The sequence below is a fragment of the Pseudomonas xanthosomatis genome (assembly GCF_019139835.1).
In the GTDB taxonomy this organism is placed as follows: domain Bacteria; phylum Pseudomonadota; class Gammaproteobacteria; order Pseudomonadales; family Pseudomonadaceae; genus Aquipseudomonas; species Aquipseudomonas fakonensis.
Genome location: NZ_CP077075.1, coordinates 1,401,471 through 1,620,000 on the forward strand (window position 1 = coordinate 1,401,471; position 218,530 = coordinate 1,620,000).

The 218,530-nt window shown below is 63.3% G+C and carries 187 protein-coding genes, 2 tRNA genes, 1 other RNA gene and 2 pseudogenes (2 of these 192 only partly in view); 111 read left to right on the forward strand and 81 right to left on the reverse strand.

Annotated elements, in window-relative coordinates; genetic code table 11:
* The 6 genes from KSS93_RS06210 to exaC all read right to left on the reverse strand — a co-directional run.
* On the reverse strand, positions 1 to 416 hold the 5' portion of the coding sequence (locus KSS93_RS06210) for a DedA family protein (protein ID WP_217841597.1). It extends 232 nt beyond the left edge of the window; only the first 416 of its 648 coding nucleotides appear in the window; the start codon lies at positions 414 to 416; its stop codon lies beyond the left edge, outside the window.
* Between the two features lie 379 nt (positions 417 to 795).
* Positions 796 to 1,254, reverse strand: a complete 459-nt coding sequence (locus tag KSS93_RS06215) for a GNAT family N-acetyltransferase (RefSeq protein WP_217887560.1) — start codon at positions 1,252 to 1,254, stop codon at positions 796 to 798.
* Between the two features lie 110 nt (positions 1,255 to 1,364).
* Positions 1,365 to 2,183 carry an ethanolamine ammonia-lyase subunit EutC gene (gene eutC / locus KSS93_RS06220; protein WP_217887561.1) on the reverse strand — a complete coding sequence of 273 codons (819 nt, stop codon included), beginning with the start codon at positions 2,181 to 2,183 and terminating at the stop codon, positions 1,365 to 1,367.
* A gap of 8 nt (positions 2,184 to 2,191) precedes the next feature.
* A complete protein-coding gene (locus KSS93_RS06225) occupies positions 2,192 to 3,586 on the reverse strand; it encodes an ethanolamine ammonia-lyase subunit EutB (RefSeq protein ID WP_217887562.1) in 1,395 nt (464 codons plus the stop codon).
* Between the two features lie 49 nt (positions 3,587 to 3,635).
* Positions 3,636 to 5,084 (reverse strand): ethanolamine permease, encoded by a 1,449-nt coding sequence (gene eat / locus KSS93_RS06230; RefSeq protein WP_217887563.1) that lies wholly within the window; start codon positions 5,082 to 5,084, stop codon positions 3,636 to 3,638.
* A gap of 216 nt (positions 5,085 to 5,300) precedes the next feature.
* The gene (gene exaC / locus KSS93_RS06235) at positions 5,301 to 6,821 is read right to left on the reverse strand and encodes an acetaldehyde dehydrogenase ExaC (RefSeq protein ID WP_217887564.1); all 1,521 of its coding nucleotides are present in this window, start codon (positions 6,819 to 6,821) and stop codon (positions 5,301 to 5,303) included.
* Between the two features lie 266 nt (positions 6,822 to 7,087).
* Here exaC and KSS93_RS06240 point away from each other — a divergent pair, with 266 nt between their 5' ends.
* The 4 genes from KSS93_RS06240 (at position 7,088) to KSS93_RS06255 (ending at position 11,387) form a co-directional block, all read left to right on the forward strand.
* The gene (locus tag KSS93_RS06240; RefSeq protein ID WP_217887565.1) at positions 7,088 to 9,061 is read left to right on the forward strand and encodes a sigma-54-dependent Fis family transcriptional regulator; all 1,974 of its coding nucleotides are present in this window, start codon (positions 7,088 to 7,090) and stop codon (positions 9,059 to 9,061) included.
* Between the two features lie 66 nt (positions 9,062 to 9,127).
* Positions 9,128 to 10,477, forward strand: a complete 1,350-nt coding sequence (gene mpl / locus KSS93_RS06245) for a UDP-N-acetylmuramate:L-alanyl-gamma-D-glutamyl-meso-diaminopimelate ligase (RefSeq protein WP_217887566.1) — start codon at positions 9,128 to 9,130, stop codon at positions 10,475 to 10,477.
* Complete coding sequence (gene ubiX / locus KSS93_RS06250) at positions 10,474 to 11,103, forward strand: flavin prenyltransferase UbiX (RefSeq protein ID WP_217887567.1); 630 nt, start codon at positions 10,474 to 10,476, stop codon at positions 11,101 to 11,103. Before mpl ends, ubiX begins: the two co-directional genes overlap by 4 nt.
* A complete protein-coding gene (locus tag KSS93_RS06255) occupies positions 11,100 to 11,387 on the forward strand; it encodes a YceK/YidQ family lipoprotein (protein ID WP_217887568.1) in 288 nt (95 codons plus the stop codon). Before ubiX ends, KSS93_RS06255 begins: the two co-directional genes overlap by 4 nt.
* 78 nt (positions 11,388 to 11,465) lie before the next feature.
* Here KSS93_RS06255 and KSS93_RS06260 read toward each other — a convergent pair whose 3' ends face one another.
* The 3 genes from KSS93_RS06260 to KSS93_RS06270 all read right to left on the reverse strand — a co-directional run bounded on the left by KSS93_RS06260 (position 11,466) and on the right by KSS93_RS06270 (position 14,449).
* Entirely contained in the window at positions 11,466 to 12,110 is a 645-nt protein-coding gene (locus tag KSS93_RS06260; RefSeq protein ID WP_217887569.1) for an oxidoreductase, read from the reverse strand.
* A 20-nt stretch (positions 12,111 to 12,130) separates the two neighbouring features.
* Positions 12,131 to 13,870, reverse strand: coding sequence for a C13 family peptidase (locus tag KSS93_RS06265; protein ID WP_217887570.1), 1,740 nt, complete (start codon positions 13,868 to 13,870; stop codon positions 12,131 to 12,133).
* Positions 13,871 to 13,993: 123 nt separating this feature from the next.
* The gene (locus KSS93_RS06270) at positions 13,994 to 14,449 is read right to left on the reverse strand and encodes a MaoC family dehydratase (RefSeq protein ID WP_217841609.1); all 456 of its coding nucleotides are present in this window, start codon (positions 14,447 to 14,449) and stop codon (positions 13,994 to 13,996) included.
* Positions 14,450 to 14,597: 148 nt separating this feature from the next.
* On the opposite strand from KSS93_RS06270, the gene KSS93_RS06275 reads away from it, so the two are divergent.
* From KSS93_RS06275 to KSS93_RS06285, 3 genes are read left to right on the forward strand one after another with little or no spacing between them, the layout of a single operon-like run.
* Complete coding sequence (locus KSS93_RS06275; RefSeq protein ID WP_217887571.1) at positions 14,598 to 14,960, forward strand: CidA/LrgA family protein; 363 nt, start codon at positions 14,598 to 14,600, stop codon at positions 14,958 to 14,960.
* Complete coding sequence (locus KSS93_RS06280; protein WP_217887572.1) at positions 14,957 to 15,673, forward strand: LrgB family protein; 717 nt, start codon at positions 14,957 to 14,959, stop codon at positions 15,671 to 15,673. The genes KSS93_RS06275 and KSS93_RS06280 overlap by 4 nt, the downstream gene beginning before the upstream one ends.
* 9 nt (positions 15,674 to 15,682) lie before the next feature.
* Positions 15,683 to 16,273: an LON peptidase substrate-binding domain-containing protein gene (locus tag KSS93_RS06285; RefSeq protein WP_217841612.1), complete on the forward strand. Its 591-nt coding sequence runs from the start codon at positions 15,683 to 15,685 to the stop codon at positions 16,271 to 16,273.
* 52 nt (positions 16,274 to 16,325) lie between these two features.
* On the opposite strand, the gene KSS93_RS06290 is transcribed toward KSS93_RS06285, so the two are convergent.
* Complete coding sequence (locus KSS93_RS06290) at positions 16,326 to 17,642, reverse strand: bifunctional DedA family/phosphatase PAP2 family protein (RefSeq protein WP_217887573.1); 1,317 nt, start codon at positions 17,640 to 17,642, stop codon at positions 16,326 to 16,328.
* A 3-nt stretch (positions 17,643 to 17,645) separates the two neighbouring features.
* A complete protein-coding gene (locus KSS93_RS06295) occupies positions 17,646 to 18,332 on the reverse strand; it encodes a DNA-3-methyladenine glycosylase (RefSeq protein ID WP_217887574.1) in 687 nt (228 codons plus the stop codon).
* Between the two features lie 295 nt (positions 18,333 to 18,627).
* Between KSS93_RS06295 and KSS93_RS06300 the strand changes: the two genes are divergently transcribed.
* From KSS93_RS06300 to KSS93_RS06360, 13 genes are all read left to right on the forward strand, one after another.
* Positions 18,628 to 19,899 (forward strand): glutamate-5-semialdehyde dehydrogenase, encoded by a 1,272-nt coding sequence (locus KSS93_RS06300; RefSeq protein WP_217887575.1) that lies wholly within the window; start codon positions 18,628 to 18,630, stop codon positions 19,897 to 19,899.
* Between the two features lies 1 nt (position 19,900).
* On the forward strand, positions 19,901 to 20,560 hold the full coding sequence (nadD, locus tag KSS93_RS06305) for a nicotinate-nucleotide adenylyltransferase (RefSeq protein WP_217887576.1): 660 nt from the start codon (positions 19,901 to 19,903) through the stop codon (positions 20,558 to 20,560).
* Positions 20,561 to 20,604: 44 nt separating this feature from the next.
* Positions 20,605 to 21,027: a ribosome silencing factor gene (gene rsfS / locus KSS93_RS06310; RefSeq protein ID WP_217841617.1), complete on the forward strand. Its 423-nt coding sequence runs from the start codon at positions 20,605 to 20,607 to the stop codon at positions 21,025 to 21,027.
* 9 nt (positions 21,028 to 21,036) lie between these two features.
* The gene (gene rlmH, locus KSS93_RS06315; RefSeq protein ID WP_023631106.1) at positions 21,037 to 21,504 is read left to right on the forward strand and encodes a 23S rRNA (pseudouridine(1915)-N(3))-methyltransferase RlmH; all 468 of its coding nucleotides are present in this window, start codon (positions 21,037 to 21,039) and stop codon (positions 21,502 to 21,504) included.
* Between the two features lie 16 nt (positions 21,505 to 21,520).
* Positions 21,521 to 23,419, forward strand: coding sequence for a penicillin-binding protein 2 (gene mrdA / locus KSS93_RS06320; protein WP_217887577.1), 1,899 nt, complete (start codon positions 21,521 to 21,523; stop codon positions 23,417 to 23,419).
* 38 nt (positions 23,420 to 23,457) lie between these two features.
* Positions 23,458 to 24,561: a rod shape-determining protein RodA gene (rodA, locus tag KSS93_RS06325; RefSeq protein WP_217843511.1), complete on the forward strand. Its 1,104-nt coding sequence runs from the start codon at positions 23,458 to 23,460 to the stop codon at positions 24,559 to 24,561.
* A 17-nt stretch (positions 24,562 to 24,578) separates the two neighbouring features.
* Positions 24,579 to 25,589: a lytic murein transglycosylase B gene (gene mltB / locus KSS93_RS06330; protein WP_217887578.1), complete on the forward strand. Its 1,011-nt coding sequence runs from the start codon at positions 24,579 to 24,581 to the stop codon at positions 25,587 to 25,589.
* Positions 25,590 to 26,588, forward strand: a complete 999-nt coding sequence (locus KSS93_RS06335; RefSeq protein WP_217887579.1) for a septal ring lytic transglycosylase RlpA family protein — start codon at positions 25,590 to 25,592, stop codon at positions 26,586 to 26,588.
* A gap of 271 nt (positions 26,589 to 26,859) precedes the next feature.
* On the forward strand, positions 26,860 to 28,020 hold the full coding sequence (locus KSS93_RS06340) for a D-alanyl-D-alanine carboxypeptidase family protein (protein ID WP_217887580.1): 1,161 nt from the start codon (positions 26,860 to 26,862) through the stop codon (positions 28,018 to 28,020).
* Positions 28,021 to 28,093: 73 nt separating this feature from the next.
* Positions 28,094 to 28,369: a DUF493 domain-containing protein gene (locus KSS93_RS06345; protein ID WP_217887581.1), complete on the forward strand. Its 276-nt coding sequence runs from the start codon at positions 28,094 to 28,096 to the stop codon at positions 28,367 to 28,369.
* Positions 28,369 to 29,016 carry a lipoyl(octanoyl) transferase LipB gene (lipB, locus tag KSS93_RS06350; RefSeq protein WP_217887582.1) on the forward strand — a complete coding sequence of 216 codons (648 nt, stop codon included), beginning with the start codon at positions 28,369 to 28,371 and terminating at the stop codon, positions 29,014 to 29,016. Before KSS93_RS06345 ends, lipB begins: the two co-directional genes overlap by 1 nt.
* Before the next feature lie 2 nt (positions 29,017 to 29,018).
* On the forward strand, positions 29,019 to 30,035 hold the full coding sequence (gene lipA / locus KSS93_RS06355; RefSeq protein WP_225917299.1) for a lipoyl synthase: 1,017 nt from the start codon (positions 29,019 to 29,021) through the stop codon (positions 30,033 to 30,035).
* A 137-nt stretch (positions 30,036 to 30,172) separates the two neighbouring features.
* The gene (locus KSS93_RS06360; RefSeq protein WP_217887583.1) at positions 30,173 to 31,111 is read left to right on the forward strand and encodes a S66 peptidase family protein; all 939 of its coding nucleotides are present in this window, start codon (positions 30,173 to 30,175) and stop codon (positions 31,109 to 31,111) included.
* A 140-nt stretch (positions 31,112 to 31,251) separates the two neighbouring features.
* Here KSS93_RS06360 and KSS93_RS06365 read toward each other — a convergent pair whose 3' ends face one another.
* The 5 genes from KSS93_RS06365 to leuS form a co-directional block, all read right to left on the reverse strand.
* Positions 31,252 to 32,565 (reverse strand): lytic murein transglycosylase, encoded by a 1,314-nt coding sequence (locus KSS93_RS06365; RefSeq protein ID WP_217887584.1) that lies wholly within the window; start codon positions 32,563 to 32,565, stop codon positions 31,252 to 31,254.
* A gap of 61 nt (positions 32,566 to 32,626) precedes the next feature.
* Positions 32,627 to 32,791: an alternative ribosome rescue factor ArfA gene (arfA, locus tag KSS93_RS06370; RefSeq protein ID WP_217887585.1), complete on the reverse strand. Its 165-nt coding sequence runs from the start codon at positions 32,789 to 32,791 to the stop codon at positions 32,627 to 32,629.
* Between the two features lie 192 nt (positions 32,792 to 32,983).
* The gene (gene holA / locus KSS93_RS06375; protein WP_217887586.1) at positions 32,984 to 34,021 is read right to left on the reverse strand and encodes a DNA polymerase III subunit delta; all 1,038 of its coding nucleotides are present in this window, start codon (positions 34,019 to 34,021) and stop codon (positions 32,984 to 32,986) included.
* Positions 34,022 to 34,058: 37 nt separating this feature from the next.
* The gene (locus KSS93_RS06380) at positions 34,059 to 34,664 is read right to left on the reverse strand and encodes an LPS-assembly lipoprotein LptE (RefSeq protein WP_217887587.1); all 606 of its coding nucleotides are present in this window, start codon (positions 34,662 to 34,664) and stop codon (positions 34,059 to 34,061) included.
* A gap of 60 nt (positions 34,665 to 34,724) precedes the next feature.
* Positions 34,725 to 37,331: a leucine--tRNA ligase gene (gene leuS / locus KSS93_RS06385; protein ID WP_217887588.1), complete on the reverse strand. Its 2,607-nt coding sequence runs from the start codon at positions 37,329 to 37,331 to the stop codon at positions 34,725 to 34,727.
* 240 nt (positions 37,332 to 37,571) lie between these two features.
* Here leuS and KSS93_RS06390 point away from each other — a divergent pair, with 240 nt between their 5' ends.
* Entirely contained in the window at positions 37,572 to 37,886 is a 315-nt protein-coding gene (locus tag KSS93_RS06390) for a hypothetical protein (protein ID WP_217887589.1), read from the forward strand.
* A 124-nt stretch (positions 37,887 to 38,010) separates the two neighbouring features.
* Positions 38,011 to 38,772 (forward strand): YdcF family protein, encoded by a 762-nt coding sequence (locus KSS93_RS06395; RefSeq protein ID WP_217887590.1) that lies wholly within the window; start codon positions 38,011 to 38,013, stop codon positions 38,770 to 38,772.
* A gap of 144 nt (positions 38,773 to 38,916) precedes the next feature.
* Here KSS93_RS06395 and lnt read toward each other — a convergent pair whose 3' ends face one another.
* The 8 genes from lnt to KSS93_RS06435 all read right to left on the reverse strand — a co-directional run bounded on the left by lnt (position 38,917) and on the right by KSS93_RS06435 (position 46,505).
* Positions 38,917 to 40,434, reverse strand: coding sequence for an apolipoprotein N-acyltransferase (gene lnt, locus KSS93_RS06400; RefSeq protein ID WP_217887591.1), 1,518 nt, complete (start codon positions 40,432 to 40,434; stop codon positions 38,917 to 38,919).
* Positions 40,435 to 40,442: 8 nt separating this feature from the next.
* Positions 40,443 to 41,282 (reverse strand): CorC family transporter, encoded by an 840-nt coding sequence (locus KSS93_RS06405; RefSeq protein WP_054892824.1) that lies wholly within the window; start codon positions 41,280 to 41,282, stop codon positions 40,443 to 40,445.
* Positions 41,283 to 41,308: 26 nt separating this feature from the next.
* Positions 41,309 to 41,782: an rRNA maturation RNase YbeY gene (ybeY, locus tag KSS93_RS06410; protein WP_217887592.1), complete on the reverse strand. Its 474-nt coding sequence runs from the start codon at positions 41,780 to 41,782 to the stop codon at positions 41,309 to 41,311.
* Entirely contained in the window at positions 41,775 to 42,773 is a 999-nt protein-coding gene (locus KSS93_RS06415) for a PhoH family protein (protein WP_217887593.1), read from the reverse strand. The genes ybeY and KSS93_RS06415 overlap by 8 nt, the downstream gene beginning before the upstream one ends.
* 238 nt (positions 42,774 to 43,011) lie before the next feature.
* Complete coding sequence (locus tag KSS93_RS06420; protein ID WP_217887594.1) at positions 43,012 to 43,557, reverse strand: tetratricopeptide repeat protein; 546 nt, start codon at positions 43,555 to 43,557, stop codon at positions 43,012 to 43,014.
* 209 nt (positions 43,558 to 43,766) lie between these two features.
* Positions 43,767 to 45,050 (reverse strand): glutamate-1-semialdehyde 2,1-aminomutase, encoded by a 1,284-nt coding sequence (gene hemL, locus KSS93_RS06425; RefSeq protein WP_217887595.1) that lies wholly within the window; start codon positions 45,048 to 45,050, stop codon positions 43,767 to 43,769.
* A 19-nt stretch (positions 45,051 to 45,069) separates the two neighbouring features.
* A complete protein-coding gene (thiE, locus tag KSS93_RS06430; RefSeq protein WP_217887596.1) occupies positions 45,070 to 45,693 on the reverse strand; it encodes a thiamine phosphate synthase in 624 nt (207 codons plus the stop codon).
* Positions 45,694 to 45,707: 14 nt separating this feature from the next.
* Complete coding sequence (locus KSS93_RS06435) at positions 45,708 to 46,505, reverse strand: hydroxymethylpyrimidine/phosphomethylpyrimidine kinase (RefSeq protein ID WP_217887597.1); 798 nt, start codon at positions 46,503 to 46,505, stop codon at positions 45,708 to 45,710.
* 264 nt (positions 46,506 to 46,769) lie between these two features.
* On the opposite strand from KSS93_RS06435, the gene KSS93_RS06440 reads away from it, so the two are divergent.
* The 4 genes from KSS93_RS06440 (at position 46,770) to KSS93_RS06455 (ending at position 52,774) form a co-directional block, all read left to right on the forward strand.
* The gene (locus KSS93_RS06440; RefSeq protein WP_217887598.1) at positions 46,770 to 48,761 is read left to right on the forward strand and encodes a sensor histidine kinase; all 1,992 of its coding nucleotides are present in this window, start codon (positions 46,770 to 46,772) and stop codon (positions 48,759 to 48,761) included.
* Positions 48,762 to 48,898: 137 nt separating this feature from the next.
* Complete coding sequence (locus KSS93_RS06445) at positions 48,899 to 50,551, forward strand: acyl-CoA dehydrogenase family protein (protein ID WP_217887599.1); 1,653 nt, start codon at positions 48,899 to 48,901, stop codon at positions 50,549 to 50,551.
* A 99-nt stretch (positions 50,552 to 50,650) separates the two neighbouring features.
* Positions 50,651 to 52,138, forward strand: coding sequence for an AMP nucleosidase (gene amn / locus KSS93_RS06450; RefSeq protein ID WP_217887600.1), 1,488 nt, complete (start codon positions 50,651 to 50,653; stop codon positions 52,136 to 52,138).
* 6 nt (positions 52,139 to 52,144) lie between these two features.
* Entirely contained in the window at positions 52,145 to 52,774 is a 630-nt protein-coding gene (locus KSS93_RS06455; RefSeq protein ID WP_225917301.1) for a pseudouridine synthase, read from the forward strand.
* Positions 52,775 to 53,035: 261 nt separating this feature from the next.
* On the opposite strand, the gene KSS93_RS06460 is transcribed toward KSS93_RS06455, so the two are convergent.
* Together KSS93_RS06460 and KSS93_RS06465 are read right to left on the reverse strand one after the other, a co-directional pair.
* Complete coding sequence (locus tag KSS93_RS06460) at positions 53,036 to 53,239, reverse strand: DUF2788 domain-containing protein (RefSeq protein WP_013974331.1); 204 nt, start codon at positions 53,237 to 53,239, stop codon at positions 53,036 to 53,038.
* Between the two features lie 108 nt (positions 53,240 to 53,347).
* A complete protein-coding gene (locus KSS93_RS06465; protein WP_003249795.1) occupies positions 53,348 to 53,824 on the reverse strand; it encodes an Lrp/AsnC family transcriptional regulator in 477 nt (158 codons plus the stop codon).
* 380 nt (positions 53,825 to 54,204) lie between these two features.
* Between KSS93_RS06465 and KSS93_RS06470 the strand changes: the two genes are divergently transcribed.
* Positions 54,205 to 55,035: a DUF6515 family protein gene (locus KSS93_RS06470; RefSeq protein ID WP_217887601.1), complete on the forward strand. Its 831-nt coding sequence runs from the start codon at positions 54,205 to 54,207 to the stop codon at positions 55,033 to 55,035.
* Positions 55,036 to 55,108: 73 nt separating this feature from the next.
* On the opposite strand, the gene KSS93_RS06475 is transcribed toward KSS93_RS06470, so the two are convergent.
* Both KSS93_RS06475 and KSS93_RS06480 read right to left on the reverse strand, forming a co-directional pair.
* On the reverse strand, positions 55,109 to 55,588 hold the full coding sequence (locus KSS93_RS06475; protein ID WP_217887602.1) for an NYN domain-containing protein: 480 nt from the start codon (positions 55,586 to 55,588) through the stop codon (positions 55,109 to 55,111).
* A 157-nt stretch (positions 55,589 to 55,745) separates the two neighbouring features.
* Positions 55,746 to 56,492, reverse strand: coding sequence for a DUF2076 domain-containing protein (locus KSS93_RS06480; RefSeq protein ID WP_217887603.1), 747 nt, complete (start codon positions 56,490 to 56,492; stop codon positions 55,746 to 55,748).
* A 155-nt stretch (positions 56,493 to 56,647) separates the two neighbouring features.
* Here KSS93_RS06480 and KSS93_RS06485 point away from each other — a divergent pair, with 155 nt between their 5' ends.
* From KSS93_RS06485 to KSS93_RS06495, 3 genes are all read left to right on the forward strand, one after another.
* Positions 56,648 to 57,304 carry a YciC family protein gene (locus tag KSS93_RS06485; RefSeq protein ID WP_217887604.1) on the forward strand — a complete coding sequence of 219 codons (657 nt, stop codon included), beginning with the start codon at positions 56,648 to 56,650 and terminating at the stop codon, positions 57,302 to 57,304.
* Between the two features lie 170 nt (positions 57,305 to 57,474).
* Positions 57,475 to 57,960, forward strand: coding sequence for a hypothetical protein (locus tag KSS93_RS06490; RefSeq protein WP_217887605.1), 486 nt, complete (start codon positions 57,475 to 57,477; stop codon positions 57,958 to 57,960).
* 92 nt (positions 57,961 to 58,052) lie between these two features.
* Complete coding sequence (locus KSS93_RS06495; protein WP_217887606.1) at positions 58,053 to 59,147, forward strand: endonuclease/exonuclease/phosphatase family protein; 1,095 nt, start codon at positions 58,053 to 58,055, stop codon at positions 59,145 to 59,147.
* A gap of 75 nt (positions 59,148 to 59,222) precedes the next feature.
* Here the strand turns inward: KSS93_RS06495 and hrpB are convergent, their stop codons facing one another.
* Complete coding sequence (gene hrpB / locus KSS93_RS06500; protein WP_217887607.1) at positions 59,223 to 61,751, reverse strand: ATP-dependent helicase HrpB; 2,529 nt, start codon at positions 61,749 to 61,751, stop codon at positions 59,223 to 59,225.
* A gap of 117 nt (positions 61,752 to 61,868) precedes the next feature.
* Between hrpB and pmcY the strand changes: the two genes are divergently transcribed.
* Positions 61,869 to 62,288 (forward strand): periplasmic Zn2+ metallochaperone PmcY, encoded by a 420-nt coding sequence (gene pmcY, locus KSS93_RS06505; protein WP_217887608.1) that lies wholly within the window; start codon positions 61,869 to 61,871, stop codon positions 62,286 to 62,288.
* A 25-nt stretch (positions 62,289 to 62,313) separates the two neighbouring features.
* Positions 62,314 to 63,183, forward strand: a complete 870-nt coding sequence (locus tag KSS93_RS06510; RefSeq protein ID WP_217887609.1) for a cation diffusion facilitator family transporter — start codon at positions 62,314 to 62,316, stop codon at positions 63,181 to 63,183.
* 144 nt (positions 63,184 to 63,327) lie between these two features.
* Here the strand turns inward: KSS93_RS06510 and KSS93_RS06515 are convergent, their stop codons facing one another.
* A complete protein-coding gene (locus KSS93_RS06515; protein ID WP_217841652.1) occupies positions 63,328 to 63,789 on the reverse strand; it encodes an Lrp/AsnC family transcriptional regulator in 462 nt (153 codons plus the stop codon).
* Between the two features lie 155 nt (positions 63,790 to 63,944).
* Between KSS93_RS06515 and yedA the strand changes: the two genes are divergently transcribed.
* Positions 63,945 to 64,838: a drug/metabolite exporter YedA gene (gene yedA, locus KSS93_RS06520; protein ID WP_217887610.1), complete on the forward strand. Its 894-nt coding sequence runs from the start codon at positions 63,945 to 63,947 to the stop codon at positions 64,836 to 64,838.
* A gap of 247 nt (positions 64,839 to 65,085) precedes the next feature.
* Positions 65,086 to 66,417 carry an RNA helicase RhlE1 gene (gene rhlE1, locus KSS93_RS06525; RefSeq protein ID WP_217887611.1) on the forward strand — a complete coding sequence of 444 codons (1,332 nt, stop codon included), beginning with the start codon at positions 65,086 to 65,088 and terminating at the stop codon, positions 66,415 to 66,417.
* 121 nt (positions 66,418 to 66,538) lie between these two features.
* Here the strand turns inward: rhlE1 and KSS93_RS06530 are convergent, their stop codons facing one another.
* From KSS93_RS06530 to pmrG, 3 genes are all read right to left on the reverse strand, one after another.
* Positions 66,539 to 67,780: a TIGR03862 family flavoprotein gene (locus tag KSS93_RS06530; RefSeq protein ID WP_225917355.1), complete on the reverse strand. Its 1,242-nt coding sequence runs from the start codon at positions 67,778 to 67,780 to the stop codon at positions 66,539 to 66,541.
* Between the two features lie 149 nt (positions 67,781 to 67,929).
* The gene (locus KSS93_RS06535; RefSeq protein ID WP_217887613.1) at positions 67,930 to 68,844 is read right to left on the reverse strand and encodes a histone deacetylase family protein; all 915 of its coding nucleotides are present in this window, start codon (positions 68,842 to 68,844) and stop codon (positions 67,930 to 67,932) included.
* 280 nt (positions 68,845 to 69,124) lie between these two features.
* Entirely contained in the window at positions 69,125 to 69,811 is a 687-nt protein-coding gene (gene pmrG, locus KSS93_RS06540) for a lipopolysaccharide core heptose(II)-phosphate phosphatase PmrG (RefSeq protein WP_217887614.1), read from the reverse strand.
* A gap of 183 nt (positions 69,812 to 69,994) precedes the next feature.
* On the opposite strand from pmrG, the gene KSS93_RS06545 reads away from it, so the two are divergent.
* From KSS93_RS06545 to KSS93_RS06570, 6 genes are all read left to right on the forward strand, one after another.
* On the forward strand, positions 69,995 to 70,564 hold the full coding sequence (locus tag KSS93_RS06545; RefSeq protein WP_217887615.1) for a GNAT family N-acetyltransferase: 570 nt from the start codon (positions 69,995 to 69,997) through the stop codon (positions 70,562 to 70,564).
* 88 nt (positions 70,565 to 70,652) lie between these two features.
* The gene (tesB, locus tag KSS93_RS06550; protein WP_217887616.1) at positions 70,653 to 71,522 is read left to right on the forward strand and encodes an acyl-CoA thioesterase II; all 870 of its coding nucleotides are present in this window, start codon (positions 70,653 to 70,655) and stop codon (positions 71,520 to 71,522) included.
* Positions 71,519 to 72,109: an HAD family hydrolase gene (locus tag KSS93_RS06555; RefSeq protein WP_217887617.1), complete on the forward strand. Its 591-nt coding sequence runs from the start codon at positions 71,519 to 71,521 to the stop codon at positions 72,107 to 72,109. The genes tesB and KSS93_RS06555 overlap by 4 nt, the downstream gene beginning before the upstream one ends.
* 228 nt (positions 72,110 to 72,337) lie before the next feature.
* Positions 72,338 to 73,453, forward strand: a complete 1,116-nt coding sequence (locus KSS93_RS06560) for an ABC transporter substrate-binding protein (RefSeq protein ID WP_217887618.1) — start codon at positions 72,338 to 72,340, stop codon at positions 73,451 to 73,453.
* Between the two features lie 5 nt (positions 73,454 to 73,458).
* On the forward strand, positions 73,459 to 74,511 hold the full coding sequence (locus tag KSS93_RS06565; RefSeq protein ID WP_217887619.1) for a FecCD family ABC transporter permease: 1,053 nt from the start codon (positions 73,459 to 73,461) through the stop codon (positions 74,509 to 74,511).
* The gene (locus tag KSS93_RS06570) at positions 74,508 to 75,269 is read left to right on the forward strand and encodes an ABC transporter ATP-binding protein (RefSeq protein WP_217887620.1); all 762 of its coding nucleotides are present in this window, start codon (positions 74,508 to 74,510) and stop codon (positions 75,267 to 75,269) included. Before KSS93_RS06565 ends, KSS93_RS06570 begins: the two co-directional genes overlap by 4 nt.
* Before the next feature lie 244 nt (positions 75,270 to 75,513).
* Here KSS93_RS06570 and KSS93_RS06575 read toward each other — a convergent pair whose 3' ends face one another.
* Positions 75,514 to 76,206 (reverse strand): FadR/GntR family transcriptional regulator, encoded by a 693-nt coding sequence (locus tag KSS93_RS06575; RefSeq protein WP_217841664.1) that lies wholly within the window; start codon positions 76,204 to 76,206, stop codon positions 75,514 to 75,516.
* A gap of 259 nt (positions 76,207 to 76,465) precedes the next feature.
* Here KSS93_RS06575 and KSS93_RS06580 point away from each other — a divergent pair, with 259 nt between their 5' ends.
* Both KSS93_RS06580 and gudD read left to right on the forward strand, forming a co-directional pair.
* Positions 76,466 to 77,818: an MFS transporter gene (locus KSS93_RS06580; RefSeq protein WP_217887621.1), complete on the forward strand. Its 1,353-nt coding sequence runs from the start codon at positions 76,466 to 76,468 to the stop codon at positions 77,816 to 77,818.
* Positions 77,819 to 77,837: 19 nt separating this feature from the next.
* The gene (gudD, locus tag KSS93_RS06585; protein ID WP_217887622.1) at positions 77,838 to 79,193 is read left to right on the forward strand and encodes a glucarate dehydratase; all 1,356 of its coding nucleotides are present in this window, start codon (positions 77,838 to 77,840) and stop codon (positions 79,191 to 79,193) included.
* Between the two features lie 196 nt (positions 79,194 to 79,389).
* Here gudD and KSS93_RS06590 read toward each other — a convergent pair whose 3' ends face one another.
* Positions 79,390 to 80,277: a LysR family transcriptional regulator gene (locus KSS93_RS06590; RefSeq protein ID WP_217887623.1), complete on the reverse strand. Its 888-nt coding sequence runs from the start codon at positions 80,275 to 80,277 to the stop codon at positions 79,390 to 79,392.
* A 100-nt stretch (positions 80,278 to 80,377) separates the two neighbouring features.
* On the opposite strand from KSS93_RS06590, the gene KSS93_RS06595 reads away from it, so the two are divergent.
* Together KSS93_RS06595 and KSS93_RS06600 are read left to right on the forward strand one after the other, a co-directional pair.
* Positions 80,378 to 81,328: a 2-hydroxyacid dehydrogenase gene (locus tag KSS93_RS06595; RefSeq protein ID WP_217887624.1), complete on the forward strand. Its 951-nt coding sequence runs from the start codon at positions 80,378 to 80,380 to the stop codon at positions 81,326 to 81,328.
* A gap of 176 nt (positions 81,329 to 81,504) precedes the next feature.
* Positions 81,505 to 82,848: an MFS transporter gene (locus tag KSS93_RS06600; protein WP_217887625.1), complete on the forward strand. Its 1,344-nt coding sequence runs from the start codon at positions 81,505 to 81,507 to the stop codon at positions 82,846 to 82,848.
* Between the two features lie 50 nt (positions 82,849 to 82,898).
* Here KSS93_RS06600 and KSS93_RS06605 read toward each other — a convergent pair whose 3' ends face one another.
* Positions 82,899 to 84,104 carry an ISL3 family transposase gene (locus KSS93_RS06605; RefSeq protein ID WP_217886287.1) on the reverse strand — a complete coding sequence of 402 codons (1,206 nt, stop codon included), beginning with the start codon at positions 84,102 to 84,104 and terminating at the stop codon, positions 82,899 to 82,901.
* 413 nt (positions 84,105 to 84,517) lie between these two features.
* Between KSS93_RS06605 and KSS93_RS06610 the strand changes: the two genes are divergently transcribed.
* Together KSS93_RS06610 and KSS93_RS06615 are read left to right on the forward strand one after the other, a co-directional pair.
* Positions 84,518 to 85,909, forward strand: coding sequence for an amino acid permease (locus KSS93_RS06610; protein ID WP_217887626.1), 1,392 nt, complete (start codon positions 84,518 to 84,520; stop codon positions 85,907 to 85,909).
* A gap of 119 nt (positions 85,910 to 86,028) precedes the next feature.
* Positions 86,029 to 87,039, forward strand: a complete 1,011-nt coding sequence (locus KSS93_RS06615; protein WP_217887627.1) for a PDDEXK nuclease domain-containing protein — start codon at positions 86,029 to 86,031, stop codon at positions 87,037 to 87,039.
* A gap of 184 nt (positions 87,040 to 87,223) precedes the next feature.
* On the opposite strand, the gene KSS93_RS06620 is transcribed toward KSS93_RS06615, so the two are convergent.
* Positions 87,224 to 88,201 carry an alpha/beta fold hydrolase gene (locus KSS93_RS06620; protein WP_217887628.1) on the reverse strand — a complete coding sequence of 326 codons (978 nt, stop codon included), beginning with the start codon at positions 88,199 to 88,201 and terminating at the stop codon, positions 87,224 to 87,226.
* Positions 88,202 to 88,533: 332 nt separating this feature from the next.
* On the opposite strand from KSS93_RS06620, the pseudogene KSS93_RS06625 reads away from it, so the two are divergent.
* The 3 genes and pseudogenes from KSS93_RS06625 to KSS93_RS06635 form a co-directional block, all read left to right on the forward strand.
* Positions 88,534 to 88,914 (forward strand): annotated as a pseudogene (locus KSS93_RS06625) (MFS transporter); the annotation flags it as partial.
* A 249-nt stretch (positions 88,915 to 89,163) separates the two neighbouring features.
* Positions 89,164 to 91,569 carry a TonB-dependent siderophore receptor gene (locus KSS93_RS06630; RefSeq protein WP_217887629.1) on the forward strand — a complete coding sequence of 802 codons (2,406 nt, stop codon included), beginning with the start codon at positions 89,164 to 89,166 and terminating at the stop codon, positions 91,567 to 91,569.
* A gap of 167 nt (positions 91,570 to 91,736) precedes the next feature.
* Positions 91,737 to 92,687, forward strand: a complete 951-nt coding sequence (locus KSS93_RS06635; RefSeq protein ID WP_217887630.1) for a 5'-nucleotidase — start codon at positions 91,737 to 91,739, stop codon at positions 92,685 to 92,687.
* Positions 92,688 to 93,000: 313 nt separating this feature from the next.
* Here KSS93_RS06635 and KSS93_RS06640 read toward each other — a convergent pair whose 3' ends face one another.
* On the reverse strand, positions 93,001 to 93,876 hold the full coding sequence (locus tag KSS93_RS06640; RefSeq protein WP_217887631.1) for a BrxR family helix-turn-helix transcriptional regulator: 876 nt from the start codon (positions 93,874 to 93,876) through the stop codon (positions 93,001 to 93,003).
* Between the two features lie 168 nt (positions 93,877 to 94,044).
* Between KSS93_RS06640 and KSS93_RS06645 the strand changes: the two genes are divergently transcribed.
* The 5 genes from KSS93_RS06645 to recD all read left to right on the forward strand — a co-directional run bounded on the left by KSS93_RS06645 (position 94,045) and on the right by recD (position 104,415).
* Positions 94,045 to 94,275 (forward strand): hypothetical protein, encoded by a 231-nt coding sequence (locus KSS93_RS06645; protein WP_217887632.1) that lies wholly within the window; start codon positions 94,045 to 94,047, stop codon positions 94,273 to 94,275.
* A gap of 87 nt (positions 94,276 to 94,362) precedes the next feature.
* Positions 94,363 to 95,100, forward strand: coding sequence for a hypothetical protein (locus tag KSS93_RS06650; RefSeq protein ID WP_217887633.1), 738 nt, complete (start codon positions 94,363 to 94,365; stop codon positions 95,098 to 95,100).
* 83 nt (positions 95,101 to 95,183) lie between these two features.
* On the forward strand, positions 95,184 to 98,654 hold the full coding sequence (gene recC, locus KSS93_RS06655) for an exodeoxyribonuclease V subunit gamma (protein WP_217887634.1): 3,471 nt from the start codon (positions 95,184 to 95,186) through the stop codon (positions 98,652 to 98,654).
* Positions 98,651 to 102,331, forward strand: coding sequence for an exodeoxyribonuclease V subunit beta (gene recB, locus KSS93_RS06660; RefSeq protein ID WP_217887635.1), 3,681 nt, complete (start codon positions 98,651 to 98,653; stop codon positions 102,329 to 102,331). Before recC ends, recB begins: the two co-directional genes overlap by 4 nt.
* The gene (recD, locus tag KSS93_RS06665; RefSeq protein WP_217887636.1) at positions 102,328 to 104,415 is read left to right on the forward strand and encodes an exodeoxyribonuclease V subunit alpha; all 2,088 of its coding nucleotides are present in this window, start codon (positions 102,328 to 102,330) and stop codon (positions 104,413 to 104,415) included. The genes recB and recD overlap by 4 nt, the downstream gene beginning before the upstream one ends.
* On the opposite strand, the gene KSS93_RS06670 is transcribed toward recD, so the two are convergent.
* From KSS93_RS06670 to KSS93_RS06680, 3 genes are all read right to left on the reverse strand, one after another.
* On the reverse strand, positions 104,403 to 104,561 hold the full coding sequence (locus KSS93_RS06670; protein WP_217887637.1) for a hypothetical protein: 159 nt from the start codon (positions 104,559 to 104,561) through the stop codon (positions 104,403 to 104,405). The genes recD and KSS93_RS06670 overlap by 13 nt on opposite strands.
* A gap of 400 nt (positions 104,562 to 104,961) precedes the next feature.
* A complete protein-coding gene (locus tag KSS93_RS06675) occupies positions 104,962 to 105,498 on the reverse strand; it encodes a GIY-YIG nuclease family protein (protein WP_217887638.1) in 537 nt (178 codons plus the stop codon).
* 7 nt (positions 105,499 to 105,505) lie between these two features.
* Positions 105,506 to 106,528 carry a helix-turn-helix transcriptional regulator gene (locus KSS93_RS06680; protein WP_217887639.1) on the reverse strand — a complete coding sequence of 341 codons (1,023 nt, stop codon included), beginning with the start codon at positions 106,526 to 106,528 and terminating at the stop codon, positions 105,506 to 105,508.
* 269 nt (positions 106,529 to 106,797) lie between these two features.
* Between KSS93_RS06680 and KSS93_RS26640 the strand changes: the two genes are divergently transcribed.
* From KSS93_RS26640 to KSS93_RS06700, 5 genes are all read left to right on the forward strand, one after another.
* Positions 106,798 to 106,929, forward strand: a complete 132-nt coding sequence (locus tag KSS93_RS26640) for a hypothetical protein (RefSeq protein WP_263975043.1) — start codon at positions 106,798 to 106,800, stop codon at positions 106,927 to 106,929.
* Positions 106,930 to 107,166: 237 nt separating this feature from the next.
* A complete protein-coding gene (locus KSS93_RS06685; protein WP_217887640.1) occupies positions 107,167 to 108,108 on the forward strand; it encodes an ATP-binding protein in 942 nt (313 codons plus the stop codon).
* A gap of 60 nt (positions 108,109 to 108,168) precedes the next feature.
* On the forward strand, positions 108,169 to 109,401 hold the full coding sequence (locus KSS93_RS06690) for a hypothetical protein (RefSeq protein ID WP_217887641.1): 1,233 nt from the start codon (positions 108,169 to 108,171) through the stop codon (positions 109,399 to 109,401).
* Positions 109,398 to 111,380 carry a coiled-coil domain-containing protein gene (locus tag KSS93_RS06695; RefSeq protein ID WP_217887642.1) on the forward strand — a complete coding sequence of 661 codons (1,983 nt, stop codon included), beginning with the start codon at positions 109,398 to 109,400 and terminating at the stop codon, positions 111,378 to 111,380. Before KSS93_RS06690 ends, KSS93_RS06695 begins: the two co-directional genes overlap by 4 nt.
* Positions 111,381 to 111,392: 12 nt before the next feature.
* A complete protein-coding gene (locus tag KSS93_RS06700; protein ID WP_217887643.1) occupies positions 111,393 to 112,043 on the forward strand; it encodes an OmpA/MotB family protein in 651 nt (216 codons plus the stop codon).
* Between the two features lie 97 nt (positions 112,044 to 112,140).
* Here the strand turns inward: KSS93_RS06700 and KSS93_RS06705 are convergent, their stop codons facing one another.
* The 4 genes from KSS93_RS06705 to KSS93_RS06720 form a co-directional block, all read right to left on the reverse strand.
* On the reverse strand, positions 112,141 to 113,847 hold the full coding sequence (locus tag KSS93_RS06705; RefSeq protein WP_217887644.1) for a LeoA/HP0731 family dynamin-like GTPase: 1,707 nt from the start codon (positions 113,845 to 113,847) through the stop codon (positions 112,141 to 112,143).
* An 11-nt stretch (positions 113,848 to 113,858) separates the two neighbouring features.
* The gene (locus tag KSS93_RS06710; protein ID WP_217887645.1) at positions 113,859 to 116,048 is read right to left on the reverse strand and encodes a hypothetical protein; all 2,190 of its coding nucleotides are present in this window, start codon (positions 116,046 to 116,048) and stop codon (positions 113,859 to 113,861) included.
* Positions 116,049 to 116,093: 45 nt separating this feature from the next.
* A complete protein-coding gene (locus KSS93_RS06715) occupies positions 116,094 to 117,551 on the reverse strand; it encodes a DUF726 domain-containing protein (RefSeq protein ID WP_217887646.1) in 1,458 nt (485 codons plus the stop codon).
* A gap of 129 nt (positions 117,552 to 117,680) precedes the next feature.
* Positions 117,681 to 118,097 carry a hypothetical protein gene (locus tag KSS93_RS06720; RefSeq protein WP_217887647.1) on the reverse strand — a complete coding sequence of 139 codons (417 nt, stop codon included), beginning with the start codon at positions 118,095 to 118,097 and terminating at the stop codon, positions 117,681 to 117,683.
* A gap of 319 nt (positions 118,098 to 118,416) precedes the next feature.
* On the opposite strand from KSS93_RS06720, the gene zorA1 reads away from it, so the two are divergent.
* The 10 genes and pseudogenes from zorA1 (at position 118,417) to KSS93_RS06770 (ending at position 135,402) form a co-directional block, all read left to right on the forward strand.
* Complete coding sequence (zorA1, locus tag KSS93_RS06725; protein WP_217887648.1) at positions 118,417 to 120,609, forward strand: type I Zorya anti-phage system protein ZorA1; 2,193 nt, start codon at positions 118,417 to 118,419, stop codon at positions 120,607 to 120,609.
* A gap of 13 nt (positions 120,610 to 120,622) precedes the next feature.
* Positions 120,623 to 121,366, forward strand: coding sequence for a type I Zorya anti-phage system protein ZorB1 (zorB1, locus tag KSS93_RS06730; RefSeq protein ID WP_012053768.1), 744 nt, complete (start codon positions 120,623 to 120,625; stop codon positions 121,364 to 121,366).
* Positions 121,363 to 122,991 carry a type I Zorya anti-phage system protein ZorC gene (zorC, locus tag KSS93_RS06735; RefSeq protein ID WP_217887649.1) on the forward strand — a complete coding sequence of 543 codons (1,629 nt, stop codon included), beginning with the start codon at positions 121,363 to 121,365 and terminating at the stop codon, positions 122,989 to 122,991. Before zorB1 ends, zorC begins: the two co-directional genes overlap by 4 nt.
* Positions 122,991 to 126,239 (forward strand): type I Zorya anti-phage system protein ZorD, encoded by a 3,249-nt coding sequence (gene zorD, locus KSS93_RS06740; RefSeq protein WP_217887650.1) that lies wholly within the window; start codon positions 122,991 to 122,993, stop codon positions 126,237 to 126,239. Before zorC ends, zorD begins: the two co-directional genes overlap by 1 nt.
* Before the next feature lie 800 nt (positions 126,240 to 127,039).
* The gene (gene hsdR / locus KSS93_RS06745) at positions 127,040 to 129,412 is read left to right on the forward strand and encodes an EcoAI/FtnUII family type I restriction enzme subunit R (protein ID WP_217887651.1); all 2,373 of its coding nucleotides are present in this window, start codon (positions 127,040 to 127,042) and stop codon (positions 129,410 to 129,412) included.
* A 444-nt stretch (positions 129,413 to 129,856) separates the two neighbouring features.
* Positions 129,857 to 130,249 (forward strand): annotated as a pseudogene (locus KSS93_RS26875) (HNH endonuclease); the annotation flags it as partial.
* A gap of 2 nt (positions 130,250 to 130,251) precedes the next feature.
* On the forward strand, positions 130,252 to 131,736 hold the full coding sequence (locus KSS93_RS06755) for a type I restriction-modification system subunit M (RefSeq protein ID WP_217887653.1): 1,485 nt from the start codon (positions 130,252 to 130,254) through the stop codon (positions 131,734 to 131,736).
* A complete protein-coding gene (locus KSS93_RS06760; protein WP_217887654.1) occupies positions 131,733 to 133,448 on the forward strand; it encodes a restriction endonuclease subunit S in 1,716 nt (571 codons plus the stop codon). Before KSS93_RS06755 ends, KSS93_RS06760 begins: the two co-directional genes overlap by 4 nt.
* 17 nt (positions 133,449 to 133,465) lie before the next feature.
* Positions 133,466 to 134,542, forward strand: a complete 1,077-nt coding sequence (locus tag KSS93_RS06765) for a DUF8606 domain-containing protein (protein ID WP_217887655.1) — start codon at positions 133,466 to 133,468, stop codon at positions 134,540 to 134,542.
* Positions 134,543 to 135,216: 674 nt separating this feature from the next.
* Positions 135,217 to 135,402 (forward strand): hypothetical protein, encoded by a 186-nt coding sequence (locus KSS93_RS06770; protein ID WP_217887656.1) that lies wholly within the window; start codon positions 135,217 to 135,219, stop codon positions 135,400 to 135,402.
* A 358-nt stretch (positions 135,403 to 135,760) separates the two neighbouring features.
* Here the strand turns inward: KSS93_RS06770 and KSS93_RS26460 are convergent, their stop codons facing one another.
* The 13 genes from KSS93_RS26460 to KSS93_RS06830 all read right to left on the reverse strand — a co-directional run bounded on the left by KSS93_RS26460 (position 135,761) and on the right by KSS93_RS06830 (position 148,467).
* The gene (locus KSS93_RS26460; RefSeq protein WP_225917304.1) at positions 135,761 to 136,744 is read right to left on the reverse strand and encodes a site-specific integrase; all 984 of its coding nucleotides are present in this window, start codon (positions 136,742 to 136,744) and stop codon (positions 135,761 to 135,763) included.
* A gap of 65 nt (positions 136,745 to 136,809) precedes the next feature.
* A complete protein-coding gene (locus KSS93_RS26770; protein WP_367616832.1) occupies positions 136,810 to 137,220 on the reverse strand; it encodes a DUF6538 domain-containing protein in 411 nt (136 codons plus the stop codon).
* Positions 137,221 to 137,349: 129 nt separating this feature from the next.
* Positions 137,350 to 137,739, reverse strand: a transfer-messenger RNA (tmRNA) gene (gene ssrA, locus KSS93_RS06780).
* Positions 137,740 to 137,841: 102 nt separating this feature from the next.
* Positions 137,842 to 138,135: a PA2433 domain-containing protein gene (locus KSS93_RS06785; protein WP_217887657.1), complete on the reverse strand. Its 294-nt coding sequence runs from the start codon at positions 138,133 to 138,135 to the stop codon at positions 137,842 to 137,844.
* Between the two features lie 193 nt (positions 138,136 to 138,328).
* Positions 138,329 to 138,580: a DUF3077 domain-containing protein gene (locus KSS93_RS06790; protein ID WP_217887658.1), complete on the reverse strand. Its 252-nt coding sequence runs from the start codon at positions 138,578 to 138,580 to the stop codon at positions 138,329 to 138,331.
* Complete coding sequence (locus tag KSS93_RS06795; RefSeq protein ID WP_217887659.1) at positions 138,577 to 138,816, reverse strand: hypothetical protein; 240 nt, start codon at positions 138,814 to 138,816, stop codon at positions 138,577 to 138,579. Before KSS93_RS06795 ends, KSS93_RS06790 begins: the two co-directional genes overlap by 4 nt.
* Before the next feature lie 401 nt (positions 138,817 to 139,217).
* Positions 139,218 to 139,793 carry a hypothetical protein gene (locus KSS93_RS06800; protein ID WP_217887660.1) on the reverse strand — a complete coding sequence of 192 codons (576 nt, stop codon included), beginning with the start codon at positions 139,791 to 139,793 and terminating at the stop codon, positions 139,218 to 139,220.
* Positions 139,794 to 139,976: 183 nt separating this feature from the next.
* Positions 139,977 to 140,555, reverse strand: a complete 579-nt coding sequence (locus tag KSS93_RS06805) for a hypothetical protein (protein ID WP_217887661.1) — start codon at positions 140,553 to 140,555, stop codon at positions 139,977 to 139,979.
* The gene (locus KSS93_RS06810; RefSeq protein ID WP_217887662.1) at positions 140,536 to 141,807 is read right to left on the reverse strand and encodes a PAAR domain-containing protein; all 1,272 of its coding nucleotides are present in this window, start codon (positions 141,805 to 141,807) and stop codon (positions 140,536 to 140,538) included. The genes KSS93_RS06805 and KSS93_RS06810 overlap by 20 nt, the downstream gene beginning before the upstream one ends.
* 304 nt (positions 141,808 to 142,111) lie before the next feature.
* On the reverse strand, positions 142,112 to 142,360 hold the full coding sequence (locus KSS93_RS06815) for a hypothetical protein (RefSeq protein WP_217887663.1): 249 nt from the start codon (positions 142,358 to 142,360) through the stop codon (positions 142,112 to 142,114).
* Positions 142,361 to 142,702: 342 nt separating this feature from the next.
* Positions 142,703 to 145,513 carry an FAD-binding and (Fe-S)-binding domain-containing protein gene (locus KSS93_RS06820; RefSeq protein WP_217887664.1) on the reverse strand — a complete coding sequence of 937 codons (2,811 nt, stop codon included), beginning with the start codon at positions 145,511 to 145,513 and terminating at the stop codon, positions 142,703 to 142,705.
* 74 nt (positions 145,514 to 145,587) lie between these two features.
* Positions 145,588 to 146,733 carry an FMN-dependent L-lactate dehydrogenase LldD gene (lldD, locus tag KSS93_RS06825; protein ID WP_217887665.1) on the reverse strand — a complete coding sequence of 382 codons (1,146 nt, stop codon included), beginning with the start codon at positions 146,731 to 146,733 and terminating at the stop codon, positions 145,588 to 145,590.
* Positions 146,734 to 146,796: 63 nt separating this feature from the next.
* Positions 146,797 to 148,467, reverse strand: a complete 1,671-nt coding sequence (locus KSS93_RS06830) for a lactate permease LctP family transporter (RefSeq protein WP_217887666.1) — start codon at positions 148,465 to 148,467, stop codon at positions 146,797 to 146,799.
* A 259-nt stretch (positions 148,468 to 148,726) separates the two neighbouring features.
* Between KSS93_RS06830 and KSS93_RS06835 the strand changes: the two genes are divergently transcribed.
* A complete protein-coding gene (locus KSS93_RS06835; RefSeq protein ID WP_217887667.1) occupies positions 148,727 to 149,494 on the forward strand; it encodes a GntR family transcriptional regulator in 768 nt (255 codons plus the stop codon).
* 122 nt (positions 149,495 to 149,616) lie between these two features.
* Here the strand turns inward: KSS93_RS06835 and smpB are convergent, their stop codons facing one another.
* On the reverse strand, positions 149,617 to 150,099 hold the full coding sequence (gene smpB / locus KSS93_RS06840) for an SsrA-binding protein SmpB (RefSeq protein WP_217887668.1): 483 nt from the start codon (positions 150,097 to 150,099) through the stop codon (positions 149,617 to 149,619).
* 161 nt (positions 150,100 to 150,260) lie between these two features.
* On the opposite strand from smpB, the gene KSS93_RS06845 reads away from it, so the two are divergent.
* On the forward strand, positions 150,261 to 150,695 hold the full coding sequence (locus tag KSS93_RS06845) for a type II toxin-antitoxin system RatA family toxin (protein ID WP_217841705.1): 435 nt from the start codon (positions 150,261 to 150,263) through the stop codon (positions 150,693 to 150,695).
* Between the two features lie 189 nt (positions 150,696 to 150,884).
* Here the strand turns inward: KSS93_RS06845 and KSS93_RS06850 are convergent, their stop codons facing one another.
* The gene (locus KSS93_RS06850; protein WP_217887669.1) at positions 150,885 to 151,406 is read right to left on the reverse strand and encodes an outer membrane protein assembly factor BamE; all 522 of its coding nucleotides are present in this window, start codon (positions 151,404 to 151,406) and stop codon (positions 150,885 to 150,887) included.
* Positions 151,407 to 151,503: 97 nt separating this feature from the next.
* On the opposite strand from KSS93_RS06850, the gene fur reads away from it, so the two are divergent.
* A complete protein-coding gene (gene fur / locus KSS93_RS06855; protein WP_217841707.1) occupies positions 151,504 to 151,908 on the forward strand; it encodes a ferric iron uptake transcriptional regulator in 405 nt (134 codons plus the stop codon).
* A 97-nt stretch (positions 151,909 to 152,005) separates the two neighbouring features.
* Here the strand turns inward: fur and recN are convergent, their stop codons facing one another.
* The gene (recN, locus tag KSS93_RS06860) at positions 152,006 to 153,679 is read right to left on the reverse strand and encodes a DNA repair protein RecN (protein ID WP_217887670.1); all 1,674 of its coding nucleotides are present in this window, start codon (positions 153,677 to 153,679) and stop codon (positions 152,006 to 152,008) included.
* A gap of 181 nt (positions 153,680 to 153,860) precedes the next feature.
* Here recN and grpE point away from each other — a divergent pair, with 181 nt between their 5' ends.
* From grpE to KSS93_RS06900, 8 genes are all read left to right on the forward strand, one after another.
* Complete coding sequence (gene grpE / locus KSS93_RS06865) at positions 153,861 to 154,415, forward strand: nucleotide exchange factor GrpE (RefSeq protein ID WP_217841709.1); 555 nt, start codon at positions 153,861 to 153,863, stop codon at positions 154,413 to 154,415.
* A 101-nt stretch (positions 154,416 to 154,516) separates the two neighbouring features.
* A complete protein-coding gene (dnaK, locus tag KSS93_RS06870; RefSeq protein WP_217887671.1) occupies positions 154,517 to 156,442 on the forward strand; it encodes a molecular chaperone DnaK in 1,926 nt (641 codons plus the stop codon).
* A gap of 208 nt (positions 156,443 to 156,650) precedes the next feature.
* On the forward strand, positions 156,651 to 157,775 hold the full coding sequence (gene dnaJ / locus KSS93_RS06875) for a molecular chaperone DnaJ (RefSeq protein WP_217841711.1): 1,125 nt from the start codon (positions 156,651 to 156,653) through the stop codon (positions 157,773 to 157,775).
* A 13-nt stretch (positions 157,776 to 157,788) separates the two neighbouring features.
* Positions 157,789 to 158,595: a 4-hydroxy-tetrahydrodipicolinate reductase gene (gene dapB, locus KSS93_RS06880; protein ID WP_217887672.1), complete on the forward strand. Its 807-nt coding sequence runs from the start codon at positions 157,789 to 157,791 to the stop codon at positions 158,593 to 158,595.
* A gap of 312 nt (positions 158,596 to 158,907) precedes the next feature.
* The gene (gene carA, locus KSS93_RS06885; protein ID WP_217887673.1) at positions 158,908 to 160,044 is read left to right on the forward strand and encodes a glutamine-hydrolyzing carbamoyl-phosphate synthase small subunit; all 1,137 of its coding nucleotides are present in this window, start codon (positions 158,908 to 158,910) and stop codon (positions 160,042 to 160,044) included.
* Between the two features lie 106 nt (positions 160,045 to 160,150).
* Entirely contained in the window at positions 160,151 to 163,372 is a 3,222-nt protein-coding gene (gene carB, locus KSS93_RS06890; RefSeq protein ID WP_217841714.1) for a carbamoyl-phosphate synthase large subunit, read from the forward strand.
* Positions 163,369 to 163,851, forward strand: coding sequence for a transcription elongation factor GreA (gene greA / locus KSS93_RS06895; RefSeq protein ID WP_189654514.1), 483 nt, complete (start codon positions 163,369 to 163,371; stop codon positions 163,849 to 163,851). Before carB ends, greA begins: the two co-directional genes overlap by 4 nt.
* On the forward strand, positions 163,829 to 164,269 hold the full coding sequence (locus tag KSS93_RS06900; protein WP_217841716.1) for a DUF2567 domain-containing protein: 441 nt from the start codon (positions 163,829 to 163,831) through the stop codon (positions 164,267 to 164,269). The genes greA and KSS93_RS06900 overlap by 23 nt, the downstream gene beginning before the upstream one ends.
* A gap of 153 nt (positions 164,270 to 164,422) precedes the next feature.
* On the opposite strand, the gene yhbY is transcribed toward KSS93_RS06900, so the two are convergent.
* A complete protein-coding gene (gene yhbY, locus KSS93_RS06905) occupies positions 164,423 to 164,731 on the reverse strand; it encodes a ribosome assembly RNA-binding protein YhbY (RefSeq protein WP_060509368.1) in 309 nt (102 codons plus the stop codon).
* Between the two features lie 102 nt (positions 164,732 to 164,833).
* Here yhbY and rlmE point away from each other — a divergent pair, with 102 nt between their 5' ends.
* From rlmE to KSS93_RS06985, 16 genes are all read left to right on the forward strand, one after another.
* Complete coding sequence (rlmE, locus tag KSS93_RS06910) at positions 164,834 to 165,460, forward strand: 23S rRNA (uridine(2552)-2'-O)-methyltransferase RlmE (protein WP_217887674.1); 627 nt, start codon at positions 164,834 to 164,836, stop codon at positions 165,458 to 165,460.
* Positions 165,461 to 165,661: 201 nt separating this feature from the next.
* Positions 165,662 to 167,569, forward strand: a complete 1,908-nt coding sequence (gene ftsH, locus KSS93_RS06915) for an ATP-dependent zinc metalloprotease FtsH (RefSeq protein ID WP_217841718.1) — start codon at positions 165,662 to 165,664, stop codon at positions 167,567 to 167,569.
* Positions 167,570 to 167,577: 8 nt separating this feature from the next.
* A complete protein-coding gene (gene folP / locus KSS93_RS06920) occupies positions 167,578 to 168,429 on the forward strand; it encodes a dihydropteroate synthase (RefSeq protein WP_217887675.1) in 852 nt (283 codons plus the stop codon).
* A 16-nt stretch (positions 168,430 to 168,445) separates the two neighbouring features.
* On the forward strand, positions 168,446 to 169,786 hold the full coding sequence (gene glmM / locus KSS93_RS06925) for a phosphoglucosamine mutase (RefSeq protein WP_217887676.1): 1,341 nt from the start codon (positions 168,446 to 168,448) through the stop codon (positions 169,784 to 169,786).
* 66 nt (positions 169,787 to 169,852) lie between these two features.
* A complete protein-coding gene (gene tpiA / locus KSS93_RS06930; RefSeq protein WP_217887677.1) occupies positions 169,853 to 170,608 on the forward strand; it encodes a triose-phosphate isomerase in 756 nt (251 codons plus the stop codon).
* A gap of 4 nt (positions 170,609 to 170,612) precedes the next feature.
* Positions 170,613 to 171,011 carry a preprotein translocase subunit SecG gene (secG, locus tag KSS93_RS06935; RefSeq protein ID WP_217887678.1) on the forward strand — a complete coding sequence of 133 codons (399 nt, stop codon included), beginning with the start codon at positions 170,613 to 170,615 and terminating at the stop codon, positions 171,009 to 171,011.
* 20 nt (positions 171,012 to 171,031) lie between these two features.
* A tRNA-Leu gene (locus KSS93_RS06940) sits at positions 171,032 to 171,117 on the forward strand.
* Positions 171,118 to 171,216: 99 nt separating this feature from the next.
* A tRNA-Met gene (locus tag KSS93_RS06945) sits at positions 171,217 to 171,293 on the forward strand.
* Positions 171,294 to 171,421: 128 nt separating this feature from the next.
* Positions 171,422 to 171,880 carry a ribosome maturation factor RimP gene (gene rimP / locus KSS93_RS06950; RefSeq protein WP_217843515.1) on the forward strand — a complete coding sequence of 153 codons (459 nt, stop codon included), beginning with the start codon at positions 171,422 to 171,424 and terminating at the stop codon, positions 171,878 to 171,880.
* Between the two features lie 59 nt (positions 171,881 to 171,939).
* Positions 171,940 to 173,421 (forward strand): transcription termination factor NusA, encoded by a 1,482-nt coding sequence (gene nusA / locus KSS93_RS06955; protein ID WP_217887679.1) that lies wholly within the window; start codon positions 171,940 to 171,942, stop codon positions 173,419 to 173,421.
* A 27-nt stretch (positions 173,422 to 173,448) separates the two neighbouring features.
* Entirely contained in the window at positions 173,449 to 175,989 is a 2,541-nt protein-coding gene (infB, locus tag KSS93_RS06960; protein WP_217887680.1) for a translation initiation factor IF-2, read from the forward strand.
* Between the two features lie 117 nt (positions 175,990 to 176,106).
* Positions 176,107 to 176,505: a 30S ribosome-binding factor RbfA gene (gene rbfA / locus KSS93_RS06965; protein WP_025340699.1), complete on the forward strand. Its 399-nt coding sequence runs from the start codon at positions 176,107 to 176,109 to the stop codon at positions 176,503 to 176,505.
* A 3-nt stretch (positions 176,506 to 176,508) separates the two neighbouring features.
* Positions 176,509 to 177,426: a tRNA pseudouridine(55) synthase TruB gene (truB, locus tag KSS93_RS06970; RefSeq protein WP_217887681.1), complete on the forward strand. Its 918-nt coding sequence runs from the start codon at positions 176,509 to 176,511 to the stop codon at positions 177,424 to 177,426.
* Positions 177,427 to 177,576: 150 nt separating this feature from the next.
* Positions 177,577 to 177,846 (forward strand): 30S ribosomal protein S15, encoded by a 270-nt coding sequence (rpsO, locus tag KSS93_RS06975; RefSeq protein WP_110735089.1) that lies wholly within the window; start codon positions 177,577 to 177,579, stop codon positions 177,844 to 177,846.
* 248 nt (positions 177,847 to 178,094) lie between these two features.
* Positions 178,095 to 180,200 carry a polyribonucleotide nucleotidyltransferase gene (pnp, locus tag KSS93_RS06980; protein WP_217887682.1) on the forward strand — a complete coding sequence of 702 codons (2,106 nt, stop codon included), beginning with the start codon at positions 178,095 to 178,097 and terminating at the stop codon, positions 180,198 to 180,200.
* A 301-nt stretch (positions 180,201 to 180,501) separates the two neighbouring features.
* Positions 180,502 to 180,852: a BON domain-containing protein gene (locus tag KSS93_RS06985; RefSeq protein WP_217887683.1), complete on the forward strand. Its 351-nt coding sequence runs from the start codon at positions 180,502 to 180,504 to the stop codon at positions 180,850 to 180,852.
* A gap of 206 nt (positions 180,853 to 181,058) precedes the next feature.
* On the opposite strand, the gene KSS93_RS06990 is transcribed toward KSS93_RS06985, so the two are convergent.
* Positions 181,059 to 181,361, reverse strand: coding sequence for a heme-binding protein (locus KSS93_RS06990; protein WP_217841729.1), 303 nt, complete (start codon positions 181,359 to 181,361; stop codon positions 181,059 to 181,061).
* A gap of 61 nt (positions 181,362 to 181,422) precedes the next feature.
* Here KSS93_RS06990 and KSS93_RS06995 point away from each other — a divergent pair, with 61 nt between their 5' ends.
* The gene (locus tag KSS93_RS06995; protein ID WP_217887684.1) at positions 181,423 to 181,836 is read left to right on the forward strand and encodes a VOC family protein; all 414 of its coding nucleotides are present in this window, start codon (positions 181,423 to 181,425) and stop codon (positions 181,834 to 181,836) included.
* A gap of 72 nt (positions 181,837 to 181,908) precedes the next feature.
* Here the strand turns inward: KSS93_RS06995 and KSS93_RS07000 are convergent, their stop codons facing one another.
* The 14 genes from KSS93_RS07000 to dksA form a co-directional block, all read right to left on the reverse strand.
* On the reverse strand, positions 181,909 to 184,851 hold the full coding sequence (locus KSS93_RS07000; protein WP_217887685.1) for a DUF748 domain-containing protein: 2,943 nt from the start codon (positions 184,849 to 184,851) through the stop codon (positions 181,909 to 181,911).
* 79 nt (positions 184,852 to 184,930) lie between these two features.
* A complete protein-coding gene (locus tag KSS93_RS07005) occupies positions 184,931 to 185,800 on the reverse strand; it encodes an oxygenase MpaB family protein (protein WP_217887686.1) in 870 nt (289 codons plus the stop codon).
* Positions 185,801 to 185,837: 37 nt separating this feature from the next.
* Positions 185,838 to 187,772 (reverse strand): acetate--CoA ligase, encoded by a 1,935-nt coding sequence (gene acs / locus KSS93_RS07010; protein WP_217887687.1) that lies wholly within the window; start codon positions 187,770 to 187,772, stop codon positions 185,838 to 185,840.
* Positions 187,773 to 188,012: 240 nt separating this feature from the next.
* Positions 188,013 to 189,677: a glucose-6-phosphate isomerase gene (gene pgi / locus KSS93_RS07015; RefSeq protein WP_217841734.1), complete on the reverse strand. Its 1,665-nt coding sequence runs from the start codon at positions 189,675 to 189,677 to the stop codon at positions 188,013 to 188,015.
* A 278-nt stretch (positions 189,678 to 189,955) separates the two neighbouring features.
* On the reverse strand, positions 189,956 to 190,819 hold the full coding sequence (gene panC, locus KSS93_RS07020) for a pantoate--beta-alanine ligase (protein ID WP_217887688.1): 864 nt from the start codon (positions 190,817 to 190,819) through the stop codon (positions 189,956 to 189,958).
* Positions 190,816 to 191,616 (reverse strand): 3-methyl-2-oxobutanoate hydroxymethyltransferase, encoded by an 801-nt coding sequence (panB, locus tag KSS93_RS07025; protein ID WP_217887689.1) that lies wholly within the window; start codon positions 191,614 to 191,616, stop codon positions 190,816 to 190,818. The genes panC and panB overlap by 4 nt, the downstream gene beginning before the upstream one ends.
* A gap of 245 nt (positions 191,617 to 191,861) precedes the next feature.
* Positions 191,862 to 192,344, reverse strand: a complete 483-nt coding sequence (folK, locus tag KSS93_RS07030; protein ID WP_217888691.1) for a 2-amino-4-hydroxy-6-hydroxymethyldihydropteridine diphosphokinase — start codon at positions 192,342 to 192,344, stop codon at positions 191,862 to 191,864.
* Positions 192,341 to 193,735 (reverse strand): polynucleotide adenylyltransferase PcnB, encoded by a 1,395-nt coding sequence (locus KSS93_RS07035; protein ID WP_217887690.1) that lies wholly within the window; start codon positions 193,733 to 193,735, stop codon positions 192,341 to 192,343. The genes folK and KSS93_RS07035 overlap by 4 nt, the downstream gene beginning before the upstream one ends.
* Positions 193,729 to 194,241 carry a hypothetical protein gene (locus tag KSS93_RS07040; RefSeq protein ID WP_217887691.1) on the reverse strand — a complete coding sequence of 171 codons (513 nt, stop codon included), beginning with the start codon at positions 194,239 to 194,241 and terminating at the stop codon, positions 193,729 to 193,731. The genes KSS93_RS07035 and KSS93_RS07040 overlap by 7 nt, the downstream gene beginning before the upstream one ends.
* A 344-nt stretch (positions 194,242 to 194,585) precedes the next feature.
* Positions 194,586 to 196,037: a sigma-54-dependent transcriptional regulator gene (locus KSS93_RS07045; protein WP_217887692.1), complete on the reverse strand. Its 1,452-nt coding sequence runs from the start codon at positions 196,035 to 196,037 to the stop codon at positions 194,586 to 194,588.
* A 4-nt stretch (positions 196,038 to 196,041) separates the two neighbouring features.
* Positions 196,042 to 199,017, reverse strand: a complete 2,976-nt coding sequence (locus KSS93_RS07050; RefSeq protein ID WP_217887693.1) for a sensor histidine kinase — start codon at positions 199,015 to 199,017, stop codon at positions 196,042 to 196,044.
* A complete protein-coding gene (locus tag KSS93_RS07055; protein ID WP_003250005.1) occupies positions 199,001 to 199,177 on the reverse strand; it encodes a hypothetical protein in 177 nt (58 codons plus the stop codon). The genes KSS93_RS07050 and KSS93_RS07055 overlap by 17 nt, the downstream gene beginning before the upstream one ends.
* 223 nt (positions 199,178 to 199,400) lie before the next feature.
* Positions 199,401 to 200,288 (reverse strand): tRNA glutamyl-Q(34) synthetase GluQRS, encoded by an 888-nt coding sequence (gene gluQRS, locus KSS93_RS07060; RefSeq protein ID WP_217887694.1) that lies wholly within the window; start codon positions 200,286 to 200,288, stop codon positions 199,401 to 199,403.
* 90 nt (positions 200,289 to 200,378) lie between these two features.
* Entirely contained in the window at positions 200,379 to 200,822 is a 444-nt protein-coding gene (gene dksA / locus KSS93_RS07065) for an RNA polymerase-binding protein DksA (RefSeq protein ID WP_217841741.1), read from the reverse strand.
* A gap of 213 nt (positions 200,823 to 201,035) precedes the next feature.
* Between dksA and KSS93_RS07070 the strand changes: the two genes are divergently transcribed.
* Both KSS93_RS07070 and sfsA read left to right on the forward strand, forming a co-directional pair.
* The gene (locus KSS93_RS07070; protein ID WP_217887695.1) at positions 201,036 to 202,208 is read left to right on the forward strand and encodes a pyridoxal phosphate-dependent aminotransferase; all 1,173 of its coding nucleotides are present in this window, start codon (positions 201,036 to 201,038) and stop codon (positions 202,206 to 202,208) included.
* Positions 202,208 to 202,921 (forward strand): DNA/RNA nuclease SfsA, encoded by a 714-nt coding sequence (gene sfsA, locus KSS93_RS07075; protein ID WP_217887696.1) that lies wholly within the window; start codon positions 202,208 to 202,210, stop codon positions 202,919 to 202,921. The genes KSS93_RS07070 and sfsA overlap by 1 nt, the downstream gene beginning before the upstream one ends.
* On the opposite strand, the gene KSS93_RS07080 is transcribed toward sfsA, so the two are convergent.
* Complete coding sequence (locus KSS93_RS07080; protein ID WP_217887697.1) at positions 202,884 to 203,228, reverse strand: Rieske (2Fe-2S) protein; 345 nt, start codon at positions 203,226 to 203,228, stop codon at positions 202,884 to 202,886. The two genes, sfsA and KSS93_RS07080, sit on opposite strands and share 38 nt — an antisense overlap.
* A gap of 146 nt (positions 203,229 to 203,374) precedes the next feature.
* Here KSS93_RS07080 and KSS93_RS07085 point away from each other — a divergent pair, with 146 nt between their 5' ends.
* Genes KSS93_RS07085 through KSS93_RS07100 form a run of 4 tightly spaced genes read left to right on the forward strand, consistent with a single transcriptional unit; the run spans position 203,375 to position 206,950 of the window.
* Entirely contained in the window at positions 203,375 to 204,259 is an 885-nt protein-coding gene (locus KSS93_RS07085; protein ID WP_217887698.1) for a heme/hemin ABC transporter substrate-binding protein, read from the forward strand.
* A 50-nt stretch (positions 204,260 to 204,309) separates the two neighbouring features.
* Complete coding sequence (locus KSS93_RS07090) at positions 204,310 to 205,293, forward strand: FecCD family ABC transporter permease (protein WP_217888692.1); 984 nt, start codon at positions 204,310 to 204,312, stop codon at positions 205,291 to 205,293.
* Entirely contained in the window at positions 205,293 to 206,060 is a 768-nt protein-coding gene (locus tag KSS93_RS07095; RefSeq protein ID WP_217887699.1) for a heme ABC transporter ATP-binding protein, read from the forward strand. The genes KSS93_RS07090 and KSS93_RS07095 overlap by 1 nt, the downstream gene beginning before the upstream one ends.
* Positions 206,061 to 206,071: 11 nt before the next feature.
* Positions 206,072 to 206,950 (forward strand): ChaN family lipoprotein, encoded by an 879-nt coding sequence (locus tag KSS93_RS07100; protein ID WP_217887700.1) that lies wholly within the window; start codon positions 206,072 to 206,074, stop codon positions 206,948 to 206,950.
* Positions 206,951 to 207,210: 260 nt separating this feature from the next.
* On the opposite strand, the gene KSS93_RS07105 is transcribed toward KSS93_RS07100, so the two are convergent.
* The 3 genes from KSS93_RS07105 to KSS93_RS07115 all read right to left on the reverse strand — a co-directional run bounded on the left by KSS93_RS07105 (position 207,211) and on the right by KSS93_RS07115 (position 209,846).
* A complete protein-coding gene (locus KSS93_RS07105; protein ID WP_217887701.1) occupies positions 207,211 to 207,489 on the reverse strand; it encodes a TfoX/Sxy family protein in 279 nt (92 codons plus the stop codon).
* A gap of 347 nt (positions 207,490 to 207,836) precedes the next feature.
* Complete coding sequence (locus tag KSS93_RS07110) at positions 207,837 to 208,184, reverse strand: pentapeptide repeat-containing protein (RefSeq protein WP_217887702.1); 348 nt, start codon at positions 208,182 to 208,184, stop codon at positions 207,837 to 207,839.
* A gap of 99 nt (positions 208,185 to 208,283) precedes the next feature.
* Positions 208,284 to 209,846, reverse strand: coding sequence for a bifunctional aminoglycoside phosphotransferase/ATP-binding protein (locus KSS93_RS07115; protein WP_217887703.1), 1,563 nt, complete (start codon positions 209,844 to 209,846; stop codon positions 208,284 to 208,286).
* A gap of 118 nt (positions 209,847 to 209,964) precedes the next feature.
* Between KSS93_RS07115 and mrcB the strand changes: the two genes are divergently transcribed.
* The 8 genes from mrcB to msrP form a co-directional block, all read left to right on the forward strand.
* Positions 209,965 to 212,286, forward strand: coding sequence for a penicillin-binding protein 1B (gene mrcB, locus KSS93_RS07120; protein WP_217887704.1), 2,322 nt, complete (start codon positions 209,965 to 209,967; stop codon positions 212,284 to 212,286).
* Positions 212,287 to 212,311: 25 nt separating this feature from the next.
* Complete coding sequence (locus tag KSS93_RS07125; protein ID WP_217841751.1) at positions 212,312 to 213,061, forward strand: tetratricopeptide repeat protein; 750 nt, start codon at positions 212,312 to 212,314, stop codon at positions 213,059 to 213,061.
* Positions 213,058 to 213,390 carry a YqcC family protein gene (locus KSS93_RS07130; RefSeq protein ID WP_217887705.1) on the forward strand — a complete coding sequence of 111 codons (333 nt, stop codon included), beginning with the start codon at positions 213,058 to 213,060 and terminating at the stop codon, positions 213,388 to 213,390. Before KSS93_RS07125 ends, KSS93_RS07130 begins: the two co-directional genes overlap by 4 nt.
* A 407-nt stretch (positions 213,391 to 213,797) precedes the next feature.
* Positions 213,798 to 215,522: an acetolactate synthase 3 large subunit gene (locus tag KSS93_RS07135; RefSeq protein ID WP_217887706.1), complete on the forward strand. Its 1,725-nt coding sequence runs from the start codon at positions 213,798 to 213,800 to the stop codon at positions 215,520 to 215,522.
* 1 nt (position 215,523) lies between these two features.
* The gene (gene ilvN / locus KSS93_RS07140) at positions 215,524 to 216,015 is read left to right on the forward strand and encodes an acetolactate synthase small subunit (RefSeq protein ID WP_003250040.1); all 492 of its coding nucleotides are present in this window, start codon (positions 215,524 to 215,526) and stop codon (positions 216,013 to 216,015) included.
* 55 nt (positions 216,016 to 216,070) lie between these two features.
* Positions 216,071 to 217,087, forward strand: coding sequence for a ketol-acid reductoisomerase (gene ilvC, locus KSS93_RS07145; RefSeq protein WP_027594992.1), 1,017 nt, complete (start codon positions 216,071 to 216,073; stop codon positions 217,085 to 217,087).
* Positions 217,088 to 217,239: 152 nt separating this feature from the next.
* Positions 217,240 to 218,091, forward strand: a complete 852-nt coding sequence (gene pssA / locus KSS93_RS07150) for a CDP-diacylglycerol--serine O-phosphatidyltransferase (RefSeq protein ID WP_217887707.1) — start codon at positions 217,240 to 217,242, stop codon at positions 218,089 to 218,091.
* Between the two features lie 77 nt (positions 218,092 to 218,168).
* Positions 218,169 to 218,530, forward strand: the 5' end (the start) of a protein-coding gene (msrP, locus tag KSS93_RS07155; protein ID WP_217887708.1) for a protein-methionine-sulfoxide reductase catalytic subunit MsrP. The gene runs 652 nt beyond the window's last position; only the first 362 of its 1,014 coding nucleotides appear in the window; the start codon lies at positions 218,169 to 218,171; the stop codon falls past the right edge of the window.

A 218,530-nucleotide genomic window follows, 5' to 3' on the forward strand; every position in this document is an offset into this window, starting at 1 on the left:
GGTGCGAAGGTGCGCAAAATCGGCAGGAAGCGCGCCAGGGTGACGGTTTTGCCGCCATGGCGGGCATAGAACTCGTGGGTGCGCTGCAGGTAGTCCTGGCGGAAGATCTTCGATTTGGGGTTGCTGAACAGCCGCTCGCCGGCGGTACGCCCGATCACGTAGTTGGTGCTGTCGCCCAGAATGGCCGCGGCCATCAGCAGGCCGGCCAGCAGTACCGGGTCCATGCCGCCGCCTGCAGCCACGGCGCCGGCAATGAACAGCAGCGAGTCGCCAGGCAGGAACGGCATCACCACCAGGCCGGTTTCGCAGAAGATCACGGTGAACAGGATGGCGTAGATCCAGGGGCCGTAGTTGGTGACCAGCAGATCGAGGTAGGCATCGAGATGCAGGATGAGGTCCAGCGGGTTGAAATCCATGTACAGCACCTGTGTTCTTGACCCGCTTCTACGGGCGCGCGATGACGGACGGCGTCTTTGGCGTGGGCAGATTCACCTGCAGAGAGGTAACTTTTCACACATGACAGGAGGGGGATTATACGGCGAAGCGGGGAAAGTGCCCGGGGAGTTTGTAGCGGGGGGTTACCAGGCGGCTTCGGTCGAAAGCGCCTCTGTAGGAGACCACACAGCCCTCTAGGGCTGCGCTGTCGCGCAGAGAACTGGGCACGAGCCCGCCGCGGCCCCTGTGGGAGCGGGCTTGTCGGGGTGCCGAACCACCGCGAAGCAGGCGACGCGGTGTCTGGCACCGGCTTCGCCGGTGTTCGCGGGCAAGCCCGCTCCCACAGGGTCGATGCGTCCGCTATTCCAGGCTGATCGGCAACACGTAGTTCTCGAACTCGGTGTCCTTGCGAAAACCGATCGACTCGTAGGTCTTGCGCGCCACCTCGTTGCCGCTGCTGGTGGACACGCGCATGCGCACGGCGTTGGTTTCGCGGGCCATCTTCTTGGCCTCGCGCATCAGGTGGTCGGCCACCAGCATGCGCCGCGAATCTTCGGCCACGTAGATGTCGTTGAGAATCCACACGCGCTTGAGCGACAGCGACGAAAAGCTCGGGTACAGCTGGCAAAAGCCCAGCAGCTTGCTGTCGTCGTCCTCTGGCATGGCCAGGTAGATCACCGACTCGCCGCGCTTGAGGCGCTTTTCCAGAAAGGTGCGCGAGGTGTCCGGGTAAGGCAGTTCGCCGTAGAACTCGCGGTACTTCACGAACAGCGGAGTGAGCAGGTCGAGGTATTCCAGGGTTGCCTTGATGATGCGCATGGGCGGGCCTCTGAGTCCATTGAGGGGATACGGCGGATTGCCAGCAGCGTTCAATCCGCATGCTGCCTAAAGCGGGCTACAAGCGCAATCCACCCTCGGTTACAGCTTTCTTACCCTTCGCCGAGCAGGAAGTTGCCGTTCTTGCTGACAGATCCGTCGTTTTCAAGGCTATGGACCTCGGCCTCGTCCTTCAGATTCACCCCCGACAGCTGGCGCCTGCAGGCCTCGCGCATCAGGTACAGCAGGCGATGGGCGGCCATGCCGTAGCTCAGGCCCTCCAGGCGCACGTTGGAGATGCAGTTGCGGTAGGCGTCGGTCAGGCCGACCTTGGGCGCATAGGTGAAGTACAGCCCCAGGCTGTCGGGCGAGCTGAGCCCGGGGCGTTCGCCGATCAGCATCACGGTCATGCGCGCGCCCAGCAACTCGCCCACCTCGTCGGCCACCGCCACCCGGCCTTGTTCCACCAGCACCACCGGGGCGCTGGTCCAGCCGTCGGCGGCGGCCTGTTCCTCGAAACGCGCCAGAAACGGCAAGGTGTGGCGGTGCACGGCCAGCGCCGACAGGCCGTCGGCGACGACGATGGCCAAATCGACGCCTCCGGGGTTGGCCTGCACATGCTCGCGCAGTTGCTGCGCCGAATCGTCATGCAGGCGCCGGCCCAAGTCGGGGCGTTGCAGGTACTGGTGGCGGTCGCTGGCGGCGCTGTGCAGCAGCAGGCTGTCGCGGCCACGCTCTTGCAGTTGCTGGCGCAAGCCTTGGTGATCGAACGGCAGGTGCACGGCATCGCGGGCCTGGGCATGGGCGTACTGGAAGTCCAGTTGCGCGCCGGTGGGCAGGCTGATGCCGGTGCGGCCCAGGGCGATGCGTGCCGGTGTGAGGTTGCGCAGGGCCAGCCAGGGGTTGTCGGTGCTCGGTGTGTGTCGGTCCATGGTCGTCCCTATGTCAACTGTGCCAAGGCCTGGCGGAAGGCCGGCGGCAGGTTGTCGCCGAAACGGATGCGCCCGTCGGCCTGGGTGAAGATGCCGGTGCGCGCAAGCCATGCCTCGAATTCCGGCCCCGGGCGCAGGCCCAGGGTCTGGCGGGCGTACAGCGCGTCGTGGAACGAGGTGGTCTGGTAGTTGAGCATGATGTCGTCGGAGCCGGGGATGCCCATGATGAAGTTGATCCCGGCTACTCCCAGCAGGGTCAGCAGGGTGTCCATGTCGTCCTGGTCGGCTTCGGCGTGGTTGGTGTAGCAGATGTCGCAGCCCATGGGCACGCCCAGCAGCTTGCCGCAGAAGTGGTCCTCGAGGCCCGCGCGGATGATCTGTTTGCCGTTGTACAGGTACTCCGGGCCAATGAAACCGACCACGGTATTGACCAGAAACGGCTTGAAGTGCCGTGCCACAGCATATGCGCGGGTTTCGCAGGTTTGCTGGTCGACGCCGTGGTGGGCGTTGGCCGACAGCGCACTGCCCTGGCCGGTCTCGAAATACATCAGGTTGTGCCCGGCGGTGCCGCGTTTGAGCGAAAGGCCTGCCTCGTAGCCCTCTTGCAGCACGTTGAGGTTGATGCCAAAGCCTGCATTGGCCGCCTCGGTGCCGGCGATCGACTGGAACACCAGGTCCAGCGGCACACCGCGGTTGATCGCCTCGATCGAGGTAGTGACGTGGGTGAGCACGCAGGCCTGGGTGGGGATGTCGTAGCGCTGGATGATGGCATCGAGCATCTCCAGCAGGGCGCAGATCGACGAAATGCTGTCGGTGGCCGGGTTGATGCCGATCATGGCGTCGCCGTTGCCGTACAGCAGGCCGTCGAGAATGCTGGCAGCAATACCGGCCGGCTCGTCGGTGGGGTGGTTGGGTTGCAGCCGGGTCGACAGCCGCCCGCGCAGGCCCATGGTGCCGCGAAACGCCGTGACCACGCGGATTTTCTGCGCCACCAGCACCAGGTCCTGCACGCGCATGATCTTCGATACCGCTGCGGCCATTTCCGGGGTCAGGCCGGGGGCCAGGGCGCGCAGGCTATGCTCGTCGGCATGCTCGCTGAGCAGCCAGTCGCGCAGGCCGCCGACGGTCAGGTGGCTGACCGGGGCGAAGGCTGCCTGGTCATGGGTGTCGACGATCAGCCGGGTGACTTCGTCCTGTTCATAGGGGATCAGCGCTTCATTCAAGAAATGCTTGAGCGGGATATCGGCCAGCGCCATCTGCGCCGCCACCCGCTCGCCATCGTTGCTGGCGGCAACGCCGGCCAGGTAGTCGCCGGAGCGCGCCGGGCTGGCCTTGGCCATTACCTCTTTGAGGCTGTCGAAGCGGTAAAGCTGGTTGCCCACCGTGTGTACGAAAACTGCCATACAGAATCTCCAGGGCGCCGCAGGGTTGGCCTGCGGCGCAAGTCTGCGATCAGTGCAGGGCCTCTTCGGCCTTCTGGATCGCGGCGAATTCCTCTTCCGGGGTGCCAGCCACCAGGTGATGACGGCTGTAGAAGGCGAAGTAGGCAATCAGCACGCCGTAGATCACCGCCGCGCCAATCACTACCCGCGGGTCTACCAGAAAGCCCGCCACCACGGCGATGCAGGCCAGTACCAGGGCCACGCCCGAGGTGAGCACGCCGCCCGGGGTGCGGTACGGGCGCTCCATCTTCGGCCGGCGGATACGCAGGGTGATGTGTGCGGCCATCATCAGCACATAGGACAGCGTAGCGCCGAATACCGCCACCAGAATCAGCAGGTCGCCTTGGCCTGTCAGCGACAGGGCAAAACCGATGATGCCTGGGATCACCAGGGCCAGCACCGGGGCCTTGCTCTTGTTGGTTTCGGACAGCTTGCGCGGCAAGTAGCCGGCGCGCGACAGGGCGAAGATCTGCCGCGAATAGGCGTAGATGATCGAGAAGAAGCTGGCGATCAGGCCGGCCAGGCCCACCAGGTTGACGAAGCCGCCCATCCAGGTGGAGCCGCCGTAGGCTTTGGACAGCGCCTCGACCAGCGGGTTGCCCGAGGCTTTCAGCGCTTCGGCGCCGGCGCCACCGGGGCCGACCACCAGAATCAGCAGGGCGAAGGCCAGCAACACCAGCATCGCGCCGATCAGGCCGCGCGGCAGGTCGCGTTTAGGGTTCTTGGTTTCTTCAGCGGCCAGCGGCACACCCTCCACTGCCAGGAAGAACCAGATGGCGTAGGGGATCGCCGCCCACACGCCCACGTAGCCGAACGGCAGGAAGCTGCTTGCACCAACAGCGTCAGTCTTGGCGATGTCGAACAGGTTGGCTGCATCGAAATGGGGCACCATGCCGATCAGGAACACCGCCAGGGCGATGGCGGCGACGGCGGTGATGATGAACATCAGTTTCAGCGCTTCACCCACCCCGAAGATGTGGATGCCGATGAACACGATGTAGAACGCCAGGTAAATCATCCAGCCGCCGATACCGAACAGCGACTGGCAGTAGGCACCGATGAACACGGCGATGGCCGCAGGGGCGATGGCGTACTCGATCAGGATCGCGGTGCCGGTAAGAAACCCGCCCCAGGGCCCGAAGGCGCTGCGGGCAAAGCCATAGCCGCCGCCGGCGGTAGGGATCATCGAAGACAGCTCGGCCAGCGAGAAGCACATGCACAGGTACATGGTGGCCATCAGCAGGGTGGCGAGGAACATGCCGCCCCAGCCGCCCTGGGCCAGGCCGAAGTTCCAGCCGGCGTAGTCGCCGGAGATCACGTAGGCCACACCCAGGCCCACCAGCAGCACCCAGCCTGCGGCGCCTTTTTTCAGTTCGCGTTGCTGGAAGTAGTCGGAGCCGACCTTTTCGAAATCGACGGAGGAGCTTGCCGGCGCGCCGGCGGAGTGATCGCTTGGCATGGATTCACCTGTTTTTTTTCTTGGTGGCCGGAGGGAGCCCGGGCCTTGGTGATTGTTTTGCAGGAAGCGAGCCAGAGCGGTTGGGGCTCTGGGATTGGGGTGTTGGGGCCGCTTTGCGGCCCATCGCGGCACAAGGCCGCTCCTTCAGGGGAATGCGGTCATCTGCAGGAGCGGCCTTGTGCCGCGATGGGCTGCGTAGCATCCCCACTACGCGGTTTAGAAGAAGCCCAACGGGTTGATGTCGTAGCTCACCAGCAGGTTCTTGGTCTGCTGGTAGTGGTCGAGCATCATCTTGTGGGTTTCACGGCCGACGCCGGACTTCTTGTAGCCACCGAACGCGGCATGCGCCGGGTACAGGTGGTAGCAGTTGGTCCACACGCGGCCGGCCTTGATGCCGCGGCCCATGCGGTAGGCGCGGTTGATGTCGCGGGTCCACACACCGGCACCCAGGCCGAACTCGGTGTCGTTGGCAATCGCCAGGGCTTCGGCTTCATCTTTGAACGTGGTGACGCTGACCACCGGGCCGAAGATTTCTTCCTGGAACACGCGCATCTTGTTGTTGCCCTTGAGCAGGGTCGGCTGGATGTAATAACCGGTGGCCAGCGAGCCTTCGAGCTGCTCCACCTTGCCGCCGGTCAGCAGTTCGGCGCCTTCTTCCTGGGCAATCTTCAGGTACGACTGGATCTTCTCGAACTGCTGCTGCGAGGCCTGGGCGCCGACCATGGTGTCGGTGTCCAGCGGGTCGCCGCGCTTGATCTGCAGCACCTTCTTCATCACCACTTCCATGAACTGCGGGTAGATCGACTCCTGCACCAGTGCCCGCGACGGGCAGGTGCACACCTCGCCCTGGTTGAAGAACGCCAGCACCATGCCTTCGGCGGCCTTGTCGATGAAGCTTGGCTCGGCCTGCATGATGTCTTCGAAGTACACGTTCGGCGACTTGCCGCCCAGCTCGACGGTGGACGGGATGATGTTCTCGGCGGCGCACTTCATGATGTGCGAGCCCACCGGGGTGGAGCCGGTAAAGGCGATCTTGGCGATGCGCTTGCTGGTGGCCAGCGCTTCACCGGCCTCGCGGCCATAACCCTGCACCACGTTGAGCACGCCCTTGGGCAGCAGGTCGCCGATCAGCTCCAGCAGTACGGTAATGCCCAGCGGGGTCTGTTCGGCCGGCTTGAGCACCACGCAGTTGCCGGCGGCCAGGGCCGGGGCGAGCTTCCAGGCGGCCATCAGCAGCGGGAAGTTCCACGGGATGATCTGCCCGACCACGCCCAGCGGCTCGTGAATGTGGTAGGCCACGGTGGTTTCGTTGATTTCGGCAGCGCCGCCTTCCTGGGCGCGAATGCAGCCGGCGAAGTAGCGGAAGTGGTCCACCGCCAGCGGGATGTCGGCGTTCAGGGTTTCGCGGATTGGCTTGCCGTTGTCCCAGGTTTCGGTGATGGCCAGCAGTTCAAGGTTCTGCTCGATGCGGTCGGCAATGCGCAGCAGCACGTTGGAGCGGTCCTGCACCGAGGTGCGGCCCCAGGCGTCGGCGGCGGCATGGGCGGCATCCAGGGCTTTGTCGATGTCTTCGGCGGTGGAGCGGGGGAACTCGGCGATCAGCTTGCCGTTGACCGGGGAGGTGTTCTCGAAATACTGCCCCTTCACCGGCGCCACGAACTCACCACCGATGTAGTTGCCGTAGCGGCTCTTGAAGTTGACCTTCGCGCCGTCGGTGCCGGGATGTGCATAACGCATGATGTGTCTCCTGGTCGTTGTGATTGTTGCGGAGTTTCAAAGCGTAGAGCAAAGGTCGGGCCAGCGCCTGGAGGCCCTTGCCAATCAATGACTTGGGTCATTTATTCAGGGGCCGGCGCGGGGTGCTGTACCGCAGGTGGCACAGCCTGGGTGACACTTTGTACCGCTTGTGGCACGACCGGTGACTCGGTGGTCAGTGCACCATTGCAAAGCATGGGCGGCTGGAGGATGCTGGCGGCACGTGTCATCTGCGGAGAACAACAAAAATGCAGAGCAACCCGTTCAGCCGCCATGCCCAGCAAGTGCTGACCGTTGCCCACGGCCAGGCCAGCGGGCCGGGCAGCGACCCATCGATTGCTCGCTCCTGGCTGCGTTGCCTTGAGGACTACCACCTCGACCCGGCCCGCGCCCAGGCCCCGGTGGTGCTGGAGCACGGCCGCCTGCTGGAGAGCCGTGAAGGCCTGCGCCAGGTGCTGCAAATTGCCGACCACGAAATGAACAGCCTGCACCAGCAGTTGTCCGGTGCCGGGCATGCGGTGCTGCTCACCGATGCCCGCGGGGTGATCCTCAACTGCGTCACCGCTCCCAGCGAGCGGCGCATCTTCGAGCGCGCCGGCCTGTGGTTGGGCGCTGACTGGAGCGAAGCCCGCGAGGGCACCAACGGCATCGGCACCTGCCTGGTGGAGCGCCAGGCCCTGACCATTCACCAGGACGAGCACTTTCGCGGGCGCCACACCGGGCTGACCTGCTCGGCCAGCCCGGTGTTCGACCCCCATGGCGAGCTGCTGGCGGTGCTCGACGTGTCATCGGCGCGCCCGGACGTGTCGCGCCAGAGCCAGTTCCACACCATGGCGCTGGTCAACCTGTCGGCGAAGATGATCGAAAGCTGTTACTTCCTGCGCCACTTCGAACAGCAATGGCTGCTGCGTTTTCACCTGCAGGCCGAGTCGGTCGGGCTGTTCAGCGAGGGGTTGCTGGCTTTCGATGGCGACGGGCGCATCTGCGCCGCCAACCAGGGCGCGCTGAACCTGCTGGGGACCATCCGTGGCGGGGTGTTGGGCAAGCCGGTGGAAATGTTCTTCGCCTGCAACCATGACGAATTGTTCAGCCGCGCCACGCCACAAGGCAGCGCGGCCTGGCCGCTGCATACCCGCGACGGGCGCCAGGTGTTCGCCAGCCTGCGCGGCCAGGCGCGCACGCCGATATGGCCGGTGGCATTGGCGCAACCGCAGCGCGAGGCCGAGCCCGGCATCTGCCTGCTCGACCCGGCCTTGCAGCAGGAGTTTCGCCGGGCGGTGCGGGTGTTCGAGCGTGATGTGCCGTTGTTGCTGCGCGGCGAGACCGGTTGCGGCAAGGAGGCCTTCGCCCAGGCCGTGCACCAGGCCAGCGCCCGCCGGCACAAGCCGCTCGTGGCGATCAACTGCGCGTCGATCCCCGAGAGCCTGATCGAGAGCGAGCTGTTCGGTTACCGCGGCGGCAGCTTTACCGGCGCGCGCAAGGAGGGCATGCGCGGCAAGTTGCTGCAGGCCGACGGCGGTACCTTGTTGCTGGACGAGATCGGCGACATGCCGCTGGCGCTGCAGACCCGCCTGCTGCGGGTGCTGGAGGAGCGCCAGGTTGTGCCCATCGGTGGCGAGGCGCAGGCGGTGGATGTGCGTATCGTCAGTGCCACCCACCGCGACCTTTTGGAGCGCGTGGCGCAGGGCACTTTCCGCGAAGACCTTTATTACCGGCTCAATGGCCTCGAAGTGGCGCTGCCGGCGGTGCGCGAGCGCAGCGACAAGGGGCAGTTGCTGGACTTTCTGCTGCGCCAGGAGGCGCAGGGCCAGCCAGTGGCTCTGGAGCCAGGTGCCCGCCAGGCGCTGCTGGATTTTGCCTGGCCGGGCAACGTGCGGCAGATGCGCAATGTGCTGCGCACCTTGGTGGCGTTGTGTGATGAAGGCCGGGTCGAGTATCAGGACCTGCCCGCCGTTGTTCGCCGCGGCGCAATCCCTGTAGGAGCGGGCTTGCCCGCGAATGCGTCCGACCAGACACCGCATGGCGAGGGCGTTGCCCTCGATCGCGGGCAAGCCCGCTCCCACAGGTCAGCGGTGAATCTCGAGGACGCCGAACGTCACGCCCTGCTGACTGTGCTGGAAGCAAAACGCTGGCACCTGACCCAGGTCGCCGAGCACCTGGGCATCAGCCGCAACACCCTGTATCGGAAACTGCGCAAACACGGCATCGCCAGGGCTGGCTGAGCGAAACAGCGGGTGCGATTTCCCTCGCCCTGGGCTACCCTGCCTCGAAGTTTTGCGAGGTCGACCATGCACATTCACATTCTCGGTATCTGCGGCACTTTCATGGGCTCGCTGGCGGTGCTGGCCAAGGAACTTGGCCACCGCGTCACGGGCTCCGACGCCAACGTCTATCCCCCCATGAGCACCCAGCTCGAAGCCCAGGGCATCGAGCTGACCCAGGGCTATGACCCGGCCCAACTGGAGCCGGCCCCGGACCTGGTGGTGATCGGCAACGCCATGTCGCGGGGCAACCCTGCGGTGGAGTACGTGCTGAACAAGGGCCTGCCTTATGTGTCCGGCCCGCAGTGGCTGGCCGACCATGTGCTGCAGGGCCGTTGGGTGCTGGCAGTGGCCGGTACCCACGGCAAGACCACCACCAGCAGCATGCTGGCCTGGGTGCTGGAGCACGCCGGCATGAGCCCGGGCTTCTTGATCGGCGGCGTGCCGCAGAACTTCTCGGTATCCGCCCGCCTGGGCGATACGCCGTTCTTCGTGGTCGAGGCCGACGAATACGACAGCGCGTTCTTCGACAAGCGCTCCAAGTTCGTCCATTACCACCCGCGCACCGCGATCCTCAACAACCTTGAGTTCGACCACGCCGACATCTTCCCCGACCTTGCGTCCATCGAGCGGCAGTTCCACCACCTGGTACGCACCATCCCCAGTGAAGGCCTGGTCATCCACCCGACCACCGAAGCTGCGCTGGAGCGGGTCATCGGCATGGGCTGTTGGACCCCGGTGCAAACCACCGGCGCCGGTGGCCAGTGGCAGGCGCGCCTGCTCAGCCCAGACGGCTCGCGCTTCGAGGTGCTGTTCGAGGGGGTTGCCCAAGGTGTGGTGGACTGGGCCCTGACCGGCCAGCACAACGTCGCCAACGCCCTGGCCACCCTGGCCGCCGCGCGCCACGTTGGCGTGGTGCCGGCCATGGCGATCGATGGCCTGAGCGCGTTCAAGAGCGTCAAGCGGCGCATGGAGAAGGTCGCCGAAGTGCAAGGCGTGACCATCTATGACGATTTCGCCCACCACCCGACCGCCATTGCCACCACCCTCGATGGCCTGCGCAAGCGCGTTGGCGAGGCGCCGGTGATTGCCGTCATCGAGCCGCGCTCCAACTCCATGAAGCTCGGCGCGCACCGCGACGGCTTGCCAGAAAGCGTCAATGACGCCGACCAGGTGATCTGGTACGCACCGCCCAACCTGGGCTGGGACCTGGCCGGCACGGCGGCCGAATGCAAGGTGCCGAGCGTGGTTGCCGACAGCCTCGAGGCGATCATCGAACGCATCAAGGGCCAGGCGCGCCCGGGCACCCACGTGGTGATCATGAGTAACGGCGGCTTCGGCGGCCTGCACGGCAAGCTGGCCGAGGCGCTCAAGTGAGCGGCCCGGAACGCATCACCCTGGCCATGACCGGCGCCTCTGGTGCGCAGTATGGCCTGCGCCTGCTCGACTGCCTGGTGCGCGAGGACCGCGAGGTGCACTTTCTGATCTCCAAGGCCGCGCAGTTGGTGATGGCCACCGAGACTGACGTGGTGCTGCCGGCCAAGCCCCAGGCGATGCAGGCGTTTCTGACCGAGTACACCGGCGCTGCCGACGGGCAGATCCGCGTGTACGGCAAGGAAGACTGGATGTCGCCGGTAGCCTCGGGCTCCGGCGCGCCGGCGGCGATGGTGGTGGTGCCGTGCTCCACCGGCACGCTGTCGGCTATCGCCACCGGTGCCTGCAACAACCTGATCGAACGTGCCGCGGACGTCACTCTGAAAGAGCGCCGGCAGTTGATTCTGGTGCCGCGCGAGGCGCCGCTGTCGACCATTCACCTGGAGAACATGCTCAAGCTGTCGCAGATGGGCGCGGTGATGCTGCCGGCGGCGCCGGGGTTCTATCACCAGCCGCAGACCATCGATGACCTGGTGGACTTCGTGGTGGCGCGCATTCTCAACCTGCTGAACATCCCGCAGGACATGCTGCCGCGCTGGGGTGAGCATCACTATGGGGTTGATGATTGAAACGGCTGCTGGCGGGGCTGCTGGTGCTGGGTGCGCTGGGTGGCTGCGCCACGGTGCGCACGCTGGATGCGAACAAGCCCGGGGCGCCGGTGGTGTACGCCGGTACGCGCCTGGATTTGTACGTGATGAACGGTGGGTGCTGCCCGCTGGATCGCTTTGGGGCAGAGGCACCGGCGTATCCGCGGTTGGACCTGCCGGGCAGTGCGTTGCTGGATACGCTGCTTTTGCCGTTGTCGTTGCTGACGGCGGCGGGGGTGGGGTTTAACGCGACCGGTGGGTTGTAGGTGAGATAAGCCGCTTGCTCAGTACCCTGTAGGAGCGGCACAAGGCCGCTCCTACAAGGATCGTGCTGTAGGGAAGGGTTACTTCTTGCCCAACCTGCGCAACTCATCCGACTCGACCACCCGCACCCCGTCTTCCTCCTCCAGCGCCAGGCGCCACAGCGCTCGGGCCAGGGTGCAGGCCTCGATACCGCGGTACTTGCCGGGGATCAGCCTGGCGAACGGCGCCGCGACCATTTCGCCCAGGCGCGGCTCCATGCGCTCGCCCAGCAACAGCGACGGCCGCACGATGGTCAATTGCGGCCAGTCCTGGTCCTTCAGCGCCTGCTCCATTTCGCCCTTGACCCGGTTGTAGAAGATCGACGATTTGGGGTCGGCGCCCAGGGCGCTGACCACCAGCAGGTGGCGCGCGCCCATCTCGCGGGCGCGCTTGCTGAAGGCCACCACCATGTCCAGATCGACAGCACGGAACGCCGATTCCGAGCCCGCCTGCTTGAGCGTGGTGCCCAGGCAGCAGAAGGCGATATCCACGCGGCCGGCCAGTTGCGGGAGAAACACGGCCGGGTCGCCCACCGGGTTTTCCAGGTGCGGGTGCTCGGCCAGCGGCCGACGGGTCGGCGCCAGTACGCGGCTGATGGTGGGTTCGTTGAGCAAGCGGTCGAGCAGGTGTTCACCCGTCAGACCCGTGGCACCGGCAAGCAGGACATGCTGAGGCGTCAAATACATGATGTCTCTCCCTTGTTACATCACAGCTTAGTGGGCGCCTGGGGTTTTTGCCTGGCCCCCGCTGCGGGTTGCGCGTCATTGCGCAAGGCTGTTTCGGCTTGCTGCTGGCGCAGCCGCTGCCAGTGTGCAAGCACCGGCTTCGGCGCCCAGATTTGCGGCTCGGAAGCTTCGAAACCTTCCCTGCGTTCCCTTTCGGCAACGCTGTCGCGCGCCAGTTCAAACGCCTGCTTGAGGTCATCGGTCTGGTTCAGCGCCTGGGCGAACAGGGCGTCGCCAAAGTAGGTGAAGTCGGCTTCTTCGGAACAGCCGAACGACACCCGGTCGGGGCGTGCGGCGGTCATGATCAGGGTGCGGTCATCCTTCAGCGGGGCGATATAACCACCGGAATAACAGGCCGAGATGACGATGACCTTGTCGCGCTCCTTGAGCGGGGCCAGGGCGCTGGCCAGCTCGTCGGCGGACAGGTCGGCCAGTTGCAGGCGCGGCTGGTCGAGCACCAGCTGGTGGTCCTGGCTGCCGTGGCTGGTCAGGTAGATGAACACCAGGTCTTCCGGGCCGCTGCGCTCGGCGATCACCCGGGCGGCGCGGGTCAGGCTCTCGCGGGTGGCCATGGGGCGGGTAGCCATGTGGTCGCGGTGGTTGACCAGAGTGACCTGGCCGTGGGCGCCGAAGCGTACCTTGAGCATGTTGCTGACGTAGTCGGCTTCGCGCATGAACACGCTCTGCTGGCCATCACCGGCCACCACCAGGCTGTACAACTGCACCGGCGGCACCGAGCGCGGCACCTTGGCCAGGGCATCGTCGAGCAGCTTGCCCTGCTTGAGCAGGGCCAGGTCCAGCGGGTCGGGCAGGGCCTTGCCCTGGTCGTTGCGTACCCGCACGCCATTGACCCAGTAACCGCTTTCGACCCGGCCATTGGCCTGGGTCAGGCGGCCGCTGCCCTGGTAGGCGTCGTCGGCGAAACCGCCGCTGTACTCGCTGCCGTCGGCCAGTTGCAGGGTGCCCTTGCCGTTGAAGCGCCAGTCGCGAAAGCCGCCCTTGTAGTGGCTGCCGTCGCTGCCCAGCAGCTCGCCTTCGCCGCTCAGCGAGCCGTCCTTGAAGTCGCCGATCCATACATCGCCGTCGGCGTTCTCGTAGCGGCCACGGCCTTCGAGGCGGTTATCCTTGAATTCACCGATGTACTGCTCGCCATCGGCGCTGTCGTAGGTGCCGGCACCCTGCAGGTGGCCGTCGATGAAATGCCCGCCGAACTGGTTGCCGGCGGCGTCGCTGCGTACCCCGGCGCCGTTGGGCTTGCCCTTGGCGAACAGGCCCTGGTAGCGGCTGCCGTCGGCCATCTCCAGCAGGCCGGCGCCGTCGTACTGGTCGTCCTTGAACTGGCCGCGGTAGGTCTGGTCGTGCTGCTTGAGGGTGCCTTCGCCGTCGCGCCGGCCGTGCTTGAAGGTGCCGGCGTAGTGGCTGCCCGGGGTGCTCAGGTCGCCCAGGCCCTCGAACAGGCCCTGGTTGAACTGGCCGCGGTAGACCTCGCCGTTGCTGCCGTGCCATTCACCTTGGCCGTGCCACTGGCCATCCTTGAACGCGCCGGCGTACCAGCTGCCGTTGGGGTAGTCGATGCGCCCTTCACCCTGCAGCAGGCCATTGACCACCTGCCCCCGGTAGCGCCCGCCGTCGGGCAGGCGCGCGTCGGGCGGCGACAAGGGTTCGCCCTCGCCACAGGCGGCGAGCAGCAGTGCGAGGGTCAGAGGGAGCAGTGGGCGCATGGCGGGGTCCGGGCGAAACGATGCGCCGAGTATGCCGCACAATGATGGCGCTGGTGAATTGTGCTGCAGCATCGCCGGCAAGCTGGCCCCTGCAGGAGCCGGCTTGCCGGCGATCGGGCCCGGTCAGACGAAGCAGAGCGACAGGGGCTCGGCGATATAGGCCGGTTTCTCCTCGCCCTCAATTTCCAGCGTGGCGGTGGCCTTGAGCAGCCATTGCCCGGGCTTCTTCTCGGTCACCTCAGCCAGCTCAAGCTTCAGGCGCACCTTGCTGTCGACCTTCACTGGCTGGATGAAGCGCACGCTGTCCAGCCCGTAGTTGACCACCATCTTCAGCCCCTCGGGCAGCACGATGATGTCCTCCATCAGCTTGGGCAGCAGCGACAGGGTGAGAAAACCATGGGCGATGGTGGTGCCGAACGGGGTTTTGGCGGCTTTTACCGGGTCGACATGGATGAACTGAAAATCGCCGGTGGCTTCGGCGAACAGGTTGATGCGGTCTTGGTCGATCTTCAGCCAGTCGGAACGTCCCAACTCCTTGCCAACGTACTGCGCAAGCTCTGTAACCGGTACATAGGGCATCGCGACTCTCCAGGTTGTCATTTGGTACGAAGGTGCAAGATCAGCACGGCGAACCGTTTCAGTCAAGTTGACCGCTTTTCGGCGAATATCGCCTTATAGGCACTTGCTTAGCGTGCTTATAATGGCCGCCTGCTTTCGGGAGGTCCGTATGCTGTTGCGTGGTTTGACCTGGCTGGTGCTGTTCCAGCTGCTGGGGACGGCGATCAATCACCTGTTCCTGCACATCCTGCCCGGGCCGATCATCGGCCTGCTGTTGCTGTTGGCCTACCTGATGCTTCGCGGCGAGGTAGGCAAGCCGCTCAACGAGGCGGCCGGCAGCCTGCTGCGCTACCTGCCTTTGCTGCTGGTGCCGCCGGCGGTGGGGGTGATGGTGTATGCCAAGGACATTGCTGCGGATTTCTGGGCCATCGTCGGTGCATTGGTGCTTTCCTGCCTGGCCACCCTGGTGCTGGTCGGCGTGCTGATGCAAAAGCTCATTCAACGCCAGGGCGAGCGTGAGGACCAGCCATGAACCTCGACTGGCACGGCGCCCTGGAGGCGCTCATCCACCACCCGCTGTTCGGCATCGGCATCACCCTGGCGGCCTACCAGTTGGTGTTGGCGGCTTATGAGAAAACCCGCTGGATCTTCCTGCAGCCGGTGCTGGTATCGATGCTGCTGGTGATCGGCGTGCTGCTGCTGTGCGGCATCGACTATGCCGAATACCGCAAGAGCACCGAAATCATGAATATCCTGCTGGGCCCGGCCACCGTGGCCCTTGCAGTGCCGCTGTACCTGAACCTGCGGCGCATTCGTCAGCTGTTCTGGCCGACCTTTACTACGCTGGTAGTCGGAGGCCTGTTCGCCACCGTGGCCGGTGTTGGGCTAGCTTGGTGGTTCGGTGCCGAACACATGATCCTGATGACCATGGCGCCGAAGTCGGTCACCTCGCCGATTGCCATGCTGGTGGCCGAGCAGATCGGCGGCGTGGCGGCCCTGGCGGCGGTGTTCGTGTTGATCACCGGGGTGATCGGGGCGATCTTCGGCCCGGCGCTGCTCAACCGCCTGGGGGTGCTCAGCCCCGAGGCCCGGGGCATGGCGCTGGGGGTGAGTGCCCACGCGGTGGGCACCTCGGTGGCCTTGCAGGAAGGTGACGAATGCGGTGCTTTCGCCGCGCTGGCAATGAGTTTGATGGGCGTGGCCACGGCGGTGTTCCTGCCGCTGGCGGTCAGCCTGGTGGCCTGAGGACTGCACATGACGCTACCGCTGTTTCCCCTGAATACCGTGCTGTTTCCCGGTTGTCTGCTCGACTTGCAGATTTTCGAGGCGCGCTACCTGGACATGATCGGCCGCTGCATGAAGCAGGGCGAAGGTTTTGGCGTGGTGTGCATTCTCGAGGGCGAGCAGGTGGGCAAGGCGCCGCCGGCGGTGGCCTCGGTCGGTTGCGAGGCGCTGATTCGCGATTTCGTGCAGCAGGACAACGGCTTGCTGGGTATTCGCGTCGAGGGTGTGCGGCGTTTTCGCGTGGCGCAGACCGAGGTGCGCAAGGACCAGTTGCTGGTGGGCGAGGTGCAGTGGTTACCGGAAACCGCCGACAGCCCGCTGGTAGAACAGGACGATGACTTGCTGGCGTTGCTGCTGGCGCTGGGCGAACACCCGATGGTCGAGGCGCTGGACATGCCGCGTGATGTGGATGGCCGGCAGTCGCTGGCCAACCAGTTGGCCTACCTGCTGCCGTTCATGGAAGAGGACAAGCTCGACCTGCTGGCGATGGACTCGCCCCAGGTGCGCCTGGAGGCGATCCAGACCTTGCTGGAGCGGATTCAGGGCGAGCTGTTCGCCTGAGCAGAAGGTCGATGCGGTCCTACAGGGTTTGGTGATACCTGAGGGCAGCCAGTCAATACTGGTAGCGCAACAACGCCTGCGGCAACGCATGCAGCATGAAGAACGCCAGCAGCGCCATGCACGCCGGCAGCACCAGCCACCACACCCGCTGCGACAGCGCCGTCAGCGGCTGGCGGTGTTGCACAAGGGTCAGGCTCAGCGCGCATACGCAGCAGGCCAGCAGTGCCCCGGCGAGGATGTCGGTCGGCCAGTGCGCCCCCAGGTACACCCGCGACAAGGCAATGGCCAGCGCCGGTATGCAACCCAGCATCACCCAGGTCAGGCGCATGCGCGGCGGCTGGCTGCGCCCGGCCAGTACTGCCAGCACCAGAAAGAACGCGAACGACGCCGAACTGTGACCGCTGGGCATGCTGTAGCTGGTCAGCGGGTCAGTGAGCACCTCTGGTCGGGCGCGGGCAAACAGCCACTTCAGTGTACCGTTGGCGCACGCCGTACCTATCAGCGCGGCGCCTGCGAACACCGCGTGGCGCCACTGCCGGGCCAGCAGCAACAGGCCGGTGAGCAGGCCGCCCAGGAAGAACTGGGTACGGAAGTCGCCCAGGCGGGTGACCATCACCAGTATGCCGTCCAGGGCCTGGCTGCGATGCTCCTGCACCAGGGTCATCACGCCCTGGTCGAACGCGTTCAGGTACGGCCAGCCGATGAACAACGCAGCCACCGCCAGGCCGCTCAGGGCGGCGATCAGCCGGGTGCCATTGCGCTGGTCGCGAATGCTGTAGCTCAGGCTCAGGCCGATCAGTACCGCGAGGGTGCCGACCACCGCGCCAGCCTGCGGCCAGAAGCCTTCGGGCAGTGGCAGGCGCATGGCCGCGCCGGTAGCCCAGCCTGGCAGCAGGTAGGCCACCGACCAGCCGGCGCCGGCCACCAGGCTGACCACGATGAAGCGTGGCAGGGGCATGTCGAACATGCCGGCGACCATCGGCAGCATCGGCCGCAGCGGGCCGATGAAACGCCCTACCAGCAGGCTGGCGATGCCGTAGCGCTGGAAGTACGCCTCGGCGCTGCCGATCCACTCGGGGTGGCTGCGCAGCAATGGCAGGCGGCGGATGTTCTGGTGGAAATACTTGCCGATGGTGTAGGAGATGGCGTCACCCAGCAGGCCGCCGAGAAACCCCAGCAGCAGGGTTTCGCCCAGGCTGAAGGCGCCGCTGCCGGCCAGCACGGCCACGGCGAACAGCAGTACGGTGCCGGGCACGATGATGCCGGCAATGGCCAGGCATTCCACGCAGGCGACCAGGAAGATCGCCAGGCCCAGCCACTGGGGGTTGGCGCCTAGCCAGGCGGTCAGGCTGTCGAGCCATTGGCCCATGGGTCAGTTTCCTTGTTCCAGAATGAAGAAGTCACGGCCTTCGACCTGCCCGCGGCGCAAAGGGTTGCGGGTGCAGAAGCGCGCGTAGTCGGCATCGACGAAGCGGTACGGCAGGTGCTCGTCGCGGCCATGGGGAATGCCCAGCCGTGCCGCCTGTATCACCCGCGGCACTTGAATGGCGCAGTCCTCGACGTACAGACGCTCGGGGTCGAAGCGCTGCGCGTCCCAGTGCGGCACTTTCAGGCCCATGGCCCGGCACAGCAGGGTCTGGCCGTTGCACAGGCGCTCGGGCGGGCGCAGCGCGCCGCTGGCGTCGGGGTTGTTCAGCTGCATCTGCGCCAGGCTGTTTTCGTCGCTCAGGGCATCGGTGAAGGGGTAGGCCGACTTGATCAGTACCGCGTTGCCCGGGCCCTGGGCGCTGAAGTTCAGCGAATCGCCGCCGCGGGCGTAGTACATGTAGATATGCCCGCCGTCGAGGAACAGCGCCTTGCGTTTTTCGGTGTAGCCGAGGGAGGCGTGGCTGCCTTTGTCGGTAAGGTAGTAGGCCTCGGTTTCGATGATGCGGGCCGCCAGCCACAGGTTGCCGTGGCGGTGGCGGATGACCTTGCCCAGCAGGTCGCGGGCGAGGGTCTGCGCATCGCGGTCGAAGAAGCTGTCGGGCAGGGCGCGGGCGGGGCAGGGGGCTGGCATGCGGGCGCTTCGTGGTGGTGAAGGCGGGGATGATAGCAATGAATGGCTTAATCGAGGCTGAATCGCGGTTGCTTCTTCGCGGGTAAACCCGCTCCCACAGGGCCCGCGCAAACGCTGTGGGAGCGGGTTTACCCGCGAAGGGCTGGATCCGGCTCGGATAATTCCGATACGGTCAGTTACATCTTTCCTACGCATTACTTCCAGCCATTTTCTACCATCCGCCACCCGCCGCTGGGCGTACCGGGGCGCGCCAGTTATAATCAGCCGATTTCCCCTTTGCCAAGACACCGAGCCCATGACCGAGTCCGTTCTTGACTACATGACCCGCCTGGGTCGCGCCGCCCGCGAGGCCTCGCGCGTGATCGGGCGTGCCAGCACCGCGCAGAAGAACCGCGCCCTGCAGGCCGCCGCCGACGCGCTGGACGCCGCCCGCGACGCGCTCACCGCAGCCAACGAACAGGACCTGGCCAACGGCCGCAAGAACGGCCTGGAGCCGGCGCTGCTCGACCGCCTGGCACTCACCCCGGCGCGCATCGACGGCATGATCACCGGCCTGCGCCAGGTCGCCAGCCTGCCGGACCCGGTCGGCGCCATCCGTGACATGAGCTACCGCCCGTCGGGCATCCAGGTTGGCAAGATGCGTGTGCCGCTGGGCGTTATCGGCATCATCTACGAGTCGCGCCCCAACGTGACCATCGACGCTGCCAGCCTGTGCCTCAAGTCGGGCAACGCCACCATCCTGCGTGGCGGCTCCGAAGCCATCCACTCCAACCGCGCCATCGCCACCTGCATCCAGCGTGGCCTGGCCGAGGCCGGCCTGCCGCCGGCGGTGGTGCAGGTGGTCGAGACCACCGACCGTGAAGCGGTCGGCGCGCTGATCAGCATGCCCGAGTTCGTCGACGTGATCGTCCCCCGTGGCGGCCGCGGCCTGATCGAGCGCATCAGCCGCGACGCGCGGGTGCCGGTGATCAAGCACCTGGACGGCATCTGCCACGTGTTCGTCGACCAGCACGCCGACCTGGACAAGGCCTGGCGCGTGGCATTCAACGCCAAGACCTACCGCTACGGCATTTGCGGCGCCATGGAAACCCTGCTGGTGGATGCGCAGGTGGCCGAGGGCTTCCTGCCGGAAATGGCCCGCCGCTTCGTCGAGAAGGGCGTCGAGCTGCGCGGTTGCGAACGTACCCGGGCGATCATCGACGCCAAGCCTGCCAGCGAAGACGACTGGCACACCGAATATCTCGACGCCATCCTGTCGGTTCGCGTGGTCGACGGCCTGGACCAGGCCATCGAGCACATCAACCACTACGGCTCGCACCACACCGACTCGATCATCACCGAGCACCAGGGCCAGGCCCGGCGCTTCATGGCCGAGGTCGACTCGGCGTCGGTCATGCTCAACACCCCGACCTGCTTCGCCGACGGCTTCGAGTACGGCCTGGGCGCAGAGATCGGCATCTCCACCGACAAGCTTCACGCCCGTGGCCCGGTGGGCCTCGAAGGCCTGACCTGCGAGAAGTACGTGGTGATCGGCGACGGCCAGCTACGCGGCCAGGAGTCCTGCTGAGTTGAGCAAGGCTGCGGCAGTCCGGCGCATCGGCATTCTTGGCGGAACCTTCGACCCGGTGCACATCGGCCACCTGCGCAGCGCGCTGGAAGTGGCCGAGTTCATGCGCCTGGACGAACTGCGCCTGCTGCCCAACGCCCGCCCGCCGCACCGCGACACCCCGCAGGTGGCGCCCGAGGACCGGCTGGCCATGGTGCGCGGCGCGGTCGAAGGGGTAGCTTGCCTGAGCGTCGATGCCCGCGAGCTTGCCCGCGACAAGCCGTCGTACACCATCGACACGCTGGAGTCGGTGCGCTGCGAGCTGAACCCCCACGACCAGCTGTACCTGGTGCTGGGTTGGGATGCCTTTTGCGGTTTGCCCAGCTGGCACCGCTGGGAAGAATTGCTGCAACACTGTCACATCCTGGTGCTGCAACGCCCGGATGCCGACGTAGAACCCCCTGACGAGCTGCGCAATTTGCTGGCAGCCCGTTCACAGAGCGATCCCACCGCCATGTCCGGCCCGGCGGGGCACATTTCGTTCGTCTGGCAGACCCCGCTTGCGGTGTCCGCCACGCAGATCCGACAGCTGCTGGCCAGTGGCAAGTCGGTTCGGTATCTGGTGCCGGACGCAGTACTGGCCTACATCGAGGCGCACGGCCTGTACCGTGCGTCCAACTGACGGCGCCGGCTGGCGCCTCAATCAATGAGTTGAACGAGTTTTATATGACCAAGCAGAAAATCAATGGCGAAGAACTGGTCGAGCTGGCCAAGGCCGCGCTGGAAGACGTCAAGGCCCAGGACATCCAGGTCATCGACGTGCGCGACAAGCACAGCCTGACCGACTACATGATCATTGCCACCGGTACCTCCAACCGCCAGATCAACGCGATGCTGGAAAAGGTCCGCGAAGTCGTCAAGGCCAAGGGCGCGCAGCCCCTGGGCGAAGAAGGCAAGGGCGACAGCGACTGGGTGCTGCTGGACCTGAACGACGTCATCGTGCACATGATGACCGCCGCTGCCCGCCAGTTCTACGACCTGGAGCGCCTGTGGCTGGGTGCCGAGCAGAGCCGTGCCGCCGATGCCAAGCACCACAGCCCGGAAAACGCCAGCGACTACTTCACCGACAAGCTCAAAGACCGGGAATAAGGAAGCGCCGTGCGCCTGCGCCTGATCGCGGTCGGCTCGCGCATGCCCAAGTGGGTTGAGGAAGGCTGGCATGAATATGCCAAGCGCCTGCCCCCTGAGCTTGCGCTGGAGCTGGTGGAAATCCCGCTGAACACCCGTGGCAAGAATGCCGATGTCGCCCGCCTGATCCGTCAGGAGGGCGAGGCGATGCTGAGCAAGGTGCAGCCCGGGGAACGCATCGTCACCCTCGAGGTCCATGGCAAGCCCTGGAGCACCGAGCAACTGGCGGGCGAGCTGGACCGTTGGCGCCTGGACGCGCGTACGGTCAACCTGATGGTGGGCGGCCCGGAAGGGCTGGCGCCGGAGGTCTGTGCGCGCAGCGAACAGCGCTGGTCGCTGTCGCCGCTGACCTTGCCGCACCCGTTGGTACGGATACTGATCGGCGAGCAGATCTACCGCGCCTGGACCGTGTTGTCCGGGCACCCCTACCACAAATGAACCTGTAAGCCCGCCGATGCCGCAGCAGATCCCCCTCAAGGACCACGAGAAAGACGCCCGCCTGGTGCGTAACCGCGTCGTCGTGGGCGCTGTGGCGATCATGCTGCTGATCTGCGTGCTGATTGCGCGGCTGTATTTCCTCCAGGTCATCCAGTACGACTACCACTCGACGCTGTCGGAGAACAACCGGGTGCATGTGCAGCCGATTCCGCCGACCCGCGGGCTGATCTTCGACCGCAACGGGGTGATCGTCGCCGACAACCGGCCCAGCTTCAGCCTGGTGATGACCCGCGAGCGGGCCGGCAACCCCGGCAAGTGGCAGGAAGTGCTGGATGTGATCGTCGAGGTGCTGGAACTGACCCCCGACGACCGTGCGCTGTTCGAAAAACGCATGAAGCAGGGGCGCCGGCCGTTCGAACCGGTGCCGATCCTGTTCGAGCTCAACGAAGAGCAGATCGCCCGCATTGCGGTGAACCAGTTCCGCCTGCCGGGCGTCGAGGTGGCTGCGCAACTGGTGCGCCACTACCCGCAGGGTGCGCACTTCGCTCACTCGGTAGGCTATGTGGGGCGGATCAACGAAAAAGAGCTGAAGACACTGGACCCGGTGAACTACAGCGGCACCCACCATATCGGCAAGACCGGCATCGAGCGCTTCTACGAGGACGAGCTGCACGGCCAGGTGGGCTACGAAGAGGTCGAGACCAACGCCCGCGGGCGGGTATTGCGGGTGCTCAAGCGCACCGACCCCAAGCCCGGCAAAGACATTGTGCTGAGTCTCGACATCAAGTTGCAGGAGGCTGCCGAGCAGGCCCTGGGCGGGCGGCGTGGCGCCATCGTGGCGCTGGACCCGCGCACCGGCGAGGTGCTGGCGATGGTCAGCCAGCCAAGCTTCGACCCCAATCTGTTCGTCACCGGCATCGGTTTCAAGGCCTATGCCGAGCTGCGCGACTCGATCGACCGCCCGCTGTTCAACCGCGTGCTGCGTGGCCTGTACCCGCCGGGTTCGACCATCAAGCCGGCGGTGGCCATCGCCGGCCTGGACAGCGGCGTGGTCAACGCCAGCAGCAGGGTGTTCGACCCCGGCTACTATCAGCTGCCCAACTACGACCACAAGTACCGTAACTGGAACCGCAGCGGTGACGGCTGGGTCGACCTGGACCTGGCGATCATGCGCTCCAACGACACCTACTTCTACGACCTGGCGCACAAGATGGGCATCGACCGGCTGTCGAGCTACATGAACCGCTTCGGCCTGGGGCAAAAAGTGGCGCTGGACATGTTCGAGGAGTCCGCAGGCCTGATGCCGACCCGCGAATGGAAGCGCGCCACCCGCCGCCAGGCCTGGTTCCCGGGCGAAACGCTGATCCTCGGCATCGGCCAGGGCTACATGCAGGCCACACCGTTGCAAATGGCCCAGGCCACCGCGTTGATCGCCAGCAAAGGCAAGTGGATGCGCCCGCACCTGGCCAAGACCATCGAGGGCCAGCCCCCGGTGGACGAAAACCCCATCGACGACATCGTGCTGCGCGACCCGTCCGACTGGAACAAGGTCACCCATGGCATGGAACAGGTGATGCACAACGCCCGCGGTACCGCGCGGGCCGCCGCCGCCGGTGCGCAGTACCGCATTGCCGGCAAGAGCGGTACCGCCCAGGTGGTGGCCATCAAGCAGGGCGAGAAGTACGACCGCAACAAGGTCCAGGAACGTCACCGCGACCATGCCCTGTTCGTTGGCTTTGCGCCTGCCGAGGCCCCCAGGATCGTGATCTCGGTGATGATCGAAAACGGCGAGGCGGGTGGCCGTGTCGCTGCCCCCGTGATGCGTCAGGTCATGGATGCCTGGCTGCTCGACGAGAACGGCCTGCTCAAGGCAGAGCCCGGCACCGCCACAGTCGCTCAGGAAACGGCCCCGTGAAGAACAATTTCGATCGCATGCTCTCCAGCGAGGACGTGATGCGCAGGCGCGCCAGCTTCCTGCAGCGCATCCATGTCGACGGCCCCTTGCTGCTCATCCTGCTGACCCTCGCCGCCGGCAGCCTGTTCGTGCTGTACTCGGCCAGCGGCAAGAACTGGGACCTGCTGATGAAGCAGGCCAGCTCGTTCGGCATCGGCCTGGTGTCGATGTTCATCATCGCCCAGCTGGAGCCGCGCTTCATGGCCCGCTGGGTGCCGCTGGCGTACCTGGCCGGGGTGTTGCTGCTGGTGGTGGTGGACGTGATGGGCCACAACGCCATGGGCGCCACGCGCTGGATCAACATCCCCGGGGTGATTCGCTTCCAGCCCTCGGAGTTCATGAAGATCATCATGCCGGCGACCATCGCCTGGTACCTGTCCAAGCGCACCTTGCCGCCGCACCTCAAGCACGTGGCCATCAGCCTGGTGCTGATCGGCGTGCCGTTCATCCTCATCGTGCGCCAGCCCGACCTTGGCACCGCACTGCTGATTCTCGCCTCCGGCGCCTTTGTGCTGTTTATGGGCGGCCTGCGCTGGCGCTGGATCATCAGCGTGATCGCTGCGGCGGTACCGGTGGCGGTGGCGATGTGGTTCTTCGTCATGCACGACTATCAAAAGCAACGGGTGCTGACCTTCCTCGACCCGGAAAGCGACCCGCTGGGTACCGGCTGGAACATCATCCAGTCCAAGGCGGCGATCGGCTCGGGCGGGGTGTTCGGGAAGGGCTGGCTGCTGGGCACCCAGTCGCACCTGGACTTTTTGCCCGAAAGCCACACCGACTTCATCATCGCCGTGCTGGGTGAGGAGTTCGGCCTGGTGGGCATCTGCCTGCTGTTGATCATCTACCTGCTGCTGATCGGCCGCGGCCTGATGATCACCGCCCAGGCACAGACCCTGTTCGGCAAGCTGCTGGCGGGCAGCCTGACCATGACCTTCTTTGTTTACGTGTTCGTCAATATCGGGATGGTCAGCGGCCTTCTGCCCGTGGTGGGCGTGCCGCTGCCCTTCATCAGCTATGGCGGAACTTCGTTGGTGACGCTGCTGTCAGCGTTTGGCGTTTTGATGTCGATCCACACGCACCGCAAATGGATCGCGCAGGTTTGAAAAAGGTGAAGAATTTCATGCAAGCAGTGCGTAACTGGGCTGCCCGTTGTGCGCCGTGGCTCGGCGCGGTAAGCCTGTTCGGCGCTGTCCAGCAGGCCACGGCCGGGGATTACGACGGCTCGCCCCAGGTGGCCGAGTTCGTCGGCGAGATGACCCGTGACTACGGCTTTGCCGGTGAGCAGCTGATGGGCGTGTTCCGCGAGGTGCAGCGCAAGCAGGCGATACTTGACGCCATTTCGCGGCCGGCCGAACGGGTCAAGCCGTGGAAAGAGTACCGCCCGATGTTCATCACCGACGCGCGCATCGCCCGCGGCGTAGACTTCTGGCGCCAGCACGAAGCCGTTCTGGCCCGCGCCGAGCAGGAATACGGCGTACCGGCGCAGTACATCGTCGCGATCATCGGCGTCGAGACCTTCTTCGGGCGCAACACCGGCAACTACCGGGTGATCGATGCGCTGTCGACCCTGGGCTTCGACTACCCGCCACGGGCCGAGTTCTTCCGCAAGGAGCTGCGCGAATTCCTTTTGCTGGCCCGTGAAGAACAGCTCGACCCGCTGACGCTCAAGGGCTCCTACGCCGGCGCCATGGGCCTGCCGCAGTTCATGCCGAGCAGCTTCCGTAATTACGCGGTGGACTTCGACGGCGACGGCCACATCAATATCTGGAACAACCCGGACGATGCCATCGGCAGCGTCGCCAGCTACTTCAAGCGCCACGGCTGGGTGGCCGGGGAGCCGGTAGTCAGCCGCGCCATGGTGCGTGGCGAGCGCGCCGACGAGGGACTGACCACGGGTATCGAGCCGGTCAAGACGGTCGCGCAGTTGCGGGCGCTGGGCTGGTCGAGTCATGATGCGCTGCGCGATGATCTGCCGGTCACCGCCTTCCGCCTGGAAGGCGAAAACGGCCCTGAGTACTGGATGGGCCTGAAGAATTTCTACGCGATCACTCGCTACAATCGCAGCGTGATGTATGCCATGGCGGTGCATCAGCTATCGGAACAGCTGGTTCAGGCACGGGGCGTCAAATAAATGCGCGAGTTCTTCACAGCCAATAGCTTCAAATTGCTGACCTGCGTGGCCGTTGGCCTGGTGCTGGCCAGTTGCTCGTCCAGCCGCCCGCCGTCACAAAGCGGCGGCAATGTGGTGCGTTCGCAGCCGGGCCTGGACATCAACCGTGCGCACAAGGATGGCGCGCCCTGGTGGGATGTCGACGTCAACAAGATCCCCGATGCCACCCCGACCGTGCACACCGGCAACTACAAGGCCAACCCATACACGGTGCTGGGCAAGACCTACTACCCGATGCAGGACTCGCGCAACTACCGCGCCGAGGGCACCGCGTCGTGGTACGGCACCAAGTTCCACGGCCAGAACACCGCCAACGGCGAGCTCTACGACCTGTACGGCATGAGCGCGGCGCACAAGACCCTGCCGCTGCCGGCCTACGTGCGGGTGACCAACCTTGCCAACGGGCGCAGCGTGATCCTGCGGGTCAACGACCGTGGCCCGTTCTATTCCGACCGCATCATCGACCTGTCGTACGCCGCAGCGAAAAAGCTCGGTTACGCCGAGATCGGCACCGCCCATGTGCGGGTCGAGGGTATCGACCCGCAGCAGTGGTGGGCCGAGCGTGGCCAGCAGCCGCCGCTGATGCTCAAGGAGCCGCAGGTGGCCCAGGCCCAGCCGGTTGCCGCCAGCACCGGCCGGGTCGAGCAATGGACCCCGCCGGCCCAGCAGCACGCAGCGCCGGTGGTGCCGGTGCAGGTGTCGGGCAATAACGTGCCGGCCAGCGCCGGCGGCAGCTTCCTGCAGGTGGGCGCCTTCGCCAACCCGGACGCCGCCGAACTGCTGCGCTCCAAGCTCAGCACCATGGTCAGTGCCCCGGTGTTCATCAGCTCCATCGTGCGTAACCAGCAGACCCTGCACCGCGTGCGCCTGGGGCCGATCAACAGCCAGGGCGAGATCCAGCAGGCCCAGGACAGCATTCGCCTGGCGAACCTGGGGCAGGCCAAGGTTGTCACTGACTGACCGCGTTGCATTTATCGCGGGCAAGCCCGCTCCCACAGGGTTTTTCGATCGCTGCGGGAGCGGGCTTACCCGCGAAGCAGAGCACGCCGACCTGTCGGTTTGTTCATGAATTGCCGGGCTTTGCCATGTACAATGCCCGCCTTTGCCCATAGCGGCATTACGCCGCACCTTATATGGGCCAGGCCATTGGCCGTATAACCAGACTGACGGGGCGTCGGGCACACGAAGTGGCCCACGGAACATCAGACCATTAGCGATTTACGAGAGACGGATGAACATCACCAACCTTGCCAAACGACTTTGCCTGCCCGTTCTGCTGATGATCACGCCTGCTGCCTTCGCAGCAGAGCAGATGATGCCGGCACCACCACAACTGGCCGCCAAGTCCTATGTACTGATGGACGCGTCCAGCGGCAACGTGCTGGTCGAGAACAACGGTGACGAGCGCCTGCCGCCAGCCAGCCTGACCAAGCTGATGACCGCCTACATCGCCACCCTGGACATCCGTCGTGGCCAGATCGGCGAGAACGACCCGGTGACCGTCAGCGAAAACGCCTGGCGTACCGGCGGTTCGCGCATGTTCATCAAGGTCGGCAGCCAGGTTACCGTCAGCGACCTGCTGCACGGCATCATCATCCAGTCCGGCAACGACGCATCGGTCGCCCTGTCCGAGCACATTGCCGGCAGCGAAGACGCCTTCGCCGACATGATGAACAAGACCGCCGCTGACCTGGGCATGAGCAACAGCCACTTCATGAACCCGACCGGCCTGCCGAACCCGGAGCACTACTCCTCGGCCCACGACATGGCCCTGCTGGCACGCGCGATCATCAACGAAGACCCGGCTCACTACGCGATCTACTCGCAGAAAGAGTTCTTCTGGAACAACATCAAGCAGCCTAACCGCAACCTGCTGCTGTGGCGTGACAAGACCGTCGACGGTCTGAAAACCGGCCACACTGAAGAAGCCGGCTACTGCATGGTGGCCTCGGCCGTGCGTGACGGCCAGCGTCTGGTGGCGGTGGTCTTCGGCACCAACAGCGAACAGGCCCGTGCTGCCGAAACGCAAAAACTGCTGACCTACGGCTTCCGCTTCTTCGAAACCCAGACCTTCTACCAGAAGGGCACCGAGCTGACCCAGGCGCCGGTATGGAAGGGCGCAACCTCGCAGGTTAAAGCGGGCCTGGCCAACGACCTGACCATGACCCTGCCTAAAGGCCAGCTTAAACGTCTGGTGGCTTCGATGACCATGAACCCGCAACTGACCGCACCCATCGCCAAAGGTGACGTGATCGGTAAAGTGGAAGTCAAACTGGACGAGAAAGTGGTTCATAGCGCCGACCTGATCGCCCTCGACGGCGTCGAAGAAGGTGGTATCTTGCGCCGTATGTGGGACAGCATCCGCCTGTTCTTCTACGGTTTGTTCAACTGATACGTGACCTGCATGCCCCCGTGAACCAGGCGGGGGCATTGCTGCTGCCACGGCTTACGAGGCCGTTACCGCCATGAGCGAAGAAGACGTCAAGTCGCACAAGATCGAATTCCCCTGCGAGGACTACCCGATCAAGGTGATCGGCGATACCGTTGTCGGTTTCCGTGACACCGTGATCGAGATCCTCAGCAAGTACGCCAAGGTCGACCTGTCGACGCTGGCCGAGCGCCAGAGCAAGGAAGGCAAGTACACCACTGTGCAATTGCACATCGTTGCCACCGGTGAAGACCAGTTGCACGACATCAACAGCGCCCTGCGTGCCACCGGCATCGTGAAAATGGTGCTGTGATGAGCGCTTGCCTCGGTATTCGCGAACTTGGCCTGCAGCCCTATGAACCGGTGCTGGAGGCCATGCGCCGCTTTACCGAGCAACGCGGCCCGGATACGCAAGACGAGGTCTGGCTGGTGGAACACCCGGCGGTGTTCACCCAGGGCCAGGCCGGCAAGGCCGAGCACCTGCTGGTGCCCGGCGACATCCCGGTGGTGCAGACCGACCGCGGCGGTCAGGTCACCTACCATGGCCCCGGCCAACTGGTCGCCTATCTGCTGCTGGATGTGCGCCGCCTGGGCTTTGGCGTGCGCGAACTGGTCAGCCGCATCGAGCGTACGCTGATCGACCTGCTGGCCAGTTACGGCGTGCAGGCTGCAGCCAAGGCCGATGCGCCGGGTGTCTATGTCGATGGCGCGAAGATCGCGTCACTTGGCCTTCGAATTCGCAACGGCCGTTCGTTCCACGGCCTTGCCCTGAACGTGGACATGGACCTTGCGCCATTCCGCCGAATCAACCCCTGCGGGTATGCGGGGCTGGCCATGACCCAGCTGCGTGACCTGGCAGGCCCGATCGAACTCGACGAGGTCAGGACAAGGCTGCGCGGACAGCTGGTCAAGCACCTCGACTATGCTGAGCAGACGACCCTCACGGGCGGAATCGACTGAATATGACAACTGTGCAAGAAGCCGTGCCGAACCTGATCCCGACGCAAGACGTCACCTCGCGTGCGGCCCCGAAAAAAGTGGAAGCCGGCGTCAAGCTGCGCGGCGCCGAAAAAGTCGCGCGCATCCCGGTGAAGATCATCCCCACCGAAGAGCTGCCGAAAAAGCCCGACTGGATCCGCGTGCGCATTCCGGTTTCGCCGGAAGTCGACCGCATCAAGCAACTGCTGCGCAAGCACAAGCTGCACAGCGTTTGCGAAGAGGCCTCCTGCCCGAACCTGGGCGAGTGCTTCTCCGGTGGTACTGCCACCTTCATGATCATGGGCGACATCTGCACCCGTCGCTGCCCGTTCTGCGACGTCGGCCACGGCCGGCCGAAGCCGCTGGACCTGGACGAGCCGAAAAACCTCGCCGTGGCCATCGCCGACCTGCGCCTGAAGTACGTGGTGATCACTTCGGTGGACCGCGACGACCTGCGTGACGGTGGCGCCCAGCACTTTGCCGACTGCATCCGCGAAATCCGCGCGCTGTCGCCGGGCGTGCAGCTGGAAACCCTGGTGCCGGACTACCGCGGCCGTATGGACGTGGCCCTGGAGATCACCGCGCAGACCCCGCCGGACGTATTCAACCACAACCTCGAAACCGTACCGCGCCTGTACAAGGCCGCGCGCCCGGGTTCGGACTACGACTGGTCGCTGGACCTGCTGCAAAAATTCAAGCAAATGGTCCCGCACGTACCGACCAAGTCCGGCCTGATGCTGGGCCTGGGCGAAACCGACGAAGAGGTGATCGAGGTCATGCACCGCATGCGCGAGCACGATATCGACATGCTCACCCTCGGCCAGTACCTGCAGCCGTCGCGCAGCCACTTGCCGGTGCAGCGCTTCGTGCACCCGGACACCTTCGCCTGGTTCGCCGAGGAAGGTTACAAGATGGGCTTCAAGAACGTCGCCTCGGGCCCGCTGGTGCGTTCGTCGTACCACGCCGACCAGCAGGCGCACGAAGCCAAGATCAAGCTCTGACAGGGGCTTGAGATGAACATGCCGGTGCGCGCTGAGAGGCGGCATCGGCATTTTTGTTTTTGGGGGAGTGTTTCCCCGTGGTCAGGCGCGATGCCGTAGGCCAGGCTGTCGCGCCTGAACTTGCAAGGAGTTGCCCGATGAACTGCCCAGAAACCCTCGACACGCCGCTGTTGAGCGCGCTGCCGAAAAACGCCCGTTTTGCCATCGTCGCCCCGGCAGGCCCGGCCCGGCTGGATGCCGGCAAGGTGCAGGGCTGGTTTGAGCGGCGCGGCTACCAGTGCCGCCTCTACCCAGGGGTGAACCAGGCCCAGGGCTACCTGGCCGGCAGCGACCAGCAGCGCCTGCAGGACCTGCACGACGCCTTCGCCGACCCCGCTATCGACGCCATCCTGTGCATGCGTGGCGGTTACGGCAGCATGCGCCTGCTCGATGGGCTCGACTTCGAGCTGATTCGCCGCAACCCCAAGCCGTTGGTGGGGTACAGCGACATCACCGCCCTACACACGGCCATCAACCGGCATACCGGGCTGGTGACCTTCCACGGCGGCATGCTCAACGCCGACCTGCTCGGTGGCAAGCTGGAACCGACCGTCAGCTCGCTGCTGGAGCAGCTGGGCGGGCAACTCGGGGCGGGCGCGCGCATCGCTCACCCGGCGGCCTATGCGCTGACCACCGTGCTGCCTGGCGTGGCCAGTGGCCGGCTGATGGGCGGCAACCTGTCCATGCTGGGGGCGACCCAGGGCACCGTGGCCGAGATCGATACCCAGGGCTGCATCCTGTTCATCGAGGACGTCAACGAGCCGCTGTATCGCATCGACCGCCTGCTGACCCAGTTGCGCCTTGCGGGCAAGCTGGAAGGGGTCAAGGGTGTGCTGGTGGGGGATTTTGCCGGGATCACGGTGGCTGCCATGACGCCCCTGTTGCAGGACATCTTCGCCCCGCTCGGGGTACCGGTGCTGGCCGGGTGGCGCAGCGGGCATTGCGACCCTAATGTGTGCCTGCCGCTAGGGGCGCAGGTCACGTTGAATGCCGATCGGCAGGAGCTGGTATTGCAGCAGGACTTGTTCAAGGCCTGAAGGCCAATCCCCTGTAGGAGCGGCCTTGTGTCGCGAAAGGGCCGCAAAGCGGCCCCCGATTTCAGCATTAATGCACAAATTTCTGGGGCTGCTTCGCAGCCCTTTCGCGACACAAGGCCGCTCCTACAGGGGATACGTTTTCAGCGCCGCAGGCTGTCGAGCAGCTTGTGCGTCGGGTAGCCATCGGCCGGCCAGCCCTGCGCCTGCTGCGCGTTGCGGATGGCCTTGCGGGTGTTGGCGCCGATAATGCCGTCCGGGTTGCCCGCCTCATGCCCATTGGCATTGAGCAGGGTCTGCAACTCGATACGCTCGCTGCGGCTTAGTGGCAGGTCGTCTTTCGGCCAGCTGCCTGCAATGAAGCCCCAGTTGGAGAAGCGGTCACCCAGCAGGTTGACCGCCAAGGCGTAGGACGACGAGTTGTTGTACTTGAGAATGGCGCGGAAGTTGTCCAGTACGAGGAACGCCGGGCCACGGGCGCCGGCCGGCAGCAGCAGGGCAGCAGACAGCTGGCTGCTGTTGGCCGGCAGTTGCGTGCCGGTGGGCAGCGTCACGCCCAGTTGCATCCATTCGCTGACGCTCTTGCGCTGGCTGCCGTCGGCCAGCCACCAGTCGAAGCCTGCCGGCACCTGCACCTCGAAGCCCCAGGGCTGGCCACGCTTGTAGCCCGAGCTTTGCAGGTAGTGGGCAGTGGAGGCCAGGGCATCCGGGGTGCTGCCCCAGATATCGCGGCGGCCGTCGCCGTCGAAGTCCACCGCGTGGGTGAGGTAGGTGGTGGGGATGAACTGGGTCTGGCCCATGGCCCCGGCCCAGGAGCCGCGCATGGCATCGGGCTGGATATCGCCATTTTGCAGGATCTGCAGGGCGGCGATCAGTTGGTCCTGGGCGAACTGCGGGCGACGGCCTTCGTAGGCCAGGGTGGCCAGCGAGCGGATCACCGACTTGTTGCCCTGGAACTGGCCGAAGTTGCTCTCCATGCCCCACACCGCCACCAGCACCTGGCGATCGACGCCGTAGCGTTGCTCGATGCGGGTCAGCAGTTCGGCGTTTTGCTCGAGCAGTTTCTTGCCGTTGCGCACCCGCAGCGGCGACAGCGCGCCGTCCAGGTATTCCCAGACCGGGCGGGCGAATTCGGGTTGGCTGCGGTCAGCCTTGATCACGTCCATGTCCGGGGTGACGCCGAGGAAGGCGCGGTCGAACAGGTTGGCGTCGATGCCGGCTTGCAAGGCTTGCTGACGGAAGCCTGCCTGCCATTGGGCGAAGGTTTGCAGGGGCTGGATTTCGGTGCTGACGTCGGCTGTGCTGCCGGGCAGGGTAACCACTGGGGCGGGCTGGGCAGGAGCCAGCGGCAGGGCGTCGGCGGCGGTGGGCTTTTCCGCGCAGGCGACCAAGAGGATGAAGCTGCTGGCGGCGATCAGCTGGCGAGGTTGCCAGCGCAGAGTGAGACGAGAGGGCATGCACAGATCCAGAATTTCAGGTCAGGTGCCGACCATACCATGCCTGCGCTTTTCATGCCTTTCATGCCGCCATAAAGCAGGAAGCCTCCCAATCTCTCGATTGGAAGGCTTCGCGGCGGTAGCTGCCTTTGCCTTTTCCGGCCCGTTCCTGGCGGCAACGGAACAGGGGTTGGGCGACGATGGACTTGGCCTTGTTGGGGCCGTTCGGCTTTGCTTTTTTGCTCATGGCAGATTCCCAGGTGGGGATGAATTTCGGGCGGCACTGTAAGCCTGTGAGCTCACAGCGGCCAATTGATTGTATTTATGGTGGATGCGCACGACCTGTAGGAGCCAGCTTGCCGGCGATCACCGGCGCAGCCGGTGCCGTCGATCTCCTGAATGCCTCATCGCCGGCAAGCCGGCTCCTGCAAGGGCAAGGTCATTCTGCGGGCAAGGCCAAGCGCTGCCCGGCCATCAGCAGCGACAGCCGCGCCAGGCTGGTCCAGGGCGAGCCCTCGGCCTGGCCCTTGATCTGCGCGTCGATACGCTGGGCATCCTGCAGCAGCATGGCCCAGCGCTGCGCCGACAGGCGTTGCAGGGCCTTGCTCACCAGCGGGCGGCGCTTGTCCCACACCGGTGGGCGGGCCTGGCTGAACGCCTTGTCCAGCGGCACGCCCTGGCTGAACTGCTGCGCAAGCCCCGCCAGCAGGCGCAGCTCACGGGCCAGGGCCCAGAGGATTACCGGGGGTTCGACACCCTCGCCACGCAGCCCTTCGAGCATGCGCAAAGCATGCCCGGCCTCGCCGTTGAGGATGGCATCGACCAGCCCGAACACGTCGAAGCGGGCGCTGTCGGCCACTGCCGCCTGCACCGTTTCGACGGTTATCTGGTTGCCGTCGGCGAGCAGCTTGAGCTTTTCGATTTCCTGGGCCGCGGCCAGCAGGTTGCCCTCTACCCGGGCGGCGATCAGGTCGACGGCGTCGCGCTGGGCGGACAGTCCGGCTTGAGAGAGGCGCTGGTTGATCCACTGTGGCAGTTGCTGGGCATCCACCGGCCAGATCTGGATGAACTGGCACTGCGGCCCTTCGATGAGCGCCTTGCCCCATTTGGTCTTTTGCGCGCTGGCGTCGAGTTTGGGCAGGCTGATCAGCAGCAGGGTGTCTTCTGCCGGGTTGGCGCAGTACTCCATCAGCGCGGCGGCGCCCTTGTCGCCGGGTTTGCCCGAGGGCAGGCGCAGCTCCAGCAGACGGCGCTGGGCGAACAGCGACAGGCTGGCACCGGCCAGCAGCAGGTTGCCCCAGTCGAAGTTGGCATCGGCGCTGAACACCTGGCGTTCGTCGAAGCCTTGCTGGCGCGCCGCAGCGCGTATGGCGTCGGCAGCCTCTTGGCACAGCAGTGGGTCGTCGCCGCTGACGATATAGACCGGCGCCAGCGGGCCTTGCAGGTGCTTGTTGAGTTGGGCGGGGGCGAGTTTCATAGGGGCAGGCGGGGCACCTCAGGTGCCCCGTTCAGGCTCACTGAGCCGGGATTTCCAGGGGCGATTGCTGAGGCGTCTCGTCCTGGATGCGCTGGGCTTCTTGCTGGGCACGGGCTTCGGCCTTGGCGCGCTCGTCGGCTTTGGCTTGCAGCTCCTCGAGCTGGGCAGGGGTGATCTGTTGCAGGCGGATCATCATCGACTGGACGAGATCGCGACGCAATTCCTTGCGGATCTGTTCGCTTTCCTGGCTGCTGGCGGTGACGTTGTTGCCATCGCGCACGTAGTAGCGACGGACTTCCAGTTGGTCCTGCAGCAGTACGGTATCGTTATGGCCTTTGATCACATACTCAAGGGTAGTGCTCAGCTCGTACTCTGCCGAACGCGAAGCGCGGGTATAGGTGGCTGCGCGCTGGTCTTCCTGCTCACGGGCCAGCACCAGGGTATACGGCGCGCTTTTGTGCACCTTGACGCCGCTGTTTTGCAGTGTGCGGCGCAGTTGGGTGACGAGTTCGCCGTAAGCGTTGCGGGCAGTGAGGTTCATCTCGGGGATGGACATTTCGTTGCCACCGGTGCCGCGCATCTGGAAACCGCAGGCGCTGAGCAGCACAGCAAGGCCCATTACCAGCAGATTGCGTTTGATCATGTTGTGTAGCTCCCTCGTGGGCCAGATACGCCCGCCCACATGCGTGGGCGGGCGCTGCCATCAATTGGCGACGATGTTGACCAGTTTGCCTGGCACGACGATGACCTTGCGGATGGCCAGGCCGTCGGTGAAGCGCAGGACGTTTTCGTTGTTGCGCGCGGCTGCCTCGATCTCTTCGCGGCTGGCGGCGGCAGGCATTTCCACCTGGCCACGCAGCTTGCCGTTGACCTGGACCACCAGGGTCACGGTGTCCTGCACCAGCGCGCTTTCGTCAACGCTCGGCCAGTTGGCGTCGATCACCGCCTGGTCGTGGCCCAGTTGCTGCCACAGCTCGTGGGAAATGTGCGGGGTGATCGGGGCCAGCAGCAGGGTCACGGCTTCCAGGCCTTCCTGCAGCAGGGCGCGGTCCTGGGCGGTGGCTTGCGGGGCCTTTTCCAGCACGTTCATCACGGTCATCACCTGTGCGATGGCGGTGTTGAACTTGTGGTACTGGCCCACATCGGTGCTGGCCTGCTTGATCGCAGCATGAATGGCGCGGCGGATGACCTTCTGCTCATCGCTCAGCGCGGCGCTGTCCAGTTGGCCTGGCAGGCCTTGGGCCACGTGGGCCTGGGCCAGGCGCCAGACACGGCGCAGGAAGCGGCTGGCGCCTTCGACGCCGGAGTCGGACCACTCAAGGCTGGCGTCAGGTGGCGAGGCGAACATCATGAACAGGCGGCAGGTGTCGGCGCCGTACTGGTCGATCATCGACTGCGGGTCGACGCCGTTGTTCTTCGACTTCGACATCTTCTCGGTGCCGCCGATCTCGACCGGCAGGCCGTCGGTCTTCAGGCGCGCGCCGATGATCTTGGCTTTGGCGTCACGCTCGATTTCGACGTCGGCCGGGTTGAACCAGTCCTTGCCGCCGTTGCTGGCCACACGGTAGTAGGTTTCGGCGACCACCATGCCCTGGGTGAGCAGGTTCTTGAACGGCTCGTTCGAGGTGACCAGGCCCTCGTCGCGCATCAGCTTGTGGAAGAAACGCGCATACAAGAGGTGCAGGATGGCGTGCTCGATACCACCGATGTACTGGTCTACCGGCAGCCAGTGGTTGGCCGCTTTCGGGTCGACCATGCCACCTTCGTAGTTGGGCGAGGCGTAGCGGGCGAAGTACCAGGACGACTCGACGAAGGTGTCCATGGTGTCGGTTTCGCGCTTGGCCGCAGTGCCGCATTTCGGGCAGGTGCACTCATAGAATTCGGGCATGCGCGCCAGTGGCGAGCCCGCGCCGTCCGGTACCACGTTTTCCGGCAGGGTGACCGGCAACTGGTCTTCCGGCACCGGCACGTCGCCGCAGGACGGGCAGTGGATGATCGGGATCGGGCAGCCCCAGTAGCGCTGGCGGCTGATGCCCCAGTCGCGCAGGCGGAACTGGGTGCGCGACTTGCCGAGCTCCTTGCGGATCAGCGCGGCTTCCATGGCGTCGAAGGCGCCGGCGAAGTCCAGGCCGTCGAACTCGCCGGAGTTGATCAGCTGGCCATGCTCGCCATAAGCGTCCTGCCACTCGCTGCCGACTTCATCGCCAGCGCTGGTGCGCACCACGGCTTTGACCGGCAGCTGGTACTTGCGGGCGAACTCGAAGTCGCGCTCGTCGTGGGCCGGCACAGCCATCACAGCGCCATCGCCGTAGTGCATCAGCACGTAGTTGGCGACCCATACCGGCAGTTTCTCGCCGGTCAGCGGGTGCTGCACGAACAGGGAAGTGGGCATGCCCTTCTTCTCCTGGGTGGCCATGTCGGCCTCGGCAACGCTGCCGCCTTTGCATTCTTCGATGAAGGCCTGCAGCGCGGCGTTGCCCTGGGCGGCCTGGGTGGCCAGCGGGTGCTCGGCGGCGACCGCCACATAAGTGGCGCCCATCAGGGTGTCGGGGCGGGTGGTGAAGACCTTCAGCGTGCCCTCGTGGCCGATGCTGGCCACGTCGTAGGGGAACTGCACTTCCATGCCGCGGGACTTGCCGATCCAGTTGCGCTGCATGGTCTTGACCTGTTCAGGCCAGCCCGGCAGCTCGTCGAGGCTTTCCAGCAGCTCGTCGGCGTAGTCGGTGATGCGGAAGTAGTACATCGGGATTTCGCGCTTCTCGATCAGCGCACCCGAACGCCAGCCGCGGCCGTCGATGACCTGCTCGTTGGCCAGCACGGTCTGGTCCGCCGGGTCCCAGTTCACGGTACCGTTCTTGCGGTAGATGATGCCTTTCTCGAACAGGCGGGTGAACAGCCACTGTTCCCAGCGGTAGTAGTCCGGCTTGCAAGTGGTGACTTCACGCGCCCAGTCGATGGCCAGGCCCAGGCTCTTGAGCTGGGTCTTCATGTAGTCGATGTTTTCGTATGTCCACTTGGCCGGTGCGACGTTGTTCTTCATGGCGGCGTTTTCTGCCGGCATGCCGAAGGCGTCCCAGCCCATCGGCTGCAGGACGTTCTTGCCCAGCATGCGCTGGTAGCGGGCAATCACGTCGCCGATGGTGTAGTTGCGCACGTGCCCCATGTGTAGCTTGCCGCTCGGGTACGGGAACATCGACAGGCAGTAGTAGGTGTCCTTGCCTGGCTGTTCGGTAACAGCGAACGACTGTTGCTCGTCCCAGAAAGACTGGGCGGCGGCTTCGATATCACGGGGCGTGTATTGTTCGTGCATGGCTACTTTTTTACTGAGAGAGAAAAGACCCTGTTCACAGGCCGGGCAAGCTCGCTGCGACCGGCACTGCGGTGTCGATAGAGTGAACGCCGTAGCATACATGAGCGCTGTGTATCGTGGGAAACCTTAGATTGCGCCACCCGGCGCGCGGGCCGTTGGTCGCGGCGTTCGGCTGCTTTTTGCAGCGCCGCTAAGCTCATTTGTGGGGGGAGATATTCTGACCTTCAATGAGGTGTACGGATGGGAGAGTCGCAACTTACCGTTAACAAACCGGAGCTTTATGAACGCCTGATCGACCGCCTGGGCCTGGCACTGGAAGAGGCCAGAACCTCGGTACGATTGCGCGACGAGATGCCTGCCGAGCTGGAATTGCGTGGCCTGAGCCATGCGGAGTTCGAGGTGATCAAGGCCTACCTGGAAACCCTCCCGGAAGGCCGGCATGCCAGCGCCGGTGCTTACCCGCAACCGGAACCGTCCTCGGCCCGGATCATCTGGCTGAAGGACCGCAAGCGCAACACCGCCCCAGCAAGCGCCAGGACGCTGTCATCCCGTTAGCCGTTCAGGTTGCAGGCGCGGGTTTCGCGCCGGTTTTTCAATACCCTGCAGTGTCCGGCGCCGGCCACCCCTTGAGGCCCGGCGCCGTTCCTCATAGGCTGCATGCCTTCCAGGAGGGTGTGCAATGCCGCTGCGTTTTTTCATCAAACAATGGTTGATGCCACCGGGCATCCTGATCTTGCTGCTGCTGGCGGCCTGGTGGTTGCGCCTGCGCCACCCGCGGCTGGCCCTCGGTTGCTTTTGCCTGGGGCTAGGCGGGTTGCTGCTGATGAGCCTGCCGCTGGTGGTGGAACAGGCCGCGCGGCGCCTGGAAACAGAGCCGGCCCTGGCCGCTGGCGGCTGGGCGAACCTTGCGACCCGCGCCGATGCCATCGTGGTGCTGGGGGCCGGGCGTGAGCGCGGCGACCCGGCCTGGGATGGCGCCGACCAGCCCAGCTATATGGCGCTGGAGCGCATGCGTTATGCCGCTGCGTTAGCCAAGGCCTCGGGCTTGCCGGTGTTGACCAGTGGCGGCCTGCACTACGGCACCCCGCCCAGCGAAGGGCAACTGATGGCCGACCGCCTGCAGCAGGACTTCGGCGTGACGGTGAAGTGGAAGGAGCAGGCCAGCCGCACTACTTGGGAGAACGCCGAGATGAGCGCGGCGCTGCTGTTGCCGCAGGGTGTTCGCCGCGTGGTGGTGGTGACCCAGGCCTGGCACATGCAGCGCGCGCGCTGGAGCTTCGAGCGCGCCGGGTTCGAGGTGGTCACCGCGCCGGTGGGCTTTCTCGGGCGCGACCATGCGCGGCCGTTTGCCGGGTTGATTCCGGAAAGCCGGGCGCTGTGGCAGAACGCGCAGTTGTTGAACGAGGCGGTGGGGTTGGTGGGGTATCGGCTGTTCTATTGAGCTCAGGTGCCTACGAAACTGCAGGAGCGGCCTTGTGCCGCGAAAGGGCCGCAGAGCGGCCCCAGGGCAGTGTTGTGATGCCGGGGGCTTCTGTGCAGCCCTTTCGCGGTACAAGGCCGCTCCTACAGGGGCGGTGTCGCGCGTTCAGACGGTACTGGCGATACGGCGCGCCAGCAGTGCCCAGCCCAGCAGCAACGTGCAGACGATCGCCAGTGGCCACGAGCGCCATTGCAGGTAAGGCGTCAGTTGCTGCATCGGCACCACCTCGCCGTACAGCACCGCGCGTTCGAACTGCGGGATCTGCGTGGTGATGCGGCCGAACGGATCGATCAGCGCGGTGACCCCGTTGTTGGTGGCGCGGATCATCCAGCGGCCGGCCTCCAGGGCGCGCATCTGGGCCATCTGCAGGTGCTGCAGCGGGCCGATCGACTTGCCGAACCAGGTGTCGTTGCTGATGGTCAGCAGCAGGTCGCTGCGCGCGGCCAGGCTGGCGGCAAACTCGGGGTAAACCACTTCGTAGCAGATGAACGGCGCGACCTGGTAGCCCTTGGCCTGCAGCAGTGGCTGGTCTTCGGGGCCGCGGGCGAAGTCCGACATCGGCAGGTTGAAGAACTCGATCAGCCCGCGCAGCATGTCCTGCAGCGGCACGTACTCACCGAACGGCACCAGCTTTTGCTTGAGGTAGGTGCCGTCGCCCTCGCCAGTGGCGGTGACGCCGTTGAAGTAGCGGCGCTGGTGACGAACTTCCTGGCGCACCGGTACCCCGGTGATCAGCGCCGAGTGCCGTTCGGCGGCAAAGGTGCCCATCATGTCGATGTAACCTTGGGCCTGGTCCTTGAGCACCGGTACTGCGGTTTCCGGCCAGACCAGCAGGTCGACGGGTTTGGAGCTGAAGCTCATGTCGCGGTACAGCGCCAGCTGCGCATTGACGTGGGCCGGGTCCCATTTCAGGTCCTGCTCGACGTTGCCTTGCAAGGCAGCGACCTTGAGTGGATCGCCGGCGGGCTTGGTCCAGGCGTGGCCCTTCAGTGCCAGGCCGATGCCCCAGGGGGCCAGCAGCAAAACAGCCCCTGCAGCCAGGAAAGACGGGCGTGCGCGTAGCCGCGGCAGGTTGCAGATCAGCGCGGCGCTCAGGGCCAGGGCAAACGACACCAGCCATACACTACCGATTGGCGCGAGCCCGGCCAGCGGCCCGTCCAGCTGGCTGTAGCCGGCGTAAAGCCAGGGGAAACCGGTGAGGAACCAGCCGCGGAAGGCTTCCTGCAACAGCCACAGGGCGGCGAAGCACAGCGCGTCGGCCAGCGGCGCCTCATCGCGGCGCAGCCAGCGTGCCCACAGCCAGGCGGGCAGGGCGAAGAACAACGCCAGGCAGGCAAAGAACGCCACCAGCAGCAGGATCGCCAACAGCGGCGAGGCACCGCCGTAGGTGTTCATGCTGACGTAGATCCACCAGGTGCCGGCGCCGTACAGGCCAAAGCCGAAACACCAGCCGCGGGCCAGCGCCTGGCGCGGGCTCAGCGTACGCAGGCCGGCGTAGAACAGGGCAATCGACAACAGCGCCAGCGGCCAGATACCGAAGGGCGCCAGGGCCAGCAGGGTGGAGGCGCCGGCCGCCAGGGCCAGCAGGTTACCGGGCCAGCCGGGGCGGGAAATCCAGCGCATGTCGTTCCTTAGCGTGTGATCGGGGTCAGGCGCAGCAAGTGTATCCGGCGGCTGTCGGCATTGAGAATACGGAACCGGTAGGCACCGATTTCGGTGGTCTCGTTGCGCTTGGGCAGGTGGCCGAAGGCGCTCATCACCAGGCCGCCGACGGTGTCGAACTCGTCGTCGGAGAACTCGCTGTCGAAGAACTCGTTGAAGTTCTCGATGGGCGTCAGGGCCTTGACCAGGAAGTCGCCACTCGGTAGCGGCTTGATGTAGCTGTCTTCCTCGACGTCATGCTCGTCCTCGATGTCGCCGACGATCTGCTCGAGCACGTCCTCGATGGTCACCAGGCCCGCCACGCCTCCGTACTCGTCGATGACGATGGCCATGTGGTTGTGGTTGGCGCGGAACTCGCGCAGCAGCACGTTCAGGCGCTTGGACTCGGGCACGAAGGTGGCCGGGCGCAGCAGGTCCTTGATGTTGAAACTGTCGCCGTTCTCTTTGAGGATCAGTGGCAGCAGGTCCTTGGCGAGCAGGATGCCGAGCACATCGTCGTGGCTTTCGCCGATCACCGGGTAGCGCGAGTGCGCGGCGTCGATCACCGCCGGCAGAAATTCGCGAGGCGACTGGCTGGCCTTGATGCTGATCATCTGCGAGCGCGGCACCATGATGTCGCGTACCTGCAGGTCGGCGACCTGGATGGCGCCTTCGACGATGGTCAGCGCTTCGCTGTCGAGCAGCTTGTTCTGATGGGCTTCGCGCAGCAGCTCGAGGAGCTCCTGGCGGTTTTTCGGCTCATGGGCAAAAGCCTGGGTCAGTTTGCCCAGCCAGGACTTTTGCCCGTTGCTCGATCGGTCTTCGCTCATGGCGGTTACTCGTGTTCCTTGCAGTGTCAGTGTGTGATTGTGTCGGTTTCGTCGTCGGCGTAAGGGTCGGGGTGGCCCAGTTCTGCCAGCAATTCCCGTTCCAGCGCTTCCATTTCTTCGGCTTCGTCGTCTTCGATGTGATCGTAGCCGAGCAGGTGCAGGCAACCATGAATGACCAGGTGTGCCCAGTGCGCCTCGAGCGACTTGCCCTGTTCGGCAGCCTCGCGCTCGACCACTGCCACGCAGATCACCAGATCGCCCAGCAGCGGGATATCGAGCAGGTCGTCGGGCACATCGGCTGGGAAGGACAGCACGTTGGTGGCGTAGTCCTTGTGCCGGTAGGTGTGGTTGAGTTCGCGGCCTTCGGTTTCGTCGACCAGGCGGATGGTCATCTCCGAGTCGGCCGTGCGCTGGCGCAGGGCCAGCTCGCACCAGCGGCGAAAGGCGGCGTCATCCGGGGCAGCGGCATCCGTGGCCCGTTGCAGGTCGAGTTCAAGCATCTTTGCCGGGCGCCTCGGGCTTTGACTGACGGGCTTCGAAGCGGTCGTAGGCTTCGACGATGCGCTGCACCAGCGGGTGGCGCACCACATCCTTGGGCTGGAAGTGGGTGAAGCTGATACCCGGCACTTCCTTGAGTACCTCGATCACGTGGGCCAGGCCCGACTTGGTGCCGCGGGGCAGGTCGACCTGGGTGATGTCGCCGGTGATCACCGCGGTGGAGCCAAAACCGATACGGGTGAGGAACATCTTCATCTGTTCCAGCGTGGTGTTCTGGCTTTCGTCGAGGATGATGAAGCTGTTGTTCAGGGTGCGGCCGCGCATGTAGGCCAGCGGGGCAATCTCGATCACCTGGCGTTCGATCAGCTTGGCCACGTGTTCGAAGCCGAGCATCTCGTACAGCGCGTCATACAGCGGGCGCAGGTAGGGGTCGATCTTCTGTGCCAGGTCGCCGGGCAGGAAGCCAAGCTTTTCGCCGGCTTCGACCGCCGGGCGCACCAGCAGGATGCGGCGCACCTGTTCGCGTTCCAGGGCATCGACGGCGCAGGCGACGGCGAGATAGGTCTTGCCGGTGCCGGCCGGGCCGATGCCGAAGTTGATGTCGTTGGCCAGGATTTCCTTGACGTAGCGCTGCTGGTTGGCGCCGCGCGGGCGAATGTTGCCCTTGCGCGTGCGCAGCGAGACGCTGACTTCGTTGACCGCCGGGTTGTCGATGTTCTCGACTGCCGATTCTTGCAGATAGAGATGGACGGTTTCCGGCGACAGGTCAGTGGCCTTGGCCTCGCGATAGAGGCGGCGCAGCAGCTGTTCGGCAGCGGAGGTGGTCCGGGGTTCGCCAATCAGTTCGAACTGATTGCCGCGGTTGCGGATCTCGATGGCCAGGCGTTGCTCGATCAGGCGCAGGTGCTCGTCGAACTGGCCGCACAAGTTGGCGAAACGGTGGGCCTCGAAAGGTTCGAGGGTGAAACGATGGGGTTGTATGGGTGCGTTCAAGGTCGTTTTTAGCCGCTCGACGGCAATGAATGTGAACTCAAGAATAACCCTTGATGGGCAGTGGCGAAAGCACTGAAACGATCAAGGGTTTTGTGCAGGCTTCACCGGCCCTATCGCCGGCAAGCCGGCCCCTGCAGGCGAGCGTGCTGCACTGCAGGAGCCGGCTTGCCGACGATAGGGCCATGAAAAGCAGCTTACAGAGTTTGTCTTACACGGATGTGATGGCCGCAGAAGATGCTTAAGGCAGGGGCGAGAACGGCGAACGGCCTTCGGCGCTTTGCAGCTCCAGCAAATACTTGCGGAAGATCTGGCCCAGCACTTGGGTTGCGTGTTCCAGTTCGTCGCGGGGCATTTGTTCGGTGACTTCGTCGGCCAGGTCCAGGGCATCTTCGGCGCCGTTGACCGCAGCCATCTTCAGCAGGATGTAGGCCTGCACATTGTTGGCCTTGACCCCTTCACCGCGATAGAACATCGAGCCAAGGCGGTACTGCGCCTGGGCGTTGCCTTGCAGGGAGGCTTGTTCGAACCACTTGAGGGCTTTTTCGAGGTTGCGCGGCGATGCGCTGTAGTAGAACTCGCCCAATTCGTACTGCGCCTGGGCGTCCCCGGTCTGTGCCGTCCGCTCGCAGGCCTTGAGGGCGTTCTCCAGGTCTTCCGGCGCCGTGTTCAGCGTGCAGCGGCCCGTCGCCGGAATCAGCAACGAGTTACCGCCCTCCGCCAGGGCCAGCAGGGGCTGAAGAAGCAACAGGCAGCCCATAGTCAGGGCGCGGCCGGTGCGGTTCATGGGGATCGACTTACCTCTGCAAAACTGCGACCAATGTCTCTGGTGGCACATTATGGGATAAGCAGCGCCTACCTTACAAAGTTTTACTCAGATTTCTGCATTGGTAAGGGCGCAGGCAATGTTGTGACCTGAATCACAAAGTGCCTGTCCCGGCCCTATCGCGGGGCAAGCCCGCTCCCACCGTGGGAGCGGGCTTGCCCCGCGAAGGCTTACTTGAGCTTGGCGAATGCCCGCTCGGCTGCATCCAGGGTGATCTGCAGCTCTTTATCGCCATGGGCGATGGAGGTGAAGCCGGCTTCGAAGGCGCTTGGCGCCAGGTACACGCCACCCTCGAGCATCAGGTGGAAGAAGCGCTTGAAGCGTTCGGCGTCGCTGGCCATCACGTCGTCGAAGGTGACGATGTCGTCGGCGCCGCTGAAGTACAGGCCGAACATGGCACCGGCTTGCGTGGTGACGAACGGAATGCCGGCGGCATCGGCGCGCTGTTGCAGGCCGTCGAGCATGCGGCTGGTGAAGGCGGTCAGTTCGTCATGGAAGCCCGGGCGGCTGATCAGGCGCAGGGTGGTCAGGCCGGCGGCCATGGCCAGCGGGTTGCCCGACAGGGTACCGGCCTGGTAGACCGGGCCCAGCGGCGCGATGCAGCCCATGATCTCGCGCTTGCCGCCGAAGCAGCCGACCGGCATGCCGCCGCCGACGATCTTGCCGAAGGTCGACAGGTCAGGGGTGATGCCGTAGTAGCCCTGGGCGCCGCCCAGCGATACACGGAAACCGGTCATCACTTCATCGAAGATCAGCACCACGCCGTGCTTGTCGCACAGGCTGCGCAGGCCTTCGAGGAAGCCCGGTGCAGGTGGCACGCAGTTCATGTTGCCGGCCACCGGCTCGACGATGATGCAGGCCACGCTCTGGCCGACGTCGGCGAGGGTTTTCTCGACCGCGGCGATGTCGTTGAACGGCAGGGTCAGGGTGTGCTTGGCGAAGTCCGCCGGCACGCCGGCCGAGCTCGGTACACCCTGGGTGAGCAGGCCGGAGCCGGCCTTGACCAGCAGGCTGTCGGAGTGGCCGTGGTAGCAGCCTTCGAACTTGATGATGGCGTCACGGCCGGTGTAGCCACGGGCCAGGCGGATGGCGCTCATGGTGGCTTCGGTGCCCGAGCTGACCATGCGCACCATTTCCATCGACGGCACGATCGAGCAGACCAGGTCGGCCATCTCGGTTTCCATGGCGGTCGGCGCGCCGTAGGACAGGCCGTGCTGCAGCTGGTTGTGGACCGCGTCGAGCACCTCAGGGTGGCCGTGGCCGAGGATCATCGGGCCCCAGGAACCGACATAGTCGACATAGCGCTTGTCGTCTTCGTCGATCACGTAGGCGCCTTCGGCGTGCTTGAAGAACAGCGGCGTGCCGCCGACGCTCTTGAAGGCGCGCACCGGCGAGTTGACGCCACCTGGGATGTGTTTCTGGGCTTGGGCGAACAGGGCTTCGGAACGGGACATGGGAGGCTTCTCTTTAAAATCAGCGAGCGAACAGGGCGTTGAAGGCGCGGGCGCGGCGGGTCACTTCCTGCGCGCTGTCGGCACCGAACAGGCCGTGGATCACCGCCAGCAGGTCGGCGCCATGGGCGACCAGCGGGGCGGCGTTGTCGAGGGTGATGCCGCCGATCACGGCGATTGGCAACTTGACCTGGGCGCGGGCCTGTTCCAGCAGTTCGACGCTGGCGGCCGGGGCGCCCGGCTTGGTCACGGAATTGAAAAAGCGGCCGAAGGCGACGTAGCTTGCGCCTTCGCTGGCAGCCTGCTGCGCAAGCTCAAGGCTTGCGTGGCAGGTCGAACCGATCACCGCCTGGCGGCCGAGTAGTGCGCGGGCCGGCGTCAGCGGGCCGTCGGTCTGGCCCAGGTGCACGCCAACGCCCAGCCGTGCGGCCAGTTCGGCGTCATCGTTGATGATCAGTTGCGTGCCGTAGCGCTCGCACAGTTTGTGCAGCGCTTCGGCCTCGCGCAGGCGGCGGGCGGCGTCGTCGCCCTTGTCGCGGTACTGCAAAAGGCACACGCCGCCTTCCAGCGCCGCTTCCACGTGGGAGAGAAAACGGCCGGCGAGCAGCTGGCTGTCGGTGATCGCATACAAACCGCGGAGCGTCATCGGGTGGCCTCGTGTCAGGAGCAGAAATCCAGGGGCAGGCGGCGCGGCACGTACTGGCCCTTGCCCAGTTGCTCGGCGTCACGCAGGGTGCGCCAGGTGTAGTCCAGGGCGCTGCGCACGGCGCTGGCGAGGTTTTCGCCCAGGGCCAGGCGGCCGGCCAGGGCGCTGGCCAGGGTGCAACCCGAACCATGGTAGCTGCCCGGCAGGCGCTGGCAGGTCCAGGTGTGCTGCTGGCCGTCGCGGCTGTACAGGCGGTTGTGGATCTCGGCCTCGTCGCCGTGACCGCCGGTGATCAGCAGGTGTCTACAGAACGGCAGCAGTTTTTCGGCGCATTCGTCGGCGCTGCCTTCGGGCAGTTCGGCCAGGATGCGCGCCTCGGGCAGGTTGGGGGTAGCGATGGTGGCCAGTGGCAGCAGGCGTTCGCGCAGCGCGTAGCCGACTTCGTCCTTGCCCAGGCGGCCACCGCCACCGGCGCGCAGCACCGGGTCGCAGACCAGCGGCAGGTGTGGGTGGGCGCCGAGCAGTTCGGCGACGGTATCGACCATCGCGATCGAGCCGAGCATGCCCAGCTTGACCGCAGCCACGCTGGAGTCGGCCAGCACGGCGTTGGCCTGGGCCAGCACCCACTCGCGGTCGAGCACGCGGAAGTCGGAAACATTGACGGTATCCTGCACGGTCAGCGCGGTCACGGCGGGGGCGGCGTGACAGCCTTGGGCCAGCAGGGCTTCGATATCTGCCTGCAGCCCGGCGCCACCACTGGGGTCGTGGCCGGAGAGACAGAGGACAACGGGGCGGGAGCTGTAGGTATTCATGGTCGGCGAGCTTATCACCAATCCCATTTGTGCGGACCGCTCGCTCCACGGGTTTTGTTGATCGAGTGGTCAGCTTGTTTCTCTTGATATGGCTGAAAGCACCGTTTTAGAGCCTTCTAAGGCAAATTGTATGTGGCCTCTGGTACTGCCGGGAAGCTATGCTAGAGTGCTCGGATAACTCGATAACGGGTTCTGCCGGATCACGTCGTCTCAAAGGGAAAGGAGGCAACCGCGACGCGACCGGACAGGCCATGCTGGGGCTGTATGCGCTATTTGCTGATTGTGCTTCTGGGCTGCTTGCCCCTGTTCGCCGGGGCGGTCGATTTCGACGACGCCACCGGGCGCCTGCCGCTGGGGCGGCACATGCAGGTCTTCGAAGACACCGACGGCAGTGCCAGCATCGCCCAGGTCAGTTCCCCCGCCTTCGCCAGCCGCTTCCATGCGCACCCCGACGAGGTGCTCAACGCCGGTTACTCGACCTCGGTGTTCTGGCTGCGCATCGATCTGCAGTACAACGCCACCCCCTCCGCCAAACCGCGCCAGTGGCTGCTGGAGCTGGCCTACCCGCCGCTGGATCACCTTGAGCTGTACCTGCCTGACGCCGAGGGCGGCTATCGCCTGGCCGGGCGTACCGGCGACGCGCTGCCCTACGCCAGCCGGCAGATCCGCCAGAACAACTACCTGTTCGAGTTGCCGCTCGAGCCCGGCCAGGCGACCACCGCCTACTTGCGCCTGCACAGCCAGGGCTCGGTGCAGGCGCCGCTGACGCTGTGGTCGGCCGAAGCCTACATGGAAGACCAGCCCACCCGCCTGTACGTGCTGGGCATGATCTACGGCGTATTGCTGGTGATGCTGGTGTACAACCTGTTCATCTACCTCAGCGTGCGCGATGTCAGCTACCTCTATTACATCCTCTATATCGCCTCGTTCGGCCTGTACCAGGTGTCGGTCAACGGCGCCGGTATCGCCTACTTCTGGCCCGACAGCCCGTGGTGGGCGAATGCCTCGACGCCGCTGTTCATCGGTGCTGCCGGGCTGTTCGGCTGCCAGTTCGCCCGCCACTTCCTGCAACTGGGGCGGCTGAGCCGGGCCTTCGACCGCCTGCTGCTGGCGCTGATGGCCGGCGGCGCGCTGGTGATGGTGCTGGCGGTGACCCTGCGCTACGGCGTGGCGCTGCGCATGGCCACGGTGCTGGCGCTGCTGTTCACCGTGAGTGTGTTCAGCGCCGGGGTGTACGCCTGGTGGCGCGGGGTGCGGGTGGCGCGCTGGTTCATCATCGCCTGGAGCGCCTTCCTGCTTGGCGGGCTGGTCAACACCCTGATGGTGCTCGGTTACCTGCCCAACCTGTTCATCACCATGTACGCCAGCCAATTGGGGGCGGCGCTGGAGGTGGCATTGCTGTCGCTGGCGTTGGCCGACCGCATCAACAGCCTGCGTGAAGCGCAGGCGCGCACCCTGCGTGAAACCGGCCGCACCCTGGAGCAACTGAACCAGCAACTGGCCCACAGCAACCGCCTCAAGGACGAGTTCCTGGCCACCGTCACCCACGAGCTGCGCACCCCGATGAACGGCGTTATCGGTTCGCTGGAGTTGCTGCACACCCTGCCCATGAGCGCCGAACAGGCCCAGTACCATCGCACTGCCACGGGCTCGGCTCAGGACATGATGGCGATGGTCGACGACATCCTCATCCTCACCGAACTGCAGGCCGGGCGCCTGCGCCGGCATGGCGTGCCGTTCAGCCTGCGCCGGCTGCTGCAGGAGCTGCGCGCAGGCTATGCCGGCCAGGCCCTGGCCAAAGGCCTGTACCTGAGCCTGGACATCCCCGCCGACCTGCCCGACAGCCTGATCGGCGACCCGCAAAAACTGGCGCGCTGCCTGGCCTGCCTGGTGGATAACGGCCTGAAGTTTACCCACCAGGGCGGCGTCACCGTGCAAGCCCGTGGGCGTTTGGTGGCACCGGACTCGCTGGCCCTGAGCATCACCGTGAGCGATAGCGGCATCGGCTTCGAGGACCTCGACCAGGCCGTGCTGTACCAGCGTTTCTTCCAGGTCGATGGCTCGATGACCCGTCGGTACGGCGGGCTGGGCATCGGCCTGTCGATCTGCCGCCAGCTGGGTGAGTTGATCGGCGCCAAGCTTGCCCATGAGTCGACGCCAGGCCTTGGCAGCCGCTTCGAGCTGAGCCTGGCGCTGGACGTGACCCAGGTGCAGGTGCCGCCGAGCCGGGTGGTGCAGGGGACGCAGCGGCTGTAGGCCTCATCGCCGGTACGGGCAGCACAAGACAGAGGCTCCCACATCGCCCCCCAGGTAGTCCGATTTGTCACTTTGACTCCCCGCCCCAGGGTGCTTCACTGGGTCTCTTACCCCAGCGCGGTTCCAGGAGGCCCCCGATGAACCTGCACAAGTTCGCCGAGACCCACGAGGTCACCAACCAGCCGCCGCCCCTCGACGGCGCCAACCTGTACCGCCTCGACCAGCCCCTGCAAGAATGGGCACGGCGCTGCGGGGCCGGCTGGGCCGAGTCGCGCATCGACGCCTACGGTGCCCTGGCCGGCGGCCCGCTGATGGCTGCAGGGTTTCTGGCCAATGCCCACAAGCCCGAGTTCGCCAGCCACGACCGCTACGGCCACCGCATCGACCTGGTGAGCTTTCACCCCGCCTATCACGAACTGATGCGCACCGCCGTCGAACACGGCCTGCCGTCGCTGCCCTGGGCCGAACCGCGCGCTGGCGCCCACGTTGCCCGCGCCGCCATGACCTACCTGCACAGCCAGGCCGAAGCCGGCAGCGGCTGCCCGCTGACCATGACCTTCGCCGCCGTGCCGGCCCTGCGCCTGCAGCCGGAACTGGCCGGCTACTGGCTGCCCAAGGTGCTCAGCCGCGAATACGACCCGCGCAACATCGGTGACCGGCACAAGGCCGGGGTGACCATCGGCATGGCCATGACCGAGAAGCAGGGCGGCACCGATGTGCGCGCCAACACCACCCGCGCCTACCCGGTGGGCGCGCCGGGCCCCAGCCAGCCCTACGAGCTGGTGGGGCACAAGTGGTTCTGCTCGGCACCGATGTGCGACGCCTTCCTGACCCTGGCGCAGACCGACAAGGGCCTGAGCTGCTTCCTGCTGCCGCGCCACCGGCCGGACGACGGGCGTAACCAGTTCTACATCCAGCGCCTGAAGAACAAGCTGGGCAACTGCTCCAACGCTTCAAGCGAAGTGGAGTTTCGCGGCGCCCTGGCCTGGATGGTGGGCGAGGAGGGCCGCGGCGTGCCGACCATCATCGAAATGGTGGCCATGACCCGCTTCGACTGCATGGTCGGCTCCAGCGCCCTGATGCGCCAGGCCCTGACCCAGGCGGCCCACCACTGCGCCCACCGCAAGGTCGGTGGCCGGCTGCTGGCCGAGCAGCCGTTGATGCAGAACGTGCTCGCCGACCTGGCCCTGGAAAGCGAGGCGGCCCTGGCCCTGAGCCTGCGCATGGGCCAGGCGCTGGACCAGCCGGACGACCCGCAGCAGGTGCACTTCGCCCGCCTGGTAACGGCGGTGGGCAAGTACTGGATCTGCAAGCGCGCGCCCGGGATGATCAACGAGGCCGCCGAGTGCCTGGGCGGTGCCGGCTATGTCGAGGACAGCATCCTGCCGCGGCTGTACCGCGAGGCGCCGGTCAACTCCACCTGGGAAGGCTCGGGCAACGTGCAGTGCCTGGACGTACTGCGCGCGCTGTCGAAAGAGCCAGGTGTGCTCGATGCGTTGTTCGCCGAGCTTGGCGACGGCCACGGCGACCCGCGCTTGGCTGCTTTCATCGGCAACCTCAAGGGCGCCTTCGCCGACACCGGCGACATCCAGTACCGCGCCCGCCAGCTGACCGAGGATATCGCCCTGGCGCTGCAGGCCAAGCTGCTGCTGGAGGCCGGCAATGCGACGGTCAGCGATGCATTCATCGGCAGCCGCCTGGCCGGCGGCGGGCGGGCCTACGGCGCACTGCCGCGCGGGGTGGGTGCCGAGGCCCTGGTGGCCCGTGCGACACCCGCTTGGATGCCATGACTCTCCGGTAGCCGGCTTGCCGGCGATAGGGCCCGAACAGGCTACCCGGCATCGCGGGGATGTATTTACCCGGCAACCTAGGCAAGATGGTCGTCATGCATGTCTGAAGACAGGAACCCCAGCGTGAGCCAAGCGTTTGAAGTCGTTGCTACCCCCGAACAGGCCGTCGACCGTCTGGCGACCCTGCATGAACAGGCTACCGGCGCCCTCAGCCAGGCCCTCAAGCGTTACCTCAAAGACCGCACCGAACCCAGCGACGAGGAGCGCGGGCTGTTCCTTTACCCGGCGCTGCGCCTGACTTACTACAGCCAGGGCGAAGTCGCCGCCACCACCCGCGCCTACGCCAAGGTGCAAGTGGCCGGCACCTACAGCGTCACCGTCACCCAGCCCTCGGCGTTTCGCGGTTACCTGCTGGAGCAACTGCGCCCCTTGATGCACGACTACACCGTCACCGTCGAGGTGGGTGTCAGCGAGCAGAGCATCCCGTACCCCTATGTGGTCGACCAGGGCGACGAGCTGGCCGGCAGCGGCATTACCGCCGCGCAACTGGCGCGGGTGTTCCCCAGCACCGACCTGTCGGCGGCCACCGACAACATCGCCGACGGCCTGTACGACTGGGAAAGCGCCGAAACCCTGCCGCTGGCGCTGTTCGACGCCGCCCGCGTGGACTTCTCGCTGCGCCGCCTGGTGCACTACACCGGCAGCGACTGGCGCCACGTGCAGCCGTGGATCCTGCTGACCAACTACCACCGCTACGTCGACCAGTTCATCGCCCACGGCCTGGAACAGCTGCGTGAAGACCCGCGCTTCGTGCGCATGGTGCTGCCCGGCAACGTGGTCATCGAAAAGGCCATGGACAACGGCGAGGCCCAGGCCCTGGTGGCCGGGGTGGTCTGGCACCGTTACCAGATGCCGGCCTACCACCTGATTGCCGCCGACGGCGACGGCGTCACCCTGGTCAACATCGGCGTCGGCCCGTCCAACGCCAAGAACATCACCGACCACCTGGCGGTATTGCGCCCGCACTGCTGGCTGATGATCGGCCACTGCGGCGGCCTGCGTCAGTCGCAGACCATCGGCGACTATGTGCTGGCCCACGCCTACATGCGCCGCGACGGCATCCTCGACCGGGTGGTACCGCCGAACATCCCCATCCCGGCGCTGGCCGAGGTGCAACTGGCCCTGCAGGAGGCCGCAGCGCAGGTTACCGGCGAGCGTGGCGAGCAGTTGAAAAAACGCCTGCGCACCGGCACCGTGCTCACCTACGACGACCGCAACTGGGAGCTGCGCTGGGCCCAGGAACGGCCGCTGATCAACCTGTCCCGCGCCGTGGCGGTGGACATGGAAAGCGGCACCATCGCCGCGCAGGGCTACCGCCTGCGGGTGCCTTACGGCACCTTGCTGTGCGTGTCGGACAAACCGCTGCACAGTGAAATCAAGCTGCCCGGCTCGGCCAACGCCTTCTACAACCGTGCGGTCAGCCAGCACCTTAAAATCGGCATTGCCGCCCTCGACCTGCTGCGCACCGAGCTCAACTCGCTGCACTCGCGTAAACTGCGCAGCTTCGATGAGCCGCCGTTCCGCTGAGGATCCATGCCCCCGCCACCCCGCAACAACCCGCGCCGCCCGGCGGCGCGCCCTGCCGGCCCCAGGCGCCAGGCCAAGGCGCCGCCGGCCGAGCCGCGCCTGATCCTGTTCAACAAGCCGTTCGACGTGCTCACCCAGTTCAGCGACGGTGAGGGCCGCGCCACGCTCAAGGATTTCATCGACATCCCCGGCATCTACCCGGCCGGGCGCCTGGACCGAGACAGCGAAGGCCTGCTGCTGCTGACCAACGACGGGCGCCTGCAGGCGCGTATCGCCGACCCGAAGCACAAGCTGGCCAAGACCTACTGGGTGCAAGTGGAAGGTGAGCCGGGCGAGGCGCAGTTGCGGCGTTTGCGTGAGGGGGTGGAGCTCAACGATGGCCCGACGCTGCCGGCCGAGGCGCGCTTGCTGGAAGAGCCCGAGCTATGGCCGCGCAACCCGCCGGTACGTTTTCGCAAGAGTGTGCCGACTGCATGGCTGGAGCTGGTGATTCGCGAAGGGCGCAATCGCCAGGTACGGCGCATGACCGCAGCGGTGGGGTTGCCGACCCTGCGCCTGGTGCGGGTGAAGATTGGCGATTGGTCGATAGAAGGGCTGGAACAGGGCTGCTGGCGCGAGGTGGCTGCGAAGCTGTGATCGCCATCGCGCGTCAAGCCCGCTCCCACGGTCACCGTAGGAGACCACACAGCCCTCTAGGGCTGCGCTGTCGCGCAGAGAACTGGGCACGAGCCCGCCGCGGCCCCTGTGGGAGCGGGCTTGCCCGCGAAGCAGGCGACGCGGTGTCTGGCACCGGCTTCGCCGGTGTTCGCGGGCAAGCCCGCTCCCACAGGTCCTTGCTAAATCAATGAGTTGTGTGCAGTTCTAGGAGCCGGCTTGCCCCGCGATGGGCCTGACCCGTTAAACCCCTTCCAGAAACCCCACCACCACGCTTTTGATGATGAACGCCAGCACGCCTAGGCCCAGCACGAAGAACAGGATCAGCGTACCGAAGCGCCCGGCCTTGGACTTTTTCGCCAGGTCCCAGACGATGAAGCCCATGAAACCGATCAGCACGGTCACCAGGATTATCATCATCCACTCTTCGAATACGGCGGGATCCATCAGCTCACTCCGGGCAGGTTGAAAACCCGATCATACGCCTGATGCGCAAGCGCTGCTGCCCGGCCCTTTATAGGAGCCGGCTTGCCGGCGATAGGGCCAGGCCTGCTATCAACGCAGATGGGTCAATGGCAGCTCGGTACTGGCCAGCACCTGGTTGAGCACGAAGCTCGAACGCACGCTGGTCACCCCTTCGATACGGGTCAGGCTGCCGAGCAGCAGCTTCTGGTAGTGGTCCATGTCCGGTACCACCACCTTCAGCTGATAGTCGGCATCCATACCCGTCACCAGGCTGCATTCGAGCACCTGCGGCAGGTTGCGGATGGCTGCCTCGAAGGTTTCGAAGCGCTCGGGGGTGTGGCGGTCCATGCCGATCAGCACGTAGGCGGTCAGGCTCAGGCCGAGCTTCTTGCGGTCCAGCAGCGCCACCTGGCGCGAGATATAGCCATCGTCTTCGAGCTGCTTGACCCGCCGCGAGCAAGGGGAGGGCGACAGGCCAATACGTTCGGCCAGTTCCTGGTTGGAGATGCGCGCATCGCGCTGCAATTCGGCAAGAATGCTCAGGTCGTAGCGGTCGAGCTTGCTCATGAAAGGGGCCTTTTCTATCCGGATTGCGGTGAATTATCGAACCTGAGTGAAAAATTGCGCAAGTGCTATTTATCAGAGCAATCTTCGCAATCCTGTGCCCCGCGCCCTGGCCTATCTTTAACACCAGAATCACTGCCCGGACATCAGTCCACGGCGACGCGCCCCAGGCGGGCGGTCGCGGCCAGCGAACCAACCGGGTTCGTCAGCCCCCGGGCTACGCACTGTCCAGAAGACGGCGCGAGGTGAGCCGGTGTCACAAGCGCCGAGCACGGACAACAATTCCCGAAGGGAGGCCGCAAGGTCTCCCTTTTTTTAATGCTTGCGATTCGAGCCGCGCGGTAGACTGGTGCGATGCAGTTTCCCTGATCGAGAGGCACAACATGAGGTCGCGCATCTGGCAGTTGGCAGGTGTTGGTTTGCTGGGCATGGTCATCAGCCTGGGTGCCCTGGCCCAGGGGCCGGGGGATGGCCCGCAGGATCCCAATGGCAACGGCAATGGCGGGCGCGGCTCGCCGCTCAATTCCCGCGATGAAGTGCGGCAAACCCAGCAGCCGCGCCAGGGTTACTACCAGGATATCCCGCGTCGCCAGGGCGAAAACCGCCACTGGCAGGCCGGCGGCCCCGGGCAGCGCCCCGGTGGCGATTGGGCCGGGCGCCCGGACGGGCATGGCAATGGCTGGGGGCCGGGGCCGCAGTACCGGCCGGGGCACAGCGTCGACCGCTTCCCGGACCGCTTTTGGAAAGTGCCATACCGTGGGCAGGACTACTTCTATTCCGGTGGCTACTGGTACCGCCCCCATGGCGGCAGCTACGTGGTGGTGACGCCGCCTTATGGGGTGAGTGTCGGCTACCTGCCGTCCTATGCCCGTGAGGTGTGGGCGGGTGGCGCGCTGTACTTTTTGGTGGCCGACACTTACTACCAGTACATGGGCGACAGCCAGCAGTACGTAGTGGTCAACCCGCCGGTGGCGGCGCCTGCGCCGACGCCGGTGCAGCAGCAGGGCACGCCCTACGACGTGGTCGCCTACCCGCTGTACGGCCAGGGGCCGGAACAGCAGGAGCAGGACCGTTACCAGTGCCATCGCTGGGCGGTGAGCCAGTCTGGTTTCGATCCAGCCACCGCCACCGCCGCACCGCCGCTGCAGGTGGCCGACAGTTACCGCCGGGCGCTTGGGGCTTGCCTGAGTGGGCGGGGCTACAGCACCAATTGAGGTTTGGCCCAATCGCCTGCAAGCCGGCTCCTACAGGGATCGGCGCAGCAGCCGGCATGCCGGCGTTGGGCCTTCAGTGTTTCAGCAGCAACTTGCCCTCGATCGGCACATAGCGGCTGGCGGCGCGGATCACCGACAACGCGGTCAGCCCCGGCACGCCATACACCACGGTCTCTACGCCATGGCGCTGCATCGCCCGCTCCAGCAGCAGGTCGAAATCGCCATCGCCGGAGGCCAGTACCACCTGGTCGACCCGCGCTGCGGCCTCGATCACATCCAGGGTGATGCCCACGTCCCAGTCGCCCTTGGCCGAGCCGTCGGCACGCTGGATGTAGGGTTTCAGGCGCACCTCGAAACCCAGGTTGCGCAAGATCTGCTGGAACTGCTGCTGCTTGCTGTCGCCGCGGTCGATGGCATAGGCGAGCGCCTCGACGATCTGCCCTTCACGGCTGACCTCGGCCCACAGCGCGGCATAGTTGAAATGGCAGCCGTGGCCCTGGCGAACTGTGTAGTAGAGGTTCTGCACGTCGGCGAACAGTGCGATTTTTTTCAAACCTGATACTCCGCTGGGGCGTGGGCGGGGCTGCCATGCAGCCCTTTCGCGGCACAAGGCCGCTCCTACAGAAGCTCACGAGACCTGTAGGAGCGGCCTTGTGCCGCGAAAGGCGCGCAAAGCGCGCCCGGGAATGTCAGCGAGTATGCCAGAGCCCTCAGACGTAGTCGTCGTCGGAGAAGAAGCCGCCGTCATCACCGCTGTAGTCGGTATCGGCAAAGCCACCCTGGTCATTGCCCCAGCCACCGTTGTCGGCCACCTGCTGCTGGCCGCCCTGGTCGTTCCAGCCACCTTGGTCGCTGGCCGGTGCCGGTTCTTCCTTGATCACTTCGACCACCTCTTCAGGCTGCGAGTGGTGGTTGAACAGGCTGCTGATGCCCTGGGCCAGCAGCACGCCACCGGCCACGCCTGCGGCAGTTTGCATGGCGCCGCCCAGGAAGCTGCTGGCGCCGCTGCGCGCGGGCGCTGCGCCAAAGCCCCGTTGCTGTTGCGGCTGTGGCGCTGCATAGGCCTGGGGCGCCGAATCACGCCAGCCACCGCCGCTCGAAGTTGGTGGTGGCGCCACCGAGCGCTGCGGCTCGGGCGCCGGGCTGCGTGTGCCACCACCGAACAGGCCGGAGAGAAAACCTCCGCCGCTGTTGCCGGCGGCCGGGCGGGCGGCGTCCTGCTGGGCGCGGGCCTGCTTGAGCTGCTCTTCAAGCTGCTTGTTCTGCTCGTCCAGGCGCTTGAGCGCCGCTTCCTGCACCAAAATCGCCTGGGCCATGTAGTAAGGCGCCGCCGGCTGCTGGCGCAGGTGCTCTTCGATACGCGCCTGGGCCTGGGCATCGCGCGGCTGGGCCGGGTCTTCGGCTTGCTTGATACGGCCGAACAGGCCGTCGATCAGGGTTTGTTCTTCAGTGTTCATCGGGGCAACCTCGTGCGCTGAACAGGGCATCGGACAGCGTCAAAGATGGGGGGCCGGGCGAGGCGATTCAACGTTTTGGCCATGAAACATTTTTCAGCATGTGTGCGCTCTGGGCTAAAGTGATGCCCTGCTTTTTTGCCATGCGATGTTGACCGATGAATCCGCTGAGCGTTCTGCGCGACTCCCTGTACTTCTTCCGCCACCACCTGGCGAACATCCTGCAGCTGTGCCTGCCGCTGGTGGTGCTCGAGGCCCTTGCCAGCCAGTTGCTGTACAGCCAACTGGGCGAGCAGGCCTCGCCGGCCTACGGCATGCTGGTCAGCCTGCTGTTTTACCCGCTGTACAGCGCAGCGTTGATTCTTTACCTCGACACCCGCAGCAACGGCGAGCCGGTGGCCAAGCGCAACCTGTTCGCCCGCGCCGTGCAGCTGTGGCCGGCGCTGGCCCTTTTGATACTCATCAGCTCGCTGCTGATCATGGCGGGCCTGGCGCTGTTCATCTTCCCGGGCGTGTGGATCATGGTGAACCTGGTGTTCGCCGAATACCTGCTGGTGCTGCGCGGGCTGCCGGTGGTCGAGGCCATGCGCACCAGTGCGCGCATGACCACCGGGCACTTCCTGCGCATCATGGTGTGCATGCTTTCGGTGCTGGCGCCACTGTGGCTGATCGACGGGCTGCTGCTGACCGCCTTCCCCGACCCGCAACCGGGCGTGCAACTGGTCCTGGACAGCCTCAACGGCTTTTTGCAGTTGTTCAGCACCGTGGTGCTGTACCGGCTGTTCATGCTGCTGGAGAGTGAAGCAGGGGCTTGAGTTACGCCTTGTGCTCAAGCGGGCCCTGGCAGGCTGACACCCGCTGCTGATTGCGACGGCAATGCTGCAGAGGAAGCGTATCGGCCTGCAACCCGACAGGCGCAGCCGGCAAAGTGGCTCGGCACGGCCAACGCGCAGTTGCCAAGGCCACCGATCACGAGGAAGCATTCATGATGACGCCAACCCAAGCGCCAAGCTGGGCCACGCAAGCATTCTCAGCCACGCTGTTCTTGCTCAATGGCAGCAGCAAAGCCCCGGTCACCCACCTTGACACGTTTTATGCCCCTTCCTCGCCCAGTGGGGGCAGCGAGCGAAGCACGCTGGACGACGGTTGGTTGCGGGTGAAGGGCACGGCAGATGCCATCAAGCTGCACTTTCACTATCTTTCGAGCACCACCGACCGGCTGCATTACGAATTGGCGCTGGGCAGCGACCGGGACCGAAAACTGGGGGCCAGCCGCAATGGCTACCTGGGGCTGTACAAGCATGCAAGCGTCGAGGGTTTATGGAAGGTCGAGCCCCTGGCCTGGCAGGGCAACGAACTGCGCTGCCGGATACGCGACCACTTGGGGCAACTGGTCAAGGTGGAAACCGGCAGTGGTTACCTGACGGTGGGTAACGGTGCAGAGCAGCAATGGCTGATTGTAAGGTCCTGAAGCCTTAGGCGGCCACGCTATGCACCAGCCGACTGGCATGCCGACGAACGGCTCGGTTATGCTCGCCCGACCTGCCTGCACAAGCCGAGCCGATGATCCGCCTACTGCGCAACACCTTGCTGTTCCTGCTTCTGCTGCTGATTGCCCTGTGGCTGCTGGCCGAGCACCTCGGCTGGCAACCTGCGCCGCGCGAGGCCGTTCCGCTGGCCTGCCAGGGCAGCGCTGCGCCGCTGGCGCCAGGGCAGTCACTCAAGGTGATGACCTGGAACGTGCAGTACCTGGCCGGCAAGCGCTACGTGTTCTGGTACGACCAGGGCCACGGCAGTGACACCCGCCCCAGCCCCGAAGACCTGGCCTTCAACCTTGACGAAGTGGCCCGGGTGATCCGCGCCGAGCAGCCCGATATCGTCCTGTTGCAGGAGCTGGACCGCGACGCCAAGGCCAGCGGCTACCAGGACCAGCTGGCGCTGCTGCGCGAGCGCCTGGCCGACCTCTACCCGTGCAGTGTCCAGGCCTATGACTGGAAGGCCGGCTTCGTGCCGGACCTGCACATCCTCGGCAGCGTCGGCCGCACCCTGGCCACCCTCAGCCGCTACCCCATCGACAAGGCCGAACGCCTGCAACTGCCCAACGCTGCCAGCAATGCCCTGGCCCGGCTGCGCGAGCGTCAGCCGGCGGTACTGGTCAGTTACTTGCCGGTGAGCGACGGCAGCCGCCTGGCAGTGCTCAACACGCAACTTTCGCCCTACCACGCCGGCAGTGACCTGCAACTGCGCCAGGTGCGGCATGTGGCCAAGGTGCTCGACCGCCTGGAAACCCAAGGCACGCCGTGGCTGATCGGTGGCGACTTCAACCTGCTGCCGCTTGGCCAGTACCGCCGCTTGCCACCGGCGCAGCGCGGCAGCTATCCGGCCGACAGCGACCTGCACCTGCTGTGGGACAAGTACCCGATGATCCCCAGCAATGCCGAAGCCGGTGGTGCCGAGCGCAGTGCCTGGCTGACCCACTTCCCCAACGACCCGGCCGTCACCGGGCCCGACCGCACCCTCGACTACCTGCTGCACAGCCCGCGCCTGCTACGTGAGCAGGGGCAGGTGCTGCAGGACGATACCCAGCAGATTTCCGATCATTTGCCGGTGATGGCGACGTTGCGCATGCCGCAGCCGGGTGTGTCGCGACGGCCGTGAGGTAATGCCGCAGCAGGTTTTTTGGTGGTGGCACCGGCTTGCCGGCGATGAGGCCGGCACAGATTGAATGGACCCCTAGGTGCCCCTTGGCTTAGCCCGCGCAGTCGCCTCGGCCACCAGCGGGTCGTCCGGCCAGTAGTGCTTGGGGTAGCGGCCCTTGAGGTCCTTCTTCACCTCGGCATAAGTGGTGCGCCAGAAGTTGGCCAGGTCTTGAGTGACCTGCACCGGCCGGCGCGCCGGCGACAGCAGGTGTAGCTTGACCTGCTGGCGGCCGCCGGCGATGCGCGGGGTGTCGGCCAGGCCGAACAGCTCCTGCAGGCGCACGGCGAGGATCGGCGGCTGCTCGCTGTAGTCCAGGCGGATGCTCGAGCCCGAGGGCACGTTCAGGTGAGAAGGCGCCAGCTCATCCAGGCGCTGGGGCAACGGCCAGGGCAGCAGGTTGCGCAGCATCGATGGCAGGTCGAGGGCCGAGAAGTGACTCAGCCGCGAGACCTTGCCCAGGTACGGCTGCAACCAGTCTTCGAGGCTGGCCAGCAGGGCTGCGTCGGCAAGGTCAGGCCACTCGCTGTGGCCGTCCTTGGCCAGGTCGAGCTGGCGCAACAGCGCTACCCGCGCCTGCCACTGGCGCAGCTCCGGGGTCCAGCTCAACAGGTTCAGGCCCTTGCGCCGCACCAGGCCGAGCAGTGCCCGGGCGCGGGCGTCATCGTCCAGGCCTGGCAAGGGTTCGCGGCTGAGCACCAGCTCGCCGACCTTGCGCTGGCGCTCGGCACGCAGCACCTGCTCGCGCTCATCCCAGTCCAGCAGGTCGAGGGTTTCGACCTGCTCGGCCAACACACCCTCGAACAGCGCCGGGTCGAACTCGGCGGCCAGGTAGATGCGTTCTTCACGCTGGCCCTGGCGGCTGCCCAGGTCGGCGATCACCAGCCAGGGTTGCTTCATCAGTGCGTCGGCTTCGCTGAACAGCGCCGCCCGGCCATTGGCCAGGCGGTACTCGGCACCGCCTTCACGGCGCTGCTGCGCCACCCGGTCGGGGTAGGCCAGCGCCAGCAGGGCGCCGAGCCAGCGCGGGTGGTCGGGGTCGGCCACCGCTGCGCCGGGTTTGCCGCGCAGTTGCCCGCGGTACTGCCGGGCCAACTGGCGGGCGCGCTGCACACCGCCCTGGCCGCCGCGGGCGGCCTTGCTTTCGCCACTGAGCAGCGCCAGGCGCGAGTGCAGGTCGGCACCACCGCCGCGCTGGATATCGCGTTCGCCCAGCAGCGCGGCGACATCGCAGGCCATGTCGCCCAGGCCCAGCCCCTGGCCGCGCAGCAACAGGTGGGCGATGCGCGGGTGGGCGGGTAGCTCGGCCATGGCCTGGCCATGGGCGCTGAGGTTGTCGCGGCTGCCGGGCTTGAAGGCGCCGAGCCGGGCCAGCAGGTCCTGGGCCTGGCCGTAGGCCGCTGCCGGCGGCTGGTCGAGCCAGCTCAACTGCTCTGGCGGCACACCCCAGCGCGCCAATTGCAGGGCCAGGCCGGCCAGGTCCGCCTGGAGGATTTCGGCACTGCCGTGGGCCGCCAGCTGCTCGTGCTGGGCCTCGGACCACAGCCGGTAGCACACCCCCGGCTCCAGGCGACCGGCGCGGCCGGCGCGCTGGGTGGCGCTGGCGCGGGAGATGCGCTGGGTGTCCAGACGGGTCATGCCGCTGCCGGGGTCGAAGCGCGGCACCCGCGCAAGGCCTGCGTCGATCACCACGCGCACACCATCGATGGTCAGGCTGGTCTCGGCGATGTTGGTGGCCAGTACCACCTTGCGCTGGCCCTTGGGCGCAGGCTCGATGGCGGCGCGCTGGGCATTGAGCTCAAGCTCGCCGTGCAGCGGGCACAGCAGCACGCCCGGGCGCTCGCCGATGGCTTCCTGCAACGCTTGGTGCACCCGGCGGATCTCGGCCTGGCCGGGGAGGAACACCAGCAGGCTGCCGGTTTCGTCGGCCAGGGCCTGCAGGACGCAATCCACTACACGAGGCTCGATGAACTCGCCAGGCTGGAACGGCCGGCCCCAGCGGATATCCACCGGGTGCATGCGGCCCTGGCTGCTGACCACCGGCGCGTCGTCCAGCAGCCGGGACAGGCGCTCGCCCTCGAGCGTTGCCGACATCAGCAGGATTTTAAGCGCCGGCGTGTCACGCAACAGCGCCCGGCCGTTGAGGCTCAGGGCCAAAGCCAGGTCGGCGTCGAGGTTGCGCTCGTGGAATTCGTCGAAAATCAGCAGGCCCACGCCGTCGAGCGCCGGGTCACTCTGCAGGCGCCGGGCGAGGATGCCCTCGGTGACCACTTCGATGCGGGTGTTCGGGCCGATCTTGCTGTCCAGGCGGATGCGGTAGCCCACGGTTTCGCCAACCTTTTCACCCAGCTCCGAAGCCAGGCGCTCGGCCGCGGCGCGGGCGGCCAGGCGGCGGGGTTCGAGCATCAGGATGGTCTGCCCGGCCAGCCAGGGCTCATCGAGCAGTGCCAGCGGCACGCGGGTAGTCTTGCCGGCGCCGGGGGGCGCCTCGAGCACGGCTTCGTGGCGCTCGCCCAAAGCGTGGCGCAGTTGGGGCAATACGGCATCGATCGGTAATGAAATCATGGTGGTCCTCGAACAATCGTCCGAGTATAACGGCGAACCGAGGCAGCCCAATCATGGTCTGAGCTTCAGGCGAGACGAATTGCCTTGCCCTTGTAGTGCTACTTTCCGGAGAGACACATGCGTATCCCTTCCCGCGTCATCGGTGGTGCCCTGATCGCCACCCTGCTGACCCAAATGACGGCCTGCGGCACGATTTTCTACCCTGACCGCCGCGGTCAGATCGAAGGCAAGATCGACCCCGTCGTTGTGGCAATGGACGCCATCGGTATTCTGTTTTATGTGATCCCCGGCCTGATCGCCTTCGGCATCGACTTCGCCACCGGCGCCATCTACTACCCCGGCGGCAAGTCCGCGCAAATCGACCCGGCCAAGCTCAAGCCGGCGATCAACGCCGACGGCCAGGTCGACAAGGCCAAGCTGCAGGCTATTCTCGAAAGCGAACTGGGCCAGCGCCTGCCGCTGGACGACCCACGGCTGATCCAGCATCGCGGCAGCGTCGAGCAACTGGCCGCCTTCGGCCTGGTACCGGCTGCCTGACCCCTCCCTCTGCCAGGGCCGCAGCATGAGCGTGAGCGCCGAACACCAACGCCTGCTGCGCCTGGCCACCCGCGCCTCGCTGTGCGTGGCCAGCATCCTGGTACTGAGCAAGGCTGTGGCCTGGTGGCTGAGCGGCTCGGTGAGCCTGCTGGCCGGGCTCACCGACTCGGCGCTGGATGCCGTGGCCTCCTTCCTCAACCTGCTGGCGGTGCACTACGCGCTGCGCCCGGCCGATGACGACCACCGCTTTGGCCATGGCAAGGCCGAGGCCCTGGCCGGCATGGCCCAGGCGCTGTTCATCGGCGTCAGTGCGGTGCTGATCGCGGTGCAGGCGGTGCAACGGCTGCAGGCGCCGCAACCCTTGGGGGATACCGCGGCCGGCATCGCCGTGATGCTGTTGTCGCTGGTGTTGACTCTGGGTTTGCTGGCGTTCCAGCGCAAGGTCGTGCGGCTCACAGGTTCCACTGCGGTGCGCGCCGATTCGCTGCACTATCGCTCCGACCTGCTGCTAAACGGCAGTATTTTGCTTGCCCTGCTGCTGGCACGGTTCGGCTGGCCGCAGCTGGATGCCTTGTTCGGCCTGGGCATTGCCTTGTACATCCTGTGGAGCGCGGTGCAGATCGCCCGTGAGAGCACAGCGATCCTGATGGACCAGGAACTGCCTGCCGACATCGTCGAGCGCATGCTCGAGGTGGTGCTGGCGATCCCCGGGGTCAAGGGGGCGCATGACTTGCGCACGCGGGTGTCGGGCAGCCAGTGGTTCGTGCAGGTGCACCTGGAGTTGCCGGGTGCGTTGCCGCTGGAGCAGGCCCATGAATTATGCGTGCAGGCATCGGCGGCGATACGCGAGCGTTACCCGCGGGCCGATGTGATGGTGCACGCCGACCCGGTTTAGGGCTGTTGAAATTCGTGGGAGCGGGCTTGTCCCGCGATCACCGGCGCAGCCGGTGCCAGCCAACGCGGAGCCCGCTTCGCAGCTGATTGCATGAGCGTCACTGTATGAGCCGGCTTGCCGGCGATTGGGCCGGCACAGGCAACATCACCCCTTCCTGCCTTCCAAATGCCCCAACGGCACCCGCCGTTCCACCGCGCTGGACAGCACGATCGAGGTCTTGGTGAAGCCCAACTGCGCGATGCGGTTGATCAGTGCCTCCAGTTCAACCATCGATACCACTGCCCCATGGATGATCACGCAGGGGTCGCCGGTCACCCGGTGGCATTCGGTGATTTGCGGGATGGCCGCCAGCTGGGCGTAGGCATGGTGGGTATCATGGCTGCCATGGCTGGCCAGGCGCAGTTCGATGATGCACTGCACCGGCAGGCCGATTTTCTCCAGGTCGACCTTGGCGGTATACCCTGTAATCACCCCGCTGGCCTCGAGCTTGGCCACCCGCTCGGCCACTGCCGGGGCCGAAAGGTTGACCTGGCGCGCCAGCTGCGCGTAGGTGGCCCGGCCGTTTTCCAGCAGGGCGGCGAGGAGCATGCGGTCGTACTTGTCCATGGCGATTCCTGGTGACTTTGCAAAGCATGGCAAACTCGCTGAATAACCATTTTTTGCAAAGTGTTTCGGTGATTTAAAGTCGCTTTGTAACTTAAGTTTGCGCAAGGGCCTTTCTAAACTAAGTCACCCGTAAACGGATTTCGAGCCCTTCTGCCATGCCTGCCTCCCGTCGCTTCCCGTTGCTGCTTATCGGCGCCTTTCTTGCCCTGTACCTGGTGTGGGGGTCTACCTACCTGTTCATCCGCATTGGCGTGGAATCCTGGCCGCCGATGCTGATGGCCGGGGTGCGCTTCATGGTTGCCGGCAGCCTGTTGTATGGCTTTTTGCGCTGGCGCGGGGCGCCGGCACCGACCTGGCCGCAATGGCGTTCGGCGGCGGCGATCGGCTTTTTGCTGCTCAGCTGCGGTAATGGCGGGGTGACCCTGGCCGAACACGCTGGCGTCGCCTCGGGCGTGGCGGCGCTGGCGGTGGCCACCGTGCCGCTGTTCACCCTGGTGTTCGGGCTGCTGTTCGGCCACCGCAACTCGCGCCTGGAATGGGCGGGCATCTTCCTGGGCCTGGCCGGCATCGCCCTGCTCAACCTCGGCTCCAATCTGCAGGCCAGCCCCATGGGCGCGGCACTGATTTTGTTCGCCGCCGCTGCCTGGTCGTTCGGTTCGGTGTGGAGCAAGACCCTGCCATTACCCCAAGGCGCCATGGCCAGCGCCGCCGAGATGCTTGCCGGTGGCGCCGCGCTGTTGATCGGCAGCGCCTTGAGCGGCGAACGCGTGACCCAGATGCCCACTGCGGCAGGCTGGGGCGCGCTGGCCTACCTGGTGTTCTTCGGCTCGATCCTGGCGTTCAGCTCGTACCTGTACCTGCTCAAACACGTGCGCCCGGCGGCGGCCACCAGCTACGCCTACGTCAACCCGGCGGTGGCGGTGTTGCTGGGCATCGTCTTCGCCGGCGAGAGCATTGGCGCCGAGGAGTGCATGGCCATGACGGTGATCATCGGTGCGGTGGTGCTGATCGGCTTGCCGCAGTGGCGCAAGGCGCCTGCGGCGGCCTGATGGCGCAACAGGCGTGGGGGCGATTTTGTTGTGTTGCCGGTGATGGCCTCATCGCCGGCAAGCCGGCTCTCATAGAACAAGCTACAACTCATTGATTTAACACGGTCCCTGTGGGAAGCGGCCGTGGCGCATCTGCGAGACCAGTTCTCTGCGCGACAGCGCAGCCCGCAGGGCTGGGTAATCTCCTACAAATGCAACCCATTGCGTTAAACTTGCCGCCTTCGCTGAACCCCCTGATGGTACCACCATGAATTTCGCCAAACTCGGCCTGATCGAACCGCTGCTGCGCACCCTGCAGAAGCTCGACTACAGCACCCCAACCCCGGTCCAGGCCAAGGCCATCCCCGCCGTGCTCGCCGGCCGTGACCTGATGGCCGCCGCCCAGACCGGCACCGGCAAGACCGCAGGCTTTGCCCTGCCGGTGTTGCAGCGCCTGGCCCTGGAGGGCGAGAAGGTGGCCGCCAACTCGGTGCGCGCCCTGGTGCTGGTACCCACCCGGGAGCTGGCCGAGCAGGTGCACGCCAACGTGCGCGAATATGCCGAAGACCTGCCGCTGTCCACCTACGCTGTGTACGGCGGGGTCAGCATCAACCCGCAGATGATGCGCCTGCGCCGCGGCGTCGACCTGCTGGTGGCCACCCCCGGCCGGCTGCTCGACCTGTTCCGCCAGAACGCCATCAAGTTCGGCCAGGTGCAGACCCTGGTGCTCGATGAAGCCGACCGCATGCTCGACCTGGGCTTTGCCGAAGAACTCCAGTCGGTTTACGCCGCCCTGCCGCGCAAGCGCCAGACGCTGCTGTTCTCGGCCACCTTCTCCGAGCAGATCCGCATGCTCGCGGGCCTTGCCCTGAACGACCCTCTGAGCATCGAGGTCAGCCCGCGCAACGCCACCGCCAGCACCGTCAAGCAGTGGCTGGTGCCGGTGGACAAGAAGCGCAAGGCCGACCTGTTCTGCCACCTGTTGCGCAAGCAGCGCTGGCAGCAGGTGCTGGTGTTCGCCAAGACCCGCAAGGGTGTGGACGAGCTGGTCGAGCGCCTGCTGGGCGAGGGCATCAACGCCGACGGTATTCACGGCGACCGCCCGCAGGCCACCCGCCAGCGCGCGCTGGACACCTTCAAGGCGCGTGAAATCCAGGTGCTGGTGGCCACCGATGTGGCCGCCCGCGGCCTGGACATCGACGACCTGCCGCTGGTAGTCAACCTCGACCTGCCGATCGTCGCCGAGGACTACGTGCACCGTATCGGCCGCACTGGCCGGGCGGGCAACAAGGGCGAGGCGATTTCGCTGGTGTGCGCCGATGAGGTAAACCTGCTGGCCGCGATCGAGACGCTGATTCGCCAGCAGTTGCCACGCCACGAAGAGCCGGACTTCATCCCCGACCACCGGGTGCCGCAGATCGATGCCAGCGGGCAGGTGGTGAAAAAGCCGAAGAAGCCGAAAAAACCCAAAGAGAACAGCGCCAAGCGCGGCCTGGGGCGCTGGATGGACAGCGCCGAGTCGGGCCCGGCAACGCCTGCAGTCAAGGCCGTGCGCAAGGTGCCGAGCTTTGGCGGCAAGCCGGCCAAGCGCAAGCCTTGAGATCGTAGGGGGCCGCTTTGCGGCCCTTTCGCGGCACAAGGCCGCTCCTACAGGCCGCGCGGTTCTTCTGTAGGAGCGGCCTTGTGCCGCGAAAGGGCTGCAGGGCAGCCCCGGCATTCGTTCAGGCGTTTCCCGCCAACCAATCCGCCGCCGCCAGCCCTGCCTTCAGCCCGCTGGCAAAACACGCCGTCAGCAGATACCCCCCGGTCGGCGCCTCCCAGTCGAGCATCTCGCCGGCACAGAACACCCCCGGCAACCCACGCACCATCAACCCCTGGTCCAGCCTCTCGAAGCGCACGCCACCGGCGCTGCTGATCGCCTCGTCCAGCGGCCGGGTGCGTACCAGCTCGATCGGCAGGGCCTTGATCGCCGCCGCCAGGCGTGCAGGCTCGGCGAAGGTGGCCGGGTCGGTGAGCTCGCGCAGCAGCGCCGCCTTCACCCCATCCAGGCCCAGCTGGCTGTGCAGGTGCTTGGCCATCGACCGCGAACCGCGCGGCTTGGCCAGGGCCTGGGCAATCTTGTCCACAGGCTTGTCGGGCAACAGGTCGAGCAGCAAGGTGGCGCGGCCATCGCGGTTGATCGCTTCACGCAGCGCTGCCGACCAGGCATACACCAGGCTGCCCTCGACCCCTTGCGCGGTTAGGATGAACTCACCCTTGCGCATGGCCGCGCCAGGCACGGCCAGGGCGATGTTCTTCAGCGGCGCGCCGGCGAACTTGTCGGTGAGTACAGCGCTCCAGCCCTGTACTTCGAAACCGCAGTTGCTCGCCTGCAATGGCGAGATATCCACACCCCGCTGGTTCAACAATGGCACCCAGGCGCCGTCCGAACCCAGGCGTGCCCGGCTACCACCGCCCAGGGCCAGCACCACGGCATCGGCCTGCACGCTCAGTTCGCCCTGTGGATAACTGATCTGCAAGCTGCCATCGGCGTTCCAGCCCAACCAGCGGTGGCGGGTGTGGATAACTACGCCGCTGTCGCGCAGGCGCTTGAGCCAGGCGCGCAACAGCGGTGCGGCCTTCATGTCGCGGGGGAATACCCGGCCCGAGGTGCCGACGAAGGTTTCGATGCCCAGGCCGTGAATCCACTGGCGCAGGGCGTCGGCGTCAAAGCCATGCAACAGCGCCTCGACCTCGCCCTGGCGTGCGCCATAGCGGCCGACGAACGCCGGGTAGGGCTCGGAGTGGGTGATGTTCATGCCGCCGACCCCGGCCAGCAGGAACTTGCGGCCCACCGACGGCATGGCGTCGAACACCTGCACGGCCACACCGCGCCGGGCCAGGGCCTCGGCGGCCATCAGGCCGGCAGGGCCACCACCGATGACGGCGACGAGGGGGCGGGCGGTGCTGCGGGATTCGGACATGGCGGGCGACAGGCTGTGGAAAAGGTCGCGCATTCTACCCCAGGGGGCTGTGCACAACCACTGGTCAAAAAATGATCATGTTTCTACAGCCCAGGCAGGCAAAGGGCTGGCGCCGCTTTCCCGCAGGTTATCCACAGGCGGTTCCACAGTCATTGTGAACAACCGATGACACGTGCCGCACTGTGGTGAAGGATGCCGTGGCGCCGGGCCAGGGCTTGCCGGTCCTTGCTGTAGCCACCGCCGATCACCCCCACCACCGGGATGTCACGGCCCAGGCATTGGCGCATCACCAACTCATCGCGCTCTGCCAGGCCCTGGTCGGTCAGGTTCAGGTAGCCCAGGGCGTCGTCCTTGTGCACATCCACACCGGCGTCGTACAGCACCAGGTCCGGCTGGTACAGCGGCAGCAGGTAGTTGAGGGCGTCCTCCACCACTTTCAGGTAGGCGCTGTCGTTCATGCCGCGCGGCAGGGGGATGTCCCAGTCGCTCTGGGCCTTGCGCGCGGGGAAGTTCTGCTCGCAGTGCAAGGACACGGTGATGGCCTCGGGGGTGTCGTGCAGGATGCGCGCGGTACCGTCGCCCTGGTGCACGTCGCAGTCGAAGATCAGCACCCGGTGCACACGGCCGGCTTCCAGCAGGTAGCGGCTGATCACTGCCAGGTCGTTGAAGATGCAAAAGCCTGCCGGGTGGTCGTAGTGGGCGTGGTGGGTGCCGCCGGCCAGGTGGCAGGCGATGCCGTGCTGCAGGGCCATTTCGGCGCAGAGCAGCGAGCCGCCCACCGCGCGCACGGTGCGCCGGGCCAGGGCCTCGCTCCACGGCAGGCCAAGGCGGCGCTGGTCCTCGCGGGACAGGTCGCCGTTCATGTAGCGTTCGATGTAGCTGCGCTCGTGGGCCAGGGCGAGGATGTCGTTGGGGCAGATTTCCGGGCGCAGCAAGGCGGCGTCGGTGGTCAGGCCGCTTTGCACCAGGTGGTCGCGCAGCAGGCGGAACTTGTCCATCGGGAAGCGGTGGTCGGCGGGGAATTCGGGGCTGTAGTCGTCGTGGTAGATCAGCGGCAGGTGCATGGGGCGGTGTCGTGGTGGGGGCCTGGGCTGATCTTGCCAGTTTTTGTGCATGTTCTGCGGATTACCAGGGGCACAAGTGCCCAAACCTGTGGGAGCAACTGTCTTGCTCAACTTCTAAAAGCTGGCGATCCCTGTGGGAAGCGGCCTTGCCGGGGCGCCGTCCGGTCGAGATGGGGCGCGTAGCGGCCCCGACAATTTTGCATGGTGCCAAAATCCTGGGGCCGCTTCGCGCCCCATCGCGACACAAGGCCGCTTCCCACAGTGGTCCGCTAGGAACCTGTTACCTGCCGGTCGACGCCAATACCCGCTGCCACTCCGGCTCGTTCATGCGCCCGAGGATGCGCGCCTTGCCGTTGCCGTCCACCGACACGAACAATGCACTGGCGTAGCCGCTCTCGCGCTCACCACCTGGCACGTGCTGCCGGCGCTGGAAGTGGTCGATGCAACCGTTGTGGGTCACCAGCACCAGGTTGTGCCCGGTGCGCTTGCGCGCCAGGGCTTCGCCGGCAAACTGCTTGTCGCAGGTTTCCAGCCAGTCGGCCGTGGCCACTTCCTGGCCGAGCAGGTAGTGCGCGGTCTGGCGGGTGCGCAGTTTCGGGCTTACCAGCATGTCCGCCTCGGCCAGGCCCAGGCGCTGCAAGCCCTGGCCCACCCGGGTGGCAGCCTCGCTGCCGGCCACGGTGATGCCGGTGCTGTCGTTCAGGCAGGGCCCGGGGGCGCTGTCGCAGCGTTCGGCGTGGCGGATCATCACCAGCACCGCACCGTCCTGCCAGGCCTGCAGCAGGCCGCTGTTGCTCAGTTGTTGCTCGTTGCCAAGGTCCACGATGTGAGTCCTCGTCGCTAGCCAGGCGGCCAACGCGGCCAACACCACCAGTGCGCCGAGGGCGGCACCGAGCACCTTGCGTGCAGGGCGGCGTGGCTGGCGTCGGGCTTGGCTGGCCAGGTTGTCCAGGGTATTGGAAAGCATCTGTCACTCCGATGGCATTGCGGCGTCGACGTGTGGCCGCTGTATTTGCCGGCATTGTCGGCAGCGGCCTGTGCGCACCCGGTGAAGCCGATGTGAAAAAAACATCGGCAGCCGGCACAGGGGTGAAACTTCGTTCATCGGCCTACGCTGTACACTGGCAAGCCGCCATTTCGGAGCCGCCCCATGACCCCCATCCCTGTACTGGAGAGCGCCCGCCTGGTGCTGCGCCAATGGCACGACGACGACCTGCGCGAGTTCGCCGCGATGTGCGCCGACCCCCAGGTGATGCGTTACTTCCCCGCGCCCATGACGCGCCTGGAAACCGCAGCGCTGATGGGCCGCATCCGTGGCCATTTCAACGAATACGGCTATGGCCTGTGGGCGCTGGAGCGCAAGGACAGCGGCGCGTTCATCGGCATGACCGGCCTGCTCAACGTCAACTTCGAGGCGCCGTTCGGCCCGGCAGTGGAGATCGGCTGGCGCCTGGCGCGGCGCCACTGGGGGCTGGGCTTTGCCAGCGAGGCGGCCTGGACCTGCCTGCGCTGCGCCTTCGCCCAGTTGCGCCTGGAGGAGGTGGTGTCGTTCACCACCGAGGGCAACCTGCCGTCGCAGAAGGTGATGCAGGCCATCGGCATGGTCCAGGACGTCGATGGCAGCTTCGAGCACCCGCGCCTGCCCGAGGGTGACCCGCTGCGCCCCCATGTGCTGTACCGCATCGACCGTGCACGCTGGGAAAGCACCCTGCGAGGCTGACCGGTTTGCCCCTCGACGGCAGCGCTGACAAACCCTGTATCATCTGCAGCCATAACAGCGCCGTATTGCCTTGCCAGGAGAACCTTTCATGAGCCATGTGCTGGACGACCTTGTCGACCTGTTGAGCCTCGAATCCATCGAAGAGAACCTGTTCCGCGGCCGCAGCCAGGACCTGGGTTTCCGCCAGCTGTACGGCGGCCAGGTGCTTGGCCAGTCGCTGTCGGCGGCCAGCCAGACGGTCGAGGACGCGCGCCACGTGCATTCGCTGCACGGCTACTTCCTGCGCCCGGGCGATGCCAGCATGCCGGTGGTGTACTCGGTGGACCGCGTGCGTGATGGCGGCAGTTTCAGCACCCGGCGGGTGACGGCGATCCAGAAGGGCCAGCCGATCTTCACCTGCAGTGCGTCGTTCCAGTACGACGAAGAGGGCTTCGAGCACCAGGCGCAGATGCCCGATGTGGTCGGCCCGGAAAACCTGCCCAGCGAGGTGGAGCTGGCGCGCAACATGGCCGAGCGCCTGCCCGAGCGCATCCGCGACAAGGTGTTGTGCGCCAAGCCGATCGAGATCCGCCCGGTGACCGAGCGCGACCCGTTCGACCCCAAGCCGGGCGACCCGGTCAAATACGCCTGGTTCCGCGCCGACGGCAGCCTCCCGGACATCCCTGCGCTGCACAAGTACCTGCTGGCCTACGCCTCGGACTTTGGTCTTTTGACCACCTCGCTGCTGCCCCATGGCAAGTCGGTGTGGCAAAAGGATATGCAGATCGCCAGCCTCGACCATTCGCTGTGGTTCCACCAGAACCTGCGTGCCGACGAGTGGCTGCTGTACGCCACCGACAGCCCTTGGGCCGGCAATGCCCGTGGTTTCTGCCGTGGCAACATCTACAACCGCGCCGGCCAGCTGGTGGCCTCGTCGAGCCAGGAAGGCCTGATTCGTCACCGCAAGGACTGGGCATGAACCTGGCGGCGATTCGCCATTGGGTGTTCGACATGGACGGCACCCTGACCGTGGCGGTGCACGACTTTGCCGCCATTCGCGAAGCCCTCGAGATCCCCACCGAACACGACATCCTCACCCACCTGGCCGCCTTGCCGGCGCAGGAGGCTGCGGCCAAGCATGCCTGGCTGCTGGAGCACGAGCGTGACCTGGCAGTTGCCTCGAAGGCGGCCGAAGGGGCGGTGGAATTGGTGCGCGAGCTGGCCGCGCGGGGTTGCCGCCTGGCAATCCTCACCCGCAATGCCCGCGAGCTTGCGCATGTCACCCTCGAGGCCATCGGTTTGGCGGATTGCTTCCCGGTCGAGCAGGTTCTCGGTCGCGACGAGGCGGCGCCCAAGCCGGACCCGGATGGCCTGTTGCAGATCGCCCAGGCCTGGGGTGTGGCGCCGGCCGAGATGGTGATGGTCGGCGACTACCGCTTCGACCTCGACTGCGGCCGCGCCGCCGGCACCCGCACGGTGCTGGTGAACCTGCCGGACAACCCCTGGCCGGCATTGGCTGACTGGCATGCGGCGGACTGCCGGGCGCTGAAGAAGCTTCTGGGCTGAGCTGCGCCCCCTGTAGGAGCCGGCAAGCCGGCCCCTACAGGGGGGCAGGTCGCCGGATAGCGTTCGCCCGGCAACGATGGCACCGGCATTGCCGGCTCCTGGCGCACTAGATGAAACCTTGTAATGGTTTGTGCCTGGCGTGTGACATTTGCGCACACCGGCAGGGTGGGACGGCTGACAGAATGCCGCGGTTCAAATGCGACCGATTCTCTTCAAGAGGATGCCCCCATGCGCTTCATCCCCCCTTCCTGGCGGCGCCTGCTGCCTGTTGTGCTGACCCTCACCGCCTGGCTGGGCCTGGCGCCTTCGGCCAGTGCCGTGCAAGTAACCGACGTGCTTGGCCGCACGGTCGAGATGGCCCATGCCCCGCAGCGCATCGTGCTCGGCGAAGGCCGCTTGTTTTTCGCCCTGGCGCTGCTTGACCGCGACAACCCGTTCCAGCGGGTGGTCGGCTGGCAGAACGACATGCGCCTGCTCGACCCGCACACCTATGACGTTTACGCCAAGCTGTACCCGCAGGTGGCCAAGCTGCCGCTGATCGGCCAGGCCTCCGAGCAGAGCGTCAGCGCCGAGCAGATTCTGGCGCTGAAACCGGACCTGGCGATCTTCAGCATCGCCGGCGAAGGCCCGACCCAGCACAGCCCGGTGGCTGACCTTTTGGCCAAGGCCGGGGTGCCGGTGCTGTTCATCGATTTCCGCGTGCACCCGATCGAAAACACCCGGGTGAGCATGCAGGCGCTGGGCAAGCTGCTGGGCCGCGAGCAACAGGCGCAGCAGTACCTGAGCCTGTACGACCAGCACCTCAAGCGCGTCACCGACCAAGTGGCCGGGCTGCCCGACAGCCAGCGGCCGAAGGTCTTCCTCGAGCTGCTGGCCGGCGTGTGGCAGGCCCCGGGGCATACCACCGGCAAGAGCGGCCTGGGCAGCGTGGTTCAGGCTGTGGGCGGGCACAACATCGGCGCCGACGTGGTGCCGGGCGCGCTGGGTGATGTGAGCGTGGAGTATGTGCTGCAGGCCGACCCGGACGTGTACATCGCCACCGGCAACCGCGCCCCGGGCGTGCTGCTGGGCGCGGGCGTGTCGCAGGACACCGCCCGGCAAAGCCTGGCGAAGATCACCGCGCGCCCCGAGTTCGCGCCGCTGCGGCCGATCCAGGCCGGCCAGGCCCACGGCCTGTGGCACGACTTCTACAACTCGCCGTTCAACATCCTGGCCATCGAGGCCATGGCCCGCTGGGTGCACCCCGAGCGCTTCAAGGACCTTGACCCCGGCGCGACCATGGCCGAAATCAACCAGCTGCTGAAAGTCGGCCTGGACGGCCAGTACTGGGTTAGCGCCAAGTGACCGCGATGGCCCGGGAAGGCGTTGCCCTGGCGGCCTGGCGCTACCGCCGGCTGCTCTGGCGGCGGGCGCTGCTGGTGGCGGTGCTGGCGGCGCTGTTGCTGCTGTCGGTGCTTGGCGACCTGGCCAGCGGCGCCTCGGGCATGGGCCTGGGGCAGTTGCTGCACGGGGTGTTCGACCCCGCCACGCTTAGCGCCACCGAGCGGGTGATCATCTGGAACGTGCGCCTGCCCTATGCGCTGATGGCGGTGCTGGTGGGCGCGGCGCTGGCGCTGGCCGGTGCCGAGATGCAGGCGATCCTCGACAACCCGCTGGCCAGCCCCTTCACCCTGGGGGTGTCGTCGTCGGCAGCGCTGGGCGCCTCGCTGGCCATCGCCTACCCGCTGAGCGTGGCGTGGCTGGCGCCCGGTGTGCAGGTGACGCTGATGGCGTTCGTCTTCGCCTGCCTGTCGGTGGTGCTGCTGCAGGCCATGGCGCGCTTGCGCGGCGCCGGGGTGGAAAGTTTGGTGCTGTTCGGCATCGCCCTGGTGTTCAGCTGCAACGCGGTGGTGTCGCTGCTGCAACTGCTGGCCACCGAGGACGTGCTGCAGCAACTGGTGTTCTGGACCCTGGGCAGCCTGGCCCGGGCCGACTGGAACAAGCTGACGCTGCTGGCCGGGGTGTTGGCTGTAGTGCTGCCGTTCTCGCTGCGCGCAGCGCCGGCCATGACCCTGCTGCGCATGGGCGAGGAGCGCGCACGCAGCTTTGGCGTGGACACCCGGCGCCTGCGCCTGGCCTCGCTGCTACGCATCAGCCTGCTGTCGGCCACGGCGGTGGCCTTTGTCGGCACCATCGGTTTTGTCGGCCTGGTGGGGCCGCATATTGCCCGCCTGCTGGTGGGTGAGGACCAGCGCTTTCTGCTGCCGGCCAGTGCCTTGGTCGGTGCGTTGCTGCTGTCGCTGTCGTCGATTGCCAGCAAGCTGATTTTGCCCGGGGTGATCGTGCCGGTGGGCATCGTCACCGCGTTGGTGGGGGTGCCGGTGTTCGTGGCGTTGGTGTTCCGCCGGGGGAGAAACCTGTGAGTTTGCTGATCGATCAACTGTCGGTGGCCTATGGCACGCGGCAGATTCTGCACAGGGTGAGTTTGCCGGCGTTGCCGGCCGGCAGCCTGGTGGCGCTGGTGGGGCCCAATGGTGCCGGCAAGTCGACCCTGCTGCGGGCGCTGGCGGGGCTGGAGCGGATGAAGGGCTCGCTGAGCCTGGACGGCGAGGACGTCACCCGGCTGGGCTTGGCCGAGCGCTACCGGCGCCTGGCCTACATGCCCCAGCAACTGCCGCCGGGCATTGCCCTGGGGGGGCTGGAGAGCATCCTCGCCGGGCTGCGTGTGGCGGGTGTCGAGAAACCGTTGGAGGTGGCGTTCGAGGCGCTGCGCCGGTTGGGCATCGAACACCTGGCGGAATACCCATTGGGCAGCCTGTCGGGCGGCCAGCGGCAGTTGGTGGCCTTGGCCCAGTTGCTTGCGCGCAACCCGCGGGTGCTGCTGCTGGACGAGCCCACCAGCGCGCTGGATTTGCATTACCAGTTGCGGGTGATGGATGCGGTGCGCGAGCGGGTGTTGGCCCACCGCTTGCTGGCGGTGGCGGTGCTGCACGACATCAACCTGGCCGCCAGCCACGCCGACTGGCTGGTGGTGTTGAGCGAGGGCAGGGTGGTGGCCAGTGGCGCGCCGGAGCAGGTGCTGGAGCCTGAGTTGCTGGCCAAGGTGTATGGCGTGGCGGCGCGGGTGGAGCGCTGTTCGCGGGGGCGGTTGCAGGTGTTGGTGGACAGCGCGCTGGCTTAAGACCCAGTCACGGCCTCCCTCTGTAGGAGCCGGCTTGCCGGCGATAGGGCCCTGGCCGGCTCCTACAGGTACTGCACCGCTCTGAAGGTCATGCGTTCCCTGTGGGAGCGGGCTTGCCCGCGAACACCGGCGTAGCCGGTGCCAGGCACCGCGTTGCCTGCTTCGCGGGCAAGCCCGCTCCCACAGGGTCGTGCGAAGCCTGAGTCCAGTGTCTTACCTGTGGTGGCGTGCTGCTGGTTGGGTTTCAATCCGGTACCAGCCGGTCGCGGCTGTTGGACAGGTGCAGGCAGATCGCGGCGCGGGCGGCGTCCGGGTCCTGGCGACGGATGGCGTTGAGGATCGCCTCGTGCTCCAGATTGGCCAGGTACGCCTGGCGCGCCAGCCTTGCGCCCTCGCGCTCGGCCAGGGCCAGGCGGTTGCGCGGGATCAGGCCGTTGCCCAACTGGCCCATCATCTCGCTGAAGTACAGGTTGCCGGTGGCTTCGGCAATCAACAGGTGAAAGCGCCGGTCGGCCTCGATGCAGCTGTCACCGGCGGCGGCCAGGTCCTGGTAGTCGTCCAGTGCCTGGCGCATGCGCGCCAGGTGCTCGTCGCTGCGGCGCAGCGCGGCCAGGGCGGCGGCCTGGCCTTCGAGGCCGATGCGCAGCTCCAGCAGGTCGCGCACGCTGGCGGCGTTTTCTGCCCCCACCCGCAGGCCGGCCTGGGCCTGGCGTTCGATCACGAAGGTGCCAATACCGTGGCGCGGCTCCACCAGCCCCGAGGCCTGCAATTTCGACAACGCCTCGCGCACCACGGTGCGGCTGACCCCGTGCTCGCGCACCAGGGTGTTCTCTGACGGCAACCTGTCCCCGGTCTTGAAGGTGCCCAGCAAAATCTGCTGGGTCAGGCTGGAGACCAGGTCGTGGGCACGGCTGTGGCTGCGTTTGCGTTCGGTCATGGGGCGGCATCTGCTTGCATCAACTTGTATGACAAGTTAATCGATAAAACTTTTTTTTGCCCGTGATTTCTCAGCGGCGGATATTCATGATCTGCACGTTACTAGATTGATCGCGGTTTTTATGCGTTTTATCTGCTTGTATTTTGCTTTTTAGCGGCCAATTGCACTCTTGTCGTACAACTTCGCCGAGCCTATGCTCCGTCCCACTGCCCTGTCAGACAACCGACCCGCACAAAAACAATTAGTGGGAGATTCACCTGTGAACCACACCCTCGATCCGTCCGCCGCAAGCGCTGGCGACGCCCTGGCCAGTGCCGTGGCCAAGGTCAAGCGCCACGTACTGCCGCTGTTCGTCATCATGTTCATCGTCAACTACCTCGACCGCGTCAACATCGGCTTCGTGCGCCCGCACCTGGAAAGCGACCTGGGCATCAGCGCCGCAGCCTACGGCTTTGGCGCCGGCCTGTTCTTCATCGGCTACGCGCTGTTCGAAGTACCCTCCAACATGCTGCTGCAACGGGTCGGCGCACGGCTGTGGCTGACCCGCATCATGTTCACCTGGGGCCTGGTGGCCACGGCCATGGCCTTCGTGCAGAACGAAACCCAGTTCTACGTGCTGCGCTTTCTGCTGGGCGTGGCCGAGGCCGGGTTCTTCCCCGGGGTGATCTACTACTTCACCCGCTGGCTGCCGGCGGCCGAGCGCGGCAAGGCGATTGCCATCTTCCTCAGCGGCTCGGCGCTGGCGTCGTTGATTTCCGGCCCGCTGGCCGGGGCGCTGATGCAGATCCAGGGCCTGGGCATGCACGGCTGGCAATGGATGCTGTTCATCGAAGGCATGGCCTCGGTGACCCTGTGCTTCTTCGTGTTCTTCTGGCTCGACTCCAAGCCCCAGGACGCCAAGTGGCTGAGCCAGGCCGAGCAAGACGCGCTGGTTGCAACCATCGACCGCGAGCAGCGTGAGCGCGAGGCCTCGGGCGCGGTGAAACCCTCGGCCTGGAGCCTGCTCAAGGACCGCCAGATCGTACTGTTCTGCCTGATCTACTTCTGCATCCAGCTGACCATCTACGCGGCGACCTTCTGGCTGCCGAGCATCATCAAGCGCATGGGCGATTTGAGCGAAATCCAGGTGGGCTTCTTCAACTCCATCCCCTGGCTGATCTCGATCATCGCCATGTACGCCTTCGCTGCGGGCTCGGCGCGCTTCAAGTTCCAGCAGGCCTGGGTGGCCGGTGCGCTGGTGATCGCGGCCATCGGCATGTTCATGTCCACCACCGGCGGGCCGGTGTTCGCCTTTGTTGCCATCTGCTTTGCGGCCATCGGCTTCAAGTCGGCCTCGTCGCTGTTCTGGCCGATCCCCCAGGGCTACCTGGATGCACGCATCGCGGCGGCGGTGATTGCGCTGATCAACTCGGTGGGCAACCTCGGCGGTTTTGTTGCACCCACCACCTTCGGCCTGCTGGAGCAGCAGACCGGGTCGATCCAGGGCGGCCTGTACGGGCTGGCCGTGACCTCGGTGCTGGCTGCCATCGCCGTCTTCTTCGTGCGCACCCGCCCCAAGGGCGCCACCACTGATGCGCCCAAGGCCCCCTCGGCCCTGAGCCAGACCCACTGACCACTGCGAGAAAACAATCATGAATATGCAGACGACCCCAGCCGTTCACACCAGCACCCCGGTGGTCACCGACCTGCGGGTAATCCCGGTGGCCGGCCACGACAGCATGTTGCTCAACCTCAGCGGCGCCCACGGCCCGTACTTCACCCGCAACGTGGTGGTGCTGCGCGACAGCGCCGGCAACACCGGCCTGGGCGAGGTGCCGGGCGGCGAGAAGATTCGCCAAACCCTGGAAGACGCCCGCAGCCTGGTGATCGGCCAGCCCATCGGCCACTACCAGCGCGTGCTCAACGCCATGCGCCAGACCTTCGCCAACCGCGACAGCGCCGGCCGTGGCCTGCAAACCTTCGACCTGCGCATCACCGTGCATGCGGTAACGGCCATCGAGGCCGCGCTGCTCGACTTGCTCGGCCAGCACCTCAACGTGCCGATGGCGGCATTGCTGGGTGAGGGCCAGCAGCGCGAGGCGGTGAAGATGCTCGGCTATCTGTTCTACATCGGTGACCGCCGGCAGACCGACCTTGCCTACCGCAACGAAGCCGACGCCGATGACGACTGGCTCCGCCTGCGCCACGAAAAGGCCCTGACCGCCGACGCCGTGGTGCGCCTGGCCGAGGCGGCCAAGCAGCGTTACGGCTTCAGCGATTTCAAGCTCAAGGGCGGGGTGCTGCGCGGCGAAGAAGAAATGGAGGCGGTAACGGCCCTGGCCGAGCGCTTCCCCGAGGCGCGCATCACCCTTGACCCGAATGGCGCCTGGTCGCTGAAAGAAGCCATCGCCCTGTGCCGCGACAAGCACCATGTTCTGGCTTACGCCGAAGACCCGTGCGGCGCCGAGAACGGTTACTCGGGCCGCGAGGTGATGGCTGAGTTCCGCCGTGCCACCGGGCTGCCCACCGCCACCAACATGATCGCCACCGACTGGCGGCAGATGGGCCATGCGATCCAGTTGCAGTCGGTGGACATCCCGCTGGCCGATCCGCACTTCTGGACCCTGCAGGGCTCGGTGCGGGTGGCGCAGATGTGCAACGACTGGGGCCTGACCTGGGGTTCGCATTCGAACAACCACTTCGATATTTCGCTGGCGATGTTCACCCAGGTGGCAGCCGCCGCGCCGGGCGAGATCACCGCCATCGATACCCACTGGATCTGGCAGGACGGCCAGCGCCTGACCCGCGACCCGCTGCGCATCGTCGACGGCCATGTGCGCGTGCCGCAGCGCCCGGGGCTGGGGGTGGAGCTGGATGAAGACCAGCTGGCCAAGGCCCATGAGTGCTACCGCAACATGGGGCTGGGCGCGCGGGATGACAGCGTGGCGATGCAGTTCTTGATCCCGGGGTGGACGTTCGATAACAAGAAGCCTTGTCTGGTGCGCTGAGGCGCAGGACCCTATCCGCTCCTACAGGTACGGCGCAGGCCTGAAGGTCATGCGACCCCTGTGGGAGCGGGCTTGCCGGGATGCCGGACCACCGCGAACACCGGCGAAGCCGGTGCCAACCACCGCGTCGTCTGATTCGCGGGTAAACCCGCTCCCACAGAGGGCCTGCGATTTTCTGCGGGAGCAGGTCATGGCCTCACCCTGCTTCGAAGAACGCCCGGGCCATTGCCACGAATGCGCCCAGCACCGGGTTGGGGTTGTCCCGGCAGTAGGCCAGGAAAATCTCCGCCTGCTGCTCCATGCCCTGCATCGGCCTGAACACCACCTGCTCCAGGCGCAACGCCTGGGCCGAGGCCGGCACCACCGCGCAACCCAAGCCCACATTGACCAACCCGAGGATCGAATGGGTCTGCCCCAATTGATGCTGGTAACGCGGCTGCACCTGATGACGGGCGAACAGATTGGCGATGCGGTCGTGGAAGTAACGCCCCTCGTTGGCGCTGTACATCACGAACGGCTGGCCATCGAAGTCGCCCGGGCGCACGCGTTCACGGGCGGCCAGCGGATGGCCGGCGGGCAGGGCGGCGACGAACGGCTCGCGGTGAATCGGCAGGTACTCCACCCGCGCACTGGGCAGCACCTGGCGCACGAGGCCGACGTCGATCAGCCCGGCCTCCAGGTCGTGCACCTGGGTGGCAGAGATGCGCTCGCTGAGCACCAGCTCGATATCTGGCAGGGTTTGCCCGGCGTGCACCAGCAGGCGCGGGATCATGTTGTAGGCGCCCACTGCGGTGAAGCCCAGGGTCAGCCGGCCGGCCTCGCCGTGGGCGATGCGCCGCGCCGAATGGCTGGCCGATTCGCTGATTTGCAGGATGCGCCGGGCGTCTTCCAGAAAGCTCTGCCCGGCCAACGTCAGGCGCGCCTGGCGGTTGTTGCGCTCCAGCAGCAGTACCCCGAGGGAATGCTCCAGCAGCTGGATCTGCCGGCTCAACGGCGGCTGGGTCATGTGCAGGCGGGTGGCGGCGCGGCCGAAATGCAGCTCTTCGGCCACGGCCACGAAACAGCGCAACTGGTGCAGCTCCATGATTCAATTCCTGGATTATTCGATGCTGTATCTATATTAGACCTGTATCGAATGCCGGCCTAGGATCGATACATGAACTTCGAACTGCCGGATACTTGAGATGAACCAGAACACCATCGACGTACTGCTGACCCAGCCTGTGCCCGAGGCCATCGATGCCGAACTGGTGGCGGCTTACCAGGTGCATCGGCTGTACCAGCACGACCACCCGCAACAGTTGCTGGACGAGGTGGGCCCGCGCATTCGCGGGGTGGTCACGGGGGGCGCCAAGGGCCTTTCCAACGCGCTGATGGACCAGTTGCCAGCGCTCGAGATCATTGCCATCAGCGGTATCGGCACCGACGCCGTGGACCTGCGCCATGCGGCCAGCCGCGGCATCCAGGTGACCACCACGCCGGGCGTGCTCACCGCCGATGTGGCGGACCTGGCCATGGGCCTGATCATCAGCACCCTGCGCCGCCTGGGCGAGGGTGAGCGGCTGGTGCGCGACGGGTTGTGGGGCACGGTCAACCTGGGGCTGGCGCGCAAGGTCAGTGGTATCGAGCTGGGGATTGTCGGGCTGGGTGCGGTGGGCAAGGCGATTGCCAAACGTGCCGCGGCGTTCGACATGCGCATTGCCTACAACGGGCGGCATGAACAGCCCGGCACCGGTTACCGCTTTGAGGCCGACCTGGTGGCGCTGGCGCGCTCGGTGGATGTGCTGGTGCTGGCGGCGTCCGCCGATGGCGGGCAAGTGCTGGTGACCCGCGAGGTGCTCGAAGCGCTGGGGCCGGATGGTTATCTGGTCAACGTGGCGCGCGGCAAGCTGGTGGATGAGGACGCCTTGGTCGAAGCCTTGCGCGAAGGGCGCATTGCCGGTGCCGGGCTGGATGTGTTCGTTGACGAGCCCTACGTGCCGCCGGCGCTGCGCGACCTGAACCACGTCAGCCTGCAGCCGCACCGGGGCAGCGCCACCCTGCAAACCCGGCTGGAGATGGGGCGGATGGTACTGAACAACCTCAAGGCCTGTTTTGCCGGTGAGGTGCCGCCGAACGGGGTGATCGACCTCTAGGGCCTCTTCGCGGGCAAGCCCGCTCCCACAGGTACAGCGCAATTTTTGAAAGTTACACCGCCCCTGGTAGGAGCGGGCTTGCCCGCGAAGAGGCCGGTACAGGCAACACAAGGCCCAAGGGCCACACCTTCTTTCCACAAGAACAATCGCTTCCGTCGAGAAGCAAGAGGGTCCACATGCACAGCAAATCCGCCGTCGCCCCCGCGTCGACCGTGGCCGCTATCGGCCGCCATCGTTTTCTGGTTCTGGCACTGATCTTCGTCATCACCGTGATCAACTATGCCGACCGCGCCACCCTGTCGATCACCGGCACCCAGGTGCTCAGCGACCTGGGCCTGGACCCGGTGATGCTGGGCATGATCTTCTCGGCCTTCGCCTGGGCCTACGCCTTGGGCCAGGTGCCCGGCGGCTGGCTGCTCGACCGCTTCGGCGCGCGCCGGGTGTACGGCATCAGCCTGATCCTCTGGTCGCTGTTCACCCTGCTGCAGGGCACCGTGGGCTGGATGGGCCTGGCCGGGGTGTCGGCGGCGGTGGCGCTGTTCTCGCTGCGCTTCATGCTGGGCCTGGTGGAGTCGCCGGCGTTTCCGGCCAACTCGCGCATCGTCAGCTGCTGGTTCCCCACCCGTGAACGCGGCACCGCCTCGGCACTGTTCAACTCGGCGCAGTACATGGCGGTGGTGGTGTTCGCCCCGCTGATGGCGTGGATGACCCACAGCCTGAGCTGGGAGCAGGTGTTCATCTGGATGGGCGTGCTTGGCCTGGTGCTGGCGGTGGTGTGGTTCAAGCTTTACCACGAGCCGCACAGCGCCCCGTGCCTGAGCCGCGAAGAGCTCGACTACATGCGCGAAGGCGGCGCACTGGTGGACCTTGAGAAAGAGCGCAAGACCACCAAGAGCAAACCCACCCGCGCCGAGCTTGCCCAACTGTTCACCAGCCGCAACCTGTGGGCGGTGTACCTGGGCCAGTACTGCATCACCGCGCTGACTTACTTCTTCATTACCTGGTTCCCGATCTACCTGATCAAGGGCCGCGGCATGACCATCATGGAGGCCGGCTGGGTGGCGGCGCTGCCGGCGATCTGCGGGTTTACCGGCGGCATTCTCGGCGGCTTCGTCTCCGACTGCCTGATCCGCCGCGGCGTGCACCCGTCCAAGGCGCGCAAGACCCCGTTCGTGATCGGCATGGCGCTGAGCACCAGCCTGGTGCTGGCCAACTATGCGGACGGCAACGCCGCAGTGATTGCCCTGATGACCCTGGCGTTCTTCGGCAAGGGCCTGGCGGCGGTGGGCTGGGCGGTGCTGTCGGATGTGGCGCCGAAGAAGATGGTCGGCCTGTGCGGCGGCGTGTTCAACGGCATCGGCAACATTGCCGGTATCGTCACCCCGCTGGTAATCGGCTACGTGGTGGCCAGCACCGGCTCGTTCCACAACGCACTCTGGTTCGTGGCCGCCCATGGCGTGCTGGGGATCTTCGCTTACCTGTTGCTGGCCCGTCGCTTCGAGCGTACCGGGCAGGCGTAGGCAGACGCCGGCAACAGGGCCCCGGGAGACCGGGGCTTTTTTATGGTTCTTCACGGATTGCCGGGAAAGTCATTCTTGATCTTCATGAAAAAGAACTCGCTGTCCCGGTAGCCGTAAGCCATCCGCTTGATCACCTTGATCCGGTTGTTGATACCTTCCAACTGACCCGTGTGCATCGGCCACCGCACCCTACTCAGGATGCCGCGCCAGTATCCCTTCAGGCGTTTAGCGAACTGCTTCAATGCCGGTATCGCGCTTTCATCAGCTAGGCGTAGCCACTGCTTCCAGGCTGATCGCCAGCCCCAGGCGGTGGTGGGTGACCACAGGGCTTTGAGCTCTGCCTTCATCAGATAAACCGTCATCAGCGATTGGTTAGCTGCTAGCAGATCCTGCAGATGTACCTGCTGATCTTCTCGCTTGAGATTTTCTGGATTACGCAGCAGGAGCCACCGCGCTTGCTTGATCACCTTGCGGGCGGGTTTGTCATGGCGCAAGCGGTTGGCCTCATCGACCCGCACCCGGTCAATTACCTCTCGCCCATACTTAGCGACCACATGAAACAGGTCATAGACCACGCGTGCCTGCGGGCAATGTTGGCGTACCTCCAGGTCAAATGCGGTGTTCATGTCCATTGCCACTGCTTCGATCCGTGCACAGCCCTCCGGCCCCAGCTCTTCAAAAAAGGGTCTGACAGCAGCTCGGCTACGCCCCTCGCCAATCCACAGCACCCGGCGGGTATCAGCATCCAGAACCACGCTGGCATAGCGATGCCCTTTGAACAGAGCGAACTCATCCATCACCAAGCGCCTGGGCTGGGCCTTCGGTAGATTTTCCAGTGCGTGTTGTAGCGCCCGTCGCTCCAGTAAGCGCACGCTGTCCCAATGCAAACCAAACAGCTCGGCGACGTGCAGGGTGGGCAGTCTTTGGCAAGACTGGATCACCGCCTCGGCCAAGCGCTTGGTCATCCGCGAATAGCGATCAAGCCAACGGACTGACTCCATTCGCTTGCCGCATGCCCTGCACCCGACGCGCCGCAGTTCAACATTCAACCGCACTGCACGGCCAAGAATGGGTAGGTCACGGATTGAGCGCTGGCAGTATTCGTGGATGGTGGTGCTGGACTGATGACAGCCGCTGCAAGTGGGGAATCGGGTGGGCTGCGGAATCAGGTCGATCAGCAGGTCATCGCCATCAGGCCTGATCGCAGTGACAGAAAAGCCCTCCCAGAAGGGCAGAAACGTATTAATATCGTGCACAAGAACGCCGGTTTGTAGATGTGTTTGCTCGCACGAACATCATCCATCAAACCGGCGTTCTTGTTTCTGTCTTTCCCGGGATTCCGTGAAGAACCTTTTTTATGGGCGCTGTATACCGCAGGTTAAAGGCGTTCTGATGCACTTGTCGTTTTCAGGCAAGCCAATCGCGACATCTGGCGTGAACGGAAATGCCGTGTCGTGATCGCGCACCTTCGGGGCGTTCTCGAATAATTTCCCCATGCTCCACGCGGCTTAAATGAACCCGAATTCGCCGGTGCGTTGCTCTGTGAAAGCGTGAACAAGGTCAACAACAGAGCGTGAGCGACGTGTCATTCTGATTGTTTTTCAAGGAGATACTGTTTCGCCTGCGCCTTCTGCCCTTTCCTTGTGTCAGCAAAAAGAGAACAAGATCAATGAACACCGTGGGAACTGATGGCAACCTTGCACAAGGTTTCAAGCCACGCCATGTAACGATGCTGTCGATTGCCGGCATTATCGGTGCAGGGCTTTTCGTGGGCTCCGGGCACGCCATCGCGGCGGCCGGCCCCGCCACCATAATTTCTTACTTCGTGGCCGGCACCCTGGTGGTGCTGGTGATGCGCATGCTCGGCGAAATGGCCGTGGCCCACCCCGACACCGGGTCGTTTTCCACCTACGCCGACCAGGCCATCGGCCGCTGGGCCGGCTACACCATCGGTTGGTTGTACTGGTGGTTCTGGGTGCTGGTGATCCCCATCGAGGCACTGGCCGCGGGGCATGTGCTCAACGCCTGGTTCCCCCAGGTGGACAGCTGGATCTTCGCCCTGGCCTCGGTGCTGCTGCTGGCCTGCACCAACCTGTTCAGCGTGGCCAAGTACGGCGAGTTCGAGTTCTGGTTCGCCATCCTCAAGGTCACTGCCATTCTGGGCTTCATCGGGCTTGGCTTCGCCGCGCTGATGGGCTGGCTGCCCAACCGTGAAGTCAGCGGCCTGAGCACCCTGGTCAACGAGTATGGCGGCTTTGCTCCCAAGGGCTGGTCGGCGGTGGTGGGGGCGTTCATCACCGTGATGTTCAGCTTCATCGGCACTGAGGCTGTGACCATTGCCGCGTCCGAGTCCAGCGACCCGGCGCGCAACATCGCCAAGGCCACCCGCTCGGTGATCTGGCGTATCAGCACCTTCTACATCCTGTCGATCTTCGTGATCATCTCAGTGGTGCCGTGGAACGACCCGCAGCTGGCGGTGGTGGGGTCGTACCAGCGCGCGCTGGAAATCATGAACATCCCCAACGCGGCGCTGATGGTCGACTTCGTGGTGCTGATTGCGGTGACCAGCTGCATGAACTCGTCGATCTACATCGCCTCGCGGATGATGTACTCGCTGGCCAAGCGCGGCGATGCCCCGGCCATGCTGAAGAACACCTCGAAGGTGGGTGTGCCCCGCGCCGCAGTGTTTGGCAGCACGCTGATCGGTGCGGCGATTGCCATCCTCAACTACTTCGCACCCAAGGGCGTGTTCGAGTTTTTGCTGGCCAGCAGTGGCGCGATCGCGCTGCTGGTGTACCTGGTGATCGCCATTTCGCAGCTGCGCATGCGTGGGCGGCTGGAGCGCGAGAATGCCAACCTGAAGTTCCGCATGTGGCTGTTCCCGTACCTGACCTGGGCGGTGATCATCTTCATCAGCGGGGCGCTGGCGGTGATGATGTACACCGAGGAGCACCGGGCCGAGGTGAGCGCCACGTTGAGCCTGGCGATCGTGATTTCGTTCCTCGGGATCGTGACCTCGCGGGGGCACAAGCGCGCAGTGGCGGCGCGGTCGGTGGGGTGATTTGGCGGTTGTGAACGGGGAGGGGCGCCAGAGGGCGCCCCTTTCTTTTTGCAACAGTTGTGCGGGCGATTTTGCGGGAGGGCGGGCATAGACTCCGGGCTTTGTCAGGGAGCTGCCACATGGAAAACAAAGGTATTGCCGACGGGGCTATGAGCGGGCGCTTCGACGAGGTGCTGGGGTTGATACAGGGGGCCCGCCAGCGGGCGGTGCAGGCGGTCAACACGCAGTTGATCGAGTTGTACTGGGAGGTGGGGGCGTATATCAGCCGCAAGCTGGCCAGTGCTGAATGGGGGGATGGTGTGGTCAAATTGCTGGCCGACCACCTGGCTGAAACGCAGCCCGGGCTACGTGGTTTCACCCGGGCGAACCTGTTTCGCATGCGCCAGTTTTATGAGGTTTATCAAGGCGATGAAATTGTCGCACCACTGGTGCGACAATTGCCGTGGAGCCACAACCTGATCATTCTCGGGCAGTGCAAACGCGAGGGAGAACGGGCTTTTTACCTGCGTATGGCTGTTCAGGAAAAATGGTCAAAGCGCGAGCTCGAGCGCCAGCTCAAGGCCTCGCTGTTCGAGCGCAGCGTGGCGCAACCGGCCAAGGCCTCGGCGGCCCTGACGCAAGCCCATCCCACCGCGCTCGATGTGTTTCGCGATGCGTACATGATCGAGTTTCTCGACCTGCCGGGCGGGCATGCCGAGGCCGACCTGCATCAGGGGCTGCTGGCCCGACTGCGTGATTTTCTGATCGAACTGGGCCGGGACTTCTGCTTCGTCGGTTCGGAGTATCCTCTGCAGGTTGGCAGCCGCGATTTCGCTTTGGATTTGTTGTTCTTCCATCGCGGCCTGAACTGCCTGGTGGCCATCGAGCTGAAGGTGGGGCGCTTCGAGCCCGAGTACCTGGGCAAGCTGGATTTCTACCTGGAGTCGCTGGACCGCAACGAGCGCAAGGCTCATGAGAACCCGGCGATTGGTGTGTTGCTGTGCGCCAGCAAGGAGGATGAAGTGGTCGAGTACGCCCTCAACCGCAGCCTGTCGCCGGCGTTGATTGCCGAGTACCAGACACGCCTGCCGGACAAGGCGTTACTGCAGGCCAAGTTGCAGGAGTTTTATGCGTTGGGGGTCAGGGATTGATGATCGGCCGCAGCCGTCGCGTTCTCTGTAGCAACTGTCTTGTGCTGGCTGCGCCGGCCTCATCGCCGGCAAGCCGGCTCCTACAGGTACAAGGCAGGCCTCGGGCTAATACGATCCCTGTGGGAAGCGGCCTTGTGTCGCGATGGGGCGCGTAGCGGCCCCAGGATTTCGGCATCATGCAGAATCATGATTTGCTTGCCGGTTTTGCAAACAAGCCCCGCGCCACCTCCGGCGCCGCAAACAACCGCTCGGCACTGTGCCCCACACCCGGCACCTGAAATTGCCTATGGGCAATGGCCACGCCCCAGGCCCGCGACAGAAACCCCTCATACCGCAGATAGCCCAACTGCCGCTCCACGCGATTACGCCCCTGGGTCTCGGCAGCGCAGCTGTGGTCCATGACTTTGCTGTCACTATGAGTGTCTTGCGCCCCTACCATGTAGGTCACATTCCGCCCGGCGTAACGCTGGAACAACTGGCGGGCATCCAGCCCCTGGCGGGCGAGATAGGCTGGTGGCTGCTCCAGGCCATAGCGGTAGTGGTCGTACCCCGGGCATAAACCTTGGTCAGTGAAGCCATCGCCCTGCGGCCGGTTGCGGTCCAGGTACAGGTACGAAGACGGGCTGGAAACCACATAGCGCACCCGGATACCTTGCGCCTGCCCCTTGCCCAGCACGGCATAGCGCTGCATCAACTGCGCGCCGGCCGAATGGCCGATCAGCACGATCTCCTTCAGCTGTGGATAACGCTGGCGATCGGCCAGGTAGGCGAGCAGATCATCCAGCACGCTGAAGGCGGCGATGCCGCGCTGGCCATCGGTCGATTCGCTGCCATGCATCCACAGGCCCTTGGGCCACAGCGGCATGCTGGCGCGGGCCAGCGGGTCGCTTGCGGTAAGAAAGTTTGGGGCCAGCAGCAAGGTGCTCGCGCGGTCGAGGCCGGCGTTGTGCAGCAGCGCTTCGCCGCTGCGGTAGTAGCCCTCGGCGTTGCGCCGCACGCCATGGACGATGATCACCGCGCGCCGGGCCTGGGGCTGGTCGGCATTGCCATAGACGAGCAAGTCATAACCCGGGCCTTGGCCAAGGTGCAGCGTTTGCACTGCGGCGTTGGCATTGGCGCAAAGCAGCAGGGCGAGCAGGGCGGTTATCCAAAGGCGTGGCATGCAGGCGTACCTTTGCAGAGCCCGTGACGGGCTGGTACTTGCCAGCTTACCGGTGTGGCTTCAAGGCTGCGATGAAATAGCTGTAAGTTTCGAGTGCTTTTAAAGTTGAAGTTATGGCCATGTTACACGGCCATAATTTAACTGTTTTGCAGTTGATGAATATTCCCGGCAAGTCGTGAACTGGCCAAAACGAGACTATACGTACCGGACAGCCGAAAGCCGCTATAAGCGCGTTGACAGCCAGCCGGAGCGGGCGCGCTAATCCTCCGCACTATTGGCCATTTGGGTACTCCGGGGCCAGTTGCAGTTGGGCGGCCTTGCCGCCGTTAAATATAATCCACAGCTTCCTGTGGTCGAGCCTGGCGCTGCTGGGGCCGGGCGTGTTCTCCGATGGCTCCGAGATTCTGGTGCTGGTGTTGTTCGGTGCCTATGCGCTGTTCATCGGTGGCGCGCAGGTGCTGGAGCTGGTGTACCCGAACGAGCTGTTCCCCACTGAAATTCGTGCGTTCGCCGTGGGCATGGGCGCGTCGATGTCGCGGATCGGCTCGGCGGCGGGCACCTGGCTGGTGCCGATGTCGCTGCTGCACCTGGGCATCGACAACACCATGCTGATTGCGGCGGTGGTGTCGGTGGTCGGCCTGATCGTGTCGGTGTGGCTGGCGCCGGAGACCAAGGGCATGAGCCTGGAGCGGGCCGCTTCGCTGGCGCGTTGAGGTTTCACGGTATCGGGGCTGCTTTGCAGCCCTTCGCGGGCAAGCCCGCTCCCACAGGAATGTGCATGCAGTGAGCTCTGCGCCGTCCCTGCAGGAGCGGGCTTGCCCCGCGAAGGGCCGCAACGCGGCCCCAATGGCTTGATGGCACAGCAATATTCAAAAATAAATGAGGTACTTTCTCATTCTCGTTCGGCAAGCAGGAAAGGCCGCAATACAGGCCAACCTGTCGACCCCGTACGGAGCGAGAAAATGAGTGCGTCCCCGATCCCACTGCGCCACCCCCTGAGCCGCGCCATCCAGGCCGCCGCCCTGGGCTTGCTGGTCGGCAGCCACACCCTGCCGGCCCTGGCGCAAACCGCGCCCGCCGGGCAGCACAGCCCGGTGCAGCAGTGGAACATCCCGGCCGGCCCGCTGGCCCCGGCGCTCGACCGCTTCGCCCGCGAGGCCGGCATCAGCCTGTCGTATGAGGCCGCCAGCGTGGCCGGGCGCACCACCCGCGGCGTCAGCGGCGCCCTCGACACCCCGACCGCCCTGGCCACACTGCTGCAAGGCAACGACCTGCAAGTCGACCAGCAAACCCCCACCGCCTACCTGCTGGTAGTGCCACCAAAACCCACCGGCCCGCTGGAAATCGGCGCCACCGAGGACTACCGCCTGGCCCCGGTGATCATCAACGCCAAGGTGAAGGTGGATGCCGGCGACGACAGCAATTCGGTAGTGGCCAAGGAGCTTTGGGTCGGCGGCAAGGTGGCCACCAGCATCCTCAACACCCCGGCCTCGGTGTCGGTGGTGACCCGCAAGGAGCTCGAGCAGCGCAGCGTCAGCACCACCGAAGAAGCCCTGCTGTACACCCCCGGTGTGGTCAGCGACTTTTACGGCAGTGACGACCGCAACGACTACTTCCAGATTCGCGGCTTCCAGGCCACCACCTACCGCGACGGCCTGACCCTGAGCTCGATGCGCGGCGTGCGCGAAGACCCGTTCGCCTACGAGCGCATCGAAATTTTGCGTGGCGCCAACTCCACCCTGTTCGGCCCGGCCGACCCCGGCGGCTCGGTGAACTTCGTGACCAAGCAGCCGCGCTTCGAGCAGTTCGGCCAGGGCTACGTCACCTACGGCTCGTACAACCACCGTGAAACCGGCATCGACGTGGGCGATTCGCTGAACGAAAGCAACACCGTCGCCGGCCGCTTCACCGCCAAGATGCAGAACAGCGACCGCGAGTACGAGCATTCGCAGGACGACAACCGCTTCGTGATGGGCGGCCTGACCTGGGCCCCCACCGACTACACCTCGGCCACGGTGATTCTCGATTACCTCAAGACCAACAGCTCGCCCAACAGCGGCGGCTACCCGCTGGACAAGGAGTATGACCGCGACAAGTTCTACGGCGAGCCCAGCTACAACTACCACGACGTCGAGCGCACCAGCCTCAGCAGCAACATCACCCACGACTTCGACAACGGCTTCGTGCTGCGCGGCAACCTGCGCTACAGCGAGCTGACCGACAACTACGGCTACGTCTACCTGAGCGACTCCGCCACACGCGTGGGCACCAGCATCCCGCGTTACCTGCTGGGCACCGACAGCGATGCCAACCAGTTCAACGGCAACCTGATGCTGCAGTACGACCACCAGTTCGAGCACATCGACAGCAGCAGCCTGGTGGGCGTGGAGTACCTAAACTCCTCGACCAAGGAGAGCTCGGTATACGACCTGGTGTCGTCGATCGACATCGCCAACCCGGTATTCACCGGTGTGCCCGCAACGCTGACGCCCTACACCGCGAAGAAGAACGACGTCACCACCAAGGCCGTGTTCCTGCAGCAGAACCTGTCGTTCTACGACCGCTTCATCGTCACCGCCGGTGTGCGCAACGACTCGATGGACCTGAGCAGCAAGGGCTACAACCTGTTCAGCACCCCGACCACCATCGATGAGCGCGACCACTACAACGCAACCTCCTACCGCGGCGCGTTGACCTACATCGTCACCGATGAAGTGTCGACCTACGTGAGCATGGTCGAGTCCGTCTCGCCGCCCCAAGTGGGCGTAACACCGCAGACCGGCCGCCAGTACGAAGTGGGCGTGAAGTACTCGCCGATGGAGATGGACGCCATGTTCTCCGCGGCCGTGTACGACCTCACCCAGGAGAACGTGAGCATTGCCGTGGTGTTGCCAAGCGGCATCATCGAGCAGCAGAACGTGGGCGAGTCCCGCGCCCGCGGGTTGGACCTGGAGGCCAAGGTGCAGGTGACCCAGGAGCTGAGCCTGATCGGGGCTTACTCTTACATGAAGTCCGACGTGCTGCGTGGCACCTTGCGTGACGGTACCTCGCTTGAAGGTAATGAGTTCACCACTGCGCCGAACCACACTGCTTCGTTGTGGAGCTATTACGATTTGCCTGGGACCGACGTGAGCGTGGGGCTGGGGGCGCGGTATGTGGGGGCTTATTACATGGATGCGGCCAATACCAAGCGCACCGAGGGGACTACGTTGTTTGATGCGGCGTTTAATTACAAGATTGCCAAGGGGACGGACTTGGCGGTCAACGTTAGCAATCTGCTGAATGAGCAGCATGTGGTGGGGTCGGGGACGGCTAACTACTACAACCCGGGGCGGGAGGTTACGGCTAAGGTTAGCTATAGCTGGTGAGGCCAGAGGCTGGAATTTATGAGATAGGGGGCCCGCTTTGAAGCGGGCCTTTTCATTGGCGCGATGACCGCTCCGTTATCCGGGATATTTTAATTGCGCTTATCTATGGTACAAATTCTAGTCGGGTAGAAAACTGACGTACTTGAACGGTGTAAAGGAAAGGCACCATGGCATTTGATCTCAGTAACACCTTGGTTGTCGGTATTTCCGCTACGGCGCTGTTCGATATGGGAGAGTCTGACCAGATGTTCAAGGCAGCACTGGAGGCAGACCCTGAAAGCGTGATTGATCACTACCGTCGCTATATGCAGGAACGAGAAGACGAACCGTTGATGCCCGGTACGGGCTATCACTTGGTCAAGGCGTTGCTCAGCCTCAACCGGTACGTGAGGGGGGACGACAAGTCGCCATTGGTGGAAGTAGTGGTCATGTCGCGTAACAGCCCAGATACCGGAATTCGTGTACTCAAGACCATCCGACGTGACCAGTTGGCGATAACGCGATCAGCGTTCACTGGCGGCGAGTCTGTGGCGGACTATATCGAAGCCTTCGATGTGGATCTGTTTCTCACCACCAATGTGGAAGACGCGCAGAGGGTTATCGACTCGAGGCAATGCGCTGCGGCCATCCTCAAGGCGCCGCCCGCCAATGCCCCTCAAATACCGGAAGGCCAAGTGCGTATCGCATTTGACGGTGATGCGGTGTTGTTTTCCGACGCCAGCGAATTGGTGTACAAGACTCAGGGGTTGGATGCATTCCAAGCCCAGGAAGATGCGCTCCAGCATACGCCCATGGAGGAGGGGCCCTACGCTAGCCTGTTGATGAAGCTAGCCAAGTTGCAGGAGCGTTTGCCAACGGGTGGCAAGGATTCACCCATTAGAATCGCCATCGTCACTGCGCGAAACTCCCCATCGGAAATGCGAGTGATCAACACACTGCGTGCTTGGGGCGTGTATGTGGATGAAGCTTTCTTCCTTGGCGGTGTCGGTAAGCCCAAGGTGCTTCGGGCGTTCAACCCACATATCTTTTTCGACGATCAAGATGTGCATCTGGAGGCGGCTGCCAGCTGGGTTCCATCTGGGAAAGTGCCGTACGTGACTAGGTCGGATGTGGCTTGACTGTTGCCACCTTTGGATTAGGAGGGAGCTTGGTCTGTCGAAGCGATGCTGGGCCATGGAGGGTAAAGCACAAAGGAAGGCCTCCTGAGTGCGCTTTTACGATACTGCGAGAGGCATTCCTGGCCAGCCGATAACGAGCCCGGCCACCCACTGTCGGGCACCTCCCATTCGGATATAAACCACTGAGTGAAGCACTACGACGTAACAGGCGTTTCTGTCTGTCCAGCATCAGCAGGGTGCTGAGCAGAAACAGCGCGCCCAGAGGGGCGCAGTGACTTAGTTTATCTCGGTTTGCGGTGCGGTGAGCTAGGTGTCAGTACTTCATCAACCAAGGCTGAAGTTCTTGAAGGTTGCTTACCACCAGTTGCTGGGCCTCGGGCAGTATTGCCATGTTGCGGTGGTCGATTTGATACCGCTGCAGCACATACTTCACCAGTGCCCGACGGCTGGAAACCATCAGTTGTCCTTGCGTCATGCCGAAGTCGGTTTCGATGATTGCCTTTTGCGCCGCGTTCAATCGCCAGTCAGGTTCGAAGATGATCGGTACCTCTATATTCCAGTCTTCGTCCTGCTCGCGGGTGTTTGGTGATGCGTCGAGTAAGTCTGGCTGCCCACGCAGGCGGCTGAGGACAAAGTCGCGGTACTGGCCGTTCTTTTCGCAGTAGGCCCGCACGTGCCAGCGCATGCCGGTGTAGACCAGCGTATGCGGTGCTATTAGGCGCACCTCGACGTTGGGGGTGTTGAAGGAAACGTATTCGGTTTCCAGACGCAGGCCTTCACGACAAGCCTTGAGCAAGGGGCGCAGCACCTCGGGCCGAATGGGCCGATCAGGCACTTCCAGCACCCTGGTGTGCGCATAAGCCAGTGCCAGACCATCAATGTGCGGGGCGCGTTCATTATTCTGGTAAAGCAGGTGCAGATAGGCGCTGGCGCTGTCTTGGATGAACAGCGGCTGGAACTGCGCGCTTGGTACATAGCCCTTGATCTGCTTGTCATACGTCAAGTTTTCGGGCGCATGTTCGGTGATGTAGGTATTGATGTCCTTCGACGCCTGCTGGCGGCTGATGCCGAAGCTCTGCATCAGGTGCCCAGTGGTCAGCCGGCCTTCCCACCAGGCTACAGTTTCGATCAGGCGATAGCGAAGTGCTAGGTCCCAGCGTACTTGGGCGATGGATTGTTGACGTTTCATGCGGCCTCCATGTGTGCCGATACTTTACCTGTATATATCCACATTATAGATATGTCGTTCATATATACATATCGTTTTTCTGGCATCGAATATCAAGTGGGAGAAACAGGCAGATGAGCACCTGCGATTGGGGCACGGTGGCCGCATTGGTAATTAGTCAGCCTGCTGGTGTTGCTGCTGCAGTACTTCAAGTTGCAAGACGTGTGGGAGGAGCTGCGCGGCTGCCGTGAGGCGCTGCGCTGGGCGCGGATCTTCGAGAGCGAAGACCAGGAACTCAAGCGAGCATTACACGCCGAGCGCCAGCGTAGCCGCGAGCAGCAATGCTCGCTCGGTATGGTCACCAAGAAATACGAGGCGTTTTGCTTCAAGCAACCGCTTGGTGAGCGAGAAATAAGCTAGGCTAAGGCGTTTTGCCATCATGCGCCCGAAAGCCATGCAAGCGCTCAGGGACGGCTGCAGCCCATCAAATACTCCTGGGGAGGAGGCATGCGCACACAAGTCATCATCGAGGATCACGTTCTGCCGCAATTGCTCACGTCGGCCATTGAGGCCTACGAGGTTTCGCACCGGGCGCATGCCCGCGGCAAGGCTAACAAAGGCCTGGAGACCTTCGGGTTGCTATGGGGTTACGGGCTGCCTGCGCGCAACGGCCTTCCGGCCCGCTTGGTGGCGGTGGTAGCCACGGTCGAGACGTCGGCACTGAGGCACACTCACTGGGTGGCCCCCGATTTCGAGTCGATCGGGATCAAACGTGATTTCTTCGGCGAGTACTGGCCGCAGTTGGAGCTCATTGGCACGTTCCACTCCCACCCCTACGAAGACCTTCCCAAGGTCAACAAAAATAACGGATGGCGCGGCTCGGAGGAGGACAAACTGTTCTGGCCCGCCTTCCACCAGCGGGTTTGCCCGGACATGGACGAACTGGCGCATCTGGTCATTGCCGTTACTGCCCTGGCCCGTAAAGGCTCGGCGATGCCCGCTCGGCTGGGGGGCAATGAGTACACCTCCGGCTACGTCATCAGCGCCGAGAAGCGAAAGCTGTGGATCAAGGGATACACCTCGTCCTTGCATGAGGAAATAGATGACGATGCGCCGTTTGATGAGGCGTTTTTGGCCGGTGATGTGGCAATGGATCGCTCTTATCACGTCTGGAAGGACGAAGACGTGCTGCTGGAAATACCCTCCCTGGAAGCACGCTTCCGGCATGAGCTGCTGCGCAAGTGAGGCCAAGCTGGCCCCGAACGAAGTGAACAGGTTTTGACCCCCTGCCAGGCAGGGCCGCGTTTGAATACACCGAAGGAGTGCGTATGCAGGAAGCAGATTCTTTGAAGCCCGGGTTGATGGTGATTCACGGCAACCGCCTCGATGACCTTCGCGAATTGGCGGTGAGCTGGATGAAGCGCTACCCGCTGGCGCCGCTGGAAAACGAAGTGGTTCTGGTGCACAGCAACGGCATCGCCCAGTGGCTGAAACTTGCGCTCGCCGAAGACCCGCACAACGGCGGCTGCGGCATTGCTGCAGCGCTGGATGTGCAGTTGCCGGCGCGCTTTCTTTGGCAGGTGTATCGCGGGGTGCTTGGGGCGCAGACCACGCCGCAGTCCTCGCCGCTGGACAAGGCCGCGCTGAGCTGGCGGCTGATGCGCCTGTTGCCCAACTTGCTCAATAACCCGGCTTTCGCAAGCCTGCAGCGCTTTCTGGAAAAGGACGATGAACAGCGCAAGATGCACCAACTGTGCGAGCGACTGGCGGACTTGTTTGACCAATACCAGGTATACCGCGCCGATTGGCTGGAAGATTGGGCTGCCGGGCACGATCAACTGCGACACATCAAGGGCACTGCGCAGCCCTTGGATGCGCCGAACCTATGGCAGGCGCAGCTATGGCGCGAGGTGCTGGCCGATGTTGGCGAGGGCGCGCTTGAACAAAGCCGCGCTGGGGTTCACAAACGCTTCGTCGCTCGCCTGCGCAGCGCTGACCTGGCGCCGAAAGGGCTGCCACGCAGGGTGGTGGTGTTCGGCATTTCCTCGATGCCTGCGCAGGTGCTCGAAGCCCTGAAAGAGCTTTCCCGCTACAGCCAGGTGCTGCTGTGCGTGCACAATCCTTGCCGGCACCACTGGGGCGATATCGTCGCCGACAAAGATTTGCTGGCGCACCACTACCGTCGCCAACCTGCCCGAGATGTTGCCGCAGTTGCGAACGAGCACGGCCAACCCTTACTCGCCGCCTGGGGCAAACAGGGGCGAGACTACATCAACCTGCTCGACTACCACGATGAGCCCGGCAGTTATCGTCACCTGCTCGACGGCCTCAACGGCGGGCGTATCGACCTGTTTACCGAGCCAGATACGGCAACCCTGTTGGGCCAGTTGCAAAGCGACATTCTTGAACTGCGCCCACTGCCGGAAACCCGCGAAGCCTGGGGGCCTGTAGATGTTACTGACGACCGTTCGCTGCGTTTTCACGTGGTGCACAGCATGCAGCGTGAAGTGGAAGTGCTGCACGACCAACTGCTCGCCCGCTTCAGCGCCGATAAGCAGTTGAGCCCACGGGATGTGATCGTGATGGTACCGGACATCAACGCCTACACCCCTCACATCGAGGCGGTGTTCGGCCAGGTGCCAAGAAACGACCCGCGCTACCTGCCGTTTACCGTAGCCGACCAAGGCCAGCGCGGCCGCCAGCCGCTGCTGATCGCCCTGGAACACCTGCTCAAGCTGCCCCACAGCCGCTTCGCTGCCAGCGACATTCTCGACCTGCTGGACGTACCGGCCTTGCGCGCACGTTTCGCGATCAACGAAGCCGACGTACCCGTCCTGCAGCGCTGGATCGACGGTGCCGGTGTGCGTTGGGGGCTTGATGCCGAGCAGCGCGAAAGCCTGGGCATGCCGGCGGGCCTCGAGCAGAACACCTGGCGCTTTGGCATGCGGCGCATGTTGCTGGGCTACGCCGCTGGGCGAGCGCCTCAGCTCAACGGCATCGAACCCTACGACGAAGTGTCGGGGCTGGAGGCTGCCCTGGCCGGGCCGCTGCTGACCTTGCTCGACCACTTGGAAGTCGCCCTTCAGGAGCTCCAGCAGCTAGCCACGCCGGTGCAATGGGCAGAGCGCCTGCAAGCCTTGTTGAAAGTGTTCTTCCGCCCGGTGAGCGACGGCGAAGAGTTGTTGCTCAACCAATTGCTCAAGCTGCTCGAAGGTTGGTTGCGCACCTGCGAGGTGGCGCAGTTCGCGCAGCCATTGCCGCTGAGTGTGGTGCACGAGGCCTGGCTCAGCGGTGTCGAGGATGGCGGCCTGTCGCAGCGTTTCCTGGCCGGCGCGGTGAATTTCTGCACGCTGATGCCGATGCGGGCGATTCCGTTCAAGGTGGTGTGCCTGTTGGGCATGAACGATGGCGACTACCCACGCCAGCAATCGCCGGTCGATTTCGACCTGATGCGCAACGACTACCGCCCTGGCGACCGGTCACGACGTGAAGATGACCGCTACCTGTTGCTGGAGGCCTTGCTGTCGGCCCGCAAGCAGCTGTATGTGAGCTGGGTGGGCCGCAACATCCGCGACAATAGTGAGCGCGTGCCCTCGGTGCTGATCGGCCAGTTGCGCGACCATGTGGCCAGCGGCTGGCGCTTAGCCAACGGCCAGCCGCTGCTGCCAGCGCTGACCCAGGAGCACCCGCTGCAACCCTTCAGCGTCGCGTACTTCGCCAACGAGCCGGGGCCTGATGGCTTGTTCACCTACTCCAGCGAGTGGCGCGAGGTCCATGACGAACACACCTCGCAGCCAGCGGACGATCGTTTGCCAGCGCTGGTGCAGGACACGCCGTTGAGCCTTCGGCAACTTTCTGAGTTTGTGCGCGACCCGGTGGGCGCCTTTTTCAGCCAGCGGTTGAAGGTCAACTTCGACGATGATGAGTTGGTCAACCGCGATGACGAAGCCTTCCAACTCGATGGCCTGGAAAACTGGCAGCATCAGGACAGGCTCACCCAGGCGCTCAAGCGCTGGGTCGAGGAGGCTTACGACCCCGAACAGGCCGTGATCGAACTGGACCTGCAAGTAAAACGCCTGCAACGCGAGGGCGCCTTGCCGCTGGGGGGCTTCGGCACCTTGAGTGCCTCGGAACTGGTGGAGCCGATGCCGGGCCTGCTAGCGCGGTACCACGCCCAACTGCAAGCCTGGCCTGAGCTTGAAGAGGGCCAGAGCGCCGCCGCCATTGACGCCACCGACGACCTTCCCGCCCTCAAGGACTGGCTGGGTGGTATTCGCCGCAACGCGTTGCGTGAGCGAGCGTACTTGCAACTGGACAGCAAGAAGCTGTGTAGCGACGACAGCCTGCGGTGGCAACACCTGGTGCGGCCTTGGTTGCGCCACCTTGCGTTGCAGTTGAACGGGCCTGCCTGCAAGACAATTTTGGTGGGCTTGAATGGCGATGTGGAGTTCCGGCCAGTGCCTGAGCAACAGGCTCGGGAGCAATTGCAAGCGCTGCTCCAGGCCTGGGTGGCGGGCATGCAAGAGCCACTGCCAGTGGCCTGCGAAAGTGCCTTCGCCTGGTTGGCCGCGGGTGGGGAAAGCAACGAAAACAGGGGTTCGGCCTACGACAAAGCGCGCGACGTTTACGACGGCGGCTACATGAACAAGGGTGAAGTGGAACGCTCGTTTGCCCAGCGGCGTGCCTACCCCGACTTCGACCAACTGTGCGCGAGCGGCAAGTTCGCGGCCTGGGCCAAGCACTTGTATGGCGGCTTGTACGCCCACTTCACCTCGACCGACGCAGGGAGCGACCAATGACAGCGGTTAACCTCAACCCCCTCGATTTTCCCCTGCATGGCAGCCGCTTGATCGAGGCAAGTGCCGGTACCGGTAAAACCTTTACCATCGCCTTGCTGTATGTGCGGCTGGTACTGGGCCATGGCGGCCAGTATGCGTTCAAGGAAGCGCTGACACCGCCGAAAATTCTGGTGGTGACCTTCACCGACGCCGCCACCCAAGAGCTGCGCGACCGCATCCGCGCACGCTTGAACGAGGCTGCCCAGTGCTTCCAGGTACCTGATGAGTGCCACGACCCGCTGCTGGTGAAGCTGCGTGACGAGTACTCCGCCGACCAGTGGCCGGCCTGTGCCCGCCGACTGCAGTTGGCCAGCGAATGGATGGACGAAGCGGCGGTTTCGACCATTCATGGCTGGTGCTACCGAATGTTGCGCGAGCATGCCTTCGACAGCGGCAGCTTGTTTACCCAGACACTGGAAACCGACCAGCGCGAGCTGCTCGATGAGGTGGTCAGGGACTACTGGCGTCGGCAGTTCTATGGCTTGCCGCCCGAGGTTGCCAAGGTGGTGACGGATAGCTTCAAAAGCCCGACCGAGCTACGCGAAGCGCTGACGCCGCTTCTGTCACGTACCGATGCCGAGTTTCAGCAGGCGGGGGCGCCGATCACGGCGCCCGCACAACTGGCTGCATTGCTTCAGGGGCCTGCCAACTGGACTGTGAAATGCGCTGAGCTTGAAGCGAAGGCAAGGGGCGCCTGGGCCCAGCGCGTCGCGGAGGTGGAGAAGTTGCTGCTTGAAGCTTGTAGTGTGCTGAATGGTAGGTCCTACCCCACCAAAAGCCCCGAAGCCTTTAGGCAAATGCTTGATGATATCGCTGCCTGGAGCCTGGGGGGCGAAGCCAGTAGTCACGTTCGCAAATGCGGACAGACCCGCTTCAAGCTGAACAGAGGCGGTTCCATCGGCCCGGATTCTGCGTTCCAGGCTATCGATGCCTGGGTCGACCATGAGGAGTCGAAGCAGGACATCCGCGCGCAGTTGCTGCTGCATGCACTACGTGAAGTGCAGGGGGCATTCGAGGAAGAAAAGCTGCGCCGGGCGCAGATCGGCTTCGACGATTTGCTCAACCGCCTCGGCCGTGCACTGCAAGGCTCTTCCGGCCAGCGTCTGGCGCAGGCCATTCGCCAGCAGTACCCGGTGGCCCTGATCGACGAGTTCCAAGACACCGACCCGGTTCAGTACGGCATCTTCGAAAGCATCTACCGCATTAGCGACAACCTGGACGACTGCGGCCTGTTCATGATTGGCGACCCGAAACAGGCGATCTATTCCTTCCGTGGCGCCGACATTTACACCTACCTCAAGGCGCGTAAGGCCACCGAGAACCGGCATTACACCCTGGGCACCAACTACCGCTCCACGCAAGCGATGGTTGAGGCCGTCAACCGCTGTTTCAGATTCGCCGAAGGCCGCCCCCGTGCAGCTTTCCGCTTCGCCAAGGACGGGCAGAACCCGGTTCCGTTCAGCGGCGTCGACGCCAAAGGCCGCAGCGATACGTTGGAGATCGAGGGTGAAAAGCAGAAGGCCCTGACCTTCTGGCACTTGCAAACCAATGGCGTCATCAACAACGCCACGTACCTGCGTGAGGCCGCCGAGGTATGCGCCTCAGCGATTCAGACCTGGCTCGATCGCAGCACATCCAAACTCTCGGGCCTGCGCAACCGTAATGGCCATCTCACTAGACTCAAACCTGCCGATATCGCCATTCTGGTACGCAGTCGCAAGGAAGCCGAAGCCATTCGCAAGGCCCTTGTACGTCGCAAACTGGCCAGCGTTTATCTGTCTGACCGCGACTCTGTGTTCGAAAGCGAAGAAGCCACCGACCTGTTGTACATCCTGCGGGCCTGTGCCCAGCCCACTAGCGACCGCTTGCTGCGTGCGGCATTGGCCACCCGCAGCGTGGGTATTTCCTGGCAGGGCCTGGAGCAACTGAACCTGAACGAGCTGTGCTGGGAAGAGCATGTGCAGTGGTTCCGCGACTTCCGCGTGCTGTGGCAGCAACAAGGTGTGCTGCCCATGCTGCGCAGGCTGCTTGCTACCTTCAAGGTGCCGGCCCGTTTGCTCGTTGAGGAACAGGGCGAGCGCCGCCTGACCAACCTGCTGCACCTGGCCGAATGGCTGCAGCGCAGTGCCGCCGAACTCGATGGCGAGCACGCGCTGATTCGCCACCTGGCCGAGCAGATCGAGGCACAGAGCGAGGAAGAAATTCTGCGCCTGGAAAGCGACTCGGACCTGATCAAGGTGGTGACCGTGCACAAGTCCAAGGGCCTGGAGTACCCCTTGGTGATGTTGCCGTTCGCGTGCAGCGCCAGGGCGGTGGATGGCCGCAGCAAGGTGCCGCCGATGTTCCATGAACAACAGGATGAGCAATACAGCCTGGTACTTGAACTGGGCAAGGGCGACCCGGCGAAGCCTGCGCAGAAACGCGCCGACGATGAACGCATGGGCGAGGAAATGCGCCTGCTGTATGTCGCCCTGACCCGTGCCCGCTACGCCGCCTGGATCTGCGTGGCGCCCCAAGGTTTCAAGACAGGGGGCTCGTCGATTGACCTACACAAGTCGGGCTTGGGCTACTTGCTGGCAGGCGAGGACACGGTTGCGCCTGAGCGGCTGGCTGAAGTAGTGGAAGCCGTTGCGAAGGGCAGCGACTACATCGCGGTGTGCAAGGCACCTGCGCAAACCCAGGGTGTCCATGTGGCGCCAGCGCGCCCGTCGGTAAGCGAGGCTTTGCGCCCGTTGCACTCGCTGGCGGCGAACTGGTGGATCGCCAGCTACTCCGCCTTGACCATCGCCGACGCCCGAGCCCGGATGGGCGCCGAGTCGCCGGTTGCGCTAGAGCCTGCCACTGCACTGGAAGCCAACCTGCAAGAGCAGGACGACGAGCAGAACACGCCTGGCGGCGTTGGTATTCACGCCTTCCCTCGAGGCGCTGGGCCGGGCACCTTCCTGCACGGGTTGTTCGAGTGGGCCGGCGAAGAGGGCTTCGGCAACGCGGCCAGCGACGAACAAGCCCTGCACGACGCCGTGGCGCGGCGCTGCAACCTGCGTGGCTGGGAACGCTGGATCGACCCGCTGTCGGCCTGGCTGAGCCACTACCTGAAGGCGCCACTGCGCTTCAACGGCACCCAGTGCACGCTCGCAGCGTTGAGCACCTATCAGGTCGAGATGGAGTTCTGGTTCTCCAGCCGTAACGTGAACGTCGAGCGTCTCGATGCCCTGGTGCGCCAACACACCCTGGGTGGCGCGCTGCGACCGATGCTGGCGCCCAACCAATTGAACGGCATGTTCAAAGGTTTCATTGACCTGACCTTCGAGCACGAAGGCCGTTACTACGTGGCGGACTACAAGTCTAACTGGCTGGGCAGCACCGACAGCGCCTATGCCGCCGAGGCCATGGCCGAGATCATGCTGGACAAACGCTACGACCTGCAGCTGTGCCTGTACCTGCTGGCCCTGCATCGCCAGCTCAAGCTGCGCCTGCCTGGCTACGACTACGAACAGCACATGGGCGGGGCGCTGTACCTGTTCATTCGTGGGCACCAGGCGCCCACCCATGGCCTGCACTTCGAGCGCCCACCGCGGCAACTGATCGCGCAGCTTGACCAACTCTTCATGGGGCAACACGCGGAGGCCAGCGCATGAGCCAGACCCTCAAGCAACTGAGCAGCAGTCAGGGTGATACCGAGCAGGTGGCTGTATTCGTAGGCGCGGCCAGCAACAGCGAGCTCTTGCAGCAACTCGATACCTGGGTTGCGCGTGGGTGGCTGCGTGCGCTGGATCGTGCGTTGGCGAAGTTCATCCTCGAACAAGACCCTCAAGCCCAGGCAAGCGTGCTGCTGGCCGCCGCGATGACCAGCCACCAACTGGGTCGTGGCCACGCCTGCCTGGACCTGGCCGCCACGCTGGCAGCCCCGGATTTCGTACTGTCGTTGCCACCTGAAGGCGAGGAGGGCAGCACACTGCCGTCGCAATGGCTGCAAGGTCTGGATGCTACGCAGTGGCGCCAGGCGCTGGCCGCCAGCACCCTAGTCGAGGACCGCGATGCCTGCCAGGACGCTCCCGAGCGGCCCTTGGTGCTGGCGGGGCAGCGCCTGTACTTGCGCCGTTACTGGAACTACGAGTGCAGCATCGCCCAAGCCTTGAGCGCTCGCTTGAGCGTGGCGCCCGTCACCCCGGATAACCTCGCCAGTCGCCTCGACGAGCTGTTCCCCACTCGCTCCGAAGCCGAGCGCGCGCAAGGTAGCAACTGGCAGAAAATTGCCTGCGCGCTGGCGGCCCGGGGCAACTTCAGCATCATCACCGGCGGGCCAGGTACAGGCAAGACCACCTCTGTGGTGCGCCTGCTGGGCCTGTTGCAAACCCCGGCGGTCGAGAGCGGCAAGCCGCTGCGTATTCGCCTGGCGGCGCCGACCGGCAAGGCGGCGGCGCGGTTGTCCGAATCCATTGGCAAGGAAGTTCGGGCGTTGCCGGTGAGTGACGCGGTACGCGCCGAGATACCGACGGATGTGGCAACCTTGCACCGCTTGCTGGGCAGCCGACCGAACTCGCGCAACTTCGTTCACCAGCGCGACAAACCGCTGGAGTTGGATGTGCTGGTGGTCGATGAAGCCTCGATGATCGACTTGGAAATGATGGCCTGCGTGTTGGATGCCTTGCCCCAGGTGGCGCGCTTGATTCTGTTGGGCGACAAGGATCAGTTGGCGTCGGTGGAGGCCGGTTCGGTGATGGGCGACCTGTGCCGCGAGGCTGAAAAGGGCGACTACAACGCGCAAACCGCCCAGTGGCTGAATACCCATAGCGGTGAGGCGCTGCTCGACCCTGAGTTGCAGATGGCCGAAGGCGCTGGCGCCCCGTTGGCGCAGCAGACCGTGATGTTGCGCCGCTCGTGGCGCTTCGACCCGCAGAAGGGTATCGGGCGCCTGGCCAAGCTGATCAACAAAAAGCAGGCTGGCGAAGCACGACGAGTGCTCGAACAGCCATCGGAGCAGCTTTTCAACCTGCTGGTGCGTGGAGAACAGGATGCCGCGCTTACCGACCTGGCCATCGATGGTAACCGCAATGCGCCCGGCTACCGGCATTACCTGGAGCAACTGCGCGACCTGCGCCCCGCACCTGACACGGCGTGGGACAGCGAGCGATGGGCGGAATGGGCGGGCAAGGTGTTGTTTGCATTCGACCAGTTCCGTCTGCTCTGCGCATTGCGCCGGGGGCCTTGGGGCGTCGAGGGGTTGAACCAGCGTGTGGCCACCCAGTTGCGTCGGTGTGGTTTGCTGGACAGCGACCACGGCTGGTACGAAGGGCGACCGGTATTGGTTACGCGCAATGACTACAGCTTGAACCTGATGAACGGCGACATCGGCATCGTGCTATGTGTGCCGGGGCCAGAAGGTGCGCAGGCCCTGCGCGTGGCGTTCCCACGCAACGACGGCAGTGGCGGCGTGCGTTTTGTGATGCCGAGCCGGTTGGTGGAGGTGGAAACGGTGTTCGCCATGACGGTGCATAAGTCCCAGGGCTCGGAGTTCACCCATACCGCGCTGGTGTTGCCCGATGCGCTGAACCCGGTGTTGACCAAGGAGCTGCTGTACACCGCCATCACTCGCGCGAGGAAGTGGTTCAGCCTGGCCGAGACTCACCCAGAGGTGTTCGAAGGCGCGGTGGGCCGCAATGTGCAGCGCACCAGTGGCTTGGCGTTGCAACTGCACGAGGCTCTGGCTCAACGCACCTGAGTGGGCGAGTTCAGGCATTTGCAGCCGGGCCACTGGGCCGTGACCTTTGCCATGTCAGAGCTCACGGCCTGGACTGTAATGGTGAAGTTGGCCTGCGGGCCGGCGCTGGCGCTCATTCTTTGCATGAAGGCTCGGTAGGTTTTCATGGATGTACTCCTTTGAAGGGGCCGCAGGTGGATGCTGCTCACTTCAGTATGTGTCGTTTTGGGTGTGCGACATCGTTTGTCGTGGATGGCCTTCAGGGTGCAGTGAGCCTTGGATATGGAGCCTGTAAATGCCGATAAGACCCAGACCTTTCACCGTTGTCTGTGGCCGTTGTGGCTGGAACAAGACCGTTGCGCCACTCAGCGATGCGCTGGGGCCTGGGAATTGGTTTGAGCGTTGTGCCAAGTGTGGCCATCAGCCCCTGCAGATGCGTGCTGCCGGAGTGTTCGATGCCCTGTTGGCAGAGTGGCGTTCGCGGTTGCCCAGGTAGGCCAGTGGCGTGTGGCACTGGCTGTGTCCGCGAACCAGGGCGCCGCCCTGGCCATCCACCCCGGTGCCGAATCAGCGGGCGCCTTGCCTGCCGAACATGGGTTTGTTCATTGCCCACAGTCCATCCTCGATAGCCTGCAAAACAGCGCCATTGACGGCCGTGTCAAAGCGCCACACCTCAATGCTCAACTCACCCTCCACAGGCGGCAGCCAATGCGACAGTTGCATGGCATAGGTACCGCTGTTGCCAAAACCCAGGTGCTGCTGAATACGCGAGTACAAGCTCGAAGAACTCCCGACATACAGCAATGCCGACGCTTCATTCACCCGGCAATAAGCGCGGTTATTCTTCTTCGCCGCCTTCGCTTCGAAAAACGCTTTATGCAGCGGCTCAGACACCTCTTGAGCCACCGAAAACCGGTAGATATAACGCCCCTTGGCGGTACACAACGTTTTCAGGCTTCCCTGCAGCGCCGCACGGTTGTCCGCACGTATCGCATCAAACGGAATACTCAGCTGATGCGACGCTTCAACTACAGTGCGCTGCACACCCTCGGCCAGGTCGTACAGCTGGGTCGCGATATTCTTCAGGGTCGATTCATTCAGCATGTCGTGTTCACACCACTAGTGAGTCAGGTTCATAAGCGGCCGCTGCACGGCGCAACGCATCACCCAACTGCTGACGCAAGGCCGCAGGCTCCTGCACCACGAAGGCATCGCCCAGCGACAACACCCACCAGCGCAACTGCCAGGTATCGTTCACCGTCGCACTCAGCTGAAAGCCTTGTCCATGCGGCACCAGTTGCATGTCTTCACTCAGTGGCGTTTCACGAATCAAGCGCGCCTGGAACTCGCTGACCCAGGCCTTAAGCTGGATCTTCTCGGGCGTGCCAAATTGCAAGGCATCCGTGGCCAGGTAGTGCTGCAGGTCGAACGATTCCAGCCCCTGGCAGGGCGAGCCCAATGCCTTCACCGCCTGGAAGCGGTGTACCGCGAATTGGCGGATGTCTGTGTATGGCTCGGCGGTGGCAATGAGGTAGGTGATTAGCCCGCGCTGCACGATGGCCAGCGGGTTGAGGGTAAGGTCGCTACGCTTGTCGTTGTGCGCCGAGTGGTACCGGCACTGCACCTGCTGCTCGCTGATGAGCGCGTCCTGAAGGGCCTCGAGAATCTCGGCCTGTATTTGCGGGGCTAGCAGGTTGAAGTCGGGTCGCACGCTGGCGACCTTGTCGGGCCAGCGTGCGGCCGGGTTGCCCTCGCCCAGGCCCTTAAGCTTCTGCCGAGCATGTTCGAAACGCGGCTCCAGCACGCTCAGCATGCTGCCGGGAAGTAGTGGCCGCACGGCATCCTCGACCAGCGCCAGACTTACCGCCTCGGTCAGGGTGATGCCCTGAAGCTCAACGCTCACCCCAGGCTTCCAATACCAACCGAAGGGTGTGCCGCCATCGTTGCATTGCAATGGGAACGTCAGGGACAAGTCGTGTAGGTCGCGCTCGACCGTACGCCGGCTGATGACGTAGCCCGCACCAGTCAGGCGCGTCAACAGTTCGCTAATGGTGATGCCGGGGGAGCGCTTGGGCAGATGGCGCAGTAGCTCCCATTGGCGGCTTAGTGCGTTGTGGGTCTTGGCAGAAGGCAAGAGAAACATCCTTGTAAAGTTGGCGGTGTGGCTCTTGGCTATTACGGCAATTAGTCTGCCTATCGGCGACAAACCTGCAAGCTTTAGTTCGCTCACTGCTGGAAACCCCGTGATGGACGTCCTGGAGCGCTGAAGGCGCCAGGTTGGGCTGGTCGGTGGTCATAATGTGTCGCAGTGCAGGAGTGTTTTTTGGGGCCGGGTACGACACAAATTGACGTGCCCGCTGGACATGCTTCAAGCACTCCTCAAGGCAAAAGAGAGAAGCAACCATGTTGAAGAATGCGTTGGCGGCTGTTGGCCTGGCGGTGCTGGTGAAGGCGGGGTACTGCGCGTATTGCAGGTACAAGGAGATGGAACGGGAGAATACGTTCTGGCGTAAGGCGGCGGAGCAGGGGGAATGAGGGGTTGGAATTTTGAAAGGGTAGAAGGGCAGGCAGGCTCGCGACTTTGGTCGAGGTGGAAATTGTCTTTTGATTTTCGTAGCCTCGATAGCATTTTGAAATCAAAATGCCAATTTTGAGCTTTCTGCTGGAAGATGGCTCAGGCAGGGACGTTGCTCTGCCTCTAATGCCCTACCTCTTCGAAGCATGGATGCCTCCCAATGATGTTCCCGAGCCTATTTTCCGCAGGTTTCCCCCATGCACGATAACGCTTCCGGCGCTAACGCGGCGCCACCTCGCGTGTTGGACCCCGCTCGTAACGACCCAAGCTTCACCATCAGGCCTACACGCTTCACCCTGAGTAATGACCTGGTGCTGTCGGCCAAGACACGTCTGCAACTGGACGAGTGCCTGGCGCGCCTGCGTTTTCATCGCACCATTTACCAGGACTGGGGTTTCGCTGCGGTCGATCCCATGGGCATGACCGCCATCCTTAACTTCTACGGCCCACCGGGCACAGGCAAGACATTGTGCGCCGAGGCGCTGGCCGGCCAGCTGGGTCTGCCATTCATGGCTCTGGGCATTGCCGAGCTGGAAAGCAAGTTCATGGGCGAAACGGCGCGCAATATTCAGGCCGCCTTCGCCCAGGCGAGAGAGACTGGTGCGCTGCTGTTCTTCGATGAGGCCGATACGCTGCTCGGCAAGCGCTTGTCGTCGGTGACTCAAGGAGTAGACAACGAGGTCAACGCCATGCGCTCGACCTTGCTGATTGAGCTTGAGCGCTACGAGGGCATCGTGGTGTTTGCCACTAACTTCGCGGGCAACTACGACGAAGCGTTTCGCAGCCGTATCGGCTACCACATCGAGTTCAGCCTTCCGGATCTGGCCGCCCGCGAGCAACTGTGGTCGCGTTTTTTGGTGGAGCAGATCCCGCTGGACTCGCCCCGTGAGCTGCTGCTGACGGAAGCGGCCTTGCAATCGGAAGGGCTGTCGGGGCGCGAAATACGTACCTGCATGCGCCTGGCGTTGCCCAAGGCACTGCTTGCCGCGGAACAACAGGGCAGCCCGGCCACCTTGCAACTGAGCCACATTCAACTAGCTATCGACGAAGTGCAGACCGCCCAGCGGCAGGTCGCCACCCACGCCAACCACGCCATCAAGGATGCCAAGCGGGCCAAAGCCATGCTGGGTATCGACTGACGCCATCAAGAGGACTGATTCATGGGCTTTTTATCGGACTGCTGGAGCGCTATCAAAAGCGTGGGTTCAACCGTTGTAGAGAAAGCGCGCTCCACGTACGAAACCGTGCGCGAAAAAGCCAGGGATGCCTTGGACTGGATGGCTACCAAGGCCGAATCGTTCGTGGGGCAGGTCAGCGAGGTGTGGAGCAAGGTCAAGCCATTCATCGCCAATGTGGTCCGGCCCGCGCTCAAGGTGGCCGCGCAGTGGGCCACCGTTGCACTGCCGACCTTTCCCTGGGTGGCCACGGCCATTCGCGCGTTCGACAAGGCGCTGGAAGCTCTGCTGAACTGGGAAAAGAGCGAGTTGGCCAAGAAGGTCAAGGCTGCTGTCGAGTGGGCTATCGCCAAGGCCAAGACGCTACGCGACATCGTGCTGAACGATGCAGAGATGGAGCAGGCGGCCACTCACGAGGAAGTGCTGCGCGAAGCCCGTGAAGATGTGCGCGGCGACGCCCGCCGGGCCCTCGATCTGGCCACTCTGATTACCCAGTATGCGCAGTTGAGCACGCGCATCCAGCAAGTGCTGGAGAACAACCGCATTGCCGATTTCGACCACTACCTGCGTCTGCGTGCCTCGCAGAAGCTGCTCAAGGAAACCGAACAGCGGCTGATTCGCGCCCAGGACCTGGAAGCCCTGAACCGCGACGACCTGTTCCTGGTTGAAGTGGCCTCCGAGCTGCTCAAGGCCAAACCGCAAATCAGTGACGTCCAGGCGGTGCGCCTGGATGAGGTGATTGCGGTTCGCTTCGGCAAGAAGCTGATTCCGTTTGTGTTCGAAGAGCTGATCATGGCCTGGGGTTGCAACCTCGAGCAGCAGGAGAAGGACTGGAAAACCCTCAGCGAAGCGGTGGCCAAGCTTCAGGTGCAGGAGCGTCAGCTGAAAATCAGCATGAACCTCGGTGAGCCTTCTGCCGAAGACAAGGCCGCCCTGGCCGACATTCAGGCTCGCTTGCCAGGCCTGAAGGCGAAGATGGACGAGCTGCGCAAACGCAACCAGGAAATGCGCAACTACGTGTTCGCCGCCGAGGGTTTCCTGCAGGTACTGGAAAAGGGGCCGGAAGACTTCGCCGACGACGCGTATCTGCTTGCGGACAGCCAGCAGGTGGGCATGGTCATCATTGATTGTGCGCAACACGGCAAAATGTGGGAGGAGCTCACCGAAGACGAGCAGAGCCTGATCATCGACTTTGCCAACATCTTCGAAGAAGCCAGCCGTGAACGTGCTGCCCGCCTGGTTGAGGTGTCTGCGTGAGTCTTCAAGAGATCCTGACGTTCCTGCTGCCTTCTGCCGACCCGCTGCAGCTGTTGTTCGCCGGGCTGATCGGCGTGCTTTCGCTGCTGACCGTGGTGGCGTTGAAGCGCGGCGCACGCGAGCAGACCTGGGCTAGCCGATGGAAGGGAGGCGGCCAGGACGACCTGGACGTTGAGCACGGCTCACTGCATGAAATCAGTGCTGCGGTGGCCAGCCCTGGCGAGCGGATGGCCGAATACATGCCTGGGATCCTGTTGATCCTCGGTTTACTAGGCACCTTTCTGGGCCTTGGCATCGCCCTGAACAAGGCATCGACCATTCTGGTGGACGCCAATGCCGGTGGCGGCATGGACGATGCCATGAAGAATCTCATGGGCATGATGGAAGGCCTGGGCACCAAGTTCAAAACCTCGACCTGGGGCATTCTGGCGTTCCTGTTGCTCAAGCTTTATGCCGCACGCAATGGCTACGAGGAACGCCGCCTGCGTTGGTGTGCCAAGCAGATGAAGCAGGCCTTCGACAGCAGCCGTCAGCAGCGGCAGGAGGAGCGTCAGCAGGCGCAGATGACGCTGCTCGACACCTTGGCCCGCCTCGACCAGAACATGGCTGCCCAAAACGAGAGCCAGCGCCAGTTGCTGGACTTGCAGAGCCGCCAGTTCAAGCACCACACCACCGCGACCCAGCAGGCGCTGACCAACAACCGCTCCAGCATCGACGCGTTGCTGGAACCGTTGAAGGTGTCGCTGCAGGATCAACAAGCGGGTAACCAGACCCTGCAAACATTGTTGCAAGTGCAGCAAACCGGTAACCAGACATTGCAGGCTCTGTTGCAGGAGCAGCAGGCCAGCATCCAGTCGCTGCTCAAGGGCCAGCAGGTGGGCAGCCAGCAGTTGCAAAAGCTGCAAGAGTTGCAGGCGAGCGCAAACCAGGTAGGGCAAGCCCTGCTGCAAGAAGCCCAGGCCGGCAGCAAGGTTCGACAAGACTTGTTGCAAATCCAGCAAGCCAGCGGCAAGACCTTGGCCACTGCGATGCCATTGCTGAAAGCCTTGAACGGCACTAACGAACAAGTGCTGATAGCGCTGGGCGGCATCGATACTCAGTTGCAGCAGCATGGCGAGCAGAGCCAGGCGCAGCTCGAAGACGCTCGTGCTACGCGCCAGGCCATGGAGCATTTAATCGACAGCAACTCACGCAACCTGGCGTCAATTTCTGGCGCTGCCGAGCAGATGGCCAGCGCAGCGAGCACCATCGGTGAGTCTGCAGGTGACCTGCAGCAAGCCATTGCCGACTTCAAGGAAGGTGTCGCCGGTGTGCTAGGGCATCTGAAGCAGGACTTGGGCGAGACCATTGGGCTGATGGGTAGCAGCTTTACCAGCAGCATGGAGCAAATGTCTGCCAGCTTGTCTGACGCCACGCAAGGTATCGCCATTGCGGTGAACAACCTGTCTCAGAGCGTCGGCGAGATCATGGATGATATGAAGTCTTCCAATGAGCGCTCGCTGAAGATGCAGGCCACGGCGCTTAGCACGTTCGAGAGTTCCAGCTACACCTTGCAGGAAAAAGTGCAAGGCATGACGCACCTGGTGGAAGTACTGCAAGAGCGGATCACTTCGGGGCTCAAGGCGGTTTCCGAAAGTGGCCGGCGCATGGTCGCTCTTGATGGCCGTTACGACGAGGTGACGAAACAGGCCGAGCTGGCAGCCAATGAAATCAGGGCGCTGGTAGAGCGGCTCAATGCCATGCAGCAGAGCAGCCCACTGCAACCGGCGGTGGATGCACTGGCGGCGCGGGTGGATCTGATCGGCCTTAACATTCAAGGTATCCAGCAGCACTTGGAGGCACTGGGCAACCTTGCCGAGCGTAGCCAGCAACACAGTACCGGCACCGAGATCACCCAGTCGTTACGTCAGATCATCGAGCAGCTTCATGTTCTCGACCGCCCGCAGCCGGTGGTGTTGCAGCAAGAAACGGTTGAGTGAAGGTAACAGGCGATGAAAGACAAACCGAATGAATGGGTGTCCATTGCCGACCTCATGGCTGGGGTAATGGCGGTGGTGATGCTGCTGTTGGTGATGGCGGTGCTGCAGAAGAGCTATTCGGACATCAAGCACCAGCAGGAGCAGGCTCAGAGCAGTGCCAGCCAGCGGCAGAAGGTGGAGCAGTTGCTGGGTGCATTGCGCGACTCGCTGAATAGCACTGAAGGCGCCAGCCTGGTGGCGCTAGATCTGGGCGCGCAGAAACTGACGCTGCGAGATGGCGTTTTTGGCCGTGGCAGTGCCTGTATTACTGAGCAGTCCCGGGAAGCCTTCAATAGCATCGAAGTGGCGGTGACGAAGTTCCTGGGGCAGTTCCAGGGCGCGCAGGTTTACATTGAGGGCCATACCGACAACTTGCCGGTGTTGCGCCCGGTCACCAACTTCGAGGCAAATTGCACGGTCTACGACGACAACTTCACGCTCTCGGCCGCGCGCGCGCGCGAGGCGCGCAAGTTGATTATCGGCAACCTTGATGCTGCCACGGCAAGGCGAGTGGTGGTGGCGGGTTATGGAGATTCACAGCCCATCCCCGGTATTGCACCAGAGGATGCTCAACAACGGCGTATCGAAGTACGCTGGATCACACCGGAGCAGGCCAAGCCATAAGCGCTCTCCAGCAACAACGCCATCTTTGCAGGGGCACGTAAACCCGCCCCTGCAAACATGGCACGGCGTTAGAGTTTTGAGCTGAAGTGCACGGCTTTTACCCTTCGATACGGGTGAACTCAGCTTCGATCAGTTCCCCGCTTTGGCGCCATTGCTGGAACTGTTCACGCAGCGTGTTCTGGCTCTGGATAGCATGACGCACGTCTTCGGCATTGCTTCGCAATGAGGCATAGTCTGGGAAGAATTGGGCCTCGAAGCCTGGGGCGTCGATGAGGGCCAGCAGTTCTTCACGCTGATCGTTGAAGTTGTCCTCCATCTCGACGAGCGCCAGGCGGAACTGATCTTCACGCTTCTTGCGCTCGTAGCTGTCCCAGGCCTCCAGTGCCAAGCCCGCCACCGAAAGGATACCATTGAGGTTCTTGGCCAGATTCACCGCACCCCACGGCTTGAACTTGAGGGTCTTGCCCAGATCCACACCGAACGTCTTGGCTGCGCTGACGATGCCATCACGGGCTGCCAGGATGCTGCCGTTGTTGATGAACTTGCCCTTGACCACGTAGTTCAAGCCCTGCTTGCCCAGGTCGATGACGGTGCTATTGAAGTGGTCTATCTCCGAGTCGAAGCTAAGGCGCATGCGGGAAAGCTCCTGGCTGACACCGTTGAGCTGGCGATCAAATTCGTTCTTCAGGCGAGTGTTGACCATAACGCCGTCGCGACCTATTTCATGCTCGAAGAATTCCTGGAAGGTTTCCTGGGTCAGGCCCTTGGTACGCAGGATCAACCCGGCAAAGTAACGTGCAACAAACTCGCGCAGGCCGGTGCGTACTTCACTTATTTGGCCTTCAGCGCCACTGAGTTGGCGAGTGAGGGCGCGGTTGACTCCACTCAGACGCTCCACTTCATCACCCAGGCGCTGATCGTTCTCCACCGCTACTGGCAATTCCTTGTGCAGCACGTCGAGGATGACGCTCTTACGCGCCAGCTCGACGATTTTCGCAGGCCCGCCACTGGACTGGATTTTCCAGGAAGTGGCCTGTTGCAGGCTGTCGATATGCGACAGTGCCTTGAATTTGGTCAGGCGTTCGAGCCAATAGTCGGTGCCCATGTCGAACGGGTTGGCGGCGACAGCAACAATACTCAAGGCTGCTACTTCCGCGTCGGTGGCCGCGATGCTCTCGCGCAGACGGGCTTCAACATTGTTGCGTTTTACCTGTAGATGCTGGGTATAGCTGTCTTCATCTTCAACATCGGCCACTTCGTCGAAGCGGCTGAGCACGAACACCGTGCGCGGCAGGAGGTCCAGGGTACGGAACAGCCAGTTCAGGTCGTCCTTGTGGCTGTCCTTGATCGGGTTGGTGGAGTTCATCACGTACAGCACCAAGTGCGCTTCGCTGACGTACTTGCGGGTGATGTCCTTGTACTTCTCCATGGCATCGATGTCGGCGTTGTACTGTTCTTTGAAACCGAACAGCCCGGGGGTGTCGATAAGCACAAAGTTGTTGTCTACGTCGTAGACCTTCACTTCGTTGGACGACTCCTGCTGACTGATGTTCATGCTGGCCTTGTCCAGGCGCTCCATCCACGCGGCGGCGATGGACGTCTTGCCTTCAGAGAAGCCACCGATAAGGGCGATCTTGAGCTTTTCGGTGGCCAGGTTCTGGCTGGCGTGTTCGAGTTTGCTCAGCAGGCTGGGGTCGATATTGACGCCCAGCGCGGCACCTTGTTGGAGAAACGCCTGCAGCTTGCCCAGCAGTGCCAGCGCCTGGTTGTTCTGCTTTTGAAAGCTTTCAAGGGTCGAATTCATGTTGCAGTTCCTTATGCGTTGAGGTCGCTGGCAAGGTCGGTCAGGCCACGGTGTGCGGCTCCAAGCTTGCGCTGGATATGCGTGGCCTGGCGGGCGGGTTGATGCAGGACGCTGTCAATGTGCTCGATCTTTTCTTCCAGCGGCGGCAATGCTTGCTTGAGGGTCTTCTGGAAGCCTTCGCGGATGGCCTCGCAGGCTTGATCGAGGTTCTTGTCGGTGGCCTTGCGTTGTTGGCCTTTCTTGTAGTCGTCGTCAAAGAAGCCCCACACCGACTTGAGCACCCCAATAAGTAGCGTGGTCACGCCAATGCTCATCAACACCCAGCCTACCGGGTTCCAGAACAACGCCACGCCACCGGCCAGGCTGGCGAGCAGACCCACTACGTTGATGCCGTTGTCGATGTTCACATTCAGGTTGAAGTCACTGGCCAGGCGGGTCTTGCCGATTTGCGAGTAACCGTCGAGCAAGTCTTTGGCATGAGCTTCAAAGCGCTGCACGATATCGCTGACCTGGTTTTGGAACCGCACGACTTGCTCGTCGAGCTGCGCAGGCAGTTTTTCTTGCAGGGCGGCTTGCTCACTCTCGAATACCTGTTCGAGCGCGGATTTGAATTCATCGTTGCTGATGTTGCTTTCAATGCGTTCGTACACGCGGTTGCGCACGTTCTCTTCGAATTGGCCGATAGCCTTCTCGCCCTCGTTGGCGAGTCGGCTGTTGAGCGATTTGAAGGCTATCTGCAATTGCTCGCAAGCGCTCTCGGCTTCTTCTTTGAGCTTCTTGGCCAGTGGTGCGAACTGTTTGTGCTGGATGACCGCGATTTCCTCACACACGTGGGTCACGGCCAACTGCACTTTGTTCATGTTTGAACGGCGTATTTTGGCCTTCACGTCCGTCACCAAGTCATGGGTGAGGTGCCGGTAGAACTGCTTGATGCCGGACTTCGTGAGTAGCTCGTCCGCCGGCATGGCATCGAGGAACTTCTTGCGGCTGGTCGCCGCGGTGGAGCGCGGCACTAGGCATTCGGCAGCGGCGTAGAACGCCGGCAGCGCGCACAGGGTCATGCTGCGGCGGTAGTGGCCCTTGAGCTGGCCGGCCATGACCTGGTCGAGGTTGTCCAGGCTGGTTTGCTCATCGGCACTTACCAGGTTTGGTTTGTCGAGGGCGATGGGGTTGGTGATGCGCTTGTTGTATAGCGTCCACACTTCCGTCTGCGCATCCAGTTGCGCCTTGATTTTCTCCAGCGTGCCGGGCCGCCCGGCGTCGCCTGTCTGCGGCGGCGCTGCTTTGGAGGTGACGTAGAACACCGCATGGGCACGTTTTACCGCCTTGTTGATCTGCTCGCTGACCTTGCTTTCATCTCCCTCGATACCAGGCACATCGAGCAGTTGGAACTGCTGCCCAGCGCTTTCGAAGGTGTAGGCCTGGGTTTCACGGGTAAAGTCGGCGCGGCCATCGCCGATGATGCGGCCGTCTTCGACGGAGGCCAGTTGCTGCAGGCTTTCGAGAGCGGTGGCATGGCGCTGGTTCTGCTCGCCGAGTTGCCCTTGAAGTTGCTCGCATTGCTGACGCAGCGTGGTCAATTCGGTGTCACGCTGCACGGGCAATACCGACGCGCCGGCCTGCAGCTGCACCAGCGCGATTTCCTCAGGAAGCTTACGCAGCAGGTTGAGGATGCGCTGGAACAGGTTTGCGTTGCGTTTCTGTTCTTCGATACGTGTGCGCAGGGCCTCCTCCTGCAACTGTTGCTCGACCTGGCGTTGGTCGTGGCGGGTGTTGGCAGCAAGCACCTCTGCCTCGGCCTGGGCCAGGCGCGAGGTCAACGAGGCGATTTCCCCTTCCAGCGCCTGCAGCGCTGCTTCGCTCAGGCCCGATTGCTGTTGCAGGGCAAGGAAGTGCTGGCGCTGGGCCTGCTTAGTGCTTTCCTTGAGCAGGATGCGCAAGGTTTCGATCAAGGTCGACTTACCTGCGTTGGTTTCGCCGTAGAAAGCCACGGTGAAGGTCTTGTGCTCGGCGTTTTCCTTGAGCTCGAGGATGGCTTTGGTCAGCGCCTGCTCGATCTCATTGAGCTTGTTTTGGGCATCCGCCTGGGCAGAGGCCAGGCTGGCGTCGTCAGTGCTGCGGCTCAGGGCGCTGAGCAGCGCGCCGACATGTTCGATGAGTTTGAGGTAGAGACCTTCGGGGAGGTCTTCGGCTGCAGTCATGGTGTCTTCCTGTCTGACTTTGGTTGCGTTTGGTGCGGTGGGTGATCAGCGGTGTCTGAACCCACGCTCGCTCCCCCAGTGAACCCGCGCAAAAAACACCACAGCCACGGCGGGTACCAAAGCCGAGTATCCGGGTTTTAGCGCGGTCATGAAATTAGTCATCCAGCGGCCGGCTATATGCTTGCCCAGTAACTCGGGCAACGCCGACAGCATATTCCAGCTTGCCAACTGCGTGATGTTGAGCGTCCCGTCGGTGACTGTCAGCGCTTGGGAGGTTTGCACCTCTGGAGCAGAGGCTGACGCCTTGACGTATGAGGCCAGGGTCAAGCGCTCAGCCAGCGCGTCGACATGGCTGAAATAGGTGTCCGCAGGCATGGCCCTCACTGCGATAATGGGTGAACTGCTGAAGGCATGGCCTTCCGGGAACGCGTTGTCGAACACTTGCCGAACCAACAACGCTTCTAACTCCACGACGGCGCTGCAACGTTGTCGCTCTTTGCCCAGGTCGAAGTGCTCCACCAGCATGTCCAGCAGCGCAGGGTAGGCAATGCCCCGGCCTCGAACCAAATTCACCATGCAGTGGCCACCCAGGTACTGCATTTCGCGGATGAAGGAGTGCAGCGGCTGTTGCTCGTCGATGCTGGTCCAACTGCTGGTTTTGAGGTGTTTGATGCCTTGGGCCAGTACCTCTTGCGGGACGCCCTGGAGCAGGCCATACAGCAGGACGTCGTTGAGCACCGGGTCTTGTAACTGGGGCTGGCCGAGTTGTTGGCCGTTGAAGCCGGCAAACTGCGTGCGCATGAGTACGTCGTGCAGGTTGGGCCAATAATCCAGATGGCCAAATTTGATCATTTCAACGTTACGGAACGGCTCAACTTCATGCCGCCCCAGGCACTTTTCATCGGCATTGAGCAGCAACACACTGTCCGACTTGGAGTAAGCGTTAATTACACGTTTCGCGGTTTTCTTCAACGCCCGCGCTTCATTTTCCGATACTTCCACCGCCGCAGCCATCAGCAGTACGTCATTGATGATCAGGTCGCACGTATCGCGGTTTTGCGCCAGTTTGCGCAGCGCGCTGATCACCACTCGTCCGCCCAAAGAGTGGCCGACAAGGTTTACGTGGGTGACGTAGGGGTAGTGCTCCAGCAGGTAGTCCCCCAGTTCATCGAGCAGGGCTTGGCCAACGAGATTCGCGCGTTTGCGGGACATCGCGAAATGCACGGCCCTGTCCCCGGCAAATGCCACCAGCGTTGCTGCCGGGTGCAGGCGCGAAGCGCCGTAGATGACATTGCGCGAAAGCTTGCCGATTGAGCCGAAGTGGCTGGATTCCCAGAACGCCAGCAGGTTGATGTCGGTGTTCAGGGCCTGCGGAATCTGGCTGGTCAGCAGGGCCCGGTCGGTGAAGTTGTGGCCCGCGGAGTAACCGTGGATAAACACGTTGGCAGTAGTGGTTGCGCTGTTGAAGGACTGGGTGGTGAAACTGAAGTGCTGGGGTTTCAAGGGCGAGAGCTCCGTGCGAAGGCGCGATCCATAGCGGCTTAGCATGTCAGGCTGGGTGGCAAACTGCCAGCCTAAGCTCTCGTGTACATTGCAGCGGGGATTGTCCTGCTCAGTGGGTACGGAAATAGGTCATGGGCCGTTTTTCTTTGAGATTCGCAGCGTTTGAGTGGTGCATTGGTATACCTTGCAGCGAAGATTGGGCTTGAAAATATGAGCCGGGGAAAGTTGAATCGACTGATTAATATATTGATTAATAGGCTTAATTTCGGTTTGCATTTTAGCCTGGAATACCAACTGGAATACTGAGAAACCTATTCCTAGCCTGCCAACAAACAACAGTGACGACTGTAAGTCGACCTGCGCCCAAATCGCGGTCGACCTGGTCGAAGCGTCCACCTGCTTCGATTGACCTGCGCGAGCTCCTGATCCGACCGTCGGCCCGGCCCGGCCCGGCTCGACACCGACGCGGCGCATCGAATTGAAGGCATAGCCCGCCATCAGCCTGCACTGCACTTGCCTGAGGTTTTTCACCACGATCAGATGCACCTAGAGGGCTGCTCTCAAGCTAAGCGGGTAGATGGGAAATCGCTTCGCTTCAGGATGCCGAATATTGGGTTGAGCTTTCAGCTTTACGACAGTTACGGCTCAAGCTAAGGTGCTGGCATAAGGACATTATCTCCCACCATTTGTCCACGGAAGGTTCTAGGGTGCACGTGGTGCGCCCGTCCATTCCGAGTTTGTGGCACCCCGAAGTGCGCGCTTGGCAAGGTGCTGTCATTGATCCAACTGGATTGGTCTTTGACGCATCAGTGTCCGTAATGCGGTCATGCTGAACATCAAGAATGCTTAATTGAAGGCGGAAGGTATGGATTTTTCGACGTTGTTGCGCCTATGGGGTGCAGCAAGCTCTGAGCAGTTGATCGCACCCAAAATGGTTGTTGGCCTCGTTTTCATTCTTTGCGCTTGGTATTTCGTCCGTTACTTCTGTAGGTCATTCAAGCTTAGCGCCCAGCTGAAACGTTTGACTGTTAGCTTGCAGAGCGTGAAAACTCTCGCTCCACCTCTTCGGCGCTCTGAGCTTGAACGTCTGTTCAGTGGCGGCAGATTGGAGCATTCCTGGCGTGAGTATGCTGAAACGCTGCACGATCAGTTCGAGCTCAAGGAGGGCGAACAGGTTCTTGCCCGATCGCGAGCCACTGCCGGTGCTGCACACTTCTTCTCACCGCAAAGTGTGGTTGATACCCCGCTGGGGACCGAGTTCTATAAGCACCTACCGGGTATCTTGACCGGTATCGGGATCGTCGGAACCTTCTTCGGCCTGATGCTAGGTCTTCAGCACTTTGACCCGAGCACGCCTGAACAGGTTAACGCCAGCGTCGATAAGCTGTTGAAAGACGTGCTGTTCGCTTTCATCGGCTCCTTCATTTCAATCATGGCCTCTATCGCCGTCACGCTTACTGAAAAGTGGCGCTTGGGACACTGCTACAAGCTGCTTGAGGCATTCAATGAAACCATCGACGGGCTTTTTGACAGCGGTGTCGGCGAGGAATACCTGGCTGAGCTGGTGCGCTCCAGTGCTGAAAGCTCGGTGCAAACCCGTCAGCTGAAGGACAGCCTGGTTACTGATCTGCGGGAAATGCTACAGAACCTGGTTGATACCCAGGTCCGTGAAAGCCTCAAATTGGCAGATACCTTGTCGACGACGTACCGCGACTCTGGGCAGCTGTTGGCCGACCAGGTGAGCGGTGCAATCGAGAACAGCCTCAAATCGCCGCTTGAAGCCATCGCGGGTGCCGTGCAGGCCGCCAGTGGCGATCAGTCCGGGCAGGTACAGAATCTGCTTCAGGATGTTCTGGTTGCCTTCATGAACAAGCTGGAAGGTACGTTCGGCCAGCAGTTCAATGGCCTGCACGAGTTGATGGGCCAGTCGGTTGCCGCCATGCAGTCGATGCAGCAGGGCTTCTCGACGCTTATCCAGGATATGCGTTCGGCTAGCGAGTCCTCGAATCAAAACAGTTCGACCATGATTGCCCAGCTACTGGTCGATATGCAGGCCGGACAAAACTCCATGCAAGCGGGGATGAACGAGATGCTCGCCAATCTTCAGGCTTCGGTTGCCCGTATCGGCAACGAAGGGGAGGGGGCTGGCGCTCGAATGGCCGAGCAACTGGAGAAGCTGTTCGCTCAAAGCGAGGCTCGCCAACAGGCAATGGCTGAGAATCTCCAGGCTTTTGTCGAGTCGATCAAGCAGAGCATCGGCCAAGGCCAACAGGAAACCATGGCCAAGATTGCAGGCTCCGTTGAGGTGCTGGGTGAGCAGCTCTCTGCAGTCTTCAAGCAACTGGAACGGGGCCAGCAGCAGATGGATCAATCTACCCGCGCTGCCCAAGCAGACCTGCACCAAGGTACCCGCGACCTGGTGGGTGGCCTCGACGAGCAGGTCAAGGCATTGCTGCAGACGGTTTCCGAGCAACAGAAATCTGCCCAGGACACTGTCAATGCATTGAGCGCCCAGACAGAGCAGCATCTGCACAGCATGCAGCTAGGTGCGGACAAGATGCGGGCGGCGGCTGAGCGATTTGAAACTGCCGGGCAAAGCGTTGTGCGAGCCAGTGAATCGACTGCAGGGTTGATGGGTACAGTCCAGGGCGCGGGTACTGAGCTTGCACAGGCTTCACGAGAGCTGAATACCGTTGTCGCGGACTACCGGAACAATCGTGAAGCGCTCGCGAAAACGCTCGCTGTCATCGAAGGGGTAGTTGCCAGTGCGCAAGGGGAAGCCAACGGGCGCAGCCAATATCTCCAGGACCTGAAGGTTCAAAGCGAGCGGATGCAGTCGCTCAACCGTGAAGTGTATGAATACCTCGAAAACATCAGTGGTGTGCTGGGTAACGGCTTCAAGGAATTCGGTGAAGGTATGGACCGGGCGTTGAGACAAACCCTGGGTAGCCTCGACACCGAGCTCGATAAAGCAGTCAAGAGCCTCGCTGGCGGTGTGGAAGGGGTCAAGGAAAGTCTCGAAGATTTCGGCGACATCATGGAACGTATCAGGCGGTAACGGAGGCTAGTCGATGTTTGGTAAGCAAATGCCTTCGGCTGCCCGTTCCAAGGACGAGGGAGAGAAGCCTTTCTGGATTTCCTTCGCTGATTTGATGACCGCGATGATGATTCTGTTTCTCGTGGTCATGGTGGCGGCTTTGAGTTCTGTGACGCAGCGGATCAACCAGGCGGAGCAGGGAGAGAAGCAGCGTAGCAAGGACATCAGTCAGATTTGCGAGCACCTGAGCCTCAAGGCGAAGACTGCTAGCAAGACCATCGTCGTGGACTGCAAGGACAACCGGATTAGCTTCGGCGATGCTGGTCGCTTTGGGCACAACCAGTACGCGCTGAGCAACGATGGCCAATCGGCACTTCAGGAGGTCGTGCCGATGATTCTGGACGCGGCCAACAGTGAAGAGGGGCGCAAGTGGTTCAAGCAGGTCGTGATCGAGGGGTCTACCGATACCGACGGTTCCTACCTTTATAACCTGCACCTGTCACTGCAGCGTTCGGAGTGGGTGATGTGCAGCCTGCTCGATAGTCGTAGCCCGCTCCAGGTCGGATTGTCGCCGGAGCATCAACAGCAGATTAGATCGATGTTTCTGGCGGGTGGTGTGTCGTTCAACAATGCAAAGGACACCAAGGAAGAAAGCCGGCGAGTGGAGTTGCGTATGCAGTTCTTTGGCTTGAAGGAGAAGGAGAGCAGTCTCAAGCCTGATGTGCCGGTGTTCACTAACACTGACGTGGAAAAATGTCAGTTGGCGATGAACCGATGACCAGCTCGATCGCGAGGCTTTCCGCCGCCATTAGCCAAAGCCTGTCAGCTCATCGCACGGTACAGGCCCCGGAACCGTTGGAGCGTTTCCCCCGTCTGGCTGCTGCGGGAGTCGATCTTTACGAGCGATTCGAGCGCGCTGAAAAGGCCTTGCCGCCACCCGAAGAAAAGCGCCGTGCTGCGATAAGCAAGTTTCGCAATGTACTGCCACTCAATGCCTCGGAATGGCGCTTGGTGTTCGCCGGCCTTTCCGACAAGAGTGAGCGCGTCGGGCCGATACTGGACGATGACCAGCTTTACGCCCGGGTGCACGAAGAAGTGCATCAGCGTATCGAAAAGCGAAGTCTGAGCCGCCGGGATTGGTTGGCGCTGTGCTTCAGCTATTTTGGGTACGACGCCGCTACGCCTGCGCAGAATGCCAATTGGTGCCTGTTGCGCGAAGACGTTCAGCTCGGTTTCGAATGTGTCAGAGACCAGCAAAAGCGGGAGAAGGAGTGGGTGCAGATCGTTCAGCAGCATCAGGAGCTTTTTTCCGAGCAGGCAGGTGCCACGCTGGGTGACCAGATGTTCAAGGGCGAGATCAGCGACCTTTCGGCATTGCAGACGATTGCTCAGATTCCGGATAACAGCTGGCTGTGGCGCAGGATCTTTAGCGTACTGATTTCTCGCATTTTCATGCTGGATGATGCCGAGTTTTCTCAGCGCTTGCCCGACCTGGTCGACATCGGCCGACAGCACCCGCGGTACATGAACGACATTCTGAGTGCATGCCTGTCGCGTTACCACTTGGCAGCTTATCGGGAGAAGCCATCGTCGCTGCTTAAACAGCTGGCGCTAGACAATTGGGGGAGTCCGCAGATCCGCTCTAGACAAAACAGCTGGCTGCAGTATGTCGATAAGGATGTCTGTGCGATGGTTGTGGCGTGGTTTGCGAAGGAGGATCTGGAGCACTTCTTCAACCTGCTCAAAGGGGAGGCAGAAGTCGATCAATCTCGTCTGCATTATTGGCTGCGTTTTGCCAACCAGATGAGTTACACCAGGATTGTCATGGGTTCGGATGCCTGGCATGACAGCGGGCGAGACTTCGTCCATTTCCGAGAGAAGAACAAGGGGCGCCTCAGCCGACTGGTAGGCGGGCCCGGCCATAACAATGCCGTCATCATGCAGATCGGGAACTACTTTTTCGTGGAATTCTCCGGTACGGGTAATGCCTGCTATGTGTATCAAGCAGACAAGTCGCCTTTCAACCCAGACAAGATGCAGCTCGAATTGGCGAGCGAGCTGAAGCAGCCTAATCGTGCATTGGATCGAATGCGGCATTCACCTGCACCCGGCCGCCCGGACCGCATAGAGGGTTGGCTCAGCAAATTCGATTATGCCCTCGAGCAATGGGGTATTCGTGTACAGAGTCAGGCCGCAGCGGCAGGTTCAGCCAAGCCGGTGCCTTTTGAAGACCAGGTCCGTGACGCTCTAAAGTCGGTCAAACACAAAGTCTATGATCAGCGCGAACGCGGCGGTGCATTTCAGGTCCAGCTTGATGATCATGACCCAGCCGCAATAACTGCACTGCAGCGCCTGGGCTTCAGGCCCGTCAATAACCAGCCACTCCGGTTGTGGAGACAGTAATGCTCAAGCGTTTCCTCAAAGGCATCGGCCTGCAGCCGAACTCGGCAGCAGAAAGTACTGAGCCGGTTTTTTCCATTGAAGAGCAGGGCATCTGTTATCCCCTGAGCTTGGCGCAGAGCACGGAGTCCTGGTCGCTGGCGAGTTATCTTGATCAGCTGGAAGAAGAGGAGTTCGTCTCCCAGTTGAGCGATCGCTGGCTCTTGACGTGGGATGAGCTCTACCGGCTGCTGGATGAGCCCGAGCACGTAACAAGCCTGCCGCTATTAGGTTTGCCGCCGCAGACAGCTCTCATCCCTCAATTGAGCAGCCAGGGCAGCCTTGCCTCCGATGATTTCAAGGTCTCCATCAGTGGTTGGCGTGATCCGAAGTCCAATGCCAATGTGCAGGTGCAGCGAATGGGGGCCATCGTTCAACATCATGGAGCCACAGAAATGCTGCCTGAGGCGTCCTGGAAACTGACCGGTGCTGTACGACAGCTTTATCTGGCACAACAAAATGAGCCCGGTGAAGTAACCAACCAGATCGGCTGGGCCAGCATCAGAAAGCTGGCGCGCAAGGCTGGCGCTGGTATGGATGGCTTCTTGGACAAGACCGTCGTTATCAAACCCGAGAAACTGCGGCTCAACCCACGAAAGTCGACGCTTGGCGACACACCAGTTATCGAGTTGCAACCGAGCTTCGAAGGCCAGCCGGCCAACTGGCTTGAGAGCTTTGACGGTGCCAAGCAGGTTCAGGGTCGATACCGGGTAACGGGTGACGATGGCTCGCTGACTCATGTTCTGATTGAGCCTGAAGTCAAATCGGTATTGGACTACGTGCGCTCGCTGCCCGGGCGTCGGGTTGCTGGTGACGATGCCCTTTCATTCGTCCGTAACCCTTACAGCACACTCGGCGAAAGTGCCGCACACGTGCTGGATGCCGAAGCCTATGAAGACGAGCTCGCCGAGGCCGGTATTTTCTTTCATCGCTTCCATCTGGAACCCAAACTGGATGAAGCGGGCCAGCGCATCGAGCAGGTAAAACTGACGCTCGAGCCGATTTCTCCAACCCCGCAAACGCCCATCGAAATTGAGTTCAAAGCGGCCCATGAATTCGCCCCGCTCGTGCATGAACTGCAACTGAAGTTGGCCGCCGGTATGCCTGCGGGCTTCTGGCAAGGCTATGAGCTGGAGCTCAGCGATTTTGATTTGCGCCAGTTGGCAGGCATCAATGACCTGCTTAAACGGTGGCAAAACGAAGCGGCTGGTATCGAGTTTGACTCGGTCCTGGACCTGTCTCTCTATGGCGACCGTGTGACGGGTATTGGGGAGGCGCAAAGAATTACTTCGCCTTTCCTGGTCAAAGAGGCGACCGAGAACTGGTTGCCGAAGGATGTGGCGGCGCTTGGTATCGACGCAGAAATCCTTGGGCGTTGGGATCCTTCCGACCGAGCTCAATTTGAAGCATTTGAGCAGCGGTTGGACGAAGCACGCGCAGCCGGTGATGAAACGGTCTGCTTGCCAGCGTCCGAAATACCACTCCCAATTGCCGCTGCCGAACAACTGTTTGATGCTTGGTCGAAGAAGATTGCGCCTGACGAGACCAGCCAGGTTGAGCAACGGGAGAAAGTAGCCCGCGCCGTGCTGCAAATCGGCCACAACATTGATGAGCCGACCTACATTCAGGTGCGTCAAGCAGCCTTGCGCGCCGCTTCGGACGCAACGCCAGAGTTGCCTAGCTTGCTCAAGCCTGAAGTGGTCCTGCGTGAGCATCAGCTTCAAGGCGTGGCGTGGTTGCAGCATTTGTTCCGCTTGTCCCCCACGGACGTATCGGGTTGCTTGCTCGCTGATGACATGGGGCTTGGGAAAACGATCCAACTGCTCACCTTCCTGGTCTGGTACTTGGAGCAGTATCCGAAAGATCAGCCAACACTGATCGTCGCTCCAGTTTCGTTGCTCGATAACTGGGAACGAGAGCTTCACCGATTCTTCTTTGCTGACGCACTGCCCGTATTGAAGCTGTATGGCTCAGCCTTGAGTGCGGTGAAGTTCAAGAAAGATGAAATCCCTGCGGACTTGAAAGCCAAAGGCATCAAGAACCTGCTGCGCCCAGGTTGGATGGGCGATGCCCGAATCGTTCTGACGACATACGAGACATTGCGCGATCAGGAGTTTTCCCTGGCGCGCCAGCAATGGTCCATCGTCGTGTGTGACGAAGCTCAGAAGCTGAAGAACCCGGCGGCACTGGTGACTCAGGCCATCAAAGCCATCCCCGCACGGTTCCGAGTGGCGTGTACCGGTACGCCAGTCGAAAATACTCTGATCGATCTTTGGTGCCTGTTTGACTTCATTCAGCCAGGATTTCTGGGCGGCCTGAACCAGTTCGGTCGCGACTATCAGCGGCCTATCGAAGCCACACTGGAGCGTGATACGGATGCGCTGGAACGCCTGCGTGGGCTTATCGAGCCGCAGATATTGCGGCGGACCAAGCAGGACATCGCCAAGGACCTGCCGGCCAAAATCGAAGACGCAGCATGCCGTTCACTTGGCATGCATACCTTGCAGCGTAACCTGTATCTATCCGAAATATCCGCATACAGCCAGAAGCAGCAAATTGAAGAGCAGCTCGATCAGAAGACCTCCGGCATGCTGGGGTTGCTGCACAAGCTCAAGCTGATTTGTGCCCATCCATACAGCGTTCAGCCAGACACGCGGTTGCGGGACAGCTCGCCGAAGCTTCAGTGGCTGATGAAGACGCTCGAGTCGATCAAAAGGGCCGGCAACGGCGACAAGGTCATCGTCTTTACTGAGTTGCGAGATATTCAGCGGGAATTGCAGCACGCAATTCAGCAGCATTTCGGGTTTCGGGCGACGGTCATCAACGGTGATACAAGTACCAGCAGTCAGAGCGCAAATAGCCGACAGAGGCTGATCGATCAATTTCAGGAGCTGCCAGGTTTCGCCGTCATCATCCTGTCCACTATCGCCGTCGGTTTCGGGGTGAACGTGCAGGCCGCCAACCACGTCATTCATTTCACGCGTTGCTGGAACCCGGCCAAGGAAGATCAGGCGACCGATCGGGCCTATCGGATTGGGCAGCAGAAGGATGTGTATGTGTACTATCCGACGGTTCGAGATGCAGCGATGCCGACGTTTGAGGCGACGCTGGATGAACTTTTGAGTAAGCGACGGGCGTTGGCGCGAGATATGTTGAGTGGGGCTTCGGAGCTTCAGGCTTCGGATTTTGAGGGATTGCTGGGGGCGCGGTGAAGGCTGAGCCTTTAATTAATCAAAATCACAATCGAATTAGAACGGTGACGGCCAGCCTCAACACACTGTTAATGCCTGCCTCGCTATGTGGGGTTACTTAGCTATGTGTCAATTATGCGTGCAGGTTGTTCATTACTGCATTGGCAATTGCGGAGCTTTCAGCCGCCTGAGGGGTTTCTAACGCAGTATCGCCAGCGAGGCCTGCCTGGATTGTTTACCTGTGAGCTTGTCCAGTCTTGGCGCCGGCAGCTCAATGGCGTACGGTGCGCTGAAGTTCGCATCGAAGGTCGCATACGTCGAAGCAGCTGTGGTGTCCATGATGCCGAGTAGATTGAGCGAAGAGCTATCCGCCTCGGGCTCAGCATCGCATTCTTCGTGACGGCGGCATCGATGGCCTATTGGATTACTCGCATCCGCTGTTCTGTGAGCCCAACTGCCTTTGCTTTCTCACCGTGGGCAGCCTCCGGCAGCTTCAGGACAGACGGAAGATTGGGATGATCCAGCGGCGTGATCCAATCGCACGGGGGAATGTGCATTTCCCCATGAGCTGGCGCCACAACGCCGCGCGAGTAGCTTGAGTGGAGTACTGGTGTTACCTCTGTGCAAAAAAGCCGCGTTTTTATGGGGCGCGATCTTTACCCATTTTGGCTGGATAGATATTGTGACGTCGTTCGCACACAGTTAGGTCAAAGAGCCATCAGGGACGTAATCAAGGGTTCTAGCGTACACTTTTACGCCGTCCCGATAATCGCCTCGCCAACCAGATATGCGAGGTCAAGACATTTCAACGGGACGGATACATGGACAAGAATTCACTGACTGAGCGCGACATCTGCAGCAAATACATCACACCGGCCATCACCGCGGCAGGCTGGGATTTGCACAAGCAGGTCCGTGAGGAAGTCAGCTTTACCAAGGGCCGCATCATCGTCCGTGGCAAGCTGCACAGCCGGGGCGAATCGCGCCGCGCAGATTACATCCTGTATCACCAGGCCAACCTGCCACTGGCGGTTATCGAGGCCAAGGACAACAAGCACGCTCTCGGCGCCGGTATGCAGCAGGCGCTCGGTTATGCCGAGGCGCTGGATGTGCCGTTCGTATTCTCCAGCAACGGCGACGGCTTCCTTTTCCATGATCGCAGTGGCACCGGCGCGCAAAAGGAAACCGAGCTGAGCCTGGAGCAGTTCCCCAGCCCCGATGAGCTCTGGCAGCGCTACTGCCAGTGGAAGGGCCTGAGTGGCGAAAGCCAGCAGAAAGCCGAAGCCCCGTATTACGACGACGGCTCCGGGCGCATGCCACGCTACTACCAGATGAACGCCATCAACCGCACCGTCGAGGCCGTGGCGCGTGGGCAGGATCGCATCCTGCTGGTCATGGCCACAGGCACCGGCAAGACCTACACGGCCTTCCAGATCATCTGGCGCTTGTGGAAGTCTGGGCAGAAGAAACGCATCCTCTTCCTCGCCGACCGCAACATCCTCGTCGACCAGACCAAGAACAACGACTTCAAGCCCTTCGGCCAGGCGATGACTAAGATTGCCAAACGGCAGATCGAAAAGTCCTACGAAATCTACCTGTCGCTGTATCAGGCCGTGACCGGCAACGAAGAAGAGAAGAATGTCTACAAGCAGTTTTCCCGCGATTTCTTCGACCTCGTGGTGATCGACGAATGCCACCGAGGCAGCGCGTCCGAAGACTCGGCCTGGCGCGAGATTCTCGACTACTTCTCCGGTGCCACTCACATCGGCCTGACCGCTACGCCAAAGGAGACCAAAGAGGTTTCCAGCATCACCTACTTCGGTGAGCCGGTGTACAGCTACACCCTCAAGCAAGGCATCGAAGATGGCTTCCTCGCCCCGTACAAAGTGGTTCGCATCGACTTCGACAAAGACTTGCAAGGCTGGCGCCCGCCCAAGGGCACGCGCGACAAGAACGGTGAGCTGATCGAAGACCGCGTTTATGACCTCAAGGACATGGACCGCGACCTGGTGATCGAGGCGCGCACCCAGTTGGTCGCACGCAAAGTCACCGAATACCTGACGGCTACCGATCCGTACCAGAAAACCATCATCTTCTGCGACGACATCGACCACGCCGAGCGCATGCGCCAAGCCCTGGTCAACCTCAACCCTAAGCGCGTTGAGGAAAACCGCAAATACGTGATGCGCATTACCGGCGACGACAAGGAAGGCAAGGCCGAGCTGGACAACTTCATCGACCCCGAGTCGCGCTACCCGGTGATTGCCACCACCAGCAAACTGATGACCACCGGCGTCGATGCCCAGACCTGCAAACTGGTGGTGCTCGACCAGCACATCAAATCCATGACCGAGTTCAAGCAGATCATCGGCCGTGGCACCCGTATCAATGAGGATTACGGCAAGTACTGGTTCACCATCATGGACTTCAAGAAAGCCACCGAACTTTTTGCCGACCCGGCCTTCGACGGCGAGCCTGTGGTGATCTACAACCCCGAGGGCGACACCTCACCGGTGCCGCCGGAGGATACCGAGGGCGAAGAGGGTGACGTGATCGACGGTGGCGCTGGGGCAACCGAAGGTGACGAAACCACCAGTGGCGGTGACGACGATGACGGCAAGAAGCGCGTCAAATACGTGATCAACAACGTCGCCGTGCACGTCATTGCCGAGCGCGTGCAGTACTACGGCCCGGATGGCAAGCTGATCACCGAATCGCTGCGCGACTACACCCGCACCTGCGTGAAGAAACAGTTCGCCTCGCTGGATGACTTTCTGCGCCGTTGGAGCGATGCCGAGCAGAAGAAAGCCATCATCGACGAACTGGCCAGCCAGGGCGTGATGTGGGAAGCCCTGGCCGAGGAGGTCGAAGCCAAACGCGGCCAGCCGCTCGATCCGTTCGACCTGGTTTGCCATATCGCCTTCGACCAGCCGCCGCTTACCCGCAAGGACCGCGCCGAACAGGTGAAAAAGCGTAACTACTTCGCCAAATACTCCGGCGCCGCCCGCCAGGTACTGGAAGCGCTGCTCGACAAATACGCCGACACCGGAGTCGAGCACATCGAAGACATCAAGATTCTTCAGCTGGCGCCATTCAGCCAGATCGGTGCGCCGATTGAGCTGGTCAAGGCCTTTGGCGGCAAGCCGGGCTATCAGCAGGCCATTCAGGAGCTTGAGCGCCAGCTCTACGGATAACCGATGCCCAAACTTAATTCATTTGAAATCGCAGCTGCGCTCATCCGTAAGGGCTTTGTTCTGACCGTCAAAAATCAACATGCTAACGGGTATGAGCATCCTGATTTTGACGGTCGTGTATTCGTCAAAATGAGCAAAACGGGTGCTCCTGTTGCCAAGCAGCCGTTCCTCATTCATCCAGAACATGCCACCGCTGGTAAATGGGCCTCCATCAAGGTACTTTCCCCTTCGTTGCCAAATACCGGGTATCGAAACACCAACATGACGGGTTATCCTGCCGTTGCTGGCTCTGACAGTAAATTAGCAATTGCATTGGATATCGCTACAGAGGCCGATCTTCATCAACTGCTTGATCTACTCGGTTATAAATCCTCTGTTTCTGCCCTCCAGTTCGCGACTGCTAAATCTTCGGTCTCAACAGAGGAATTTCTAAACGAACCCAACCTCACCGACACCGAACGCGATGCCCTGATCAAAGCGCGCATCGGCCAGAGCGGCTACCGCGACGACCTGCTGGCCTACTGGGGCGGCTGTGCGATTACCGACTGCTGCGTACCAGAGTTGTTGCGGGCCTCGCATATCAAACCCTGGCGTGCTGCCAGCCCGACCGAACGGCTTGATCCGTTCAACGGGCTGTTGCTCACCCCCAATTTTGATCTGGCCTTCGACTGTGGCCTGATCAGCTTTGACGATCAGGGGCAGATTCTCCTCTGCAAGGATCTCGACCCCGACAGCGCCCGTGCGCTCAACATCACCCCTTGTCTGCGCTTGCGCCAGATCAAGCCGCAGCATCGCGGTTATCTGGCCTGGCACCGTGAACACCTTTTCAGGAAGTAAGCATGTCCATCAGCAGCACCATTAAGTCCATCCAGGACATCATGCGCAAGGACGTCGGCGTCGACGGCGATGCACAGCGTATTGGCCAGCTTGTGTGGATGTTGTTCCTGAAAATCTTCGACGACCGCGAGCAGGAGTGGGAGCTGCTCGATGACAACTACCGTTCGCCGATTCCGGAGAGCTGCCGCTGGCGCACTTGGGCGGCCAACCCGGAGGGCATCACCGGCGATGCCCTGAAGGACTTCATCGACAACAACCTATTCCCGCAGCTGCAGAACCTCCACGAATACAGCACCACGCCAGCTACCTACGTGGTGCGTGGCGTGTTCGAGGATGCTTACAACTACATGAAGTCTGGCCAGTTGATCCGCCAGGTGATCAACAAGATTCAGGAGGGGGTGGACTTCAACAAGGCGCAGGAGCGCCACGCCTTTGGCGACATGTACGAGCAACTGCTGCGCGACCTGCAGAACGCCGGCAATGCCGGTGAGTTCTACACCCCGCGCCCGGTCACCGAATTCATGGTGCGCATGGTCGATCCCAAGCTAGACGAAAAGGTCATGGACCCGGCCTGCGGCACCGGCGGCTTCCTGACCTGCAGCATCGAGCACAAGCGCAAGCGCTATGTGCAAACCGCCGAGGACGAGCGCGCCCTGCAGGCGAGCATCTTCGGCGTGGAGAAAAAGCCGCTGCCGCACCTGCTGGCCACCACCAACATGATCCTGCACGGCATCGAAGTGCCCAACCAGATCAAGCACGACAACACCCTGGGGCGCCCGCTTATCAGCTGGGGGCCGGCTGAGCGGGTCGACTGCATAGTCGCCAACCCGCCGTTCGGTGGCATGGAAGAAGACGGTATCGAAACCAACTTCCCCACTGCCTTCCGCACCCGTGAAACCGCCGACCTGTTCCTGGTGCTGATCATGCACCTGCTCAAGGACGGCGGCCGCGCTGCCGTGGTGCTGCCCGACGGCTTCCTCTTTGGTGAAGGCATCAAGAGTCGCATCAAGGAAAAGCTGCTGACCGAGTGCAACCTGCATACCATCGTTCGCCTGCCCAACGGCGTGTTCAACCCCTACACCGGCATCAAGACCAACCTGCTGTTCTTCACCAAGGGCACGCCCACCAAGGACGTGTGGTTCTACGAGCACCAGTACCCAGCCGGTTACAAAAGCTACTCCAAGACCAAACCCATGCGAGTCGAAGAGTTTGCTGTCGAGGAAGCCTGGTGGGGCAGCGAGGCCGATGGCTTTGCCGCACGCCAGGAGAACGAGTTCGCTTGGAAGGTAAGCTTCGACGAGCTGCAAAACCGCAACTGGAACCTCGACTGCAAGAACCCTCATGTCGGCGAACAGGTCAGCCACAACCCGGACGAGCTGCTGCGTGACTACGCCGCGCTGCAAGGTGAGATTGGTGAGCTGCGCGATCAGCTCAAGGCCGTGCTGGCCGAGGCCTTTGCCGCACAGGCGGCGGAGCGTGACGCATGAGTACAGTGCTGACCGATAACCTGCCGCTGCTGGCGGGGGCACCCAATGGCATCAAAAAACTGCGTGAGCTGATTCTGGAACTGGCGGTACGCGGCAAGCTGGTGCCGCAAGATCCGAGTGATGAACCGGCAAGTGAGTTGCTGAAGCGGATTGCTGAAGAAAAGGCACGGCTGGTGTTAGAGGGGAAGGTCAAGAAGCAGAAGACGTTGGCTGAATTTGGCGAGGAAGCCGAACCGTTTGAACTACCAGCAGGTTGGAGATGGGGGACATTAGCACAAGTGGCATTTGTTAACCCTCGCAATGCTGCGGCAGACTCACTTGAGGTCTCGTTTGTGCCTATGACTTTTATTGGTACGCGCTTCGATGATCAGCATGCGCAAGAGCCTCGCGTATGGGGTGAAGTGAAACAAGGCTTCACGCATTTCGCGGAGGGTGATATTGGTGTGGCTAAAATTACGCCTTGTTTTGAAAACAGCAAGGCATGCGTCTTTTCAAAACTCGTGAATGGGCTGGGAGCCGGAACTACCGAATTGCACATTGTTCGCCCTGTCGGCGGAACACTTGATCCACGATTTGTGCTGGCCTATCTGAAGTCGCCGCAGTTCTTACTTGTTGGCGAAACCAAGATGACAGGGACGGCAGGCCAGAAACGGTTGCCAAAAGACTTTGTAGAGACAAATCCGTTTCCCCTCCCGCCGCTCCCCGAACAACACCGCATCGTCGCCAAAGTCGATGAGCTGATGGCCCTGTGCGACCGGCTGGAAGCTCGGCAGGGCGATGCCGAAAGCGCCCATGCCCAAATGGTGCAGGCGCTGTTGAACAGCCTGACTCATGCCCGCGATGCCGAAGATTTTGCGCAAAGCTGGCAGCGTCTTTCCGAACACTTTCACACCCTGTTCACCACCGAATCCAGCATCGACGCCCTTAAGAAAACCCTGCTGCAACTGGCGGTGATGGGCAAGCTGGTGCCGCAAGATCCTAGCGATGAACCTGCTTGCAAATTACTTGGGCGGATATCCACTGGAAAGGCTGAGCTTGTGCGAGCCGGCATATTAAAAGCACCTAAGCCTCTGCCGAGCATTAAACAAGACGAGATCCCGTACACACTGCCCCTGACGTGGCAATGGGTGCGTCTTGGCGAAATTAGTCAGTTCATTAACGGTGACAGAGGAAAAAACTATCCAAACCGAACTGAGTATGTTTTAGAAGGCATTCCATGGATAAACACTGGGCATATTGAGCCTGACGGAACACTGAGTCAGGATAGCATGCACTTCATTACACGAGATAAATTTGAAAGTCTGAATAGCGGAAAAATCAGAGTTGGAGATCTTGTCTATTGCCTGCGAGGAGCAACATTCGGCAAGACCGCAATAGTTGACCCGTTCAGCGAGGGAGCCATTGCATCATCCTTAATGATTATCCGTCCCTTCGAGCCATGCTCGAATCGCTATATGTATCGATATCTGATCAGCCAAATTGGTAGAGACCAGATATTTAGATTCGACAATGGCTCCGCCCAGCCCAATTTGTCGGCAAACAGCGTGCGCTTGTACGTATATCCACTTCCACCACTCGCCGAACAACACCGCATCGTCACCAAACTCGATCAACTGATGGCCCTCTGCGATCAACTCAAAGCCAGCCTCAATCAGGCCCGTCAGATGCACGAGCATCTGGCCAGTGCGCTGATCGAGCAGGCCGTGGCCTAAGCGGGAGGAGCGCACGGATGCCCATTCGCACACAGATCTGGACGGTCGGCGCGCAGCCCGCGCCGTTGAAAAATGCGCAGTTAGCCAGCGAGCAGTTTCTCGAAAACATGATCGTCAGCGCCCCGGCGCTGCTCTCCGAGGACTGGCTGCTGATCGGTCGGCAGGAAAGCACAGGCCAGGGCGGGCGTATCGACCTGCTGGCGCTGGCGCCGGATGCTTCGCTGGTGCTGATCGAGCTCAAGCGCGAGCGCACCCCGCGTGAGGTGGTGGCGCAGTCCCTGGACTATGCGGTGTGGGTGGAGCGCTTGCAGGCCAACGAGATCGAGGCCATTTACCAGCGCTTCAAACCCGGCGCCGACCTGACGGTGGACTTTCAGGCGCGCTTCGGCGCACAGCTGGAGGCCGAAGCGCTGAACCAGAGCCATCAGATCGTTATCGTCGCCGCCGAGCTGGATGCCAGCAGCGAGCGCATCGTCGGCTACCTGAGCGAGCGCGATATCGCTATCAACTTGCTGTGCTTCCAGGTGTTCCAGCTCGGTGAACAGCAACTGATCAGCCGCGCCTGGCTGCTTGACCCCGGCGAAGCGCCGCAGGCCAGCAGCGTCAGCAAACCGGGCATGCCGGCCGAACCCTGGAATGGCGAGTTCTACGCCTCGTTCGGCCACAGCAGCACGCGCGACTGGGCCGAGGCGCGGCGTTACGGTTTTGTCTGCGGCGGCGGCGGCAGTTGGTACAGCAACAGCCTGAAACTGGTCGGCCCCGGCGACCGCTTGTGGGTCAACGTGCCCGGTGCGGGTTATGTCGGCGTCGCCCGCGTAACCGGCCATGCCACGGCGGCCAAGGACTTCTGCCTCAGCGAGGGCGGCGTCGAGCGCCCGGCGCTGGAGCTGCTGCAAGCCGACTACCACCGCGCCTATGTCGATGACCCACAGCGCTGCGAATACTTCGTGCCCGTCGAGTGGCTGTACAGCCTGCCGCTCAATGAGGCCGTGCGGGAAGTCGGCCTGTTCGGCAACCAGAACACCATCTGCCGCCCGACCACGCCGAAATGGCGCTGGACGGTGGAGCGGCTCAAGGAGCGCTTCGCCCAGTAACGCGAGGCCCTGCCAGGCATTTCTTCTTAACCGTTTGTCTTCACTGGATACACCACCATGCTGGATCTGCTGCAACACCTGATCCCCGAAAGCGGTCGTTTGATGAGCCTTTGTTTTCAGTGTTGTCCTATGTTGGCCCTTCCTCATGCTTGAGTCGCGTTCGACCTTGGGGCACCTTAACCGGAGGATCGAAGGGGTAGGGAATGGCGAACCTTTACGCAGATAGGAAATGGGCGGAGTTCCGAGAGCTGGTGATAGGGCTCGATGGTGGCGAATGCGTGAGCTGCGGCCGGTCGAGGTCGGAAGTTGTATTGCAGGTTCACCATAAGCGCTATGTCTTGGGGCGGAAGCCTTGGGAGTACGACCCTATTGATTGCGAGACCCTCTGCCGGGGCTGCCATGCACGGGAGCATGGCGAGATCAGGCCGAATACCGGTTGGGAATACGTTGGCGAAGATGATTTAGGAGACCTCTTCGGAAACTGTGAGCTCTGCGATACGTCCATCCGGTATGTGCACTACGTGCAGCATGAACATTGGGAGCAGATAGGAGTAGGTACAAACTGCTGTGACAATTTGACTGGCACGCAAGAGGCCACTGAGTACCGCAAGCGGTTAGGCCGGCTTAGGCGGTTCATCACCTCTTCCAGATGGAGCAGTGATGGCGACCGGCACATGATCAAGCAGGATGGTTTGAGCGTTACTGCCCTCCCTGGTCAAGGTGGCTACAGACTTGTGATCGATGATGTTCAAGGGGCGAAAAAATACGAAAGCTTGCTGCTTGCTAAGGAGTTTGCGTTTGATTTCATCGACAGCGGGCAGGCGGCTGAATACATGAAGCAGCGAGGGCTCAGGAGGTGAGTCACCTGAGCCTGATTGGGCGTCTACACGGTTCTAGGATGTTTGCGACGATGGCTTGCGATGCCCTTAGTGAGTACGCTCCCAAACCGATCAACAAAGTCGACTTGATAGCTGGTGAGCCGCTGAATAGCTGATGGGATTGGCAACAGCGTCAGGGCTGCGAGCATCTGCTCCATTGTCGCTCCCATATCATAGTGTCTGCCTGCGACGGTAACAGGTGCATGGTCGGTGATGGCATCGACGGTTGACTGGTGTACGGGCATGCCATCACGTTGGGCATTGGCTAGATTCGTTTCTAACGTGTGCCGGAAAGAGTAGATGCTTTTGCCGTCATGGGGGACGTGAACGCCAATAGTAATTAGATAGCCTCTGGGCTTTTCGTTGAAAAACTTGCCCGCACTCTTGGCCCAACCTTCTTTGTTGTGTTCAGTTTCGTCATCTCGGGGGGGAGGTAGGTGAGGCCGTCACCAAACAGTTTCTTCTGTTTTGCTTGTCGTTGGCCGTTCACATACTCAAGAAATCCTAGCTCCAATAGGCGGGGATGAATTGGTACTAACCGCGCCTCGTCGGTCTTGATCCGTTTCGCCTCGGGCACGTCTATGTCATCGGCACAGAAATCGAAGCACGGGTGGCCGTCCACACTCTTGATGTCAGCAGTGTCGAGTTGTGCGATCTCATTTGTTCGAGCGCCTGTGAAGTAACCAACCAGAGGAAGCCAGAACCAAAATGGGTAGGCCTTGGTTCGCTCGGCTGGGGCTGGGCCGTTATAGATAGAGCCGGAGAAAATTGCCTCAATGTCAGCGTCTGTGAAGGCGGTGCCATCGCGGCTGCGCTTTGTCTTCCTCTCCTCGACGGGTTTGATGATCAAGTCGTCAACTTTGACGGTGGTCAAGTCAAGGAAGCGAGCATAATTTTGAATTTGCTTCATGGAGCCTATGAGTGCAGATACGCGCTCGTGCCCAGTCATCTGTTCCGGGTCTTCTGTCAGAAGCTGATCAAGTGGGGTTGGCGATGGTGCTATGGAGGCGGTAGCGCCAGCTTTCATCCTGCGAGCAGCATCGTAAGCAGCTTGCCAGTACTGTTTGCTCAGCTTGCATACGGGCTTGTGCTGAGTGAGGACGGTCATAACCCTGGCCCGGCGCTCTCTTTCCTCCAAGGTGCCGCCATGGTTCGCCTGCCCACCCCTCGACGAGGTGTCAGCCCTATCTCGCGCCAACTGGTGCTCCCAAACCTGATAAAGCGTCCACTCAGCCATTGCGGGATCATAGTTTGGTAGCGGCTGGCGCTCTTTCCCTTCTTCTGAGCCGGTCTGGCTACCCATCGGAGCGAGCTTGCGTTGCACCAGTTCATCCCTAAGCTTTGGTAGTACCGCTCGTAGTTCGGTCGCTAGGTAGGGTTGGGAAACCTTCAATAGCTGCTCTGCCAATGCCTCATGTACTTTCGGTATCGGACGGTCATAGGCCCAGTCAGAAGTCGTGCCACTTCTTTTCGGCGCAGCCGAACTTCGATCTCTTCGTTCGAAAGGGCCGGCTCAATAGGTTGGCTATCGTCTTTGGGGCTAGAGAAATCGGGGAATAGTTCCATCATCTCCAGGTAATCTGCTTCGGTAAGACCGAGCTCGTCACGCTCTATCACGATCATCACCTTCTCAAAGGCCGCTTCATACCGGGCAGCATACTGGCGAGCACGTTTTAGGGCCAAGCGATAGCTTTCGGTTTTCAGCGTACGTCTGACTTCCCGTTGCCGCTTAAAAAGGGCTCGAAGCGGGCGCGGAATGACAATGCGGTAGTAGAACGTTTTGTGACGGTTAAGCGTCAGGTAGGAGGGGGGTCATGCTAGGCACCGATTGATGCCCCACGCGAATGTCACACCTTGGTGGCGCACCGGTCGAAATCCCAATGCCCAGATAGCACAAAGCCCCATAAAATGGGGCTTGTGTAAGGAAGGTGGTGGAGCCGGGGGGATTTGAACCCCCGTCCGCCAGTACTCCGCTGTCGGTACTACATGCTTAGCCGTGTCTACTGATTTAATCCGCAGCCGCCCGACGGGCAGGGTGCTTTGGATGAGTTGGGTAAGTTTTAGTCGCTTCGCCCCCAACGTGCTGCACGACGATCCTGTTCTGTATGACAATCATTTCGGGTTTACAGGCATCCCCTGATGATTGCTGGACCCGAAGGTACCAGAAGTGCGTGTCAGCTGCAGTTAAGCAGCGAGAGCAGCACCGTATTGGTCGTCATTGGCAACTATAGAAAGTTGCAACAGTGGATTTACGAGTTCTGTTACCAACTCGGCATGCACCTAGAGTTTCGCTACCGGCGTCGAATCCTAATCGGCCCCACACTCAGCTCTAGCTGGCGCGCTTTTTACGGCGTGCAGGGCGGAGTATACGCCTTTGCGCGGGCGGCGTCGACAGCGGGGTTCGCCGCCCGTGCGCAGGGGTCAGGTACCGCTGCCGCCGGAGGTGCCGCTGCCTTTCTCGGTTTTTTCCAGGCGCTCCAGCACCTTGCTGGTGATGGCGATGCATTGCTTGGTGTCACCTTTGGCCTGGGCGGCCTTGGCTTGGTCGACGTGCTCGGTGACGGCCTTGTCCAAGCCTTCAGAAGTGGCGCCGGCGGTGGCCATGCTGTCATCAATCTTCTGCAGGTTGATGGCGCACAGGTCATCGGCGGCGAACACAGGCGAGGCCAGCAGGGTGGCGGCCGCGAACAGGGCGGATAGCGCAGTACCTTTCATGGGTGTCTCCTTGTGAGGCCTCGGGAAGGTGGGCCTGTTGGGTGGACTGCGCGGGGTTGGCGAGGGTTCCATCGGGTTGGATGGTTGGGGGTTGTAAGTCGGCGTTGCGGGAGAGGGCACCGGCTTTGCCGGTGATCGCGGGCAAGCCCGCTCCTACAGAAGGGCGGGCGTTGCCGGGGGATTGGTGTGGTGGTCAGGTGCTGCGGTTCATGCCGATTTCCATGTCGTCGATCAGCGCTTTAGCCATGGCGCTGAGGATGCGGGCGGAGCTGCCGGCGATCAGGTCGCTTTCCATTTCGGCTTCGCAGGTGAGGTGGCGGATGCAGCCGAGCAGGACGGACAGCTCGCCGAAGGCGTGCTCGAAGGGGATGCCGGGTTGGATGCTGTAGAGCTCCATGTAGGTGGTGACGCCGGCGGTGTGGTGTTGGCGAGGTTGGTCGGTCATGGCTGGGCTCCTGCGGCGTGGCGGGTCAGGGGTTGCAGGAGCTGGCTGAGGTACAGGCTGGTGTTGATGAGGGTTTGGCGTTGGTCTTCTTCGGCGCTGTCGAAGTAGAGGTCCAAGACCTGGTGCAGGCAGGTCATCAGGGCGTCGGCTTCGGTGCGGGCGGTTTCGGGGGTGAGGTTGGGGGAGAGGGTGAGGTAGCGAAACAGGTGAGGTGGGTCGGGGACGATCTTTTTCATGGCGGAATCTCAGTGCGTGATGGGAGCCGCCTCCTCGATCTTTCTCACGGATGTAAGGTGGCAGCCGTACGCGGGGTGAGAAACCGGTGCACTGAAGCCGGCCAGACCGAAGTCTGCCCGCGCATGGCTGCCATGAAGCGAAAGCCTGGCAGTGCAGGTCGGGTTCTCACGCCCGGTCACCCAATGTGGCGACCTGGTGAAGTTATTCCTGAGATTCTTGCCCGACAACGTGGCTGCTTCCGACAGTTGCGTAGGATAGGTCCGAACGTGTTTTTGGCTGAAGCATTTGGTTGCAGGTTCGGAAATGTCTTACAGGTTTTGGGGCCTATCGCGGGGCAAGCCCGCTCCCACGTTTTGGGTGCGCACAGGGGTATCTCGGTAGCAACTCGTTGAGGTGATTTTTACTGCGGAGCTGGGCAGCTTTTCGCCGCGGTCTCGATAGCCCTCGCGTAATCAACGTAGGTTTTCGGATCGTAAGGCTCGGCCGTGATGTTGAAATCGGAACTACCGTCATACTGAATGTGTTCTCGAACCCTCAAGCCCCACGTTCGGCCTTCATACTCTGTGAGCAGATCGAATAGATGTGCTGTGATATCGCTGTATTCGCTTAGCCCGGAGTATACATACCGCAGATTCCTGTACCAGTCGGGGGTTGCAGTGGTGGCTCTAATGAGGGCTTTCGCAGTTTCCTGGTCAGCTTTACTCAGGTAATACATGCTGCCGAAAGAGTATTTGCTTTGTGCCAACTTCGAGGCCGGTACGGGCAGCGCATTGCGATTTACTAAGCGTGAGTACCTGCAGTCGAATACCCAGTCTCCGCTTTTTACGTAGTCGTCGGCGTAGATGACTACGCCATTGCCAAGATCTTTTTTGTATACGCTCGTCATTGCTTTGAATGCGTAGTAACCAGTGAAAAATATCAAAGGAGCAATCATGGTGAAAACGAACCAGAAACTCTTGCGCCGGAGGTAATACATCGTGCTTTCCTAATGGAGTGGTGGGCGGGCAGTTGAACTCAGCGGGTCTATACAGATTCCGCAATGTTTTTCCGGCCGAATTGCCGGGAGAGCCGGCCGCCACGTGCATGAATTGGCAAGTGCGGTGCCGCAGCTGAAAAGCATTGTGTGCTCCACGACCTGATATGAAGGTGCTGCAATTGCCTATTGCGGGACCGGGCAGCTCTTTCTTGCAATCTCGAGCGCCTTGGCATAATCATCATAAGTCTCAGGGTCGTAAGACAAGGCGATGATATTGAAACTGGATTTACCGTCGTAATGGATATGTTGTCGAACCCGTAACGCCCATGTGCGACCTTCATGTTGAGCCAGTAGGTCGAAAACATGCGTATCGAGGTTGCTGTTGTCGCCTAAACCTGAATACAAGTAGCGCAAGCTTTCGTACCAATCAGGTTGTGCTGTTATGGCCCTGATGGCTTCTTTGGCAAGGAGCGTGTCAGTCGCATTCAATTCATACATGCTACCTATTGTAAACATGTTGGCCTGCCTTAATTCGGCGAGCGGAATAGGGAGTGGTTGGCGGTTGATCAGTCGTGAGTACCTGCAGTCGAACACCCATTGACCGCTATTTACATAATCGTCGGCGTAAATCACCATACCGTTACCGAAGTCTGTTTTGTAGACACTTGTCATCACTTTGAATCCATAGTGGGCTGCGAATAGGAGAAAGGAAGAAATGAGAGTGAGCCCAAACCAGAGGCCTTTACTTTGGTAGAAACTCAAAAAAACCTCCTGGCGCGCCAATTGGGGTATCGCCTGAGATCACAGGGTTTGTGGCGCCCATAGTCTGATAGGTGAAGTCACGATCTTTGTGATTATCATTGCGCTCTTTTTCGAGCTTGCCCCACTTCCTACACCACGTCTCATCCGGCGCAGCATTACCACTGATCCCACAAAGCTTGCCCCACTGCCGCTCCTCAAATGACCCCCAGGTATTCTTGTAGTCCGACCGGCGCACGAACGCGCGCACCTTGACCCGCAGATGGTCAGCCAGCAACTGCGCCAGGCTCTGATGGGTTTGCGGCAAGAACTGAATGCTGTCTTCAACCGGAAATTCGGAGCGGTTGCCCATGCCGGTACGGCAGGCATAACTGTCGATTTGGGCCTTACTGGTAAAAGCCTGGGGCGAGATCTGTTCGTAATTGAGCATGTTCAGCGCCATGTCAAAGTCGTCGGCGAGTTGGTAGCCGAAGGCAACCCGTTGCGGTACGCCATGGCTGAACAGCGCCAGTTGCTCGATGGGAAATTGCCTTCGGTTTTTGCCCTCGTTCAGGTAGTCGATAAGTGCCTGGGCGGTTGCCACTTCCACATATTCGGCCTCGTAGGCGACGGCGGATTCGCGGGCGGCGCTGAGCATTTGCTCGTTGTACGACGGCGTGAATACCACCAGCGTTCGTATCAGGGTCGGCTTGTTGCGCTTGAACTCGGCGAGCTCACGCACGGCCTGGCCGATGAACATCATCTTGTTGCCCGAGCCTGCGTCGTGCTGGCTGCCGGCGACGGCGATCAGTTCGGGTGTGGTCGTTTGGCTGGGTGCCGGCGGGGTTTTGCTGCTGGGGTTCAGCAGGGCGCCGGACAGCAGCGCCCGTTGCTGTAGCTGCGGGTCGGCTAACAGTTCCGCCATAAGTTGCTCGTCCACCGAGCCGTCCGGGCGCACGGCGCCGAGCTTGGCGAAGTCGACGATGGTTTGGCTGGCCTCGCCGCCGAACATGAAGCCACCGAGGGGGTCCGGGCTGCCGGTGAGGATGGTGCCGCCGTGGCTGGTGGGGCTGCCAAGGTGGGCCATTGGCTGGCCGTCGATGGTGATGTAGGGGAAGCCGGCGGTGATGACCGCGCCGCAGCCGCAGACATCACCGACGCGGGCGGCGCCCATGGAATTGATTTGCGTGGTGGGCGAGGCGGACACGATGGGCGTGATGCCGTGGCCGGGGAGGGGGCAGAAGTGGGTGTCGCCGAGTCGAGCGGTAGGGATCATGCCATTCCTTGGTATCGAACGATGCGTTGGAAAGGCACCTGGGCCAGGACGGTCTCGGTCCGTGAGCTGGGGTCGTGACGGGGTGCCGGGGAGCTGCGCCGGGTACTTGGGGCAGTGGCGGGGACGTTATCGCTGGGGGATTGGGGCTGCTACGTGACCGATTCCTATAAGTGCGTAGGAAAGGTCTGATTGGTTTTCGCGCTGAAGCATTTGGTTGCGGGTTTGGAGATTTCTGGCGGATTTGGGGCCTTATCGCGGGGCAAGCCCGCTCCCACGATCTGCGGATTGCAGGCGGGTGCTGGGCTCAATCACCTTCGCTGCGGGAATAGCGCGAGCGTTTGAACAGCAGGCGTTGGCCGGCAAGGGCGAACATGAGTCCCCATTGGCCGCCATCGAGTTGCAGCACCTGTCGTTCGCCCAGTTGGGAGCAACTGGTGATGCTGACGGCCATCAGCACCAGGTACAGCGTGCCGCGCAAGGTTGTTGAGCGGCATAGCCAGTCGAGCAGAAAAGCCGCCGCCAAGGTGTAACCCAACAGGTAGAGCTCTGACATGTTGGCTTCTCGCTCAGAGAATGAGTAGTTGGGAGGAGGTTTGGGGGCCGATGCCGCGCTTTTCTGCAGGCCTTGGCGGCGATCCGTGCGTTGCGGACGATGCCTGCCGGGGGAGGGGGTGCATATTCAGCTTGGTCTGAATTTGGTGTGGGAAAGGTCTGGTGGTTGAGAGGGGGTGAGGGGGTGAGGGCCAATCGCCGGCCGGCTCCTACAGGTACTGCGCAGGTTTGAGGGGCGTGTGGTGCCTGGGGGAGCGGGGGCGGTGAAGCAGGCAGCGCGGTGGCTGGCACCGGCTGCGCCGGTGTTCGCGGGCAAGCCCGCTCCCACAGGCGGCCCGCTGGTTCAGAGACTACGCGCCCGGGTTACGCGGTCTACCAGGTACACCAACCCGTGGTAGTCAATGCCGCTGTGGCTCGACAAACCGATCTCGCAGGTGCGGCTGGTGGAGATGCCTTCGCTGCAATACTGCACGGCATCTTTCAGCGTGCGCAGCGAGTGGGCGTTCAGCTCGGGGGTGGTGAAGCCTTTGTCGCCGGCAAAACCGCAGCAGTGGATGCCTTCGGGGATTACCACCTGCTTGCTGCAGCGCCGCGCCAGGTCGATCAGCGCCTGGCTTTCGCCCAGGTGCTGGGTGCTGCAGGTCACGTGTACGGCCACCGGCTCGTCTTGCGGGGTGAACTCGAGCTTGTCCACCAGGTGGGTGCGGATGAAACGCACCGGGTCGTAGAGGTCCAGGCGGGTTTCGCCGAGGTCCTGGACCAGGCGCAGGGTGCACGGGCTGGTGTCGCAGTAGATGGGGTCGAGGCCGCCGCGGCTGGCGTGCAGCAGCGCGGCGATCAGCTCCTGGCGCTTGTGCTCGGCCTGCTCGGTGTAGCCCTTGGAGGCGAACGGCTGGCCGCAGCACAGGCTGTCGGCGTTGCCGGGGAAGACCACCTGGTAGCCTGCCTTTTCCAGCAGGGCGCGGGTTTTGTCCAGCAGCGAGCTTTGCTCGCGGTCGTCGTAGGCGGGGCCCATCACGCGGGACACGCAGGCGGCCAGGTACACCACCCGTGGGCGGGCGTCGTTGCTGGCGGGGCCGAAGTCGATGGGCTTGAGTGGCTGCGGCATGGCCGGGGTCCACTGCGGCAGGCGGCCGTTGCTGGCTTTGCTCAAGGTGGCGCTGATGCGCGCCATGCGCGGGGCGCCGAGCAGCTTGCGCGCGCCGTTGGCGGCGGCCAGGGTCAGGCGCGCGCCGCGCAGGGTGGTGTGGAAGTGCTCGGCCAGCCAGTCGGCGGTCTTGATGTGCTCGGCGGCCTGGCTGCGCAGCTTTTTCACCAGCTCGCCGGTGTTGATGCCCACCGGGCAGCGTTGGGCGCACAGGCCGGTGGCGGCGCAGGTGTCGATGCCCTGGTACTGGTAGGTTTGCAGCAGCTCGCGGGTGTTTTCGCCTGCGCGGGTTTTCGCCTGGATGTCGCGCCACATCACGATGCGCTGGCGCGGGCTCAGGGTCAGGCCCTTGGACGGGCACACGGGTTCGCAGAAGCCGCATTCGATGCACTTGTCGACGATTTCGTCGGCAGCGGGCAGCGGCTTGAGGTTTTTCAGGTGGATGTCGGGGTCGGTGCTCAGCACCACGTCCGGGTTGAGGATGCCGTTGGGGTCGAGCAGGCGCTTGAGCCGCCACATCAGCTGGTAGGCGTCATTGCCCCATTCCAGCTCGACGAACGGCGCCATGTTGCGGCCGGTGCCGTGCTCGGCCTTGAGCGAGCCGCCAAACTCCACGGCCACCAGCTGCGCCACGTCGTCCATGAAGGCCTGGTAGCGGGCGACTTCTGCGGCGCTGTTGAAGCCCTGGGTGAAGACGAAGTGCAGGTTGCCTTCCAGCGCGTGGCCGAAAATGATCGCTTCGTCGTAGCGGTGCTTGTCGAACAGCTGGATCAAGCGGTTGACGCCTTCGGCGAGTTGCTCGACGGGGAAGGTGACGTCTTCGATGATCACCGTGGTGCCGGTTTGGCGCACGGCGCCGACGGCGGGGAAGGTGTCCTTGCGGATCTTCCACAGCTGGTTGTACACGGCGGGGTCTTCGCTGAACTCGACCTTTTGCTCCAGCGGGTAGTCAGCGATGGAGGCCATCACTTGCCCGAGCTGCTCGTGCAGCAGGCTCTGGCTGGCGGCGCGGGACTCGATCAGCAGGGCGCAGGCGTTTTCGGACAGGCCTTTGACCCACAGCGGCATGCCGGGCATCTCCTGCACCGAGCGCATGCTGCGCCGGTCCAGAAGCTCCACGGCCGATACGGGCTGGCGCTTGAGCACGGTGACGGCGCGGCAGCAGCTTTCGACGGTGGGGAACACCAGCAGGGCGCTGGCCTTGTGCGGGTGGTCGGGCACGGTGTCGTAGGTGACGGCGCTGATGAAGCCCAAGGTGCCTTCGGAGCCGACCAGCAGATGCTGCAGAATGTCCAGCGGCTGGTCGTAGTCCACCAGTGCGTTCAGTGACAGACCGGTCGTGTTTTTCAGTCGGTATTTGTGGCGGATGCGTTCGGCCAGCGCGGTGTTGGCGCGGGTCTCGCGGCCCAGTCGGGCGAGCTCGCTTAACAGGGTGGCGTGGCTGCGCTCGAAGGCGGCCACGCTGGCCGGGTCTTCGCTGTCCAGGCGGGTGCCGTCGGCCAGCACCAGGCGCAGGCCGGCGAGGGTGTGGTAGGTGTTCTGCGCGGTGCCGCAGCACATGCCGCTGGCGTTGTTGGCGACGATGCCGCCGATTTTGCAGGCGTTGATCGAGGCCGGGTCCGGGCCGATCTTGCGCCCGTAAGGGGCCAGCCAGGCGTTGGCTTGGGCGCCGATGACGCCGGGCTGCAGGCGGATCTGCTCGCCTTGGTGGCGGATTTCGCGGCCGTTCCAGTTATCGCCTAGCACGATCAGCACCGAGTCGCTGATGGCCTGGCCGCTGAGGCTGGTGCCGGCGGCGCGGAAGGTGACCGGTATGCGCTCGCGCTGGGCCAGCTGGATCAAGGCGACCACTTCGTCTTCGGACTCCACCCGCACCACCAGTTTGGGTATCAAGCGGTAAAAGCTGGCGTCGGTGCCGAAGGCCAGGGTCGAGGTGGGGTCGTCGAAGCGGCGTTCGGCGGGGATCAGGCGCTCGGCATCACGCAGGAACGCGGCAGGCAGGCTCATGCAGTCTCCTCGCGGGGCCGCAGCGTCTGCGCGCGGCGTGCCCCGGTCATTCAGGCGGTATCGGGTGCGGGCGCTCAGGCGCCCAGTTCGCGGACCAGCGAATCGCGGGTGATCTCGCTGATGGTCTTGGCCCCGGTCAGCACCATGGCCACGCGCATTTCTTTCTCGAACAACTCCAGCAGGTTCTTTACCCCGGCCTGGCCATGCACGGCCAAGGCCCACAGGAAGGCGCGGCCGATGAGCACGGTGTCGGCGCCCATGGCGATCATGCGCACCACGTCCAGGCCGCTGCGAATGCCGGAGTCGGCGAGGATCTTGATATCGCCTTTGACTGCGTCGGCGATGGCCGGCAGGGCGCGGGCGCTGGACAGTACGCCGTCGAGCTGGCGCCCGCCGTGGTTGGAGACGACGATGCCATCGGCGCCGAACTTGACCGCATCGCGCGCGTCATCGGCGTCGAGGATGCCCTTGATGATCATCGGGCCGTCCCAGAATTCGCGAATCCATTCCAGGTCCTTCCACGAAATCGACGGGTCGAAGTTGGCGCCCAGCCAGCCGATGTAGTCGGCCAGGCCCGTGGGGTTGCCGCGGTATTTGGAGATGTTGCCCAGGTCGTGCGGGCGGCCCATCACGCCGACGTCCCAGGCCCACTCGGGGTGGGTCATGGCTTGCAGCACGCGGCGAAGCGGGCCGTTGGCGCCGCTCATGCCGGAGTGGGCGTCGCGGTAGCGGGCGCCGGGTACCGGCATGTCGACGGTGAACACCAGGGTTTTCACGCCGGCGGCCTTGGCACGCTCCAAGGCGTTGCGCATGAAGCCGCGGTCTTTCAATACATACAGCTGGAACCACATCGGCCGGTCGATGGCCGGGGCCACTTCTTCGATCGGGCACACCGATACGGTGGACATGGTGAACGGGATGCCGTGGGCGGCGGCGGCGCGGGCGGCTTGCACTTCGCCGCGGCGGGCGTACATGCCGGTGAGGCCGACCGGTGCCAGGGCCACGGGCATGCTCAGGGTTTCGTCGAACAGCTTTGTCTCTAGGCAGAGCTCGGACATGTTCTTCAGCACGCGCTGGCGCAGGGCGATGCCGGCCAGGTCCGACACGTTGTGGCGCAGGGTGTGCTCGGCGTAGGCGCCGCCGTCGGCGTAGTGGAACAGGAAGGGGGGCAGCTTGCGTTGGGCCGCGGCGCGATAGTCGGTAGAGGCGGAAATGATCATGGATTCTCGCAGCGTGGGTGGTAGGAGATGCCGGGCGCATTGGCGCGCCCGGCCCCTTGCACTTTAGTGATGAACCAGCATGCCGGTCAGCCAGTAAGCCTGGATCAGGGTGATCAGGCCGACGATGGTGGCGAAGAACAGGCTGTGCTTGACGGTGAAGCGGAACAGGTCCGATTCCTTGCCGACCAGGCCGGTGGCGGCGCAGGCCACGGCGATGGACTGCGGCGAGATCATCTTGCCGGTTACGCCGCCGCTGGTGTTGGCTGCTACCAGAAGGGTGTCGTTGACGCCGATCTGGTGGGCAGTGGTGGCTTGCAGCGAGCTGAACAGGGCGTTGGACGAGGTGTCGGAGCCGGTCAGGAATACGCCCAGCCAGCCGAGGAACGGCGAGAAGAACGGGAACGCAGCGCCGGTGCCGGCCAGTACCAGGGCCATGGTCGAGGACATGCCGGAGTAGTTGGTGACGAAGGCGAAGGCCAGCACCATGCCGATGGACAGGATTGGCCAGCGCAGCTCCCAGAAGGTCTCTTTGAAAGTGGTCAGACCAGTTTTGAAGTTGATCTTAAGTACCGCCATGGAGATCAGTGCCGACAGGAAGATCGCAGTGCCGGTGGCGGAGATCGGGTCGAGCTTGAATACCGCCGGCATGGCGGTGGGTGCGGTGACGATCGGCGCGGTCTTGATCACCAACTGGTCAAGGTGCGGGATGGCGAAGTTGAACACGAAGTTGTACATCGCACCGCCCGGGGCGAACGCGGCCTTGAATGGCTTGAGGGTCCAGATGGTCACCAGCACGGTGAGGATCAAAAACGGCGACCAGGCCTTGAAGATCTCGCCAAAGCTGTACGGGGTTGGCTGGCTGCCGCCCGACTGCACCACGGCGGCGCCGACGCTGCCGCGGGCTTCGCTGAACGAGCGCTTGGGCTGCCAGACTTTCAGGAACAGGGTCAGGCAGATCAGGCTGGCCAGAGCCGAGGTGATGTCCGGCAGCTCAGGGCCGATGAAGTTGGAGGTGAAGTACTGGGTGACGGCGAAGCTCAGGCCGGCCACCAGGGCGGCAGGCCAGGTTTCTTTCACGCCGCGCAGGCCGTCCATCATGAACACCAGCCAGAACGGCACGAACAGCGACAGCAGCGGCAGCTGGCGGCCGGTCATGGCACCGATGTGGAAGGCGTCGATGCCGGTGACTTGCCCTGCAACGATGATCGGGATGCCCAGGGCGCCGAAGGCCACCGGTGCGGTGTTGGCGATCAGGCACAGCCCTGCGGCGTACAGCGGGTTGAAGCCCAGGCCCACCAGCAGCGCGGCGGTGATGGCCACCGGGGCGCCGAAGCCGGCAGCGCCTTCGAGGAAGGCACCGAAGCAGAAGCCGATCAGCAGCACCTGCAGGCGCTGGTCGTCGGTGATTGACAGCACCGAGCTGCGGATCACTTCGAACTGGCCGCTCTTGACCGTGAGTTTGTAGAGGAACACCGCGGCAACGATGATCCAGGCGATTGGCCACAGGCCGTACAGGAAGCCATAGCCGGCGGCAGCCAGGGCCATGTCCACGGGCATCTGGAAGGCGAAGATGGCCACCAGGATCGACAGTGCAAGGGTGATGCTGCCGGCGACGTGGCCCTTGAGGCGGAACACGGCGAGGGCGAGGAAGAAGAACACGATGGGAACGACCGCCGCCAGTGCGGACAGGCCGAGACTACCGAGCGGGGTATAGAGTTGTTGCCAGGTTTGCATACGGGGTGGCCCCTAATTGTTGTTGGTCAGGCACTGGCATTGGATAATTGGTAAGACCAATTTACAATGGCTGGTCGCTAGGTTAAAAGCCGCTTCGTGGGTGTGTCAATTTGTCCTGTGGAAAACTTTGGTCGCATGCCGATGAGCGGGTGACTGAGTGGCGCTGAAAAACGCCAACTGATGGGTGTCGGGGTGGGCTGGTTAGGCGCAGAATAGGCGCCCCCGGCCCGGTACCGCCGGGGTTCGTGGAGAGCATGTGATGGTTTTTGATCAGGTCCGCCAACGGCGCCTGTCCGACGACATCGTCGATCGGTTGGAAGGGATGATTCTGGAAGGCACGCTGACCTCGGGCCAGCGGCTGCCGGCCGAGCGCGCCCTGGCCGAGCAGTTCGGGGTGTCGCGCCCGTCGCTGCGTGAGGCGATCCAGAAACTGGTGGCCAAGGGGCTGCTGGTCAGCCGCCAGGGCGGTGGCAACTATGTGGCCGAGTCATTGGGCTCGACGTTCAGCGACCCGCTGCTCAAATTGCTCGAGGGCAGCCCCGAGGCGCAGCGCGACCTGCTGGAGTTTCGCCATACGCTGGAGGCGTCCTGCGCCTACTACGCGGCCCTGCGTGCCACCGGGCCGGACCGCGAGCGCTTGAAGGTAGCCTTCGATGCGCTGCAGGACTGCTACAACCGGGTTGACGAGGTCAACCGGGCAGAGGAGGGGGCGGCCGATGCGCGCTTTCACCTGGCGATTGCCGAGGCCAGCCACAATGCGGTGCTGTTGCACACCATCCGTGGGCTGTTTGATTTGCTCAAGCGCAACGTGGTTACCAACATCGGCGGCATGTACCAGCAGCGCAGCGAGACGCGCGACATGCTGATCAGCCAGCACCGTGAGTTGTACCAGGCGATTGTCGAGGGGCGGGCCGAGGAGGCGCGGGAGGTGTCCAGCCGGCACATTCTGTATGTGCAGGAGGTGCTGGAAGAGGCGCAGGAAGAGGCTCAGCGGGTGGCGCGGGCAGAGCGGCGCAGCGGGCGGTAAAACGGTGTTGCAGCTTTCGCGGGCAAGCCCGCTCCCACAGGTATGGCGCCGATTCTGAATTCAGCGCCATACCTGTGGGAGCGGGCTTGCCCGAGAAGAGGCCCTTACCGGCCGAAGAAGATTTACTCTTCCTTGCCCTTGTTGCGCATGGTGCGCTGCAGCTCGCGGTTGGAGTCGCGCTCGCGCACGGTGTCGCGCTTGTCGAACTCCTTCTTGCCCTTGCCGAGTGCGATTTCGCACTTGATCAGGTGCTTGCTCCAGTACAGCGACATCGCCACACAGGTGTAGCCCTTTTGCGCCACGGCGGCTTCCAGGCGCTCCAGCTCGCGCTTGTTCAGCAGCAGCTTGCGGCTGCGGATGGGGTCGGCGATGACGTGGGTGCTGGCGGTGGTCAGCGGGGTGATGTGGCTGCCGAACAGCCAGGCTTCGCCATCCTTGAGCAGCACGTAGCTGTCGGTCAGGTGCGCTTTGCCGGCCCGCAGGCTTTTTACTTCCCAACCGGACAGGACCAGCCCGGCCTCGAACTTGTGTTCGATGAAGTAATCGTGTCGCGCCTTTTTGTTCTGCGCGATGGTCCCGGTCGGATGTTTCTTTTGCTTAGCCATAGGGGCCGCATTATAGGGAGTCGCCGCGCGCTCGGCTACGGGGTTTAGCTGCGCTTGAGCCTGTAGGACGAATCCCTGACAATGGAGGCCTTGTTCTGTTGATCAGAACTGTTTTTCCGGCGCTGCGAAGCGCCGCCGCCCCGTTTGGAAGTGATGCCTGGATGACTACCCATATTCAACGCTCGGCCCTGCTGCCATACCCTGCCCAGGCGCTTTACGACCTGGTCAACGATGTGGCCAGCTACCCGCAATTCTTGCCCTGGTGCTCGGCTTCGACGGTGATCGAGGTGAGCGACACGCACATGCGGGCGAAGCTGGATGTGGCCAAGGGCGGCATGAGCCAGCATTTTGTGACGCGTAACGTGCTGGTGCCGGGGCAGTCCATCGAGATGAACCTGGAAGAGGGGCCGTTCACCCAGCTGCATGGGTTGTGGGTGTTCAAGCCGCTGGGCGAGAAGGCCTGCAAGATCAGCCTGGACCTGTCGTTCGACTACGCCGGCGCCCTGGTGCGCGCTACCTTGGGCCCGCTGTTCAACCAGGCGGCCAATACCATGGTCGATGCGTTCTGTCAGCGGGCCAAGCAGCTGTATAGCTGAAGTGGCAACGAGGGGTCTTATCAGTTCACGCCGCCCCCTTGCCGGCGATCACCGGCAAAGCCGGTGTCCCCAGCGAACCTTGTACCGCCCAATCGGGCCTCATCGCCGGCAAGCTGGCTCTTACAAGGCCTGCACCGCGCGGCCAATAAAAAAGCCCGGGCAATGCCCGGGCTTTTTTGTGCGCAGTGTTTACTGCGGCGAGGTTTCCAGCGGGGCCGGGGTGGGCACCGGGGTGGTCTCGATGGTGTCGATCTCTTTCTGGATCGAGTCTTCCAGCGAGCCGGCCTTGGCCGGTTTTTCGGCAGGCTGGCCTTGGTGGGCCGGGCTGACGGTGGTGTCGCCGCTGCCGCCGAGGATTTCCTGGTCGCGGCTGACGCCTGGCATGAAGTCGCCGGCCAGGCTGACCAGTTGGTCGCTATCGTTGAAGAAAATGCTCATGCGCTCTTGCTGGCGCTGGCCGCCACCGGGCTGCAGGCTGTACAGGTAGTCCCAGCGGTTGTTGTTGAAGGTGTCCTGGAGCAGGGGGTTGCCCATGATAAACCTTACTTGCCGGCGGGTCATTCCCGGGCGCAATTGGTCTATCATGTCCTGCGTGACGACATTGCCCTGCTGGATGTCGATTTTGTAAACCCCGGGAAACGAGCAACCGGCGAGTGCGAGCAGTCCCACGAGGGTGAGGCTGGTTAGCAAGAGCTTGGTGTTGTTTTGCATCGGTGGGCGACTTCCACTATCTTGGCTGGACAACGTAAACCCCGATCATACCCGTATTAAGAGAAGCTGCGAAGCAGCATCGGCGAGAAAGCTGACCATGGTTGAAAATAGCGAATTGCGCAAAGCCGGCCTCAAGGTGACCCTGCCTCGAGTCAAGATTCTTCAGATGCTCGACTCTACCGAGCAGCGTCACATGAGTGCCGAGGATGTCTACAAGGCGCTGATGGAGGCTGGCGAGGACGTTGGCCTGGCGACCGTGTACCGCGTTCTGACCCAGTTCGAAGCGGCTGGCCTGGTGGTTCGCCACAACTTCGACGGCGGCCATGCGGTGTTCGAGCTGGCTGATGGCGGTCACCACGACCATATGGTCAACGTGGATAGCGGCGAAGTCATTGAGTTCATGGATGCAGAGATCGAACGCCGGCAAAAGGAAATCGTGGCCGAGCACGGCTTCGAACTGGTGGACCACAACCTGGTCCTCTATGTGCGTAAAAAGAAGTAACGAGTTAGATCGTTATGGACAGCAAAGGCGACCTTCGGGTCGCCTTTGTGCTTTCCAGGGAGAATAAAGGCCGCTCCTACAGGCGATTGCGTGCTGGCTATGCCTTGCTGCTCACCACCATCTTGCGTGCATGGGCCAGGGATTCCTTGGTCAGGTCGATGCCGCCCAGCATGCGTGCCACTTCTTCAACTCGCTCGCGCTTGCCTAGATTGGCCACGGCGGTGTGGGTGGTGTCGCTGTTGCGCACCTTGTGCACGAACAGGTGGTGATGGCCCTGGGCTGCGACCTGCGGCAGGTGGGTCACGGTCAGTACCTGGCCGCGCTCGCCCAGGCGGCGCAGCAACTGGCCGACGATTTCGGCGGTGGGGCCGCCGATGCCGACGTCCACCTCGTCGAACACCAGGGTGGGGATGCGTGAGGTTTGCGCGGTGATCACCTGAATCGCCAGGCTGATACGCGAAAGCTCGCCGCCCGAGGCTACCTTGGCCAGCCCCTTGAGTGGTTGCCCGGGGTTGGCGCTGACCAGCAGCTCGATCTGCTCCAGGCCATGGGGCGAGAGCTCGCCTTGCTCGAAGGGGGTCAGCTCGATACAGAAGCGCCCGCCGGGCATGCCTAAGCGCTGGATCTCCTGCTCCACGGCGGTGGCCAGCTGGGTGGCTGCCTGCCGGCGCAGGGCGCTGAGCTCGGTGGCCTTCTCTTTATAGTGCTGCGCGTAGGCGGCCAGTTCTTCGCCCAGGCGTTCGATGGACTCGTCGCTGGCGTTGAGGCCTTCGATTTCTTCCATCAGGCGCTGCTGCAGGTGCGGCAACTCGGTGGGGTGCACGCGGTGCTTGCGGGCCAGGGTGTAGATGGCGTCCAGGCGTTCTTCCAGGGTTTGCAGGCGCATGGGGTCGGCATCGAAGTGGTCGAGGAAGCGGTTGAGCTCGCCGACGGCTTCTTCTACCTGAATTTGCGCGCTGGCGATCAGGTTGACCGCCTCGCCCAGGGCCTTCGGGGCGTTGGCCACGGCCGCGAGGCGGTTGAGGCTGACAGTGAGGGCGCTGAGCACGTTGCCCGAGTCGCTCTCGCTGCACTGGTCGATGACCTGGCGGCAGATGCCGAACAGCGCTTCGGCGTTGGTCAGGTTCTTGTGTTCCTGCTCCAGCTGCACCAGCTCGTGTTCGCCCAGGCCCAGGTTGTCCAGTTCTTCCAATTGATAGCTGAGCAACTGGTGGCGGGCGCGCTGCTCGTCGCCGGAGTTGCTCAGGCGCTCGAGTTCCTGGCGGGTCTGCTGCCAGCGGCGGGCGGCCAGTTGCACCTGGCGGGCCAGGTCGATGGCGCCGGCGTATTCGTCCAGCAGGCGGCGGTGGGTGTCGGTTTTCAGCAGCGACTGGTGCTCGTGCTGGCTGTGGATGTCGATCAGCAGCTCGCCCAGGGCCTTGAGGTCGCCGAGCGGGCAGGGTGTGCCGTTGATGTAGCCGCGGCTGCGGCCTTCGGCGGTTATCACCCGGCGCAGGATGCACGGGCCGTCGCTTTCGAGGTCGCGCTCGGCCAGCCAGGTGTGGGCCTCGGGGATGTCGCCCAGGTCGAAGGTGGCCAGAATGTCGGCCTTGTCTGCGCCGGGCCGCACCACGCCGCTGTCGGCACGGTCACCCAGGGCCAGGCCCAGGGCGTCGAGCATGATCGACTTGCCGGCCCCGGTTTCGCCGGTGATCACGGACATGCCGCGGGCGAGTTCGAGGTCGAGGTGTTCGACGATGGCGTAGTTGTGAATGGACAGGTGCAGCAGCATGGGGCGGCTCCCGAGGGCTGAGGTCTGGTTATTTATACAGTGGTTTTGCGCCTGCTGACAATGCCCGTCCGATGAATGTGGAAAAGCGCCCTTGCCCTTGAAGCTGGTTTTTCCGGCCCCATATAGCCGGCAGACACGGCGAGCTTTGCTCGTACAACAGAAATTGTGGAGGAGAGACCCTATGGCTGACGAACAGCTGAACGAGAAAGACCTTAATGCCGAAGAGGCCGCTGCAGTGGATACCGGCGCCCGCGTTCAGGAGCTCGAGGAGCAGCTGGCCGCGGCCAAGGACCAGTCCCTGCGTGTGGCTGCCGAGGCGCAGAACAGCATTCGCCGCGCCGAGCAGGAAGTCGACAAGGCGCGCAAGTTCGCCCTCGAGAAGTTCGCCGGCGACCTGCTGCCGGTGATCGACAGCCTGGAGCTGGCCCTGGCCCACTCCAACGTCGAAGACGAACAGGTGAAGAAGATCCGCGAAGGCGTCGAGCTGACCCTGAAGATGTTCCAGGACACCCTCAAGCGCTACAACCTCGAAGCCATCGACCCGCACGGCCAGCCGTTCAACGCCGAGCACCACCAGGCGATGGCCATGCAGGAGAGCGCTGATGTCGAGCCGAACAGCGTGCTGAACGTGTTCCAGAAGGGCTACCTGCTCAACGGCCGCCTGCTGCGCCCCGCCATGGTGGTGGTCAGCAAGGCGCCGGCCGCGCCGCAGCCATCGATCAACGAGAAGGCTTGAAATCTGTCGGGGCATCCCCATCTAGGTGTCAAGCACTCAAGTATTACCGCAGTTGGCCAATGTAGCCGCTGCCACCCAATTCAAGTTTCGGGAGAATCAACATGGGCAAAATCATCGGTATCGACCTGGGGACCACCAACTCCTGCGTCTCCATCCTGGAAAACGGTAACGTCAAGGTCATCGAAAACGCCGAAGGCGCGCGTACTACCCCTTCGATCGTGGCCTACGCCAACGACGGCGAAATCCTGGTTGGCCAGTCGGCCAAGCGCCAGGCCGTTACCAACCCGCACAACACCTTGTTCGCCGTGAAGCGTCTGATTGGCCGCCGCTTCGAAGAAGAAGTCGTGCAGAAAGACATCAAGCTGGTGCCTTACAAGATCGTCAAGGCCGGCAACGGTGACGCCTGGGTACAAGCCAACGGCAACGACATGGCGCCGCCGCAGATCAGCGCCGAAGTGCTGAAGAAGATGAAGAAGACCGCCGAGGACTACCTGGGCGAGCCGGTTACCGAAGCGGTCATCACCGTACCGGCCTACTTCAACGACAGCCAGCGCCAGGCCACCAAAGACGCCGGCCGCATCGCGGGCCTTGAAGTCAAGCGCATCATCAACGAACCGACCGCCGCTGCACTGGCGTACGGCATGGACAAGGCCAAGGGCGACCACACTGTCATCGTTTATGATCTGGGTGGCGGTACCTTCGACGTTTCGGTCATCGAAATCGCCGAAGTCGACGGTGAGCACCAGTTCGAAGTACTGGCCACCAACGGCGACACCTTCCTGGGTGGCGAAGACTTCGACATGCGCCTGATCGACTACCTCGTCGACGAGTTCAAGAAAGAGTCCGGCATGGACCTGAAGAACGACCCGCTGGCCCTGCAGCGCCTGAAAGAAGCCGCTGAAAAGGCCAAGATCGAGCTGTCCTCGGCCCAGTCGACCGACGTCAACCTGCCGTACATCACTGCAGACGCGACCGGCCCGAAACACCTGAACGTGAAGATCTCCCGCGCCAAGCTGGAGTCGCTGGTCGAAGACCTGGTCAACCGTACCATCGAGCCTTGCCGCATCGCCCTGAAAGACGCCGGCATCGACGCCAGCAAGATCGACGACGTGATCCTGGTCGGTGGCCAGACCCGTATGCCGATGGTGCAAAAGGCCGTTGCCGACTTCTTCGGTAAAGAAGCGCGCAAGGACGTCAACCCGGACGAAGCCGTGGCCATGGGTGCTGCCATCCAGGGCGCCGTACTGGCCGGTGACGTGAAAGACGTACTGCTGCTGGACGTCAGCCCGCTGACCCTGGGCATCGAAACCATGGGCGGCGTGATGACCGCGCTGATCGAGAAAAACACCACCATCCCGACCAAGAAGTCGCAGGTGTTCTCGACTGCCGACGACAACCAGGGCGCCGTGACCATCCACGTGCTGCAGGGCGAGCGCAAGCAAGCCGCGCAGAACAAGTCGCTGGGCAAGTTCGACCTGTCGGACATCCCGCCAGCGCCACGCGGCGTGCCACAGATCGAAGTGACCTTCGACATCGACGCCAACGGCATCCTGCACGTCGGCGCCAAAGACAAGGCCACCGGCAAGGCCCAGTCGATCGTGATCAAGGCCAACTCCGGCCTGTCGGACGAAGAGATCGAGCGCATGGTGCGTGACGCCGAGGCCAACGCCGAGGAAGACCGCAAGTTCGAAGAGCTGGCCGCTGCCCGTAACCAGGGTGACGCGCTGGTGCACTCGACCCGCAAGATGGTCGTCGACGCCGGTGACAAGGTCACCGCCGAAGAGAAAACCGCCATCGAAGCGGCCGTGGTTGCCCTGGAAGCCGCTGTCAAAGGCGACGACAAGGCTGCCATCGACGCCAAGGTCGAGGAGCTGTCCAAGGTGTCGGCCCCGGTTGCCCAGAAGATGTACGCCGAGCAACAGGCCGAGCAACCGCAGGGCGGCGCCCAGCAGGCTGAGCCTGAAGCCAAGCACGATGACGTGGTTGACGCCGAGTTCGAAGAAGTCAAAGGCGACGACAAGAAGTAATCGCTGCATGCTGTCGCCCGTTCACCGGCTTAGCGCGGTGAACTGGTAGGATGTCGCCGCGCGGGGGCTTGCTCCCGCGTTGGCGTGTCTGGAACACGAGAATTTTTACAGCATCTGTCTGGGCGCATTCGCGTATGGCGGCAGGTGTTGGTGGCACGGCGCGACAGCTGCGCGCCGGTGCCAAACACCCCAAGAGTGCAAATGACCTATGTCCAAGCGTGATTTTTATGAGGTCCTGGGTGTCGAGCGCGGCGCCAGCGAAGGCGACCTCAAGAAGGCCTACCGCCGTCTGGCGATGAAATACCACCCGGACCGCAACCCGGGCGACAAAGAGTCGGAAGACCTTTTCAAGGAGGCCAACGAGGCCTACGAAGTGCTGTCTGACGCGAGCAAGCGTGCCGCCTACGACCAGTACGGCCACGCCGGTGTCGACCCGAGCATGGGTGGCGGCGGTGCCGGCTTCGGCGGCGCCAACTTCTCCGATATCTTCGGTGACGTATTCAGCGACTTCTTCGGTGGTGGCCGCGGCGGTGGCCGTAGCGGTGCCCAGCGCGGCAGCGACTTGCGTTACACCCTGGAGCTCAACCTCGAAGAAGCAGTGCGTGGCACTACGGTCAGCATCCGCGTGCCGACCCTGGTCAACTGCAAGCCGTGCGATGGCTCCGGCGCCAAAAAGGGCTCGACCCCGTCAACCTGCCCGACCTGCGGCGGCATTGGCCAGGTACGCATGCAGCAGGGCTTCTTCTCGGTGCAGCAAACCTGCCCGCGCTGCCATGGCCAGGGCAAGATCATCACCGACCCGTGCACCTCGTGCCATGGCGAAGGCCGTGTCGAAGAGTACAAGACCCTGTCGGTCAAGGTGCCGGCTGGCGTTGATACCGGTGACCGCATCCGCCTGTCCGGCGAAGGCGAGGCCGGTGCCCATGGCGGCCCGACCGGCGACCTGTACGTGGTCATCAGCGTGCGCGAGCATGCGATCTTCCAGCGCGACGGCAAGCACCTGTATTGCGAAGTGCCGATCAGCTACACCGACGCTGCCTTGGGCGGCGAGCTGGAAGTGCCGACCCTCGATGGCCGGGTGAAGCTGAAAATCCCTGAGGGCACCCAGACCGGCAAGCAGTTCCGCCTGCGTGGCAAGGGTGTGGCGCCAGTGCGTGGTGGTGGTGCCGGCGACCTGCTGTGCCGCGTCGCGGTAGAAACGCCGGTCAACCTCAGTCGTCGCCAGCGCGAATTGCTCGAAGAGCTGCGCAGCTCGCTGGAAGTCGACAGCTCCCACTCGCCCAAGGCCAGTGGCTGGTTCGAAGGCGTGAAGCGCTTCTTCGGCGATCTCTGACAAGGAACAGGCTATGCGACGTATTGCAGTGATGGGCGCCGCCGGGCGCATGGGCAAGGTGCTGATCGAGGCCGTGCAGCAGCAGGCGCCCAAGGCTGGCCTGACCGCCGCCATTCACCGCCCTGACAGCACCCTGGTGGGTGCCGACGCCGGTGAGCTGGCAGGCCTGGGGCGCATTGGCGTACCGATCGTCGACGACTTGGCCAAGGTGGTTGACGAGTTCGACGTGCTGATCGATTTCACCCACCCGTCAGTGACCCTGAAAAACCTGGCCTTCTGCCGCAAGGCAGGCAAGGCCATGGTCATCGGCACCACCGGCTTCAGCGCCGAAGAAAAGCAGCTGTTGCTGGAGGCGGGCAAGGAAATCCCGATCGTCTTCGCCGCCAACTTCAGCGTGGGTGTGAACCTGTGCCTGAAGCTGCTGGATACCGCAGCCCGCGTGCTGGGTGACGAGGTGGACATCGAGATTCTCGAAGCCCACCACCGGCACAAGGTCGATGCGCCGTCGGGCACTGCTCTGCGCATGGGCGAGGTAGTGGCCCAGGCGCTGGGTCGCGATCTGCGTGAAGTGGCGGTGTATGGCCGCGAAGGCCAGACCGGTGCCCGTGACCGCAAGACCATCGGTTTTGCCACAGTGCGTGCCGGTGATGTGGTCGGTGACCACACCGTGCTGTTCGCAGCCGAAGGTGAGCGCGTGGAGATCACCCACAAGGCCTCTAGCCGCATGACCTTCGCCAAGGGTGCGGTGCGTGCGGCGCTGTGGCTGGATGGGCGTGCGCCTGCGCTGTATGACATGCAGGATGTGCTCGAGCTGCATTGATGGCCCTGTCACCGGCAAGCCGGCTCCTGCAGGTACCGCATTGCCTTCGGGCTTGGTGCAGTCCCTGTGGGAGCGGGCTTGCCCGCGAAGCAGGCGTCGCCGATCCGGGTTCTGTCGCATTCATGTGTTTTAGAGACACATATGCGGTAGACCGAAAACGCACTTTTCTGTAAGCTACAGCTTTAGTGTGTCCACTAAAAGCGCGCAGCGAATTGAATTCAGCACATGAAAGCGGGGTGACGTGTCCATACGTCACTCCGCTTTTTTGCAACCTGCGATCGCCCTTTCATGCTTGATTTACGGGAGGTCTTCTTGACAAAGCCAGCCATACTCGCCCTTGCCGACGGCAGTATTTTCCGCGGTGAAGCCATCGGTGCCGACGGTCAGACCGTTGGTGAGGTGGTATTCAACACCGCTATGACCGGCTACCAGGAAATCCTTACAGACCCTTCCTACTCGCAGCAAATCGTCACCCTGACCTACCCGCACATCGGCAACACCGGCACCACGCCGGAAGACGCCGAGTCGAACCGCGTCTGGTCTGCCGGCCTGGTCATTCGCGACCTGCCGCTGCTGGCCAGCAACTGGCGTAACACCCAGTCGCTGCCTGAGTACCTCAAGGCCAATAACGTCGTTGCCATCGCCGGCATCGACACCCGTCGCCTGACCCGTATCCTGCGCGAAAAAGGCGCCCAGAACGGCTGCATCCTCGCCGGTGACAACATCACCGAAGAGCAGGCCATCGCCGCTGCCCGCGCCTTCCCGGGCCTGAAAGGCATGGACCTGGCCAAGGTCGTCTCCACCAAGGAGCGCTACGATTGGCGTTCCAGCGTGTGGGAGCTGAAAACCGACAGCCACCCGACCATCGACGCTGCCGACCTGCCGTATCACGTGGTCGCCTTCGACTACGGCGTCAAGCTGAACATCCTGCGCATGTTGGTTGCCCGTGGCTGCCGCGTGACTGTGGTGCCGGCCCAGACCCCGGCCAGCGAAGTGCTGGCACTCAACCCGGACGGCGTGTTCCTGTCCAACGGCCCGGGTGACCCCGAGCCGTGCGACTACGCCATCCAGGCGATCAAAGAGATCCTCGAGACCGAGATCCCGGTGTTTGGTATCTGCCTGGGCCACCAGCTGCTGGCCCTGGCTTCCGGCGCCAAGACCGTCAAGATGGGCCACGGCCACCACGGTGCCAACCACCCGGTCCAGGACCTGGACACCGGCGTGGTCATGATCACCAGCCAGAACCACGGTTTCGCCGTAGACGAAGCCACCCTGCCGGGTAACGTTCGCGCCATCCACAAGTCGCTGTTCGACGGCACCCTGCAGGGTATCGAGCGTACCGACAAGAGCGCGTTCAGCTTCCAGGGCCACCCTGAAGCGAGCCCAGGCCCGACCGACGTCGCGCCACTGTTCGATCGTTTCACCGATGCCATGGCCAAGCGCCGCTGAGCATCCTGCATCAAGGCCCCGGGGCGGCGAACGCCGTACCCGGAAGCGCCTGACCCAGATTGTTCAAGACGGCTTGCCGACTGACCCGCGGATTTGAGTGACAACCATGCCAAAACGTACAGACATCAAAAGCATCCTGATTCTCGGCGCTGGCCCGATCGTGATCGGCCAGGCCTGCGAATTCGACTACTCCGGCGCCCAGGCCTGCAAAGCCCTGCGCGAGGAAGGTTTCCGCGTCATCCTGGTGAACTCCAACCCGGCCACCATCATGACCGACCCGGCCATGGCCGACGCCACCTACATCGAGCCGATCAAGTGGCAGTCGGTGGCCAAGATCATCGAGAAAGAACGCCCTGACGCCGTCCTGCCGACCATGGGTGGCCAGACTGCCCTGAACTGCGCCCTGGACCTGGAGCGCCACGGCGTTCTGGAGAAGTTCGGCGTAGAGATGATCGGTGCCAACGCCGACACCATCGACAAGGCCGAAGACCGTTCGCGCTTCGACAAGGCCATGAAAGACATCGGCCTCGAGTGCCCGCGCTCGGGTATCGCCCACAGCATGGAAGAGGCCAATGCGGTGCTCGAGAAGCTCGGCTTCCCGTGCATCATCCGCCCGTCGTTCACCATGGGCGGCACCGGTGGCGGCATCGCCTACAACCGTGAAGAATTCGAAGAAATCTGCGCCCGCGGCCTCGACCTGTCGCCGACCAAGGAGCTGCTGATCGACGAATCGCTGATCGGCTGGAAGGAATACGAGATGGAGGTGGTCCGCGACAAGAAGGACAACTGCATCATCGTCTGCTCCATCGAGAACTTCGACCCGATGGGCGTGCACACCGGTGACTCGATCACTGTCGCACCGGCACAGACCCTGACCGACAAGGAATACCAGATCATGCGCAACGCCTCGCTGGCGGTGCTGCGTGAAATCGGCGTCGAAACCGGTGGTTCCAACGTGCAGTTCGGTATCTGCCCGAACACCGGCCGCATGGTCGTGATCGAGATGAACCCGCGTGTATCGCGTTCGTCCGCCCTGGCTTCCAAGGCCACCGGCTTCCCGATCGCCAAGATCGCCGCCAAGCTTGCCATCGGCTACACCCTCGACGAGCTGCAGAACGACATCACCGGCGGCCGCACCCCGGCGTCCTTCGAGCCGTCGATCGACTACGTCGTCACCAAGCTGCCGCGTTTCGCCTTCGAGAAATTCCCGAAAGCCGACGCCCGCCTGACCACCCAGATGAAATCCGTGGGTGAAGTCATGGCCATCGGCCGTACTTTCCAGGAATCCCTGCAGAAAGCCCTGCGCGGCCTGGAAGTCGGTGCCTGCGGCCTCGACCCGAAAGTCGACCTGGCCAGCGCCGACGCTGCCAGCATCCTCAAGCGCGAGCTGACCGTGCCGGGCGCCGAGCGTATCTGGTACGTGGCCGACGCCATGCGTTCGGGCATGACCATCGAAGAAATATTCGAACTGACCGGCATCGACCTGTGGTTCCTGGTGCAGATGGAAGACCTGATCAAGGAAGAAGAGAAGGTCAAGACCCTGGCCCTGTCGGCGATCGACAAGGACTACATGCTGCGCCTCAAGCGCAAGGGCTTCTCGGACCAGCGCCTGGCCAAGCTGCTCGGCATCACCGACAAGAACCTGCGCCGTCACCGCCACAAGCTGGAAGTGTTCCCGGTGTACAAGCGCGTCGACACCTGCGCCGCCGAGTTCGCCACCGACACCGCCTACCTGTACTCCACCTACGAGCAAGAGTGCGAGGCCAACCCGTCGACCCGCGACAAGATCATGATCCTGGGTGGCGGCCCGAACCGTATCGGCCAAGGCATCGAGTTTGACTACTGCTGCGTGCACGCGGCCCTGGCGCTGCGTGAAGACGGTTACGAGACCATCATGGTCAACTGCAACCCGGAAACCGTCTCCACCGACTACGACACCTCCGACCGCCTGTACTTCGAGCCGCTGACCCTGGAAGACGTGCTGGAAGTCTGCCGCGTCGAAAAACCCAAAGGCGTGATCGTCCACTACGGCGGCCAGACCCCGCTGAAACTGGCCCGCGCCCTGGAAGAAGCCGGCGTACCGATCATCGGTACCAGCCCGGACGCCATCGACCGCGCCGAAGACCGCGAGCGTTTCCAGCAGATGGTTCAGCGTCTGAACCTGCTGCAGCCGCCAAACGCCACCGTGCGCAGCGAAGAAGAAGCCATCAGCGCCGCTGGCGGCATCGGCTACCCGCTGGTGGTGCGCCCGTCCTACGTACTGGGCGGCCGTGCCATGGAGATCGTCTACGAACTGGACGAGCTCAAGCGCTACCTGCGTGAAGCGGTGCAAGTGTCCAACGACAGCCCGGTGCTGCTCGACCACTTCCTCAACTGCGCCATCGAAATGGACGTGGATGCGGTGTGCGACGGCACCGACGTGGTGATTGGCGCGATCATGCAGCACATCGAACAGGCCGGCGTTCACTCCGGTGACTCGGCGTGCTCGCTGCCACCTTACTCGCTGAGCAAGCAAGTGCAGGACGAAGTCCGCGTTCAGGTCAAGAAAATGGCCCTGGAGCTGGGCGTTGTTGGCCTGATGAACGTGCAGCTGGCCCTGCAGGGCGACAAGATCTACGTGATCGAAGTCAACCCGCGCGCCTCGCGTACCGTGCCGTTCGTCTCCAAGTGCATCGGCACCTCGCTGGCAATGATCGCGGCCCGCGTCATGGCTGGCAAAACCCTGAAAGAGCTGGGCTTCACCCAGGAAATCATCCCGAACTTCTACAGCGTCAAGGAAGCCGTCTTCCCGTTCGCCAAGTTCCCGGGGGTTGACCCGATCCTCGGCCCTGAGATGAAATCCACCGGTGAAGTCATGGGCGTCGGCGACAGCTTCGGTGAAGCCTTCGCCAAGGCCCAGATGGGTGCCAGCGAAGTGCTGCCGACCGGCGGTACTGCGTTCATCAGCGTGCGTGACGACGACAAGCCGCAAGTGGCTGGCGTTGCCCGCGACCTGATCGCCCTGGGCTTCGAAGTGGTCGCAACCGCCGGTACCGCCAAGGTGATCGAAGCGGCCGGCCTGAAAGTGCGCCGTGTGAACAAGGTGACCGAAGGCCGCCCGCACGTGGTCGACATGATCAAGAACGACGAAGTGTCGCTGATCATCAACACCACCGAAGGCCGCCAGTCGATTGCCGACTCGTACTCGATTCGCCGCAATGCGCTGCAACACAAGATCTACTGCACCACCACCATTGCGGCCGGTGAAGCCATCTGCGAGGCGCTGAAATTCGGTCCGGAAAAGACCGTTCGTCGCCTGCAGGATCTGCATGCAGGACTCAAAGCATGAGCATTACCAAGTACCCGATGACCGTTCAGGGCGCTCGCGCCCTTGAAGAAGAGCATCTGTTCCTGAGCAAGACCGAGCGCCCGCGCCTGAGCCAGGCAATCGGCGAGGCCCGTGAGCTGGGCGATCTGAAGGAGAACGCCGAGTACCATGCCGCCCGCGAGGAGCAGGGCATGGTCGAGGCGCGTATCCGTGACATCGAAGGCCGCCTGCAAAACTCGGTGGTGATCGACGTCACCACCATCGCCCACACCGGCAAGGTGATTTTCGGGACCACCGTGGACCTGGAAAACACCGAAACCGGGGATCAGGTGACCTACCAGATCGTGGGTGAGGACGAGGCCGACATCAAGAAGGGCAAGCTCTCGGCCGGTGCGCCGATCGCTCGCGCCATCATTGGCAAGGAAGAGGGCGACATCGTTGTCGTCAAGACGCCAAGCGGCACGGTCGAGTACGAGATTGTCGAAGTCAAGCACATCTGACCGGCGCCTGCGGGCGCCTTCCCTCGAGGGTATCCTCTGGCAGCTGGCCCAGGTGTTCTGGGTCGGCGGCCTTTGGGTGTTTCACGTGGGGTTGGTGCCGGCGCTGAAAGTCAGTGGTCTTGCGCCCTTGCTGGTGCATGACGTGGCCGGGCAGATCGACCGCTGGTTGATCGGCGTGGCTATGCTCGGGCTGCTGGTGCAGCTGGCAGTATTGGCGAGGGTGGATGGCCTGGCGGCCTGGTGGCGGCAGTTTCGCGGCCAGATGCTGCTGCTTGGCTTTGCTGCCTGCATCAGCTACTACACGCTGCGCTACGGGATTTCCGTGGGCGAGCGCTGGCAGATGTTCTGCTTTTTGGTGCTGGGCTTCTCCGGCATCGTGCTGGTGGCCCAGCCGGTTCCGCTGAGGGCGCGGCGCTAGCCGGGCATCTCGGGCCTGTACGGTACATGTGGGAGCGGGCTTGCCGGAGTGCCGGACCACCGCGAGCACGGGCGAATCCCGTGCCATCCATCGCGGTGGCTGCTTCGCGGGCCAGCCCGCTCCCACAGGGCCTTTCAGCCCTGCATCCGATCGTTACTTGTAACGGTGGATATTGGACAGCTGCTTGTTCGGCTGCGGGTTCTTGCGGTAGATCAGCGCCTTCTTGCCGATGGTCTGCACCAGTTCGGCGCGGCCGGCCTTGCACAGCTCGGCGATGACGGCAGCACGTTCTTCACGGTCTTCCGAGCGGATTTCGACCTTGATCAGCTCGTGATCGACCAGGGCGCGTTCCAGTTCGGCGACCACGCCTTCATTCAAACCATTGCCCGCGACGATCAGAACCGGCTTCAGGTCATGACCAATGGACTTGTATTGCTTCTTCTGCTCGTTGTTGAGCGGCATAATCTGACCCTTTTCGTCTGATTCTGTAAAATTGACGGGCATTTTACCCGAGGGCCTGTGGCTCCGCCCAGTCAAACACGACGCATATCATCGAGGTGCCCCGTGGTACAACGTTCCAAAAGCAGCGCAAACTGGCTGCGCGAGCATTTCAACGACCCCTTCGTCAAGCAGGCGCAGAAGGACGGCTACCGTTCGCGCGCCAGCTACAAGCTGCTGGAGATCCAGGAAAAGGACAAACTCATCCGCCCTGGCATGAGCGTGATCGACCTCGGCGCGGCCCCTGGTGGTTGGTCGCAGGTGACCAGCCGTCTGATCGGCGGGCAGGGGCGGCTGATCGCCTCGGACATCCTGGAAATGGACGCCATCGCCGACGTGACCTTCATTCAAGGTGACTTCACCAAGGACGAGGTGCTTGCGCAGATCCTGGAGGCGGTGGGCGATTCGCACGTGGACCTTGTGATTTCCGACATGGCCCCCAATATGAGTGGTACCCCCGCGGTGGATATCCCGCGCGCCATGTTCCTCTGCGAGCTCGCACTGGACCTGGCGAGCCGCGTACTGCGCCCTGGCGGCGACTTCCTGATCAAGATCTTCCAGGGTGAAGGTTTCGACGTTTACCTGAAGGAAGTGCGCAGCAAGTTCGACAAGGTGCAGATGCGCAAGCCTTCGTCGTCGCGGGACCGCTCCCGTGAGCAGTACCTGCTGGGGCGAGGATTCAAGGGGGCGTGAGCGGTTTTGCGTGGTGGCCGATAGTTATTTCCAATCGGCCGCTGCGTCAGGATCGTCCGAACTTCGTGTAGTCTAGCTTTCACAAAGGGTTACAGACGGTGCCTGCGTGTGCGTAGGTAATGTAGTAAGTTAGGGCGATGAATATCATGCGAGGCACGGTTGCGTTGTGCGCCGGCCTCAGAGGGTAGCGAATTGAACGACATGGCAAAGAATCTGATCCTCTGGTTGATCATCGCCGCTGTCCTGGTGACGGTGATGAACAACTTCTCGAGCCCTAACGAGCCGCAGACCCTCAACTATTCCGACTTCATCCAGCAGGTCAAGGATGGCAAGGTCGAGCGCGTGACCGTCGACGGCTACATCATTACCGGCAAGCGCACCGACGGCGACAACTTCAAGACCGTCCGTCCGGCCATCACCGACAACGGCCTGATCGGCGACCTGGTCGACAACCACGTCACCGTCGAAGGCAAGCAACCTGAACAGCAGAGCATCTGGACGCAGTTGCTGGTCGCCAGCTTCCCGATTCTGGTGATCATCGCCGTGTTCATGTTCTTCATGCGCCAGATGCAGGGCGGAGCAGGCGGCAAGGGCGGCCCGATGAGCTTCGGCAAAAGCAAGGCGCGCCTGCTGTCCGAAGACCAGGTGAAAACCACTCTGGCTGACGTCGCCGGGTGCGACGAGGCCAAGGAAGAAGTCGGCGAGCTGGTCGAGTTCCTGCGTGATCCGGGCAAGTTCCAGCGCCTGGGCGGCCGCATCCCGCGTGGCGTGCTGATGGTCGGCCCGCCCGGTACCGGTAAAACCCTGCTGGCCAAGGCCATTGCTGGCGAAGCCAAGGTGCCGTTCTTCACCATTTCCGGTTCCGACTTTGTCGAAATGTTCGTCGGCGTGGGTGCCAGCCGTGTGCGCGACATGTTCGAGCAGGCTAAAAAGCACGCGCCGTGCATCATCTTCATCGACGAGATCGACGCCGTTGGTCGCCACCGTGGCGCCGGCATGGGCGGCGGTCACGACGAGCGCGAGCAAACCCTCAACCAGCTGCTGGTGGAGATGGACGGTTTCGAGATGAACGATGGCATCATCGTCATCGCCGCCACCAACCGCCCGGACGTACTTGACCCTGCGCTGCTGCGCCCGGGCCGCTTTGACCGCCAGGTGGTGGTCGGCCTGCCGGACATCCGTGGCCGCGAGCAAATCCTGAAAGTGCACATGCGCAAGGCGCCACTGGGCGAAAACGTCAACGCGGCCGTCATTGCCCGTGGTACTCCAGGCTTCTCCGGTGCCGACCTGGCCAACCTGGTCAACGAGGCGTCGCTGTTCGCTGCTCGTGCCGGCAAGCGCCTGGTCGAAATGAAAGAGTTCGAACTGGCCAAAGACAAGATCATGATGGGCGCCGAGCGCAAGACCATGGTCATGTCCGAGAAAGAGAAGCAGAACACCGCTTATCACGAGGCCGGCCACGCCATCGTCGGTCGCGTGGTGCCCGAGCACGACCCTGTCTACAAAGTGTCGATCATTCCGCGCGGTCGTGCCCTGGGCGTGACCATGTTCCTGCCGGAAGAAGACCGCTACAGCCTGTCCAAGCGTGCGCTGATCAGCCAGATCTGCTCGCTGTACGGTGGCCGTATCGCCGAAGAAATGACCCTGGGCTTCGATGGCGTCACCACCGGTGCCTCCAACGACATCATGCGTGCCAGCCAGATTGCCCGGAACATGGTTACCAAGTGGGGCCTGTCCGAGAAGCTCGGCCCGCTGATGTACGCCGAAGAAGAAGGTGAAGTGTTCCTCGGTCGCAGCGCCGGCAGCCAGCACGCCAGCGTGTCCGGCGAGACCGCCAAGCTGATCGACTCCGAAGTGCGCAGCATCATCGACCAGTGCTACGCCACGGCCAAGCAGATCCTCACCGACAACCGTGACAAGCTCGATGCCATGGCCGAGGCTTTGATGAAGTACGAAACCATCGATGCCGACCAGATCGACGACATCATGGCTGGCCGCACCCCGCGCGAGCCGCGTGACTGGGACAACGATGCCGGTACCTCTGGCAACCAGGCCTCCCAGGGTGACCGTCCGGAATCGCCGATCGGCGGGCCAGCTGCACAGCACTAAGGCTTTCTATGACCTCACAGCAGTACCCGACCCGGTTGCCTTGCGGCAACCGGGTTCTTGATTTGTCCCGTACCCATGTCATGGGCATCCTCAACATAACCCCCGACTCGTTCTCCGATGGTGGTCGCTTCAGTCAGCGTGACGAAGCCCTGCGCCACGCCGAAGCGATGGTGGCGGCTGGTGCCACGCTGATCGATATCGGCGGCGAGTCGACCCGCCCAGGCGCCCGCGCGGTGTCGCCCACCGAAGAGCTGGAACGCGTCGCGCCAATGGTCGAGGCGATCAACAGCCGCCTGGACGTGGTCATCTCGGTCGATACCTCAACGCCAGCAGTCATGCGCGAGTCAGCCCGCCTTGGCGCCGGCCTGATCAACGACGTGCGCGCCCTGGAGCGCGACGGTGCGCTGGACGCAGCAGCCGATACCGGCCTGCCGGTGTGCCTGATGCACATGCGTGGCGAGCCGGGTAACATGCAGGACAACCCGCACTACGACGATGTAACCGCCGATGTCGGGCGCTACCTGGAGCAGCGCATGGCGGCCTGCGCGGCCGTCGGCATTGGTGCCGAGCGCATTATCCTTGACCCAGGCTTCGGTTTCGCCAAGACACTGGCGCACAACCTGAGCCTGTTCAAGCACATGGAAGCGCTCTACCGCCTAGGCCGGCCATTGCTGGTGGGGGTGTCGCGCAAGAGCATGATCGGCCTCACCCTGAACCGCCCGGTCGATGAGCGGCTGTATGGCAGCCTGGCCCTGGCTGCACTGGCCATGACCAAGGGTGCAAGCATCCTGCGTGTGCACGATGTGGCCGAGACCGTCGATGTGGTGCGCATGATCGCCGCTGTACAGAGCGCCGAATAAGAACACTGGAGTCCCTATGAGCAGAAAATACTTTGGTACCGATGGTATCCGTGGCCGCGTTGGCCAGTTTCCCATCACCCCGGACTTCATGCTGAAACTCGGCTGGGCCGCAGGCATGGCGTTCCGCAAGCATGGCAACTGCCGCGTACTTGTGGGCAAGGACACGCGGATCTCGGGCTACATGTTCGAATCCGCGCTCGAGGCCGGCCTGTCCGCCGCCGGCGCCGACGTGCTGCTGCTGGGGCCGATGCCCACACCCGCCATCGCCTACCTGACCCGCACCTTCCACGCCGAGGCCGGCATCGTGATCAGTGCCTCGCACAACCCGCACGACGACAACGGCATCAAGTTCTTCTCCGGCAACGGCACCAAGCTGCCGGACGAAGTCGAGCTGATGATCGAGGAATTGCTCGATCAGCCGATGACCGTGGTCGAGTCGGGCAAGCTGGGCAAGGTGTCGCGCATCAACGATGCCGCGGGCCGCTACATCGAGTTCTGCAAGAGCAGCGTGCCTACCAGCACCAGCTTCGCCGGGCTGAAAATCGTGGTCGATTGCGCCCACGGCGCCACCTACAAGGTCGCCCCAAGCGTCTTCCGCGAGCTGGGCGCCGAGGTTACCGTGCTGCACGCAGCCCCCGATGGCCTGAACATCAACGAAAACTGCGGCTCGACCCATATCGAATCGCTGCAGGCTGCGGTGCTGGTGGGCCATGCCGACCTGGGCATTGCCTTCGACGGTGACGGTGACCGCGTGCTGATGGTCGACCATACCGGCGCCATCGTCGACGGTGACGAGCTGCTGTACATCATCGGCCGCGACCTGCACGACCGCGGCAAGCTGCAGGGCGGCGTGGTTGGCACCTTGATGAGCAACCTGGGCCTGGAGCTCGCGTTCAAGGAACTGGACATCCCGTTCGTGCGGGCCAAGGTCGGTGACCGCTATGTGATGGCCGAGCTGCTCGAGCGCGACTGGCTGCTCGGTGGCGAGAACTCCGGGCACGTGGTGTGCTGCAACCACACCACCACCGGTGATGCGATCATCGCCGCGCTGCAGGTGCTGATGGCGCTCAAGCGCCGCGGTGAAAACCTTGCTCAGGCCCGCCAGGGCGTGCGCAAGTGCCCCCAGGTGCTGATCAACGTACGCTTCGAGGCCGGCAAGGACGACCCGCTGCAAAACCCGTTGGTCCAGGAGGCCAGTAGCAAGGCCACCGAGGCCATGGCCGGCCGTGGTCGCGTGCTGCTGCGCAAGTCCGGCACCGAGCCGCTGGTGCGGGTAATGGTCGAGGGTGACGACGAAGGCCAGGTACGCGGCCATGCCGAAACCCTGGCCAAGCTTGTCGCAGAAGTTTGTGCCTGAAAGAGGCTTGCCAGCGCAGATCGGGTTGGGTAAGATCTGCGCCCACTTTGACCGACGAGGTAAAGCATGCGTCGCCCCATGGTAGCTGGTAACTGGAAGATGCACGGTACCCGCGCCAGCGTCGCTGAGCTGACCCAGGGCTTGAGCGAAATGCTCGTTCCCGACGGTATCGAAGTTGCGGTGTTTCCACCGGCCCTGTTCATCAACGAAGTCGTCGATGGGCTCAAAGGCAAGGGGGTCATCGTAGGTGCACAGAATTCTGCAATACAGCCTGAACAAGGCGCACTGACCGGCGAAGTTGCACCGAGTCAGTTGGCTGAAGTGGGTTGCAAGTTGGTCTTGATTGGCCATTCCGAGCGTCGCCAGATTATCGGCGAAAGTGACGAAGTGCTGAATCAGAAGTTTGCAGCCGCTCAGAAAAGTGGTTTGACGCCGGTGCTCTGTGTAGGGGAAACTCTCGAAGAGCGTGAGGCAGGCAAGACGCTGGAAGTTGTAGGGCGTCAACTAAGCAGTGTTATCGATGTGTTCGGTATCAAGGCTTTTGCCAATGCAGTCATTGCCTATGAGCCTGTCTGGGCCATTGGTACTGGTTTGACGGCCTCGCCCCAGCAAGCCCAGGATGTGCACGCCGCCATCCGCAAGCAGCTGGCAGCGATGGACGCCGAAGTTGCCGGTAACGTGCAGCTTCTCTACGGCGGCAGCGTGAAGGCGGCCAATGCGGCCGAACTGTTCGGCATGCCGGATATCGATGGGGGGCTCATTGGTGGAGCGTCCCTGAACGCAGACGAATTCGGTGCAATTTGTCGCGCCGCAGGAAACTGAACAAATGCTGGAAACAGTTATCGTTGTTTTTCATCTGTTGGCAGCACTGTCGCTGGTAGTGCTGGTTCTGCTGCAACAGGGTAAAGGTGCCGAAGCAGGTGCATCTTTCGGCGCAGGTGCTTCTAATACTGTGTTCGGGAGCCAGGGCTCTGCAACGTTCCTAAGTAAATTGACTGCTATACTCGCTGCCACTTTCTTTTTGACAGCACTTGGGTTAGGATACTTCGCGAAGCAACAAGCTCACCAGCTTGGCCAAGCCGGTCTTCCAGATCCTGCGGTGCTTGAAGTTAAAGAGCAGCAAAAACCGGCAGTTAATGATGACGTACCGGTGCTCCAACAGCAGAAGAGCGAAACCACCACTAACTCTGGTGATGTACCTCCTCCGGCTCAAGAGCAGAAGTAACGGGTTTCAAAAGTAGTATTGCCGAGGTGGTGGAATTGGTAGACACGCAACCTTGAGGTGGTTGTGCCCATAGGGTGTAGGGGTTCGAGTCCCCTTCTCGGTACCAATTGAAGCATGAGAGCCCGCTTTGAGCGGGCTTTCTTGCAGGTGGAGGTCGGATTGACCCTGTGCAGGGTTCGGTCTTATACTTTCGCCCCAGCTTTGTCGCGGGGTGGAGCAGCTTGGTAGCTCGTCGGGCTCATAACCCGAAGGTCGTTGGTTCAAATCCAGCCCCCGCAACCAGTTTTAGCAAAGCCCCTTTTAAGGGGCTTTTTGCTAGCCGACAGTTTTGGCGTCGTTGTCCAACGGCGCTTTCAGGGATGGGCGTTTCGCCCATTTTTTATTTGCACAGCATGCACGAGGGGGTTCAGGTGTCGAGCAAGCTAGAACAGTTGCAGGCCTTGTTGGCCCCGGTTGTCGAGGGTCTGGGCTATCAGTGCTGGGGGATCGAATACGTCTCTCAGGGCAAGCATTCGGTACTGCGCGTCTATATCGACAAGGAAGGCGGCATTCTGGTGGAGGACTGCGAAGCGGTCAGCCGTCAGGCCAGCGCCATCCTCGACGTGGAAGATCCGATCAGCAGTGAATATACCCTCGAGGTGTCCTCTCCAGGCATGGATCGCCCGCTGTTCACTCTGGAACAGTTTGCCTCGCATGCCGGCGAACAAGTGAAGATCAAGCTGCGCACGCCTTTTGAAGGGCGTCGTAACTTCCAGGGCCTTCTCCGCGGTGTGGAGGAGCAGGATGTGGTGGTCCAGGTGGACAGTCATGAGTTCCTGCTGCCGATCGACTCGATCGACAAGGCCAATATTATTCCCAGTTTTGACTGAGACGTGCCGGGCCCGGCGGATATTCCGGGCCCAATGGCTTGCGCAAGGCGAGGCGTACGATGAGCAAAGAAGTACTGCTGGTTGTTGAATCGGTATCCAACGAGAAAGGTGTACCGCCCGGCGTCATTTTCGAAGCGCTGGAAGTGGCCCTGGCCACTGCGACCAAAAAACGTTTTGAGGACGAAGTCGACCTGCGTGTGGAAATCAACCGCCACACCGGTAGCTACGAGACCTTCCGCCGCTGGACCGTGGTCGACGAAAACGACCTGGACGACCCGGCGATCGAGACCTGGTTGGAAAAGATCCAGGACACGCACCCGGACGCCAAGGTCGGTGACGTGATCGAGGAGAAGATCGAGTCGATCGAATTCGGCCGCATCGCCGCCCAGACCGCCAAACAGGTCATCGTGCAGAAGGTCCGTGAGGCCGAGCGCGCCCAGGTGGTCGATGCCTACCGCGAGCGCGTGGGCGAGATCATCTCCGGTACCGTGAAAAAGGTCACCCGCGACAACGTCATCGTCGACCTGGGCAACAACGCCGAAGCGTTGCTGGCCCGTGAAGACATCATTCCCCGTGAGACCTTCCGTGTCGGCGTGCGCCTGCGTGCGCTGCTCAAGGAAATCCGCACCGAGAACCGCGGCCCTCAGCTGATCCTGTCGCGCACCGCGCCACAGATGCTGATCGAGCTGTTCCGCATCGAAGTGCCGGAAATCGCCGAAGGCCTCATCGAAGTCATGGCCGCCTCCCGTGATCCGGGTTCGCGTGCCAAGATCGCCGTCCGCTCGAAGGACAAGCGCATCGATCCGCAAGGTGCCTGTATCGGCATGCGTGGTTCGCGCGTCCAGGCCGTATCCGGCGAGTTGGGTGGTGAGCGTGTGGATATCGTCCTGTGGGACGAGAACCCGGCGCAGTTCGTCATCAACGCCATGTCGCCGGCAGAGGTTGCCGCGATCATCGTTGACGAGGACGCCCATGCGATGGATATCGCCGTCGCCGAAGACAACCTGGCCCAGGCTATCGGCCGTGGCGGCCAGAACGTCCGTCTGGCCAGCCAGCTGACCGCCTGGACCCTGAACGTGATGACCGAGAAGGACATCCAGGCCAAGCAACAGGCTGAAACCGGCGACATCCTGCGCAATTTCATCGATGAACTGGAAGTCGACGAGGAGCTGGCACAAGTGCTGGTCGACGAGGGCTTCACCAGCCTCGAAGAAATTGCCTACGTACCGTTGGAAGAAATGCTCAACATCGATGGCTTTGACGAGGAAATCGTCAATGAGCTCCGCGCTCGAGCCAAGGACCGTTTGTTGACCAAGGCCATCGCTACCGAAGAAAAACTGGCAGACGCCCATCCGGCTGAAGACCTGCTCTCCCTCGAGGGCATGGACAAAGACCTGGCGGCCGAACTGGCGGTGCGCGGCGTGGTTAACCGCGAAGACCTGGCCGAGCAGTCGATCGACGATCTGCTCGACATCGACGGCATCGACGAAGAGCGTGCCGGCAAGTTGATCATGGCCGCCCGAGCCCACTGGTTCGAGTAATTAGGCGCGGCCTGAGGAGAGAAGTGCATGACGCAAGTCACGGTGAAAGAACTGGCCCAAGAGGTCGAGGCACCGGTAGAGCGCCTGCTGCAGCAGATGCGTGAGGCAGGTCTGCCGCACACCGACGCCGGTCAGGTAGTGACCGACAATGAGAAGCAGACCCTGCTGACTCATTTGAAGAGCAGCCACAAGAGCAAGGCGGAAGAGCCGCGCAAGATTACCTTGCAGCGCAAAACCACCAGCACGCTGCGTGTCGCCGGTAGCAAGAGCATCAGCGTAGAAGTACGCAAGAAGAAAGTATTCGTGCAGCGCAGCCCGGAAGAGATTCAAGCTGAGCAGAAACGCGAGCAGGAAGAGCGCCGCGCCGCTGAAAACGCCGCGCGCGAGAAGGTCGAGGCCGAAGTTCGCCAGCGTAACGAGGAGCAGGCACGCCGTCAGGCCGCCGAGGCCCAGGCAGCTGCGCCTGCGCCAAAGGCCGAGCCGGCTCCGGTTGCTGCTGCCCCGGTAGTGGCCAACGCGCCGGTGTCCGAAGACGCTGCCGCCCGTGCTGCCGAGCGCAAAAAAGACGAGACCCGCCGCAACGAAAGCCGTTCCCGTGACGACGACCGTCGCGGTGGTGGCCCGGCTGCCGCCGGCCGTGGCGATGCGCCACGCATGTCGGTCAAGGTCAAGGTCAAGGAGAAGGAAAAGGCTCCGACTCCACGCGCAGCCCCTCGTACCACCGACGAAGAAAGCGATGGCTTCCGTCGTCGCGGCGGCAAGGGCAAAGGCAAGAAGCGCAACCAGCACGGCTTCCAGAACCCGACCGGTCCCGTCATCCGTGACGTCACCATCGGCGAAACCATCACGGTTTCGGAGCTGGCCAACCAGATGTCCGTCAAGGGCGCTGAAGTGGTCAAGTTCATGTTCAAGCTGGGTACCCCGGTCACCATCAACCAGGTGCTCGACCAGGAAACCGCTCAGCTGGTCGCCGAAGAGCTGGGCCACAAGGTCACCCTGGTCAGCGACACCGCCCTGGAAGACTCCCTGGCCGAATCGCTGAAGTTTGAAGGCCAGACCGAGTCGCGTGCCCCGGTCGTGACCGTAATGGGTCACGTTGACCACGGTAAGACCTCGCTGCTCGACTACATCCGTCGTGCCAAGGTTGCTGCCGGCGAAGCCGGTGGTATCACCCAGCACATCGGTGCCTACCACGTCGAAACCGACCGTGGCATGGTCACCTTCCTCGACACCCCGGGCCACGCTGCGTTTACCCAGATGCGTGCCCGTGGTGCCAAGGCTACCGACATCGTCATCCTGGTGGTGGCGGCGGACGACGGCGTGATGCCGCAGACCCGCGAAGCCGTACAGCACGCGAAAGCTGCTGGCGTGCCGCTGGTCGTTGCAGTGAACAAGATCGACAAGCCAGGTGCAGACCTGGACCGCATCCGCAACGAGCTGTCCGTCGAAGGCGTGACCTCCGAGGACTGGGGTGGTGACACTCCGTTCGTCAAGGTTTCGGCGAAGATGGGTACCGGCGTCGATGAGCTGCTCGAAGCCGTTCTGCTGCAGGCTGAGATCCTCGAACTCAAGGCCACTCCGACCGCACCTGGTCGTGGTGTCGTGGTCGAGTCGCGCCTGGACAAGGGCCGCGGCCCGGTGGCTACCATCCTGGTTCAGGACGGTACCCTGCGTCAGGGCGACATGGTCCTGGTCGGCTCCAACTATGGCCGCGTGCGCGCCATGCTCGACGAGAACGGCAAACCGGTGAAAGAAGCCGGCCCGTCGATCCCGGTCGAAATCCTTGGCCTGGACGGTACTCCCGACGCCGGCGAAGAGATGTCGGTGGTTGCCGACGAGAAGAAAGCCCGTGAAGTTGCCCTGTTCCGTCAAGGCAAGTTCCGCGAGGTCAAGCTGGCCCGTGCTCACGCCGGCAAGCTGGAAAACATCTTCGAGACCATGGGTCAGGAAGAGAAGAAGACCCTCAACATCGTCCTCAAGACCGATGTGCGTGGTTCGCTCGAGGCGCTGCAGGGTTCGCTCGGCGGCCTGGGCAACGACGAAGTTCAGGTTCGCGTGATCGGTGGCGGCGTCGGTGGTATCACCGAGAGCGACGCCAACCTGGCACTGGCCTCGAACGCGGTGCTGTTCGGCTTCAACGTGCGTGCCGATGCCGGTGCGCGCAAGATCGTCGAGCAGGAAGGTCTGGATATGCGTTACTACAACGTGATCTACGACATCATCGAAGACGTCAAGAAGGCCCTGACCGGCATGCTCGGCAGCGATGTTCGCGAGAACATCCTGGGCGTGGCCGAAGTGCGCGACGTGTTCCGTTCGCCGAAGTTCGGCGCCATCGCCGGCTGTATGGTCATCGAAGGTACTGTGTACCGCAACCGTCCGATCCGCGTACTGCGCGACGACGTGGTGATCTTCGAAGGCGAGCTGGAATCGCTGCGTCGCTTCAAGGACGATGCTGCCGAAGTGCGTAACGGCATGGAGTGCGGTATTGGCGTCAAGAGCTACAACGACGTCAAGGTCGGCGACAAGATCGAAGTCTTCGAGAAAGTCCAGGTGGCTCGTACCCTGTAAGGGTGAGCCCGTTGCCAACCCCCGTTGCAGGGCGGTTGGCAGCGTCTCTGCAGGCAGCGCCCGGTCAGGCCAGAAGCTTGACCGGGCGTTTGCCGCTTTAAGTTACAGGTAGCCAGAATGGCCAAAGAATATAGCCGTACCCAACGCATTGGCGATCAGATGCAGCGCGAGCTGGCCGAGCTGATCCGCCGCGAAGTCAAGGACCCACGCGTGGGCCTTGTGACCATCACCGCCGTCGACGTCAGCCGCGACCTGGGCCACGCCAAGGTGTTCATCACCGTCATGGGCGAAGAAACCCCGGACGCCGTGCAGCAGTCGCTCAAGGCCCTGAACAGCGCCGCGAGCTTCCTGCGCCTGCACCTGGGCCGCTCGATGCAGCTGCGCAGCGTGCCGCAACTGCACTTCCACTTCGACGAAAGCGTCAGCCGCGGTGTCCACCTGTCGGCACTGATCGAGCGCGCGGTTGCCGAAGACCGTCTGCACAAGGATGCCGACAAGCCGGACGCCGAGGAGTAAGCGGTGGCCCAGGTCAAACGTATCCGCCGCAACGTCAGCGGCATCATCCTGCTCGACAAGCCGCTGGGGTTCACCTCCAACGCCGCGCTGCAAAAAGTTCGCTGGTTGCTTAACGCGGAAAAGGCCGGCCACACCGGCAGCCTCGACCCGCTGGCCAGTGGTGTGCTGCCGCTGTGCTTCGGTGAAGCCACCAAGTTCTCGCAGTACCTGCTCGATTCCGACAAGGGCTACGAGACAGTGATGCAGATGGGCCAGACCACCACTACCGGGGATGCTGAAGGCGAAGTCCTGAAGACCCGCGAGGTGACCGTTGGTCGCGCCGACATCGAGGCGGTGATCCCGCGTTTTCGCGGGCAGATCCAGCAGATACCGCCGATGTACTCGGCCCTCAAACGCGATGGCCAGCCGCTGTATAAACTGGCGCGTGCAGGGGAAGTAGTGGAGCGCGAGGCGCGTTCTGTTACTATTGGCCGGCTTGAACTGCTCGAGTGCGAAGGCACCCGTGCACGCCTGTCGGTTGGCTGCAGCAAAGGCACCTATATCCGTACGCTGGTCGAGGATATGGGCGAGGCGTTGGGCTGTGGTGCCTACGTCGCCGAATTGCGCCGTACCCAGGCAGGCCCCTTCGAACTGGCGCAGACCGTCACCCTCGAAGAGCTCGAAGCGGCCCACGCCGAAGGTGGCAACGAAGCGCTCGATCGCTTCCTGATGCCGTCCGACAGCGGGCTGCAAGACTGGCCGCTGGTGCTGTTGTCCGAGCACAGTTCGTTTTACTGGCTGCATGGCCAGGCAGTACGCGCCCCGGATGCCCCACAGTTCGGCATGGTCCGGGTGCAGGATCACAATGGTCGCTTCATCGGTATCGGTGAAGTGAGCGAAGACGGGCGCATTGCGCCGCGTCGGCTGATTCGGTCGGAATGACCGAACCCACAGGGCGAGGTCAACGCTTTGCCCTGCGGACTCGAGGATGGCTGTCAGTAGGCACGGTCATTACTCTTTTTATTAATACAGGGATCCAGTCCCTGGCCTATTGGACCCCGCTTGCGGGTTCCGTTTATCAGGAGAAGCCAAATGGCCCTCAGCGTCGAAGAAAAAGCCCAAATCGTTGCAGACTATCAGCAAGCCCAAGGCGACACCGGTAGCCCGGAAGTTCAGGTTGCCCTGCTGACCTTCAACATCAACAAGCTGCAAGGCCACTTCAAGGCCAACGAAAAAGACCACCACTCGCGTCGTGGCCTGATTCGCATGGTTAACCAGCGTCGTAAGTTGCTGGACTACCTGAAGGGCAAAGACACCACTCGTTACAGCGCCCTGATCGGTCGCCTGGGCCTGCGTCGCTAATAGCGGCCTGGTCAGTGGTGTGCATGGCGTGTCGCAAGCTTCGGCTATGCTGCTTCGCAGCATTGTCGTCGGGCACGCCACGCGTATCTCCGAGGTTGGCAGCCTGGCAATGCTGAGCGGATTGTTCCGCTTGGCGCCAGGCTCCCAGCCTCGTGTTGTATCTGGACGGTCAATGGGGCCGATTCCCCGTTCTGCCCAAGAATTCGCAAGAACCAGTTCCCCCAAGAGCCACTGAAAGGTAGGAAACCGTGAACCCGGTAATCAAGAAATTCCAGTTCGGTCAATCGACCGTTACTCTCGAAACGGGCCGCATTGCCCGTCAGGCAACCGGCGCCGTGCTGGTTACCGTCGACAACGACGTCACCGTGCTGGTGACCGTGGTCGGTGCCAAGCAAGCCGACCCGGGCAAGGGCTTCTTCCCGCTGTCCGTGCACTACCAGGAAAAAACCTACGCCGCCGGCAAGATCCCAGGTGGTTTCTTCAAGCGTGAAGGCCGTCCTTCCGAGAAAGAGACCCTGACCTCGCGCCTGATCGACCGCCCGATCCGCCCGCTGTTCCCGGAAGGCTTCATGAACGAAGTGCAGGTTGTCTGCACCGTGGTTTCGACCAGCAAGAAGACCGACCCGGACATCGCCGCGATGATCGGTACCTCGGCTGCCCTGGCGATCTCCGGCATTCCGTTCGAAGGCCCGATCGGCGCTGCCCGCGTTGCCTTCCACGAAAGCACCGGCTACCTGCTGAACCCGACCTACGAGCAGCTGCAGGCTTCGAGCCTGGACATGGTCGTGGCCGGTACCGAATCGGCTGTACTGATGGTTGAGTCGGAAGCCCAAGAGCTGACCGAAGACCAGATGCTGGGCGCCGTACTGTTCGCCCACGACGAATTCCAGGCCGTGATCAAGGCGGTCAAAGAGCTGGCTGCCGAAGCTGCCAAGCCGACCTGGGACTGGAAACCAGCGGTTGCCAACACCGAGCTGTTCAACGCCATCCGCGCTGAGTTCGGCGAAGCCGTATCCCAGGGCTACACCATCACCGTCAAGGCCGACCGCTATGCGCGTCTGGGCGAGCTGCGTGACCAGGCCATCGCCAAGTTCTCCGGCGAAGAAGGCCAGCCATCGGCCGGCGAAGTCAAAGAGATCTTCGGCGAAATCGAATACCGCACCGTTCGCGAAAACATCGTCAACGGCAAGCCACGTATCGATGGCCGCGACACCAAGACCGTGCGCCCGCTGAACATCGAAGTCGGTGTGCTGCCAAAAACCCACGGCTCGGCCCTGTTCACCCGTGGTGAAACCCAGGCCCTGGTGGTTGCCACCCTCGGTACCGCCCGTGATGCCCAACTGCTGGACACCCTCGAAGGCGAGAAGAAAGACCCCTTCATGCTGCACTACAACTTCCCGCCGTTCTCGGTGGGCGAGTGTGGCCGCATGGGCGGTGCCGGTCGTCGCGAAATCGGCCACGGCCGTCTGGCCCGTCGTTCGGTCCAGGCCATGCTGCCTGCCGCTGACGTGTTCCCCTACACCATCCGTGTAGTGTCGGAAATCACCGAATCCAACGGTTCCAGCTCCATGGCCTCGGTCTGCGGTGCTTCGCTGGCCCTGATGGACGCCGGTGTACCGATGAAGGCGCCGGTTGCCGGTATCGCCATGGGCCTGGTCAAGGAAGGCGAGAAGTTTGCCATCCTCACCGACATCCTCGGTGACGAAGACCACCTGGGCGATATGGACTTCAAGGTTGCCGGTACCGCCAAAGGTGTTACCGCGCTGCAGATGGACATCAAGATCAACGGCATCACCGAAGAGATCATGGAAATCGCCTTGGGCCAGGCCCTGGAAGCGCGCCTGAACATCCTCGGCCAGATGAACCAGATCATCGGCGAGTCGCGTACCGAGCTGTCGGCCAACGCCCCGACCATGATCGCGATGAAGATCGACACCGACAAGATCCGTGACGTCATCGGTAAAGGCGGCGCCACCATTCGCGCCATCTGCGAAGAGACCAAGGCTTCGATCGACATCGAAGACGACGGCTCGATCAAGATCTTCGGCGAGACCAAGGAAGCGGCAGATGCTGCCAAGCAGCGCATCCTGGGCATCACCGCCGAGGCCGAGATCGGCAAGATCTACGTCGGCAAGGTCGAGCGCATCGTCGACTTCGGCGCCTTCGTCAACATCCTGCCGGGCAAGGACGGCCTGGTGCACATCTCCATGCTGAGCGATGCTCGCGTCGAGAAAGTCACCGACATCCTGAAAGAAGGCCAGGAAGTTGAAGTACTGGTACTGGACGTGGACAACCGCGGCCGTATCAAGCTGTCGATCAAGGACGTTGCCGCTGCCAAGGCATCGGGCGTCTGATTCGGCCTTCGGGCTGAATGCAAGGACCCCTCGGGGGTAGTGCTGTAACCGGGGCTGCAAGGCAGCCCCGGCGGCACTATCACCGAGGGGTCTTTTTTTGTGCCTGGCCACTTGCATCTTGCACGTAGCAAACGGGCGAAGATTGCAAATTGCACGACCGATGATCTTGTGGTTTTTCTCTAACTCATTGTTTTTAAAGGGAACAAGCGAAACGTAAAAGCTGGCACGTGGCGTGCAATCTATCTGTTACCTGCCGCCAAAAACCACGGCGCAGACCTTTCGAACAACAGGAGTGACCCACATGAAGAAGTTCGCCATTGCTGCCGCTACTGCTACCGCTCTGACCCTGACCATGGCTAACGCGGCATTCGCCCAACAGTCCACCCAGGCCCCTATGCAGTTGGCGGCCGGTGAGGTGACCAAAGCCAAGGAAGCGACCTCTGACACCTGGATCACCACCAAGGTGAAGGCTGACCTGATGACCGAGAAAGGCGTACCAGGCAGCGACATCAAGGTTGAAACCAACAAAGGCGTGGTTTCGCTGTCCTCGGATGTTGCCATCACCGATGCACAGAAAGAGATGGCTGTGGCCATCGCCAAGAAGATCAAAGGCGTACAGGCCGTCTCGGCTGATGGCCTGAAAGCCGATTAAGGAATGTCCCGTCGGCCAAAGGGAATTGGCCAACCTACCCAGCAAAAACCCCGGCATCTGCCGGGGTTTTTTGTTTGTGCAGGATGACCCCGGATCTTTTGGCAGACACGGACCTGTAGGAGCGGATTTAGCCGCGAACACCGGCATAGCCGGTGCCAGCCACCGCGTCGCCTGCTTCGCGGGTAAGTGGCTGCAGTAAGGGATGCTCAATTGACCGGGTTACGCGCCACCACCTCACTCTCGTAACACACCTGCTCGACGATCAGCGGCTCCACCAGCGGCCGGCTGTCACGAAAATGCGCGGTGTGGGTATGGGCCTCATAGGCCGCGTCATCCTGGTAGATCTCGTACAGGTAGATCACGTCAGGGTCTTCGCGGTCCTGGGACACATCGAACACCAGGCAACCCGGCTCGGTGGCCACGGAAGCGGCGGCGTTGGCCTGAATGGCGGTGAGGAAGGCGTCGGCGCTGCCGGGCTTTACCCGGGTCTTGATAAACAGGCTGTACACAGATCACTCCTTTTGTTTTAAATTCTATTGTGAATTGTATACAAGAATAGGAGTGCTACCCATGTCCGATCTACCCAGCCGCCCGGGCCGCCTGAATGGCCTGCGCCATATTGCCTTGCTGGTACCCAACCTGGAGGAGTGCGAGCGCTTCTACGTCGATGTGCTGGGCATGCAGGTGCTGAACCGCGCCAACGAAGACCTGGTGTACCTCACCTGCGGCAACGACAACCTGTCGCTGGGGCGCGGGGCGATGGCAGCCAATGGGTTCCAGACCCTGGACCATTACGGCTTCATCGTCGACAGCGTGGAAGAGCTGGAGGCTTGGTACCAGTACTTCAAGGCCCACGGCGTGACCCTGCTGGACCGCCCGTTCAACCATGGTGACGGGGCGCGCAGTTTCCATTTGCTGGACCCGGCGGGGAACAAGGTGCAGCCGCTGTATCACCCGTCGGTGTCGGGGCAGCGGTTGGGATAGTGCACCGCGGGGCAAGCCCGCTCCCACGCCATCCAACGCTGCGTGGGAGCGGGCTTGCCCCGCGATGAGGGCCTACTCGGCATCCAGGTGCATCGGCGTTACCACCCGGCCATCGCTTTCAGGCTGGCCGAGCGCGGCGTCGATGAAGTACACGCGGTCGTCCTCCAGCTGGCCTTTGTCGACCAGGTAGTCCTTGATGCTGCTGGCCCGTTCCTGGCCCAGGTTGCGCAGCAACACGGCGCTTTCGGCCCATGACTTGATCACCGCCTCGCGCAGCTTGGCGGTGCGCTCGTCGCGGCCCAGTTGCTGCCATTCAGCCGGTGGCTGCTGTTTCAGGCGGTTGCGGTAGATGCCTTCGAGCATCGCCGGCTTGTCGCTGTCGTCCACCACCAGCAGCGAGGCATTGGCCGGCACCTTGTCGCCGCGCCGCTGCAGGATCTTGTACCAGGTGGCCTGGTATTCACGCTCCAGGCGCTGCTGGGCGATCAGCGGGCCATCGCTGGCCTGGGCGGCGGTGCCTTCGATCTCCAGGCGCAGCTCCGGGCGTTCCTTGAGCGCCGAGGCCAGCTTGTCGAGGGCGCCCTGGGCGTCGGGGGTGAGGTCGCTGGAACCCGCGGCGAACGATACGTTGCCCAGGTCCTCGGCACCGCCACCGGAGATCAGCCCGCCGAGCAGCTTGAATGGCGCCTGGGCTGCGCGCAGCACCAGGTTGCGCAGGGTCTGCCAGACAATCGGCATCACGCTGAACTGCGGGTTGTTCAGATCGCCCGTTACCGGCAGCTCGATGGAGATCTTGCCCTCGGTATCTTTAAGCAGGGCGACGGCCAAGCGAATCGGCAGGTCCACCGCGTCGGGGCTGTCGACCTTCTCACCCAGCTGCAACTGCTCCACCACCACCTTGTTCTCGGCCTTGAGCTGGCCATTGGTGATCAGATAGTGCAAATCGAGGTTCAGTCGCCCCTTGCGGATGCGGAAGCCCGCGAACTTGCCGGAGTAGGGGGTCAGGGTGGTCAGCTCGACGCGCTTGAAGCTGGTGGCGATGTCCAGGCTGGCCAGCGGGTTGAACGGGTTGAGCGCGCCCTTGATGGTCACCGGTGCATAGCGGTCCACCTTGCCCTTCACATCGACCTTGGCCGGCACCGACTTGCGGTTGTCGATGGTGCCGATCTGGCCATTGAGCTGCTGCACGGCCGTGGCGAAGTTGGGAGTGAGGGTGAGGTCGGCGAAATTGGCCGAGCCGTCATTGATGTTGATCTGGCCGATGCGAATGCCCAGCGGCTTGTCGGCTCTGGCGCTTTTGCTGGCGGCCGGCTTCTGGCTGGTGGCAGTCGCCCCGGCCGGTTGCGGGATCAGCAGGTCGTCGACGTTGGTGGTGCGGTCTTCGTTGATGATGAAGCGGGCATAGGGTTGCAGCAGGGTCACCTTGTCGATCGACAGGGCGTCACCGTGCACGTATGACAGGCCATCGACGTTGACCTGCTGCCATTTGACGAAGTCGCGGTTCTTGATGGTGTCGAGGGTGTGCAACTGGTTGACCTGGGCCTTGCCGGTGATGGCGAAGGCCAGCGGCGCGGTGTTCTTCAGGTCGACCTTGAGGTCGCTGGAGAGCATGCCGCTGCGCAGCTCCAGGCGAATGAACGGGCTGATGTAGGCCTGGGCCACGCGCAGGTCGATGTCGCGGGTGGCCACATCCAGCTTGGCGGTGACCGGTGCCAGGTTGACCTGGCCGGCCGCCTGCAATTTGCCCTGCTTGCCCACCCCGGTGTCGAGCTTGAGGGTAAAGGGCGACTGGTTGAGGCTGTCGAAGTTTTGCAGATCGAGGTTGAGCGGGCCGACGTCCAGCGCCACCGGCTCCTTCTGGCTACGGTCGGCCAGGTGCACCAGGTAGTTGCGCGCCTGCACATCCTTGAGCAGCACCTGCCAGGGCTTGCTGGGCGCCTTGGCGGCCTTCTCTTTGTCGGTCGGTTCGGCGGCGGCGGGCTCGGCTTTTTCTTTTTCTGTGGCCTTGGCCGGCTGGCTGGCGAACAGCTTCTGCCAGTCGAGCTGGCCGTCTTTTTCCAGTGCCGCCCAGGTTTCCAGCTTCTCGCTGCGCACCTTGCCGACGGTGACCAGCTGCTTGGCAAGGTCAATGGAGGTTTCACTCACCTCAAGGCTGGCCAGCCGCGCCAGCGGGCGGCCGTCCGGGGCCTTGATGGCGAAGGGGGCAACCCGCAGCTGGACGTTGTCCAGCAGCAGCTCGGTGTCTTTGGCGAGGTTGAGTTTGTAGTGGGTCTGGAGGTTGAGCACGCCGTCTTCGAGCACCAGCGGTACGGCGTCGCGTACGTAGGGCCAGAACAGCTTCATCTTGCCGTCGGCGACCTTCAAGGTGCCCTCGGAGGCGATCGGCGCCAGGCTCAGGGTGCCGCTCCAGTCGATGCGCCCGCCATTCGGGCCGTTGGCCACCAGGGTCATGTCGGCGTTGTCGTTGGGCAGGGTGCTGAGGTTTTTCAGCTCAAAGTTCATTGCGTCGTAGAGGAATTCGATCGGCTCGCTGGGGCGCAGGTCCTCGAAGTGCAGGTAGCCCTCGTTGAGCTTGATACTGCCGATGCGCAGCGGGAACGGATCGCTGGGCGGCTGGTCGGCCTTGGGCTCGCTGGGCGGCAGCTTGAACAGCCGGGTCAGGTTGAGGCTGCCGTCCTTGGCGAACAACAGCTCGGTGCGCGGCTTGTCCAGCTCCACCGCGTCCAGGTGCAGGGCTTTGGTCCACAGGCTGTCCAGCGACAGGTTGGCGTACAGGCGTTCGAAGCCCACCTGCTCCTTGCCGGGCTCGCCGATCTGCAGGCCCCACAGGGTCAGCTCGAGGCTGAACGGGTTGAGCTCGATGCGCTGCAGGTGGGCCGGCAGCGTGGCGTACTGGGCCAGTTGCTGGTTGGCGATGCGCAGGGCAATGCCGGGGAGTATGAGGAAGCCGAGCAGGCTGTACAGGGCCACGAGGGCCAGCAGGGCGCCGACGGCGCGGGTCAATCCTTTGGGCATGTGTCGCATCGTCTGTATCAGGCTGGGGTGCTTGGAGTATGGCACGTTAAATGGGTTCCGCTGAGCCGACCAAAATACCTTATTCAAGGCCCATGCGCCGCCGGGCGCGGTGCGCCGAGCCATCGCGCATGGCCCAGCGCAGCAGCGGTGCGGTCCTGGCCAGGCCCAGGCGCACCAGGCGTCGCTCCAGTGCCGACTGCTCAAGCTCCAGCATCCGCGCGGCCCACTCTGGCAGCAGGTCGATACCGGCCTTGAGCATCAGCTTGCCGACCGGTTCGGCCAGGCGGCTGGGGGCCGGGGCGCGCAGCAGAATGTCGACCACCTCCAGGCTACGGGCACTGCATTGCAGTTGTGGGCGCAGGCGTTGCAGGTAGGCCTCGACTTCGGCGCAGGAGCGCGGCACGTCGCGCGCCCCCAAGCGTTCGGCAATCAGGGCGATCTCGTTGTAGTAGGCATCTTGCTGGGCGCGCGGCAGGTGCGGGTTGCGGTAGCGCAGGTGGGCGGCGAGGAAGCTGCTCACCTCGGCCACGTGCACCCAGGTCAGCAGGTCGGGGTCGCTGGCGGCATAGGGGCGCCCGTCGGGGGCGGTGCCGACCACTTGCAGGTGAATGGTGCGCACCTTGTCGATCAGCCATTCGGCGTCGCGCAGCGAGCCGAAGGTGGTGCCGGAGATGAACTGGCTGGTACGGCGCAGGCGCCCGAGCAGGTCATGGCGAAAGTTCGAGTGGTCCCACACCCCGGCCAGGGCCAGCGGGTGCAGCAGTTGCAGCATCAATGCGCTGATGCCGCCCACCAGCATGCTCGGGAAGTCACCGTGCACCTGCCAGCTGATGCTTTGCGGGCCGAACAGCCCCGGGTCGCCCTTGGGCGTTTCCAGGTCGAGCTGGCCGAGGGCCAGCCCGGTGAGGCTCATGACCTGGGTTTCGATACGGCGGCGTAGAGCTTCCATGGCGGCCTTGCTGTCGGGCGGCCACCCGGGCCGCGGGTTACTGGTTGAGGCGCGTGTCGATCAGCCCCTGCACAACGCTGGGGTCGGCCAGGGTGGAGGTATCCCCCAGGTTGTCCAGCTCGTTGCAGGCGATCTTGCGCAGTATACGCCGCATGATCTTGCCCGAGCGGGTCTTGGGCAAGGCCGGCGCCCACTGGATCAGTTCCGGCTTGGCGAAGCTGCCGATCTCCTTGCTGACCAAGGCCAGCAGCTCGGCCTTGAGCGCGTCGTCGGCCGTCACGCCGTTCATGGGGGTGACGAAGGCATACACGCCCTGGCCCTTGAGGTCGTGGGGGTAGCCGACCACGGCGGCCTCGGCGACGCTGTCGTGCAGCACCAGGGCGCTTTCCACCTCGGCGGTGCCGATGCGGTGGCCGGACACATTGATCACATCATCGATACGCCCGGTGATCCAGTAGTCGCCGTCGGCATCGCGGCGCGCGCCGTCACCGGTGAAGTAGTAGCCGGGCAGGGGCTTGAAGTAGGTGTCGACCATGCGCTGGTGGTCGCCGTACACGCTACGGATCTGCCCCGGCCAGCTGGCCTTGATCGCCAGCAGCCCGGCACCGGGGCCTTCGATGAGCTTGCCCTGTTCATCCAGCAGCACCGGCTGCACGCCGAACATGGGCTGGGTGGCGCAGCCGGGTTTGAGCCGTGGCGTGCCGGGCAGCGGGGTAAGCATGATGCCGCCGGTTTCGGTTTGCCACCAGGTGTCGACGATGGGGCAGCGCTTTTGCCCGACCTGTTCGAAGTACCACTCCCAGGCTTCGGGGTTGATCGGCTCGCCAACGCTGCCGAGCAGTCGCAGGCTTTTGCGCGAGGTGCCCTGCAGCGGCCCGGCGCCTTCGCGCATCAGCGCGCGCAGGGCGGTGGGGGCGGTGTAGAAGATGTTCACCTGGTGTTTGTCGACCACCTGCCAGAAGCGCGAGGTGTCCGGGTAGTTGGGTACCCCTTCGAACATCAGCGACACCGCGCCGTTGGCCAGCGGGCCGTAGACGATGTAGCTGTGGCCGGTGACCCAGCCCACATCGGCGGTGCACCAGAACACCTCGCCGTCGCGGTAGTCGAACACCGTCTTGAAGGTGAGGGTGGCCTGCAGCAGGTAGCCGCCGGTGGTGTGCAGCACGCCCTTGGGTTTGCCGGTGCTGCCGGAGGTGTACAGGATGAACAGCGGATCTTCGGCGCCCATCGGCTCGGGCGGGCAGTCGTCGCCGGCGTTTTCGCATGCCTGGTGGTACCAGAGGTCGCGCCCCTCGCTCCAGGCGACATCGCCACCGGTGCGCCGCACAACCAATACGCTGCTGACTGCCGGGCAACTGGCCAGGGCCTTGTCGACGTTTTGCTTGAGCGGTATGCGCTTGCCGCCGCGTACGCCTTCGTCGGCGGTGATCACGGTGCGGCAGTCGGCGTCGAGGATGCGGTCACGCAGGGCGTCGGGGGAAAAACCACCGAACACCACCGAATGGATGGCGCCGATGCGCGTGCAGGCGAGCATGGCGTAGGCGGCCTCGGGGATCATCGGCATGTAGATGCACACCCGGTCACCCTTCTTCACCCCGCGCGCTTTCAGGGCGTTGGCCAGGCGGCAGACCTGCTTGTGCAGTTCGCGGTAGGTGATGGCCTTGCTGTCGGTAGGCTCGTCGCCTTCCCATAACAGCGCAGTCTGTTCGCCGCGCCGGGCCAGGTGGCGGTCGATGCAGTTGTAGCTGACGTTCAGTTGGCCGCCGTCGAACCAGCGGGCTTTGCCTGTCTTCAGGTCGCACTGCTGCACGCTTGACCAGGGTTTGACCCAGTCCAGGCGCTTGGCCTGTTCGGCCCAGAAGGTGTCGGGGTCTTCCACCGACTGGCGGTAGAGGCGCTGGTAGTCAGCGTCGGTAAGCGTGGCGGCCTGGCTGGTGGCCAGGGCGTGGGGATAGTTGCGGATATCGAACATGGCGGGTGGTCCTGCTCTTGTTAGGGGCGAGGGACTGCGGCGGTTATTCGATGGACAGTGTAGCCAGAGGTGATGTTCCTTGAGGAACATGCGGTCCTCGTAGGAGCGGCCTTGTGCCGCGATGGGCCGCAGAGCGGCCCCGGGGTTTCAGCGTTGACGCATCAATGCTCCGGGGCCGCTTCGCAGCCCTTTCGCGGCACAAGGCCGCTCCTACAAAGAGCGGTTGTGCATCGGGGGGAGTCAGCCGCGGTGACGCCCGCGGAAGTAGTTGATCAGGCCCTGGGTGGAGCCATCTTCTGCATTTTCTTCCAGGCTGCCGACCAGGCGCTGGTACACGCCCTTGCCCAGCTCCTTGCCCAGCTCCACGCCCCACTGGTCGAAGGCGTTGATGCCCCAGATCACGCTTTGCACGAACACCTTGTGCTCGTACATCGCCACCAGTGCGCCGAGGCGGCGCGGGCTGATGCGCTCGACCACCAGGGTGTTGCTCGGGCGGTTGCCCGGGATCACCTTGTGCGGCGCCAGCTTGGCGATGTCGGCTTCGTTCAGGCCCTTGGCGCGCAGCTCGCTTTCGGCTTCTTCACGGGTTTTGCCGAGCATCAGCGCCTGGCTTTGCGACAGGCAGTTGGCGTACAGCCACTGGTGGTGGTCGGCCACCGGGTTGAAGCTCACCACCGGCACGATGAAGTCGGCCGGGATCAGTTGGGTGCCTTGGTGCAGCAACTGGTGGTAGGCATGCTGGCCGTTGCAGCCGACGCCACCCCAGATCACCGGGCCGGTGTCGGTTTTCACCGGCGTGCCATCGGTCAGCACGCTCTTGCCGTTGGACTCCATGTCCAGCTGCTGCAGGTGCTTGGTGATGTTGCGCAGGTAGTGGTCGTACGGCAGGATCGCGTGGCTGTTGGCGTTCCAGAAGTTGCCGTACCACACCCCCAGCAGGGCCAGCAGCACCGGCATGTTCTTGTCGAACGGCGCGGTCTGGAAGTGCTGGTCCATGGTGTAGGCGCCAGACAGCAGCTCCTTGAAGTTGGCGGTGCCGATGGCCAGGGCGATCGGCAGGCCGATGGCCGACCACAGCGAGTAGCGCCCGCCCACCCAGTCCCACATCGGGAAGATGTTCTCTTCGCGGATACCAAACGCCACGGCCGCCGCCTTGTTGCTCGACACGGCGATGAAGTGGCGGTACAGCTCGGCTTCCGAGCCGCCTTGGGCGAGGTACCAGGTACGCGCTGCCATGGCGTTTTTCAGGGTCTCGAGGGTGTTGAACGACTTCGACGAGACGATGAACAGCGTGGTTTCGGCGCGCAGGTTGGCCGACAGCTCATGGAACTCGCTGCCGTCGATATTGGCCAGGTAGTGGCAGCGCACGCCGCGTTGGGCGTAGGGCAGCAGGGCCTCGGAGACCAGCTCCGGGCCAAGGAACGAGCCGCCGATGCCGATGTTGACCACGTCGGTGATCGGCTTTTCGCTGTACCCGCGCCACAGGCCGTCGTGGATGCGCCCGACCAGCTCGGTGATCTGGTTCAGCACCTTGTGCACGTCGGGCATCACGTTGACGCCGTTGACGCTCAGCTTGTCGCCGACCGGGCGGCGCAGGGCGGTGTGCAGCACCGGGCGGCCTTCGGAGGCGTTGATGATCTCGCCGCTGAACATCGCCTTGATGGCGTCGGCCAGCTCGACTTCGTTGGCCAGGTTGACCAGCAGGTCGCGGGTTTGCTCGGTGATGAGGTTCTTCGAGTAGTCGAGGAACAGCCCGCAACTGCTCAGGGAAAACTGGTCGAAGCGCTTGCCGTCGGCGGCGAAGGCTTCGCGCATGCTGAAGCCCTGCATGGCGTCGCGGTGTTGCGCAAGCGCCTGCCAGGCCGGCAGCGCAGTGACATCGTGGGGGGTGCGGTAATACGCCATTGCGGATGGTTTCCTTGGGGCATGGTCAGGCTTTGACACTGGCAGTCTTTGCCAGTTGCAAGCTGCTCATTATAGGCAATGGCTGCAAGGCGGGAATGGGGGAGGGTGGGGCGGGGGATGAAATATTCTCGAGGGCGCGCTGCTTGTCTTGTGGGAAGCGGCCTTGTGTCGCGATGGGCTGCAAAGCAGCCCTGACAATCTTGCATGATGCAGAGATCTTGGGGCCGCTACGCAGCCCATCGCGGCACAAGGCCGCTCCCACAGGAGGCCGCGCCAGATCAGGCGGTCGGTGCTTCCAGGTGCAGATACAGGTTGTCGATCAACCGGGTGTTACCCATGTACGCGGCAGCAATCACCACCAGGTCGCGGTCATCGACCTGCGCCGGGCGCAGGGTCAGGGCGTGGCGTACTTCCAGGTAATCCTTGCGAAAGCCCGCTGCGTCCAGCTGCGCCTGGCCATCGGCGACCAGCGCCGCGAAGTCGCGCTGGCCACGGCGGATCGCTTCGGCCATGGTGCTGAGCACGCGATACAGCGCCGGGGCGGCAGCGCGATGCTCGGCGCTCAGGTAGCCATTGCGCGACGACAGCGCCAGGCCGTCTTCGGCGCGCACGGTTGGCTCGCCGATGATCTGGATCGGCATGTTCAGGTCGCGCACCATGGCGCGGATCACCGCCAGTTGCTGGAAGTCCTTCTCGCCGAACACGGCAAGGTCCGGCTGGACCATGTTGAACAGCTTGCTGACTACCGTGGCCACACCCTCGAAGTGCCCCGGGCGGCTGGCGCCGCACAGGCCTTCGGACAGTTGCGGCACGCTGACCCGGGTTTGCACGGCCATGCCGTCGGGGTACATCTCTTCGACGGTGGGGGCGAACAATAGCTGGCAGCCGGCTTCGAGGAGTTTTTCCTGGTCGGCGGCGAGGGTGCGCGGGTACTTGTCGAGGTCTTCGCCGGCACCGAACTGCAGCGGGTTGACGAAAATGCTGGCGACCACGAAGTCGGCGCGTTGTGCGGCCTTGGTTACCAGCGCGGCATGGCCGCTGTGCAGGTTGCCCATGGTCGGCACGAAGCCGATGCGCTTGCCTTCGCCACGGGCGCGGGCCACGGCGGCGCGCAGTTCACGGACGGTCTTGACGGTATTCATGCGCTGAACCCATGTTCGCTGGCAGGGAAGCTGACGCTTTTGACCGCCTGCACGTAGGCGGCCAGGGCGCTGTGGATGTCCGGCTGGCCGGCCATGAAGTTCTTCACGAACTTCGGCACGCGGCCGGTGAGCGACAGGCCGAGCATGTCGTGCAGCACCAGTACCTGGCCATCGGTGGCGCTGCCGGCGCCGATGCCGATCACCGGGATGCTCACCGCCTGGGTGATCTCCGCGGCCAGTTCGCTGGGCACGCATTCGAGCAGCAGCATGGCGGCGCCGGCCTGTTCCAGGGCGATGGCGTCGGCGCGCATCTGCCGCGCCTGGGCCTCGGCGCGGCCCTGCACTTTATAGCCGCCGAGCACGTTGACGGTTTGCGGGGTCAGGCCCATGTGCGCGCACACCGGCACGCCGCGGTCGGCCAGCAGACGGATGGTCTCGGCCAGCCAGGCGGCGCCTTCGATCTTGACCATGTGCGCGCCGGCGCGCATCAGCTGGGCGGCGTTGGCGAAGGCCAGCTCGGTGGTGGCGTGGGCCATGAACGGCAGGTCGGCAAGAATCAGCGCGCCTTGGTTGCCGCGCTTCACGCAGGCGGTGTGGTAGGCCATGTCGTCATTGCTGACCGGCAGGGTGCTGTCATGGCCTTGCAGGACCATGCCCAGCGAGTCGCCCACCAGCAGCACTTCGACGCGGGCCTCGCTGGCAGCCTTGGCGAAGGTGGCGTCGTAGCAGGTCAGCATGGTGATCTTTTCACCCTTGGCCTTGAGGCCGTTCAGGGTGGTCAGGGTTACTTCAGGCATGTAGGGCATCCTCGTTCAGGCGCTGTGAAACAACTGCGTACAACGCGTGTCTTCATCAATCGGAGCGGCACATCATCATCGTGATGTTCGGGCACAAGTCCGTCCGGGCCTAAATGGGTGATTGCGGCCGTATGGCGCCGCGGGACGCCTATAGTCGTGAGCGGGGTGGGGGAAGTCAATCACCCTGTTACCGCATTGTTACGGCACAGGTGTTACTGGCGTTACCGCCGCCCGAAACGCCCGAATTACAGGCGTTCCAGGCCGACGAACGGGCAGTCCTGCAGCAGCTGCGCGAGCGCGCGGCCGTCGGCAAGCTTGAAGTCGGCGGGTACCAGCTCGGCGAGCGGGTAGAGCACAAAGGGGCGTGCGTGCATGTGGTAGTGCGGCACTTTCAGGCGCGGGACGTCGATGACCTGGTCACCGAACAGCAGCACGTCGAGGTCGAGGGTGCGCGGGCCCCAGCGCTCTTTGCGCACCCGGCCCTGGCCGTTCTCGATGGCTTGCAGGGCGTCGAGCAGTTGCAGCGGCTCAAGCTGGGTGTCGATGGCGGCCACGGCATTGGTGTAGCGCGGCTGGCCGGGTAGCAGCGAGTCGCTGGTGTACAGCGCAGAGGCGGCAGCCAGCTGCGTGCCGCTTAGCAGGCCCAGCGCCTGCAGGGCACTGCGCAGCTGTTCGGCGGGCTCGTCGAGGTTGCTGCCAAGGCCGATGTAGGCGCGGGTGCTGCTCAGTCCCACGCCTGGTCGTCCTCACGCTTGCGCTTGCTGCCACTGCGCTTGCGTTTGCGTGGGCCGGCACCGCTGGCGCCGCTGTCGTCACGGCTGCCCAGCTCGCGGATCATCTCGCGGCGTTCGCTGTCGTTGGCGTCCTGGTAGTCGGTCCACCACTGGCCCAGGCCGTCGGTTTCCTCGCCTGCGCTTTCGCGCAGCAGCAGGAAGTCGTAGCCGGCGCGAAAGCGCGGGTTGTCCAGCATCATGTCGGCGCGCTTGCCGCTACGGCGTGGCAGGCGCTCTTGCATGTCCCAGATCTCGCGGATCGGCAGGGTGAAGCGCTTGGGGATGGCGATGCGCTGGCACTGCTCGGCGATCAGGTCGTGGGCGGCGCCGTTCATGGCGGGAATCGGCGGTACGCCCTGGTTTTGCAGGTGCAGCACACGGCCCGGCAGCGCTGGCCACAGCAGTGCGGCGAACAGGAACGCCGGGGTGACCGGCTTGCCCTGCTTGACGCGCAGGTCGGTGTTGCTCAGGGCCTGGCTGATCAGCGTGTGGGTGTAGGTCGGGCGCTCTTCGAGGGCGTGGCTGCTGGCCGGGAACAGCGGCTCGAACAGGTTCAGGTCGACCAGCATTTCAAAGGTGATGGCGCCCTGGCCGTTGAGGAACAGCTTCAGGCTTTCTTCGAACAGGCGCGCCGGCGGGATGTCGCGCAGCATGCGCGCCAGCTCGCGGATCGGTGCCACGGTGTGCTTCTCGATGCCGAAGTCCAGTTTGGCGGCAAAGCGCACGGCCCGCAGCATGCGTACCGGGTCTTCCTGGTAGCGGTGCGTGGGGTCGCCGATCAGGCGCAGCAGGCGGTTGCGCACATCGTGCATGCCGTTGGCGTAGTCGAGCACGCGCTCGCTGACCGGGTCGTAGTACAGGGCGTTGATGGTGAAGTCGCGGCGCTGCGCGTCTTCTTCCAGGGTGCCGTATACGTTGTCGCGCAGGATGCGGCCACTGGCATTGTGCGAGGAACGGTGGCTGTCGGCCTGGTCCTCGTCCGAGTGCGGGGCGCGGAAGGTGGCGACTTCGATGATGTCGCGGCCGAAATGCACGTGGACCAGCTTGAAGCGCCGGCCAATGATACGGGCATTGCGGAACTCGGCACGCACCTGTTCAGGGGTGGCGCTGGTGGCGACGTCGAAGTCCTTGGGCGTGATGCCCAGCAGCAGGTCGCGCACGCAGCCGCCTACCAGGTAGGCCTCGTAACCGGCCGACTGCAGGCGCTCGACGATGTTCACGGCATGCCGGCTGAACTGGCTGCGCTGCAGCGAGTGCTGGCTCTTGTTGATCACTTCAGGCGTGGTGCGCCTGTGGTGTTGGCCTCGAACGGGCGGGCGGAAAGACTGGAACAGCTTCTTCAGCATGGGATGCACTGTTTGAAGGAATGTTCGGCCAAGGGTATGAGAATGGCCGCATGATGGGCGGGGATTCTAGCATTTACTGGAGGGATGGTGTAGGCGGTATGCCAAGGCCAGTAGCAGAGGGCCAGAAACGACAATGGGGAGCCGAAGCTCCCCACCAAGTCGTTGTGTGCTCTTATTGTTTTTTTGCTGGGCTTCTTGTTTTTGTTGAGTGCCCTGTTCACAAAACCCGAAGCTTGTGAACGACCCCTAAACCAGGGGTGAAGAGCAAACGGATTGCTTTGGTCGCCGAGATGATGCTGACCTTGCGGTCCAATCAGTTCAGGTGCTGCTTTTAAGTGCAGTTTTTGTTGTTCTCTGCCTGATCGTGGGGCAAGCCCCAAACACAACTCCTCTCCAAAAGAATCAGTTAGCTGCGCCTCCGCCGTCTTGTTTTTATTGTGCGTGAGCCGTTTCGTCTTGTTCTTATTTTGAGTTGCAGTGCTTGTTATTGTTCTTGTACCAAACATATAGCAGGTGCCGTGCCAACTTTTGAAAACCCAATGAAACCGGGGGTTTTGGCCATTCCGGCGGCTTTCTGTGCCGGGCAAATGTGGAAATTTCGTTACCGTACGCCTCGTGTGCTGTTACGTCGCAGGGCAGAGGTAACAGATTTTTGCAGGATCTGATCTGTGTTACCTCGGGGGTGCGGCAGGCTTTGCCGGCCCTTTCGCGGGCAAGCCCGCTCCCACAGGTACTGCGCCACTTTTGTGGCCAGTGACGATCCTGTGGGAGCGGGCTTGCCCGCGAAGAGGCCCGAAAGGCCAACGCAGGAGTAGCAGGGCAGGAGGAATCTCCCACCCAGGTGGGGCGGTTACTCGCTGGTGGCGTTGCTCTTGCGCCGCGGGATGCCCAGGCGCTGGCGGCGTTCCCACAGGCACTTGCGGCTGACGCCCAGCTTGCGGGCCAGTTCGGTCTCGGTCATGTGGTCCTGGTGCTCGAGCACGAAGTGCTGGAAGTAGTCTTCCAGTGACAGGTCTTCGGTAGGCTCGTGGCTGGCGTTGTTCGCGCCGCCGCTGGCCAGGGCCGGCAGGCTGTCGAGGCCGTCGTCGTCATCCAGGTCGGCCAGCTCGATGTCGATGCCCAGCAGGTCGGCGGAAATTTCCGCGCTCTCGCTGAGAATCACCGCACGCTCCACGGCGTTTTCCAGTTCGCGCACGTTGCCCGGCCAACTGTAGTGGCGGATGGCTTGTTCGGCTTCGCTGGAGAAATGCAGGTCGTCACGCCCCACCCGCGCGCTCTGGCGGGCGAGGAAGGTATGGGCGATTTCGTTGACGTCGCTGCCACGCTCGCGCAGGGCCGGCAGCTTCAGGGCGATCACGTGCAGGCGGTAGTAAAGGTCTTCACGGAACTGCCCGGCCTTGGCCAGGTTTTTCAGGTCGCGGTGGGTCGCGGCGATCAGGCGCACATCGACCTTTTGCGACTGCACCGAACCCACCCGGCGAATCTCGCCCTCTTGCAGCACGCGCAGCAGGCGAGCCTGGGCTTCCAGTGGCAATTCGCCGATTTCGTCGAGGAACAGCGTGCCGCCGTCGGCGGCTTCCACCAGGCCGGCGCGGCCGGCGCTGGCGCCGGTGAACGCGCCCTTTTCGTGGCCGAACAGCTCGGACTCGATCAGGGTTTCGGGGATGGCTGCGCAGTTCACCGAGATCATCGGTGCCTTTGCCCGGCGCGAAAGGTTGTGCAGGGCGCGGGCCACCAGCTCTTTACCGGTACCCGACTCACCCTGGATCAGCACGTTGGAGTCGGTGGGCGCGACCTTGCGGATCTTCACGTACAGCTCTTGCATGGGCACGCAGGAGCCGATGATGCCGATTTCGCCGTTGGCCGATGCAGCAGGCTTGTCGCTGGCCGCCTTGCCGTTGCCCGGGCGGGCTTCGGCGGCAGGGGCTGCAGCGGCTGCGGCTGGCGCGTTCTGCCGGTCACGCAGGATGCGCGCAACGGCCTGGAGCATCTCGTCGTGGTCGAAGGGTTTGGCGATGTAGTCCACCGCGCCCATTTTCATCGAGTCCACCGCCGAGCGCAGGCTGGCGTAGCTGGTCATGATCAGCACCGGGGTGCCCTGGCCGAGCTTGATCAGCTCGGTGCCCGGGGCGCCGGGCAGGCGCAGGTCGCTGACGATCAGGTCGAAGGTGGCAATGCTGAAGCGTTCCTGGGCTTCCTGCACCGAGCCGGCTTCGCTGACCTGGTACTGGTTCCGTTCGAGCAGGCGGCGCAGGGCCGAACGGATGATGGTTTCGTCTTCGACGATCAGAATGTGCGGCATTGATTCAATTCTCTCGACGGTCTCGAATTTCAGGGGACGTCGCTACGACATGCCGGGGCAGGGTCACGCGGATCCGGGTACCACGTTGCCGTTCGATGTCGGCGGGGCTGTCGATGGTGATTTGCCCATAATGCTCTTCCACGATGGAATAGACCAGCGCGAGGCCCAGTCCGGTTCCTTCGCCCGGGTCCTTGGTGGTGAAGAAGGGTTCGAACAGGCGGTCCATGATGTTTTTCGGGATGCCGCTGCCTTCGTCCTCGACGATCAGGTCGACGGTATGCTCGCTGACATCGCTGCGCACGCGCACGGCGCTGCCGGGCGGCGAGGCGTCGCGGGCATTGGAAAGCAGGTTGATGAGCACCTGGGCCAAGCGTTGCGGGTCGCCCTCGACCCAGTGGTCCGGGTCGCAGAGGTTGAAAAACTGTACTTCGAAATTGCGCCGGTTCAACGCCAGCAGACCAATGGCATCCTGCGCTACCTCCGCCAGGCACACCGGCTCCTCGCTGTTCTGCTGGCTGCCGCCGGCGTGGGCGAAGCTCATCAGCGACTGGACGATGCGCGACACGCGTTTGGTCTGCTCGAGGATCTGGCTGGACAGCTCGATGATCTCGCCATCGCCTTCGCGTTCTTCACGCAGGTTTTGCGCAAGGCAGGCGATGCCGGTGATCGGGTTGCCGATCTCGTGGGCCACGCCTGCGGCCAGGCGGCCGATGCTGGCCAGGCGCTCGGAGTGCACCAGCTTGTCTTCCAGGGCCTGGGTTTCGGTGAGGTCCTCGACCAGCAGCACCAGGCCGCTGTTACCCGGGGCCAGGGGCTCGTCGATGGCCGCCTTGTGCAGGTTGAGCCAGCGCGGCTGGCCGTCGAGGGCCAGCCGCTGCTTGTGCAGGTGTTCGTCGGGTACGTCGATGAACCCCTGCAGCAGGCCGCGCCAGGGCTCGCCGATGGTCACCAGGCGCGAGCCGACCACATGCTTGGCGGCGATGCCGGTGAGCTCCTCCATGGCCTTGTTCCACATCAGGATCTCCTGGTCCTTGGCCAGCGAGCAGACGCCCATGGGCAGCTCTTGCAGGGTCTGGCGGTGGTAGCGGCGCAGGGCGTCGAGCTCGGCGGCAAGGCCGGTCAGGCGCGAGTGGTAGTCCTCGAGGCGGCTTTCGATGAAGTGGATATCTTCGGTGACGTAGTTTTCGTTGCCGGACTTGTAGGGCAGGAAGGTTTCGACCATGTCCTGGGCGACGCTTGGGCCCATCAGGCCGGACAGGTTGGCCTCGATGCGGTCGCGCAGGCGGCGCAGGGCATAGGGGCGGCGCTCGTCGAACGGCAGGTAGAGGTCACGCAGGGCCTGCTCCACCTCTTTTTGTGCAGCCTTGGCGCCCAGCGGCTTGGCCAGCTGGGTGGCGAACTCCTGGGGCGAGGCGGCGTGCAGCTCGCGGCGTTGCGGGCGGCGCACGTTGTCCACCGCGCAGGCCTCGGCGGCGCTGGCCTCCTCGCTGCTGGCGTTGGTGAACAGCGAAATCAGCGTGAACAGCAGCACGTTGGCCGCCAGCGAGCCGATGGCTGCCATGTGCCAGCTGGTGTCGTCCAGTACGTAGATCATGTTCAGCAGCGGGATGTAAAAGCCCTGCAGGTTGCCCAGCAGCGGCAGCAGCATGGTCACCATCCACACCAGCATGCCGGCCAGAAGGCCTGCGATGAAGCCGCGGCGGTTGGCGGTCGGCCAGTACAGTACCGAGAGCACCCCGGGCAGGAACTGCAGGGTGGCGACGAAGGCGACGATGCCCAGATTGGCCAGGCTCTGGTGGTTGTTCTGGGTGAGGTAGAAGACGAAGCCTGCGGTGATGATGGCGACGATCAGCGCCCGGCGGGTCCACTTCAGCCAGCGGTAGATGTTGCCCTCTGCGGGCGGCTGGTACAGCGGCAGCACCAGGTGGTTCAGGGCCATGCCCGACAGCGCCAGGGTGGTGACGATGATCAGCCCGCTGGCGGCCGACAGACCGCCGACGTAGGCCAGCAGCGCCAGGGCCTGGTTGTTGGCGGCGATGCCCAGCCCCAGAGTGAAGTATTCCGGGTTGGTGCTGGCGCCCAGGCGCAGGCCGGCCCACAGCACCAGCGGCACCGCCAGGCTCATCAGCAGCAGGAACAGCGGCAGGCCCCAGCTGGCGCTGACCAGCGAGCGCGGGCTGAGGTTTTCGGTGAAGGCCATGTGGTACATGTGCGGCATGACGATTGCCGAGGCGAAGAACACCAGCAGCAAGGTGCGCCACGGGCCCTCCTGCAGCGGGGTGTGCAGGGCGGCCAGGGCGGTCTGGTTCTGCAGCAGCCACACCTCCAGCTCGTGGGGGCCGCCGAACACGCCGTACAGCGCATACAGGCCGATGCCGCCCAGGGCTAGCAGCTTGATCACCGACTCGAAGGCGATGGCGAACACCAGGCCTTCGTGTTTCTCGCGGGTGGCGATATGGCGCGAACCGAAGAAAATGGTGAACAGGATGATCAGCGCGCAGAAGGCGAACGCCACCCGCGCCTTCACCGGTTCGCCGGTGAGGATGCTGATGGAGTCGGCCACTGCCTGAATTTGCAGGGCCAGCAACGGCAGCACGCCGATCAGCATGAAGATGGTGGTCAGCGCGCCGGCCCAGGTGCTGCGAAAGCGGAACGCCAGCAGGTCGGCCAGCGACGACAGCTGGTAGGTGCGGGTGATCTTGAGGATCGGGTACAGCAGCACCGGTGCCAGCAGGAACGCCCCTGACACGCCCAGGTAACAGGCGAGGAAGCCGTAGCCGTACTGGTAGGCCAGGCCGACCGAGCCGTAGAAGGCCCAGGCACTGGCGTAGACGCCCAGCGACAGGGTGTAGGTCAGCGGGTGGCGGATGACCGCGCGCGGGATCAGCCCGCGTTCGCTGACCCAGGCCACGCCGAACAGCACCAGCAGGTAGGCGGCGCTGATCAGGATCATCTGGGTCAGGCTAAAGCTCATCGGCATCTCGTTGGCTCTGCAGGATGAAGGTGACGACGATCAGGATCAGCCAGAGCAGGTAGGGGCGGTACCAGGCACCGGTCGGTTCGATCCACCAGTCCATGATGGCCGGGGAGAACAGGTAGATCCCCACGACCAGAAGCAGGACCAAACGATAGATGTACATGCTGGCCTCGATGAGTGGGCGCTGCGGGCTTGGACTTATTATTGGCGCAAATGGCTGGGGCGAGGGTAGCCGGAATTGGGGGGCTTAGCCAAGGGGTTGAATTTGTTGGGCTTTTGGGCGTGGTTTTGCCTGTGCCGGCGCCATCGCGGGGCAAGCCCGCTCCCACGGCGCCGATCCGGTCCGCGTGGGAGCGGGCTTGCCCCGCGATGGCGTCGGTACTGATTCAGAGCAATTGTGCCTCTGGCACGCTCATTTGCCGCGCAATACGCTCTGGCCGCCACTGCTGCCTGGCCACCGCCAGCACCTCGGCCGGGCTGGCGCCTTGCAGTTCGGCAGGCGCCTCCTGCCCCAGCGCCCGTAACGCCCGCAGCAACAGCGGCGTCGCCTGGTCGGCCTCGAGCGGTGGCGAACGGTATGACTTGCCCAGCTTGTGCCCGTCCGGCTGCACGATCAGCGGGATGTGCAAATAGCGCGGCTGCGAGAACCCCAGCAACTCTTGCAGGTACAGCTGGCGCGGGGTGTTGTCCAGCAAGTCGGCGCCGCGCACGATGTCAGTCACCCCTTGCCAGGCGTCGTCCAGCACCACCGCCAGCTGGTAGGCGTACAACCCGTCGCGGCGCTGGATGACGAAGTCGCCCACCTCGCGGCCCAGGTGCTGCTCGAAGCGGCCTTGTACGCGGTCGTCGAAGCGGTACAAGAGTTCCGGCACCCGCAGGCGGATCGCCGCGCCTTCGCGGGCGTGGCCTGCGTTGCGGCATAGCCCGGGGTAGATGCCGTCGTAGCCTTCCAGTTGCTTGCGCGAACAGGTGCAGGCATAGGCCAGGCCCATGTTGAACAGGCGGTCGACTACAGCAGCGTAAGCGTCGTGGCGCTGGCTCTGGAATACCACCTCGCCATCCCATTCCAGGCCGTAGCGCTCCAGCGTCTGCAGGATGGCGTCGCGGGCGCCGGGCATCTCACGGGGTGGGTCGGTGTCTTCCATGCGCAGCAGCCAGCGGCCATCGACGGCGCGGGCATCCAGCCAGGAGGCGAGGGCGGCGACCAGCGAGCCGAAGTGCAGGTAACCGCTGGGGGTGGGGGCGAAGCGCCCGATGTAGCGAGGGTCGGTCATGGCTTGCACCGCTGTATAAATGAAGACGGGGCGTACCGCTTGCAGGCTTGCACCTGCAATCAATACGCCCCGTCTTTACGGGATCAGAGGTCAGCCTTTGCCGACGGTCTTTTCCTTTTTCTCCGCGATTTCCTTGCAGTCGAAGCACAGGTCGGCGGTAGGGCGGGCCTCGAGGCGGCGCAGGCCGATCTCGATACCGCAGGAGTCGCACCAGCCGTACTCGTCGGCCTTGATCTTGTCGAGGGTCTTGTCGATCTTCTTGATCAGCTTGCGCTCGCGATCGCGGTTGCGCAGCTCAAGGGCGAATTCTTCTTCCTGGCTGGCACGGTCGGCCGGGTCGGGGAAGTTGGCTGCCTCATCCTTCATGTGGTCCACGGTACGGTCCACACTGACCATCAGCTCGCCTTTCCAGGCATTGAGCAGCTTGGTGAAGTGCTTTTTCATGGGCTCGCCCATGTATTCTTCGCCCTTGGTTTCGACGTAGGGTTCGACACCGTACATGGTCTGGGCTTTTTGCTTTTCTACGGTGGACATGAATAGACCGCCTCTCACTCATCTGATCCAATGCGCAGGCTTGTTTCCATCTCCGGCGCCCGCCGGCCCTGCGACTGCGAGCCGCCGAACTTACCAGATAGATCCGGGGTGCGCTACCCCGCTCTGTGCCTGCTATTGACAGCGACAGTGGCGGCGCGTTCGCTGGCGTGCGCGGGTAGAATCACCAGTCTAGACCCAATTGAGAGAAGGCCCATGGCTCAGCCACACAGTGCGCGCAGTCGCGCCATCGAACCCTTCCACGTCATGGCCCTGCTGGCCCGTGCCAACGAACTGCAGGCTGCCGGCCACGACGTGATCCACCTCGAGATCGGCGAGCCGGACTTCACCACCGCAGCGCCCATCGTCGCCGCCGGCCAGGCCGCGCTGGCCAACGGGCACACCCGCTATACCGCTGCCCGCGGGCTGCCGCAACTGCGCGAGGCGATTGCCGGCTTCTATGGCCAGCGCTACGGCGTAGACCTTGACCCTGAGCGGGTGCTGGTCACCCCGGGTGGCTCCGGCGCCTTGCTGCTGGCCAGCAGCCTGCTGGTAGACCCCGGCAAGCATTGGCTGCTGGCAGACCCGGGCTACCCGTGCAACCGCCACTTCCTGCGGTTGGTGGAGGGCGGCGCGCAGCTGGTGCCGGTGGGCCCGGAGGTCAACTACCAGCTCACCGCCGACCTGGTGGAGCGTTATTGGGACAAGGACACCGTCGGCGCCCTGGTGGCGTCGCCGGCCAACCCCACCGGCACGGTGCTCGACCGCGACGAGCTGGCCAGCCTGTCCAAGGCCACCCGCGAGCACCATGGCCACCTGGTGGTGGACGAGATCTACCACGGCCTGACCTACGGCATGGACGCCCCCAGCGTGCTGGAAGTGGACGACCAGGCTTTTGTGCTCAACAGTTTTTCAAAGTATTTCGGCATGACCGGCTGGCGCCTGGGCTGGCTGATCGCGCCACCCTCGGCGGTGGCTGACCTGGAAAAACTGGCGCAGAACCTTTACATCAGCGCCCCGAGCATGGCCCAGCATGCCGCGCTTTCGTGCTTCGAGCCCGAGACCCTGGCCATTCTGGAAGAGCGCCGCGGCGAGTTCGCGCGCCGGCGCGACTATTTGCTGCCGGCCCTGCGCGAATTGGGCTTCGGCATCGCCGTGGAGCCCCAGGGGGCCTTCTATCTATATGCCGATATCAGCGCGTTCGGCGGTGATGCCTTCGCGTTCTGCCGGCACTTCCTCGAAACCGAGCACCTGGCCTTCACCCCGGGCCTGGACTTTGGCCGCCACCAGGCCGGCCACCATGTGCGCTTTGCCTACACCCAGAGCCTACCGCGCCTAGAGGAGGCGGTGCAGCGCATTGCCCGTGGCCTGCGGAGCTGGCAAGGCTGATGGAGTTCTTACCTGCACTGGAACAGGCACGCCTGCTGCGCCGCTACAAGCGCTTTCTGGCCGACATCGAACTGCCCAACGGCGAGCAATTGACCATTCACTGCCCCAACACCGGCTCCATGCTCAACTGCATGCGCGAGGGCGGGCAGGTGTGGTTCAGCCGCTCCAACGACCCCAAGCGCAAGCTGTCGGGAACCTGGGAAATCATCGAAACGCCCCAGGGGCGGCTGGCCTGCGTCAACACCGGGCGGGCCAATACGCTGGTGGAAGAGGCCTTGCGCGCCGGAGTCATCAGCGAGCTTGCCGGTTTCACCGCACTGCGCCGTGAAGTGGCCTACGGCGAGGAGCGCAGCCGCATCGACTTCTACTTGGAGTTCGCCACAGGCCCCGCTTATGTCGAGGTCAAGAGCGTTACCCTTGGTTACCCCGACACCAACGTGGCGGCCTTCCCCGACGCGGTGACCCAGCGCGGCGCCAAGCACCTGCGCGAGCTGGCGGCGCTGGCGCGCCAGGGTATTCGCGCGGTACAGCTGTACTGCGTGAACCTGACCGGTATCGAGGCGGTGCGCCCGGCCGAGGAGATCGACGCAGCCTACGCCCAGGCCCTGCGCGCAGCGGTGGCCGATGGGGTCGAGGTGTTGGCCTATGGCGCGCGGCTGGATGCCGAGCGCATTGTCATCGATCGCCCGCTGCCGGTGCTGCTGGGTCGTTGAGCCAGATGCCCTGGCTGTCTTCCAGGCAGTCCAGGGCTTCGAGCCAATCGCCGGCACAGGGGCCGGTGATGCATTCGCCGCTGTCGATGATGAACTGCGCGCCGTGGTGCGCGCACTGGATCAGCGTGCCGCTGTCGTCGAGAAAACTGTCGGCGTTCCAGTTCAGGCCGATGCCGCGGTGCGGGCAGCGGTTGCGGTACAGATAGACGGTGCCGTGGCGGCGCACGCCGAACAGTTGCAGGTCGGCAACCTTGAATGCGCGGCTGCGGCCTTCGGCAAGGGCGGCGCTGGGGCAGAGGTAGTGCATTTAAGCCATCTTAATGGTGGGTGACTTGACGCCTCAATGCGAACAATTATCAAATTGCCCGCATTCGCCGCGCCAGGCTGGCTATGGTGCGCAGTTCTGCCGAGCGCCACAAGGCGTGCGGCCCCGCTCTTCTGCAAAGGAATCCCGTGATGCGCCGCCCTTCTGCCCTGATTGCCCTGTGCGCAGGCCTGCTGTTGTCATCCCACACCCTGGCTGCAGAATTGCCGCAGCGCTGGGTCAGCGCCGGTGGCGCCCTCAGCGAATGGATCAGCGCGCTGGGGGGCGAGCAGCGACTGGTGGGGGTCGATACCACCAGCCAGCACCCCGAAACACTCAAGGCGCTGCCGAGCATCGGTTACCAGCGCCAGTTGTCGGCCGAGGGCATTCTCAGCCTGCGCCCGGATGTGCTGGTGGGCACCGACGAAATGGGCCCGCCGCCGGTGCTGGCGCAGATCCGCAAGGCCGGGGTGCGGGTTGAGCTGTTCTCGAGCAAGGCCGAACTGGCTGCGGTGGACGCGAACCTCAAGCAGTTGGGTGCGTTGCTGGGCAGTGAACAGAAAGCCGCTGAACTGGCCGCCGACTACCGCCACCAGTTGGAGGCGCTGCAAGGCCAGATCAAGCAGGCCCAGGCCGGGCAGAAGGCGCCGGGGGTATTGCTGCTGGTCGGGCATGCCGGGGCCAAGCCGTTGATCGCCGGGCAGGGCACTTCGGGCGATTGGGTGCTGCGCCAGGCCGGCGGGCGCAACCTGGCTGAGCACCAGGGCTACAAGAATTTCTCGGTGGAAGCGCTGGCCGCGCTGGACCCGGACGTGGTGGTGTTCTCCGACCGGGCGCTGAGCGGCGAGCAGGCCCTGCAGGCGCTGATCAAGGAAAACCCGGCACTGGCCGGCTCGCGCGCTGTGCGCGAAAAGCGCCTGGTGTCGCTCGACCCGACCCTGCTGGTCGGTGGCCTGGGCCCGCGCCTGCCGGCCACCCTGCATGAGCTGGCGGCCAGCTTCTACCCGGCGGCCAAGGCCAGCCTCAACCCATGAGGCCACGGGTCCGGCCGCGCACGCTGTTTATCGGGCTGGGGCTGCTGTGCCTGCTGGCGGTGTGGCTGTCGCTGGCGCTGGGGCCGGTCAGCCTGCCGCTGATGGACACGCTGCGCGCGGGCTTGCGCCTGCTGGGGGTGCCGCTTGCGGGTGATGGCATTGAGCAGGCCGAGATGATCCTTGGGCAGATTCGTCTGCCGCGCACCCTGCTGGGGTTGGCGGTGGGCGCGGTGCTGGCGCTGTCGGGTGTGGCCATGCAGGGGTTGTTCCGCAACCCGCTGGCCGACCCCGGCCTGGTCGGCGTGGCCAGCGGCGCCGCGCTGGGCGCGGCGGTGGCGATTGTCGGCGGTAGCTGGCTGGGTGGCATGCCTGAATGGTTCGCGCCCTACCTGCTGTCGCTGTGCGCCTTCATCGGCGGGCTGGGGGTGACGGCGATGGTGTACCGGCTGGGGCGGCGAGACGGGCAGACCAACGTCGCCACCATGCTGCTGGCCGGTATTGCCATGACCGCACTTGGCGGCTCGGCGGTGGGCTTGTTCACTTATCTTGCCGATGACGCGACCTTGCGTACCCTGACTTTCTGGAACCTGGGCAGCCTCAATGGTGCCAGTTACGAGCGGCTGTGGCCGTTGCTGCTGGTGGCGGCGGCTGTGGCCCTGTGGTTGCCGCGCAGGGCGCAGGCACTCAATGCACTGCTGCTGGGCGAGTCGGAGGCGCGCCACCTGGGCGTTGATGTGGAGGCGCTCAAGCGCGAACTGGTGTTCTGCACGGCGCTGGGAGTGGGGGCTGCGGTGGCGGCGGCCGGGCTGATCGGTTTCATTGGTTTGGTGGTGCCGCACCTGGTGCGTTTGCTGGCCGGGCCGGACCACCGGGTATTGCTGCCGGGCTCGTTGCTGGCGGGGGGCGCGTTGCTGCTGTTCGCCGACCTGATCGCGCGCCTGGCGCTGGCGCCGGCCGAGCTGCCGATCGGTATTGTCACGGCGTTCATCGGTGCGCCGTTCTTTCTGTTTTTGCTGGTGCGGGGGCGCAACTGATGCTCGATGTCGAAGGGCTCTCGCTGACCCGGGGCAACACCGAGGTGCTGCACGATATCCACCTGCGCCTGCAGCCGGGGCAAGTGCTGGGTGTGCTCGGGCCCAATGGCGCCGGCAAGAGCAGCCTTTTGGCGGCGCTGTGTGGCGAGCTGGCGCCGAGTGCCGGGCGCGTGCATTTGGATGGCCGCGCCCTGGGCGACTGGCCCGGGCAGGAGCGGGCCCGGCGCCTGGCGGTACTGCCGCAGGTGTCGACCCTGGGCTTCTCGTTCAGCGTGGCCGAGGTGGTGGGCATGGGCCGGCTGCCCCATGCCAGTGGCCGTGAGCGTGACCGCGAAATCGTCACGGCGGCGCTGCAGGCGGCCGATGCCTTGCACCTGGTCGAGCGCAGCTACCTGGCGTTGTCCGGTGGCGAGCGACAGCGCGTGCACCTGGCGCGGGTACTGGCCCAGCTGTGGCCAGGCGAGCCTGGTACCACGCTGTTGCTCGACGAGCCCACCTCGGCGCTCGACCCGCTGCACCAGCACACCACGCTGCAGGCGGTGCGCAGCTTTGCCGACCGCGGCGCGGCGGTGCTGGTGATCCTGCATGACCTCAACCTGGCGGCGCGTTACTGTGACCATATCCTGCTGCTGGAGCAGGGTCGTTGCCATGCACTGGACACGCCGCAGCAGGTACTGACGCCGACGGCGCTCAAAGCAGTGTTCGGCATCGAGGTGCTGGTGCAGCCGCACCCGGAGCGTGGCCACCCACTGATCATCACCCGCTAGGAGCCTGCACCATGCGCTACCTGCTGTTGTGTCTGCCTATGTGCTTGGCGCTGGCAGCTTGCCAGGCCAGCCTTGCGCCATTGCCGGCCTGGCAGGCCAGTGAAGGGCGTACCCATGCGCAACTCGGGCAGATAGTCGACCTGACTACAGGGCAGGTGCTGGCGCCGGAGCAACTGGTGCAGCGCCTGGCCGATGCGCCGCGGGTGCTGGTGGGCGAGAAGCACGACAACCCCGATCACCATGCGCTGCAGCTTTGGCTGCTGCGCGCGCTGGAAAGCCGCCGGCCGCAAGGCAGCCTGTTGCTGGAGATGCTGCAGCCCGAACAGCAGGCTTTGGTGGATGGGCTCAAGGCGCCGTTACCGGCTGATTTACCCAAGGCGCTGGCCTGGCAGGACGGCTGGGACTGGTCGCTGTATGGGCCGATAGTGCGCCATGCGCTGGCGCAGCCTTACCCGTTGCTGGCTGCGAACCTGTCGCCCGGCGAAATTCGTGATGCTTACCGCCACCCTGTGAGCCCGCCGGGGGAGCGCTCCAATACCCCTGCCGTGCTGGATGCGCTGCGCGAGCAGGTGCGCGCCGGGCATTGCAACCTGCTGCCAGAGAGCCAGCTGCCGGCGATGCTGGCTGTGCAACAGCTGCGTGACCGGCGTATTGCCGAGCGTTTGCTGGCAGCGCCGCAGCCTGCGCTGTTGTTTGCCGGCAGTTATCACGCGCGCGAGGACCTGGGGGTGCCGCTGCACCTGGCAGACCTTGGGGCCAAGGGGCAGAGCCTGGTGGTGTTGCTGGCCGAGGTGGGGGAGGCGGTGGAGCCTGGGATGGCCGACTTCGTTTGGTACACCGCGGCGTTGCCTGAGCAGGATTATTGCGCGCAGTTGCGCAAGGGCCACTGACGCCATCGGCCGCTTCCCACAAGGACCGCATTAAATCAATGAGTTGTAGTTTGTTCTATGTGAGGCGGCTTGCCGGCGACAGGGTTAGTACAGGCAAAAAAAAAAGACCCGCCAAATTGGCGGGTCAATAACCGTGATTAGCCTGATGAGGAGATAATCTGAGAGTCCGAACCAGGGGCTTTCAGTTTATCCAACCAGTCTCGCGACCAGTTGTGATAATCATAACGATTCTCATTTATCAGTCAATGGCTTTTGCGAAATTATTTTTCGCCCCGTGCTGCAGGGCACTTTGCATCCAGTTGCTGGTTGAGCGCCTGCTTGCGTTCGGCCGGCAGGTCGTTCCAGTGCATGTCCAGCAGGGCGCCTTCAATGGCGTACAGCAACACCTTTGAAGCCCGGAAGCCTCGCGTTCTCACAGCTTGGTACGCCCCCACCGCGCCCAGGCGGCGAAGGTCCGATGCACTGTGGATACCCACGGCGTGCAGCCATTGCGCAGAGGTCTTGCCAAGGTTTTTCAGGTGCTGCAATTCATCGTTCATCGAGCCTCCTTGCGATGGCTGAACGGGTCATGGGGATAAATCGCGAGCAGGTCTGGAAGGAGTGTAGCGGGGGTTGAGGAATACGCGGCCTTTTGCCAGCGGGGCCGACCGGAGGGGTTGGTTTGCCTGGGTTGGGGGCAATGCGGGAAGGTATATGAACGGGTGTGGCAACTGTCTATTGCCTGTCCCGAAGCTCATGCAATCCCTGTAGGAGCGGCCTTGTGCCGCGATGGGCTGCGTAGCAGCCCCGGCGATTTCGCGTGATACCGAAATCGTGGGGCCGCTACGCGCCCCATCGCGGCACAAGGCCGCTCCTACAGGTCACATGCTCAAGCCTGTGATAACGGTCAGCGCACTGTGCGGTAGCGCATGCGGGTACCGTACTTCACCGACATCAGGATCTCGTCGGCGCTCAGCTCGGCAGGGAAGTAGGTGCCGGAGATCTGCGCATGGGCAAGGCTTGCGCCTTCCAGGCCGTTTTCGCGCAGGTCGAGCCCGCGCAGGTCGGCGGCGCGAAAGTACGCGTCGGCGAAGTCGATGCCCTTCACATCCAGCTCGCGCAGGTCCAGGCCACGGAAATCGCCGCCACGAAAATCGATTGAGGGATGCGCGGCCTTGACCCGGTTGAACTCGGCGATCTTCTCGTCGCGAACCAGAGTAAACAGCACGTTGTCCAGCTGACGGGGTTGGTTCATGGCGGCGCCTCCTTGTGGGTCGTGATGATACTGTAATGCCATCACGCAGGAGGCGCCTGACTTCAGGCGTGAACTGTCGACTGCTTCACGCCTGGCAGGTTACAGGCCGGGCAGGCGCTGGCGGATCTGCTCGATCACCTGGTCCATGCTGCTGGCGGCCTGGGTGTCGACGCGGGTGCTTTGCTTGAGCTCTTCGCTACTCAGCGCCTCGCGGCTGGCCTGTTGCGCCTTGACCACCTCGAGAGTGGCGTCCGACGGGTCGTCGTTCTCGGCCTGGCGCTGCTCCAGCCAGCTGGCGATCACCGCCTCCGGGGCGTGGCAGTCGAGGATCAGGAACGGCACGCCGGTTTCGCTGGCGACAGTTGCCGCAGCCTGGCGCTGTTCGGCCTTGAGGTAGGTGGCATCGAGCACCACCGGGAAGCCGGCGCGCAGAATGGTGGCGGCCAGCTCATGCAGGCGCTGGTAGGTGGCGGCGCTGGCATCAGCGTCGTAAATGCCGGCTTGCAACTGGCCGGCTTCGGCTTGCTGCTGCTCGCCGAACAGGCGCTTGCGCTCCACGTCCGAACGCGCACGCACGGCGCCCAGGGCTTCGACCAGGCGCATCGCCACGTGGCTCTTGCCCACTGCCGAAACACCGTGGGTGACGGCCAGCAGGCGCGACGGGATGGCGCTGTAGCTTTCGGCCAGGTTGGCGTAGTTGCGGTAGGTGCGCAGGGTGGTGGCGCGCTGCACGCCGTCGGCGTCGGCCGGCATGCTGAACAGGGCGACCTTGGCCCGCACCAGGGCGCGGTAGGCCTTGTAGAAGTTGAGCAACTCCAAACCTTGATAGTCGCCGGTGAGCTCCAGGTACTGGCTGATGAAACGCCGAGACAGGCATTTGAGGCCGCGGTCTTCGAGGTCCATGGCGAGGAAGCCGACGTCGGCGTAGACGTCGGTCAGGCGGAACGGCTCGTTGAACTCGATGCAGTCGAAGATCACCACCTTGCCGTCGATCAGGGTGGCGTTGCCCAAGTGAATGTCACCGTGGCATTCACGAATGAAGCCATTGGCCTTGCGTGCCTCAAGCAGGCCGTGCAGGCGCTTGAAGCTGTCCTGGGCCCAGGCCTGCAGATTGTCCAGTTGCTGCAGGTCGGCCTTGTCGGTGAGGAACGGGCGAATCTGCTCGAAGTTCTGCTCTACCGGTGCCATGACCGCGTCCGGGGTGCCCAGCGGGTGGTCGACCGGCACTTTGGGCGCTTGCAGGTGGAACTCGGCAATCTGCCGGGCCATCTGGTCGATGTGGCCGGCGTTCAGCTCGCCGTTGGCCTGCAGGGTATTGAGCATCTGGCCCTGGGGGAACTGGCGCATCTTCAGCACGTACTCGATCACCTCGCCCTCGCCGCCGAGTTGCGGGGCTTCGGCAGTGCCGGTGATCGGCAGCACGTCCAGGTACAGGCCTTCGGTCAGGCGCTGGTTCAGGCGCAGTTCTTCGCGGCAGAAGTGGCCGCGCTGGTCGAGGCTGGTGAAGTCGAGGAAGCCGAAGTTCATCGGCTTCTTGACCTTGTAGGCGTACTCGCCGGTCAGCAGCACCCAGGAGATATGCGTCTCGATGAGCTGGAAGCCTTCGACCGGGTGCGGATAAAGGGCGGGATTCTGCAGCGCGGTGATCAGGGCTTGGCTCACGGATCTTCCTTTGGGAGTCAGGGAATTCGAAGGCGCCATTATGGTCAATGGTGCCGCCCCTGCAAACCGCCAATGGGGCGTCTGCCTCCCTTTTATAAAGTGCGTATAATCCGCCGCCATGACACGTACCCGAAATTCCCGCACCCCCAAACAACGCCCGACCGGCCGCGCCCGCGCCTGGCTGGGCTGGGCAGTCAAGCTCAGCCTGGTTGGCCTGGTAGTGATCGCCGGCTTCGCGGTCTACCTCGATGCCACCGTGCAGGAGAAGTTCTCCGGCAAGCGCTGGACCATCCCGGCCAAGGTCTATGCCCGGCCGCTGGAACTGTTCGTCGGCCAGAAGCTGAGCAAGAACGACTTCCTCACCGAACTCGATGCCCTCGGCTACCGCCGGGAAAGCGCGGCCAACGGGCCGGGTGCGGCGTCGGTCAACGGCAACACCATCGACATCAATACCCGTGGCTTCCAGTTCTACGAGGGCATGGAGCCGGCGCAGTTCGTGCGCGTGCGCTTCTCGGGCGACTATGTGGCCGGGCTCAATGGCGCCAACGGCGGCAAGCTCGACGTGGTGCGCCTGGAGCCGCTGATGATCGGCGGCATCTACCCGAAAAACCTCGAAGACCGCATCCTGATCAAGATCGACCAGGTGCCGCCGTACCTGCTGGAAACCCTGATCGCCACCGAAGACCGCGACTTCTACAGCCACTTCGGCGTGTCGCCCAAGTCGATCGCCCGGGCGATCTGGGTCAACACCTCGTCGGGCGCCATGCGCCAGGGCGGCAGTACCCTGACCCAACAGCTGGTGAAGAACTTCTTCCTCACCAACGAGCGCAGCCTCAGCCGCAAGCTGACCGAGGCGATGATGGCGGTGCTGCTGGAGATTCACTACGACAAGCGTGAAATCCTCGAGGCCTACCTCAACGAGGTGTTCGTCGGCCAGGACGGCCAGCGCGCGGTGCACGGCTTCGGCCTCGCCAGCCAGTTCTTCTTCAGCCAGCCGCTGCAGGAGCTGAAACTGCACCAGATCGCTTTGCTGGTGGGCATGGTCAAGGGCCCGTCCTACTACAACCCGCGCCGCTACCCCGAGCGCGCGTTGCAGCGCCGCAACCTGGTGCTGGACCTGCTGGCCGAGCAGGGCGTGGCCAGCCAGGAAGTGGTCGATGCTGCGAAGAAGATGCCGCTGGGCGTGACCAAGCGCGGCAGCCTGGCGGACAGCTCGTTCCCGGCCTTCCTTGACCTGGTCAAGCGCCAGCTGCGCCAGGACTACCGCGACGAAGACTTGACCGAAGAAGGCCTGCGCATCTTCACAAGCTTCGACCCGATCCTGCAGATGAAGGCCGAAACCGCCATGAGCGAGACCTTCAAGCGCCTGGCCGGGCGCAAGGGGGCCGACGAGGTGGAGTCGGCGATGGTGGTCACCAACCCGGAAACCGGCGAGGTGCAGGCGCTGATCGGCAGCCGCCAGGCGGGCTTTGCCGGCTTCAACCGGGCGTTGGACGCCTCGCGGCCCATTGGCTCGCTGGTCAAGCCGTCGGTGTACCTCACCGCGCTGGAGCAACCGAGCAAGTACACCCTGACCACCTGGGTGCAGGATGAGCCGTTCTCGGTGAAGGGCGCCGATGGCCAGGTATGGCGGCCGCAGAACTACGACCGCCGCCCGCATGGCACCATTTACCTGTATCAGGGCCTGGCCAACTCGCTGAACCTGTCCACCGCCAAGCTGGGCCTTGAAGTGGGCGTGCCGAACGTGATCAAGACCATCGGCCGATTGGGCGTGCAGGTGGACTGGCCGGCGTTCCCGGCGATGCTGCTGGGCGCCGGTGGCATGTCGCCGATGCAGGTGGCGAACATGTACCAGACCATTGCCAACGGCGGCTTCAACACGCCGATGCGTGGCATCCGCAGCGTGCTCACCGCCGAAGGCGAGCCGCTCAAGCGCTACCCGTTCCAGATCCAGCAAACCTTCGACCCGGGCGCCATTTATCTGGTGCAGAACGCCATGCAGCGGGTGATGCGTGAAGGTACCGGCCGCTCGGTGTACAACGTGCTGCCCAGCTCGCTGACTTTGGCGGGCAAGACCGGTACCAGTAACGACTCGCGCGACAGCTGGTTCTCCGGCTTCAGCCAGGACCTGCTGGCGGTGGTGTGGCTGGGCCGCGACGACAACGGCAAGACACCGTTCACCGGTGCCACCGGTGCGTTGCAGGTGTGGACCAGCTTCATGAAGAAGGCCGACCCGCTGCCACTGGACATGCCGCAGCCGGACAACGTGGTGCAGGCCTGGATCGACCCGCATACTGGCCAGGGTTCCGACGCCAGCTGTCCGGGAGCGGTGCAGATGCCGTATATTCGCGGCAGCGAACCGCCCGTCGGCGCTGCCTGTGGTGGCGAGCAGAACCCGGCTGAATCGGTCATGGACTGGGTCAAGGGCTGGATGAATTGAGCACGAGCTTTGAAGAGGGTGTGAAGTGAACAAGTGGTGGATACCTGCCTTGACCGCGGTGGCCGTGCTGCACGGCTGCGCCAGCGTCCCGCGTGGCAACATCCCGGTGGTGGATTCGAGCACCCGGGTTTCCAACAGCGAGCGCGTCTCGGCCAACCGCACGTCGGCCTACCCGACCAGCGGTGGCAGCAGCCAGGCGCAGTCGCTGCCGGAGGACTCCGGCGTGACCGTGATGATCCCGCAGGGCAGCGGCGGTTCGCCGATCAGCACCACGCCGATCAGTACCGGCCCGATCACCCCGGGCCCGGTCAGCAGTGGCCCGATCAGCACCAACCCCAACCCTGTGGCTGACGAGCCGTTCGACATAGCCTCGATGAGCGCCCCGGCCGCCACCCCGGCGCCGACCGGTATCCCGCGGGCCAGCAGCGGCGGCTTGTCTGCCGACGAACAGCTCGACGGCCCGGTGCTGGCGCTGCTGACCACCGCCCAGCAGCAGCAGGGCAGTGGTGACTTCAACGGCGCCGCTTCCAGCCTGGAACGTGCCCAGCGTATTGCCCCGCGCGAGCCGCAGGTGCTGTTCCGCCTGGCCCAGGTGCGCCTGTCGCAAGGGGATGCCGCGCAGTCCGAGCAGCTGGCTCGCCGCGCCCTGACCTACGCCAACGGCCGCCCGGACTTGCAAGCCCAGCTGTGGAACACCATCGCCCAGGCCCGCGAGAAGCAAGGTGACAGCGCCGGTGCTGCGCTGGCGCGGCAGAAGGCGCAGGTCAACCTGTGATGGAACAGCGCATTCTGGATATCGCCGACCACCTGCTGTTGATCGAGCGCGAACTCAAGGTGCAGGGCTGGTGGAGCGATGCCACCCCCAGCGCCGAAGCACTGGCCAGCACAGTGCCGTTCGCGGTCGACAGCATGGCCTTCGAGCAGTGGCTGCAGTGGATCTTCCTGCCGCGCATGGCGATCATTCTTGAGCAGGGGCACCCGCTGCCCAATGCCTCGGGCATCCTGGTGATGGCCGAAACGGTGTTCACCGACCGCCCGGAGCAAAGCCGGGAGCTGCGGCGGCTGTTGGCAGCATTCGATCAATTGATCAGCCCATCCGCCTGATTTCTTCAGTTTTTCCGTCAAGGGCCGCAGATTGTGGCCCTTTTTTATAGAAATCTTGTTTTTCCTGCTGCTGCATCGGTTTTTAGTGGTGGTTGCGATTCATCTTGCGGAAAAATTGGCAATAATTTTTCTTGACTTGTAGGCGCCAAATCACAAGAATCCAGATTCCGCTGTAGGGGGACTGCCAGAAGCAGACCCGCTAAGCAGATCATGAGGCGCACACCCGCGCCGACTTGTAACACCCCGCAACGCGTTACCTCGCGCTGGGTGGGAAGACCCGCAACACACCAGGGCTTTCCCAATACTTGCTCAGTCAGTGCTGACGTTCGCTCATGCTCTGCTTGGCAGTAAACCTATTAAGACCCGCCCAGTGAGGGCGGTATTCTGGCGTTTTAGAGGTGAACAACGTGGAGCTCTTATCCGGCGCTGAAATGGTCGTCCGCTTCTTGCGCGACGAAGGCGTTAAGCATATCTACGGGTACCCAGGCGGTGCTCTCCTGCATGTTTACGATGCACTGTTCAAGGAACCGGAAGTCGAGCACATCCTGGTCCGTCACGAACAGGCTGCTACCCATATGGCGGACGGTTACGCCCGTGCCACCGGCAAGGCCGGCGTGGTACTGGTGACTTCCGGCCCAGGCGCGACCAATGCCATCACCGGTATTGCCACCGCCTACATGGATTCCATTCCGATGGTCATCCTGTCTGGCCAGGTGCCCAGCACCATGGTCGGCACCGATGCCTTCCAGGAAACCGACATGATCGGTATTTCCCGGCCGATCGTGAAGCACAGCTTCATGATCAAGCACGCCTCGGAAATCCCTGAAGTTCTGAAAAAAGCCTTCTATCTGGCACAGTCTGGCCGTCCTGGCCCGGTCGTGGTCGACATTCCAAAAGATATGACCAACCCGGCCGAGAAGTTCGAGTACATCTACCCGAAAAAGGTCAAGCTGCGTTCCTATAGCCCGGCTGTACGTGGCCACTCCGGCCAGATCCGCAAGGCTGCCGAAATGCTGCTGGCAGCCAAGCGCCCGATCGTCTACTCCGGTGGCGGCGTGATTCTGGGTGGTGGCTCCGAAGCCCTCACCGAGATCGCCAAGTCGCTGAACCTGCCGGTCACCAACACCCTTATGGGCCTTGGTGGCTTCCCGGGTACCGACCGCCAGTTCCTCGGCATGCTCGGCATGCACGGCAGCTACACCGCCAACCTGGCCATGCACAACGCCGACGTGATCTTCGCCGTCGGTGCGCGTTTCGATGACCGCGTGGTCAACGGCCCGGCCAAGTTCTGCCCGAACGCCAAGATCATCCACATCGACATCGACCCTGCGTCGATCTCCAAGATGATCAAGGCCGACGTGCCGATTGTCGGCCCGGTGGAAAGCGTGCTCAACGAAATGCTGAGCATCCTCAAGGAAATCGGCGAGCAGCCTGACAAGGCGGCGCTGGATGCCTGGTGGAAGCAGATCGACGAATGGCGTGGCGATGGCGACCTGTTCCCTTACGACAAGGGCGACGGCAGCGTGATCAAGCCGCAACACGTGATCGAGACGCTGTGCGAAGTCACCCATGGTGATGCCTTCGTCACCTCCGACGTGGGCCAGCACCAGATGTTCGCGGCGCAGTACTACCGCTTCAACAAACCCAACCGCTGGATCAACTCTGGTGGCCTGGGCACCATGGGCTTCGGTTTCCCGGCGGCCATGGGCGTGAAGTTGAACTTCCCGGATCAGGACGTGGCTTGCGTCACCGGCGAAGGCAGCATCCAGATGAATATCCAGGAGCTGTCCACCTGCATGCAGTACGGCCTGCCGGTGAAGATCGTCAACATGAACAACGGTGTGTTGGGCATGGTCCGCCAATGGCAGGACATGGCCTACAACGGCCGCCACTCGCACTCCTACGTCGAGTCGCTGCCGGACTTCGTCAAGCTGGCCGAGGCCTATGGCCATGTGGGTATCCGCATCACCAGCCTGAAAGACCTCAAGCCGAAACTGGAAGAGGCCTTTGCGATGAAGGATCGCCTGGTGTTCATCGACATCGCGATCGACCGTACCGAGCACGTCTACCCGATGCAGATCAAGGACGGCTCGATGCGTGACATGTGGCTGAGCAAGACGGAGCGTACCTGATATGCGGCACATCATCTCCTTGCTGCTGGAAAACGAACCCGGTGCCTTGTCTCGCGTGGTCGGCCTGTTTTCCCAGCGCAACTACAACATCGAAAGCCTGACCGTGGCCCCGACCGAAGACCCGACCCTGTCGCGTCTGACGCTGACCACCGTCGGCCATGATGAGGTGATCGAGCAGATCACCAAGAACCTCAACAAGCTGGTCGAAGTGGTCAAGCTGGTCGACCTGTCGGAGAGCGCCCATATCGAGCGCGAACTGATGCTGGTCAAGGTCAAGGCCACCGGTGCCCAGCGCGCCGAGATCAAGCGCACCACGGACATCTTCCGTGGCCAGATAGTCGATGTGACCGCCAGTGTGTACACCGTGCAACTGAGCGGCACCAGCGACAAACTGGACAGCTTCATCCAGGCGATCGGCACTGCATCGATTCTCGAAACCGTGCGCAGCGGCGTCACCGGCATTGCCCGTGGCGACAAAGTGCTCAGCATCTAACTTCAAAAATTAGCGATGGCTCCGCAGGGGGCCGAGATATAACCAGGGGTATTTCATGAAAGTTTTCTACGATAAAGACTGCGACCTTTCCATCATCCAGGGCAAGAAAGTCGCCATCATCGGCTACGGTTCCCAGGGCCACGCCCAGGCGTGCAACCTGAAGGACTCCGGTGTAGACGTTACTGTCGGTCTGCGTAAAGGCTCGGCCACCGTTGCCAAGGCAGAAGCCCACGGCCTGAAAGTTGCCGACGTGGCCACCGCCGTCGCTGCTGCCGACCTGGTCATGATCCTGACCCCGGACGAGTTTCAGGGCGCTCTGTACAAGAACGAAATCGAGCCGAACATCAAGAAAGGCGCCACCCTGGCCTTCTCCCACGGCTTCTCGATCCACTACAACCAGGTCGTTCCGCGTGCCGACCTCGACGTGATCATGATCGCGCCGAAGGCCCCGGGCCACACCGTTCGCTCCGAGTTCGTCAAAGGCGGCGGCATCCCTGACCTGATCGCCATCTACCAGGACGCTTCGGGCAACGCCAAGAACGTCGCCCTGTCCTACGCCGCAGGCGTCGGTGGCGGCCGTACCGGCATCATCGAAACCACCTTCAAGGACGAGACCGAAACCGACCTGTTCGGTGAGCAAGCCGTTCTGTGCGGCGGTACCGTCGAGCTGGTCAAAGCCGGTTTCGAAACCCTGGTCGAAGCTGGCTACGCGCCGGAAATGGCCTACTTCGAGTGCCTGCACGAGCTGAAGCTGATCGTTGACCTCATGTACGAAGGCGGTATCGCCAACATGAACTACTCGATCTCCAACAACGCCGAGTACGGTGAGTACGTCACCGGCCCAGAAGTCATCAACGAAGAATCCCGCAAGGCCATGCGCAACGCTCTGAAGCGTATCCAGGACGGCGAGTACGCGAAGATGTTCATCAGCGAAGGCGCCACCAACTACCCATCGATGACCGCCAAGCGCCGCAACAACGCCGCCCACGGCATCGAAATCATCGGCGAGCAACTGCGCTCGATGATGCCTTGGATCTCGGCTAACAAGATCGTCGACAAGGCCAAGAACTAAGGCCCTGCTTCGATAGATTAAAAACGCGGCTTCGGCCGCGTTTTTTCGTTTGTACGGGCTGCATCTGGTATAAAGCGATCAGTGGCTCGCCGTCAGAACCCATTTCGCGGGCCCATGTCGAACATATTCCACCCTGTTGCAAGGTACTTTTAATGAGCGAACGTCCCGAAGAGCCGAACAAGCCCTCCGACGCCGAAAGCCTGCTACCTGTCGATGAGCATGTTGAAGAAGGCCATGACGCCGAAGGGCGCAAGGTCCGGCACCGCGGCATCTACCTGCTGCCCAACCTGTTTACCACCGCGAACCTGTTCGCCGGCTTCTATTCCATCATCAGCTCGATGAGCGCGCAGAGCGCCCTGAGTGCCGGTGACCCGCGCGAGGCGAGCAAGTACTTCGCCTTTGCTGCCATCGCGATCTTCGTCGCGATGGTGCTCGACGGCCTCGACGGCCGTGTAGCGCGCATGACCAACACGCAAAGCGCCTTCGGTGCCGAGTACGACTCGCTGTCGGACATGGTCGCCTTCGGTGTGGCGCCGGCGCTGCTGGCGTTTGGCTGGGCGCTGGGTGACATGGGCAAGGTCGGCTGGATGGTCGCCTTCATCTATGTGGCCGGCGCCGCGCTGCGCCTGGCACGCTTCAACACCCAGGTCGGCACCGCCGACAAGCGTTACTTCATCGGCCTGGCCAGCCCGGCGGCGGCAGGTGTGGTGGCCGGTACCGTGTGGGCGTTCAGCGACTACGGTATCCAGGGCTCCAAGCTGTCGTTCCTGGTGGCGCTGCTGGTGGCTGCCGCGGGCATGCTGATGGTCAGCAACATCAAGTACAACAGCTTCAAGGAGCTGGACCTCAAGGGTCGTGTGCCGTTCGTGGCCATCCTGGCGGTGGTGCTGGTGTTCGCCGTGGTGTTCAGCGACCCGCCGCGCATTCTGCTGCTGATCTTCCTCGGTTACGCGATCTCCGGCCCTGTGCAGTTTTTGCTGCGCGCCCGTCGTCGTAAAACCTGACAAAGATTTAATCGCGGAATAACCTGCCGGCTCCATAGTCTTACGGGTACATCAGTTACCCGTACTGTGGAGCCGCCATGCTCATCAAGCTTCCCCGGTCTTCCGATTGCAAAGCGTCGGAGATCACCCCCGAAGGTATCTATCTCTCTCGTCGCCATTTGCTGCGTGCAAGCCTGGCGGGCCTGGCCGTGGGCGCCTTGCCGCGGCTTGGGGCTGCTGCCGAGGTGTCGCGCTATGCCGATGTCGAGCCCGGCAAGGCGCCGGCCTGGTTCACCGACAAGCTGGGCGCGACGCGCTGGCAGGCGGTGACCGTGCAGGGGGAGGCCATCACCCCGTTCAAGGATGCCACCCACTACAACAATTTCTATGAGTTCGGCCCCGACAAGGGCGACCCGGCGGCCAATGCCGGCAGCCTGAAGACCGAGCCCTGGAGCCTGGT

Excerpts from the sequence above, each read along its gene's own strand:
- KSS93_RS06215 (WP_217887560.1), bottom strand. The coding sequence starts at position 1,254 with ATGCGCATCATCAAGGCAACCCTGGAATACCTCGACCTGCTCACTCCG.
- eutC (WP_217887561.1), bottom strand. The coding sequence starts at position 2,183 with ATGGACCGACACACACCGAGCACCGACAACCCCTGGCTGGCCCTGCGC.
- KSS93_RS06225 (WP_217887562.1), bottom strand. The coding sequence starts at position 3,586 with ATGGCAGTTTTCGTACACACGGTGGGCAACCAGCTTTACCGCTTCGAC.
- eat (WP_217887563.1), bottom strand. The coding sequence starts at position 5,084 with ATGCCAAGCGATCACTCCGCCGGCGCGCCGGCAAGCTCCTCCGTCGAT.
- exaC (WP_217887564.1), bottom strand. The coding sequence starts at position 6,821 with ATGCGTTATGCACATCCCGGCACCGACGGCGCGAAGGTCAACTTCAAG.
- KSS93_RS06240 (WP_217887565.1), top strand. The coding sequence starts at position 7,088 with ATGCAGAGCAACCCGTTCAGCCGCCATGCCCAGCAAGTGCTGACCGTT.
- mpl (WP_217887566.1), top strand. The coding sequence starts at position 9,128 with ATGCACATTCACATTCTCGGTATCTGCGGCACTTTCATGGGCTCGCTG.
- KSS93_RS06260 (WP_217887569.1), bottom strand. The coding sequence starts at position 12,110 with ATGTATTTGACGCCTCAGCATGTCCTGCTTGCCGGTGCCACGGGTCTG.
- KSS93_RS06265 (WP_217887570.1), bottom strand. The coding sequence starts at position 13,870 with ATGCGCCCACTGCTCCCTCTGACCCTCGCACTGCTGCTCGCCGCCTGT.
- KSS93_RS06270 (WP_217841609.1), bottom strand. The coding sequence starts at position 14,449 with ATGCCCTATGTACCGGTTACAGAGCTTGCGCAGTACGTTGGCAAGGAG.
- KSS93_RS06275 (WP_217887571.1), top strand. The coding sequence starts at position 14,598 with ATGCTGTTGCGTGGTTTGACCTGGCTGGTGCTGTTCCAGCTGCTGGGG.
- KSS93_RS06280 (WP_217887572.1), top strand. The coding sequence starts at position 14,957 with ATGAACCTCGACTGGCACGGCGCCCTGGAGGCGCTCATCCACCACCCG.
- KSS93_RS06285 (WP_217841612.1), top strand. The coding sequence starts at position 15,683 with ATGACGCTACCGCTGTTTCCCCTGAATACCGTGCTGTTTCCCGGTTGT.
- KSS93_RS06290 (WP_217887573.1), bottom strand. The coding sequence starts at position 17,642 with ATGGGCCAATGGCTCGACAGCCTGACCGCCTGGCTAGGCGCCAACCCC.
- KSS93_RS06295 (WP_217887574.1), bottom strand. The coding sequence starts at position 18,332 with ATGCCAGCCCCCTGCCCCGCCCGCGCCCTGCCCGACAGCTTCTTCGAC.
- KSS93_RS06300 (WP_217887575.1), top strand. The coding sequence starts at position 18,628 with ATGACCGAGTCCGTTCTTGACTACATGACCCGCCTGGGTCGCGCCGCC.
- rsfS (WP_217841617.1), top strand. The coding sequence starts at position 20,605 with ATGACCAAGCAGAAAATCAATGGCGAAGAACTGGTCGAGCTGGCCAAG.
- mrdA (WP_217887577.1), top strand. The coding sequence starts at position 21,521 with ATGCCGCAGCAGATCCCCCTCAAGGACCACGAGAAAGACGCCCGCCTG.
- rodA (WP_217843511.1), top strand. The coding sequence starts at position 23,458 with ATGCGCAGGCGCGCCAGCTTCCTGCAGCGCATCCATGTCGACGGCCCC.
- mltB (WP_217887578.1), top strand. The coding sequence starts at position 24,579 with ATGCAAGCAGTGCGTAACTGGGCTGCCCGTTGTGCGCCGTGGCTCGGC.
- KSS93_RS06335 (WP_217887579.1), top strand. The coding sequence starts at position 25,590 with ATGCGCGAGTTCTTCACAGCCAATAGCTTCAAATTGCTGACCTGCGTG.
- KSS93_RS06340 (WP_217887580.1), top strand. The coding sequence starts at position 26,860 with ATGAACATCACCAACCTTGCCAAACGACTTTGCCTGCCCGTTCTGCTG.
- KSS93_RS06345 (WP_217887581.1), top strand. The coding sequence starts at position 28,094 with ATGAGCGAAGAAGACGTCAAGTCGCACAAGATCGAATTCCCCTGCGAG.
- lipB (WP_217887582.1), top strand. The coding sequence starts at position 28,369 with ATGAGCGCTTGCCTCGGTATTCGCGAACTTGGCCTGCAGCCCTATGAA.
- lipA (WP_225917299.1), top strand. The coding sequence starts at position 29,019 with ATGACAACTGTGCAAGAAGCCGTGCCGAACCTGATCCCGACGCAAGAC.
- KSS93_RS06360 (WP_217887583.1), top strand. The coding sequence starts at position 30,173 with ATGAACTGCCCAGAAACCCTCGACACGCCGCTGTTGAGCGCGCTGCCG.
- KSS93_RS06365 (WP_217887584.1), bottom strand. The coding sequence starts at position 32,565 with ATGCCCTCTCGTCTCACTCTGCGCTGGCAACCTCGCCAGCTGATCGCC.
- arfA (WP_217887585.1), bottom strand. The coding sequence starts at position 32,791 with ATGAGCAAAAAAGCAAAGCCGAACGGCCCCAACAAGGCCAAGTCCATC.
- holA (WP_217887586.1), bottom strand. The coding sequence starts at position 34,021 with ATGAAACTCGCCCCCGCCCAACTCAACAAGCACCTGCAAGGCCCGCTG.
- KSS93_RS06380 (WP_217887587.1), bottom strand. The coding sequence starts at position 34,664 with ATGATCAAACGCAATCTGCTGGTAATGGGCCTTGCTGTGCTGCTCAGC.
- leuS (WP_217887588.1), bottom strand. The coding sequence starts at position 37,331 with ATGCACGAACAATACACGCCCCGTGATATCGAAGCCGCCGCCCAGTCT.
- KSS93_RS06390 (WP_217887589.1), top strand. The coding sequence starts at position 37,572 with ATGGGAGAGTCGCAACTTACCGTTAACAAACCGGAGCTTTATGAACGC.
- KSS93_RS06395 (WP_217887590.1), top strand. The coding sequence starts at position 38,011 with ATGCCGCTGCGTTTTTTCATCAAACAATGGTTGATGCCACCGGGCATC.
- lnt (WP_217887591.1), bottom strand. The coding sequence starts at position 40,434 with ATGCGCTGGATTTCCCGCCCCGGCTGGCCCGGTAACCTGCTGGCCCTG.
- KSS93_RS06405 (WP_054892824.1), bottom strand. The coding sequence starts at position 41,282 with ATGAGCGAAGACCGATCGAGCAACGGGCAAAAGTCCTGGCTGGGCAAA.
- ybeY (WP_217887592.1), bottom strand. The coding sequence starts at position 41,782 with ATGCTTGAACTCGACCTGCAACGGGCCACGGATGCCGCTGCCCCGGAT.
- KSS93_RS06420 (WP_217887594.1), bottom strand. The coding sequence starts at position 43,557 with ATGAACCGCACCGGCCGCGCCCTGACTATGGGCTGCCTGTTGCTTCTT.
- hemL (WP_217887595.1), bottom strand. The coding sequence starts at position 45,050 with ATGTCCCGTTCCGAAGCCCTGTTCGCCCAAGCCCAGAAACACATCCCA.
- thiE (WP_217887596.1), bottom strand. The coding sequence starts at position 45,693 with ATGACGCTCCGCGGTTTGTATGCGATCACCGACAGCCAGCTGCTCGCC.
- KSS93_RS06435 (WP_217887597.1), bottom strand. The coding sequence starts at position 46,505 with ATGAATACCTACAGCTCCCGCCCCGTTGTCCTCTGTCTCTCCGGCCAC.
- KSS93_RS06440 (WP_217887598.1), top strand. The coding sequence starts at position 46,770 with ATGCGCTATTTGCTGATTGTGCTTCTGGGCTGCTTGCCCCTGTTCGCC.
- KSS93_RS06445 (WP_217887599.1), top strand. The coding sequence starts at position 48,899 with ATGAACCTGCACAAGTTCGCCGAGACCCACGAGGTCACCAACCAGCCG.
- amn (WP_217887600.1), top strand. The coding sequence starts at position 50,651 with ATGTCTGAAGACAGGAACCCCAGCGTGAGCCAAGCGTTTGAAGTCGTT.
- KSS93_RS06455 (WP_225917301.1), top strand. The coding sequence starts at position 52,145 with ATGCCCCCGCCACCCCGCAACAACCCGCGCCGCCCGGCGGCGCGCCCT.
- KSS93_RS06460 (WP_013974331.1), bottom strand. The coding sequence starts at position 53,239 with ATGGATCCCGCCGTATTCGAAGAGTGGATGATGATAATCCTGGTGACC.
- KSS93_RS06465 (WP_003249795.1), bottom strand. The coding sequence starts at position 53,824 with ATGAGCAAGCTCGACCGCTACGACCTGAGCATTCTTGCCGAATTGCAG.
- KSS93_RS06470 (WP_217887601.1), top strand. The coding sequence starts at position 54,205 with ATGAGGTCGCGCATCTGGCAGTTGGCAGGTGTTGGTTTGCTGGGCATG.
- KSS93_RS06480 (WP_217887603.1), bottom strand. The coding sequence starts at position 56,492 with ATGAACACTGAAGAACAAACCCTGATCGACGGCCTGTTCGGCCGTATC.
- KSS93_RS06485 (WP_217887604.1), top strand. The coding sequence starts at position 56,648 with ATGAATCCGCTGAGCGTTCTGCGCGACTCCCTGTACTTCTTCCGCCAC.
- KSS93_RS06490 (WP_217887605.1), top strand. The coding sequence starts at position 57,475 with ATGATGACGCCAACCCAAGCGCCAAGCTGGGCCACGCAAGCATTCTCA.
- KSS93_RS06495 (WP_217887606.1), top strand. The coding sequence starts at position 58,053 with ATGATCCGCCTACTGCGCAACACCTTGCTGTTCCTGCTTCTGCTGCTG.
- hrpB (WP_217887607.1), bottom strand. The coding sequence starts at position 61,751 with ATGATTTCATTACCGATCGATGCCGTATTGCCCCAACTGCGCCACGCT.
- pmcY (WP_217887608.1), top strand. The coding sequence starts at position 61,869 with ATGCGTATCCCTTCCCGCGTCATCGGTGGTGCCCTGATCGCCACCCTG.
- KSS93_RS06510 (WP_217887609.1), top strand. The coding sequence starts at position 62,314 with ATGAGCGTGAGCGCCGAACACCAACGCCTGCTGCGCCTGGCCACCCGC.
- KSS93_RS06515 (WP_217841652.1), bottom strand. The coding sequence starts at position 63,789 with ATGGACAAGTACGACCGCATGCTCCTCGCCGCCCTGCTGGAAAACGGC.
- yedA (WP_217887610.1), top strand. The coding sequence starts at position 63,945 with ATGCCTGCCTCCCGTCGCTTCCCGTTGCTGCTTATCGGCGCCTTTCTT.
- rhlE1 (WP_217887611.1), top strand. The coding sequence starts at position 65,086 with ATGAATTTCGCCAAACTCGGCCTGATCGAACCGCTGCTGCGCACCCTG.
- KSS93_RS06530 (WP_225917355.1), bottom strand. The coding sequence starts at position 67,780 with ATGTCCGAATCCCGCAGCACCGCCCGCCCCCTCGTCGCCGTCATCGGT.
- KSS93_RS06535 (WP_217887613.1), bottom strand. The coding sequence starts at position 68,844 with ATGCACCTGCCGCTGATCTACCACGACGACTACAGCCCCGAATTCCCC.
- pmrG (WP_217887614.1), bottom strand. The coding sequence starts at position 69,811 with ATGCTTTCCAATACCCTGGACAACCTGGCCAGCCAAGCCCGACGCCAG.
- KSS93_RS06545 (WP_217887615.1), top strand. The coding sequence starts at position 69,995 with ATGACCCCCATCCCTGTACTGGAGAGCGCCCGCCTGGTGCTGCGCCAA.
- tesB (WP_217887616.1), top strand. The coding sequence starts at position 70,653 with ATGAGCCATGTGCTGGACGACCTTGTCGACCTGTTGAGCCTCGAATCC.
- KSS93_RS06555 (WP_217887617.1), top strand. The coding sequence starts at position 71,519 with ATGAACCTGGCGGCGATTCGCCATTGGGTGTTCGACATGGACGGCACC.
- KSS93_RS06560 (WP_217887618.1), top strand. The coding sequence starts at position 72,338 with ATGCGCTTCATCCCCCCTTCCTGGCGGCGCCTGCTGCCTGTTGTGCTG.
- KSS93_RS06565 (WP_217887619.1), top strand. The coding sequence starts at position 73,459 with ATGGCCCGGGAAGGCGTTGCCCTGGCGGCCTGGCGCTACCGCCGGCTG.
- KSS93_RS06575 (WP_217841664.1), bottom strand. The coding sequence starts at position 76,206 with ATGACCGAACGCAAACGCAGCCACAGCCGTGCCCACGACCTGGTCTCC.
- gudD (WP_217887622.1), top strand. The coding sequence starts at position 77,838 with ATGAATATGCAGACGACCCCAGCCGTTCACACCAGCACCCCGGTGGTC.
- KSS93_RS06590 (WP_217887623.1), bottom strand. The coding sequence starts at position 80,277 with ATGGAGCTGCACCAGTTGCGCTGTTTCGTGGCCGTGGCCGAAGAGCTG.
- KSS93_RS06595 (WP_217887624.1), top strand. The coding sequence starts at position 80,378 with ATGAACCAGAACACCATCGACGTACTGCTGACCCAGCCTGTGCCCGAG.
- KSS93_RS06600 (WP_217887625.1), top strand. The coding sequence starts at position 81,505 with ATGCACAGCAAATCCGCCGTCGCCCCCGCGTCGACCGTGGCCGCTATC.
- KSS93_RS06610 (WP_217887626.1), top strand. The coding sequence starts at position 84,518 with ATGAACACCGTGGGAACTGATGGCAACCTTGCACAAGGTTTCAAGCCA.
- KSS93_RS06615 (WP_217887627.1), top strand. The coding sequence starts at position 86,029 with ATGGAAAACAAAGGTATTGCCGACGGGGCTATGAGCGGGCGCTTCGAC.
- KSS93_RS06620 (WP_217887628.1), bottom strand. The coding sequence starts at position 88,201 with ATGCCACGCCTTTGGATAACCGCCCTGCTCGCCCTGCTGCTTTGCGCC.
- KSS93_RS06630 (WP_217887629.1), top strand. The coding sequence starts at position 89,164 with ATGAGTGCGTCCCCGATCCCACTGCGCCACCCCCTGAGCCGCGCCATC.
- KSS93_RS06635 (WP_217887630.1), top strand. The coding sequence starts at position 91,737 with ATGGCATTTGATCTCAGTAACACCTTGGTTGTCGGTATTTCCGCTACG.
- KSS93_RS06640 (WP_217887631.1), bottom strand. The coding sequence starts at position 93,876 with ATGAAACGTCAACAATCCATCGCCCAAGTACGCTGGGACCTAGCACTT.
- KSS93_RS06650 (WP_217887633.1), top strand. The coding sequence starts at position 94,363 with ATGCGCACACAAGTCATCATCGAGGATCACGTTCTGCCGCAATTGCTC.
- recC (WP_217887634.1), top strand. The coding sequence starts at position 95,184 with ATGCAGGAAGCAGATTCTTTGAAGCCCGGGTTGATGGTGATTCACGGC.
- recB (WP_217887635.1), top strand. The coding sequence starts at position 98,651 with ATGACAGCGGTTAACCTCAACCCCCTCGATTTTCCCCTGCATGGCAGC.
- recD (WP_217887636.1), top strand. The coding sequence starts at position 102,328 with ATGAGCCAGACCCTCAAGCAACTGAGCAGCAGTCAGGGTGATACCGAG.
- KSS93_RS06670 (WP_217887637.1), bottom strand. The coding sequence starts at position 104,561 with ATGAAAACCTACCGAGCCTTCATGCAAAGAATGAGCGCCAGCGCCGGC.
- KSS93_RS06675 (WP_217887638.1), bottom strand. The coding sequence starts at position 105,498 with ATGCTGAATGAATCGACCCTGAAGAATATCGCGACCCAGCTGTACGAC.
- KSS93_RS26640 (WP_263975043.1), top strand. The coding sequence starts at position 106,798 with ATGTTGAAGAATGCGTTGGCGGCTGTTGGCCTGGCGGTGCTGGTGAAG.
- KSS93_RS06685 (WP_217887640.1), top strand. The coding sequence starts at position 107,167 with ATGCACGATAACGCTTCCGGCGCTAACGCGGCGCCACCTCGCGTGTTG.
- KSS93_RS06700 (WP_217887643.1), top strand. The coding sequence starts at position 111,393 with ATGAAAGACAAACCGAATGAATGGGTGTCCATTGCCGACCTCATGGCT.
- KSS93_RS06705 (WP_217887644.1), bottom strand. The coding sequence starts at position 113,847 with ATGAATTCGACCCTTGAAAGCTTTCAAAAGCAGAACAACCAGGCGCTG.
- KSS93_RS06710 (WP_217887645.1), bottom strand. The coding sequence starts at position 116,048 with ATGACTGCAGCCGAAGACCTCCCCGAAGGTCTCTACCTCAAACTCATC.
- zorA1 (WP_217887648.1), top strand. The coding sequence starts at position 118,417 with ATGGATTTTTCGACGTTGTTGCGCCTATGGGGTGCAGCAAGCTCTGAG.
- zorB1 (WP_012053768.1), top strand. The coding sequence starts at position 120,623 with ATGTTTGGTAAGCAAATGCCTTCGGCTGCCCGTTCCAAGGACGAGGGA.
- zorC (WP_217887649.1), top strand. The coding sequence starts at position 121,363 with ATGACCAGCTCGATCGCGAGGCTTTCCGCCGCCATTAGCCAAAGCCTG.
- zorD (WP_217887650.1), top strand. The coding sequence starts at position 122,991 with ATGCTCAAGCGTTTCCTCAAAGGCATCGGCCTGCAGCCGAACTCGGCA.
- hsdR (WP_217887651.1), top strand. The coding sequence starts at position 127,040 with ATGGACAAGAATTCACTGACTGAGCGCGACATCTGCAGCAAATACATC.
- KSS93_RS06755 (WP_217887653.1), top strand. The coding sequence starts at position 130,252 with ATGTCCATCAGCAGCACCATTAAGTCCATCCAGGACATCATGCGCAAG.
- KSS93_RS06760 (WP_217887654.1), top strand. The coding sequence starts at position 131,733 with ATGAGTACAGTGCTGACCGATAACCTGCCGCTGCTGGCGGGGGCACCC.
- KSS93_RS06765 (WP_217887655.1), top strand. The coding sequence starts at position 133,466 with ATGCCCATTCGCACACAGATCTGGACGGTCGGCGCGCAGCCCGCGCCG.
- KSS93_RS06770 (WP_217887656.1), top strand. The coding sequence starts at position 135,217 with ATGATCAAGCAGGATGGTTTGAGCGTTACTGCCCTCCCTGGTCAAGGT.
- KSS93_RS06785 (WP_217887657.1), bottom strand. The coding sequence starts at position 138,135 with ATGAAAGGTACTGCGCTATCCGCCCTGTTCGCGGCCGCCACCCTGCTG.
- KSS93_RS06790 (WP_217887658.1), bottom strand. The coding sequence starts at position 138,580 with ATGACCGACCAACCTCGCCAACACCACACCGCCGGCGTCACCACCTAC.
- KSS93_RS06795 (WP_217887659.1), bottom strand. The coding sequence starts at position 138,816 with ATGAAAAAGATCGTCCCCGACCCACCTCACCTGTTTCGCTACCTCACC.
- KSS93_RS06800 (WP_217887660.1), bottom strand. The coding sequence starts at position 139,793 with ATGTATTACCTCCGGCGCAAGAGTTTCTGGTTCGTTTTCACCATGATT.
- KSS93_RS06810 (WP_217887662.1), bottom strand. The coding sequence starts at position 141,807 with ATGATCCCTACCGCTCGACTCGGCGACACCCACTTCTGCCCCCTCCCC.
- KSS93_RS06815 (WP_217887663.1), bottom strand. The coding sequence starts at position 142,360 with ATGTCAGAGCTCTACCTGTTGGGTTACACCTTGGCGGCGGCTTTTCTG.
- KSS93_RS06820 (WP_217887664.1), bottom strand. The coding sequence starts at position 145,513 with ATGAGCCTGCCTGCCGCGTTCCTGCGTGATGCCGAGCGCCTGATCCCC.
- lldD (WP_217887665.1), bottom strand. The coding sequence starts at position 146,733 with ATGATCATTTCCGCCTCTACCGACTATCGCGCCGCGGCCCAACGCAAG.
- KSS93_RS06830 (WP_217887666.1), bottom strand. The coding sequence starts at position 148,467 with ATGCAAACCTGGCAACAACTCTATACCCCGCTCGGTAGTCTCGGCCTG.
- KSS93_RS06835 (WP_217887667.1), top strand. The coding sequence starts at position 148,727 with ATGGTTTTTGATCAGGTCCGCCAACGGCGCCTGTCCGACGACATCGTC.
- smpB (WP_217887668.1), bottom strand. The coding sequence starts at position 150,099 with ATGGCTAAGCAAAAGAAACATCCGACCGGGACCATCGCGCAGAACAAA.
- KSS93_RS06845 (WP_217841705.1), top strand. The coding sequence starts at position 150,261 with ATGACTACCCATATTCAACGCTCGGCCCTGCTGCCATACCCTGCCCAG.
- KSS93_RS06850 (WP_217887669.1), bottom strand. The coding sequence starts at position 151,406 with ATGCAAAACAACACCAAGCTCTTGCTAACCAGCCTCACCCTCGTGGGA.
- fur (WP_217841707.1), top strand. The coding sequence starts at position 151,504 with ATGGTTGAAAATAGCGAATTGCGCAAAGCCGGCCTCAAGGTGACCCTG.
- recN (WP_217887670.1), bottom strand. The coding sequence starts at position 153,679 with ATGCTGCTGCACCTGTCCATTCACAACTACGCCATCGTCGAACACCTC.
- grpE (WP_217841709.1), top strand. The coding sequence starts at position 153,861 with ATGGCTGACGAACAGCTGAACGAGAAAGACCTTAATGCCGAAGAGGCC.
- dnaK (WP_217887671.1), top strand. The coding sequence starts at position 154,517 with ATGGGCAAAATCATCGGTATCGACCTGGGGACCACCAACTCCTGCGTC.
- dnaJ (WP_217841711.1), top strand. The coding sequence starts at position 156,651 with ATGTCCAAGCGTGATTTTTATGAGGTCCTGGGTGTCGAGCGCGGCGCC.
- dapB (WP_217887672.1), top strand. The coding sequence starts at position 157,789 with ATGCGACGTATTGCAGTGATGGGCGCCGCCGGGCGCATGGGCAAGGTG.
- carB (WP_217841714.1), top strand. The coding sequence starts at position 160,151 with ATGCCAAAACGTACAGACATCAAAAGCATCCTGATTCTCGGCGCTGGC.
- greA (WP_189654514.1), top strand. The coding sequence starts at position 163,369 with ATGAGCATTACCAAGTACCCGATGACCGTTCAGGGCGCTCGCGCCCTT.
- yhbY (WP_060509368.1), bottom strand. The coding sequence starts at position 164,731 with ATGCCGCTCAACAACGAGCAGAAGAAGCAATACAAGTCCATTGGTCAT.
- ftsH (WP_217841718.1), top strand. The coding sequence starts at position 165,662 with ATGGCAAAGAATCTGATCCTCTGGTTGATCATCGCCGCTGTCCTGGTG.
- folP (WP_217887675.1), top strand. The coding sequence starts at position 167,578 with ATGACCTCACAGCAGTACCCGACCCGGTTGCCTTGCGGCAACCGGGTT.
- glmM (WP_217887676.1), top strand. The coding sequence starts at position 168,446 with ATGAGCAGAAAATACTTTGGTACCGATGGTATCCGTGGCCGCGTTGGC.
- tpiA (WP_217887677.1), top strand. The coding sequence starts at position 169,853 with ATGCGTCGCCCCATGGTAGCTGGTAACTGGAAGATGCACGGTACCCGC.
- secG (WP_217887678.1), top strand. The coding sequence starts at position 170,613 with ATGCTGGAAACAGTTATCGTTGTTTTTCATCTGTTGGCAGCACTGTCG.
- nusA (WP_217887679.1), top strand. The coding sequence starts at position 171,940 with ATGAGCAAAGAAGTACTGCTGGTTGTTGAATCGGTATCCAACGAGAAA.
- infB (WP_217887680.1), top strand. The coding sequence starts at position 173,449 with ATGACGCAAGTCACGGTGAAAGAACTGGCCCAAGAGGTCGAGGCACCG.
- rbfA (WP_025340699.1), top strand. The coding sequence starts at position 176,107 with ATGGCCAAAGAATATAGCCGTACCCAACGCATTGGCGATCAGATGCAG.
- rpsO (WP_110735089.1), top strand. The coding sequence starts at position 177,577 with ATGGCCCTCAGCGTCGAAGAAAAAGCCCAAATCGTTGCAGACTATCAG.
- KSS93_RS06985 (WP_217887683.1), top strand. The coding sequence starts at position 180,502 with ATGAAGAAGTTCGCCATTGCTGCCGCTACTGCTACCGCTCTGACCCTG.
- KSS93_RS06995 (WP_217887684.1), top strand. The coding sequence starts at position 181,423 with ATGTCCGATCTACCCAGCCGCCCGGGCCGCCTGAATGGCCTGCGCCAT.
- KSS93_RS07000 (WP_217887685.1), bottom strand. The coding sequence starts at position 184,851 with ATGCCCAAAGGATTGACCCGCGCCGTCGGCGCCCTGCTGGCCCTCGTG.
- KSS93_RS07005 (WP_217887686.1), bottom strand. The coding sequence starts at position 185,800 with ATGGAAGCTCTACGCCGCCGTATCGAAACCCAGGTCATGAGCCTCACC.
- acs (WP_217887687.1), bottom strand. The coding sequence starts at position 187,772 with ATGTTCGATATCCGCAACTATCCCCACGCCCTGGCCACCAGCCAGGCC.
- pgi (WP_217841734.1), bottom strand. The coding sequence starts at position 189,677 with ATGGCGTATTACCGCACCCCCCACGATGTCACTGCGCTGCCGGCCTGG.
- panC (WP_217887688.1), bottom strand. The coding sequence starts at position 190,819 with ATGAATACCGTCAAGACCGTCCGTGAACTGCGCGCCGCCGTGGCCCGC.
- panB (WP_217887689.1), bottom strand. The coding sequence starts at position 191,616 with ATGCCTGAAGTAACCCTGACCACCCTGAACGGCCTCAAGGCCAAGGGT.
- KSS93_RS07035 (WP_217887690.1), bottom strand. The coding sequence starts at position 193,735 with ATGCTGAAGAAGCTGTTCCAGTCTTTCCGCCCGCCCGTTCGAGGCCAA.
- KSS93_RS07040 (WP_217887691.1), bottom strand. The coding sequence starts at position 194,241 with ATGTTTGGTACAAGAACAATAACAAGCACTGCAACTCAAAATAAGAAC.
- KSS93_RS07045 (WP_217887692.1), bottom strand. The coding sequence starts at position 196,037 with ATGCCGCACATTCTGATCGTCGAAGACGAAACCATCATCCGTTCGGCC.
- KSS93_RS07050 (WP_217887693.1), bottom strand. The coding sequence starts at position 199,017 with ATGCCGATGAGCTTTAGCCTGACCCAGATGATCCTGATCAGCGCCGCC.
- KSS93_RS07055 (WP_003250005.1), bottom strand. The coding sequence starts at position 199,177 with ATGTACATCTATCGTTTGGTCCTGCTTCTGGTCGTGGGGATCTACCTG.
- gluQRS (WP_217887694.1), bottom strand. The coding sequence starts at position 200,288 with ATGACCGACCCTCGCTACATCGGGCGCTTCGCCCCCACCCCCAGCGGT.
- dksA (WP_217841741.1), bottom strand. The coding sequence starts at position 200,822 with ATGTCCACCGTAGAAAAGCAAAAAGCCCAGACCATGTACGGTGTCGAA.
- KSS93_RS07070 (WP_217887695.1), top strand. The coding sequence starts at position 201,036 with ATGGCTCAGCCACACAGTGCGCGCAGTCGCGCCATCGAACCCTTCCAC.
- sfsA (WP_217887696.1), top strand. The coding sequence starts at position 202,208 with ATGGAGTTCTTACCTGCACTGGAACAGGCACGCCTGCTGCGCCGCTAC.
- KSS93_RS07080 (WP_217887697.1), bottom strand. The coding sequence starts at position 203,228 with ATGCACTACCTCTGCCCCAGCGCCGCCCTTGCCGAAGGCCGCAGCCGC.
- KSS93_RS07095 (WP_217887699.1), top strand. The coding sequence starts at position 205,293 with ATGCTCGATGTCGAAGGGCTCTCGCTGACCCGGGGCAACACCGAGGTG.
- KSS93_RS07100 (WP_217887700.1), top strand. The coding sequence starts at position 206,072 with ATGCGCTACCTGCTGTTGTGTCTGCCTATGTGCTTGGCGCTGGCAGCT.
- KSS93_RS07105 (WP_217887701.1), bottom strand. The coding sequence starts at position 207,489 with ATGAACGATGAATTGCAGCACCTGAAAAACCTTGGCAAGACCTCTGCG.
- KSS93_RS07110 (WP_217887702.1), bottom strand. The coding sequence starts at position 208,184 with ATGAACCAACCCCGTCAGCTGGACAACGTGCTGTTTACTCTGGTTCGC.
- mrcB (WP_217887704.1), top strand. The coding sequence starts at position 209,965 with ATGACACGTACCCGAAATTCCCGCACCCCCAAACAACGCCCGACCGGC.
- ilvN (WP_003250040.1), top strand. The coding sequence starts at position 215,524 with ATGCGGCACATCATCTCCTTGCTGCTGGAAAACGAACCCGGTGCCTTG.
- ilvC (WP_027594992.1), top strand. The coding sequence starts at position 216,071 with ATGAAAGTTTTCTACGATAAAGACTGCGACCTTTCCATCATCCAGGGC.
- pssA (WP_217887707.1), top strand. The coding sequence starts at position 217,240 with ATGAGCGAACGTCCCGAAGAGCCGAACAAGCCCTCCGACGCCGAAAGC.